The organism is Amycolatopsis sp. 505 (assembly GCF_031625235.1).
In the GTDB taxonomy this organism is placed as follows: Bacteria; Actinomycetota; Actinomycetes; order Mycobacteriales; family Pseudonocardiaceae; genus Amycolatopsis.
Genome location: NZ_JACKQP010000015.1, coordinates 1 through 191,793, shown reverse-complemented (window position 1 = coordinate 191,793; position 191,793 = coordinate 1). Strand labels below are relative to the sequence as shown.

General features: G+C 71.4%; 181 protein-coding genes, 2 tRNA genes, 1 rRNA gene and 1 pseudogene. 97 read left to right on the top strand and 88 right to left on the bottom strand.

Annotated elements, in window-relative coordinates:
• Positions 1–156 precede the first annotated feature (156 nt).
• The gene (locus tag H5965_RS42165; protein WP_310976828.1) at positions 157–654 is read right to left on the bottom strand and encodes a SigE family RNA polymerase sigma factor; all 498 of its coding nucleotides are present in this window, start codon (positions 652–654) and stop codon (positions 157–159) included.
• Positions 655–835: 181 nt separating this feature from the next.
• Between H5965_RS42165 and H5965_RS42160 the strand changes: the two genes are divergently transcribed.
• The 3 genes from H5965_RS42160 to H5965_RS42150 all read left to right on the top strand — a co-directional run bounded on the left by H5965_RS42160 (position 836) and on the right by H5965_RS42150 (position 5,829).
• On the top strand, positions 836–1,696 hold the full coding sequence (locus H5965_RS42160) for a hypothetical protein (protein WP_310976813.1): 861 nt from the start codon (positions 836–838) through the stop codon (positions 1,694–1,696).
• 381 nt (positions 1,697–2,077) lie between these two features.
• Complete coding sequence (locus H5965_RS42155) at positions 2,078–3,256, top strand: serine hydrolase domain-containing protein (RefSeq protein WP_310976812.1); 1,179 nt, start codon at positions 2,078–2,080, stop codon at positions 3,254–3,256.
• Positions 3,257–3,576: 320 nt separating this feature from the next.
• Complete coding sequence (locus H5965_RS42150; RefSeq protein WP_310976811.1) at positions 3,577–5,829, top strand: hypothetical protein; 2,253 nt, start codon at positions 3,577–3,579, stop codon at positions 5,827–5,829.
• A gap of 28 nt (positions 5,830–5,857) precedes the next feature.
• On the opposite strand, the gene H5965_RS42145 is transcribed toward H5965_RS42150, so the two are convergent.
• The 4 genes from H5965_RS42145 to H5965_RS42130 form a co-directional block, all read right to left on the bottom strand.
• On the bottom strand, positions 5,858–7,726 hold the full coding sequence (locus H5965_RS42145; RefSeq protein ID WP_310976810.1) for a caspase, EACC1-associated type: 1,869 nt from the start codon (positions 7,724–7,726) through the stop codon (positions 5,858–5,860).
• A gap of 8 nt (positions 7,727–7,734) precedes the next feature.
• The gene (locus H5965_RS42140; protein ID WP_310976808.1) at positions 7,735–8,133 is read right to left on the bottom strand and encodes an effector-associated constant component EACC1; all 399 of its coding nucleotides are present in this window, start codon (positions 8,131–8,133) and stop codon (positions 7,735–7,737) included.
• Positions 8,134–8,179: 46 nt separating this feature from the next.
• Entirely contained in the window at positions 8,180–10,108 is a 1,929-nt protein-coding gene (locus H5965_RS42135; protein ID WP_310976807.1) for a glycoside hydrolase family 44 protein, read from the bottom strand.
• 62 nt (positions 10,109–10,170) lie between these two features.
• Positions 10,171–10,890 carry a TetR/AcrR family transcriptional regulator gene (locus tag H5965_RS42130; protein WP_310976806.1) on the bottom strand — a complete coding sequence of 240 codons (720 nt, stop codon included), beginning with the start codon at positions 10,888–10,890 and terminating at the stop codon, positions 10,171–10,173.
• Positions 10,891–11,000: 110 nt separating this feature from the next.
• Here H5965_RS42130 and H5965_RS42125 point away from each other — a divergent pair, with 110 nt between their 5' ends.
• The 8 genes from H5965_RS42125 (at position 11,001) to H5965_RS42090 (ending at position 20,100) form a co-directional block, all read left to right on the top strand.
• A complete protein-coding gene (locus H5965_RS42125; protein ID WP_310976805.1) occupies positions 11,001–13,682 on the top strand; it encodes an MMPL family transporter in 2,682 nt (893 codons plus the stop codon).
• Positions 13,682–15,649, top strand: coding sequence for a YhgE/Pip family protein (locus H5965_RS42120; RefSeq protein WP_310976804.1), 1,968 nt, complete (start codon positions 13,682–13,684; stop codon positions 15,647–15,649). Before H5965_RS42125 ends, H5965_RS42120 begins: the two co-directional genes overlap by 1 nt.
• Positions 15,646–15,852, top strand: coding sequence for a hypothetical protein (locus H5965_RS42115; protein WP_310976803.1), 207 nt, complete (start codon positions 15,646–15,648; stop codon positions 15,850–15,852). Before H5965_RS42120 ends, H5965_RS42115 begins: the two co-directional genes overlap by 4 nt.
• A 157-nt stretch (positions 15,853–16,009) precedes the next feature.
• Positions 16,010–16,852 (top strand): hypothetical protein, encoded by an 843-nt coding sequence (locus H5965_RS42110; RefSeq protein ID WP_310976802.1) that lies wholly within the window; start codon positions 16,010–16,012, stop codon positions 16,850–16,852.
• Positions 16,853–16,878: 26 nt separating this feature from the next.
• Entirely contained in the window at positions 16,879–17,502 is a 624-nt protein-coding gene (locus tag H5965_RS42105; RefSeq protein ID WP_310976801.1) for a histone deacetylase, read from the top strand.
• 101 nt (positions 17,503–17,603) lie between these two features.
• On the top strand, positions 17,604–18,602 hold the full coding sequence (locus H5965_RS42100; protein ID WP_310976800.1) for an ABC transporter substrate-binding protein: 999 nt from the start codon (positions 17,604–17,606) through the stop codon (positions 18,600–18,602).
• Positions 18,599–19,357 carry an ABC transporter ATP-binding protein gene (locus H5965_RS42095; protein ID WP_310976798.1) on the top strand — a complete coding sequence of 253 codons (759 nt, stop codon included), beginning with the start codon at positions 18,599–18,601 and terminating at the stop codon, positions 19,355–19,357. Before H5965_RS42100 ends, H5965_RS42095 begins: the two co-directional genes overlap by 4 nt.
• Positions 19,354–20,100 carry an ABC transporter permease gene (locus H5965_RS42090; protein WP_310976796.1) on the top strand — a complete coding sequence of 249 codons (747 nt, stop codon included), beginning with the start codon at positions 19,354–19,356 and terminating at the stop codon, positions 20,098–20,100. The genes H5965_RS42095 and H5965_RS42090 overlap by 4 nt, the downstream gene beginning before the upstream one ends.
• Before the next feature lie 175 nt (positions 20,101–20,275).
• Here H5965_RS42090 and H5965_RS42085 read toward each other — a convergent pair whose 3' ends face one another.
• From H5965_RS42085 to H5965_RS42065, 5 genes are read right to left on the bottom strand one after another with little or no spacing between them, the layout of a single operon-like run.
• Positions 20,276–20,842, bottom strand: coding sequence for a TetR/AcrR family transcriptional regulator (locus H5965_RS42085; RefSeq protein ID WP_310976794.1), 567 nt, complete (start codon positions 20,840–20,842; stop codon positions 20,276–20,278).
• Positions 20,842–22,119, bottom strand: coding sequence for an amidohydrolase family protein (locus tag H5965_RS42080; protein ID WP_310976792.1), 1,278 nt, complete (start codon positions 22,117–22,119; stop codon positions 20,842–20,844). The genes H5965_RS42085 and H5965_RS42080 overlap by 1 nt, the downstream gene beginning before the upstream one ends.
• On the bottom strand, positions 22,116–23,600 hold the full coding sequence (locus H5965_RS42075; protein ID WP_310976790.1) for an FAD-dependent oxidoreductase: 1,485 nt from the start codon (positions 23,598–23,600) through the stop codon (positions 22,116–22,118). The genes H5965_RS42080 and H5965_RS42075 overlap by 4 nt, the downstream gene beginning before the upstream one ends.
• Positions 23,597–24,493: an alpha/beta fold hydrolase gene (locus tag H5965_RS42070; RefSeq protein ID WP_310976789.1), complete on the bottom strand. Its 897-nt coding sequence runs from the start codon at positions 24,491–24,493 to the stop codon at positions 23,597–23,599. Before H5965_RS42070 ends, H5965_RS42075 begins: the two co-directional genes overlap by 4 nt.
• Positions 24,490–25,278 (bottom strand): alpha/beta hydrolase, encoded by a 789-nt coding sequence (locus tag H5965_RS42065; protein ID WP_310976788.1) that lies wholly within the window; start codon positions 25,276–25,278, stop codon positions 24,490–24,492. Before H5965_RS42065 ends, H5965_RS42070 begins: the two co-directional genes overlap by 4 nt.
• A 59-nt stretch (positions 25,279–25,337) precedes the next feature.
• Between H5965_RS42065 and H5965_RS42060 the strand changes: the two genes are divergently transcribed.
• The 6 genes from H5965_RS42060 to H5965_RS42035 all read left to right on the top strand — a co-directional run bounded on the left by H5965_RS42060 (position 25,338) and on the right by H5965_RS42035 (position 32,063).
• The gene (locus tag H5965_RS42060) at positions 25,338–26,006 is read left to right on the top strand and encodes a TetR/AcrR family transcriptional regulator (protein WP_310976787.1); all 669 of its coding nucleotides are present in this window, start codon (positions 25,338–25,340) and stop codon (positions 26,004–26,006) included.
• A gap of 148 nt (positions 26,007–26,154) precedes the next feature.
• Positions 26,155–27,102 (top strand): chlorinating enzyme, encoded by a 948-nt coding sequence (locus H5965_RS42055; RefSeq protein ID WP_310976785.1) that lies wholly within the window; start codon positions 26,155–26,157, stop codon positions 27,100–27,102.
• The gene (locus tag H5965_RS42050) at positions 27,099–28,712 is read left to right on the top strand and encodes an amino acid adenylation domain-containing protein (RefSeq protein ID WP_310976783.1); all 1,614 of its coding nucleotides are present in this window, start codon (positions 27,099–27,101) and stop codon (positions 28,710–28,712) included. Before H5965_RS42055 ends, H5965_RS42050 begins: the two co-directional genes overlap by 4 nt.
• A complete protein-coding gene (locus H5965_RS42045; protein ID WP_310976782.1) occupies positions 28,709–28,957 on the top strand; it encodes a phosphopantetheine-binding protein in 249 nt (82 codons plus the stop codon). The genes H5965_RS42050 and H5965_RS42045 overlap by 4 nt, the downstream gene beginning before the upstream one ends.
• Before the next feature lie 17 nt (positions 28,958–28,974).
• Positions 28,975–31,296 (top strand): AMP-binding protein, encoded by a 2,322-nt coding sequence (locus tag H5965_RS42040; RefSeq protein WP_310976781.1) that lies wholly within the window; start codon positions 28,975–28,977, stop codon positions 31,294–31,296.
• 11 nt (positions 31,297–31,307) lie between these two features.
• Entirely contained in the window at positions 31,308–32,063 is a 756-nt protein-coding gene (locus H5965_RS42035) for an alpha/beta fold hydrolase (protein ID WP_310976780.1), read from the top strand.
• Here H5965_RS42035 and H5965_RS42030 read toward each other — a convergent pair.
• From H5965_RS42030 to H5965_RS42015, 4 genes are all read right to left on the bottom strand, one after another.
• Positions 32,053–32,322, bottom strand: a complete 270-nt coding sequence (locus H5965_RS42030; RefSeq protein WP_310976778.1) for a hypothetical protein — start codon at positions 32,320–32,322, stop codon at positions 32,053–32,055. The two genes, H5965_RS42035 and H5965_RS42030, sit on opposite strands and share 11 nt — an antisense overlap.
• Positions 32,319–34,115 (bottom strand): FAD-binding protein, encoded by a 1,797-nt coding sequence (locus H5965_RS42025; protein WP_310976776.1) that lies wholly within the window; start codon positions 34,113–34,115, stop codon positions 32,319–32,321. The genes H5965_RS42030 and H5965_RS42025 overlap by 4 nt, the downstream gene beginning before the upstream one ends.
• On the bottom strand, positions 34,112–35,797 hold the full coding sequence (gene leuA, locus H5965_RS42020) for a 2-isopropylmalate synthase (protein ID WP_310976774.1): 1,686 nt from the start codon (positions 35,795–35,797) through the stop codon (positions 34,112–34,114). Before leuA ends, H5965_RS42025 begins: the two co-directional genes overlap by 4 nt.
• 84 nt (positions 35,798–35,881) lie before the next feature.
• Entirely contained in the window at positions 35,882–36,694 is an 813-nt protein-coding gene (locus H5965_RS42015) for a hypothetical protein (RefSeq protein ID WP_310976773.1), read from the bottom strand.
• A gap of 183 nt (positions 36,695–36,877) precedes the next feature.
• On the opposite strand from H5965_RS42015, the gene H5965_RS42010 reads away from it, so the two are divergent.
• Positions 36,878–37,357 carry an Lrp/AsnC family transcriptional regulator gene (locus H5965_RS42010; protein ID WP_310976771.1) on the top strand — a complete coding sequence of 160 codons (480 nt, stop codon included), beginning with the start codon at positions 36,878–36,880 and terminating at the stop codon, positions 37,355–37,357.
• Here the strand turns inward: H5965_RS42010 and H5965_RS42005 are convergent.
• The 4 genes from H5965_RS42005 to H5965_RS41990 form a co-directional block, all read right to left on the bottom strand.
• Positions 37,280–38,143: a carbon-nitrogen hydrolase family protein gene (locus tag H5965_RS42005; RefSeq protein WP_310976769.1), complete on the bottom strand. Its 864-nt coding sequence runs from the start codon at positions 38,141–38,143 to the stop codon at positions 37,280–37,282. The genes H5965_RS42010 and H5965_RS42005 overlap by 78 nt on opposite strands.
• 2 nt (positions 38,144–38,145) lie before the next feature.
• On the bottom strand, positions 38,146–39,444 hold the full coding sequence (locus H5965_RS42000; protein ID WP_310976768.1) for a hypothetical protein: 1,299 nt from the start codon (positions 39,442–39,444) through the stop codon (positions 38,146–38,148).
• Positions 39,434–40,462 carry a ThiF family adenylyltransferase gene (locus H5965_RS41995; RefSeq protein ID WP_310976766.1) on the bottom strand — a complete coding sequence of 343 codons (1,029 nt, stop codon included), beginning with the start codon at positions 40,460–40,462 and terminating at the stop codon, positions 39,434–39,436. Before H5965_RS41995 ends, H5965_RS42000 begins: the two co-directional genes overlap by 11 nt.
• 97 nt (positions 40,463–40,559) lie before the next feature.
• On the bottom strand, positions 40,560–40,724 hold the full coding sequence (locus tag H5965_RS41990; protein WP_310976764.1) for a hypothetical protein: 165 nt from the start codon (positions 40,722–40,724) through the stop codon (positions 40,560–40,562).
• 237 nt (positions 40,725–40,961) lie between these two features.
• Here H5965_RS41990 and H5965_RS41985 point away from each other — a divergent pair, with 237 nt between their 5' ends.
• The 3 genes from H5965_RS41985 (at position 40,962) to H5965_RS41975 (ending at position 43,583) form a co-directional block, all read left to right on the top strand.
• Entirely contained in the window at positions 40,962–41,513 is a 552-nt protein-coding gene (locus H5965_RS41985) for an Lrp/AsnC family transcriptional regulator (RefSeq protein ID WP_310976762.1), read from the top strand.
• Positions 41,514–41,615: 102 nt separating this feature from the next.
• Positions 41,616–42,239, top strand: a complete 624-nt coding sequence (locus tag H5965_RS41980) for a LuxR C-terminal-related transcriptional regulator (RefSeq protein WP_310976761.1) — start codon at positions 41,616–41,618, stop codon at positions 42,237–42,239.
• A gap of 36 nt (positions 42,240–42,275) precedes the next feature.
• Positions 42,276–43,583 carry an APC family permease gene (locus H5965_RS41975; protein ID WP_310976759.1) on the top strand — a complete coding sequence of 436 codons (1,308 nt, stop codon included), beginning with the start codon at positions 42,276–42,278 and terminating at the stop codon, positions 43,581–43,583.
• A gap of 11 nt (positions 43,584–43,594) precedes the next feature.
• Here H5965_RS41975 and H5965_RS41970 read toward each other — a convergent pair whose 3' ends face one another.
• The 4 genes from H5965_RS41970 to H5965_RS41955 form a co-directional block, all read right to left on the bottom strand.
• The gene (locus tag H5965_RS41970) at positions 43,595–44,068 is read right to left on the bottom strand and encodes a YbaK/EbsC family protein (protein ID WP_310976757.1); all 474 of its coding nucleotides are present in this window, start codon (positions 44,066–44,068) and stop codon (positions 43,595–43,597) included.
• Positions 44,069–44,206: 138 nt separating this feature from the next.
• On the bottom strand, positions 44,207–45,463 hold the full coding sequence (locus H5965_RS41965; RefSeq protein ID WP_310976755.1) for a cation:proton antiporter: 1,257 nt from the start codon (positions 45,461–45,463) through the stop codon (positions 44,207–44,209).
• 223 nt (positions 45,464–45,686) lie between these two features.
• Positions 45,687–45,851: a hypothetical protein gene (locus tag H5965_RS41960; RefSeq protein WP_310976754.1), complete on the bottom strand. Its 165-nt coding sequence runs from the start codon at positions 45,849–45,851 to the stop codon at positions 45,687–45,689.
• Positions 45,852–46,046: 195 nt separating this feature from the next.
• The gene (locus tag H5965_RS41955) at positions 46,047–46,952 is read right to left on the bottom strand and encodes a LysR family transcriptional regulator (protein ID WP_310976753.1); all 906 of its coding nucleotides are present in this window, start codon (positions 46,950–46,952) and stop codon (positions 46,047–46,049) included.
• Between the two features lie 87 nt (positions 46,953–47,039).
• Here H5965_RS41955 and H5965_RS41950 point away from each other — a divergent pair, with 87 nt between their 5' ends.
• The 3 genes from H5965_RS41950 to H5965_RS41940 are packed head-to-tail and all read left to right on the top strand — an operon-like array spanning position 47,040 to position 51,714.
• Positions 47,040–48,128: a tartrate dehydrogenase gene (locus H5965_RS41950; protein WP_310976751.1), complete on the top strand. Its 1,089-nt coding sequence runs from the start codon at positions 47,040–47,042 to the stop codon at positions 48,126–48,128.
• Positions 48,125–49,687: a hydantoinase B/oxoprolinase family protein gene (locus H5965_RS41945; RefSeq protein WP_310976750.1), complete on the top strand. Its 1,563-nt coding sequence runs from the start codon at positions 48,125–48,127 to the stop codon at positions 49,685–49,687. Before H5965_RS41950 ends, H5965_RS41945 begins: the two co-directional genes overlap by 4 nt.
• Complete coding sequence (locus H5965_RS41940) at positions 49,684–51,714, top strand: hydantoinase/oxoprolinase family protein (RefSeq protein ID WP_310976749.1); 2,031 nt, start codon at positions 49,684–49,686, stop codon at positions 51,712–51,714. Before H5965_RS41945 ends, H5965_RS41940 begins: the two co-directional genes overlap by 4 nt.
• 4 nt (positions 51,715–51,718) lie before the next feature.
• On the opposite strand, the gene H5965_RS41935 is transcribed toward H5965_RS41940, so the two are convergent.
• The gene (locus tag H5965_RS41935; protein ID WP_310976747.1) at positions 51,719–52,420 is read right to left on the bottom strand and encodes a GntR family transcriptional regulator; all 702 of its coding nucleotides are present in this window, start codon (positions 52,418–52,420) and stop codon (positions 51,719–51,721) included.
• A 95-nt stretch (positions 52,421–52,515) separates the two neighbouring features.
• On the opposite strand from H5965_RS41935, the gene H5965_RS41930 reads away from it, so the two are divergent.
• The 5 genes from H5965_RS41930 to H5965_RS41910 are packed head-to-tail and all read left to right on the top strand — an operon-like array spanning position 52,516 to position 57,223.
• Positions 52,516–53,784 carry an MFS transporter gene (locus H5965_RS41930; RefSeq protein ID WP_310976745.1) on the top strand — a complete coding sequence of 423 codons (1,269 nt, stop codon included), beginning with the start codon at positions 52,516–52,518 and terminating at the stop codon, positions 53,782–53,784.
• The gene (locus H5965_RS41925) at positions 53,781–54,719 is read left to right on the top strand and encodes a phosphoglycerate dehydrogenase (protein WP_310976744.1); all 939 of its coding nucleotides are present in this window, start codon (positions 53,781–53,783) and stop codon (positions 54,717–54,719) included. The genes H5965_RS41930 and H5965_RS41925 overlap by 4 nt, the downstream gene beginning before the upstream one ends.
• A 5-nt stretch (positions 54,720–54,724) precedes the next feature.
• Positions 54,725–56,089 (top strand): acyclic terpene utilization AtuA family protein, encoded by a 1,365-nt coding sequence (locus H5965_RS41920; RefSeq protein ID WP_310976743.1) that lies wholly within the window; start codon positions 54,725–54,727, stop codon positions 56,087–56,089.
• A complete protein-coding gene (locus H5965_RS41915; protein WP_310976742.1) occupies positions 56,082–56,420 on the top strand; it encodes a DUF4387 domain-containing protein in 339 nt (112 codons plus the stop codon). The genes H5965_RS41920 and H5965_RS41915 overlap by 8 nt, the downstream gene beginning before the upstream one ends.
• Positions 56,417–57,223 (top strand): alpha/beta hydrolase, encoded by an 807-nt coding sequence (locus H5965_RS41910; protein ID WP_310976741.1) that lies wholly within the window; start codon positions 56,417–56,419, stop codon positions 57,221–57,223. The genes H5965_RS41915 and H5965_RS41910 overlap by 4 nt, the downstream gene beginning before the upstream one ends.
• Positions 57,224–57,359: 136 nt before the next feature.
• Here the strand turns inward: H5965_RS41910 and H5965_RS41905 are convergent.
• From H5965_RS41905 to H5965_RS41890, 5 genes are all read right to left on the bottom strand, one after another.
• Positions 57,360–57,472, bottom strand: a tRNA-OTHER gene (locus H5965_RS41905).
• Positions 57,473–57,643: 171 nt separating this feature from the next.
• Entirely contained in the window at positions 57,644–58,372 is a 729-nt protein-coding gene (locus H5965_RS46280; RefSeq protein WP_396136994.1) for a DUF6338 family protein, read from the bottom strand.
• Between the two features lie 3 nt (positions 58,373–58,375).
• Positions 58,376–59,305: a hypothetical protein gene (locus H5965_RS41900; RefSeq protein WP_310976739.1), complete on the bottom strand. Its 930-nt coding sequence runs from the start codon at positions 59,303–59,305 to the stop codon at positions 58,376–58,378.
• A 25-nt stretch (positions 59,306–59,330) separates the two neighbouring features.
• Positions 59,331–60,806 (bottom strand): helix-turn-helix transcriptional regulator, encoded by a 1,476-nt coding sequence (locus tag H5965_RS41895; protein ID WP_310976738.1) that lies wholly within the window; start codon positions 60,804–60,806, stop codon positions 59,331–59,333.
• A 186-nt stretch (positions 60,807–60,992) separates the two neighbouring features.
• A complete protein-coding gene (locus tag H5965_RS41890; RefSeq protein WP_310976736.1) occupies positions 60,993–61,319 on the bottom strand; it encodes a GntR family transcriptional regulator in 327 nt (108 codons plus the stop codon).
• Positions 61,320–61,438: 119 nt separating this feature from the next.
• Between H5965_RS41890 and H5965_RS41885 the strand changes: the two genes are divergently transcribed.
• The 10 genes from H5965_RS41885 to H5965_RS41840 all read left to right on the top strand — a co-directional run bounded on the left by H5965_RS41885 (position 61,439) and on the right by H5965_RS41840 (position 69,426).
• Positions 61,439–61,732, top strand: a complete 294-nt coding sequence (locus H5965_RS41885; RefSeq protein WP_310976735.1) for a hypothetical protein — start codon at positions 61,439–61,441, stop codon at positions 61,730–61,732.
• Positions 61,729–62,091 carry a hypothetical protein gene (locus tag H5965_RS41880; protein ID WP_310976734.1) on the top strand — a complete coding sequence of 121 codons (363 nt, stop codon included), beginning with the start codon at positions 61,729–61,731 and terminating at the stop codon, positions 62,089–62,091. Before H5965_RS41885 ends, H5965_RS41880 begins: the two co-directional genes overlap by 4 nt.
• 1 nt (position 62,092) lies before the next feature.
• Positions 62,093–62,410 carry a hypothetical protein gene (locus tag H5965_RS41875; RefSeq protein WP_310976733.1) on the top strand — a complete coding sequence of 106 codons (318 nt, stop codon included), beginning with the start codon at positions 62,093–62,095 and terminating at the stop codon, positions 62,408–62,410.
• Positions 62,410–62,613 carry a hypothetical protein gene (locus tag H5965_RS41870; protein WP_310976731.1) on the top strand — a complete coding sequence of 68 codons (204 nt, stop codon included), beginning with the start codon at positions 62,410–62,412 and terminating at the stop codon, positions 62,611–62,613. The genes H5965_RS41875 and H5965_RS41870 overlap by 1 nt, the downstream gene beginning before the upstream one ends.
• Positions 62,613–63,518 (top strand): hypothetical protein, encoded by a 906-nt coding sequence (locus tag H5965_RS41865; protein WP_310976729.1) that lies wholly within the window; start codon positions 62,613–62,615, stop codon positions 63,516–63,518. The genes H5965_RS41870 and H5965_RS41865 overlap by 1 nt, the downstream gene beginning before the upstream one ends.
• 65 nt (positions 63,519–63,583) lie before the next feature.
• Entirely contained in the window at positions 63,584–65,785 is a 2,202-nt protein-coding gene (locus tag H5965_RS41860; protein ID WP_310976727.1) for an FtsK/SpoIIIE domain-containing protein, read from the top strand.
• Between the two features lie 234 nt (positions 65,786–66,019).
• Positions 66,020–66,379 (top strand): hypothetical protein, encoded by a 360-nt coding sequence (locus H5965_RS41855; RefSeq protein ID WP_310976725.1) that lies wholly within the window; start codon positions 66,020–66,022, stop codon positions 66,377–66,379.
• 35 nt (positions 66,380–66,414) lie between these two features.
• Positions 66,415–67,563 carry a DUF3631 domain-containing protein gene (locus tag H5965_RS41850; RefSeq protein WP_310976723.1) on the top strand — a complete coding sequence of 383 codons (1,149 nt, stop codon included), beginning with the start codon at positions 66,415–66,417 and terminating at the stop codon, positions 67,561–67,563.
• A gap of 289 nt (positions 67,564–67,852) precedes the next feature.
• A complete protein-coding gene (locus tag H5965_RS41845) occupies positions 67,853–68,041 on the top strand; it encodes a helix-turn-helix domain-containing protein (protein ID WP_310976721.1) in 189 nt (62 codons plus the stop codon).
• Positions 68,041–69,426 carry an integrase gene (locus H5965_RS41840; RefSeq protein WP_310976719.1) on the top strand — a complete coding sequence of 462 codons (1,386 nt, stop codon included), beginning with the start codon at positions 68,041–68,043 and terminating at the stop codon, positions 69,424–69,426. The genes H5965_RS41845 and H5965_RS41840 overlap by 1 nt, the downstream gene beginning before the upstream one ends.
• Before the next feature lie 67 nt (positions 69,427–69,493).
• Here H5965_RS41840 and H5965_RS41835 read toward each other — a convergent pair whose 3' ends face one another.
• Together H5965_RS41835 and H5965_RS41830 are read right to left on the bottom strand one after the other, a co-directional pair.
• The gene (locus H5965_RS41835) at positions 69,494–71,065 is read right to left on the bottom strand and encodes an RNA-binding domain-containing protein (RefSeq protein ID WP_310976716.1); all 1,572 of its coding nucleotides are present in this window, start codon (positions 71,063–71,065) and stop codon (positions 69,494–69,496) included.
• Positions 71,066–71,399: 334 nt separating this feature from the next.
• Positions 71,400–71,473 (bottom strand) — tRNA-Leu (locus H5965_RS41830).
• 181 nt (positions 71,474–71,654) lie between these two features.
• On the opposite strand from H5965_RS41830, the gene H5965_RS41825 reads away from it, so the two are divergent.
• Together H5965_RS41825 and H5965_RS41820 are read left to right on the top strand one after the other, a co-directional pair.
• Positions 71,655–72,269: an ANTAR domain-containing response regulator gene (locus H5965_RS41825; protein WP_086851473.1), complete on the top strand. Its 615-nt coding sequence runs from the start codon at positions 71,655–71,657 to the stop codon at positions 72,267–72,269.
• 33 nt (positions 72,270–72,302) lie between these two features.
• The gene (locus tag H5965_RS41820; RefSeq protein WP_310976715.1) at positions 72,303–72,833 is read left to right on the top strand and encodes a DUF4352 domain-containing protein; all 531 of its coding nucleotides are present in this window, start codon (positions 72,303–72,305) and stop codon (positions 72,831–72,833) included.
• A gap of 46 nt (positions 72,834–72,879) precedes the next feature.
• Here the strand turns inward: H5965_RS41820 and H5965_RS41815 are convergent, their stop codons facing one another.
• The 5 genes from H5965_RS41815 to H5965_RS41795 form a co-directional block, all read right to left on the bottom strand.
• On the bottom strand, positions 72,880–73,593 hold the full coding sequence (locus H5965_RS41815; RefSeq protein WP_310976714.1) for an ABC transporter ATP-binding protein: 714 nt from the start codon (positions 73,591–73,593) through the stop codon (positions 72,880–72,882).
• On the bottom strand, positions 73,583–74,356 hold the full coding sequence (locus H5965_RS41810) for an ABC transporter ATP-binding protein (RefSeq protein ID WP_310976713.1): 774 nt from the start codon (positions 74,354–74,356) through the stop codon (positions 73,583–73,585). The genes H5965_RS41815 and H5965_RS41810 overlap by 11 nt, the downstream gene beginning before the upstream one ends.
• Positions 74,353–75,510 carry a branched-chain amino acid ABC transporter permease gene (locus H5965_RS41805; RefSeq protein WP_310976711.1) on the bottom strand — a complete coding sequence of 386 codons (1,158 nt, stop codon included), beginning with the start codon at positions 75,508–75,510 and terminating at the stop codon, positions 74,353–74,355. The genes H5965_RS41810 and H5965_RS41805 overlap by 4 nt, the downstream gene beginning before the upstream one ends.
• Complete coding sequence (locus tag H5965_RS41800) at positions 75,507–76,475, bottom strand: branched-chain amino acid ABC transporter permease (protein WP_310976709.1); 969 nt, start codon at positions 76,473–76,475, stop codon at positions 75,507–75,509. Before H5965_RS41800 ends, H5965_RS41805 begins: the two co-directional genes overlap by 4 nt.
• A 108-nt stretch (positions 76,476–76,583) precedes the next feature.
• Positions 76,584–77,735, bottom strand: coding sequence for a branched-chain amino acid ABC transporter substrate-binding protein (locus H5965_RS41795; RefSeq protein ID WP_310976708.1), 1,152 nt, complete (start codon positions 77,733–77,735; stop codon positions 76,584–76,586).
• Between the two features lie 531 nt (positions 77,736–78,266).
• Here H5965_RS41795 and H5965_RS41790 point away from each other — a divergent pair.
• Positions 78,267–79,037: a prolyl oligopeptidase family serine peptidase gene (locus tag H5965_RS41790; RefSeq protein WP_310976706.1), complete on the top strand. Its 771-nt coding sequence runs from the start codon at positions 78,267–78,269 to the stop codon at positions 79,035–79,037.
• Between the two features lie 63 nt (positions 79,038–79,100).
• Here the strand turns inward: H5965_RS41790 and H5965_RS41785 are convergent, their stop codons facing one another.
• Positions 79,101–80,069, bottom strand: coding sequence for a LysR family transcriptional regulator (locus tag H5965_RS41785; RefSeq protein WP_310976704.1), 969 nt, complete (start codon positions 80,067–80,069; stop codon positions 79,101–79,103).
• A 7-nt stretch (positions 80,070–80,076) separates the two neighbouring features.
• On the bottom strand, positions 80,077–80,517 hold the full coding sequence (locus H5965_RS41780; protein WP_310976703.1) for a hotdog fold thioesterase: 441 nt from the start codon (positions 80,515–80,517) through the stop codon (positions 80,077–80,079).
• 62 nt (positions 80,518–80,579) lie between these two features.
• On the opposite strand from H5965_RS41780, the gene polA reads away from it, so the two are divergent.
• From polA to H5965_RS41765, 3 genes are all read left to right on the top strand, one after another.
• A complete protein-coding gene (polA, locus tag H5965_RS41775; RefSeq protein ID WP_310976701.1) occupies positions 80,580–83,321 on the top strand; it encodes a DNA polymerase I in 2,742 nt (913 codons plus the stop codon).
• 90 nt (positions 83,322–83,411) lie between these two features.
• Complete coding sequence (locus H5965_RS41770; RefSeq protein ID WP_310976826.1) at positions 83,412–83,951, top strand: EF-hand domain-containing protein; 540 nt, start codon at positions 83,412–83,414, stop codon at positions 83,949–83,951.
• A gap of 102 nt (positions 83,952–84,053) precedes the next feature.
• Positions 84,054–85,655 (top strand): serine protease, encoded by a 1,602-nt coding sequence (locus tag H5965_RS41765; protein WP_310976699.1) that lies wholly within the window; start codon positions 84,054–84,056, stop codon positions 85,653–85,655.
• A gap of 72 nt (positions 85,656–85,727) precedes the next feature.
• Here the strand turns inward: H5965_RS41765 and H5965_RS41760 are convergent, their stop codons facing one another.
• From H5965_RS41760 to H5965_RS41735, 6 genes are all read right to left on the bottom strand, one after another.
• Positions 85,728–86,300, bottom strand: coding sequence for a TetR/AcrR family transcriptional regulator (locus H5965_RS41760; protein ID WP_310976697.1), 573 nt, complete (start codon positions 86,298–86,300; stop codon positions 85,728–85,730).
• A complete protein-coding gene (locus H5965_RS41755; protein WP_310976696.1) occupies positions 86,297–88,195 on the bottom strand; it encodes a YhgE/Pip domain-containing protein in 1,899 nt (632 codons plus the stop codon). Before H5965_RS41755 ends, H5965_RS41760 begins: the two co-directional genes overlap by 4 nt.
• A complete protein-coding gene (locus H5965_RS41750; protein ID WP_310976694.1) occupies positions 88,192–88,878 on the bottom strand; it encodes an ABC transporter ATP-binding protein in 687 nt (228 codons plus the stop codon). Before H5965_RS41750 ends, H5965_RS41755 begins: the two co-directional genes overlap by 4 nt.
• A gap of 308 nt (positions 88,879–89,186) precedes the next feature.
• A complete protein-coding gene (locus H5965_RS41745; RefSeq protein WP_310976825.1) occupies positions 89,187–90,107 on the bottom strand; it encodes a GNAT family N-acetyltransferase in 921 nt (306 codons plus the stop codon).
• A gap of 23 nt (positions 90,108–90,130) precedes the next feature.
• Complete coding sequence (locus tag H5965_RS41740) at positions 90,131–91,048, bottom strand: GNAT family N-acetyltransferase (protein WP_310976693.1); 918 nt, start codon at positions 91,046–91,048, stop codon at positions 90,131–90,133.
• Positions 91,045–91,896 (bottom strand): class I SAM-dependent methyltransferase, encoded by an 852-nt coding sequence (locus H5965_RS41735; protein ID WP_310976823.1) that lies wholly within the window; start codon positions 91,894–91,896, stop codon positions 91,045–91,047. Before H5965_RS41735 ends, H5965_RS41740 begins: the two co-directional genes overlap by 4 nt.
• A gap of 318 nt (positions 91,897–92,214) precedes the next feature.
• On the opposite strand from H5965_RS41735, the gene rpsA reads away from it, so the two are divergent.
• Entirely contained in the window at positions 92,215–93,714 is a 1,500-nt protein-coding gene (rpsA, locus tag H5965_RS41730) for a 30S ribosomal protein S1 (RefSeq protein ID WP_003098851.1), read from the top strand.
• 442 nt (positions 93,715–94,156) lie between these two features.
• On the opposite strand, the gene H5965_RS41725 is transcribed toward rpsA, so the two are convergent.
• Positions 94,157–94,768, bottom strand: coding sequence for a TetR/AcrR family transcriptional regulator (locus tag H5965_RS41725; protein ID WP_310976818.1), 612 nt, complete (start codon positions 94,766–94,768; stop codon positions 94,157–94,159).
• A 165-nt stretch (positions 94,769–94,933) separates the two neighbouring features.
• On the opposite strand from H5965_RS41725, the gene H5965_RS41720 reads away from it, so the two are divergent.
• Entirely contained in the window at positions 94,934–95,383 is a 450-nt protein-coding gene (locus H5965_RS41720) for an OsmC family protein (protein WP_310976692.1), read from the top strand.
• Positions 95,384–95,420: 37 nt separating this feature from the next.
• Here H5965_RS41720 and H5965_RS41715 read toward each other — a convergent pair whose 3' ends face one another.
• Positions 95,421–95,669, bottom strand: a complete 249-nt coding sequence (locus H5965_RS41715; RefSeq protein WP_310976691.1) for a hypothetical protein — start codon at positions 95,667–95,669, stop codon at positions 95,421–95,423.
• Positions 95,670–95,791: 122 nt separating this feature from the next.
• Between H5965_RS41715 and coaE the strand changes: the two genes are divergently transcribed.
• Entirely contained in the window at positions 95,792–96,976 is a 1,185-nt protein-coding gene (gene coaE / locus H5965_RS41710; RefSeq protein WP_310976689.1) for a dephospho-CoA kinase, read from the top strand.
• On the opposite strand, the gene H5965_RS41705 is transcribed toward coaE, so the two are convergent.
• Both H5965_RS41705 and H5965_RS41700 read right to left on the bottom strand, forming a co-directional pair.
• Positions 96,973–98,481, bottom strand: coding sequence for a glycosyltransferase family 39 protein (locus tag H5965_RS41705; protein WP_310976688.1), 1,509 nt, complete (start codon positions 98,479–98,481; stop codon positions 96,973–96,975). The two genes, coaE and H5965_RS41705, sit on opposite strands and share 4 nt — an antisense overlap.
• Before the next feature lie 66 nt (positions 98,482–98,547).
• On the bottom strand, positions 98,548–99,066 hold the full coding sequence (locus H5965_RS41700; RefSeq protein ID WP_310976686.1) for a DUF402 domain-containing protein: 519 nt from the start codon (positions 99,064–99,066) through the stop codon (positions 98,548–98,550).
• A 105-nt stretch (positions 99,067–99,171) separates the two neighbouring features.
• On the opposite strand from H5965_RS41700, the gene H5965_RS41695 reads away from it, so the two are divergent.
• From H5965_RS41695 to H5965_RS41675, 5 genes are read left to right on the top strand one after another with little or no spacing between them, the layout of a single operon-like run.
• Positions 99,172–100,719, top strand: coding sequence for a DUF5685 family protein (locus tag H5965_RS41695; RefSeq protein WP_310976684.1), 1,548 nt, complete (start codon positions 99,172–99,174; stop codon positions 100,717–100,719).
• Positions 100,720–100,729: 10 nt separating this feature from the next.
• Positions 100,730–101,341 carry a carboxymuconolactone decarboxylase family protein gene (locus H5965_RS41690; protein WP_310976682.1) on the top strand — a complete coding sequence of 204 codons (612 nt, stop codon included), beginning with the start codon at positions 100,730–100,732 and terminating at the stop codon, positions 101,339–101,341.
• 46 nt (positions 101,342–101,387) lie between these two features.
• Positions 101,388–103,544: an excinuclease ABC subunit UvrB gene (gene uvrB / locus H5965_RS41685; RefSeq protein WP_310976681.1), complete on the top strand. Its 2,157-nt coding sequence runs from the start codon at positions 101,388–101,390 to the stop codon at positions 103,542–103,544.
• 13 nt (positions 103,545–103,557) lie between these two features.
• Positions 103,558–103,755 (top strand): type II toxin-antitoxin system VapB family antitoxin, encoded by a 198-nt coding sequence (locus H5965_RS41680; protein WP_310976680.1) that lies wholly within the window; start codon positions 103,558–103,560, stop codon positions 103,753–103,755.
• Between the two features lie 4 nt (positions 103,756–103,759).
• The gene (locus H5965_RS41675) at positions 103,760–104,107 is read left to right on the top strand and encodes an MmcQ/YjbR family DNA-binding protein (RefSeq protein ID WP_310976679.1); all 348 of its coding nucleotides are present in this window, start codon (positions 103,760–103,762) and stop codon (positions 104,105–104,107) included.
• A gap of 1 nt (position 104,108) precedes the next feature.
• Here H5965_RS41675 and H5965_RS41670 read toward each other — a convergent pair whose 3' ends face one another.
• Together H5965_RS41670 and H5965_RS41665 are read right to left on the bottom strand one after the other, a co-directional pair.
• Positions 104,109–104,498 carry a VOC family protein gene (locus H5965_RS41670; RefSeq protein ID WP_310976678.1) on the bottom strand — a complete coding sequence of 130 codons (390 nt, stop codon included), beginning with the start codon at positions 104,496–104,498 and terminating at the stop codon, positions 104,109–104,111.
• A gap of 60 nt (positions 104,499–104,558) precedes the next feature.
• Positions 104,559–105,944 (bottom strand): S28 family serine protease, encoded by a 1,386-nt coding sequence (locus tag H5965_RS41665; RefSeq protein WP_310976677.1) that lies wholly within the window; start codon positions 105,942–105,944, stop codon positions 104,559–104,561.
• A 223-nt stretch (positions 105,945–106,167) separates the two neighbouring features.
• Here H5965_RS41665 and H5965_RS41660 point away from each other — a divergent pair, with 223 nt between their 5' ends.
• Positions 106,168–106,668 carry an SRPBCC family protein gene (locus tag H5965_RS41660; protein ID WP_310976676.1) on the top strand — a complete coding sequence of 167 codons (501 nt, stop codon included), beginning with the start codon at positions 106,168–106,170 and terminating at the stop codon, positions 106,666–106,668.
• Here H5965_RS41660 and H5965_RS41655 read toward each other — a convergent pair.
• The 4 genes from H5965_RS41655 to H5965_RS41640 are packed head-to-tail and all read right to left on the bottom strand — an operon-like array spanning position 106,665 to position 111,729.
• The gene (locus H5965_RS41655) at positions 106,665–107,405 is read right to left on the bottom strand and encodes an enoyl-CoA hydratase/isomerase family protein (protein ID WP_310976674.1); all 741 of its coding nucleotides are present in this window, start codon (positions 107,403–107,405) and stop codon (positions 106,665–106,667) included. The genes H5965_RS41660 and H5965_RS41655 overlap by 4 nt on opposite strands.
• A 32-nt stretch (positions 107,406–107,437) precedes the next feature.
• Positions 107,438–107,911 carry a hypothetical protein gene (locus H5965_RS41650; RefSeq protein ID WP_310976673.1) on the bottom strand — a complete coding sequence of 158 codons (474 nt, stop codon included), beginning with the start codon at positions 107,909–107,911 and terminating at the stop codon, positions 107,438–107,440.
• Between the two features lie 27 nt (positions 107,912–107,938).
• On the bottom strand, positions 107,939–108,862 hold the full coding sequence (locus tag H5965_RS41645; protein WP_310976671.1) for an ABC transporter permease: 924 nt from the start codon (positions 108,860–108,862) through the stop codon (positions 107,939–107,941).
• Positions 108,859–111,729 carry an alpha/beta fold hydrolase gene (locus H5965_RS41640; protein ID WP_310976669.1) on the bottom strand — a complete coding sequence of 957 codons (2,871 nt, stop codon included), beginning with the start codon at positions 111,727–111,729 and terminating at the stop codon, positions 108,859–108,861. The genes H5965_RS41645 and H5965_RS41640 overlap by 4 nt, the downstream gene beginning before the upstream one ends.
• A 303-nt stretch (positions 111,730–112,032) precedes the next feature.
• On the opposite strand from H5965_RS41640, the gene H5965_RS41635 reads away from it, so the two are divergent.
• Genes H5965_RS41635 through H5965_RS41625 form a run of 3 tightly spaced genes read left to right on the top strand, consistent with a single transcriptional unit; the run spans position 112,033 to position 115,625 of the window.
• The gene (locus H5965_RS41635) at positions 112,033–112,995 is read left to right on the top strand and encodes a TerC family protein (RefSeq protein ID WP_310976667.1); all 963 of its coding nucleotides are present in this window, start codon (positions 112,033–112,035) and stop codon (positions 112,993–112,995) included.
• A gap of 51 nt (positions 112,996–113,046) precedes the next feature.
• Positions 113,047–114,993 (top strand): S9 family peptidase, encoded by a 1,947-nt coding sequence (locus H5965_RS41630; RefSeq protein ID WP_310976666.1) that lies wholly within the window; start codon positions 113,047–113,049, stop codon positions 114,991–114,993.
• Positions 114,975–115,625, top strand: coding sequence for a haloacid dehalogenase-like hydrolase (locus H5965_RS41625; protein WP_310976664.1), 651 nt, complete (start codon positions 114,975–114,977; stop codon positions 115,623–115,625). The genes H5965_RS41630 and H5965_RS41625 overlap by 19 nt, the downstream gene beginning before the upstream one ends.
• On the opposite strand, the gene H5965_RS41620 is transcribed toward H5965_RS41625, so the two are convergent.
• The 4 genes from H5965_RS41620 to H5965_RS41605 all read right to left on the bottom strand — a co-directional run bounded on the left by H5965_RS41620 (position 115,607) and on the right by H5965_RS41605 (position 119,519).
• A complete protein-coding gene (locus tag H5965_RS41620) occupies positions 115,607–116,263 on the bottom strand; it encodes an RES family NAD+ phosphorylase (protein ID WP_310976663.1) in 657 nt (218 codons plus the stop codon). The genes H5965_RS41625 and H5965_RS41620 overlap by 19 nt on opposite strands.
• 51 nt (positions 116,264–116,314) lie before the next feature.
• Complete coding sequence (locus H5965_RS41615; RefSeq protein ID WP_310976662.1) at positions 116,315–116,896, bottom strand: DNA-binding protein; 582 nt, start codon at positions 116,894–116,896, stop codon at positions 116,315–116,317.
• Between the two features lie 783 nt (positions 116,897–117,679).
• The gene (locus H5965_RS41610; RefSeq protein WP_310976661.1) at positions 117,680–118,657 is read right to left on the bottom strand and encodes a LacI family DNA-binding transcriptional regulator; all 978 of its coding nucleotides are present in this window, start codon (positions 118,655–118,657) and stop codon (positions 117,680–117,682) included.
• 106 nt (positions 118,658–118,763) lie between these two features.
• The gene (locus tag H5965_RS41605) at positions 118,764–119,519 is read right to left on the bottom strand and encodes a helix-turn-helix domain-containing protein (protein ID WP_310976660.1); all 756 of its coding nucleotides are present in this window, start codon (positions 119,517–119,519) and stop codon (positions 118,764–118,766) included.
• Positions 119,520–119,685: 166 nt separating this feature from the next.
• Here H5965_RS41605 and H5965_RS41600 point away from each other — a divergent pair, with 166 nt between their 5' ends.
• Entirely contained in the window at positions 119,686–120,141 is a 456-nt protein-coding gene (locus tag H5965_RS41600; protein WP_310976658.1) for an MmpS family transport accessory protein, read from the top strand.
• Between the two features lie 17 nt (positions 120,142–120,158).
• Positions 120,159–120,902: an ABC transporter permease gene (locus H5965_RS41595; protein WP_310976657.1), complete on the top strand. Its 744-nt coding sequence runs from the start codon at positions 120,159–120,161 to the stop codon at positions 120,900–120,902.
• Here the strand turns inward: H5965_RS41595 and H5965_RS41590 are convergent.
• Genes H5965_RS41590 through H5965_RS41580 form a run of 3 tightly spaced genes read right to left on the bottom strand, consistent with a single transcriptional unit; the run spans position 120,886 to position 123,907 of the window.
• Complete coding sequence (locus H5965_RS41590) at positions 120,886–121,572, bottom strand: histidine phosphatase family protein (protein ID WP_310976656.1); 687 nt, start codon at positions 121,570–121,572, stop codon at positions 120,886–120,888. The two genes, H5965_RS41595 and H5965_RS41590, sit on opposite strands and share 17 nt — an antisense overlap.
• A 10-nt stretch (positions 121,573–121,582) precedes the next feature.
• Positions 121,583–123,466, bottom strand: coding sequence for a Na+/H+ antiporter (locus tag H5965_RS41585; RefSeq protein WP_310976655.1), 1,884 nt, complete (start codon positions 123,464–123,466; stop codon positions 121,583–121,585).
• A 33-nt stretch (positions 123,467–123,499) separates the two neighbouring features.
• Complete coding sequence (locus H5965_RS41580; protein ID WP_310976653.1) at positions 123,500–123,907, bottom strand: nuclear transport factor 2 family protein; 408 nt, start codon at positions 123,905–123,907, stop codon at positions 123,500–123,502.
• Positions 123,908–123,960: 53 nt separating this feature from the next.
• Here H5965_RS41580 and H5965_RS41575 point away from each other — a divergent pair, with 53 nt between their 5' ends.
• The gene (locus H5965_RS41575; RefSeq protein WP_310976652.1) at positions 123,961–125,346 is read left to right on the top strand and encodes a carboxylesterase family protein; all 1,386 of its coding nucleotides are present in this window, start codon (positions 123,961–123,963) and stop codon (positions 125,344–125,346) included.
• Between the two features lie 34 nt (positions 125,347–125,380).
• Here the strand turns inward: H5965_RS41575 and H5965_RS41570 are convergent, their stop codons facing one another.
• The 4 genes from H5965_RS41570 to rnhA all read right to left on the bottom strand — a co-directional run bounded on the left by H5965_RS41570 (position 125,381) and on the right by rnhA (position 130,716).
• Positions 125,381–128,458, bottom strand: coding sequence for a glycosyl hydrolase 2 galactose-binding domain-containing protein (locus tag H5965_RS41570; protein ID WP_310976651.1), 3,078 nt, complete (start codon positions 128,456–128,458; stop codon positions 125,381–125,383).
• A gap of 117 nt (positions 128,459–128,575) precedes the next feature.
• Positions 128,576–129,808, bottom strand: coding sequence for a hypothetical protein (locus H5965_RS41565; protein ID WP_310976650.1), 1,233 nt, complete (start codon positions 129,806–129,808; stop codon positions 128,576–128,578).
• Positions 129,809–129,840: 32 nt separating this feature from the next.
• Complete coding sequence (locus H5965_RS41560) at positions 129,841–130,221, bottom strand: YchJ family metal-binding protein (protein ID WP_310976648.1); 381 nt, start codon at positions 130,219–130,221, stop codon at positions 129,841–129,843.
• 33 nt (positions 130,222–130,254) lie between these two features.
• A complete protein-coding gene (rnhA, locus tag H5965_RS41555; protein ID WP_310976647.1) occupies positions 130,255–130,716 on the bottom strand; it encodes a ribonuclease HI in 462 nt (153 codons plus the stop codon).
• A gap of 74 nt (positions 130,717–130,790) precedes the next feature.
• Here rnhA and H5965_RS41550 point away from each other — a divergent pair, with 74 nt between their 5' ends.
• The 3 genes from H5965_RS41550 (at position 130,791) to H5965_RS41540 (ending at position 133,794) form a co-directional block, all read left to right on the top strand.
• Positions 130,791–131,495: a Crp/Fnr family transcriptional regulator gene (locus H5965_RS41550; RefSeq protein WP_310976645.1), complete on the top strand. Its 705-nt coding sequence runs from the start codon at positions 130,791–130,793 to the stop codon at positions 131,493–131,495.
• Between the two features lie 505 nt (positions 131,496–132,000).
• Positions 132,001–132,927, top strand: a complete 927-nt coding sequence (locus tag H5965_RS41545) for a hypothetical protein (RefSeq protein WP_310976643.1) — start codon at positions 132,001–132,003, stop codon at positions 132,925–132,927.
• A gap of 84 nt (positions 132,928–133,011) precedes the next feature.
• Positions 133,012–133,794, top strand: coding sequence for a DUF1684 domain-containing protein (locus H5965_RS41540; RefSeq protein WP_310976641.1), 783 nt, complete (start codon positions 133,012–133,014; stop codon positions 133,792–133,794).
• A 22-nt stretch (positions 133,795–133,816) separates the two neighbouring features.
• On the opposite strand, the gene H5965_RS41535 is transcribed toward H5965_RS41540, so the two are convergent.
• The 3 genes from H5965_RS41535 to H5965_RS41525 form a co-directional block, all read right to left on the bottom strand.
• Positions 133,817–134,308: a hypothetical protein gene (locus H5965_RS41535; protein WP_310976640.1), complete on the bottom strand. Its 492-nt coding sequence runs from the start codon at positions 134,306–134,308 to the stop codon at positions 133,817–133,819.
• A 98-nt stretch (positions 134,309–134,406) separates the two neighbouring features.
• Positions 134,407–135,600, bottom strand: a complete 1,194-nt coding sequence (locus H5965_RS41530; protein WP_310976639.1) for a UvrD-helicase domain-containing protein — start codon at positions 135,598–135,600, stop codon at positions 134,407–134,409.
• Positions 135,601–135,800: 200 nt separating this feature from the next.
• Positions 135,801–136,478 (bottom strand): MBL fold metallo-hydrolase, encoded by a 678-nt coding sequence (locus tag H5965_RS41525; RefSeq protein ID WP_310976637.1) that lies wholly within the window; start codon positions 136,476–136,478, stop codon positions 135,801–135,803.
• Between the two features lie 109 nt (positions 136,479–136,587).
• Here H5965_RS41525 and H5965_RS41520 point away from each other — a divergent pair, with 109 nt between their 5' ends.
• Both H5965_RS41520 and uvrA read left to right on the top strand, forming a co-directional pair.
• Positions 136,588–137,793 (top strand): acyltransferase, encoded by a 1,206-nt coding sequence (locus H5965_RS41520; RefSeq protein WP_310976636.1) that lies wholly within the window; start codon positions 136,588–136,590, stop codon positions 137,791–137,793.
• 76 nt (positions 137,794–137,869) lie between these two features.
• The gene (gene uvrA, locus H5965_RS41515; RefSeq protein ID WP_310976635.1) at positions 137,870–140,722 is read left to right on the top strand and encodes an excinuclease ABC subunit UvrA; all 2,853 of its coding nucleotides are present in this window, start codon (positions 137,870–137,872) and stop codon (positions 140,720–140,722) included.
• A 12-nt stretch (positions 140,723–140,734) separates the two neighbouring features.
• Here the strand turns inward: uvrA and H5965_RS41510 are convergent, their stop codons facing one another.
• Positions 140,735–141,271, bottom strand: a complete 537-nt coding sequence (locus H5965_RS41510; protein ID WP_310976633.1) for a fibronectin type III domain-containing protein — start codon at positions 141,269–141,271, stop codon at positions 140,735–140,737.
• 224 nt (positions 141,272–141,495) lie between these two features.
• Between H5965_RS41510 and H5965_RS41505 the strand changes: the two genes are divergently transcribed.
• The 4 genes from H5965_RS41505 (at position 141,496) to H5965_RS41490 (ending at position 143,849) form a co-directional block, all read left to right on the top strand.
• Complete coding sequence (locus tag H5965_RS41505) at positions 141,496–141,999, top strand: hypothetical protein (RefSeq protein ID WP_310976632.1); 504 nt, start codon at positions 141,496–141,498, stop codon at positions 141,997–141,999.
• Positions 142,000–142,145: 146 nt separating this feature from the next.
• A complete protein-coding gene (locus H5965_RS41500) occupies positions 142,146–142,697 on the top strand; it encodes a sigma-70 family RNA polymerase sigma factor (RefSeq protein ID WP_026469270.1) in 552 nt (183 codons plus the stop codon).
• The gene (locus tag H5965_RS41495; RefSeq protein ID WP_310976630.1) at positions 142,694–143,404 is read left to right on the top strand and encodes a zf-HC2 domain-containing protein; all 711 of its coding nucleotides are present in this window, start codon (positions 142,694–142,696) and stop codon (positions 143,402–143,404) included. The genes H5965_RS41500 and H5965_RS41495 overlap by 4 nt, the downstream gene beginning before the upstream one ends.
• Before the next feature lies 1 nt (position 143,405).
• Positions 143,406–143,849 (top strand): SRPBCC family protein, encoded by a 444-nt coding sequence (locus H5965_RS41490; protein ID WP_310976629.1) that lies wholly within the window; start codon positions 143,406–143,408, stop codon positions 143,847–143,849.
• Positions 143,850–143,975: 126 nt separating this feature from the next.
• Here H5965_RS41490 and H5965_RS41485 read toward each other — a convergent pair whose 3' ends face one another.
• On the bottom strand, positions 143,976–145,400 hold the full coding sequence (locus tag H5965_RS41485; RefSeq protein ID WP_310976627.1) for a DHA2 family efflux MFS transporter permease subunit: 1,425 nt from the start codon (positions 145,398–145,400) through the stop codon (positions 143,976–143,978).
• A 104-nt stretch (positions 145,401–145,504) separates the two neighbouring features.
• Here H5965_RS41485 and H5965_RS41480 point away from each other — a divergent pair, with 104 nt between their 5' ends.
• Positions 145,505–145,903, top strand: a complete 399-nt coding sequence (locus H5965_RS41480) for a helix-turn-helix domain-containing protein (RefSeq protein WP_310976626.1) — start codon at positions 145,505–145,507, stop codon at positions 145,901–145,903.
• A gap of 98 nt (positions 145,904–146,001) precedes the next feature.
• Here H5965_RS41480 and H5965_RS41475 read toward each other — a convergent pair whose 3' ends face one another.
• A complete protein-coding gene (locus H5965_RS41475) occupies positions 146,002–147,348 on the bottom strand; it encodes a cation:dicarboxylate symporter family transporter (protein WP_310976624.1) in 1,347 nt (448 codons plus the stop codon).
• A gap of 144 nt (positions 147,349–147,492) precedes the next feature.
• Here H5965_RS41475 and H5965_RS41470 point away from each other — a divergent pair, with 144 nt between their 5' ends.
• Both H5965_RS41470 and H5965_RS41465 read left to right on the top strand, forming a co-directional pair.
• The gene (locus H5965_RS41470) at positions 147,493–149,079 is read left to right on the top strand and encodes an ATP-binding protein (protein WP_396136993.1); all 1,587 of its coding nucleotides are present in this window, start codon (positions 147,493–147,495) and stop codon (positions 149,077–149,079) included.
• Positions 149,076–149,744: a response regulator gene (locus H5965_RS41465; RefSeq protein ID WP_310976622.1), complete on the top strand. Its 669-nt coding sequence runs from the start codon at positions 149,076–149,078 to the stop codon at positions 149,742–149,744. Before H5965_RS41470 ends, H5965_RS41465 begins: the two co-directional genes overlap by 4 nt.
• Position 149,745: 1 nt before the next feature.
• On the opposite strand, the gene H5965_RS41460 is transcribed toward H5965_RS41465, so the two are convergent.
• Entirely contained in the window at positions 149,746–150,387 is a 642-nt protein-coding gene (locus tag H5965_RS41460; RefSeq protein ID WP_310976620.1) for a hypothetical protein, read from the bottom strand.
• 63 nt (positions 150,388–150,450) lie between these two features.
• Here H5965_RS41460 and H5965_RS41455 point away from each other — a divergent pair, with 63 nt between their 5' ends.
• Positions 150,451–152,199 carry a M64 family metallopeptidase gene (locus H5965_RS41455; protein ID WP_310976619.1) on the top strand — a complete coding sequence of 583 codons (1,749 nt, stop codon included), beginning with the start codon at positions 150,451–150,453 and terminating at the stop codon, positions 152,197–152,199.
• Between the two features lie 673 nt (positions 152,200–152,872).
• Positions 152,873–153,614, top strand: a pseudogene (gene erm, locus H5965_RS46275) (23S ribosomal RNA methyltransferase Erm).
• Here erm and H5965_RS41440 read toward each other — a convergent pair.
• From H5965_RS41440 to H5965_RS41405, 8 genes are read right to left on the bottom strand one after another with little or no spacing between them, the layout of a single operon-like run.
• Positions 153,611–154,978, bottom strand: coding sequence for a beta-N-acetylhexosaminidase (locus H5965_RS41440; RefSeq protein ID WP_310976615.1), 1,368 nt, complete (start codon positions 154,976–154,978; stop codon positions 153,611–153,613). The pseudogene erm and the gene H5965_RS41440 overlap by 4 nt on opposite strands.
• A gap of 1 nt (position 154,979) precedes the next feature.
• Positions 154,980–155,828 carry a carbohydrate ABC transporter permease gene (locus tag H5965_RS41435; protein ID WP_310976613.1) on the bottom strand — a complete coding sequence of 283 codons (849 nt, stop codon included), beginning with the start codon at positions 155,826–155,828 and terminating at the stop codon, positions 154,980–154,982.
• Positions 155,819–156,766, bottom strand: coding sequence for a carbohydrate ABC transporter permease (locus H5965_RS41430; protein ID WP_396136992.1), 948 nt, complete (start codon positions 156,764–156,766; stop codon positions 155,819–155,821). The genes H5965_RS41435 and H5965_RS41430 overlap by 10 nt, the downstream gene beginning before the upstream one ends.
• Positions 156,766–158,049 (bottom strand): extracellular solute-binding protein, encoded by a 1,284-nt coding sequence (locus H5965_RS41425; RefSeq protein WP_310976610.1) that lies wholly within the window; start codon positions 158,047–158,049, stop codon positions 156,766–156,768. The genes H5965_RS41430 and H5965_RS41425 overlap by 1 nt, the downstream gene beginning before the upstream one ends.
• A gap of 8 nt (positions 158,050–158,057) precedes the next feature.
• A complete protein-coding gene (locus H5965_RS41420; RefSeq protein WP_310976608.1) occupies positions 158,058–159,182 on the bottom strand; it encodes a lactonase family protein in 1,125 nt (374 codons plus the stop codon).
• Between the two features lie 48 nt (positions 159,183–159,230).
• The gene (locus H5965_RS41415) at positions 159,231–160,619 is read right to left on the bottom strand and encodes a gluconate:H+ symporter (RefSeq protein WP_310976606.1); all 1,389 of its coding nucleotides are present in this window, start codon (positions 160,617–160,619) and stop codon (positions 159,231–159,233) included.
• Positions 160,616–162,211 (bottom strand): D-aminoacylase, encoded by a 1,596-nt coding sequence (locus H5965_RS41410; RefSeq protein WP_310976604.1) that lies wholly within the window; start codon positions 162,209–162,211, stop codon positions 160,616–160,618. Before H5965_RS41410 ends, H5965_RS41415 begins: the two co-directional genes overlap by 4 nt.
• Positions 162,211–163,518 (bottom strand): amino acid deaminase, encoded by a 1,308-nt coding sequence (locus H5965_RS41405; RefSeq protein WP_310976602.1) that lies wholly within the window; start codon positions 163,516–163,518, stop codon positions 162,211–162,213. The genes H5965_RS41410 and H5965_RS41405 overlap by 1 nt, the downstream gene beginning before the upstream one ends.
• A 151-nt stretch (positions 163,519–163,669) precedes the next feature.
• On the opposite strand from H5965_RS41405, the gene H5965_RS41400 reads away from it, so the two are divergent.
• The 3 genes from H5965_RS41400 to H5965_RS41390 are packed head-to-tail and all read left to right on the top strand — an operon-like array spanning position 163,670 to position 165,743.
• The gene (locus H5965_RS41400) at positions 163,670–164,605 is read left to right on the top strand and encodes a sugar kinase (protein WP_396136995.1); all 936 of its coding nucleotides are present in this window, start codon (positions 163,670–163,672) and stop codon (positions 164,603–164,605) included.
• Entirely contained in the window at positions 164,602–165,360 is a 759-nt protein-coding gene (locus H5965_RS41395; protein ID WP_310976598.1) for an IclR family transcriptional regulator, read from the top strand. Before H5965_RS41400 ends, H5965_RS41395 begins: the two co-directional genes overlap by 4 nt.
• Positions 165,360–165,743 carry a RidA family protein gene (locus H5965_RS41390; RefSeq protein WP_310976596.1) on the top strand — a complete coding sequence of 128 codons (384 nt, stop codon included), beginning with the start codon at positions 165,360–165,362 and terminating at the stop codon, positions 165,741–165,743. The genes H5965_RS41395 and H5965_RS41390 overlap by 1 nt, the downstream gene beginning before the upstream one ends.
• 15 nt (positions 165,744–165,758) lie before the next feature.
• On the opposite strand, the gene H5965_RS41385 is transcribed toward H5965_RS41390, so the two are convergent.
• From H5965_RS41385 to H5965_RS41370, 4 genes are all read right to left on the bottom strand, one after another.
• Entirely contained in the window at positions 165,759–166,754 is a 996-nt protein-coding gene (locus H5965_RS41385; protein ID WP_310976589.1) for a 1-aminocyclopropane-1-carboxylate deaminase, read from the bottom strand.
• Positions 166,751–167,395, bottom strand: a complete 645-nt coding sequence (locus tag H5965_RS41380; protein ID WP_310976582.1) for a GntR family transcriptional regulator — start codon at positions 167,393–167,395, stop codon at positions 166,751–166,753. The genes H5965_RS41385 and H5965_RS41380 overlap by 4 nt, the downstream gene beginning before the upstream one ends.
• Before the next feature lie 38 nt (positions 167,396–167,433).
• Entirely contained in the window at positions 167,434–167,928 is a 495-nt protein-coding gene (locus H5965_RS41375) for a hypothetical protein (RefSeq protein ID WP_310976580.1), read from the bottom strand.
• 87 nt (positions 167,929–168,015) lie between these two features.
• Positions 168,016–168,375 (bottom strand): DUF1844 domain-containing protein, encoded by a 360-nt coding sequence (locus tag H5965_RS41370; RefSeq protein WP_191313234.1) that lies wholly within the window; start codon positions 168,373–168,375, stop codon positions 168,016–168,018.
• A gap of 189 nt (positions 168,376–168,564) precedes the next feature.
• Here H5965_RS41370 and infC point away from each other — a divergent pair, with 189 nt between their 5' ends.
• The 7 genes from infC to pheT all read left to right on the top strand — a co-directional run bounded on the left by infC (position 168,565) and on the right by pheT (position 175,359).
• Complete coding sequence (gene infC / locus H5965_RS41365) at positions 168,565–169,185, top strand: translation initiation factor IF-3 (protein WP_086840451.1); 621 nt, start codon at positions 168,565–168,567, stop codon at positions 169,183–169,185.
• Between the two features lie 68 nt (positions 169,186–169,253).
• Positions 169,254–169,448 (top strand): 50S ribosomal protein L35, encoded by a 195-nt coding sequence (gene rpmI, locus H5965_RS41360; protein WP_043780277.1) that lies wholly within the window; start codon positions 169,254–169,256, stop codon positions 169,446–169,448.
• A gap of 68 nt (positions 169,449–169,516) precedes the next feature.
• On the top strand, positions 169,517–169,894 hold the full coding sequence (gene rplT, locus H5965_RS41355) for a 50S ribosomal protein L20 (protein ID WP_004559056.1): 378 nt from the start codon (positions 169,517–169,519) through the stop codon (positions 169,892–169,894).
• Positions 169,891–170,706 (top strand): RNA methyltransferase, encoded by an 816-nt coding sequence (locus tag H5965_RS41350; protein ID WP_310976815.1) that lies wholly within the window; start codon positions 169,891–169,893, stop codon positions 170,704–170,706. Before rplT ends, H5965_RS41350 begins: the two co-directional genes overlap by 4 nt.
• A 51-nt stretch (positions 170,707–170,757) precedes the next feature.
• Positions 170,758–171,591, top strand: a complete 834-nt coding sequence (locus H5965_RS41345; RefSeq protein WP_310976575.1) for a DUF6159 family protein — start codon at positions 170,758–170,760, stop codon at positions 171,589–171,591.
• A gap of 133 nt (positions 171,592–171,724) precedes the next feature.
• Positions 171,725–172,786, top strand: coding sequence for a phenylalanine--tRNA ligase subunit alpha (pheS, locus tag H5965_RS41340; RefSeq protein WP_310976573.1), 1,062 nt, complete (start codon positions 171,725–171,727; stop codon positions 172,784–172,786).
• A complete protein-coding gene (gene pheT / locus H5965_RS41335) occupies positions 172,786–175,359 on the top strand; it encodes a phenylalanine--tRNA ligase subunit beta (protein WP_310976571.1) in 2,574 nt (857 codons plus the stop codon). The genes pheS and pheT overlap by 1 nt, the downstream gene beginning before the upstream one ends.
• 347 nt (positions 175,360–175,706) lie before the next feature.
• Here the strand turns inward: pheT and H5965_RS41330 are convergent, their stop codons facing one another.
• Complete coding sequence (locus H5965_RS41330) at positions 175,707–176,396, bottom strand: DNA alkylation repair protein (RefSeq protein WP_310976570.1); 690 nt, start codon at positions 176,394–176,396, stop codon at positions 175,707–175,709.
• 193 nt (positions 176,397–176,589) lie between these two features.
• Between H5965_RS41330 and H5965_RS41325 the strand changes: the two genes are divergently transcribed.
• Together H5965_RS41325 and H5965_RS41320 are read left to right on the top strand one after the other, a co-directional pair.
• Complete coding sequence (locus tag H5965_RS41325) at positions 176,590–178,167, top strand: alpha/beta hydrolase (protein WP_310976568.1); 1,578 nt, start codon at positions 176,590–176,592, stop codon at positions 178,165–178,167.
• Between the two features lie 203 nt (positions 178,168–178,370).
• Positions 178,371–178,868, top strand: a complete 498-nt coding sequence (locus tag H5965_RS41320; RefSeq protein WP_310976566.1) for a helix-turn-helix domain containing protein — start codon at positions 178,371–178,373, stop codon at positions 178,866–178,868.
• A 174-nt stretch (positions 178,869–179,042) separates the two neighbouring features.
• On the opposite strand, the gene H5965_RS41315 is transcribed toward H5965_RS41320, so the two are convergent.
• Positions 179,043–179,999 (bottom strand): YafY family protein, encoded by a 957-nt coding sequence (locus H5965_RS41315; RefSeq protein ID WP_310976564.1) that lies wholly within the window; start codon positions 179,997–179,999, stop codon positions 179,043–179,045.
• A 74-nt stretch (positions 180,000–180,073) separates the two neighbouring features.
• Between H5965_RS41315 and argC the strand changes: the two genes are divergently transcribed.
• Genes argC through argH form a run of 8 tightly spaced genes read left to right on the top strand, consistent with a single transcriptional unit; the run spans position 180,074 to position 187,523 of the window.
• Entirely contained in the window at positions 180,074–181,102 is a 1,029-nt protein-coding gene (argC, locus tag H5965_RS41310; protein ID WP_310976562.1) for an N-acetyl-gamma-glutamyl-phosphate reductase, read from the top strand.
• Complete coding sequence (gene argJ / locus H5965_RS41305) at positions 181,099–182,259, top strand: bifunctional glutamate N-acetyltransferase/amino-acid acetyltransferase ArgJ (protein ID WP_310976561.1); 1,161 nt, start codon at positions 181,099–181,101, stop codon at positions 182,257–182,259. Before argC ends, argJ begins: the two co-directional genes overlap by 4 nt.
• Entirely contained in the window at positions 182,256–183,173 is a 918-nt protein-coding gene (gene argB / locus H5965_RS41300) for an acetylglutamate kinase (RefSeq protein WP_086852561.1), read from the top strand. The genes argJ and argB overlap by 4 nt, the downstream gene beginning before the upstream one ends.
• The gene (locus H5965_RS41295) at positions 183,170–184,372 is read left to right on the top strand and encodes an acetylornithine transaminase (RefSeq protein WP_310976560.1); all 1,203 of its coding nucleotides are present in this window, start codon (positions 183,170–183,172) and stop codon (positions 184,370–184,372) included. Before argB ends, H5965_RS41295 begins: the two co-directional genes overlap by 4 nt.
• Positions 184,372–185,298, top strand: coding sequence for an ornithine carbamoyltransferase (gene argF / locus H5965_RS41290; RefSeq protein ID WP_310976558.1), 927 nt, complete (start codon positions 184,372–184,374; stop codon positions 185,296–185,298). The genes H5965_RS41295 and argF overlap by 1 nt, the downstream gene beginning before the upstream one ends.
• Positions 185,295–185,795 carry an arginine repressor gene (locus H5965_RS41285; RefSeq protein WP_310976556.1) on the top strand — a complete coding sequence of 167 codons (501 nt, stop codon included), beginning with the start codon at positions 185,295–185,297 and terminating at the stop codon, positions 185,793–185,795. Before argF ends, H5965_RS41285 begins: the two co-directional genes overlap by 4 nt.
• Positions 185,792–186,073: an argininosuccinate synthase gene (locus tag H5965_RS41280; RefSeq protein ID WP_310976554.1), complete on the top strand. Its 282-nt coding sequence runs from the start codon at positions 185,792–185,794 to the stop codon at positions 186,071–186,073. The genes H5965_RS41285 and H5965_RS41280 overlap by 4 nt, the downstream gene beginning before the upstream one ends.
• Positions 186,074–186,107: 34 nt before the next feature.
• Positions 186,108–187,523: an argininosuccinate lyase gene (gene argH, locus H5965_RS41275; RefSeq protein ID WP_310976553.1), complete on the top strand. Its 1,416-nt coding sequence runs from the start codon at positions 186,108–186,110 to the stop codon at positions 187,521–187,523.
• On the opposite strand, the gene H5965_RS41270 is transcribed toward argH, so the two are convergent.
• Genes H5965_RS41270 through H5965_RS41260 form a run of 3 tightly spaced genes read right to left on the bottom strand, consistent with a single transcriptional unit; the run spans position 187,516 to position 189,280 of the window.
• A complete protein-coding gene (locus tag H5965_RS41270; protein ID WP_310976551.1) occupies positions 187,516–188,166 on the bottom strand; it encodes a TetR family transcriptional regulator in 651 nt (216 codons plus the stop codon). The two genes, argH and H5965_RS41270, sit on opposite strands and share 8 nt — an antisense overlap.
• Entirely contained in the window at positions 188,166–188,738 is a 573-nt protein-coding gene (locus H5965_RS41265; RefSeq protein ID WP_310976549.1) for a DUF4166 domain-containing protein, read from the bottom strand. Before H5965_RS41265 ends, H5965_RS41270 begins: the two co-directional genes overlap by 1 nt.
• Positions 188,735–189,280 carry a hypothetical protein gene (locus tag H5965_RS41260; RefSeq protein WP_310976548.1) on the bottom strand — a complete coding sequence of 182 codons (546 nt, stop codon included), beginning with the start codon at positions 189,278–189,280 and terminating at the stop codon, positions 188,735–188,737. The genes H5965_RS41265 and H5965_RS41260 overlap by 4 nt, the downstream gene beginning before the upstream one ends.
• 112 nt (positions 189,281–189,392) lie before the next feature.
• Here H5965_RS41260 and H5965_RS41255 point away from each other — a divergent pair, with 112 nt between their 5' ends.
• The 3 genes from H5965_RS41255 to H5965_RS41245 form a co-directional block, all read left to right on the top strand.
• Positions 189,393–190,031: a DNA-3-methyladenine glycosylase gene (locus H5965_RS41255; protein WP_310976546.1), complete on the top strand. Its 639-nt coding sequence runs from the start codon at positions 189,393–189,395 to the stop codon at positions 190,029–190,031.
• 32 nt (positions 190,032–190,063) lie between these two features.
• On the top strand, positions 190,064–191,338 hold the full coding sequence (gene tyrS, locus H5965_RS41250; protein ID WP_310976543.1) for a tyrosine--tRNA ligase: 1,275 nt from the start codon (positions 190,064–190,066) through the stop codon (positions 191,336–191,338).
• A 350-nt stretch (positions 191,339–191,688) separates the two neighbouring features.
• Positions 191,689–191,793: ribosomal RNA gene (locus H5965_RS41245) — 16S ribosomal RNA — on the top strand; the annotation flags it as partial.

The following is a 191,793-nucleotide window of genomic DNA, read 5'->3' as shown; positions in this document are numbered from 1 at the left end:
GTCCGCGTCGCCCAACGCCTCCTCGCGTTGACCGCCGCCATCTGGCACAACCGCACCACCAGCCAACCCATCACCCGATCCCTGACCGCCTACGACCACTAACCGAGTTACGCATCACTCGTCTAGGAGGTCGTCGGCTGTCCGTGCGCCAGGTGGTCAGCACGTGATCTGCTTGCAGTCCGCGATCTGGAGGCGGAGGGCGCCGAGGCCCCGGGAAATGTGGCTGCGGACGGTTCCGGTCGCGCACCGGAGCACCTCGGCGATCTCTTGGTCGTCGAGGTCTTCGTAGAAGCGCAGGACGATCGCGGCCCGCTGGGGCCGGGAGAGGGCGGCCAGCAGCCGGGCGAGCCGGTCGGCGTCGGCGATGCGGTCCGCGTGGTCGGGCGTGAAGGCGTCCTCGTACCAAGTGACGTCCGCGGTGGTCCGGACCGAGCGCTGGTACCAGCGGCGCCGCCACGAGAGGTAGCCGTTGACGACCATTTTCCGCAGGTACAGCTTCGGCCGGTCGGTCGCCGCCACCCGGCGCCACTGCTGGTGCGCGCGCACCAGCGCGTCCTGCACCACGTCCTGCGCCAGCTCGCGGTCGCCGGTCAGGACGGCCGCGAACCGCACCAGGTCGGGCAGCTCCTCGCGCGCGAACTCTTCGAAGTGCACACCCACTCAGACGCCGGGACCCCGGCGGGCTGTTGCGCCGCCGCGGGAAATTCCCGGCGACCGGGCGCCCGCCTCCGGGATCCGCGAGCCACCGCAACAGTTCGCCGGAGCAGCGGCGTCTTGAGGGTGTGCAGTTCGAAGGGTTTTCCCGTGGCGACGTCCCGGGGCAGAGGAGAGAGCGATGACCGACCTCGACGCGTTGCGCCGCACCTTGCGCGCACAGGAATCCCTGGCGCCCGATCCGGAGGCCGTCTTCGCGGGGGCCACCAGGCGGCTCCGGCGTCGCCGCATCGCCGGCGTCGCCGCGGTGACGCTCGCCGTGGCCGCGCTCGGCGTGGGCGCCGTCGCGGTGCTGGGCCAGGGGGCCACGACGGTACCGCCGGCCTCGCGCCTGAATGCCCCGCCCGCCGAACCGGTCCTGCCGACCGCGCCGGCCGTGAGCCTCGAGGACAGTTCCTGGGGCCTGTTGTTCTGGGCCATCCAGCCGCACTTCGGGACCGTGCACTACGGGCAGGCGCACCGGTACGCGTTCCAGATCGAGGTCCGCGACGGCACCGCGCCGAGCAGCGCGCTGAAGGCGAAACCGTCGGACGCCGGCCAGATTTCGCACCCGCAGGGCGTGATGTGGCAGGACGGACCCGGTCGCTGGATCCGGGTGACGACCACGAAGCCGGTGACGGCCGCGGACATGCTGGCCCTGCTGGGCAAGATCCGCACCACGCCGCCGGTGATCGACTCCCCGTTGAAGTCGCTGCAGATCCCCGCGGGGCAGAAGGTCGCGACGTTCACCAGCGAGGCCGAGACCAACACCCTGGTGCTCTGCCCCGACCTCGAAAAGAAGCTGGCCCCGCTCGACCCCGGCTGCTTCTCCCTGACCGTGTCGCTGACCAGCAGAGCCGCGCAAAGCCCGCCCTTCCCCGATGACCCGCTTCCGGAGCGGCAGTTCCGGGCGCTCGGGGCGTACACGATCGAAGTCGACAGTGCGCACGCCCAGAAGCAGGCCGCATCGGCCCTGGTGAACTCCGTGCTGCTCAAGCGGTAGCACGAGCGCGCCCGCCGGTCGGCTGGAGAGCACCGGCCGACCGGCGGGCAGTTCGGGCCGGGTCACCGGTGTCCGCGGGTGGGCTTCCTCGCCGAGCATGGCCGGCGAGGGAAGGAGTTCCGATGGACCACCAAGACCGCGAGCTGTTCCAGGGCCTGAACGACGCGTTCGGCGGCCACGAAGCCGCGGCGGGCGAGGGCCACCACGGCGGCGCGGAGGACGCCGGCGCCACCATCAAGGTCACCTTCGACCGCGCCGACCCGATGTACTGGACCGGCACGGTCCGACCCGGCGAACCCGGGTCCGGGCTGCGCCGTCCGGTCGGTGACCCGGCGGCCGGTCTGCGCTACCGTCGGGGGACCGCGGACACCGGGGGGAATCATGCGCCGATGGGTTGTTTCCGCCGCTTGCGCCGTGCTGCTGGTCGCCGGCACCGGTACCGCCGCCGCGGCGGCCGACCCGCGGCAGGCCGCGCTGGATGCGGCCGTGCGCGCCGGGAACGTGGGGATGATCGCGGTCGCCGCGGATCCGGCCGGGCGGTGGCGCGGGCGGGCCGGGGTCGCCGACGTCGTCACCGGCGCGAAGCCGGACACCGGCGGGCGGTTCCGCATCGGGAGCGTGTCCAAGACGTTCACGGCGACGCTCGTGCTGAAGCTCGCCGCGAAGGGCCGGCTGGGGCTGGACGAGCCGATCGGGAAGTACCTGCCCGGCCTGCTGCCCTACCCGGAGCCGATCACCGTGCGGCAGCTGCTGCAGCACACCGGTGGCGTGCCGCGGGACCTGGCGCCGCAGTACACCTGGACGACCCTCGAAGAGGTGGACACCGAACGGTTCGTGCACTTCGGCGAGGTCGAGGCGATCCACGACAGCACGGTGCAGCCGCTGGTGTTCCCGCCGGGCACCGGCTGGTCGTACTCGAACACCGGCTACAACGTGCTGGCCCTGCTGGTGGAGAAGCTCACCGGCCGCCGGTTCGAGCAGGTGCTCGCCGACTGGATCACCGGGCCGCTGCACCTCACGGACACGTTCCTGCCCCGGGACTTCCCGCTGGTGCCCCGCCCGGCGATCCGCGGCTACGAGCAGCTCTACCCGGCGCCGCGCGGGCTGACGGACGTCACGGTCTACAACCTCAGCCGCTACTTCGGGGCCGGCAACATCATTTCGAGCGCGGCGGACCTGAACCGCTTCTTCGACGCGTTGCTCGGCGGCTCGCTGCTGCCGGCCGAGCTGCTGGCGCAGATGAAGACCACGGTTCCCTGGCCGGGCGAAGGCGGCCTGGTCGACTACGGGCTCGGGCTGATGCGGATTTCGCTGGCCGCGATCTGCGGTCCCGGCGCACCCGCGGTGTGGGGCCACGGCGGCGACGTGCCCGGGTACAACACGTGGAGCATGAGCGACGAGGCGGGCACCCGGGGCATCACGGTGGCCTCCAGCCCGGACCTGACGGCTTCCCCCGACGCGGCGGCCGGCCGGATCCTGGCGATGGTGACGGAATTCTGCACGCCCGCCGGGTCCGACGCCCGGGCGCGCGCCGCTCGGCTCCAGGCCGCGATGCGCTGACGAGTCCGATCTCAAGCACGGTCTTCGTGCCGGTGACGGTCGGGGCGGTCAAAGATTCACCGTGACCGGGTGGTTTCCGGGATGATCTTCGCGCCAACTTGGGTCCTGCTCAAACCGGTGTCGTTGCGCACCCGACTGGACACACCCGATCCGCCGGCAACGGATCCGGAACGGACGGCGACCTCTTCCGGCCGCGACCGGCGTCCCTGCGCCATTCGGCTGAACATCGCGGGGTGCCGCTACCGAGTCGTGGGTCCAGGCGACATCCTCCGCGAGGACGCCCGGCGCGCGGGTGGACCCGACCGGCCCGGAGCGAGACGGTGGACCTTCCCGAACACGGCGAACCGGCGGACGCCGAACTGTTCCCGTTGGGTACCGGCCGGGACGCTCTCCGGGCGAAGCTGGTCGAGCGTCACCTGGAGCGGGTGGTCGACCGGGGGTTGGACCGCCCCGAGATCAGCGCGTCGATCCGGCGGGGCGGAATCGATCGCGCGGCGGTCCGGGAGAGGGTGCTGAAGAAGCCGGAGGAACTGCTCGGTCCGGCCGAGCCGGTGCTGGCCCGGCTGGTGGCGGCGCACTCCGGCGGGGCGGGTGAGCCGGGCATCGGACCGGCCGCCGAATCCGCCCGTGGACTCGTGGTGGCTCTTCTGCGGGAAGTGTCCCGGCATCCGGTGGCCGGTGCCGTCGCGGTTTTCGTGGTGCTCTCGGTGATCTGGGATCGGGTTTCGAAAACCTGGTCGGAAGACGGCAAAGGGGCGACCGCGACGCTCGCCATGGCGCTTTCGGTGGGCGTGTACTTCGGGGTGAAGGCGCTGGGGCAGGGGATCGAGGCCGCGGCGGACCGGAACCACCGGCTCGACACCGCGCGGCTGACGGCCGTGTGGGAGCAAGTGCTGCTCGACGACGGCGTCCTGCCTGTGGTGCGCGCACTGGTCAACGATCTGCTGCCGCCGCCGTTGCGCGTCGTGCTCGATGTCACCCATGCGCCGGACCTGGCCAGGCCCGCCGACGCGACGAAGACCGTGCCGACCAGCTCGGTCCGCCGGTTCCAGGCGGTGGCCCGGCGGATGAGCGGCGGCGCCATCGGGATCGCGGGGCCGCGAGGCGTCGGCAAGAGCACGTTGATCACGCACGAGGTGGCCAACGACCCGGCTCCGGTCAAACTCGTGGTCAGTGCGCCGGTGCAGTACCAGCCGCGGGATTTCGTCCTGCACCTGTACGCCGGCCTGTGCGGTGCCGTCATCGATCTGGTGCGTCCCGCGGCGACGGTGGCCGCGCTGCGGGCGGCGCGACGGCGGGTCGTCGTCTCGGCCGGCGTGCTCGCCGCGGTCGCGGTGGTGGGTGCCGGGCTCGCGTGGTGGGTACGGCCCGGCGCCGTCACGTCGCCGGGCACGCTGGTCGAGGCCTTCGGCACCGATCAGGTTTCGGTGATCGTCATGGCGTCCGCGGTGTTCATCGCGATCGCCGCGCTCGTCGTGATCGCCGTGCGCGTCGCGGCGCTGAGGTGGACGCGGAAACGACTGCTGGGCACCGTGAGCCACGCGCACCTGCTGACGGCGGTCGGGCTGCCCGCCCGAGAGCGCCTGGCCCGGATCCGGTTCCTCCAGACCACGACCACCGGGTGGTCCGGCAAGCTCTCGCTGCCGGCGAACGTGGAGGCGGGCTGGACGCGCACGGTCCAGTCGGCCGACCGCGCCCTGACCTACCCGGAGATCGTCGCCGAACTGCGGGAGTTCCTCGCGTCCGTGGTGTCGGCCTTTCGAGCGAGCGGAGCCGACGGGGCCGTCCTCATCGCGGTCGACGAACTCGACAAGATCGAGTCGGCGGAGCTGGCGCAGCAGTTCCTCAACGAGATCAAGGGCGTGTTCGGCGTCGACGGAACCCGTTTCCTCGTCTCGGTTTCCGATGACGCGCTGGCCGCCTACGAACGCCGGGGTACCGCCGTCCGCGACGCGTTCGACAGCGCCTTCGACGAAATCGTCCGCGTCGAGCACCTCAAGCTCGCCGACACCAAGGCGCTGCTGCGCAGCCGGGTGATCGGGGTGTCGGAACCCTTCCTGGGCCTGGTCCACTGCCTGTCCGGCGGCCTGGCCCGTGACGTCATCCGCGTCGCCCGCTCGATGATCGCCCTCGGCGACGAGAACGACCCGCCCGGTCTCGATGCGGTGTGCGCGGCCCTGGTCGCGGAAGACCTCCGCCGGATGACGCACGGGTTCCAGATCGCGGCCGGCCGGGTCCCCGACACCGCCGACACGACCCACTACCTGCGGGTGATCCGTTCGCTGAAGGTCGACCCGAGGGGACTGCTGCTGGCCGCCCGGGACCTCGAAGCCATCGCCGGCGGCACGACGAGCGCGGAGTTGTCCGCTCTCGCCAGGCAGAGCGCCGCCTTCGCCTACCACGACGCCACCCTGCTCGAACTGTCCATCGCCGACCTGGAGATCCCGGGGGAGCCCGAACGCCTGGAATTGCTGGCCGACGCCCGCCAGGCCCTGAGCGCACACCCGCAGCTCGCCATCGTCGTGATCGACGACTTCCGCACGGCACGGGGGCTTCCGCTGCTGGACGGATGAGTGCGGGCAGGGACAGCCGCGAGCCGGCCTACGGTTTCGCGCGGCCCTGCCGGACGTCGCGCTCGACGCTCACGGAGGAGGGGGCGAACCGCCGCGCGGCGGCGAGGACGTCCGACCACTGCCGGCACTGGCCGAGGCCGGTCAGCCCCTTCCGGGTGGGAGTCCCGGGCAGGACGACGTTCCCGCGGAGGCCGAGCACGACGGTCGGGGACCCGGGCGCCTGCCGGGCGAGCGTCACGCGTTCGATCTGCGGCCACGCCACCTCGTGCCGCTTGCCGTCGCCGGCCACGGCCAGTCCGGCCGGGCCGATTTCCAGCCGGGTCCACGGGGAGGCCGGGCGTCGCGCTCCGTCGTACAGGATCCGGAGCACTTGGAAGGCGGACGCGAGAGCGCCGATGGAGAGCGCGCCGCCGAAGAAGGTGGCGACCACGATCTCGAAGATCCCCGGGTCGCCGTTGCGGGAGGGATCGGTGAAGGCAATCCAGGCGAGAACGGCCGTGACGACGAAGGTGCCGCCGGGGACGAGCGCTTTGGGCCAGGCGGCCGGGCCGGGCGGATCGAAGGAGAAGGTCCGAAGGACCCCGCCGGGCGACGGCGGGATGGCCACGGGTCGCTGCTGACGCGGGGGAGCCGGGACCGGCTCGAGCCAAGGCGCGGCGGGCTCGGGTCGGTGGAACGTGGTTTCGGCCCCGGCCTGCGCGGCCGGCTCAGGCGCTGGCTGGCGAGGCGCGGGTTCAGCTTGGCGCGCGGGGCTTGCCGGCGCCACGGCCTCGGCTCGCACGGCCGGCTTGGGCTCGGGTTGGTGGGCGGTGGTTTCGGGCTTGGTTTGTGCGGCTGGTGTTGGTTCGGGTTGGCGGGTCGTGGTTTCGGGCTTGGTTTGTGCGGCTGGTGTTGGTTCGGGTCGGTGGGTCGTGGTTTCGGGCTTGGCTTGCGCGGCTGGTGTCGGCTCAGGTCGGCGGGCGGTGGTTTCGGGCTCGGTTTGCGCGGCCGGTGTCGGTTCCGGCTCGGGCGGGCGAGGTGCGGGTTCGGCTCGGCGCGCGGGGCTTGGCGGCGCCGCGGCCTTCACTCCCGCGGCCGGCTCCGGCCGGCCAGGCGCAGGCGCACCTCCGGGAGCCGGCGGTACCGCAGGCTCCACCCCAGGCCGTGAAGCCGGAACCGATCCACCCCGCCGCACGGGGCCACGGACCAAGGCGATGTCGGACGCGTAGTCGGTCACCCGGCGCCGGGGACGGGGCAGGCCGAGGCCGGCCAGCTCCTCGTCCGTGTGGCGGTAGATGCCGTCCATGGTCAGCGGCACCGGGGCGGCCAGCGCGTTCAGCAGCGCGCCGGTGAAGGCCGTGTACCTGGCTCCGCGAGGGGCGTGCGACGGTTGGTTCGACGCCGATGAGGCCAGGGTGTAGCCGCCGGTGATGGTGAGCTGGCCGGCCACCAGACCGCCCGGTGCGGCCATCGCCTCGGCCGCCTGACCGGAAAAACAGCAGTCCACCACCAGGATCCGGGCCTTGGCCCGCGACCGCCCGATTTCGCGCTGGAGCAGGGTGATCGGGATGGCCGTCCAGCCGGGCTGGTTCGCGTCGGTGCTGCGCAGCGCCAGGTGCAGCAGCCCGTCGTCGTCGAGCACGCCGTGGCCGGAGTAGTACACCAGCAGCAGGTCGGCCGCCTGCGTGTTGCCCTCGGTGAGGGCCGCTCCCACGGCGGCCTTGGTCGCGTCGTCCCCGAGCACGCGGCAGCCGCTCGCGGCCACCGAACCGAGCGCCGGGTCGGTGAGCGCCGCGCGCAGGCCGTCGAGGTTGGCGGGCACGGCGGGAATCGGCGGCAGCTCGGCCGACTCGTACCGGCTGACGCCGATCAGCACCGCCCGCGACGCGGCCGCGTCCGGGAACCAGGGCTCGTCCACGCCGTCCCTCAGCGAAGATCGGTCCGGTCCGCGGAGAAGGCTTCCTTGGCTTCGCGGATGACGGCCTCGGGGTCACGGGCCCGGCGGGCGTCCACCGTGATCTCCCGGGTCTCGGTGCCGGTGGTGGTGGTCATGGTGACCGTCACGTCGGAGCGCGACTGGGTCAGCCACGTGCTCACCGACCGGGAGATCGCGTGGACCAGCACCGCCGCGGCCCCGCCGGACCCCAGCGCCACGGTGAGCACGTCCGCCACCCCGCCCATCTCCCCGGGCGCGACCGGCCGGTTCCGCAGCGCCACCCGGCCGCGCAGGTCGTCCTCGCGGCCCAGCCAGCGGTGCAGGGCGCGCAGCCGCGTCTCGGAGTCCTCGCCGGTGATGCGCAACCTCAGTTCGGTGTCGTCGGGCATACCGGTAATCGTGCCAGGCCCGGCACCCGCGCGGGAGCGGTTTGCCTCAGGCCGGTGCGCAGGTCAACGCCGGCGGGGGTGCCGCACCGGTCGCCTGGAACCCGAAGGTGGTGCTGCCGCCCACCCCGATCCGGCCGTTCCAGCCCGCGTCGGCGGCGACCACCTTCGCGGCGGTCTGCCTCAGGGTGGTGTTCCACGAGTTGGTGACCTGCTGGTCGCCCGACCAGGTCCAGCCGACCCGCCAGCCGGTGATCGGCGTGCGGCGGTGGTTGGTGACCGTCACCGTCGCGACGTGTCCGGTGCTCCAGCCGCCGTTGACCTGCAGGCTCGCCGAGCACCCGGCCGCCGGCAGGACCAGCAGCGTGATGGAGTTCGCCGGGTAGGTCGCGTCGACGTGGCCGTCGCTCACCGGGAGGTCGCCGCCGCGCACTATGGCGTTGAGGTTCGCCGGGCTGTAGGTGAACCGTTGTGCCGCACCGGCGTTGTCGAATCCGGCCACCGACAGCGGCGAAGTCAGGTCGCCACCGGTCTTGTTGACGACCATGACGGTCAGCGCCTGGTCGGAGGACCGCTGTGCCGCGTACACCGCCAGCTGACCCTGATCGGCGGCGGTCGCCGAGACGCTGACGTCGCCGAACCGGCTGCCCGCGCCGTCGTAGTTGCGGTACATGCGGAACGCGTACGCGCCCGGGTCGGTCGGCTTGGGTTCGCCCCACATCGTGGCGAGGTCGAGGCCCTCCCGGCCGAAGACGCCGAGGATGTCGGCCTCGGCCAGGGCGCCGTTGATGTCGTCCAGCGCGCCCCAGTTGTACTCGGTGATGGCGGTCTTGGTGCCGGGGTTGTACTGCGCGATCCACTGTTTCATCGTGCGGATGAACTGCAGCGGGGGAGCGTTGACGCCGCTCGGGCCGATCCAGGACTCCTCGACGTAGGTCGGGTCCCACAGCGACCGGATGGACCGCAGCCGCAGCGCGTTGGCCTCGGGCGTCTTGTCGCCGCTGATCTGCGGGTAGAAGTGCTGGTCGAAGTAGTCGAGATAACGCTTGCCGCCGTGGGCGTCGCTGTAGTCCTTCATGTTCTTCAGGTACCACTGGGACAGGTTGAGCCCGCCGTGCGCGGCCGAATCGGCGCCCGGTCCGCAACCGTCCACTCCGGACGCGACCCATTCGCAGTAGCCCCAGCCGGACGGGCCGAGGACGGCCGCGCTCGGATCGGCGGCCTTGATCGCCGCGGCGGCCGCGGTGCCCTTGCCGCCGAGCTCGTCGTTCGACACCGGCTCGGGGTGCACGTCGCGGTGCGTGCTGGACCAGAGCACGGGTTCGTTGTCGAGTTCGTAGATCGGGACGCCACCCTGGGCCGCCGTGCCGAACTGCGACACCAGGTGCGACACCATTTCGCCGTCGAAGGCCGCGTCCACGGGGATCGAGGTGTCGGCAGGCACGCCGGTCAGGTTCTGCTGGTCGAGCTTTCCGTTGCCGCAGTTGGGGTCCCACTGGTCGAAGCTGTCCTGCTGCGGGAACCGGGTAGCCGGGAAACCGCAGGCGAACGGGTGGGCCGACGGCGAGTCCTTGGCCACCCAGCCGCTCAGGGGCACGGCGACGACCGGCTTGATGCCGCGGCCGAGATTGGCGCCGACCATGCCCTCGACGGAGTGCTCCTGGTCGGCGACGATGTTCTCGAAGTACCAGTCGCTGCCGGTGTTGTAGGTGCGGTTCTTGAAGTTGTAGCGGGTGGTGGCGTTGCCGCCCCAGCGCGCGACCGTCTGGCCGATCTCGGCGTTGAACGCCGGATCGCCGCCGTTGAGGCCGTAGATGTCGGGGCTGATCGGATGCCGGGCGGCGGACACGTCGACCGACAGGCCGGGCTCGGCGGCGGAGGCCGGTGGTGCGGCGATGGCCGGTACGGCCAGCAAAGCGGCCAGGACACCGCCGCTCGCCCTTCCGGGCCCGAGGTGACGTCGTCGTCGAACGCCCATGGGGAAACTCCTGCCGCCGGGTGTGGGAGCGCTCCCATACGGTACCGGCCGCGCCGCCGTCGTCAATGCGACGATCGGTGGTCATTCCCGTTGTCAGGACTCGAAAAGGTCGAATCGCCGGCCTGGGTGACCAACGCGGTCAGCAAGCGCGGCAGCACCTCGGTGAGGTACCGGTTGTCGGCCGTGCTCGGCAGCTCGTCGAGGATGGCCCGTTCGAGCATCGTCTCGTACAGCCGGACCATGGTGACGACGGCGTTGTGGGGCTCGACGGTCAGCCGCAGGCCCAGCCGGCCGAGCAGGTCGAGCAGGATCTCGGCGAGCGCGTCGTGGAACCGGCGCTCGGCGGCCGCGGTCGGAGCCCGCAGGTCGGGCCGGCGCAGGGCCTGGGCGCGGAATTCGACGTTGAGCAGGTACCACGTCTCGTCCGCGGTCAGCGACTCCGTGAACAGCACGCTCGCGTCCTGCAGCACGCGCGTGACCACGTCGGGCGCCGCCGGATCGGCGGTCGCGGCGGCCTCGGCGACCGCGGCGCGCAGCCGCTCGGTGCGCTCCTGCATCTGCACCTCGTAGACCGCCAGGAACAGCTCCTCCTTGCTGGCGAAGTTGGAGTAGAAGGCACCGCGGGTGAAGCCCGCGCGGTCGCAGATCAGCTCGACCGGAGCGTCCCGGATCCCCAGTTCGGTGAAGACGTCGTAGGCCGCCTCGATGACCCGCCGCCGGGTCTCCGCGCGCCGGCGCGTCATGCCCTTGGGGCTCCCGAGGCTCGTCCCGCTGGTCGTCATGCGGTCACCTTACTTTCCCCGGTGCACTCGGAGGAGTGACGCGATGCACTGCGCATCGGATACATCGTGCATTACGATACACGACGTATCCACCGTGGTCAGGAGTCCTCGTGTCGTCGTTCCTCTACCGGCTCGGCCGGGCCGCCGCCCGGGCGCGCGTGCTCGTCCTCGCGTTGTGGGTCGTGGTGCTGGCCGCGGCCGGCGGCGCCGCGCTGGCGTTCAACCACGGCACCGACGACACGTTCGCCATCCCCGGTTCGGAGTCGCAGGACGCGCTCGACCACCTCGGCCGGGTCTTCCCCGAGGTCAGCGGTACGTCCGCGCAGCTGGTGCTCGTCGCCGGGGACGGGGCGAAGGCCGACACCCCGCCGATCCGGGCCGCGGTGGCCGAAGCCGTCGCCCGGATCGGGAGGGTCGGCCAGGTCGCCACGGTCGTGAACCCGTTCGACGCGAGCGTGCACGGCGCGGTGTCGGGGGACGGCCGGGCCGCGCTCATCGCCGTGCCGCTGAAGGTGCAGCTCACCGCCGTCGAGCCGGCCACCCGGACACAGCTCGCCGCGATCGCCGCCGACCTCGCGAAGCAGACCGGCACGCAGGTGCACACCGGCGGTGACGCCTTCTCCGACCGGGTGCCGAAGCTCAGTCCCACCGAGGGCATCGGCCTGGTCATCGCGCTGCTCGTGCTGGTGCTGATGTTCCGGTCCCTGATCGCCGCGGTGATGCCGCTGGTGACCGCCGTCCTCGGGGTCGGCTTCGCCGCGGGGCTGATCTACCTGGCCACCCTGGTCACGCCGATCTCGTCGACCGCGCCGATGCTGGCGGTGATGATCGGCCTCGCGGTCGGCATCGACTACGCCCTGTTCCTGCTGTCCCGTCATCGCGACCAGCTCGGCGAAGGGCTCGACGTCGAGGAGTCGATCGCCCGCGCCACCGCCACCGCGGGCTCGGCGGTCATCTTCGCCGGCCTCACCGTCGTCATCGCCCTGCTCGGCCTGGCCGTGGCCGGGATCCCGTTCCTGACCACCATGGGCATCGCCGCCGCGGTCGCGGTCGCCCTCGCCGTCGGCATCGCCGTCACCCTGGTTCCCGCGCTGATGTCCTTCGCGGGCAAGCGGTTGCGGCCGCGCGTCCCGAAACCGAAGCGGCGCCGCCGGAAGCCGCAGGTCGCCCGCTGGTGGGTGCGCACCGCGACGAAGGCGCCCCTGGTCACCGTGCTGGTCGTCGTCGCCGGGCTGGCGATCTGCGCGCTCCCCGCGGCGTCGCTGCGGCTGGCGTTGCCGGACAACGGCACCGAAGAGCACGGCAGTCCCGCGCGTGACACCTACGAGGTCGTCAGCGAACACTTCGGCCCCGGTTACAACGGCCCGCTGATCGTCACCGCGGACATCATCACCAGCACCGACCCGGTCGGCCTGGTGAACCGGATCGCCGACGAGATCCGGCGGCTGCCCGGCGTGGCCTCGGTCCCGCTGGCCACCCCGAACCCCAAGGGCGACACCGGCATCATCCAGGTCGTCCCGGCGACCGCGCCGGACTCCGTGCAGACGGACGACCTGGTGTCCCGGCTGCGGGGGCAGGAGCAGCACTTCCGCGACGCCTACGGCACGCAGACCGCGGTCACCGGCATCACCGCGGTCGGCATCGACGTCTCCGCCCAGCTCGGCAGCGCCCTGGTGCCGTTCGGGATCCTGGTGGTCGGGCTCTCATTGATCCTGCTGGCCATGGTGTTCCGCTCGATCTGGGTGCCGATCAAGGCCACCGCCGGCTACCTGCTTTCGGTCGCCGCGGCCTTCGGGGCGACGTCGTTCGTCTTCGTGGAAGGCCACTTCGCGGACGCCCTCGGCGTGACCCACACCGGCAGCGTGATCAGCTTCCTGCCGATCATCCTGATGGGTGTCCTCTTCGGACTCGCGATGGACTACGAGGTGTTCCTCGTCTCGCGGATCCGCGAGGACTACGTCCACTCGGGCGACCCGCACCACGCGATCGAGTCCGGGTTCGTGTCCGCCTCGCGCGTGGTGGTCGCGGCGGCGGTGATCATGTTCGCGGTGTTCGCCGCGTTCGTGCCCGAAGGCAGCGCCACCATCAAACCCATCGCGTTCAGCCTCGCCGTCGGCGTCTTCGTCGACGCCTTCATCGTGCGGATGACGCTGGTGCCCGCGGTGCTGGCGCTGCTGGGCCGCCGCGCCTGGGGACTGCCGCCGAAGCTCGACCGCGTCCTGCCGGTCTTCGACGCCGAAGGGGACGCGCTGGTGCACGAACTGCGGCTCGCCGACTGGCCCGCTCCCGGCAGCACCGAGCCGATCAGCGCCCGCGCGTTGCGGCTGGAGGACGACCGCGGCCGTCCGGTCTACGACGGCGTCGACCTCCACTTGCGGCCCGGGGAACTCCTCGTGCTGCACGGCGCGGGCGCGTGCGGCAAGACCGCCTTGCTGTACACGCTCGCCGGGCGCGTCACGAAGTTCACCGGCGACCTCAAGGTGCTCGGCCGGGTGCTGCCCCAGCACACCCACGCCCTGCGCCGGGACGTCGCCGTCGTGTCCTGCCGCGACACCAAGGACCCGGCCCGGGAGATCGCCGCCGCCCGCGACGCCGGGCTCGTGGTCGTCGACGACGTCGACCTCGTGCTGCGCACCGACGTCCGCGACCGGGTCCGCGCCCTGCTCGCCCAGCCGGGGAGCACCACCTTCGTGCTGACCTGCCAGGACCCCGAGCGCATCCGGGACCTGCTGCCCTGGCGGCACACCCGGCTGCACGCCCTCACCGCCGCCCAGCCCGCCGAGGTCTCCTGATGCTCAAGCCGTTCGCCGATTCCGCCCGCGCCCTCGCCTCCGGACCGCTGACCTGGCGGACGTGGGCCGGCCTGATCGCCGTCCCGATCCTCGTCATGGGCCTGCTGACCTGGGCGTTCTGGACGCCCGGCACCAATCACGGCAGTGCGAAGGCCGCCGTGGTCAACAACGACGAGCCGGTGCAGGTCAACGGGCAGACCATCCCGCTCGGCCGCCAGCTCGCCGGCGACCTCACCCACAGCGGCGACTCGGCCTACACCTGGGTGCTCACCGACGCCGCCGACGCTGCCGACGGCCTGGCCGACGGCAGCTACGCCGCCACGGTGACCATCCCGCGGGACTTCTCCGCGCGCGCCACCTCGGCCGCCACCGGCAAACCCCTGGACGCCCGGCAGGCCCAGCTGCAGGTGCGGACGTCCGACGCCGCCGGCGTCACCGATCCCGGCCTGGCCGACCACATCGCCCAAGCCACGCAACGGACGTTGAACCAGCAGATCGTCCAGACCTATTTGGACAATGTCTACCTCGGCTTCACTACCCTCCACCAACAGGTCGGCAAGGCCGCGGACGGTGCGGGACAGCTCGCCGACGGGACCCGGCAGCTGTCCGATGCCGCGGCGCAGCTGGCCGCCGGCGCCGACCAGCTCGCGGACGGGACCGCGCAGCTCGCCACCGGCTCCGGAAAGCTGGCCTCCGGGCTCACCCAGGCCGAGCGGGACACCGGGCAGCTGCCCGCGCTGACCCGGCAGCTGGCCGACGGCGCCGACCAGGTCGCCGACGGCAACGAGCAGCTCGCCGGCGTCGTCGTGCCGCTGGCGAACCGGATCATCGCCGCGATCGATGCCGTCCCCTCGGCCGGCAGCGCCGCGCAGCAGTTCCGCCGGCTGGCCGGCGAGTGCACCGGCACCGCGGCCTTCTGCGGCGAGCTCCGGCAGGCCGCGGACCGGTTCACCACCGACGCCGGGAAGATCGACGGGGTCAAGGCCGCCATCCGCGCCAACGCTGTCAAGACGCGCGATTCCGTGCAGGCTCTCGCAACCGGCGCCCGCAAGGTCGCCGACGGCAACGCCCGGCTGGCCGGGAAGTCCCGGGAGCTGGCCGCCGGGATCGCGTCCGCCGCCGGTGGCGCGAGGCAGCTCGACAGCGGCGTCCGGCAAGCGAGCTCGGGTGCGCAGAAGCTCGCTTCGGGCGCCGGGCAGCTGAAGGACGGCGTCACCGAGGTCGACTCCGGCGCACACGAGCTCGCGGGTCAGCTCGACCAGGGCCGTGACCAGGTGCCGTCGTACACCGACGCCGAACGCGCGCACCTGAAGACCGTCGCCGCCGACCCGAGCACCGCGACGACCGACGGCACCCCGGTCGGCACCCTGGCGCTGACGTTGTTCGCGGCGCTGGCCCTATGGGCGCTGGCGCTGGCCACCTACCTCGTCACCCGGGCCGTGCCGGACGCCGTGCTCACCGCCCGGGAACCCACCTGGCGCATCATCCTGCGCGCCGCCCTTCCCGGGGCGACCGCGGCCGCGCTCGCGGCGGTCGCCATCACCGCCATCGCCGTCCCCGTGCTGAAGCTCGGGGTCGCGGGCAGCATCGGGTTCCTGCTGATCGCGCTGCTGGCCGCGTCGGCGTTCGTCGCCCTCAACCAGGCCGCCACGGCGATCTTCGGCCGGGCCGGACGGCTCGCGTCCCTGGCCGTCCTCGTCCTGGCCGGAGCGACCGGCATCGTCTCCACCCTGCCCGGGCCGCTCTACGCCATCGCCGGCTACCTGCCCACCCACGGCGCGGTGCTGGCGTTGCGCGCCACCGCCACCGACGGCACGGGCCTCACCACCGGCGTCGCCCAGCTCGGCGCCTGGCTCCTCGTCGGCACCCTCGTGTCCATCGTGGTCACCGACCGCCGCCGCTACCTGTCCGCCAGGAACGTCCGCCTCCCCCTGACCCCGTTCACCGGAAAGGAAGATTTCGCATGAGCCGCGCCCACCGCATCGACACCCCGCACGGCGATCAGCCTCACCGCATCCTGCTGACGATGCTGAACACCAAGAACAAGGCGCAGCGGGCGTGGGCGCTGCTCGACCAGCAGCACCAGGTGCCCAAGCAGCTGGCCGTGCTCCGCCAGTTCCAAATCGACCGCGGCAACGGCGAGAACCTGTTCCCCCGCCTCAAGGGCTGACCCCGGTCGAGGGCACGCTGCTCGCCGGGGTGCGCACCCGCCGCCCGTAAGACGACCGTCACCTTTGCCGCCCGTTCCGGACCCTATATTCGATCGGTGAGGCCGCTCACTCCCGACCACGATGGGCACGCCGATGAGCACACCTCGACCCTCCTCAATGGACGCCGCCGATGACCGCGTCCGGCCCGCGACCCGGGTGCTCGCTCTGGTGATCGTGCCGTTCCTGCTGGCGGCCTTCGTCATCTGCTACCTGATGCCGGCCCGGACGCTCGAACTGTTCGCCTGGGGGATCAAGCCGCCGCTCACGGCGATGGTGCTGGCCGCCGTCTACCTCGGAGGCGCGTTCTTCTTCGTGCGCGTGGCCGTGGCGAGGCGGTGGTCGGAGGTCGCGCTCGGGTTCCCGCCGGTGGCGCTGTTCGCGTCCCTGCTCGGCGTCACGACGGTGCTGCACTGGGACCGGTTCACCCACGGCCACGTCTCGTTCGCCGCCTGGGCCGCGCTGTACTTCGCTGCCCCCGTCTTCGTGGTCGCGGTCGCCGTGCGGAACTCGCGGGCCGCCCGGGGCGCGGTGCTCGGCCCGGGGCCCCGGCTGCCGGCGGCCGTCCGGATCGTGCTCGGCGGGACCGGCCTGGCCGAGCTGGTGGTGGCGGCCGGGCTGTTCGGGTCGCCGGGCCTGGTGGGCGGCCTGTGGCCGTGGGCGGTCACCCCGCTGACCGCGCGCACCCTGGCCGCCGTGTACGCCCTCGGCCTGGCCAACGTGCTCGTCGCGGCGGACGGCCGGGCGCCGCGGGTGCGTCTCCAGCTCGAGGTGCAGACGGTCATGCTCAGCCTGATCGCGATCGCGATCCTGGTCCGGCGCGGCGACTTCGCCGCGGGCCCGGCCGCGGCGTACCCCTTCGCGGCGGTCGTGCTGGCCGAGCTCGCGGTGGTCACCGGCGGGCTGATCAGCATCTCCCGGAGCAGGCCGGCCGCGGCCCGGCTGGGTCACTCCGGCGCGTAGCCGGGCCGGCCCGTTACCGTGGTGCCATGGGGTCACCGCCGCTCGTCTGGTACGCCAGCTACGGGTCGAACATGTACTCCGCGCGGTTGCGGTGCTACCTCGAGGGCGGGACGCCGCTGGGTGCCCAGCGGCACTACGCCGGGTGCCGCGACCGTGGTCCGGCGCGCCGGGTCGTGGCGAGCGAGTTCCCCGGCGGTGTCTACTTCGCCACCGAGTCGGCGGTCTGGCACGGCGGCCGGGCGTTCTTCGACCCGCAGCTGCCGGGCCGGGCGGCGATGCGGTCGTACCTGGTGACCGCCGGGCAGTTCTCCGACATCGCGGCGCAGGAGATGTACCGCGAGCCCGGCACCGACCTGGACCTGGCCACCGTGCTCGCCACCGGCCGCGACCAGCTCGGGCCGGGGCGCTACGAGACCCTGCTGCACCTCGGTGACCTCGACGGCTGTCCCGTCCTGACGTTCACGGCCCCCTGGTCGGCGGCGGAGATCGAGAAGAACCCGCCGTCGGCCGCCTACCTCGCCATGATCGTGGGCGGGCTGCGGGAAGCCCACGGCTGGTCCCTTCCGGAGGTCGCCGAGTACCTGGCCGGGCGGCCGGGGGTGGGCGAGCGCTGGTCCGCGCCGGAGATCGCCGAGCTGGCCCCGCGCTGAGCGGGGCCGCCGGCCTGTTCATGCGACCAGCGGTTGTCCGGCGTCGCCCGGAAGGTCGAAGCTACCGGGACGAGACCATCACCTTCGACGGGGAGGGCGTCATGAGGCCTGGTCCGGTGGTTCTGCTCGCGGTCGCGCTGATCGTCACGGCGTGCGGCGGGTCCGGCGACCCGCCCGCCGCCGGCCGGGAGAAAGTCGCCTATCTGACCTCGTTCGGCACCTTCGGCCGGGACGCCTACGCCTACGTGGCCCAGGAGAAGGGCTTCTTCGCCGAAGCCGGGCTCGACGTCACGATCACGCCGGGCAGCGGCACGGTGGACGTGCTCAAGCTGGTCGCCGGGGGCCGGGCCGACTTCGGGACGGCGGACTTCACCGCCACCGCGATCACCGTGGCGAAGGAGAAGCTGCCGGTGACCGCCGTCGCGGCGGTGCACCAGCGGTCCCTCGCCGCGATCATCTCCCTGGACTGCCGCGGCATCACCCGGCCGGCGGACCTGGCCGGGAAGAAAATCGCCGATCAAGCCGGCTCGACGAACCAGGTGATGTTTCCCGTCTACGCCAAGGCCGCCGGCCTCGACCCGGCCTCGGTGCGGTTCGTGCCGGCCGCTCCGCCCGCGCTGCCGCAGCTGCTGGCGTCCGGGCAGGTGGACGGGATCGGGCAGTTCGTCGTCGGCCGGCCGCTCATCGAAGCCGCGGCGCGCGGCAAGAAGGCGGTCGTCCTGCCCTACGGTGACCTGGTGCCCGACCTGTACGGCAACGTGGTCGTCACGTCGAAGCAGCTCGCCACCCGGAATCCCGCGCAGGTGCAGCGGTTCACCGCGGCGCTGCTCAAAGGGCTCGGCTACGCGATCGAGCACCCCGACGAGCTCGGCGCGATCCTCAGGAAGTACCAGCCGGCCCAGGACGCGGGCGTCGCGGGCGCCGAGATGAGGGCGATGGCGGCCTACGTCCGGCCGGCCGGGTTCACCGGCCCGCTCGGCCAGGTCGACGAACCGCGGGTGGGGAAGATCATCGGCACCCTCACCGACGCCGGTGCGGTCCCGGCCGGCGCGCTCGCCCCCGGCGACGTCGTCTCCTTCGGGCTGGTGCCCCGGCCGTGATCGTGCTGGACGGCGTGACGCAGGTCTTCGACGGCCGGGCCGGGCCCGTCCAGGCGCTCGCCGGCATCGACTTCGAGGTCGGCGAGAACGAGTTCGTCGCGGTCATCGGGCGGTCCGGCTGCGGCAAATCGACGTTGCTGCGGCTGATCGCCGGGCTGGTGCCCCCGACCCGGGGCCGGATCTCCGTCGGCGGCGAGCCGGTGACGGGGCCGCGTCGCGACGTCTCGGTCATGTTCCAGCGCCCGGCGCTGCTGCCGTGGCGGTCGGTGCTGTCGAACGTCATGCTGCCGATCGAGATCTTCGGCCTGGAGCGGAAGTCCTACCGCGACCGGGCGCACGAGCTGCTGGAGCTGGTCGGCCTGCACGGCTTCGAGAAGCGGCTGCCCCACGAGCTGTCCGGGGGGATGCAGCAACGGGTTTCGCTGTGCCGGTCGCTGATCCACGCGCCGGCGGTCATGCTCATGGACGAGCCGTTCTCCGCACTGGACGCCTTGACCCGGACCGAGCTTTCCGGGGAACTGCAACGCATCCAGCTGGAGCAACCGAGGACGGTCGTGTTCGTGACGCACTCCATCGAGGAGGCGGTCGTGCTCGCCGACCGGGTGACGGTGCTCACCCCGCGGCCCGGCCGGCTGCGCAAGCTCGTCGACCTCGCCGTCGACCGGCCGCGCGTGCCCGGGCGTCCTGACGTCGATCAGGCGGGCCGCGAGCTGCGCGACCTGCTCACCGCGCCGGTCGACGGGGGAGCGGCGTGAAGGGCCGCGTACTGCCCGTGGTGGGATTGCTGGTGCTCATCGGCCTCTGGTGGCTGGCCACGATCGTCTTCTCCATCGAGCGGTTCCTCGTCCCCAGCCCGGCCGACGTGGTCGCGTCGTTCCTCGAGCTGCCGGGTTACCTGCTCGGCCAGAGCCTGGTCACCCTGGCCGAGACCGTCGAGGGTTTCACACTGTCCATAGTGGTCGGTGTGCCGCTCGCGATGCTGATCGTCCGTTCGCCGTTCCTGGAACGGACCTTCTACCCGATCCTGCTCGCGCTGAACGCGGTGCCCAAGATCGCGATCGCGCCGATCCTGGTGGTGTGGTTCGGCTTCGGCCAGGGCCCGAAGGTCGTCCTGGTCGTGCTGGTGTGCGTGTTCCCGGTGGTCATCTCGACCGCGTCCGGGATGAAGTCCACACCGCACGAGCTCGTCGAGCTGCTGCGCTCGTGGGACGCCTCCCGGCGTCAGGAGTTCTTCAAGCTGCGGTTCCTCCACGCGCTGCCGCAGATCTTCGTCGGCCTCAAGGTGGCCATCTCCCTCGCGGTCATCGGCGCGGTGATCGCGGAGTTCGTCGGCGCCGACGCCGGCCTCGGGTTCGTCATCGTGCAGTCCGGCGCCAGTGCCGACACGTCGCTGGCCTTCGCCGCGATGACCCTGCTGGCGATCATGAGCATCGCGTTGTTCCACGGGCTGGCATTCCTCGAGCGGAAGCTGTTGCCGTGGGCCGAGGAGCACCGGTGAAACTTTCAGAAGTGCCGGATACGCCGTGAAAACAAGCCCGCTTTCTTGACGTTGTGCCGAGCCGGGTGCTGTCACTGCTTTCGCCCTCCCGTACGGCTGAGGTCGCCGGCACTCGCGAGCGCGGCCCACCGAGCTGTGGAAGCCGAGTGACGCCCGACGGTGAGGCCGGTCCTGCTCACGGCTCGGACGGCGCATCCCGCGGACCGGCCAATCCGTGCAGCACGAGATCCGAGACGACGTCGGCGACACCCTCCGGCTCCCCGCCCGCGGGCAGGGCGTGGTTGAGCCCGGCCAGCAACACACCCACCGCGGCCGCCAGGAGCTCGGGGTCGCCGGGTAAGTCACGTCGGGTCTCCAGGTGCCTTCGCAGCGGCGCCGTCCAGGTGGTCAGCTCCTCCCGGAAGCGCCCGGACGCCGGGGCCGCCGCGATCGCCGACTGCAGCAGGGCGATCGCCGTCGGGCGGTGGGTGCGCAGCGCTTTCCAGCAGGCCGCCACGTACTCGCGGAGCGGCTCGGTGCCGGCGGGGTCGCCGGCCGGCACCGAGCCGAGCTCGGCGCGCAGCGTCTCCAGGAGCTCTTCCTTGTCGCTGAAGTGCGTGTAGAACGACCCGGCCGCGCGCCCGGCCGCGGCGGCGATGTCGGTGACCCGCGTGTCGAGGTAGCCGCGTTCGGTGAACAGCCGCTTGGCCGCGGCCAGGAGGTCCGTCCGGGTCCGGGCGGCGAGGTCGGCTCGCGTGCCCATCAGCCGGCGAGGTGGGGGAGGAGGCGATCGGCCGACGCCCGCAGGCCGTCCCGGACCGTGCCGAGGTCCACGTCCAGCAGGGTGTGACCGCGTTTGCGCCAGCGTCCGGCGACCATGACCGCTTCGATGTCCGCGGCGGTCGCGTACAGCGCGGTCGCGATCGGGTTCGGGCCGGCACCGTCGAGGACGACGAGGTCGGCCTGCAGGCCCGCGTCGAGCCGGCCGACGCGGTCGGCGAGGCCGAGTGCGCGCGCCCCTTCGACCGTCGCCCAGGCCAGCGCCTGCTTGGCGGTGATCGTCGCGGTGAGGGCGAACGAGCCGGTGTCCTGCCGGTGCCGCTCGTGGTCGTGACCACGCTGGGCGGCCAGGGCGATCCGGGCGGCGGAGAGCACGTCGGTGGGCGTGACGGCGTCGGTGTCCGTGCCCAGCGACGGCGCGGCGCCCAGCCGGAGCAGGTGCCCCGTCACCGGGGAGCCGTGGCCCTGGCCGAGTTCGTTCTCGGGCGTGCAGGTGATGCTCGCGCCCGCGTCGACCAGGATTTCGAGCCACTCCTCGGTGAGCCCGGCGCCGTGCACGACGTTCGTCCTCGGGCCCAGCAGCCCGGCGGCCCGCACGGCCGCCCACGCCGGGCCGGGCGCTCCGCCGCTCTGGTGCATCGACACGACGAGCCCGCGTTCGGCGGCGGCGCGGAAGTCGGCGACCGCGGCGTCCGGAGTGGACAGTTGAGGGCCGCGGACGGCCATGCCGATGGTGAGCAGCGGTCCGCCGGTCAGCCGGTCGACCTCGGTGACCGGGTGGGGCGCATCGGCCGCGGAGTACGGGGTGCCGTGCAGGAACACCCCGCGGACGCCGGACGCCCGGAGCCCGTCGAGCGCGGCGTCGGTGTGGTCCGGCGTCGGCGTGTTGTGGCACCAGTCGCCCACGGTCGTGGTGCCGCGGTCCAGCTGGCCCAGCGCGCCGGCGAGGCTGCCGATCCGCAGGTCTTCGGGGCGGTAGTGGCGGGCCACGGCGCCGTGCAGGCGGCCGAGGTAGTCCGCCAGCGTCCAGTCGGCGCCGACACCGCGCAGCGCGGTCTGCCACGTGTGCAGGTGGGCGTTCACCAGGCCGGGCAGGATGATCCGGCCGGTGACGTCGACGACCTCCGCGCCGGCGGCGTCGAGGCCGCTGCCGACGGCGGCGATGGTGTCGTCTTCGATCAGGACGTCGGCGCGTTCGCTGTCCGGCCGGTTCGGGGCCATGGTGATGACCTGCGCACCGCGCAACAGGACGCGGTTCATCCGGCGACCTCCGGCGTCATGGTGCGCACCGCGGCGCGGGTCGAGGCGAGGAAGTCGCGGGTCGCGATGTGCCCGAGGTAGCCGTCGGGTCGCACGAGCAGCAGCGCGTCGCCCTCGATGCCGTGGCTGCGGCGGACGTCCGGCTCGTCGACGGTGATCCGCCGCACCGGGACGCCGGCGGCCGGCCAGCCGAGTTCGCCGCTCGCCGCGGCGGCCTCCGGGCCGAACGCGACGAGGGTGAAGTGCGGTCCCCGGTAGGTGTCGAACAGCCGCGCGCCGGGCAGGTCGGCGTCCGGCGCGCGGTCGCCCGCCTGCAACGTCCTGGTGCGGTCGCGGCCGGCCGGGGCGAGGGGGCCGCCGCGGTAGGTCAGCGACAGCTGCTGCTCGTCGTTGCCGCGGCGCAGGCTGGAGGGGTCGAGTTTGGCGAGGCCTTCGTACTTCTTCGTGGACAGGCCGAGCACGCCCGCGGCGATCGGCAGGCGCTCGGCTTCGTAGCTGTCCAGCAGTTCCGGGTCGGCTCCGGCGAGGACCTGGCCGAGTTTCCAGCCGAGGTTGTAGGCGTCCTGGATGCCGGTGTTGAGGCCCTGGGCGCCGGCCGGGGTGTGCACGTGCGCGGCGTCGCCGGCCAGAAAGACGCGCCCGCGGCGGTAGGCCTCGGCGAGGCGGATGTTCGGCCGGAAGACCGACCGCCACCGGATGTCGTGCACGGCGATGGCCCGGTTGCGGGTGTGGGCCCGGATCCGCCGGGTGATCGCGTCCTCGCCGTCGGGCGGTTCTTCGTCCGGGGCGAGGCGGATCATCCATTGGAACAGGTCGCTGTGCGGCAGCGGGCACGCGCCGGCGAACCGGCCCTTCACTCCCGGCCAGACGTGCCAGCGATCGCGGGACAGGCCGGTGGTGACGGCGTCGACGATCAGCATCCGATCTGCCTCGCGGGTCTCGCCCAGGAATCCCAGCCCGAGGTGCTTGCGGACGGCGCTCGATCCGCCGTCGGCGCCGACGAGGTAGCGGGCGGTGATCCGTTCGGAGCCGTCGTCGCCGAGCACGGTGGCGGTGACCGACGTGCCGTCCTGCTCGAACCCGGTGAGTTCGCGGCCGTACTCGACCTTGCCGCCCAGCTGCTCGAGTCGGTCGTGCAGCGCGGCGTCGGTGCGGTACTGGGGCATCAGCCGCGTGTTCGGGTAAGGGACGTCGGCGGTGCGCCCGCGGTTGCGGAACATCCGCCACGGGACGGTGACCGGGCCCAGGTGAAGGCCGAGGCGGGGGTAGTCGCTGCTGCCGGCGAGGACGTCGTCGAGCACGCCGAGGTCGTCGAAGACCTCGAGGGTGCGCGGCTGGAGGCCTTTGGCGCGGGAGCCGTCGAAGGAGTGCGGGGCCTTGTCGATGATCCGGACGCCGAGACCGCGGCGGGCCAGGTCGATGGCCAGCGTGGTGCCGGCCGGGCCGGCGCCGGCGATCAGGACGTCGAGGGGTTCGGTCATGGTTCGAGCCGATCGGGGTGGGGAACGGCGAACGACGCGAGCAGGTCGCCGACGTCGTCCGGCCGTTCGAAGGGGGCCATGTGACCGCATTCGGTGATCACGTGGGTGTGCCGCGGGCGCAGCAGGTCGTGCACGGTGCCGAGGTGGGTGATCGGGGTGACCTGGTCGTCGTCGCCCCACACCACCAGGACCGGGAGACCCAGGGCACCGGTCGACCGGAAGAGCTCCTGCCGCTCGTACAGCGGGAAGTCCTGCAGGGTCTGGAAGAACGCGTAGAGGGAACCTTCGTAGCGGTAGGCGTCCCGCACCATCGCGACCAGCTGGGCGGAGAGGGCGGGGTCGCGGACGTTGTGCCCGAGATGCTCTTCCAGGAGCTTGCGGCCGAAGCGCCGGGCGACGAATCCGGCGAGGAAATCGTTGCGCAGCAACCGCTGCGGCAGCGGCCGCGAACCCAGCCCGGCCGGGCCCACGATCGTGAGCGTGGCCACGGTCGCCGGGTCCCGGTTCGCGTAGGCCATCGCGACCAGGGCGCCCATCGACGTACCGACCACGTGGTGCGGTCCGGGGAGGCCCAGCGCGGCGGTGAGCTCGGCCAGCTGCCGGACGAACAACGCTTCGTCGTAGCGGCCCCGGACCCGGTCGGAATAGCCGCGGCCGTAGGCGCTACAGGCCAGGGTGCGCAGGCCGCGGGCGTGCAGCCGCGCGGCGAGTCCGTCCCAATAGGACAAGGGGATGGTGATCCCGCCGACCAGCACGGCGAGCTCCCCGCCCTCGGGGCCGGTCAGCTCGTAGTGGGTCACCCCGTCGGACAGGGTGACGAAGTCACCGCGCAGGGTCCGGCGCGTGGCCGCGTCGAGCCGGCGATCCTCCTCGGTGGCAACGAAGTACTTCATCGCAGGAACTCCCTGATCGCCGTGGCCACCCAGTCCGGGTCCTCTTCCGGCAGCAGGTGCCCGCCGTCGGCGTGCACACGCTCCAGAGCGCCGGGGATGTCGCGGGCGAAGTGCTGTCCGTCGACGCCGGCGCTGCGCAGGACCAGCGTCGGGACGGCGAGCTTCGGGAGTTCGCCGCTGCGGTCCGGTTGGTCGGTGTTGGCGAAGTCGACGAACGCCGACCGGTTCCCCGGACGGCTGGTCAGCGCGTGCACCCGGTCGACCAGGGCGGCATCGACGATCCCGGAGCGCGCGCCGACGGCTTCCCGCAGCCCGCGTTCGGTCGCGCCGCGCGGCAGCCACCGCCGCAGCAGCGGGCGCAGCAGGGGGTTGCGGGCCAGCCGCAGCCCGGCGGGCAGTGTCTTGCCCGGGTAGCCGGTGGCGTTGACCAGGACCAGCGCGTCCACCCGGTCCGGGGCGTCCAGGGCCAGGTTCCACGCGATGTTGCCGCCCAGCGAATTCCCGGCCAGCGCGAAGTGCGGCACCTGCAGCGCGGTCAGGAAGCGGGCGATCGTGCCCGCGTAGGTCCGGACGCGGTAGTCGCGGTCGGGCCGCGGGCCGGTCCGCCCGAAGCCCGGGAGGTCGGGGCGGATCACGTCGTAGGACGACGACAACAGCGCCGCCACCCGTCCGAAGCCCTCCAACGACGACCCGCTGCCGTGCAGCAGGACCACCGCAGGCCCGTCACCTGCGCGGACGTAGTGGATTCGCTGGCCGTTGACCTTCAGTGACTGGGTGCTCTCCATAATGGCAACAGTGTTGCCGTTATTGCGTGGGGTGTCAACCAGCGGTCATACTCACGGGTGTGATCAGTTCGTCCTCGCCGAGCACGTCCACCGGCCGGTCCCGCGGCCGTCCTGCCGTCCCGCTGGACCGCATCCTCGCCACGGCCCTGGAGCTGGTGGACGACGAAGGCGCCGAAGCGCTCTCGATGCGAAGCCTCGCGCAACGCCTCGAATCGGGAACGGCCACGCTGTACCGCCACTTCGGCAACCGGGCGACCTTGGTCACCGCCGTCGTCGACCGCGTGTTCGGCGAAGTCGAACTCGACCCCCGGGCACTGGCCCAGCTGAAGTGGGACGAGGCCTGCCGCACGGTCGCCCAGTCGATGTTCGACACACTGGGCCGCCACCGGAAGATCGCGCCCCTGCTGATGGAGCAGACGCCGACAGGGCCGAACGCCATGCTGCTGCGGGAGCGCTGCCTGGCAATCCTGCTGGAAGGCGGCTTTCCGCCGAGCTTGGCGGCGCGCGCCTACGCGACCCTCGCGCGCTACGTCCTCGGCTTCGCAATCCAGCTGGCCGGTTCCGGGGACGACGCCGAGCGCGCGTCGGCGCATTTCCACAACGTGTCGCCGGCGGACTTCCCGGCCACCCTCGCGGTCGCGGACTCGTTGCCGGTCCCCCTGGAGGACGAGTTCACCTTCGGCCTGAACCTGATCATCGACGGCCTGCGCGGCTTCGAGCGGAGGTAGCCGATCGGCTACCTCCGCCGCGCGCTCTTTCCAGCGTTCCGGCGACTCTTCCGGCGGCCTGCCGGCCGCTCCTAGGGTGACCCCGGAGCACCGCGGAATCGCTCAGCCCCCAGGTCGCCGATTCATTCGCAGGAAGGGTTCCGGGCACATGACGGAAAGCACCGTGGCCAGTTACGCCCTGACCGAGGCCGAACTCGAGCAATTCAATCGGGACGGTTACTACGGTCCGTTCGACGTGTACGCACCCGAGGAAATGGAATCGTCACTGCAGGCGATCCGGCCGAAGCTCGTCGATGCCCGGCAGGGGGTGTACCACCAGGGCGAGGCCCTGTCCGGCACCACCAACCTGGCCAGTTACGACCGGCACCTCGACGTGGACTTCCTCGCCCGGCACATCGTCCGCCCCCAGCTGGTCGACCGCGTGACCAGCGTGCTCGGCGAGAACGTCCTGTGCTGGCGCAGCGAGTTCTTCCCGAAGTACCCCGGGGACGAAGGCACCGACTGGCACCAGGCCGACAATTTCGCCAACGTCGGCAAGCACCCGCAGATCGTCTGGCCGGAGGACGCGGGTTTCGGGGGCGCGCTGACCGTGTGGACGGCCTTCACCGAGGCGACCGTCGAGAACGGCTGCCTGCAGATCATCCCGGGTTCGCACAAGACGATGAACTACGACGAGAACAAAATCATCGAATACGATTCGGAGATCATCAACAAGCAGGACAAGAACGGCGTCCGCCGCGGGTTCTACGGCTACGACTACAGCCAGCTCCAGAAGGACCCGAACTGGACGCCGGACGAGTCGAAGGCGAAGTCGCTGGTCATGCGGCAGGGCCAGGCCGTGATGTTCTGGTCCACCTTGATGCACGCGTCGCACCCGCACGAAGGCAAGACCGACAAGATGCGGCTGGGCTTCACCGCGCGCTACGTGCCCACGTCCGTGCGCGTGTACCCCTACCAGGACACGCTCGCCGAGTACGGCGTCGAGGTGAGCCTGGAGAAGTTCGGCTGCGTCCTGGTGTCGGGCCGGGACGAGTTCGGGCACAACCGGTTCGTCGACCGCACGGTCAACGGCGTGCCGTTCGCGCCGGTCCGATGAGCGTGCCGGACGCCGCTGCGCGGTCCGTGACCTGCTCCGCCGCGGCCCTGGCCGCGCACCGGCGGATCAACGACACCGCACGTCCGTACCCGCGCGACGCCAGCGTGCCCGAGCGGTTCGAATACTGGGCGCGCCGCCGGCCGGCCGCGCCGGCGATCGTCCAGGGCGACCGGGTGCTCGGCTATCGGGAACTCGACCGCCTCGCCAACGGCCTCGCGCACCGCCTGCGAGACGCCGGAGTCGGGGCGGGCACGACCGTGGCCGTTTGCGTCCCGCGCTCGCCGGAGCTGCTCGTCGCGTTGCTCGGAATCCTCAAGGCGGGGGGAACCTACGTCCCGCTGGACCCCGGCTGGCCGGACGAACGGCTCCGCACGGTCGTCGCCGACAGCGGGTGCCTGCTCGTGCTCGGAGCCGGTGACCCGGAGCCGGCGACCCGGTTCCCGGGCACCCGGGTGCTGCCCTTGGGACCGGACACCACGACCGGACACGACACCGGCCCGGGGTACGCGCTGGAGGCGGAGGACATCGCCTGCATCAACTTCACCTCCGGGTCCACCGGCCGCCCCAAGGGGGTGCCGATCCGCCACCGGGGCATCGTCCGGCTGGTGCACGCCGCCAGCTACGGCACGCTGGACGAGCGCAGCAGGGTACTGCAGGTGACGCCGGTGACGTTCGACATCGCCACCTGGGAGATCTGGGGTGCGCTGCTCAACGGCGGGACGTCGGTGCTCTACCCGGCCGAGTTCGTGCGGCTGTCGAAGGTCGGCGAAGTGATCAAGCGCGGCGGGGTGAACATCCTGCTTCTGACCACCGCGCTGTTCAACTCGATCGTCGACGAGGCACCGGAAGCGCTGGAGACGGTCGCCACGATCACCACCGGCGGCGAGGCGCACTCGCCCCGGCACATGGCCAAGGCCGTCCGCACCTACGGGCCCGGCCGGGTGGTCAACCTGTACGGCCCGACCGAATGCACCTGCATCGCCACGTCCTTCCCGGTGGACGAGCCACCGGCGGCCGACGTGCCGCTGCCGATCGGCAAGCCGATCCAGAACACCCGGGTCTACGTGCTGGCCGGCGACGCGGACCGGCTCTGCGCGCCCGGCGAGACCGGGGAACTGTGCCTGGCCGGCGACGGGCTCGCGGCCGGGTACCTCGGAATGCCGGAGCTGACCGCGAAGACGTTCGTGCACCGCGAGATCGACGGCGTGCCCGAACGGCTCTACCGGTCCGGTGACCGCGGCCGGCTCCGGCCCGACGGTGATCTCGTGTTCGAAGGCCGCTGGGACGACCAGGTCAAGGTGAACGGCTTCCGGATCGAACTCGGCGAGATCACCCACCACCTCAACACCCACCCGCAGGTCAAGCGCAGCTACGTGACCGTGCGGGACAACCGCGGGGACAAGGCCCTGGTGGCGTTCGTCGTGCCCGCGGCGCCCGGCGCCGGTTCCGAGCGGTTGCGGGAGCACCTGGCCGCGAAGCTGCCGCGCTACATGGTTCCGGCGCAGATCCACCTGTGCGACACGTTCCCCCTCACCCCGAACGGCAAGATCGACGGCCGCGCCCTGCTGGCCGCGTTCGCGCCGACGGCGACTTCAGGAGTGTTCTCATGACGGAAGCCAAGACCGGCACCGAAGCCGAACTCGCGGCGATGTGGCGGGACCTGCTCGGCGTGCCCGCCGTCGGCCCCGACGACGACTTCTTCGAGGCGGGCGGCACCTCGTTGACGGCGATCAAGCTGCTGCAGCGCGTGGAAAAGCGGTTCGGTCCGGAGGCGCTGGCGCCGGACACGCTCTACGACGACCCCCGCCTGGGCAGCGTCGCCGCGGCGATCGACGAATCGGCGCGGCACGGGTGACCTCGACGATCCGGCCCGTGCCCGTCTGCTGGGACCTGGCCGGTCGCCCCGAGGACGCGGTCGAAGCCGTCGTGCGGGCACTGGCCAGGGCCTGCCCGGCGGTACGGCACGAGCCGGTCCCGTGGCGGCGGACGCTCCTGCGCGGCACGCCGGCCGAGCGCGAGGCCGGGCTTGCCCGGCTGGCGTGGCGGCTGGCCCGCTCACCGCTCGACGCGCCGGTCCGGATCGTGCTGGCCGGGCCCGGCGACGGCCGGTGGACGCTGCTCGCCGCCGACCGCCCGGACGTGGCGGCGAGCGGCTGGGCCGAGCGGCTGCTCGGCCTGCCCCGGCGCCCGGCCGCGACCGCCACCGGCGCGGCGGGACCGCGGCCGGTGTGGCAGCGCGACCACCCGCTGCCGCCGTCGGGCCCGGCGGCACTAGCCGTCCCGGTCGAGCCGGAGCTGCTCGACCGGTTTCCCGGCAGCCGCGCGGAGACCCTCGCGGCACTGGCGGCGGCGCTGGTCGCCCGGCACGGGCGGCACCGCGACGTCGTCGTGGACGTCGCCCGCGGCGCCGGCTTCGGCGGGATCGCCGCCCGGCCGGTGCCGGCGGCGATCCGGCTCACCGTGGCGGCCAACCAGCCGGTCAGCGAGCTGCTGGCCCGCTTCGCCCACGCCCGGCCCGACTCCGGCGTGCCCACGCTCACCGTGGCCGTGCCGGAGCCGCGGCCCCGCGCGTTCGGGCCGTTCACCCCGCGGCCGGTGCCGCGGCTCGACGGGGGCTGCGGCTTGTGGCTGACCGTCACCGACCGCATCACCTGCTGGTTCGACCCCGGCCCGGCCGATCCCGAGCGGGTCGAGACGTTCGTCCGGCACCTGGCTTCGCTCGTCACGGACGCCGCGGAACGGCGACACCTGACGCCGGCCCGCCTGCGGGTGCTCGGCCGCGACGAACGCACCCGGCTGCTCCCGGGCGCCGTCTCGACCGCACCCGCCACGCCGCTCGCCGAGCGGGTGCAGCGGTGGGCGCGGACCACGCCGGACGCCGAGGCGGTGGTGTCGCACCGGGAAACCTTGTCCTACCGGGAGCTGGCCCGCCGGGCCGCCGCGCTGGCCACCCGGCTGCACACCGCCGGAGTCGGCCCGGACGTGCCGGTCGGGCTGTGGCTGCCGCGCTCGGCCGACCTCGCCGTCGCCGCCGTCGGGGTCCTGCTCGCCGGCGGCGCGCACGTGGCTCTGGACGCCGCCGAGCCGCCCGGCCGCGTCCGGGCGTTGCTCGCGCGCGCCGGCGCCGGCGTGATGATCACCCCGGGGCTGCGGGTCGAGGTGGTCGACCCCGAGGCCGTGCCCCGGCGGATCGTCCGCGGCGCACCCGGACTGTGCTGCATAGCGTCCTCCGCGAAGGCGGACGGGGTGCTCGTCCCGCACGAGGCGGTGGCCAACGTGGTCGGCTGGTGTGGAACGACACTCGGCTTCGGCCCCGGCGACCGGGTCGCGCAGCTGGCCCGGGCCGGCACCGGCGAGTGGGAACTGGAGACGTGGTCGGCGCTCGGCACCGGCGCGGCCCTCGTGATCGCTCCCGGCGGTGCCGACGCGGCGTGGCTGGCGCACAGCGGTGCCACCGTCGCCTTCACCCCGCCCGGGCTGGTGCCCGCGACCTGGCCCGCCGAGACCGCGATGCGCCTCGCCGTCGTCCACGGCCGGGCGGATTCCCCGGTTCCCCGCGGGCTTCCGTTCCGGGTCTGGCAAGGCTACGGCTCCCCCGAGACCGGGCTGCTGGCCACCTGCGGCGAGCTGCCACCGGGTGCGGCGGGCGTTCCGATCGGGGCGCCTCTGCCGAACGTCCGGGCCTACGTGCTCGACGAGGGTGGGGAACCGGTCCCGCCGGGCGCGGTCGGCGAGCTCCACGTGGGCGGTGCCGGCGCGGCTCGGGGCCACCTCGGGCGGGCGGAACGGCGGCGGTCGCCGTTCAGCGACGACCTCCTCGCGGGCGGCCGCCGGTACGCCACCGGCGATCTCGTCCGCCGCCTCGGCGACGGCACGCTGGAGCTGCTCGGCCACGCCGACGACCGGATCACCCTGCGCGGCTTCCGGATCGCGCCGGCCGAGGTCGAGGCGGCGCTGCGCCGCAACAGCGTGGTCGGCGACGCGGCGGTGGTGGTGACCCGCGGCGACCGGCTCGTCGCCTACGTCACCCCCTCCGACGCCGACCCCGAACAGCTGCGCCGCGACCTCGTCGGCGTCCTGCCCGCGTTCATGGTGCCCGACACCGTCGTCCCCCTCGCCACGTTGCCGCGCACCACGCACGGTCTGCTCGACCGCCGGGCGCTGGCCGTGGCCCCCGGACCACCGGCCCGCTGAGGGGAAAACCCGTGACTCCGCATCCCTGGTACGCGACCTTCGACCCCCGTCCGGACGCACCGGTGCGGCTGTACTGCCTGCCCTGTGCCGGCGGCTCCGCCGAGATGTTCCGCCCCTGGGCGGAATTCCTGCCGCCGGGGCTCGAGCTGCGGGCGATCCGGCTGCCCGGCCGCCACGCCCGGCACCCGCGGAACGCGTTCGCCGACTTCGACACCGCGGGCGACGAGCTCGCCGAAGCGCTGGCCGCCGAGCTCCGGCCGCCGTACGTCCTCTTCGGACACAGCATGGGCGGGTTGATCGCCTACCGGATGCTGCGCGCGGTCGAACGGCGCGGCCTGCCCCAACCGGCGCTGTTCGTGGTCGCGTCCTGCCTCGTCCAGGGCATCGCGGTGGACCGGCTGCCGGACCCGGCCGGCTCGGACGAGCGGTTCCTGGGCGTACTCCGCCGGTTCGGCGGGATGCCGCCGGAGGTGCTGGCGGACGAAGAGGTCCTCGCGTTCCAGCTTCCCGTGCTGCGCGCGGACTTCCGGCTCTGCCGCTCGTACGTCTACCGCGGCGGCGAACCGCCGCTGCGGGTGCCGCTGCGGGTCATGGGCGGCACGACCGACGTCATCACACCGCACCGGCACCTGGCCGCGTGGCGGCACCACACCCGGCGTTACCTCGGGCTGCGCACGTTCCCCGGCGGGCACTTCTTCCTCCGCGACCAGGTCCGCCCCGTCGTCGGCGCCCTGACCGACGACGTGGCGGACCTGGTCAGCGGATGATGTGGATGCCGATCCGGCACGGCACCGAGCGCGACTGCGCGCCGGGCAGGGCGGGGGCGGGCGGTGTGCCGTCGCCGAGCACCTCGCGGATCGCGGCGGCGTGCTCGGGGTTGAGCAGGAATTCGATCCGGGCCGGGTGCGGGCCCGGCCCGAGCACGATGTGGAACGAAACCTCCTGCCCGCTCCGCGGGCACACGGTCAGGAATCCGTCCACGACCCCGGGGATCGCGGCGGGGCGGACGTCGGGCAGCTCGGTCATCGGATCGGCTCCGGGACTGTCGAAGGGGTCAGTGCGGTGATGAGCAGGGGGACGACCTCGCGCCAGTCCCCGACGATCCCGACGTCCGCGGCGCCGAACAGCGGCGCGGCGGGGTCGGTGTTGACCCCGAGCACGAACCCCGCGCCCCGGGTGCCGCAGAGGTGGTTGAACTTGCCGCTGGTGCCGATGGCGACGTAGAGCCGCGGCGCCACGCTCCGGCCGGTCACCCCGACCTGCCGCGCACGGGGCAGCCAGCCGCGGTCGGTCACCTTGCGGGTCGCGGCCAGGTCCGCGCCCAGCACTTCCAGCAGCGGGGCGAGCAACGGGTAGTCCCCGGGCGGCACGCCGGCACCGACGCCGACCACGGCCGAGGCCACGGCCAGCACGTCGATGTCGTCGTCGCGCTCACGCGCCACCACCCGCACCCGGCTGCCGGGCGGCACGGGCAGGTGCGGCCCCTGGGCGGCAACGGCGACCCGCGGCGGTGGCAGCGGCAGCGCACCGCCACGCAACGTGACCACCCGGGTCGGCGGGGAGCACGTCACCGCGGCCAGCATGCTGCCGCTGAACGCCGGTTTCCAGCACACCAGGTCCCCGTCGGGACCGGCTTCGACGTCGACCGCGTCCCCGGCCAGCCCGAGCCCGAGCCGGGCCGCCGTCCGCGCGGCGACCTCGCGGCCCCACATCGTCGACGGGGCCAGCAACGCCCACGGCCGGTGCTCGGCGCACCAGGTCGCGAGACTGGCGGCGACGTCTTCCTCGACCGTCGAGCCGTTGACCGCGACCACGGTGTCCGCGCCCCACGACCCGGCGATCGCCGGGGACAGCGCGCCGGTGGCCAGTGCGGTCACCGGACGGCGGGTGACCGCGGCGATCCGGGCGGCTGCGCCGAGCATCGCGCGGGTGTGCCGGTGGCGGCCCGGCTCGGCGAGCACGGCGACGGCGCCGGTTCCGGTGAGGCCGGCGACGCGGTCGGGCACCGGGGGCGCGGAGGTCCCGGCCGCACGGTCGAACGCCCCCAGCTCGGTCAACGTCGCGACCGCCCGCTCGACCTGGGTGCCGAGGTCGCCCGGGAAGCGCAGCCGCATCCGGGTGCCCGCCATCGCGCGGGTCCGCCCGACGACGGTCCGGCTGCCGTCCTGGCCCCAGGGCCCCGGGCCGAGCGCGGCGGCCCCGACGCGGACGATCTGCTCCGCCGGGACAGCGGCACGGGCGTCAGGGCGTGCCTTGGCCGGTGTGATGAGCCGCTCGGCGCAGCTGATCAGCACGGGCAACGGCAGCTCGAGCTCGACGCACCCGTCCTCGTGCTCGCAGCGGGCGCGTACCCGGCCGTCCTCGACGGCGAGCCGCCGGACGCCCGCCGCCATCGGCAGCCCGAGCAGCTCCGCGACCTGCGCCGGCGTCTGCGCGGTCTCGGCGTCCACGGAGTTGCGCCCGCAGAGCACCAGGTCGACCGGGCCGAGCCGGCGCAGCGCGGCGGCCAGCGCGCGGGCGGTGGCCAGGGTGTCGCTGCCCGCGAACGCCGGATCGGTGACCAGCACGCCGCGACCGGCCCCGCAGGCGATGGCCTCCCGGAGGCAGTCTTCGGCCGCGGGCGGCCCGAGCGTGACGACCGTGCAGGTGCCGCCGGAGTCCCGGGCGAGCTGGACGGCCTTGGCGACCGCACGACGGCAATAGGGGTTGAGCTCCAGTTCGACGCCGGTGCGCGCGAGCCGCCCGTCCTCGCCGAGGACCAGCTCCTCGGCCCGGGGAACCTGTTTGACGAGCGCGACGGTGTGCAGGGGGCGGGTCATCCGGCTCCTCCGGCGAGGCGGTCCGCGCGGTTGACCGCGCTGGCGATGGCTTCCAGCGACGCGCTGAGCGTGTTGCCGTCGATCCCGGCGCCCCAGAGCGTGTGACCGCCGACGCGGCATTCGACGTAGGCGGCGGCTTCGGCGTCGCTGCCGGTCGCGATCGCGTGCTCGACGTAGCCCAGCACCTGGACCTCGATCCCGGCGACGCCGAGCGCGGCCGTGAACGCGGCGATCGGGCCGTTGCCGACACCGGTCAGGTCCCGGCGCTCGCCGTCGATGACGACCTCGGCGGTGATGACGCTCTTGCCCTCCTCGGTGGTCAGCGCGTGCCCGTGCAGCCGCAGCCGGGCGTCCGGCGCCGGGAGGTACTCGGCGGCGAAGATCTCCCACAGCCGCTTCGGCGGGATTTCCCCGCCCGCGTCGGTATGGCGCTGCACCACGCGGGAGAACTCGATCTGGAGCCGCCGCGGCAGGTCGAGCTGGTGCTCGGTCTTCATGACGAACGCGACACCGCCCTTGCCGGACTGGGAGTTCACCCGGACCACGGCCTCGTACGTGCGGCCGACGTCCTTGGGGTCGATCGGCAGGTAGGGCATCGTCCACGGCACGGGCCCGGCCGCCTCGGCCACCGCGTGCTCCAGGCGAGCGAACCCCTTCTTGATCGCGTCCTGGTGGGACCCGGAAAAGGAGGTGTAGACCAGATCGCCCGCGTACGGGTGGCGCTCCGGTACGTCGAGCCCGGTGCAGTGTTCGGCCACCCGGCGGACCGCGTCGATGTCGGAGAAATCGATCCCCGGGTCGATCCCCTGGCTGAAGAGGTTCAGCCCGAGCGTGACCAGGCAGACGTTGCCGGTGCGCTCGCCGTTGCCGAACAGGCAGCCCTCGACCCGGTCCGCGCCCGCCAGCAGCGCCAGCTCGGCGGCCGCGACGGCGGTGCCCCGGTCGTTGTGCGGGTGCACCGACAGGCACCGGTGCTCGCGGCGGCTGAGGTTCCGGCTCATCCACTCGATCTGGTCGGCGTAGACGTTCGGGGTGGCGCGTTCCACGGTGGCCGGCAGGTTCAGGATGATCTCGCGGCCGAGGCCCGGCTGCCAGACGTCCATCACGGCCTCGCACACCTGTGCCGCGAACTCCAGCTCGGTGTCGACGAAGATCTCCGGCGAGTACTCGTAGCCGACGTCGCAGCCGGGGAGAATCCGTTCGGCGCACCGGATCACGTGCTCGGTGCCGCGCGTGGCGAGCGCCTGGCAGCCGGCGCGGTCGAGGCCGAACACGACGTCCCGGAACAGCGGCGCGGTCGCGTTGTACAGGTGGACGGTGGCCGCCTGCGCGCCGCGCAGCGCCTGCACGGTGCGTTCGATGAGGTCCTCGCGCGCCTGGGTGAGCACGGAAATCCGGACGTCGCCGGGAATCCGGTCCGATTCGACCAGCGCGCGGACGAAGTCGAAATCGGCCTGGCTGGCCGCGGGGAACCCGACCTCGATCTCCCGGTAGCCCATGCGCACCAGCAGGTCGAACATGCGGAGCTTGCGGTCGGGACCCATCGGGTCGATCAAGGCCTGGTTGCCGTCGCGCAGATCGGTCGAGAGCCAGCGCGGTGCGCGGGTGAGCACCCGCCCCGGCCAGCTGCGGTCCGGCAGGGAAACCGGCGGGAACGGCGTGTAGCGCCGGAATTTTTCCATGGCGTCCTCCACTGCGGCCGGGACCCGGGCATCGTGTGCACCGGGTCCCGGCCGGCGAGCCCGGCTCCTCGTGGGGCCGGGCGGTCAGGCGGTGATGAGCTCCTCGGCCGGCCGGCCCGAGGCGAGCAGCGCGGCGTCGAGCACGTCCCACAGCGCGGCCAGCGAGTCGAGGAAGACGTCGACGCCTTCCACGATCAGCGCTTCCGTTTCGGCGTTGAGCACCGACCCGACGGCGGCGATCGCGTTCTTCTCGTGCTGTTGTTCGGCACCGATTTCGCCCCAGTGCTCGAGCAGGTAGTGCATCTCGGCGTCCGCCAGGTCGGCGCCGTAGGTGCCGGCGTCGACCAGCGCGACCTTCTCGCCCGGGATGAGCTGGCGGTTGGAGATCATCTCCAGGGCCAGCGCGGTGCCCAGGTTGCGGATCGTCGACTCGCGATCGACCTGCTGGCGGCCGTCGAACGCGGCTCGCGCGCGGCGGGTCTGCGCCAGCAACCCGGTCCGCGGGTCGTAACCCGGCAGGCCGGCCAGCAGTTCGTCGGAGAACGTCTTCAGCCCGGCCTCCACGCCCTCCTGGTCGTAGAGGTCTTCGAACACCTCGCGCCCCGCGGCGCGGTTGACGATGTAGCCGGCCATCGTGGCCAGCTCCGGCGCGTGGTTTTCTTCGCTTTCCACGATCTCCTGCAGCAACGCGCTTTCCGTGGACAATTTGTGCATCGCCAGTGCCTCCGGGAACTTTCCGCCGGGGCGGGTCGCGTCGCAGAAATTGCGAATCTGGTGGAACAGCGCGCCGACCGCCGCCGGCTTCGGCGGCTGCGCGGCCCAGTGGTCGAAGATCGGATGCCGGTAGCACCGGTGGGAGCGAATGCGGTTCACGAGGTCGTCAATGGCGATGGACATGGCTGTGCTGCACCTCCGTCGTGGAAAGGAGCGCCGAATGGGCCCAGCGCGGGAAATGTGCTGACGGGTCCCCCAGAGGTGATCCTCGAGTGTTCCCGGTGTTGTCGAGAATACCGGAGAACACCGGGCGGAGAACGCGACAGCCTTGCGACTTCCGCGCGGCACACGGCAGAATATTGCGTCATGGACCGGATCGATCTGGCGATCCTCGCCGAGTTGCAGGGCAATGCGCGTCTGTCCAATGCGGAGCTGGCCGAAAAGGTCGGGCTCACCCAGTCACCCTGCCTGCGGCGGGTGCGTCAGCTCGAACGCAACGGGACCATCCGCGGCTACCACGCCCGGCTGGACCACGACACCCTGGGGTGCGGTTTCGAGGTGTTCGTGGACGTGCTGATGCGCCGGCAGGACCACGCCACGATCGCGGACTTCGAGCGCGAGCTCACCGCACTGCCGGAAGTGCTGGAGGCGCACCGGCTCTTCGGCGAACCCGACTACCTGCTGCGGGTCGCGGTGGCCGATATCGCCGCGTACGAGAGGTTTTTCACCGATGTGCTCTCGGCGTTGCCGGGGATCGCGAACCTGACCTCACGCCTGACGATGAAGAAGGTGAAGGTCGACTCCGGGATTTCCCTGACCGGCCAGGTGAACCCGGACGTCCGGTGAGGACGGTGCGCCCCAGGGCTGGGCCGCGCGGTAGGCGCGCAGGGCGGCGAGCGGGATCTCCGCCACCGGTGTCCGCGGCGTCCCGTCCGCGAGCAGCACGGTGTGGTCGCGGGGTGCGCCGCTCTCGTCGAACGCGATGCCGTCGCAGACGATCGAGTGCCCGTGCCCCGGGTAGTTGGCCACGGCCACGGCGAGCTTGTTCTCGAACGCCCGGGTCCGCACCTGCCACAGCCGGTTTTCGCACAACGGCCCGGCATTGGGGATCAGGACCACCTCGGCACCGGCGGCCGCGAGCGATCCGGCCGCCTCGGGGAAGACGCGGTCGTAGCACAGCAGCAGCCCGATGCGGACGGTGCGCCCGCCGGGCAGCGCGAGGTCCGCGACCGGATACCCCTCTCCTGCCGAAAGAACCGATTCCCCCGCGAACGTGGCGAGGTGGACCTTCGCGTACCGCAGGACGACATCGCCCGAGGGACCGACGAGCGCGGCGGCGTTGCGCAGGCCGTCCGCGGTCACCTCCAGGTAGGTCGCCACGATCGCGACCCCCGTTTCCGCGGCCGTGCGCGCGGTGTCCGCCAGATACCGGTCCTGCGCCGCCGCGGCCCCGTCCCGGAACGCCGGGGAAGCGGCTTCCCCGGCGGCCGGGAGCCGATAACCGATGTTCCACATCTCCGGGAACACGACGACCTCGGCCCCGCGCCCGGCGGCCTCCCGGGTGTACCGCCGGGCCAGCTCGACGTTTTCCGCCACCCGCCGCCCGGACGAGTACCGCTGCACCACGGCCACCTTCACGAGGCTGCCCCCGCCATCCGCCGCGGGGCGGCGGCCCGGCGGACCACCACCGCGTTCGCGGCCGACTCCGCGAGCAGCCCGGCGGCCAGCGCGACACCGGCGTTGGCGACCCCCGGCAGGGGTCCCCCGGTCAGGGCCGCCGCCACGCCGGTGAGGGCCACGGCGTGCGCGGCGACGCCGGAGAGCAGCCCGGCCGCACGCCCCCGGGCGATGATGAACCCGCGCAATCCCGTCCGAAGCACCCACAACGCCGGGACCACGATCGCCAGCGGCGCCCACCGCAGGCCCAGCGCGGTCGCGTCCGGCGGGGTGCCGAGCAGGCCGCCGAGGTAGCCGCGGCCGAGCGGGCTGAGCACGACAACGGCGTACAGCGCCGCGAAACCGAGAGCCAGTCCCCAAGTCAGCCGGCGGGCGTCGCGCGGGTGCCCGCCGTGCCGGAGGTGGCCGGCCACGACCGACTCCAGGTCGCTGGTCGGCCCGGTGAACAGCGCGAGCAGACCGTAGAGGCCCGGCCAGACGATCAAGGACGGCTCGGCCAGTGCCGAGCGCGCCACGGCCATCGTCGTGATCAGCTGCGGTGCCATGTTCAGCGCGCGCGTGCTCGTCAGGGCCGCGTGCCGGCGCACCAGCGCGCCGAGGCCGGCACCCGGCGCGGTCACGGGTTGCCGCAGCCGGGCGACGGCGGCGCCGAGGATCGCCGCTTCAGTGGCGGCACCGGCGGTCAGGGCGATGCCGCCGACGGCCGCGCCGGCGTCCGGCAGCACCAGGACGAGCGCCCAGGCGGCGCAGGCGGACAACGCCAGCCGGCCCGCGGTGGCCACCGAGATGCCCGCCGTGCGCCGGGCCGCGATGAGCCGGCCGTGGAAGTACCGCCGCACGGCCACCGCGACCGACGCGGGGGCGAGCGCGAGCAGGCAGGTGCGGACCTGGGCGGCGATCCCGTCCGGCAGGTTCGTCGCCACCCGCACCAGCGTGAACAGAGCGGGAACGGTGACCAGCAACGCCAGGACCACCGCGGTGAGGACGCCGACACCGAGCGCGTAGCCGAAGGTGCGGCGGTTCGGCTGGTGGTCGGCGTCGCTCACGACCAGCGGCGTGATGGCCAGCGCGGGGGAGTTGGCCACGACCAGGACCGCCAGCGAGACGCCGAACGCGGCCAGCCCGGCCGCGCCGCCGGCCCCGCGGGCGACCGCGGCCGCGGCGACCGGGATCTCCAGGACGAGCATGGAGGACCCGAACGCCGTCGGCAGCCAGGTCCGGGCCGGCGCTCGCCAGCCGCCGTCCTCAGCGGCCATAGGTGGCGCACGCGCAACCGGGCCGGCTGGTGTAGTCGTCGAATGTGAACGTCAGCCGCCCGGTGTCGATGTAGAGGCTGCGCCCGGCCGTGGCGGCCTCCTTCGCGCCGGAGATCACGCCGATCACCTCGTTGACCGCGATGCCCGCCAGCATGGCCACGGTCGCTCCGGTCAGGCAGGCCGTCTCTTCGGGCCGCAGGATGTCCAGCCCGTGGATGCCGACGCAGCCCCAGCACGGGGTCCGGCCCGGGATCATCGTCGGCCCCACGCGAGCTCCGCGGTCGGTGGCACCGATCGAGGTCAGCGGAACACCGGTGGCCATGCTGGCGTCGCTGGACCACCGGGCGGCGTGCTCGCGCGGGCGGTCGAAGGCGTGGATGAAGAAGTCGGCTCCGTCGATCAGCTCCGCGAGGTCGTCGGCCGAGGCGACCGTGCGCTGGTGCGGGGTGAACTCGAGCCGGGAGTTCTGCCGCGCGAGCCGGCGCCGCAGCACCTCGACCTTGCGCACACCGACGTCCTCCTCGTCGAGCGTGGCGTGCGTCGGGAGGTTGTCCAGGGCGAAGGTGTCGAAGTCGACCGATTCGAGCCGGCCGATCCCGGCCGCGGCCAGCAGCCGCACCAGCGTCGTCCCGCCCGCTCCGGCGCCGACCACCACGACCCGGGCGTCGGCCAGCCGCTGCTGGCCGTCGAAGCCGGTCCAGTCTTCGCGGTCGAACAGCCGCAGGTAATTGATCTGCCTGCTCCACCGCTCGGCGAGCTCCGGGGCGAGGCCGGGGTCCGCCGCCGCGTCCTCGAGGGCACCCGCCGCCTCGAGCGCGGCCAGCCACTTGTCCGCATCGGGGTACCGGGTCGCCAGCTGCTCGCTGGTGGCACTGCCGTCGAGGCCCACCACGAATTCGACGATTTCGTCGGTGGGGTCGGTGACGCGGATCTTGCTCGGGCCGAGGCCGAGGAACAGGTGCGGTTCCCCCTCGCGGCGGTAGACCCGGAGGAAAGGTTTGACTCGGGGGTTTCGCACGCTGATTCCTTTCGAATGCCCCGTTCCCGGATGCGCTTTCCGGCCCTGCCGGACCGGTGCACGACGAGAACCGTGCACCGGTCCGGGTGTTTCCCGGTCAGATCTGGTTGGCGTGCCACTCCTTGACGAGGCCTTCTTCCTCGATGCGCTCGACGGTCATGTCGGTCCACCCCCTCTCCTGCCTGGTTTCCGTTCGCTGGAACGAAATCCGCCCCGACGCGTCCTGCGCGGAGCGGCCGAGGGCAGGCCGGTACCCGGCCACGGCCTGGCGAAGATCTTTGCCCCACAGCGGTTTTCCGGGCCGACAGCGCTCCCTGATCGGCCGCGAACTATGGTTTCATGGGACAGCAGGAGAGTCCACGCACACCGCCCAACTCACGTCATTCGTTCGGCGGGGGACCCACCGGTGAGCCGATCGCGAAACATTCGGTGTGCGTGGCCTTTGGGGACAGGGCAACGGGTGGTGCCGATGCCCGAGGCTGCACAGGGGGACCGGAAGGTGTACGACCAACTGGATCTCGCGTTGCTGCGAGAGCTACAGCGCAACGCCCGGCAGACCAATCGCGAGCTGGCGAAGGCGACGCACGTGGTGCCTTCGACGTCCCTGCAACGCGTGCGCGCGCTGCTCGACCGGGGCGTGGTCACCGGCTTCCACGCGGCGGTGGACCTGCGGACCATCGGCCGCGGGGTCCAGGCGCTCGTGTTCGTCAAGATCCGCCCGCCTTCGCGCCGCGTGATCGACCAGTTCCGGGTGTGGATCATGGAACTGCCCGAGGTGCTCGGGGTGTTCGTCACCTCCGGCGACCACGACTTCGTCATCCACATCGCGGTCGGCGACACCGGCGACCTCTACGGCTTCGTGCTCGACCGCCTGACCCAGCGACCGGAGATCGCCGACGTCTACACGAGCGTCGTCTTCGAGCACGCGCGGGCCACCGTGGTCCAGCCGGCGTCCGACCGCGGCCCGGGGAACGGGAAAGCACGACCGGCCTCGCCCGCCGGGAACGGGCACGCTCGCCCGGGCGAGCCGCGCTGGAGCAGCAGGCGCTGAACGCTCACCGGGGGGAACCGCAGACCGGAAGCGCGACCGGGAGGACACGTGGGGGTTGTCATGGACCGTGGGCCGGCGCCGCCGTTGCCCGCGGGAACCAGGGTGCTCATCGTCGAAGAACAGGAGGTGCTCCGCCGCGGGCTGCTCGCCATCACCGACGCGATCCCGGGCGTCCGCGCCTCGGCCGTCACCGAGATCGGCACGGGCGACGTCGATACCGACGTCACGTTGATCTCCACCACGACCCTGATGAACGCCGAACGGGCCGGGATTTCACTGGACCGGCTGCGGCCGGTGATCGTCATCGCGGCGGCCGCCCAGCCGGGCTCGCTCGACGTCGCCACCAGCAGGCGGGCCAACGGGTACCTGCTCCAGCGCGACCTCACGCCGGGGTCGTTGCGGGACGCGCTGACGCAGGTGCTGCACGGACGGCTGGTGATCCCCGAGCCGATCGCGGCGTACCTGCTCGACCGCGCGCGCAACCACAGCGTGGATCCGCCGCCGCGCCTGGAACACCTCAGTGCGCGTGAGACCGAAGTGCTCAACATGCTCGTGACGGGCGCCAGCAACAAGGAGATCGCCAACCGGCTCGGAATATCGATCCACGGCGTGAAGCGCCACGTTTCGACGCTGCTGAATCAGTTTCACTCGCCGAACCGGGTGCATCTGGTCTCGCATATCCTGCGATCCGGTGTGATATCTTCGCTTGACCCGGGGGCACGATGAGACTGGCTTCGTGAATTGTCAAGGGGGCTGGGGGAAATGGGTTCTGCCGTCGTCGAGCGGCGCAAGATCGGCCTGCGCGAGGCCACCGCGATCGGGGTCGGAGGCGTCGTCGGCGCCGGCATCTTCGTCCTGAGCGGCACCGCGAGCGCGCTGGCCGGTCCCGCCGTGATCGTGGCTTTCCTCCTGGCCTTTCTGTCTTCACTCAGCCTCGCGATGTGCTTCGCCGAGCTCAGTTCCCTGCACGGGGACTCCGGCGGGCAGTACGCCTACGCGAAGGCGCACCTGCCGGGCTGGGTGGCGACCGTGGTCGGCTGGGCGAACGTCGGCGCCTGGGCGTCCGGTGCCGCGTTCGTCGGCCGGGGCTTCGGCGAGCACCTGCACCTGCTCGTCCCGGCGATCCCGGCGACCTCGGGCGCCGTCGTGCTGACCGCCGTGATCGTCGTGGTGAACCTGTTCGGGCTGAAGGTGTCCGGCCGCCTGCAGTTCGTGATCATGCTCGTCGAAGTGCTCTTCCTCGGCGTGTTCATCGTCATCGGCGGCACCAACGTCGACGCGCGCCACTTCACGCCCTTCGTCACGCACGGCTGGTACGGGATCGTCGCCGCGGCCGTCGTCGGGTTCATCGCCCTGCTCGGCTGGGACGCGGTGGTTGTGGCCGCCGAGGAGATCGACCGGCCGCAGCGCACGATCCCGCGGGCCATCTTCGCCAGCCTGGCCATCGTTTTCGTGTTGTACATCGGCCTGCTGGTGGTGATCAACGGCGTCCTGCCCTCCGACCGGCTTCGCGGCACCGCGACGCCGGTGGCCGACGCCGCGGCGGTGCTGCTGGGGCCCGCCGGGATCACCGGGGTCAACGTCATCATCGTCGTGGCGCTGACGGCGACGGTGAACGCGTTCGTCATCGTGATTTCCCGGGCGGCGTTCGTCCTGGCGAGGGACGACCGGATGCCCCGGGTGGTGGCGCGGCGCAACGCGCGAGGGGTGCCCTGGGTGGCGATCCTGCTCGCCGGCGGCAGCCAGATCTGCCTGACCGTGTTCTCCGACCTGGAGTTCGCGGTGGCGGCGACCGGGTTCTTGTACATGATCACTTCGGTCGGCGCGGTGGTGGCGTTGTTCGCCGCCCGCCGCCGGGGCGCCGAAGCGGCGTTCCGCACCCCGCTCTACCCGTTGACCCCGGTGGTCGCGCTGGTGTTGTGCTCGCTGTTCGTCATCGGCACCGGGCCGACCGGCATCGTCGCCGGCACCGCGTGGCTGGTGGTGGGCTTGCTGGGCACGGCCCTGCTCCGGCGCCGGTACGGCCGGGCGGGCTCGCCGGCGGTTCCCGAGGCACCGCACCGGAACTGACCGGCCGCGGCTCACGCCCCGACGACGATCGGCGCCTCGATCCTGCTGACCTCGTTGAGGTTCACCACGACCGAACGGTCGAGGCGGCCGGCGTTGAAGAACACGCGGTCCTGCTCCAGCAACCGGGCGTCGACGCTCAGCGGCAGGTCGAAGATCGAGCCGATGGAGGGCAGCTCCCCGAAGTGGCACCCGGTCGCGGCCTCGAGCTCGGCGACGCTGGCCAGCCGGAGCCGCTTGGCCTGCAGGGGCCCGGCAAGCTCGCCGAGATCGCCCCGCGCATCACCCGGCAGCGCGTGGATGATCAGGTCCTTGCCGCCTTCGCGCTTGTACCGGCGAAGCAGGAGCGCCTTGGCCTGCTGGCTCAGTTGCGAGCCGACGACGCGGCTGTATTCCTCGGCCGAGGCGGCCGGTGGGTGCTCGATCACCTCGAACGGGATTCCGGCATCGGTCAGGTAGTCGATCACTCGCTCGTGCGGGGTGCTCATCGAAATTCCTTCGGAAACAGGGGCATCGGCCACCGGAAACCGTTCGATCAACCGACCGGAATCCTTTGAGCCGACCACTCGGAATTGACGGCAGCCACCTTATCGGCTCGCCCGCGACGGCGGGAACGACGCGCCGGATCACCCGGAACTACCGGCGAAATCGCGTTCTCGATCCCGCTCGGCGGGCGTGCTCGTGGTCCGGCGCATGGTCAACCGCAGGGTGGCCGGCGCCACCATGGACGTCACCACGGCCAGCAGGACGACGATGGTGTACGTCGCGTCGGTCAGCACGCCGAGCTGCAAACCGACGGTCGCGACCACGATCTCCACGACGCCGCGGGCGTTGAGTCCCGCTCCGATGGCCAGCGACTCGGTGCGATCGAAGCGGCACAGCCGGGCCCCCGCGTAGCCGCCGGCCAGCTTGGCGAGCGTCCCGGCCAGGATCGTCGTGACGGCGGCGATCAGCACCGGCGGGTGGCCCAGCGCCGCGAGGTCGACCCGCATCCCCGCCGTGACGAAGTACAACGGCGCGAGCACCGCGACGACGAACGGCCGCAACGAGTCCAGCACCCTGCGCGCGGCCGCCCCGGAGGAGCTGATGAGCAGTCCGCACAGGAACGCCCCGAGGATCGGCTCCATGCCCAGCGCGTGGGTGCCGGCCGCGGCCAGCGCGACCAGCACGACGATGACGGTGACGCCGATACCGCGCCGGGCCGCTTCCCCGGCCCGGGCCGCCCGCCGTCGGAGCAGGTGCATCGCCACCAGCGTCGCGGCGACGACGGCGAGCAGGACGCCGACGGACAGCGCCAGCGCCCCGGCGTCGAGGCTGCCCCGGACCACCGCCGCCGCCGACACCACCGACAGCAGGAGCCACCCGACCACGTCGCTGATCGCCGCGGCGCCGATGATCATCTGCCCGACGTCGCGGTGCAGCAAGCGCATGTCCAGCAGCGTCTTGGCGATCACCGGCAGGGCGCTGACGGCGATCGCGACCCCGACGAAGAGAGCGAACACGGGGCGTCCGACGCCCGGTGCCATCAGCGCGTCCGGCAGGAGGAAGCCCAGCGCCAGGCCGAGCGCCAGGGGCAGCGTGATGCTGCCGAGGCTCACCAGCCCGACGGCCCGGCGGCGGCGCAGGATGAGGTCGAAGTCGATGTGCGCGCCCGTGATCGCGACGAGCAGCAGTACTCCTACTTGCGCGACGGCGCCGGTGAGGTGCGCCTGCCCCGGATCGGTGGGCAGCAGCCAGGCCGAGACGCCGGGCAGCACGCTGCCGAACACCGACGGCCCCAGCAGAACCCCGGCGGCGAGCTCACCGACGAGGGCCGGCAGCCCCCATCGGCCGGCGATCCGGCCGAGCAGCACCGCGCAGCCGAGCAGAACACCGATTTGCAAGAGGAAGACGAGCAATTGGTGCGCATTGATCGGAGCAGCCGCCGCTGCCGCGGCAATGGACATGCGGAAACCCCCAGTCAGCCGGTGCCATCTCGACGGCAACGCTCAATATCACGGTGGCACGACGGCTCGACGAGCGTCAATTGACGCGCGCGCACGAGTACCTGAAATTGCCCGAGGGGCCGGTTCACGGATTCATTAAGAGAGGTGCCGGATCCGCCCGTCAGCCGTCATGCCCGGAAAAAGGGACAGCCGGCGAACCTCCGTCTTCGATGCAGAAGAACGTGGCTCCCACGATCGCCGCGCCGAGGCCGAGGACGTTGGTGAGCATCGGCAGCACGTAGGGCAGTGCGGACGGGCCGTCCAGCGTTCCGTGGACGGCCGGCATGACGGCCCGCGACCTGGCAGCGGCCGCCCACGGGATCGGCAGTCCCTCCACAGTGGACGGAATACGCGCGCTGGGCGTCACCGTGGACCAGGCCCTGTGGTCGGGCAACGCGCCCGGAACGCATGAAGCCCACCAGGCCTGGGCCGCGGTCGGCACGGTCCGCCGCGGTCTGGCCGGCCGCGGAGAGGCTGCCTTTCACGAGGCCGAAGCGATCCGCTCCGGCAACCGGGCCGCGAGGTGGGTGATCAGCTCGCTGGTCCGCCGCGGCACGTGGACGTCGTCGCCCAGGAGGGCGTAGATGTCGGCGGGCGGTGTCGGCACGCCAGGCAGCACTCGCACCAGCGCGCCGCTGTCCAGGTGCGCCCGGACCTGCCACTCGGAGCGCATCACGATCCCGCGGCCCCGCAGCGCCCAGTCGGTCACGATGTCGCCGTCGTTGCTCGACAGGCTGCCGTGCACCCGCACCTGACGCGGCTGTGCGGCCCCGCCGAACCGCCACACGGCGAAGTCGCCCTCGTTCTCCCGCAGCACGATGCAGTCGTGCCCGGCCAGGTCTTCGATCCGCTCGGGCGTCCCGCGACGGTCCAGGTAGGACGGTGCCGCGCACGGCACCCGGCGGTTGCGCGCCAGCCGGCGCATCCGCAGGGTGGAATCCGGTGGCGCGCCGACGTGCACGGCCAGGTCGAACTCGCGCCGGTGGGGCCGCAGCGGCAGCGCCGAGGTGTGCAGCTGGACGCGCAACCGCGGGTGCCGCGCGGTGAACTCGCCGACCAGCGGCGCGACGTGCGCCCGGCCGAGCCCGAGCGTCGCCTGGACCACGATCGAGCCCGTCAGGTCGCCGGAGCCGTGGCTGACCAGGTCGTCGAGCTCGCGCACCTGGTCCAGGATCGCCTCGACGCGCGAGGCGTAGAGCCGGCCTTCGGACGTCAGCGTCAGCCGCCGTGCGCCGCGGTGCACCAGCCGGACGTCGAGGCGCTGTTCGAGGGCTTTCAGGCGCTTGCTGACCACCGGCAGCGAGACGTCCAGCTCGCGCGCGGCGGCCGTGAGCGTCTCGCTGACGGCGACCACGTGGAAGAAGGCGAGGTCGTCCAGTCTTTCCATGGCAGAAAGGATAGGTTGCCGCCCGCGACCTTGCCGGGGCGCCCGGCCGCCGCCCACAGTGGAGGGACCCCGACGAAGGAGCGGCTCGTGACCCACCGCATCGCGGTCATCCCCGGCGACGGCATCGGGCGCGAGGTCGTCCCGGAAGGCCTGCGCTGCCTGCGCGCCGCCGCCGAAGTCCACGGCTTCGGTCTCGAGTTCACCGAGTTCGGCTTCGCTTCCGCCGCGTATTGGCTGGAGCACGGCGAGATGCTGCCACCGGACTGGCAGGACGTCCTCGCCGGCTTCGACGCGATCTTCTTCGGCGCGGTCGGGTGGCCGGACGTCGTGCCCGACCACGTGTCGCTGTGGGGCAGCCTGCTGAAGTTCCGCCGCGGCTTCGACCAGTACGTCAACCTGCGGCCGGTCCGGCTGCTGCGCGGCGTGCGCGCCCCGCTGCGCGGCCACGGGCCCGGCGACATCGACTTCCTCGTCGTCCGGGAGAACACCGAAGGCGAGTACTCCAGCATCGGCGGCCGCGTCTTCGAGGGCACCGACCGGGAGACCGTGCTGCAGGAGACGGTGATGACCCGCGTCGGCGTCGACCGCGTGCTGCGCTACGCCTTCGACCTCGCCGCCACCCGGCCGCGCCGGCACCTGACCTGGGCCACCAAGAGCAACGGCATCTCCATCTCGATGCCCTACTGGGACGAGCGCGCGGCCGCGATGGCCGCCCGCTACCCGGACGTCGCCGCGGACAAGGACCACATCGACATCCTCGCCGCCAAGTTCGTGCTCAGCCCGGAGAAGTACGACGTCGTCGTGGCCAGCAACCTCTTCGGCGACATCCTCTCCGACCTCGGGCCCGCGTGTACCGGCACGATCGGCATCGCCCCGAGCGCCAACATCAACCCCGAGCGCACCTGGCCGAGCCTGTTCGAGCCGGTCCACGGCTCGGCCCCCGACATCGCCGGGCGGGGGATCGCGAACCCCGTCGGGCAGATCTGGAGCGGCGCAATGATGCTCGACCACCTCGGCGAACCCGAAGCGGCCGCGCGGGTCGTCGCCGCGATCGAAAGCGTTCTCGACGAGCAGCCGGCCGTGCTCACCCCCGACCTCGGCGGCGCGGGGACGACCGAGGGGCTCGGCACGGCGATCGCCGAGCGGATCGCCGTCGGGGAGCGGGTGCCGGCGTGAGCGGCTTCGACCCGATCGGCCTGGAGGTCCGCTGGGACCGGCTCGCCGCCGCGACCGACGAGGCCGCGTCGACCATGCTGCGCACCGCGTTCTCGACGATCATCCGCGAGTCCAACGACTACACGGTCGTCCTGCTGGACCGCCGCGGCCGCACGATGGCCGAGTCGCGGGCCGGCATCCCCGGCTTCGCGGCCTTGATGAGCTCCCTGACTTCCCTGGTGCTGCACCGGTTCCCCGCCGAGGAGTGGCAGGACGGCGACGCCGTCATCACCAACGACCCGTGGATCGCGACCGGCCACCTGCCCGACATCGCCATGCTCGCACCGGTCTTCCACCGCGGCGAGCTCGTCGCCTTCACCGGCACCGCCGCGCACTCGCCCGACATCGGCGGCACGCCGTCGCTCGGCGCCACCGACCTGATGTCGGAGGGCCTGCTGATCCCCCCGCTGCGGCTGTTCCGCGCCGGGCGCGTCGAGCGGGGCGTCAAAGACCTGCTGCTGGCCAACGTCCGGCTCGCCGACGAGCTGTGGGGTGACCTCGAAGCGCAGGCCGCCGCGCACGCGGTCGGCCGCCGGCGCGCCCAGGAGTTCCTCGAGGACTTCGGCGAGGACGGCTTCGACGAGTTCGCGGACCAGGTGCACGCGATGACCGAGACCGCGATGCGCGCGGCGATCCGCGAGCTGCCCGACGGCGGCTACCGCGCCGGTGTCGACGCGGACGGCGTCGAGGGGCACCCGACGCACATCGAGTGCGCGGTCACGATCAGCGGCGACACCATCGGGATCGACTACACCGGCAGCTCCCCGCAGGTCCCGTTCCCGACGAACTCCACGCTCAACTACACCCGCGCGTATTCGGTGTACCCGCTGAAGATCCTGCTCGACCCGGCCACCCGCACCAACTGGGGCTCCTACCGGGCGATCACCGTGACCGCGCCCGAAGGCACGATCGTGAACCCGCGGTTCCCGGCGCCGGTCGTCGCGCGGCACCTCACCGGGCACCTGCTCTCCTGCGCCATCTACCGCGCGCTGGCGCCGGTGCTGCCCGGCCGCGTCATCGCCGACAGCGGGGGAGCGCCCGCGTTGCGCGTCCGGTTCGCCGGGGTCGACGACGCAAGCCGTCCCTTCGCGCAGATGCTGTTCGCCAACGCCGGCATGGGCGCGTCGCGGGACCAGGACGGCCTTTCGGCGACGGCGTTCCCGACCAACTCCGGCAGCGGCAGCGTCGAAGCGATGGAGGTCGCGTCCCCGCTGCGGTTCGTCCGCAAGGAGCTGCGGGAGGGATCCGGTGGCGAGGGGCGCCGGCGCGGCGGGCTCGGCCAGGACGTCGAAGTGCACAACCCGACCAGGCGTCCGGTGCAGCTCGTGCTGCTGGGTGACCGCGAACGGCACCCGGCGCTCGGCATCGACGGCGGTAGGCCCGGCGCCACGGCCCAGGTCGTGCTGGACACCGGCGAGCGCGTCCCGCTGAAGTCGATTTCGCAGCTGGCGCCGGGCGCTTCGGTCGTCATTTCGTTCCCCGGTGGCGGCGGCTACGGCACACCGGAGGCGAGCCGATGAGCCGCACCGCCCGGATCGGCGTGGACGTCGGTGGCACGTTCACCGACCTGCTGCTGCACGACCCCGCCCGCGGCCTGACGTGGCCCGGCAAGCTGCCCACCACCCCGCACGCGCCGCACGACGCGATCACCGCGGGCATCACCCGGCTGCTGGCCGAGACCGGGACGGACCCGGGCGACGTCGCCTGCGTCGTCCACGGCACGACGCTGGTGACGAACACGCTGCTCGAACGCACCGGCGCGGTCGTCGGCCTGCTCACCACCGAGGGCTTCACCGACACCCTGGAGATGGCTCGCGAGATCCGGTTCGACCCGACCGACCTGCACGCCCGCCCGGCGCCCCCGCTGGTTCCGCGCCACCTGTGCCGCGGCGTGCCGGGCCGCCTCGCCGCCGACGGCACCGAGGTGGCGCCCCTCGACGAAGGCGCCGTTTCGGCGCAGGTAGCGGACTTGCTGGCGCACGGCGTCGAGGCGGTGGCCGTCGCCTTGCTGCACTCGTACCGCGACGACCGGCACGAACGCCGGGTCCGCGAGCTGGTCGCCCGCGCCCACCCGGATCTGCCGGTCACGCTGTCCAGCGCCGTGACGCCGATGCTCGGGGAGTACGAGCGCGCGAGCACCGCGTGCCTCAACGCCTACGTCCAGCCGCTGGTGGCGCACTACCTCGACGCGCTGCGGGCCGACCTCACCGAGCTCGGCATCGACGCGCCGCTGCACGTCATGCTGTCCGGCGGCGGCGTCACGACCCTCGACGACGCCAAGGCGTTCCCGGTGCGGCTGCTCGAATCCGGCCCTGCGGCGGGAGCGATCGCCGCGGCCGCGGTGGCCCGCCGGGCCGGCGAGCCGGACGTCCTGTCGTTCGACATGGGTGGCACCACGGCGAAGATCGCGATCGTCAGCGGCGGCGCGCCGCGGCGCAAGCACGACTTCGAAGCCGGCCGCGTCGACAAGTTCAAGCCCGGCTCGGGCCTGCCGGTGAAGCTGACCGTCGTCGACCTGATCGAGATCGGCTCGGGCGGCGGGTCGATCGCCGCGCCGGACGCGCTGGGCCTGCTCAAGGTCGGTCCGCGCAGCGCCGGGTCCGTACCGGGGCCGGTCGCCTACGGCCGCGGCGGCGAGCAGCCGACCGTCACCGACGCCGACCTCGTGCTCGGCTACCTCGACCCGGACGCCTTCCTCGGCGGCGAGATGCGCCTGCGCACCGACGAGGTGCACAAGGCGGTGGCCCGGGACGTGGGTGACCCGCTGGACCTGGACGAGACCGGCGCGGCCGCCGGCATCATCGAGGTCGCCACCGCGAGCATGGCCGCCGCCGCGCGGACGCACCTGGCCGAGCACGGCCGCGACCCCGCCGGGTTCGCGCTGGTGGCGTTCGGCGGCGCGGGCCCCGTCCACGCCTACGGCCTGGCGAAGCAGCTGAAGATCGCGCGGGTGATCGTCCCGATGCGGGCCGGTGTGATGTCGGCGTACGGCTTCCTCGTCGCCGCGCCGACGGTCGACCTCGCGCGCAGCCTGCCCTCGCCGTTGTCCGAAGTGGACTGGAATCGCGTCGATGTCCTGTACGCCGAAATGGCCGGGCAGGCCACGGCAGTGCTCGGCCCCGGCGCGAGCCTGCGGCGCTCAGCCGACCTGCGCTACCTGGGACAAGGTTCGGAGATCGAGGTCGAGCTGCCCGAAGGGGACGGGCTCCGGGGCGCCTTCGAAGACACGTACCGCGCGGCGTTCGGGCGGACGCTGGACGGGCCCGTGGAGGTCGTCAACTGGCGGCTCACGGCCCGGCTGCCCGGGCCCGACGTCGAGCTGGGGTGCGAACCCGTCGACGGCGACCCGCGGCGGGGCGAGCGGGACGTGTACTTCCCCGGCCACGGCCGGCTGCACGCCGCGGTCTGGGACCGCTACCGGCTGCGGCCGGGCACCGAGCTCACCGGACCCGCCGTGTTCGAGGAACGGGAGTCGTCCTGCTCCTTCGGGCCGGGCTGCCGCATCCGCGTCGGCGACGACCTGACGCTCTTCGTGGACGTCGGATGAGGCCTCAGGATCCCGCGAGCAGGTCGGCGAGCCCGCCGCGGGCGTCTTCGAGCACGAGCGCCTCGGCCGCCGCCGAGTCGCCGGCGCGCAGGGCCCGCACGAGCTGGCGATGGGTGGCGTAGCGGTCCAGCCCGAACGTGTCGTCCGCGCTGACGCGTTCGAGCACCCGCGCGCGCCGCTCCGGGCGGGAGAACACCCGGGTCTGGTCGAGGAGGCGGACGAGCACCGGGTTGCCGGCGCACGCCTCGACGAGGGCGTTGAAGCGCTGCATGGCGTCGAAGAGCCGGCCGACGTGCTTCTCGACGTCTTGGCCGGACTCGTGGCGCTGCTTGACGAGGATGAGCAGGTCGTCGGCCTCGTCGAGGATCGCGTCGAGCCCGGCCAGCTGCTCGGGCGTCGCGTGCCGCGCGGCGAAGCGGGCCACCATGCCGCGCAGGCCGACCTCGACCTCGGCGAGGTCCTGGACGGCGACGCCGCCGAACATCGCCACCTTGACCGTCCGCGGGCCGGACCGTTCGAGGAGGCCGTCCTGTTCGAGCCGCCGGATGGCTTCGCGCACCGGCGTCGGGCTGACCGACAGCTGCTCGGCGAACCCGCGCTCGGTGACCTTCTGGCCGGGGCGCAGCTCGCCGGTGGTGATCGCGTCGCGGATCGCGCGGTACACGCGATCGGCCAGCGTGTCGGTGGTCAGTGCTTCACCCAGCATGGGTCCGAGTCTACGGCAAAACTAATTTGCAACTCTTGACCATCTTGCTATAGCAAAAGTACGGTGGCGGACATTGGTCGAGGAAGGGGCCGACGATGACGTTGACCACCCCGCGCGTCCGGACGGGACGCATCACGTTCTTCGTGGCTCTGGCGGTCTTCGCGCAGGAGTCGACGTGGAACCTCTACGACTCGCAGGTTCCACCGCTGCTGCGCGAGCACGTCGGCAGCGCCGCGCTCATCGGCGCGCTGATGGGCATGGACAACCTGCTCGGCATCTTCATCCAGCCGTGGATGGGCAACCGCTCCGACGGGACGCGGACCGCGTGGGGCCGGCGCATCCCGTACCTGGTCGTCGGCATGCCGGTGGCGGCCGTGCTGTTCGTGGCCATCCCGCACGCCGCGGTTTCGCTGCCGCTGCTGATCCTGGTCATGTTCGGCTACGCGCTCGTCGCGAATTCGTTCAAGCCGATCGCCGAATCCCTGCTCCCGGACTACATCGGGCCCGAGCGGCGCAGCCGGGCCAACGCCGCGGTGAAGATCGCCTCCAGCATCACGGTGATCGTCGCCGCGCTGATCAGCATCTTCCTCATCGACGACTTCCCGAAACTGTCCTTCGCGATCCCGGCCGTCCTGATGCTGGTGTCGGTGGGCGTGCTCGCCTGGCGGGTGCGCGACAGCAAGTCCCCGGCGTACCAGGCGGCACTCGAAGAGGACCGCGCCGGACACACCGAGAACACGCCCCGGGTGCGGATGCGGGACGTCCTGCTGGACATCGTGCGCGACACCGACCGCAGCCGGCTGCTGGTCATCGCGGCGGTGCTCGCGTTCGGCAGCGCGTGGTTCGCCTCGCGCTCCCTCATCACCAACTACGGCATGGAAGCGCTGGGCATGTCCCGCGGCGACGCCGGCGGCCTCACCCTCCCCAGCGGACTCGCGTTCATCGCGGCCGCCTACCCGGTCGCCCTGTTCGCCGAACGCTTCGGCCGCCTGCGGGTGATCCTGATCGGGATGGCCGTGTTCGCGGCGGCGATGGTGCTCGGCACCCTCGTCCGGACGCCGGCCGGCACGGTCGTCGCGATGTGCGTGGCGGCCGCGGGCGCGTCGGCGTTCATGGTGAACATGGCGGTGGTCCTCTGGAACCTGGCGCCGTCGGCCCGCGTGCTCGGGACCTACACCGGCCTGTACACCGTCGGCTGGGCCGGCGGCGGATTCCTCGGGCCGGCGCTGGTCGGCGGCATGGTCGACGTGACCGGGTGGCCCTTCTTGCTGCTGGACATCGCGGTCGTCACCGCGGTCGCGGTGCTCCTGGTGGCGCGCGTGGCCCAGCTGCAGCGCCGCCGGACCGACGGGCGGGTCCTGTGAAGCGGGTCCTGATCACCACCGACTACCTGCGCCCCGGCGACGACGTCGACGTGTACCTGCGCGAGGCCGGGCTGGACACCGTGCACCTGCCGATGACCGGCAAGCGCGATCCCGGACAGCTCGTGGCCGCGCTCGATCGGATCGACGCGGCGCTGGTGGCCAACGAGCCGCTGTCCGCCGATGTCCTGGCGCGGGCGCCGCGGCTGCGGGTCGTCGTCCGGACGGGCGTGGGGTACGACTCGATCGACGTCGAAGCCGCGGCCCGGCAGGGGATCAGCGTCAGCAACCTGCCCGGCGTCAACGCCAACGCCGTCGCCGAGTACACCCTCGGATTGCTGCTCGCCGCCGCACGGCGGCTCGTGCAGTCGGCTTCCGGCGTGGCGCGGGGGGAGTGGCCGCGCGAGGACGGGCGCGAGCTGCGCGGGTCGACGCTCGGGCTCATCGGGTACGGCGCCGCGGCGCGGGCGGTGGTGCCGCTGGCCCGCGCGTTCGGGATGACCGTCGTCTGCGCCACCGGGGTGCGGGACCCGGACGTCCGGGTCGTCGAGCTGGCCGAGCTGCTGTCCACTTCGGACTATGTATCGGTGCACACGGCGCTGACCGACCGGACCCGCGGACTGCTGGACGCCTTGGCGTTCAAGCGGATGAAGCCGACCGCGGTGCTGGTCAACACCGCGCGGGGAGCGATCGTCGACGAAGAGGCGCTCGTGGCGGCGGTGCGGTCCGGCGAGATCGCGGGCGCGGCGCTCGACGTCGTCGGCGAAGAGCCGTTGCCGGCGGACAGCCCGCTGCGAGGCGTGGACGGCATCGTCGTCTACTCGCACCTGGCCGGGCAGACCGCCGAAGCGCGCCGGGCCGCCGGCCTGCGCGGAGCCGAAGAGCTGGTCGCGGCCCTGGAAGGCCGGGCCCGGCACGTGGTGAACGGAGAGTTGTGAGGGACATGGAGAAAGTGCGTGTGCTGGCCCCGAGCGGCATGCTCGGGGCGGGCTGGGACCACGCGACGGTCGAGCGCGGCATCGCCCTGGGCGCCGACGTCATCAGCATCGACGGCGGGTCCACGGACTCGGGTCCGTACTACCTCGGTGCCGCGACGGCCAAGACGACCGCCAAGGCCGTGGCGCGCGACCTGCGCAGCCTGTTCACCGCCGCCGCGGGCGCCGGTATCCCGGTGATCGTCGGCTCGTGCGGGACGAGCGGGACCGACGCCGGCGTCGACTGGGTCGCCGGGATCGCCGCCGAAGTGCTCGCGGAGGAGGGCTTGGACCTCAAGGTCGCGAAGATCTACAGCGAACAGGACGCGGCCGCGCTGAAGGAACACCTCGACGCGGGTCGCGTGCACCCGTTGCCGCCCTTGGGAGAGCTCGACGCGGAAACCCTCGAAAGCTGCACGCACATCGTCGGCGCGATGGGGCACGAGCCGATCGTCGAGGCGCTGCGCGCGGGTGCCCAGGTCGTCCTCGCCGGTCGCGCGACCGACACGGCGGTCGCGGCGGCCTACCCGCTGATGATGGGCATGCCCGCCGGGCCGACGTGGCACGCGGCCAAGATCGTCGAGTGCGGCGGCCAGTGCACCGACAACCCCCGCGCGGGCGGCGTCCTGGCCACCATCGACGCGGACGGCTTCACCATCGAACCGCTCGACCCGGGCGCGGCCTGCACCCCGATCCTGGTGGCCGCGCACATGCTCTACGAGACGGCGGACCCGTTCGAGATGCGCGAACCCGACGGCACGCTCGACGTCCGCGACGCGGTGTACACGGCCGTCGACGACCGCACCGTCCGCGTCACCGGCTCCCGGTTCCACGTCGCCGACCAGTACACGATCAAGCTGGAGGGCGCCCGGATCAGCGGGTACGAGACGATGTCGTTCTCGGCGATCCGCGACCCCCTGGTCCTGGCCGGCATCGACGAGTGGGCGGCGCTGATGCGCACGCTGATCGCCCAGCGCGTGAGCGGGACACTGGGCCTGGCCGCCGACGAGTACGCGTTCGACCTCCGGCTGTACGGTCACAACGCGGTGCTGGGCGAGCTCGAACCCGAAACCGGGCCGCCGCGCGAGGTCGGCGTGATGCTGCTGGTCAACGCCCCCGACCAGCCGACGGCGACGGCGGTGGCCAAGATCGCCAACCCGCTGATGCTGCACCTGCCGACCCCGGCGATGGACTACCTGCCGAGTTTCGCGTTCCCGTCGTCCCCCGCCGAGGTCGAGCGCGGGGCGGCGTACGAGTTCGTGCTCAACCACGTGGTCGACTGCGTGCCGCTGGACCTGTTCCGGCTCGAGTTCGAGGAGGAAACCCGTGCCTGACACCACGTTGGCGGACCTGTCCCACGAAGTCCGGTCGAAGAACGCGGGCCCGTTCTGGGTGACGATGGAACTGTTCCTGCGCGACGCCGACGGCTACCGCGTCGCGGCGGACGAGACGTTCCTGAACGAGCGCGTGATCGCGGCGCTGTACCGGGTGGACGAGGGGGCGATCCGGATCTTCCGGATCCCGTCGCTGAACGTCGTGAAGATCTCGTTCCCGCGGCCGGTGGGCCAGGGTTCGGTGCGGGACCGCGACATGCACGCGGGCCAGCACCACGTACCCCTGGCGCGGCTGGTGGTGCCGGCCGGCCGGCGAAACCGCACGCCGTGATCCGCGTCGAAGACCTGCCGCCGGAGCACCCCGGCCGCCGGCTGCTCACCAAGCGCACCCCGTTCTTCGCAGCACCGAACGAGCCGAGGTGCAGTTACTGCGCCTACATCCCCACGAGCTGGACGCCGGAGGCGGAGCTGCCCGTCCTGGTGGCCGTGCACGGCACCGGCCGCAGCGTCGGCGAACTGCGTGAGGGGCTCATCCCCTTCGCCGAACAGCACCAGGTCATCGTCGTGATCCCGCTGTTCCCGGTCGGCATCGACGACCCCGACGGCGTGCACGACTACAAGGTCGTCGACGCCCACGGAATCCGGTTCGACGTGGTGCTGCTCGACATCCTGGAGCAGGTCCGGGTCCGGTGGAACGCGTGTGTCGGAAAAGTGTTGCTGTGCGGACATTCCGGTGGAGGCCAGTTCGCCCACCGCTTCCTGTACCTCCACCCGGACCGAGTGATCGCCGCCGCGATCGGCGCACCGGGCGGAGTGACCCTGCTCGACGACTCACTCGCTTGGCCGGAGGGCATCGCCGACACCCGGCAGCGGTTCGGAATCACGGTGGACCCGGCCGCGATCGCCCGGATCCCGGTCCTCCTGATCATCGGAGGCGACGACGACGGCCGAGCCGACTTGGCCGCCATGGGCGACCACGGCCACAGCCGCCCGGAGCAGCTCAACCGCCTGGCCGAAACCCTGGCCCGGCACGGCACGGCGGTCCAGAAGATCGTGGTCCCGGGAGTGGGCCACAGCGCAGCGGGAACACGACCACCGATCATCGAGTTCTTCACCGGCTTGCTGCCCGGATGAGCCAGTTCACTGATGAGAGGACTCTCGACTGGGCGGGCTGACGGCCGGGCAGCTCCGGACACCGCCGGACCGAACGAGATCAGCCCCTGACCGGATAACGCCTGGTCAGGGGCTGATTTCTGCTGGTGGGCCACTGTGCCCCCGGTGAGATTCGAACTCACACTGGACGGGTTTTGAACGGACCATGGAAGCTGGCACTGACCTGCGATGGCGGTGCGGACACGCGCTTCAAGGGGGCGGTACGGGGGCGCGCCTGTGGTGGCCGTGCTGGCGTGAGCGTGTGGCTGCACCGTCGTAACACGAAGCCGGGAGGGCGCGATCACTAGGGAGCGAACGACCCAGGGAGAGCCATGACCAAGAAGACCGGTGGACAGCGGCGAGTCCAGCAGACCGACGGAGCGCGCGGACAGAAGTCGGCTATCACGGTGAAGACTCCGACGACGCCGACGAAGACGGCTCCTGCCGAGATGCCGAAGCCTCCGAAGAAGTAGTACCCGTTAGAGCACGTTCTCGTGTTCCTAATGGTACGTATGTGGTAATGAGCGCGACAATCCTCGAAGCAGAGATGCAAGCTTCGTCTGCGCCATATGGGAGCATCTCTTGATGCTTCTCGTACGCATACCTGATTGGTTCGATTAGCACGAGATCGCGGTCCTTTATGTCATCCGCAATGGTGCTGAATGACTTGAGGTAGCCGTCGATTTTCGAGCCATCGTCGAGAATGCAGTTCACGTGGATTTCTGCCGTCTCGTTTCGATGACCCCACATGAACCACCATGACGACATTCCGGAGGGGTGGGGCACTCTTGCGCCAATTATGTGTCCGGCCAGAGCGGCAAGGCCGGTTGCGAAGATAAGTCCCCCGAGGGCCCACCATAACACTAAGGCGACATTGTTTCTAAAGTAGGACGTGCTGTCGACGACGAGTTGGCCCACATTTGGCGCGGCATCTGGGTGCAAAGTTGACACGCCAATTATGAGAAGCACTGCAAGTAGGTCGACTGCAACACTAACCGCCGCTACTGTGGCAGTCTCACGAAATATTGATGGCCGATGGTCGGGGAAATTCCGTTCGCGTACCGCGACGTACGCAATGCCAGGCAATAGTAAGACTACGAATAGAACCAGGCCGCCTAAGGTGGTGGGCACACCCTACTCCTCTTGTGTGAACTGTGTGTCAGATGATTGGTCGGACTGATTTTTAGTGTCGGACAAGAGTGCGGCGCGAACCTGCGGGATGTCCGGGATGGACATTCGCGCTGGATCGATGGTCAGGTAGTCGTCTGTTGGAGTGTCGCCGAGTCCGAAGGCGGTCATGTATAGGGAAACGCCGTAAGCTGTGGGACGTAGAATGCTGGCATCACTATCAATACCTTGATAATTTCGCCTGAGGTATTCAACTGTTCCCGAAATGACGGTTTCTACCAATTCGAGTCGGTGTAAAGTGTTGAGTGCCTCGTTGAAAATCTTGCTATATTCGACTTTCTCAAAGTCTTCGCCCACGACCTCGCGTATGGCGTCTTCGGCGTAGAGGACCAACCTGAGCTTTATGGCCTCATCGATATCAAAGAAATTGACCTTCTTTCTGGGGCCGACTCGAAGTAGCTCCCGATATATTAGGTAGTGCAACTTCAGGCTTGTGGATGACATTCGAGAGATGAGATCGATCTGTTCGATCGTCGAGTCATCGTTGCCCCCTAGGTGTCGCGCGGAGGCTAAAATTCCACCAATGTACTCCGTGAGGATGGGGGTCTCTGCAAACCGGGCCTCTTCGATGAGTTTCGTTGCCACGCGGGGTGGGATTTGATCTCGACGCATTGCGGATAGCGTTTTACGGTCGGCATTCAATCCGATCCGTTCCAGGTTTGCGATCTGTCGCTCTAGGGCCTTGCGTTCTCGCTGTCCCCTGATGCGCTCGGCAAGCGATATGCCGATCTCGTCGGCGGCGGGCCCAAATATTCGAGACAGCAGACTGGCGGTTTCCTCTGCTGCTTTTATTAGTGCTTTCGAGGTGACCGGATCCATTGTCTCGCTCTTCGAGGTTTCGCTGTTCTGGTCATCTATATCGGCGCTGTCGGACAATCAAGCCTCCGGGGTTGGTTCACTTTTAGCGGGGAAGGATTTTGTCTCGAAAACGCCAAGAGCGGTCAAGGATGCATGCTCCTGGCGATGCCATTGGTTCTGTTGTTAGCAATCTTGTGACGCTTTCCTCGGTGAATGGCACCCCTTCGGAAACTGAAGATGAGTCCGAGGCGGTGACTAGCACGCCCTCTGCGTTGACGTCGACTGCGTCGCCAAACAGCTCGTCAAACACGTCGTCGTCCATCACTACGACCGTCAGTACGGTGGCGGTAAGGGTCAAGGTGTCGAGTCCGATGCCGAGACAGTAAGCGGCAACGCGGTCTTTCTCGCGTGCGGTCTGAAGATCGCGGTACAGCGACCAGTTCTCATAGTCGAGCGGTTCACCCTGGCTGCCATCGCGCTCCGGCTCCCCGAGGATCTCCTCGGAGTACTCCCGGACCATGCTGCGCCACAGATCGAAGTCGTTCTCCTTGTCCCACGCCGCCACCGAAGACGGCTGGAACTCGCCGGCCGGGATGAGGCCGTAGATGCCGGCGGCCGTCGCGACCTTGGCCGGGTCGCGCCAGTGTAGGAGGAACGTCGCCTTGCCGGTGTCGCGCTGGCGGCGGAGCGTCAGCGTCTCGATCGCGGGCATGACCGGCCGCCGCTCCAGGTCGAACGGGTCGCCGATCAGGCCGCGCAGCGGGAGTTCGGCCCAGTCCGCGCGGGGGACCTTCCGATTCGGGAACTGCGCTACGGCCAGCTCGTGCGCGATGGCCTCGGACAAGTCGAGCTTGTCGAAATACGTCGCCAGGCCGAACGTCATCCGCTCGTTCGAGGGCGTTAGGTCGACGTCCAGTAACCGGTAGCTGGTGCGGTTCTCGAACAGCGACGGCGGGTCCAGATACTTGATCGCCGACGTGTACCGCTCGAAACGCCGGCCGGGCGCGCGGAGCGGCAACGCCTTGTCCGCCTCCGGTTCGGTACCGGTGACCGTGATCGGCACCCGGTGGTCCGACCACTCAAGCTTGATGTCCTCCAGGCGCACCGGCGCCGGCGGCATCCATTCGCGCCGGGCGATCAGCGGAGCCTTACCGATGCGCGCCTCAGGCCGGTAGAGCGTCGCGGCCGCCTCAGCGAGCTCGCGCCGGCGGCTGTTGAGCTCGCGCCGCATCCGGCGCCACTCCTCCTGGCTCACCGCGACCGGGTCGACCTCGTTCACCAGCGCCGACGTCGACGGGGGAGCGACGGGCTGAAGCAGCTCCTTGGACAGGCCGAGCCGCGAGGGCGAGATACCGAGCTGGTTGGCGACCCGCAGCAGTGTGTCCAGGTCCCGGACCTGCCGTTGACCGGTCTCGATCTTCGAGATGTACGACTGGTCCATGTTGAGGATCTGAGCCAAGTCGGCCTGGTTGAGCCCGTTCGTCTTCCGGTACTCCTTCAGGACCTCGGCAAGCAGCCCGGTGTTCAGTTCGAGCTCGGTTGTCGACCTCGGCGAGAGCCACGGCTGGTCTGCTTCCACTGGTGGCGAGTCCCTTCGTTTCGATCTTTTTCGGCTGCAGTCGGGCTGGGTGGATGGCGCTTGAACTGCGTTTATGCCTGGCTGTCATGCGGGAGCGCTGTTAGGACTGTCCGGCCTTGGACTGTGGTGGCGCTCACGGGCGAAGCTAATCCCATGATCACGAAACACGGGCCGAACGGCCGAACATCACGACCGCTTCTCAAGCTCCTCTACCCGGCGCCGGAGGTCGGCAACCTCGGCTCGGAGCGCGGCGACGTCGTCGGCGGGGGCACTCTCGTCCGGGAGGCTCCGGACGAACGTGCCTCGCCCGGCGGCGGACTCGAGCACGCCGGCGTGCTGCAGCTCCCGGATGGCGTTGTGGACCGTCAGTTCGGCGACGTTGTACGTCGCCGACAGCGCTTTGAGGGACGGGATCTTCTCCCCGAGCGCGAACTCGCCGGCCCGGATGCGTCGGACCAGGTCATCCCGGATCTGTGCGCCTAGCGGCTGCGCGCCCTGCTGATCGATAGGCATCTCGCCAGGGTACGCAGAAAACCAACATCACCCTAATGCGCCACACGTGCGAGCTTGACTTACCTAAGCGCTATAGGGTGCACTAAGGCGCAATAAGGTACTTGATCGAAAGGTTCCTCATGAAGTCCGCGAACATCACCAACTACGTCGTCCGGGCCGCCGCCGACAGTGTTTCCGCTGTTCAGGGGTACTGCCCGGATGGCCTGGACGAGTCCGCCATTGACGCGCTGATCGCCGAAGTCGACCAGGAGTTGACCGGCGCGACGGCCGTGGCGGAGACCCGCACCCGGCACGCGTTCACCGACGCGCAGCACGCCCACCGCACTCGTCGGCGCGTCAGCCGCGCGGCGCTGCGGGTGCTGCCGTTCCGGCTCGACACGGCCGCGTCGGCGGAGAGCGGGGAGGCCGCATGACGGTCCGGCTCGGTATCCCCGTCGCATTTGGTCCCGACACGGCGGCTCATCCCGCCAAGAACGTGCACGCCGCGTCGGGTCTCCCGATCAACCACCACGCAGGTAGCTACTCGGAGAGGTCTCTCATGGTAGGCACCCTCACTCCTCGCGCAATGGAGCGTTTGGCGATCCGCCGATACACCGACCAGACCGGCCAGTCCTGGGCCAAGGCCCCGGCCACCACGCGCCGCGCCTGGCTTGCGGACGTCGAGCCGGTCATCCGGGCCGAACACGGCATCGCGCTGGACGCGGTGTGGGACGGCGGGGACTGGCAGGCGCCCGGTCAGGTTGACCTGTTCGACGTGCCGGGGGTGGCCTGAGATGTCCGCGCAGGTGCTGATGGTCCTCGGCTCTCTCGCGCTGGTCGGCGTGTTCGCCGTATGGCGCTCCGGCCGCAAGTCCGCGATCCGGGCCCAGAGGGGCGTTCGCGAGATCACTCGGATGACCGGCAACACGATCCGGCTGGTCCTGGCCACGGCGATCATCACGTTCGTCCAGTGGCTGGTGATCGTGAAGATCCAGAACACCACCGCTACCTGGATCGCGCTCGTCGTCCCGGCGCTGCTTTCCGCCGCCACGATCGTGCGGCTGATGGCCATCACCGAAATCGTCCACACCACCCGTGGAGGTCGTCGCTGATGTTCGGCAAGAAGAAGTCCGACGAGGACGCCATCGACGCCGCCGTGGTCCACGTGCTGCTGTCCGGCATGAAGCCCGAGCACCGGCAGGGCGTTCTTTCGCAGCTCAACGACAACGAACGCCGCCAGGTCCTCAACGCGGAACTGGAAGGCCGCGCGGACCAGTGGGAGCGCAAGAACGGCACGGAATGGGGGCAGAGCTGATGAGCACGGAAACCCTGGCTCCGCAGGACGCGAAGCACCAGCCGCTCACGGAGGCGGACAAGCTCGCCCAGGACGCCGCCACCGCCGCGCAGGTCCGGCGCCTGGCCAACCACCCGGACGTGGTGGCGCTGCGGGTGGAGAAGGTCCGCACGCAGATCGACGCGGTGATCTGGCTCGGGATCTTCCTCGGCCTGGCGTTCACGATGGTCAACGTCCAGTCCTTCGCCGCCGCCGGGGCGGCCACCTGGTCCGCCGGGTGGCTGGCCGGATGGCTGCTGGACCCCATGGTGTCGCTCGTGCTCGTGGCGGTGCTGCGGGCGGAGCAGGTGACCGCCCGGTATCAGGTCGAGACCGGGGCGTGGGCGCACCGCACGAAGTGGTTCGCGTTCCTGGCCACCTACGTCATGAACACCTGGAAGTCCTGGACGCACCTGGACGTGGCCGGGGTGGTGCTGCACTCGGTGCCGCCGGTGCTGGTGTTCCTCGCGGCGGAGACCGCCCCGGTGCTGCGGGACAAGCTCACCGAAGCCGTCATGGCCGCCGCCGGCACCGCGTTCACGGGAGAGCAGCCCGTCGACGCTTCGGCCGCCGCGCCCGCTGCTCCACTGGAGGACGGCGCGGGGGAGACGCCCGCTCCGGTCGTCCGGCCGCGTCGCCGTCCGGCTCGCAAGCCGGCCGCGAAGCCGGCTCGGAAGCTGCGCGGGGACTACCTGGCCGACGCCCGCGCCGCGTGGACACCGGGCATCGAGATCACTCCGGCCTGGGTCCGGTCCGTGTGCCCGGAGATCTCGCGCGGCACCAGCAAGAACGTCGCTGACGACCTGATCGCCGAAACCGCCCGCCCGGCCGTCGCGCCGGTGCCGGCCGACCAGCCCGTGATCGTCGACCAGGAGGAGGCCGCCTGATGTCCACCACCGCCGACCACACGCCTGAGTCCGTGAACGGACCCGACCCCGAAGGGCCTCTTTCCGTGAACAGCACGCCTGACCCGTCCACGAACACCCCGGCCGACACGCCCGTGAACGGCCCCGTGAACACCGACCCGGCCGCCACCGACACCGCTACGACGCGGGCCGGGAATGTCGTCCCGATCCGCCCGGACACCGCCCGGACGCCGGAGGAGATCCCGGAGCAGGACCGGCCCGCCGCCGACGACACCGAGCCCGGCACGGTCGTCCGGCTGGTCGACCCGCCGGCGACCAAGGCGACGTGGTGGGAGACCGTCTCCGACGCCACCGCCCGCCCGCTGGTCGCCAAGTGGCTCACGTCGGCGGAGGAGTTCAAGGCGCGGGCGCGGTTCCTGGTCCGCTACGCCGCCCACACCTTCGCCTTCCACGCGCTGCGGGTGCCGGTGTACATCCCGGCCGCGCTGCTGCGCGCCCCGGGCGCGCTGTGCCGGCTGACCGCCCGGGTGGGGCGGTGGGTGTTCGACGCGGAGTCCAAGCCGGTGCGCATGAACGCCCGCGACCGCAACGACGCGGACGTGTACATGAAGCTGCGCGAGGCCCGCAACGAGACCGTGCGCCGCCGCTGCGCCCCGGTCATGGTCGCCGTCCTGGTGCTGCTGGCCACGGCGTACCTGTGCCTGACGTTCGTGCCGCCGGTGTGGAACTGGACGGCCCTGGCCGCGACCCTCACCGCCGTGGGCTGGTGGGGCGCACCGGCGGACAAGCCGGTCGCCGGCCGCGCCGTGGACTCGGTCAAGACGCCCAAGCTGACGTCGTCGATGATCGAGGACGCGCTCTGCTCGCTCGGTATCGGTGGCCTGAATCAGGCGTACGCCAAGGGTAAGCGGATCGAGTTCCCGAACCCGATCGCCCGCGACGGGGACGGCTGGCGCGCCGACGTCGACCTCCCGTTGGGCGTGACGGCCGGCGACATCATCGCCAAGCGCGACGAACTGTCCTCGGCGCTGCGTCGCCAGATCGGGTGTGTGTGGCCCGAGGGTGATGCGAAGGTCCACGAGGGACGGTTGGTGTTGTGGGTCGGGGACATCGACATGTCCAAGGCCAAGCAGAAGCCGTGGCCGCTGGCCAAGGCGGGCGCGACGGTCGACCTGTTCAAGGCTCAGCCGTTCGGCACCGACCAGCGCGGCCGCTGGGTGCCCATCACGCTGATGTTCGCCTCGATGGTGATCGGCGCGGTCCCGCGCATGGGCAAGACGGTCACGCTCCGGGAACTGCTGCTGATCGCCGCCCTGGACCCGCGTGCGGTGCTCTACGCCTACGACCTCAAAGGCACCGGTGACCTCTCCCCGCTGGGGCAGTGCGCGCACGGCTACGGCGTGGGCGATGACCCCGAGGACATTGAGCGCATGGTGGTGGAGATGCGGGAGCTGCGGGATGAGATGCGCCGCCGCACCAAGGTGATCCGCAACCTGCCGGAGTCGGTCTGCCCGGACAACAAGGTCACGCCGGAACTGGCCGCGCGTAAGGACTTGCGGCTCGCGCCGATCGTGGTCGGGGTGGACGAGTGCCAGGTGTGGTTCGAGCACCCCGAGCACGGCGAAGAGCTGGAGGAGATCTGCACCGACCTGGTCAAGCGCGGTCCCGCCTTGGGGATCACGCTGATCCTGGCCACGCAGCGCCCGGACGCGAAGTCGCTGCCCACGGGGATCTCCGCGAACGCCATCCTGCGGTTCTGTCTCAAGGTGATGGGGCAGCAGGCCAACGACATGGTTCTCGGCACCAGCCAGTACAAGTCCGGTGTCCGGGCCACGATGTTCGCCCGCTCCGACCGGGGCATCGGCTACCTCGCCGGTGAGGGTGACGACGCGCAGATCGTGCGCAGCGTCTACAAGGACGCCACCGACGCCAAGAAGATCGCCGCCGGCGCCCGGACGCGGCGGGAAGCGCTGGGCAACGTCACCGGCTACGCCGCCGGTGAAGCCGTGGACGTCGAGGCCGCGCGGCTGGACCCGCTGGCCGACACCATCGCGGCGTTCGCCCGGGGCGAGGACAAGCTCTGGTCCGACGCCATCGTGACCCGGCTCGCCGAGCTGCGGCCCGCGCAGTACCGGGGGTGGACGGCGCAGAACCTCGCCACCGCGCTCAAGCCCTACGGCGTCAAGCCCAAGCAGGTGTGGAGCACCGACCCCGACACCGGCAAGGGCGCCAACCGCAACGGCTACACCCGCGACGCCCTCACCGCCGCCAAGAACAACCGAGCGTAACCAGACGTGGAGGCTAGGGGCGGTGCGCGTCCTAGACCGGACCGCCCCTAGACCTAGACCCCTCCTCTAGATACCCGCAGCAGTCGTGACCAGCGCACTAGCACCCTAGACCCACCTCGCTCCGACCTGCGGAAACACCCCGAAAACCAGGCTAGTACCCCCGCCGCCCGGCCCTAGCTCTGGCCCAAAACGCCCACACACCGTCACTTTTTGTGACCGACGTGAGGACCCGCCTTGACCACGCACACCACCGCCGCCGGCCCGGCCACCCGGGTCACCATCCCCTTCACCGAGTACCGCGCGCTCACCCTCGACGCCGCCGCCTGGCGACTGCTGCTCACCAGCCCGCACGTCGCGGAACTGCTCGCCGAGTGGATCGAGTGGGATCGCCGCCGCACCGCCCGTGAGACCTCGGGCGCCGTGTCGGCCGCCGCCGACTGGCGCGCCCTCGCCGGCGCGCCTACCTACGCCGAACTCGAACGCCGCCGCGCCGTCGCCACCAGGCCCGCCCTGACGCCGCACCAGATTCGCGCACAGGCCGCCGCGTCCTGGGCCCGGGTCAACGCCTGGATCGCTACGCGAGAGGCCGCCTGATGACCGCCACGACACCGAACGGCAGGGGAGCACCGATGGGCACCTACGATCTCGAACCGTCCACCCTGAACGGGGCTGTCCTGCTGGACTCGCTGCGGGCCGCGCTCACCCGGTACGTGGCCTTGCCCAACCCGGAGACCGCCGACGCCATAGCCCTGTGGATCGCCGCAACTCATGCACAGCCGGCGTGGGCGCACGCGCCCCGGCTGGTGATCCGCGCGCCGGAGAAGCGCTGCGGGAAGTCCCGGCTGCTCGACATCGTCGAGGCCACCTGCCACAACCCGTTCATCACGGTCAACAGCAGCCCGGCCGCTGTCTACCGGTCGGTCTCCGAGGACCCGCCCACCCTGCTCGTGGACGAGGCGGACACCATCTTCGGCCCGAAGGCTGACGGGAACGAGGACCTGCGCGGGCTGCTCAACGCCGGCCACCAGCGCAACCGGCCGGCCAAGCGCTACGACGCCACCAACCAGCGCGTCGAGTCCATCCCCACCTTCGCCATGGCCGCCCTCGCCGGCATCGGGGCCATGCCCGACACCATCGAAGATCGCGCCGTCATCGCCCGGATGCGCCGCCGCGCCCCCGGCGAAACCGTCGCCCCCTACCGGCACCGCCGCGACCGGCCCGCCCTGCGTGCCCTCGCCGACAACCTGCACGCGTGGCTGCGTGCCGACCTGTCCACATTGGAGACCGCCGAACCGGAGATGCCCGTGGAAGACCGCGCCGCCGACACCTGGGAACCCCTGGTCGCCGTCGCCGACCACGCCGGAGGCACCTGGGGCGACCGCTCCCGCGCCGCCGTGCTCGCCCTCACCGCCACGGCCGATGAGGACAACGATGGCTCCGACCGGCAACGCCTGCTCACCGACTGCCGCACCGCGTTCGGCGACGAACTCGCTCTGCCGACCGCTGAACTGCTGCACCGCCTGCGTGCCTTGGAAGAGTCGCCGTGGCGCGAGTACGGCGCGACCGGGCTCACCGCCATGAAGCTCGGCAGTCTGCTCAAGGAGTACGGCATCCGGTCGGACACCATGCGGTTCCCCGGTGCCGGACAGGCCAAGGGCTACCGACGCGCCGACTTCGCCGACTCGTGGGCCCGCTACTGCGCCGATCCGCCGGCCAAGGGCGACGGCGAACCACCCGCCGAGGGCGCGATCCCGCTCCGCCGGGCACGGTCGGCCTGACACCCGCCGGGCGGGGGTAGCCGTACCAGCCGTACCAGCCTCATTTCCGCAGGTCAGCCCTGGTACGGCTTCCCCGCCTGGTACGGCTCAAGCCGTACCACCCTTCCCGCACTGGTACGGCTCAAGCCGTACCACGAAACCAAGCCGTACCGCACCTGACCAGGCAAAACGAGGCTGGTACGGCTGGTACGGCTTACCCCCTCAGCACCGACAACCGATCACCTTCGACCCGAGGAGAGCCCATGCGCATCACCGCCACCCGCACCGCGACCCGAAGGGCTCACCACCGATGGCCACGCCACGCCAGCACCTCACCATCGCTGAACTCTGCGCCGAACTCGCCGTAGCGCGCTCGACCTTCTACGAGTGGCGCGCCAAGAAGCGCGCGCCGCGCTGCATCAAGCTCCCGAACGGAGAGATCCGCATCCGCCGAATCGACCTCGAAACCTGGCTCGACAACTGTGAGGAGGCTGCCTGATGGACACGACCTATGACGTCAAGATCTGGAAGATCGAAACCCGCGTTTGGAAGTCGAAGACGAGCTATCGCGTCGTCTGGTTCGTCGCCGGCGTGCGCTTCGGGGAGACGTTTGAGACAAGTGCTCTGGCCGATAGCTTCCGCTCGGACCTGGTTGCCGCGTCACGGCGCGGCGAGGCTTTCGAGCGCACGCAAGGTCTCCCGGTCTCGAAGCTACGGGAGGAGAACGAAATGCCGTGGTTCGACTTCGCGTGCAAGTACGTCGACATGAAGTGGCCCCGGGCCGCCGGGAAGTCGAGGGCGGGGAACGCCGATGCGCTCGCCAGCGTGACGCCGGCGTTGCTCAAGACGACCCGGGGTGCGCCGGACAGCAGGACGCTTCGCCGGGCGCTCACCGGTTGGGCCTTCAACACCAAACGCCGCGACGAGCCGAAGCCGCGAGATGTGGAGCAGGCGTTGAAGTGGCTGAAGACGAATACCGTGCCGGTGTCGAGGCTCAACGACAAGGCGGTGCTTCGGGAAGTGCTGGAAGTGCTGTCGCTCAAGCTCGATGGAAGGCAGGCCGCCGCGAAGACCGTCAACCGGAAGCGCGCGGTTCTGTTCAACGCGCTGGAGTACGCGCACGAACTGAAGCTGTTGACCGCAAATCGACTTTCCGAGGTGAAGTGGACGGCTCCGAAGTCCGTGCGGGCGATCGATAAGCGCGTGGTCATCAACCCGAGGCAGGCGAAGAGTCTGCTGTCCGAAGTGGAGGCACAACGGATCGAGGGACAGCCGCGCCGGTCGTCCGGCCCGATGCTGGTTGCCTTCTTCGCCGTCATGTACTACGCAGCTCTCCGGCCGGAAGAGGCGGCCATGCTCCGCAAGTCGGACTTGCAACTCCCCGAGGAGGGGTGGGGCGAGCTGCTGTTGTCGGAAACCGCGCCGATCACCGGCGCGGCCTGGACGGACAGCGGCGAACGGCGCGACCGCCGGCAACTCAAGCAACGTGGAAGAGGAGAAGTCCGCGCGGTGCCCTCTCCGCCGCCGTTGACGGCGATCCTGCACATGCACCTGACCACGCTCGGCACGGCGGCCGACGGGCGGCTGTTCCGGAACCTGATCGGTGGAGACCTCGCCGAATCCACGATCGGCCGGGTCTGGGACAAGGCACGCAAGGCCGCGTTCTCAGAGGACGAGTACACGTCACCGCTGGCAAAGCGTCCGTACGACCTCCGCCACGCGTGCGTGTCAACCTGGCTGGCCGCTGGGGTGCCGTCCACGCAGTGTGCCGAGTGGGCCGGCCACTCGGTCGCTGTCCTGCACCAGATCTACGCCAAGGTCATCGCTGGCCTTGAGTCGGCGGCTCACGACCGCATCGAGAAGGCGCTTGACTGGCACGGTTAAGCCGTGGTGCATTAGGGACGAGAGCAGACAGAGAATTAGTATCTGGTCGACGTTCGGGCTCTTCCGTCTAGGAAGAGCCCGAACTTCCTTCTAGGAAACTGTCGAGCTGAGGCCAGTCCAGCTCCCAGTCCCCTCGATGTGATTGCCAACTTTCATTGTTGGCGTACTCAAAGACCCTTTTCATGGATGCGCGCAGGTCGTCTTCGCTGACATCGGGAAGTATTTCTTTGCGCGTGTCTTTCGACAATATCGCGTTCACGACTGGCGCTGCTCGATGTGCAAAGAATCCGCTGAAGCTTGGGTAGAAATCACTTGTTTTCTTGGTGTGGGCGTACGCAAAAATGCACCACGTTAAGTCGAACTGCACGATTGAATCCAAAAGCTCGTCGCGGGGCTGCGGTGCAACGCCTACCTCGAACTCGTTGATTGCCGAGTTGGGAATATCCGGATGGAGGGCCGGTACCTGTGCTGACACTTGGCGGGCGAAGCTGATAAAAGCACCAGGTATGAATCCGCCGCCACTTCCTTTCAGCAGGTTCGCGTTTGCGGCAGCTGTTAAGGAATGTCGAATCCAAGTGAAGTAGCCGCTGCGTCTGGTTGGGGTGGCAATCAGCTGGGGAATTGCCCACCAGGAGCGCATTCGTATTGCGAGAGCTCCCAATGCTTCTACTCGGATGCCGATTGAGAACCACAGCTTCGGTGCAATATTGGCAAGATCGCCAGCTGGATAGCCATACTCGTCGGCGACAGACCAGTATATCTTCTCTAGCGTCTCTTTGGATGAGGCAAATAGTGAGCGGTAGTCATACGTTATCGCCGCTGCGGTTACCGAGGTCAGCCGATCTAGGAGGACGTCCAATGTGTCGTAGTCCGGCTCGGTGGCGGAAAGCAGTGATCTGGCCTGTGAAGCGATGGAGATCAGAAGTGCTTTTAATGAGATCTGGTCGCTAGCGCGCATCGCAGCTATAATTGCTGAGTCGAAATCCTCGACGGATAGCTGCCAGCTCAATGCTCCAATGGGGCTGCTTTGGATCTCCGCCCCTCGTATTCCTTGCTCGAATGCTTGGAATGCATCGCCAAGCTGTTTGCGTTCTTCTTCGCGAATCCGAGACTGCAGCCTGCTGAATATACTGGGCAGGTCCGATTGTCGCCATCGCTCGCTGGATGTGCCGTGTCTGCAGTAGACGTCACCTGCGCGAAATGCGTGATCATTTTTGCCGGCTGAGTTTGTGAACTGGCCGTCCTTGGCGAAGATGGCAAACCCTTGTTCGTTTGGGCCAATGTAGATCACGGCTAAATTCTTGCCATCTATCTCGTGAACTGCACTGCGTACGGTAAATGGTTCGTCGAGAAACTTCTTGACTGCCGATCGAACCTTTTGTTCGTCGAAATCATCAACGGTGAACTCTGGGGAACCTTTCGCGGGGTTTCCTTGTCCGTCTGCGCCAATCACGATGTAGCCACCATCGGGAAGCGACTGCATCGCGCCAACGTCCTTTGCGAACTCGACGCGGTCCTTATTCTGGCTTAGGTCCAGGAATGTCTTGTAGTCCAGGGCGTCTGTCTCGGTCTGGACTGCCAGGAGCTCGGACAGCTTCTCTGCGTCAACGCGGCCATCGCAGGCAAAAGGTTGGTCCATCGCTGTCTCGCACCCCTAGCTTTGGTCGGGCTGTAAGAGGTAGTCGGCCGTGCGACTTACTTGGTTACATCGAGAAGCTTGCCTCATGCCTCTGTGTTATGCAGGCAAGTTCTCGGCGTGTCAGAAGGCTGCACGGCATCGATCGCACTCTCTGCAACTCTCCTGTCGCCCACGGTGATGCGTCTTGGCTGACCGCCGGCTTCGTTCTGCGGGGGCGCATAGGGGGTGGAGGGCCGTTGACGGCCGGACAGAGCCAGACACGACCGGACTCACGAGAACGGCCCCTGACCGGATAAGTCCTGGTCAGGGGCCGTTCTGTGCTGGTGGGCCACTGTGCCCCCGGTGAGATTCGAACTCACACTGGACGGGTTTTGAATCCGTTGCCTCTGCCAGTTGGGCTACGGGGGCGTGACGTGGTGACTCTACGGGATCACCGGACCCCGCCCGCCGCCGGGGGCGGGGTCCCGGAAAGCGGTCAGCGTCACTACGTGGTGAACGCCATCTCTTCTTCTGGATCGTTCCCGGTAGGCTTCAGGTTCGCGGAACGCCGCGAGATGTCAACACCCGCCGAGTCTTCAGGAGGACCCCGGTGACCGATCAGGCTACCGAGGCCAATGGTGCCGACACCGTGCCGCAGCGTCGGGTGCTCGTTGCGGAAGACGAGGCCCTGATCCGGCTCGACCTCGTCGAAATGCTGCGTGAAGAGGGCTACGAGGTCGTCGGCGAGGCCGGGGACGGCGAACAGGCCATCTCCCTCGCCACCGATCTGAAGCCCGATCTCGTGATCCTCGACGTCAAGATGCCCAAGCTCGACGGCATCGAGGCCGCCGCCAAGATCACCGGGGACCGGATCGCGCCCGTGGTCATCCTCACCGCCTTCAGCCAGCGGGATCTCGTCGAACGCGCGCGGGATGCCGGGACCATGGCCTACCTCGTCAAGCCCTTCGCCAAGCGGGACCTCGTGCCCGCCATCGAGCTCGCCGTCAGCCGGTTCTCCGAGCTGCAGGCCCTCGAGGCCGAGGTCGCCGGGCTCACCGACCGGCTCGAGACGCGGAAGGTCATCGACCGCGCCAAGGGCCTGCTCATGAGCCGCCAGGGGCTCACCGAGCCCGATGCCTTCCGGTGGATCCAGCGGACCGCCATGGACCGGCGGACCACCATGAAGGCCGTGGCCGAGGCCGTCGTCGAGAGCATCGGGAGCTAGCCGGACCGACGGCCGGCAGGCAGAATCACCCAGGTGAAACTCCGCCTGCTGGCCGTCGTCGTCCTCCTCCTGAGCGCCGCGGGCTGCCAGGCCGAACAGCCCAGCGCGCCCGCGCCGGCGACCTACGAGCTGCCGCCGCGGCAGGTGCGGCCGGACGAGACCGCCCTCAAGCTGCCGCCCGCCAAGAACGGTGACACCGAGTTCACCCTCCTCGGCCTCGCCGCCGGGCTGCCCAGCATCACCGGGAGCCACACCGAGTTCCCCGCGAAGGGCCAGTTCGTGCGGGTGCGGCTCGTCGTGACCAACACCGGCACCTCCAGCGTCCTGTTCGACACCGGGCGCCAGCTGCTCGTCGACGACCGGGGAACCGCCCACCCGCCGGAAGAGCAGGCCATGATCATCAAGCGCCAGCCGCGGCAGTTCGACCTCGGGCACGGCGTGCGCGTCGAGTTCGATCTCTACTGGGACATCCCCAAGGACCGGAAGCCCGCCGCGGTCAGGGCCTTCGGCGGCCCGAGCATCGCCGACATGAAGAACCTCACCGGCACCGACATCAAGCTGTGAAAAAAGGGGCCCGGCACCGAAAGTGCCGGGCCCCCGAAACGGACCATCAGACGCCGAGGTCGCCACCGAGGTAGGCGGCCCGGACCTGCGGGTCGTCCAGCAGGTCGGCCCCGCGGGCGCTCTTGACCACCTGACCGGTCTCGAGCACGTACGCCCGGTCGGACAGCTTCAGCGCCTGCTGGGCGTTCTGCTCGACCAGCAGCACCGTCGTGCCGCGCTTGTTGATCTCCCGGATGATGTCGAAGATCTGCGCGATCAGCATCGGCGCCAGGCCCATCGACGGCTCGTCGAGCAGCAGCACCTTCGGCTTCGTCATCAGCGCGCGGCCGATGGCGATCATCTGCTGCTCGCCGCCCGACATCGTGCCGCCGAACTGCGTCCGGCGCTCGTTCAGCCGGGGGAACAGCTCGTAGACCTCGTCGAGGTCGGCCTGGAGGTCGTCCTTGCGGGTGTAGGCACCCATCAGGAGGTTCTCCTGCACCGTCATGCCCGGGAACACGCCCCGGCCTTCCGGCGACTGGCCGATCCCGAGCAGCACGCGCTTGTGCCCCGGGGTCTTCGAGATGTCCTGGCCGTTGAACAGGATCCGCCCGCTGGTGAGCGGCCGCAGCCCGGAGATCGTCTTGAGCGTCGTGGTCTTGCCGGCGCCGTTGGCCCCGATCAGCGACACGATCTCGCCCTCGTCGACCTGGATGCTCATGCCCTTGAGGGCGGCGATCTTGCCGTAGTGGACGTTGATGTCCTGGACGTCAAGAAGCATCTTCGGCCACCCCCAGGTACGCCTCGATCACCTTCTGGTTGCTCTGCACCTCGTGCGGTAGCCCTTCTGCGATCTTCTGGCCGAAGTCGAGCACCGCCAGCCGGTCGCTGATGTGCATGACCAGGCCCATGTCGTGCTCGATGAGCAGCACGGTGCGGCCGTCGTCCCGGATCTTGCGGATCAGTTCCTGCAGAGCGTTCTTCTCCGCCGGGTTCATGCCCGCGGCCGGCTCGTCGAGCAGCAGCAGCTTCGGGTCGGTGGCCAGCGCCCGCGCGATCTCCAGCCGGCGTTGATCGCCGTAGGAGAGGTTCTTCGCGGTCTCGTGCTCCACCTTGCCGATGCCGACGAACTCGAGCAGCTCACGCGCCCGCTCGCGGCCGCGCTTCTCCTCCTTGCGGTGCCACGGCAGGCCGAGCACCGCGCCGATCGCGCCGGTCTTGTGGTGCGCGTCCGCGCCGACCATGACGTTCTCGATCGCCGACATGTTGTGGAACAGCCGGATGTTCTGGAACGTCCGGGCGATGCCGCGCTTGGTGACCTGGAAGCGCTTCATCCCGTCGATGCGGTCGCCGTCGAAGCGCACCTGACCCTCGGTCGGCTGGTAGACGCCGGTGACCACGTTGAACACCGTGGTCTTGCCCGCGCCGTTCGGGCCGATCAGGGCGAAGATCTCGCCTTCGTTGATGGAGACGTTTACCTCGCGCAGGGCGGTGACACCGCCGAAGCGCATGGTGATGTTGTCGAACTCGAGCAAGGGGGTCACTTGGCCACCTCCGCCTGGACCTCGGTGTCCGGACCCGCCACTTCGCCACCGAGCGAGCCCATGCCGCCGGTGCCTTCCCGTAGCTCGGCTTTTCGTTGTCGTGAGGGCAGGATGCCTTCGGGCCGCAGCGCCATCATCGCCACCAGGACCGCGCCGAACAGCAGGATCCGGAACTCCGCCGGGTCCTTGTCGCCGAGCAGGTGCTTCAGCCACTCGACGGACCGGAGGCGCTCGGGGATCCAGGCCACCAGGAAGGCACCGAGGATGACGCCCGGCAGGTTGCCCGCACCGCCCAGCACGACCGCGGCGAGGATCGTCGCGGACAGGATGAACGGGAAGTTGTCCGGGGCGATGAAGACGGCCTTGCTGGCGTAGATGCCGCCCGCGAAGCCACCGATCATCGCGCCGATCGCGAAGGCGAGCAGCTTGAACTTGAACGTCGGCACGCCCATCAGCTCGGCGGCGTCCTCGTCCTCGCGGATCGCGGCCCACGCGCGCCCGACGCGGCTCTTCTGCAGCCGCACCGAGAACACGATCACCAGCACGATCGCGACCAGGATCAGGTAGTAGTACGGCGCCGGGTCGAGCAGGAACTCCATGCCGAAGATCGGCGACGGGTGCGGGATGTTGGTGATCCCGCGGGCGCCGCCGATGCCGTCGGTGTTCTGCGCGGTGATCCGGACGATCTCCCCGAACCCGAGGGTGACGATGGCCAGGTAGTCACCGCGCAGCCGCAGGGTCGGAGCACCGAGGATGACACCCGACACCGCGGCGAGCACGATCCCGACCAGGATCGTCGGCCAGACGTTCCAGCCGAACTTCGTGCCGAAGATCGCCACCGTATAGGCGCCGATCGCGAAGAACGCCACGAACCCGAGGTCCAGCATGCCGGCCAGGCCGACCACGATGTTCAGGCCGATCGCCAGCAGGATGTAGGTCCCGATCGGGAAGATCAGGACGCTCGTCCAGTCCGAAGCCGGCGACATGAACGAGCCGATCCAGGGTGCCGGGAGGATCAGCGCGAACACGATCAGGGCGATGTAGACGAGGTACCGCTGCCAGATCGGAGCGTGCTGCCACCAGTCCCGCGCGCCGTTCACCGGCTGGAACGAGCGGCGAGTGTTTTCCTTGGTACTCACACCGTCGCCTTTCATGCGCGAGCTCGCTGGAGGGATTCACCGAGGATGCCGGTGGGGCGGAACATGAGCACGAGCACGAGGACCACGAACGCCGTGACGTCCTTCCACTCGGAACCGAGGAAGATCGCGCTCCAGTTCTCGACCAGGCCGAGCACGATGCCGCCGAGGAGCGCGCCGCGCAGGTTGCCGATCCCGCCGAGCACGGCCGCGGTGAACGCCTTGATCCCGAGCACGAAACCGACGCGGTAACCGGTGTTCTCGAGTTCCATCAGGTACAGCGCGGAGGCCACACCGGCCATCGCGCCACCGAGCAGGAAGGTGATCCGCACGATGCGGTCGATCGAGACGCCCATCAGCACGGCGGCCTCGGGGTCCTGGGCGGTCGCCCGGATGCCGCGGCCGATGCGGGTGCGGCGCACCAGCTGGTCCAGCACCACCATGACGATCACCGCGCCGATGATGACCAGGACCTGGTCGGTGCGGACGACGGCGTTGCCGACCGGGAACAGCGTGTCGCGGTCGACGAACCGGGGCGCGTTCTGCGGGACGCGGCCCGACTTTTCGAAGACGTTGGGGATGATCACCAGCGCGAAGAGCTCCTGCAGGAAGATCGACGCGCCGATCGCGGAGATCAGGGCCGCGAGCTTCGAGGAGCCGCGCTTGCGCAGCGGCCGGTAGGCGACCTGCTCCAGCACGACCGCGGAACCGCCGGACAGCACCGCGGAGGCGAGCATGAGCGCGAGCAGGAGCAGGATCATCGCGCCCAGGCCCAGCACGATGTTGCCGGAGGTGGCGATGCTGGCCAGGATGAACAGGGACGTCATCGTCCCGATCATGAAGATTTCGGAGTGGGCGAAGTTGATCAGCCGCAGGACGCCGTAGACCATTGTGTAGCCGAGGGCGACGAGGGCGTAGATGGAGCCGAGAACCAGTCCGCCGATGGTGCTGCCGAGGAACTGGTCTTGCAGGGTCTGCAACATGACGTGAGCGCCTTACGAGACAGGGCGAGGACAGGGATACGGGCCGGGAGCGGAGGTGCTGTGGTGACCACAGCGCCCCCGCTCCCGTCAGTCGCTATTCCTGTTGCGTCAGCCGGTGATCTTGGCTTCGGTCGACGCGCCGAGGTTCTTGATGACGCCGCCGACGACCTGGTACACGTTGATCGCGGCGGTCTCGGGCTCACCGTTCGCCTTGAACTTGATCTGCTTCGACGCGCCCTTGAAGTCTTCCGTCTTCAGGAACTCGTTGATCTTCTCGCCGGTGGTGTTGCCGGCCTTGACCGCGTTGATGAGGGCGGTCGCGGCGTCGTAGCCCTCGGTCGCGTAGATCGCCGGGGCGACGTTGAACTTCGCCTTGTACTTGGTGGCGAACTCGTCCGTGGTGCCCGCGTCCGGGATGTTGCACGGGCAGCCGATGACGGCGCCTTCGGCGGCCGCGGCACCCGCGCCCGAGACCAGCTGCGGGTCGAGCGAACCGTCACCGGTGGCGAAGATCGCCTTCACGCCGCCGTCACGCAGCTGCTTGAGCAGCGGGCCGCCCTGCGCGTAGTAGCCACCGAAGGTGATGATGTCCGGGTTGGCCGCCTTGACCTTCTGCACGGTCGAGGAGTAGTCCGGCGCGTCCTTCGGGAACTTGTCGCGCTCGACGGTGACGCCCTTCTCCTTGAAGGTCTTCTCGAACGCGTCCGCGAGGCCGACGCTGTACTCCTGGTCGTCCGAGATGACGAACGCCTTCTTCGGCGACTTCGCCGTGATCAGGAAGTTCGCGATGGCGGGGCCCTGGTCGTCGTCGTTCGCCACGACGCGGTGCCAGTACGACCAGTTGTTCTTCGCCAGGCCCGGGTTCGTCGCCGAGGGCGAGACGCTCGGGATCTTGTTCTGCTCGAGCTGGCCGCCGATGGCCTTCGACTCGCCGGAGAAGGCCGGGCCGATCAGCGCGGTGATCTTGTCCGAGCCGATCGCCGTGGTGATCAGCGAGGTCGCCTGGTCGGCCTTGCCCTGGCTGTCGTAGGTCTTCAGCTCGATCTTGGTCTTCGGATTCGTGGCGTTGTACTCGTCGATCGCGAGCTGGGCGCCGTTGCGGGGCGGGAGCACGATCCCGGAGTTCTCCCCGGTGAGGTCGCCCATGAACCCGATCTTCAGCGTGCTGCCGTCACCACTGCTCGACGAGCCGCCACCGGCGCAGCCCGCCAGCGCGAGCGACGTCGCCGCTGCGAGGGCGAGAACCCGTCCAAAACGCACTCCTGACACCGACTACCTCCCATGACCAACCAGCCGCCGGTAGGCGTTGCCCCCGACACAGGGGCTAGGTTAGGGCAGGAAGATATCCCTCTCGCCCGTCTTGTGCACAGGCGGCCTCACTACTCTGTGTCCACATCGTGACGATCGCAACCGACACGAATTGCACGAAAAGGCGAACAACGTTTCCCTGTGGCCCGCCGCTGGTCACGCAGCGATGCTAAGTATCCGGGCTCGTTCTGCGAATGGGTGACAGCGATGTTTCACCGGTATGTCATCGCCCATTTCGGCGGCCGGTGCGTGGCCGGTTTCCGGTGACTCCGCAGTTCACACTGGCGGGGTCCCGGTGGAGCGGGCACCGCCGTAGGGGTGCACCTTACGTCCGGTTCGGGCGCCCGGACGGACCACCCCCCCGGCCCGAAAGTCCCCTCCTTCGTCACAACCAACGGTTGTCGTGGCCGCCGGAACGGCTGTTGGACCCGCACCGCCCCCGGGCGGTTCGCTGGGAGCAGCCGGAAGACAGGGAGAGACACGATGAGCAAGACGATCGAGGGTGTGGCGGCGGGGGTGCCGTTCGTGGCGGTGCCGCCGGCGGACCCGGAGGCGCCGGCGGCCCTGGTGGCGGGCTGGCACCTGATGGACGAGCCGAACAGCGAACGCGCGATGGCGGACGCCGTCCCGATGGCGGGCTTGCCGGCCTGGCGCGTGTACTTCGGGCTGCCGCTCTCCGGGGCCCGGCTGCCCGAGGGCGGGCCGGAGGAGGTCTTCCGGCGCGCGAGCGAGGACGCCGTCCTCAACGTCTTCGAGCCGGTGACCGAGCAGGCCGCGGACGAGTTCCCGGCCGCGCTGGCCGAACTGCGCGACCGGCTGCCGGGCGCGACCGGACCGCTCGGCGTGTTCGGCGGGTCGGCCGGGGCGCTGGTGGCCCTGGAGGTGCTGGCCCGCGGCGACGCCGGGATCGCGGCCGCGGCGGTGGCCAGCCCGGTCGTCCAGCTCGCCCCGACGATCACCGCCAACGAGCGCCGCTTCGGGGTGACGTACGCGTGGACCGAGCGGTCCCGCGCGGTCGCGGCGCGCTACGACTACGTGGACCGGGCCGCCGAGCTCGCGGCGCCGCTGCTGCTGGTCGTCGGCGCGGACGACGACATCGCCGTGCGCGAGCCCGCGGAGGCGCTGCGCGAGAAGGTGGGGGCCGAGCTGGTGACGGTGGAGGGGATGGCGCACGAGTTCCCGCCGGGGACGCCGGCCGCGGCCCGTGTGGATGCCGCGTTCAGTGGGTGGTTCGCGCGGCGGTTGCGGGGCTGAGGTCGTTGGCTGGCAGCCACGCGTGTTCGGGGACGTCGGCCGCGGCCGGTGCCGACGCCGTGTTCAGCGGGCGGTTCGCGCGGTTGCCAGGCTGACGTCCTCGGCCGGCAGCCAGGCGTGCTCCGGGTCGTAGGCGCACCAGTCCTCGTCGCGGCTGGTGCGCCCCGCGGCGGCCAGCAGGCGCCGCAACGCCGGGTGGGCCTTGCCGCGCCGCCAGACCAGCGACCACGGGAACAGCGGGGACGGCTCGAACGGCAGCACCTTCAGGTTCAGGTCGGCCGCCAGCTCCATGTCGGCGCCGGCCAGGGTGACGCGCCGCTTGCCGTACCGCGTCTGCTCCAGGGTGTGGCGCAGGTCGTAGCTGACGCCGGAGTCGTCGATCGGCACCCCGAACTCCTCGCACAGCTCGTGCAGGTAGGACAGCCACTCCGCCGGCCCGCCGAGGCCGGGCAGCCAGATCCCGTCGGCGCGCAGCTCCTCCAGCCGCAGCACGTCCTGCACGGCCAGGGGGTGCTCCGGCGCGAGCAGCGCGACCAGCGGCTCGAACCGGACCGGCCGGTGCTCCAGCTCGTCCGGCAACGGCCGCCCGCAGCCGGACACCCGGCCGAAGGCGGCGTCGAGCTCGCCGGACAGCAGCGGGCCGATCGCGTTGGCGAACCCGCGGCCGGCGACCCGGTCGATGCGCAGCCCCGGCTCGTGCGCGGCCAGGCGGCGGAGCAGGAACATGGGGGAGAGCCGGTGGTCGACGAGGTCGAGGCGCAGCGGCCGGTCGTCGGCGCCCATCGCGGCGACCGCGGCGTCGGCCACCTTCACCAGCTCGCGCGCGTGCGGGAGGAACCGCTCGCCGTCGGCCGTCAGCTCGACCGAGCGGGGCGTGCGCAGGAACAGCGGCGTGGCGAGCGCGTCTTCGAGCTTCTTGATCCGCTTCGACAGCGCCTGCTGGGTGAGGAACAGCGCCTGGGCGGCCCGCCCGAAGTGCCGCTGCTCCGCGGTCACCACGAACGCCCGGACCTGGGCGACGTCGAGGTCCACGGGAGGCTCAGGCGCCCGGCGGCCGGTCCCGGACCACGCAGGTCAGCCGGGCGGTGCAGGTGCGGCGGCCCTCGTCGTCGGTCAGCACGATCTCCGCGGTGATCGTGCCGCGGCCGATGTGCAGCGGCGTCGCCACCCCGGTCACCTTGCCCGAGCGCACGGCCCGGTGGTGCGTGCAGGACAGCTCCAGCCCCATCGCCGCCCGGCCGGGGCCGGCGTTGAGCGCGGCGACCGTCGAGCCCAGCGCTTCGGCGAGCACGGCGTTCGCGCCGCCGTGCAGCAGCCCGTAAGGCTGCAGGTTGCCCTCGACCGGGATGGTGCCGATCACGCGTTCGGCGGTCGCTTCGATCAGCTGCATGCCGACCTTGTCGTTCAGCTGCTGGTCCGCGGCCGCCGGGTCGATGCCGGCCAACCGGTCCACGTCGATGGGGACGGCACCGTCGGTCACGCAAAGCTCCTCTTCCTATGCGACACGTAAGAGTGTCGGACCCTCAGCCTAGACTCGGCCTCGTGAGCCCGAGTGAGAAGACGACCGTTGCCAACGCCACAGGAACCACCGCCACCGCCGGGCGGCCGAAGCTGCTCCTGATCGACGGCCATTCCATGGCCTACCGCGCGTTCTTCGCCCTGCCCGCGGAGAACTTCAGGACGAAGACCGGCCAGGTCACGAACGCGGTCTTCGGCTTCACCTCGATGCTCATCAACCTCCTGCGCGACGAAGCGCCGACCCACCTGGCGGTGGCGTTCGACCTCTCGCGCAAGACGTTCCGCTCGGAGACGTACGCCGACTACAAGGCGAACCGCAGCACGACGCCGGACGAGTTCCGCGGCCAGGTGGACCTGGTCAAGGAGGTCCTCGACGTGCTCGGCATCCCTTCTTTGGTGAAGGAGAACTTCGAAGCCGACGACATCATCGCCACGCTCACCACGCAGGCGACGGCCGACGGCTTCGACGTCCTCATCTGTACGGGCGACCGGGACGCGCTGCAGCTGGTCACCGAGCAGGTCACCGTGCTGTACCCGAAGCGCGGGGTCTCGGAGATGACCCGGTTCACCCCGGACGCCGTCGAGGAGAAGTACGGGCTCACCCCGCGGCAGTACCCGGACTTCGCCGCGCTGCGCGGCGACCCGTCGGACAACCTGCCGAGCATCCCCGGCGTCGGCGAGAAGACCGCGGCCAAGTGGATCAAGCAGTTCGGCTCGCTCGGCGACCTGATCGACCGCGTGGACGAGGTCAAGGGCAAGGTCGGCGACGCGCTGCGGGCGCACCTGTCCTCGGTCCAGCTCAACCGGCAGCTCACCGAGCTGATCCGGGACGTCGAGCTGGAGGTCGAGCCGTCCGGGCTGGAGCTGCGCCCGTGGGATCGCGAAGCGGTGCACGCGCTGTTCGACGAGCTCGAGTTCCGCGTGCTGCGGGACAGGCTGTTCGCGACGCTGCAGAGCGCCGAGCCCGAGGCCGACGAAGGCTTCGAGGTCTCCGGAGCCGCGCTCGAGCCCGGTGCGCTGGGCGCGTGGCTCGCCGCGCACGCCGGCCCCGGCGAGCCGGTGGCCCTGTCCTTCCGCGCCGTGGGCACCTCGGTCCGGTCCGACCTGCGCGCGGTCGCCTTCGCGACGGTCGACGGCGAAGGCGCGTATGTCGACGTCACGGCGATGGACCAGGCCGACGACGCCGCGCTCGCCGCCTGGCTGGCCGACCCGAAGATCCGCAAGACCGGCCACGACCTCAAGGTGCCGCTGCACGCGATCCGCGCCCGCGGCTGGGCCCTCGCCGGGCTGGCCATGGACACCGCGCTGGCCGCCTACCTGGTGCGGCCCGGGCAGCGCACGTTCGAGCTGGACGACCTCGCGCTGCGCTACCTGCACCGCGAGCTGCGCTCGGAGACCGACGGCGGCGACGGCCAGCTGTCGCTGCTCGACGGCGGCGCGGAAGGCCTGGAGCAGAAGGAGATCCAGGACGAGCTGGTCAAGGCCCGCGCGATCTTCGAGCTGGCCGGGGCGCTCGAGAAGGAACTGGAGCAGATCGGCGGCGCGAAACTGCTCGCCGAGCTGGAGCTGCCGTTGCTGGAGGTCATCACCGAGGTGGAGATCGCCGGCGTCGCCGTCGACCTCGAGCAGCTGACTTCGCTGGAGGCCCACTACCTCTCGCGGGTCACGCAGGCCGCCGAAGAGGCGTACGCGGTGATCGGCAAGCAGATCAACCTCGGCTCGCCGAAGCAGCTGCAGGTCGTGCTGTTCGACGAGCTCGGCATGCCGAAGACCAAGCGCACCAAGACCGGCTACACGACCGACGCCGAGGCGCTGCAGGGCCTGTTCGAGAAGACCGAGCACCCCTTCCTGCAGCACATGCTGGAGCACCGGGACGCGACGAAGCTGCGCACCACGGTCGAGGGCCTGATCAAGTCCGTCGCCGACGACGGGCGGATCCACACCACGCTGCTGCAGACCATCGCGGCCACCGGGCGGCTGTCCTCGACCGAGCCGAACCTGCAGAACATCCCGGTCCGCACCGAAGAGGGCCGCCGCATCCGCGACGCCTTCGTCGTCGGCGAGGGCTACACCGAGCTGATGACCGCGGACTACAGCCAGATCGAAATGCGGATCATGGCGCACCTCTCGCAGGACGAGGGCCTCATCGAGGCGTTCAACTCCGGCGAGGACCTGCACACGTTCGTGGCGTCGCGGGCGTTCTCCCTGCCTCCGGAGGAGATCACGCCGGAGCTGCGCTACCGCGTCAAGGCGATGTCGTACGGCCTCGCGTACGGCCTGTCGGCGTACGGGCTTTCGCAGCAGCTGCGGATCTCCACCGAAGAGGCCAAGGAGCAGATGGAGGCGTACTTCGCCCGCTTCGGCGGCATCAGCGACTACCTCCACTCGGTCGTCGGCGTCGCGGCGAAGAACGGCTACACCGAAACGGTCTTCGGGCGCCGCCGCTACCTGCCGGACCTCAACAGCGACAACCGCCAGCGCCGCGAGATGGCCGAGCGGATGGCGCTCAACGCGCCGATCCAGGGCAGCGCGGCCGACATCATCAAGGTCGCGATGCTCAACGTCCACCGCGCGCTGGTCGAGGCGAAGCTGAAGAGCCGGATCCTGCTGCAGGTCCACGACGAACTCGTGCTCGAGGTCGCGGAGGGGGAGAAGGAGCAGTTGGAGAAGCTGGTGCGCGAGGGCATGGGCTCGGCGTACGCGCTGGCCGTGCCGCTCGAGGTCTCGGTCGGCTACGGCCGGTCGTGGAACGAAGCCGCGCACTGACCTCTGGTCACTCGGTGTCACGGCCCGGATCACCGGGTCGTGACGCGGATGTACTCGGGCGGACGTCGTCGCGTGTCCCGTGCCGCGACGATGCTGGGCGCCATGGCCAGTGACTTCCAACGGCGCAAGATCTCCGGCGTCTTCGGCGCCATGGACGCCGACGGCGACGGGTTCCTGACGGAGACCGACTTCCGGGCGCTCACCGCGCGGTGGCTCGACCTCCGCGGCACCGACGCGGGCACCCCGGACGGGCAGAAGCTCATCGCCGTGATGATGGGCTGGTGGAGCACCCTCGACGCGGCCGCGGGCGGTGGTGGCCAGGTCAGTCTCGACCAGGTGCTCCAGGTCGTCGACGCCTTGCCGACGATGCCGGGCGCGGTCACCGGCACGGCCGAGGCGATGTTCGAGGCCGTCGACGAAAACCGCGACGGCGTCATCTCCGCCGCCGAGTACGACCGCCTCATCGCGGCCTGGAACGGGGTCGGCACCCCGTCCGGAGACGTCTTCGCCCTCCTCGATTCCGACGGCGACGGCCGCCTGTCCCGCGAGGAGTTCTCCCGGCACTGGTTCGAGTTCTGGGCCGGCGACGACCCGGCCGCGCCCGGCAGCCGCGTGTTCGGCGCAGTGTGATCCCGCGATGTGCCGAACGGATGACTCCGTTCGGGTGAGCCATTACCGCTGGGTAGGGAGGTCGGCGGCGGCGCGCGGCGATCACGGCGTAGGGTCCGCCGAATGGGGTTCGAGCGTGAGCGACGACGCTGGCGGGTCCGGTTGCACGACGAACTCGGCCGGGTGTGCGGAGCGGGCACGGTACTGGACGAGTACCACGTGCTCACGAGCGCGCACGTCGTCGAGACCGCGGGTGGCCCGCGCGCCGCGCTGAGCGTCGACTTCGTCGGCCTGGCCGAAGCCATGCCCGGCGCCGCGACCGTCGTCGAAGGCTGCTGGGTGCCCTCCGACGGCGGCGGCCACGGCGATCTCGCCCTGCTGCGCCTGGAGCGTCCCGAATCCCGCGTGTTCCGCGCCCCGCTGCACCGCATGCCGCTCGGTGAGCACCAGCTCGTCCGCGCCTTCGGGTTCCCGCCGGGCTCGGTCGGCCGCTGGACGCACGCCCGGCTCGGCGGCCCCGAGCAGACCGGGGGCGAGTGGGTCCGCCTCTTCCGCACGGCCGAGGCCGAACCGCTCGGCCCCGGCTTCGGCGGCACGGCGGTGATCGACGAGGCGACCGGCCACGTCGTCGGCATGGTCGTCGGCAAGGACACCGGCACCTGGATGGTGCCGGTCGAGACCATGCTCGGGCACCTGCCCCAGCTGAGCATCTGGACGTCCGGCAGCCCGGCGGTCGACGCGAGCTTCTCGCGCCCCGTCGGCGAAGCGGTCGACGTCTCCTTCGTGCAGCGCGTCGCGGACTGGTTCGCCAACGCCGAGCCGGGAACGGTCTGGGTCGTCGACACCGGCGAGGCCGGGTCGCCCGTCGCGGCGGCGTTGCGGTTCGGGATCGTGCTCGCCGACCGGGAACGTTCCCTCGGTGTGCCCGGCCTGCCGCCGGCGTTCGGCCAGATGCCGCCCCCGGGCAGCGTGGACCTGGCGGTCGACGCGACCGGCCGCACCGCGGACGCGGTCCGCCACCGCATCGCCGACCGGCTCACCGGGGGTGTCGCGGGCCGCACGCTGGTCGTCGACGCGATCGACGACTCCGCGGAACCCGACCGGCTCGTCGGCGAGGTGCTGGCCCCGCTCGCCGGCCGCGCGGCCGAGCTGGGACTCCGCCTGCTGCTGGGCTTCCGCGAGGAGTCGTCGCCCGGGGTGACGGCGGTCCGGGCGAGCACCGGCCAGGCCCGCCCGGCCCCGGACGACCTCGCCGGCCGCCTGGAGGTCCTGACCCAGGCGGTGGCGGAGTTGGCGGAGATCGAGGCCTACCAGCTGCGCGTGGCGACGCGCTTCACGGGCGTCGCGATGCTGCCGGCCCGGGCGCAGAGGCTGAAGGGAGCGCTGAAGCAGCTCCGCTCGGCGGAGGTGGACGGCGACGCGGAGTGGGTCGAGCGCCACATCGACAGCCACGAGCACGCGGTGGCCCCGGCCGTCGAGGACGGCCGCAGGCAGCGAGCGGTCCTCGACGGCTTGGTGGCCCGCCGCGAGGAGCTGCGCGCCCGGCTGGCGGGCGACCTCGAACTGGCCCGAGAGCACGGGCTGGCGGGTGACCCGGAGATCGAGCAGGCGTACATCCCGGCGAAGAGGCTCCTGATCGACGGCCCGTGCGAGCTAACGGCGGCAGCCACGGCGGTCGACACCTACGCGGCGGCGGTCCGGGCGCGCATCGAGGACCGCGGCTGATCCGGTCGCCGGACGCCGGAATTGTCGGTGCCGTCGGGTAGCGTGGAAAACGGGGGGCGCCCCCGCGGCCGCTTAGCGCCGGCCCAAGCCGCGGATCAGCACCATCACCGCGTCCCGCACCTCCGCCCGCGTCCGCTGGGGTCCGAACACCTGCCAGTCCAGTGCCACCACCAGCATCGTCCCGAACAACCCCGCCGCCGCCGTCGGGATCTCGACGCCCTCCGGCAGCCGGCCCTCCGCATCCAGCCGTGACAACTGCTGCTTCACGATCGAGATGATCTCCTCGCGCAGCAGCGACAACGTCCCGTGCCACTGGCCCGGCGTGCGCCACAACTCACTCACCAGGATCTGCGAGAAGCCCGGGTACTGCGCGATGAACTCCAGCGTCGTGTCGACCTGGGCCTCGATCACGTCCAGCGGATCCTCCGGCGACACCGCGTCCCGCAGCCGGCCCGCCAGCATGTCCACCCCGTACCGCAGCAGGGCGTCGACCAGGCCGTCCTTCGAGCCGAAGTTGTAGTACACCGTGCCCTTCGCGACGCCCGCCGCCGCCGCGATGTCGTCGACCGTCAAGCCCACCAGGCCCCGGCTCTTCGAGAGCTCCAACGTGGCCTCGAAGAGCTTCTGCTTCGTCGCGCCGCTCACAGGCTCAGCTCGGGCTTGAGGGCCGACACCGTCCACACGCGACGCTTGCGGGCGGCCAATGTGGACACCAGTATCCCGCCGACCAGGTAGGCCACCAGCACGCCGATGTCCCCGAGCAACCGGCCCGTCGAGGCGCCGCTGTAGAACAGGTGGCGGAAGCCGTCGATCGCGTACCCCATCGGCAGCACCACGTGCAGCGGGTAGAGCGCGTCCGGGATCGTCTGCCACGGGAACGTGCCGCCCGCGCTCACCAGCTGCAGCACCAGCAGCACCAGGCCGAGGAACTTGCCGACCGCGCCGAAGAAGGCGTTGAGCGCGTGCACCACCGAAGTGAACGTCAGCGACACCAGCACGGCGAACCCGATCGCCTCCAGCGGGTGGGCGATGTGGATGCCGACCAGCCACGTCACCGCGCCGAACAGGACGACCACCTGCGCGATGCCCAGCAGTGCCGAGGACAGCCAGCCGCCGACGGCGACCCGGAACGGGGCCGCGCCCGCGGTCAGCGCGCGCGTCGAGAGCGGGCGCAGGATCAGGAACAGCACGAACGCGCCGATCCAGGTGGCCAGCGAGATGAAGAACGGCGCGAGGCCGGCGCCGTACGTCCCCGCCGACGCCTCGCCGTTGGCGTTCACCGCCACCGGGTCCGCGATCGTGTTGGCCGTCGCCGAGCGGGTCGGGTCGTCGGGGTTCGGGATCTGCTTGAGCCCGGCCGCGAGCCCGTCGCGCAGCTTCACCGCGCCGTCGGCGAGCTGGTTGGTCCCGTTGACGGCGGTCTTCTCGCCGTCGCTGAGCTGGGACGCGCCGTCACGCAGTTGGTTCGCGCCGTCCGACGCCTGCGCGATGCCGCTCGCCAGCTGCGGGGACGCCGCGGCGAGCTTGGCCGCGCCGTCGGACACCTGGCGGGCGCCGTCGGCCAGCTTCGCGAGGTCGCCGTTCGCCTGCTGGATCTTGCTGTTCGCCTGGTCGACGGGGGAGCGCAGCTGGTCGGCCTTGGCCACGATCGCCTGGACCTCGGTCTCCGGCACGCCGGCGCCGCGCAGGTCGGTCACGAGCTGGGTGCGGTAGCCGTCGAGCTTGCCCTGGATGTCGGACGACGCCGTCGCGGCGACCGAAGCGGCGTCGGCGACCTTCTGGTTCCCGGCGGCCACCTGCGAAGCGCCGTTGGCCAGCTGCTGCGTCTGGGAGGGGAGGGCCGCGGTGGCGCTCTTGAGCGTGCCGAGGCCGGTCGCCAGCGTCGACGAGCCGTCCGCGAGCTTCGCCGCGCCGTCGGCCAGCTGCTGCTGACCGGACTTCAGCTGCGTGGCGCCGTCGGCGAGCTGCGCCGCGCCGGTCGAAGCCTCCTGGATCTTGGCGTAGATCGTGGAGAAGCCGACCAGGAACCGGTCCGCGGCCTCGCTGCCGACCTTCTCCGCGATCGTCTTGCGCACCTGCTCGGCGACCTGCTTGGCGATGGTGCCGGACAGGTAGTTGTTGGCGTCGTTGGTGGTCAGCGTGATCGTCGCCTGCTGCGGCTGGAAGTTGCCGACCGACAGCAGCGCCGCGGAGAACCCGCTCGGGATGCCGATCGCGAACGAGTACTTGTCGTCGCGGACGCCGTCGCGGGCCTCCTGCTCGGACACCTCGTGCCACTGGAAGGTGCCGGACTTGACCAGCTCGTCGGTCACTTCACGGCCGACGTTGCGCTCCTGGCCGCTGGCGTCCTTCGCGCCGGTGTCGCTGGTGAAGACCGCGGCGGGCAGCTTGTCGAGCCGGCCGTAGGGGTCGTAGTTCGCGTAGAGGTAGAAGGACGCGTAGAGCAGCGGCACCAGCACGAGCGCGACCAGCGCGAGCTTCGGCAGGGTGCCGGTGGAGAGGCGGCGCAGCTCGTTGCGCGCGATCCGGAAGGCGTTCATTCGGGGACTCCGTCAGTGCTCTCGGTGAGCTCTTCGGTGGGTTCGGGGGGAGTGAAGTTCTGCGGCGCCGGCTGCTCGGCCGCGCCGACGAGCGCGGGGGTGAAGGGCAGCGCGGACAGCGGGGTGGTCGCGGCCAGGACGACGACGGCCAGGCCGCGTCCGGCCAGCTCGCGCGCCAGCCCGGCCCAGCCGTCGACGTCGCTGGTGTGCCGGTCGGGAGTGTCCAGCACGAGCACGCGCACGCCTGTGCGCTCGGCGGCGAGCTCGGTGAGCAGCCGCGTCCGCAGGGCGGGGGCGAGGTTCTCGAAGCGCGTGCCGGCGAACGGCGCGGCGTCGTGTTCGGCGAGCCAGCGGGCGACGTCCTCCTTGCCCGCCGGGCGGTGGGCCAGCGCCAGCTCCTCGCCGGCGACCACGCGCAGGGGCAGTGCGTCGTCCGGTTCGCTGACCCCCGGGGCGTCCACGACCGCGACGAGCTCGGTCAGCGGGGCGTCGACGCCCTCGGCGTGCACCGTGCCGGTGGTCGGCTTGAGCCGGCCCGCCAGCGCGAGGCCGAACGCCGTGACGCCGACGCCGGGTTCGCCGTGCGCGATCGCCAGGTCGCCCTCGCCGACGGTCAGTGAGGTGGGCGGCAACAAGGTGCCGTGGTGCCCTTCGAGGGACACCCGATCGGCTCGGACCTGCACGGTTTCTCCCGCTTCGCGAACTTTTGAACTGACCGGTCAGTTCAAAAACTAGTCCGGACGGGAGGTGGCGGCAAGATCACCGGACGCACGTCACACTTGTGGGTGGCTCACGGGGCAGGCCACGGCCGACTGTCGCATTTCACCGGCCGCGGCGCAGCCCGGGCGTGGGTGCCCACGGCTTCCCCGGGCCGGAGGGTGGGTTCCGGCAAGGTCACGACGGCACGTCCGACGGCGGCTCGGCTCGTGCCGCGAATGACTCATTCGGGGCGTGGGAGGTCCCGAATGAGTCATTCGCGACGCCGCCACCCTCACCGGAGCGCCGACGCCGGCCGCACCTCCCACGTCGTCCACAGTGGACGATAGCCCTGCCGGTGCCAGAACACCGAGGACAGCGGGTTCGTCGGGTTGTAGTAGAGGTACGTGCGGGTCGCGCCGCCCCGGTGCAGCTCCCGGTGCACGTGGGCCATCAGCGCCCGGCCGAAGCCGCCGCCGCGTTCGCCCGGCAGGGTGACGACGTTGTTCACGTACCCCCAGCGGCCGAGCGGGAGCAGCTCGGCCGCCTCGCTGCCCGGCGTGGCGTCCACCCACGCGCAGTGCGCGAGCGCGCGGGTTTCCCCGTCTTCTTCGGCCACCCAGACGAGCGGCTCGGCCTCGGCGAGGGCCTTCCGCAGGGAGGGGCCCAGCAGCGCGGCGGTGTTCGCCCGGCGCGGCGCGGCGACGAGCCCGGTGTAGTCGAACGTCGCCTCGGCCAGCTTCAGCGCGGTGTCGTAGTCGTCCGGTCCGGCTCGCCGGACCGCGATCTCCGGCCGGGCCTCCGGCGGGCGCGCGGTGCGCACGCCGACCGCGGAGAGCGGGACGAGGCCGTGGTCCAGGAACGCGCGGATCGCCTCGGCGTCCCGGCTGGGCCAGACGACCACGCACGCCGAGTCGTCGCCGATCTCCTCCGCCTCCAGGCGGCCTTTCAACGCGCGCAGCAGGACGTCGGCGCCTTCGGTGCCGGTGTCGCCGACGTACGGGAAGAGCTGCCAGGTGTCGGCGGCCGACCACAGCATCGGGACGTCGCCCGGCGCGAGCCGCAGGTGCTGGAGCACCCCGGTGACCTGCGTGCCGTCCGCGGTCGCCGCGTCCAGGCGCTCGCCGCGGGCCGGCGGCGCGGCGGGCGGCAGCAGGGCGTCGACGGCGGCGAAGCGCGCCCGGTGCGCCGCGAGCAGCGGCTCGGCGATGTCCATGGTTTCCCCCTCGGCGAGTGCGGTCAGGACCAGGCGGGACGCCGGAGCCACATGGTCCACAGAGGACGATAACCCTGCCGGTGCCAGAACACCGGCGAAAGCGGATTCGCCGGATGGTAGAACAGGAACGTCCCGCGCACGTCGTGTTCCAGCAACGCCCGGTGCGCCACCGCCATGAGCGCCCGGCCGACCCCGCCACCGCGCGCCGCGGGCGCGACCGACAGCGTGTCGACGTACCCCCAGCGGCCGGGGAGCAGCCGTCCGTGGACGGAGTTGCCCGGCGTGGCCGAGACCAGCGCGCAGGAGGCCAGGCCGGCCGGCACCCCGCCGTCCTCCTCGGCCAGCCAGACCAGTCCGCCGAACCGCAGCGAGCGGACGACTTCGGCGCGCAGCAGCGCCCGGGCCCCCGGCCGCGCCACCGCGGTGCCGACCAGCGAGGTGTAGCGCCACTCGGCGAGCCGCAGCTCGGTCAGCGCGTCGACGTCGCCTTCCCCGGCGCGGCGGACGCTCACCGGTGCCGCCCCGGGGCCGTCGGGCGGCTCGGCGGACCGCACGGCCAGGCACGTCATCGGCGCGAACCCGTGCGCCAGGAGCACCGCGGACGCTTCGGCGTCGCGGCTCGGCCAGGTGAGCGAGCAGGCCGAGTCCGGGCCGGCCGGCGTCCCGCGCAGCTTCTCCCGCCACGCGCCCAGCAGCGCGGCGAGCCCCGCGGCGCCGCTGTCGCCCGGCACCGCGGTCAGGTCGCGGATGTCCGACGGCCCCCACAGCGAGGGCCAGGACCCCGGCGCGTGCACGACCTGCGTCAGCAGGCCGCCCGCCTTGCGGCCGCCGACCGTCACGACGAGGGGCTCGTTCGACGGCGACGGCGGGGCCGCGATCGGCGGGAGCAGCGGGTCCAGCGCGGCGAACCGCGCGTTCTGCTGCTCCTCGAGGGTGGTCACGAGCGGTGCGTGCGGAAGATCGCCGTGCCGGGGAAGAGCTTGCCGCGCAGCGGGCTCCACTGGCCCCACACCCGCGTGTGCCCGGCCGGCCACTCGGGCTCGACCAGGTCGGTCAGCGTGAACCCGGCCCCGGCCAGCGCGCGCACGTAGTCGCCGAGCGTGTGGTGGTACTCGACGTAGGTGGCGGTGCCCTCGTCGTCGACCTCGACGTAGGGCGTGCGGTCGAAGTACGGCTGGGTGACGGTGAGCCCCTGCGGGCCCGGGTCGTCGGGGAAGATCCACCGCATCGGGTGGGTCACCGAGAACACCCACGGCGCGCCCGGCCGCAGCACCCGGTGGACTTCGGCGAAGACCGCGTCCACCGACGCGACGAAGGGGATCGCGCCGAAGGCCGAGCAGGCGGCGTCGAAGCTGCCCGAGGCCAGCGGCAGGTGTTCGGCGTTGGCCTGCACCAGGGGGACGGCCAGGCCGGTGCGCGCGTTGCCGTCGCGGGCGTGGCGCAGCATGCCGGCCGAGAGGTCGGTCGCCACGGCGTGCGCGCCCTCGGCGGCCAGCCAGCGCGCGCAGGCGGCCTGCCCGCAGCCGACCTCCAGCACGCGCTTGCCCCGGATGTCGCCGAGCAGCCGGGCCTCGGCCTCCCGGACGCCCTCCGGGCACCAGACGAAGTCGGCGTCGCCGAGGAAGCCGCCGTGCTCGGCCTGGTAGTCGTCGGCGTCGGCGTCCCACCAGGCGAGGTTGGCCGCGGCCGCTTCGGCGCCGCCGACCTCGCGGTAGGCGACCGCCGTGGTGCCCAGCCGGTGCTCGGCGGCGTCGTGGCGTCCCGGCGCGGGCGCCTGCTCCGGTGGCATGATGGTGTCTCCGGTCCCGGTGGCCGCGAGCGGCTCCACCTGCGTCCTCGTGCGTGCGGTTTGCTTCCGCGAGGACCTTAGCGAGCCAGGGGGACCCTGATTGTGCCGCCTAGCGGCTGCCGCGTAGGATAAGTGTTAGCGCAGTGGGTTCGCGCTGCCTTCCGCTCAGCTTCTGGTTGGGACTCGGGTCGCGCACCGTATGCGGGGTCATGCCGCGGTCGTTCACTGGTGGACGTTTGCTTGCAGGGTCGTCGTATGCCGCCCATCGCGCCGACAACTGCCAACCCTCGATTCCCATCCACCGGAGCAACCCGCCTAATGACCACCGACACCGCCACCGCCCCGACCGCCCCCACCGGGCCCCAGCAGGTCGCCATCAACGACATCGGGTCGGAGGAAGACTTCCTCGCGGCGATCGACAAGACGATCAAGTACTTCAACGATGGCGACATCGTCGAAGGCACGATCGTCAAGGTCGACCGCGACGAGGTCCTGCTCGACATCGGCTACAAGACCGAGGGTGTCATCCCCTCGCGTGAGCTCTCCATCAAGCACGATGTCGACCCGGCTGAGGTTGTCACCGTCGGCGATGAGGTCGAAGCCCTGGTTCTCCAGAAGGAGGACAAGGAAGGCCGTCTGATCCTGTCCAAGAAGCGCGCGCAGTACGAGCGCGCCTGGGGCACGATCGAGGAGCTCAAGGAGAAGGACGAGCCCGTCAAGGGCACCGTCATCGAGGTCGTCAAGGGCGGCCTCATCCTGGACATCGGCCTGCGCGGCTTCCTCCCCGCGTCGCTGGTCGAAATGCGCCGCGTGCGCGACCTGCAGCCGTACGTCGGCCGCGAGCTCGAGGCGAAGATCATCGAGCTGGACAAGAACCGCAACAACGTGGTCCTGTCCCGCCGCGCCTACCTGGAGCAGACCCAGTCCGAGGTGCGCAGCGAGTTCCTCAACGCGCTCGCCAAGGGCCAGGTCCGCAAGGGCGTCGTGTCGTCCATCGTCAACTTCGGTGCCTTCGTGGACCTGGGTGGCGTCGACGGCCTGGTGCACGTCTCCGAGCTGTCCTGGAAGCACATCGACCACCCGTCCGAGGTCGTCGAGGTCGGCCAGGAGGTCACGGTCGAGGTCCTGGACGTCGACATGGACCGCGAGCGCGTCTCGCTGTCGCTGAAGGCGACGCAGGAAGACCCGTGGCGCCAGTTCGCCCGCACCCACGCGATCGGCCAGATCGTGCCGGGCAAGGTCACCAAGCTGGTTCCGTTCGGTGCGTTCGTCCGCGTCGAAGAGGGCATCGAGGGCCTGGTCCACATCTCCGAGCTGGCCGAGCGCCACGTCGAGATCCCGGAGCAGGTCGTCCAGGTCAACGGCGACGTCATGGTCAAGGTCATCGACATCGACCTCGAGCGCCGTCGCATCTCGCTGTCGCTGAAGCAGGCGAACGAGGGTGTCACGCCGGACACCGAGTTCGACCCGACCCAGTACGGCATGGCCGCCGAGTACGACGCCGAGGGCAACTACATCTACCCCGAAGGCTTCGACCCGGACACCCAGGAGTGGCAGGAAGGCTTCGACAAGCAGCGTGAGGAGTGGGAGCGCCAGTACGCCGAGGCGCACACTCGTTACGAGGCCCACATGAAGCAGGTCCAGAAGGCCGTCGAGGCGGACGCCGAAGCGGCGGCCGACGCGGCGACCGGCATCGAGGGTGGCGCGGAAAGCTACACCTCGGGTTCGGCCCCGGCCGACTCGAAGAGCAGCGGCGGCACCCTGGCCTCCGACGAGCAGCTCGCGGCGCTCCGCGAGAAGCTCTCCGGCGGTGCGTGAGCACTAGCTCTCTGAGCTGAACGAGAGCCCCCGGTCCCACGTGGACCGGGGGCTCTTCGTCGTTCCGGGGCTCTGCGCCGGCCCCCCGGAGGTCGCGAATGACTCATTCGGGACGTCCCAGGCCGCGAATGAGTCATTCGCGACGCTGCTGCGGGGTCGGTTGCGCCGGCCTCGGCCGGTTCGGTGGTCGCGCGAGCCGGGCCCGCGGCGGTTTCGCGGCTACCTCGGTCTGGTCTCGGGGGCGCAGTGGCAGTCGCTTGCGCGGGTGGGGTCCGCGCCGACCAAGCCGGCCGTCCGCCGAGCAGCCGTACGCCGGCGGCGGTGGCGACGCCGGCCGGTGGTCGCGCGAGCCGGGCCCGCGGCGGTTTCCGCGACGACCTCGGTCCGGTCTCGTCGCCGCGGTGGCAGTCGCTTTCGCGGTGACCAAGCCCGCAGGCGCGGGTCAGTTGCGCAGACCGAGGCCGGTCATCATCGCCGTGACGCCGGCGCGGTACATCTCCTCGTGGGCCTCTTCGGTCGGCGGGATGAACCACTCCGGCAACGGCCGCCGCGAGGCCATCAGCAGTTCCGCTCCCACCAGGCCGTGGATCGCCGTCCACAGCCGATAGGCCGCCGAGCGGGCGTCCGCTCCCGGCGGGCAGACCCGCTGGACCCGGCCGATGAACAGGGTGAACGTCGTCCGCAGCACCGCCGACCGCAGGGCGGGGTCCGGGTCGAACCCCGGCACCGGGCGCTCGAACATCAGCGCGTAGCGCGTCGGGCTCTCGCGGGCGAAGCGCCGGTACTCCAGCGCGAGGTGCAGCAGGTCCGCGACACCGTCCTCACTCGACGGCGGCAGGCCCTCCAGCAGCTCCCGCAGCGAGTCGAAGGTGCGCTCGTACAGGGCGTCGAGCAGGCCCGCGCGGCCGCCGAACCGGGCGTAGACCGACAGCGTCGACGCGCCGGCCGCCTCCGCCACCCCGCGGACGGTCAGCCCGGGGACCCCGCGGTCCACGAGCACCGACAACGCCGCGTCGAGGTAGCGCTCGCGACCGCCCTGATCGGCCGGGCGCATCGGCAAGTGCCTGGTAGCCACGGCGCACCCCCTTTGCGGCAGCCGGGCGCAGGGCGGCGTCCGGGTGACCCACCCGCAGCAGAAGATACGATATCCGCCGCGTCTTGGGAATGCGCCGGATGTCCGGATCGGCCGCTCCCCGCGACCCGAGAGGATTTCACGCGGATGGACCACCCCGAGCCCGGCACGGTCGTCGTCACCGCGAGCGGCGACGGCACCTACACCCAGCAGGTCGTCACGGCGGGCCACACGCTGCTCGTCGACGAACCGGTCGCCGTGGGCGGCGCCGACGCCGGCCCGAACCCGTACGAGCTGCTGCTCGCGTCGCTGGGCTCGTGCACGGCGATCACGCTGCGGATGTACGCCGACCGCAAGGGCATCCCGCTGACCAGGGCGACCGTCCGGCTGCGGCACGACCGGATCCACGCCGAAGACTGCGCGCGCTGCGAAACCGAGCGCGGCCTGCTCAGCCGGATCAGCCGCGAGATCGAGCTCGAAGGCGACCTCGACGCCGAGCAGCGCGCCAAGCTCATGCTGATCGCCGACAAGTGCCCGGTGCACCGGACGCTGTCCTCGGAGATCGTGATCGAGACGCGGGAAGCCACCGGCTTTTAGGGGGTCCGGGTGGCGAAGCCTCGGTTGTCGCGACTCGTCAGGCGGCGCGCACGGTCACCGTGGCCGGCCGGGCCGGGCTGACCGACGGCACCCAGATCCGCTCGAGCGCCGCGGCGCGGGCCTTGCGGCGCAGGCCGGCGAAGCTGTGCTTGGCCGGCACCAGCAGCGTGCTCAGCCAGGTCCGCCGGTAGTCCGCCAGTGCCACGGCCACCGAGAGGTGGACGAGGCAGTGCACCAGCCCCGGCGTGCCGAGCCGGTGCTTCCCGACGTGCTTGCTGACCGCCATCGTTCCTCCGCGTGGGCGACGCTCTTGGCGCGCACCGTACGCACTGCGGCGCGGTGAGGTGGGTAAGCAACACGGCGTGTCCGGATATCGGTTGAGTCACGCGCCTGACTAGGGTGATCGGCATGTTGCGTGTGGGGTTGACGGGTGGGATCGGGGCCGGGAAGTCGACGGTGGCGAACAGGCTCGCCGAACACGGCGCGGTGCTGGTGGACTCCGACAAGATCGCCCGCGAGGTCGTCGAACCCGGCACCGAGGGGCTCGACCGGCTGGTCGCGGAGTTCGGGTCCGACATCCTGGCCGCGGACGGCTCGCTCGACCGGCCCGTGCTCGCCGCGAAGGCGTTCGCCGACGACGAGTCGCGGCACCGGCTGAACGCGATCGTGCACCCGCTGGTCGGCGCGCGCACCGGCGAGCTGATGGCGGCCGCGAAGCCGGACGCGATCATCGTCCACGACATCCCGCTGCTGGTCGAAAACGGCCTCGCGACCGCGTACCACCTGGTCGTGGTCGTCGACGCGCCGGTCGAGGTGCGGGTGCGGCGGCTGGTGTCGGCGCGCGGGATGGCCGAGGAGGACGCGCGGGCGCGGATCCGGGCGCAGGCGAGCACCGAGCAGCGCCGTGCCGTCGCGGACGTCTGGCTGGACAACGGCGGCGCCGAAGACACCGTGCTCGCCGAGGTGGACGCGCTGTGGGCGGATCGGCTGGTGCCCTTCGAGGCGAACCTCCGGCTGCGGCGGCCGCGGCCGCCGGCGTCACCGAAGATCGCCGAATACGACCTCACCTGGCCGGCGCAGGCCGAGAAGGTGCTGGCGCGGGTCCGCGCCGTGGCGGGGGAGCTGGCCCGCCGCGCCGACCACATCGGGTCGACGGCCGTGCCGGGCCTGCCCGCCAAGGACATCCTGGACCTGCAGCTCACGGTGTCCACTTTGGACGAGGCGGACACGCTGGGCGGCCTGCTGGCCGACGCCGGCTTCCCGCGCCTCGAAGGCGATTGGTACGACGACGCCGTGGACGGCGCCGGGACGTGGCCCAAGCGCCTGCACGTCGGCGCCGACCCGAAGCGGCCGGTGAACCTGCACGTCCGGTCGGTGGAGACGCCGGCGTGGCGGCTCGCCCTGCTCTTCCGCGACTTCCTGCGCGCGAACCCGGACGAGCGCGACGACTACCGCGACGTGAAGCTGCGGCTGGCCGAGGCGCACGCCGCCGACGGCAACGTCGCCGCCTACGCCGAGGAAAAGCAGGAGTGGGTCAACGGCGTGTTCGCCCGCGCCGAGAAGTGGGCCGCGGCCACCGGCTGGACGCTCTAAGCGCGCATGTCCTTGAGCTGCGGCCAGATTTCGGCCCAGCCCCCGCTCCGGCCGGTCAGCAGCCAGACGGGCATGTGCTCGCTGGCGTTGCGGACCCCGAGCCGGTTGCCGACCTGCCCGACGATCCGCGCGTCGCCGAAGTGCTTCGCGATCTTCGACGGGTCGTAACCGACGAAGAGCACGTTGCGGGTGTCGTCGGCGGGACGGCCGAAGTACCAGAAACCCCGGCTGGCGCTGGAAGCCTGGGGCAGGCCGCGCTCGGGCCCGTAGCGGTCGAGCGCGCCCGCCTGCCAGTACCCGCCGGTGACGATCGCCGTGTCCGGCGGCGCCGTCCGGTACAACGCGGCGACGTCGGCGGCGAGGTCCGGCCAGCCGATCTCTTCGGCCGCGTAGGCGGGCCGCGGCGCGCCCGGGTGCTCTACGAGCCAGTGCGCCGGCCAGACCGGGAGCGTGAACGGCAGGCTGAAGAGGGCGGACACGACGAAGACCGGCCAGGCCGGCACCCACCGCCACCACCGCGCCGGCTCCCGCGCTTCGAGGTGGACGGCGGCGGCCGCCCACAGCACGCCGAACATCCCGGCGGCGTAGTAGTACCGCCCGTTGGCGGCCAGGAAGACCGCGACGACCCCCAGCGCCGTCCAGCCGAGGAACCGGTAGGGCCGCAGCTGCTTGCTCGCCACCAGCACGACGACGCCGTAGAGGACGCCGAGCGCGCCGATCACCCAGCCGGCGCCGGCCAGCAGGTCCGGGACGAAGCTCGCACGGCCGCCCGCGGCGTCGACCTCGGCGCCGACGGCGTCGCCCATGCCGAGCTGCGGCCAGCCGTTCGCGCGCTGCCAGAGCAGCGTCGGCACCAGGGAGCCGGCGGCGATCAGCGCCCCGAGCCAGAGCTTCGGGCGGCGTAGCAGGTCACGCGGCCCGAACACGAGCACCGCGAGCCCGGCCACCACCCAGAACGCGGCGATGAGCAGCTTGCCGTTGAGCGCCACCGCCGTCACGACGCCGAGCCAGACCAGCAGGGTGTCGTGGCGGGTGCGGACCCAGCGGACCAGCAGCCACAGCACGAGCGTCCACAGCAGCGGATCGATCGTCGACGTCGCGAGGTAGTGGCCGCTGCCGACGAACTGCCCGCAGATCGCGTACGCGGCCGCGGCGCGGGCCTGGGCCTTGCGCTGCCCGCCGAGCTCCCGGGCGATCAGCGCGGTGACGACCACACCGGCCGCCGTCGCGGCGATCGCGGGCAGCCGGAAGACCACGAGCGAGCCGGGAGCGAGCGTGTCCATCGCCCGGGCGAGGGCGGGCACGAGCGGCGGCTGGTCGGCGTAACCCCAGGCCAGGTGCCGGCCGGCGGCCAGGAAGTACAGCTCGTCGCCGAAGTAGCCGTAGCGGCCGGCGGTGAGCAGCAGCGCGGTGGCCGTGCCCGCCGCGAGCAGCAGGACCGGGAGCCGGGCGAACGGGGCGAGCTCGGCTTCGGCCTGGTCGGGGGCCGTGGCCACGGCGTCCATCGTGCTCCTGTTCCTCGTCGGCGCCGGTCTTCCCGCACCCTACGTGCGGGTCCGGCGCCGCCGGGGTCAGGGGTGACGCCGCCAGGTCGGCGCGATGTCGAGGGTCGCCAGCCAGGCGGCGAGGTCGTAGCCGTGCGCGGCCAGCCCCTCGACGGCGGTGTAGGTGGTCTTCAGCGCGTACTCGGCCTCTTCGGCGGTGACCAGGCCGGCCTCGAGGGCCTCCAGGAGCTCGTCGGTGTCGATGACCCGCAGGGAGAGCTTGTCCTTGAGCACGATGTCGACGTAGAGGTCGGTGGCGACCCAGCGCGGGCCGTCGCGGTGGACGCGGACGACGTCGAGGTAGAAGTCCTGGTCGCGTTCATGGCCGGGGGAGAACCAGAAGTCCGTGAAGCGCAGGCCCAGCGTGGGCACCAGCCACGACTCGAGGTAGTGGAACTGGGCGCGGCCCGGCGTCGGGCGCGCGAGGTAGAGACCGAACGGCTCTTCGCGGAACTCCTCGACCTCCCGCCGGATGCCCTTCGGGTCGATGTTCGCGCGCGCGGCGGGGTCGAAGACCTCGACCTTCGGGGGGTGCAGTGCGGCCATGCGGGTCATCCTGCCGGGCCGGTCACGAAACGCGAACCCCCGCCCCGGGCGTCACGCATTCGGGCTAAGGTGCGCCGAGCTTCCGGGGAACGAGGGGGACTGGGGATGTTCGGGATCATCAGACCGTGCCGGCACCGGCTGGCCGAAGGCCTGCACGCGGACTGGATGGCGCACCTGTGCGGCCTGTGCCTCACGCTGCGCGACGAGCACGGCCAGTTCGCCCGGGTGGTCACCAACTACGACGGGTTGATCATCTCGGTGCTGGTCGAGGCCCAGACCCCGCGAGCGGACGGCCGCCGCGAGGCGGGCCCCTGCCCCCTGCGGGGGATGCGGACGGCCTCGGTGGCCCGCGGCGAGGGAGCCCAGCTGGCGGCGGCGGTGTCGCTGGTCCTGGCGGCGGCCAAGGTCGGCGACCACGTCGAGGACGGCGACGGCGCGTACGGAAGGCGCCCGGTCGCGGCGGCGGCCCGCCGGGTCGCGGCCCGCTGGACCGCACAGGGCCGTCGCACGGGCGGCCGGGTGGGGTTCGACACGACGGTGCTGACGGAGGCGGTCGAAGGACAGGGCTCGCTGGAGTCCTCGGTCCGGCTGGGTGACTCGCCGCTGCTGGCGACCGAACCGGCGGAGAGGGCCACGGCGGCGGCGTTCGCGCGCACGGCGGAGCTGGCGGGCAAGCCGGCGAACGTGGCATCGCTGGCCGAGGCGGGCCGGCTGTTCGGCCGGGTGGCGCACCTGCTGGACGCGGTCGAAGACTACGAATCGGACGCGGCGGCGGGGGTGTGGAACCCGTTGACGGTCACGGGGACGGGGCCGGAGGAAGCCCGTCGGCTGTGCGACGACGCGGTGCTGGGGGTGGAGCTGGCGTTGCGCGAGGTGGAGTTCGCGCAGCCGGCGCTGGTGCACGCGTTGCTGGTGCACGAGCTGAGGCAAGCGGTGCGAAGGACTTTCGGCCACGGCTCGTCCTTGCGGCATTCTCCATCGGCAGGCGAGTGCGCCACGCTGGAGCACGGCTCCGCGGCGGTCGGGCAGCAACCACCGCCCGGGTGGATCGGGCCCGGACCCACCCCGCAGCAGCACCCGCACCAGCAGCCGCCGGGCTGGATCGGGCCCGGGCCGACCCCGCAGCAGCACCCGCACCAGGTCCCGCCCGGCTGGGGCTCACCGCAGCCGCACGGATTTCCGCCGCCGGGCCCGGTCCCGCCGCCGGGCGCCCCCGGCGGACGCGGCCCAGGAGGCCCGAACGGCCCCGGCGGTCCGGGAGGCCGCGGCCCAGGTGGCCCAGGCGGCCCCGGCGGCCCCGGTGGCCCGGGTGGACCCGGTGGCCCAGGGGGACCCGGTGGCCCAGGGGGACCCGGTGGCCCGAACGATCCCGGCGGCCCGGGAGGCCCCAAGGACCCCGGCGGCCCCGGCAAGCGCGACAAACCCGAGTTCCACGACGGCAAGGGCGGCGGCCTCTGGTACCCGAAATTCGCCGTCCCGCCGAAGAAGCGCAACGCCTTCCTCGGCTGCGCCCTCATCCCCTACATGTGCTGCACCTGCCAATTCTGCTGCCGCGATCCCTATCCTGGCCCCTGGAGCGGCAAACCCGTCGACGCCTGGGGATGCGACTGCGACTGCTGCGACTGTTGTTCCTGCTGTGACTGCGGTTGCTGAAGGGGAGACCATGACCGACCCGATGGCCCAGCTCCACGACCAGGGCCGCGAGAACTTCGCCGGGCTCGTCGAAGGCGGGAAGGCCCGCCTCGACGCGCTCTTCGCGACCGTCCCGGCGCTGGGTGAACTGGCCGTCGGCACCGTCTACGGCCACCTGCACGAACGGCCCGCCCTCGACGCCCGCACCCGCGAGGCCGCCACGCTCGCCGCGATCGTCGCCGCCGGCATGGTCGGCCCGCCGCTGAGCGTGTACCTCCGCACCGGCCTCGCCTCTGGGCTGTCGCCGGCCGAGGTCTGCGAAGTCGTCGTCCAGACCGCCGCCTTCGCGGGCTTCCCCCGCGCCGTTTCCGCCGCCGACCAGCTGAACCGCCTCTTCGAAGGTCACGGCCTGCCGATCCCGCCCCCGCCGTCGCCACGGGAGGTCGTCCTCGCCCACCTCGAGACGCCCGAAGGCGAGGTGGCCGAGGTGCTGGCGGACTTCCCGCGCACCGAGGTCCAGGCGATCGGCCCCGACCGGGTGCTCGTCTCGTGCCACGGCGACGACCCCGTGCCCGGCGCCGTCCTGCACTGCGCCGTCGACGGCCCGGATGTCACGTCGATCACGGTGTTCCGGGCCCGCTGACCAGGCCCGACGGAAATTGTCGGTGGGTCGGCCTACTCTGGTCGACGTGGCTTTCGCAACCGAACACCCCGTCCTCGCCCAGTCCGACTTCCGGCCCGTCTCGGAGATCCCGCGGACCGGCGGCCGGTTCGAGGTGGTCAGTGACTACCAGCCCGCCGGTGACCAGCCGGCGGCCATCGACGAGCTCGAACGCCGGATCAAGGCGGGCGAGAAGGACGTCGTGCTGCTCGGTGCCACCGGCACCGGCAAGTCGGCGACGACGGCGTGGCTGATCGAGCGCGTCCAGCGGCCGACGCTGGTCATGGCGCCGAACAAGACCCTCGCCGCCCAGCTGGCGAACGAGCTGCGCGAACTCTTCCCGCACAACGCGGTCGAGTACTTCGTCAGCTACTACGACTACTACCAGCCCGAGGCGTACATCGCGCAGACGGACACCTACATCGAGAAGGACTCGTCGATCAACGACGACGTCGAGCGGCTGCGGCACTCGGCGACGATGAACCTGCTGTCCCGCCGGGACGTCATCGTGGTCGCCAGTGTCTCCTGCATCTACGGCCTCGGCACGCCGCAGTCGTACCTGGACCGGTCCTCGAAGCTCGCGGTCGGCATGCAGCTCGACCGGGACGTCTTCCTGCGGGCCCTGGTCGACGTCCAGTACACCCGCAACGACATCGCCTTCGCGCGCGGCACGTTCCGCGCGCGGGGTGACACGGTCGAGATCATCCCGGCGTACGAAGAGCTCGCGATCCGCGTCGAGTTCTTCGGCGACGAGGTCGAAAAGCTTTATTACCTGCACCCGCTGACCGGGGACATCGTCAAGGAGGTCGACGAGGTCCGGATCTTCCCGGCCACGCACTACGTCGCCGGCCCGGAGCGGATGGAAAAGGCGATCCAGGGCATCGAGAAGGAGCTCGAGGAGCGGCTCGCCGAGCTGGAGCGGCAGGGCAAGCTGCTGGAGGCCCAGCGGCTGCGGATGCGCACGGCCTACGACATCGAGATGATGCGCCAGGTCGGCTTCTGCTCCGGCATCGAGAACTACTCGCGCCACATCGACGGCCGCGGCCCGGGCTCGGCGCCGGCGACGCTGATCGACTACTTCCCGGACGACTTCCTGCTGGTGATCGACGAGTCGCACCAGACCGTCCCGCAGATCGGCGGCATGTACGAAGGCGACATGTCCCGGAAGCGGAACCTGGTCGAGTACGGCTTCCGGCTGCCGAGCGCGGTGGACAACCGGCCGCTGACCTGGGAGGAGTTCTCCGACCGGATCGGCCAGACGGTGTACCTGTCGGCGACACCGGGGCCGTACGAGATGGGCCAGGCGGGCGGCGAGTTCGTCGAGCAGGTCATCCGGCCGACCGGCCTGGTCGACCCGAAGGTGGTCGTCAAGCCGACCGAGGGCCAGATCGACGACCTGGTGCACGAAATCCGGGAGCGGGCGGACAAGGACGAGCGCGTCCTGGTCACGACGCTGACGAAGAAGATGGCCGAGGACCTCACCGACTACCTGCTGGAGCTGGGCATCCGGGTGCGCTACCTGCACTCGGAGGTCGACACGCTGCGCCGGGTCGAGCTGCTGCGGCAACTGCGGGCGGGCGACTTCGACGTGCTGGTCGGCATCAACCTGCTGCGCGAGGGCCTCGACCTGCCGGAGGTCTCGCTGGTGGCGATCCTCGACGCGGACAAGGAGGGCTTCCTCCGGAGCGGGACGTCGCTGATCCAGACGATCGGCCGCGCGGCGCGAAACGTCTCCGGCGAGGTCCATATGTACGCGGACAAGATCACCGACTCGATGCAGCACGCGATCGAGGAGACGGACCGCCGCCGCGAGAAGCAGGTGGCGTACAACAAGGAACGCGGCGTCGACCCGCAGCCGCTGCGCAAGAAGATCGCGGACATCCTCGACCGCGTGTACAGCGAAGCCGAGGACACCGAGCAGGTCTCGGTGGGCGGCTCGGGCCGCAACTCCTCCCGCGGCAAGAAGCCCGAACAGGGCGACCGGGTCCGCAGCTCGGGCATGCTGGTCGACAAGGACGTGTCGGCGATGCCGCGGGCCCAGCTGGCCGACCTGATCCAGCAGATGACCGACCAGATGATGCAGGCGGCCCGCGACCTCCAGTTCGAGCTGGCGGCCCGTCTGCGTGACGAGATCTCCGACCTGAAGAAGGAGCTGAGGGGCATGGACGCGGCCGGCATCAAATAGCGGGCCCGGGCGGATGAACATCAAGGACCCCGAAACGGAGCGGCTCGCGGCCGAGGTCGCCGAGCTGACCGGGGACACCAAGGCGGGTGCTCTGCGCGCCGCACTGCGCGAGCTGAAGGCGAGGCTGGCCGCCGACCGGGAGCCCGAGATCGGCGCGCCGACCAAGGCGGAGGCGGGGATCGTCCTGCCGATCTCGAGCTGGTCGAGCTGAAACCGTGAACCTCGAAGCCGTCGTCGCCTATTGCCTCGGTAAGCCCGGCGCCGAAGAGACCTACCCCTTCGGCGACCACGTCCTCGTCGCCAAGGTCGGTGGCAAGGGCTTCGCCTTCATCGGCCAGGACCAGCCCGGCAGCGTCGCCGTCAAATGCGGGGCCACCAAGGAAGAAGCCGCCGAGGTCCGCGCTCGCTATCCCGGTGCGGTCAGCGTCATGGACTATCTCGGCCGCTACGGCTGGAACCGCGTCGAGCTCGGCGCCGGAGTGCCCGGCGCCGAGCTCGAAGAGCTGATCGATGCTTCCTACGACGAGGTCGTCCGAAGGCTGCCCAAGGCCAAGCGGCCCTGACTCACTCCGGCGCAGGGGCGTTCTCGTCCGCCTGCAGCAACCCGAACACGTTCCCTTCGGTGTCCTTGCAATACGCCAGCCACCCCACCCCCGGAACCGGGTTCTTCGGCAGCGCCAGCGTCCCGCCGGCCCGGTTGACGTCACCCAGTGCCTCGTCCAGGTTCGCCACGTCGATCGTGTTGACGAAGCCGTGGATCGGGGCCGACGCCTCGGGCGCCGGGCCCTGGCGAGGCAGCAACCCGCCGTCGATCCCGCTGCCTTCGCCGGTGGTGATCACCCAGTAGGGCACCTCACCCCAGCGCTCGAACTTCCAGCCGAACACCGCCGTGTAGAACGCCGCCGCGCGTTCGGGGTCGCTCGCGTGGATCTCGAAGTGGACGGGACGAGGCATGCGCGCCTCCTCAGGCCGGGCCGTCAGGGTGTGGTGAGAGTACGCCCGGCCTGAGGAAAGTTACAGCCGCGTCCGTGGCGTCAGGTCCGCGTCGAAGTCGGGGAAGCCAGCCGGCGCCGAACGCAGCGCCGGCGAGGAAACCGGTGACAGGCCGGCCCAGCGCCGGATCGTCGCCGTTGCCGCCGCCGCCTCGGCCGGGGCCAGCTGGGCGATCTTCGAGCCGTGGTTGCCACCGTGGACGTAGTACCGGTACGAATCGCGGCTGCCGCGGCCCAGCTCGAACGGCTCCGCGCCCCACGGGTCGTTGGACCCGTACACGAACAGCAGACGGGTGCCGTGGGTCTTCACCCAGAAGTCGATGTCCGGCATCGCCGCGTAGTCGAAGCGCGGCAGGCGGATCGACGCCGGCACGAACGTCTTCGGCTGGTCGGCGCCGGGGTAGCGCAGCAGGTCGCGGAGGTAGCCGTCGTACGCCTCGGGCGAGCCCAGCTGCACCGCCGCCTGGTAGTAGTACGGGATGTACGGCGCCAGGTCCTGGTCGGAGTACGTGTTGAGGCTCTCCACCTTCTCGTACCAGGCGTAGACGTCGGCCGCGGGCGCGCCCGGCGGCGGCACCGTCGCGCAGTCCGCCTGCGTCTGGTACTGCCAGAACGCGAAGTACGAGTCGATCACCGAGATCTCGAGGGACTTGTCGGCCGAGCCCACGATCGAGAACGTCAGCCCGCGCTGGGCCGCGTCCGCCGCGGCGATCGCCCCCAGCTCGTCACGCCGCTTCAGCGCGTCGCGCTGGATCGCCTTCAGGGCGTCGCGGCACGCCGGGTCGTTGCCTACGCGGGAGAGGAACCGGTTGTAGACGTCGACCGGGTCGATGACGTCGTTGGGTGCGACGTACGGGATCGTCGCGTCGACGTCGTCGGGGAAGAAGCGGCGGAAGTACGTCGCGGTCATGCCGCCCTTGCTGCCGCCGGTGGCCAGCCACTTGCCCGGGTAGATCGCCTTGAACGCCTGCACCGCGCGGTGCTCGTCCGCCGCGGCCTGCCAGATCGTCAGTTGCTTCGCCCAGTTCTCCGGCTCCGGCCGCGACGGCGTGAAGTAGCGGTACTCCATCGACAGCTGATTGCCGTCGACGATCTGCGTCGGCTCCGAGCGGTTCGGCGACCCGCTGACGTTGTAGCCGCTCGTGAAGGCGACCGTCGGGGCGGCGAAGTCGCGGTGCAGCAACGTGAACCGCTGCTGGAACGTGCCCGCGCCGGGGTGCCGGTGGTCGGCGGGCTGGGTGTAGGTCAGCTTGAAGAACCGGAACCCGGCCGGGGCCGCGTCCTCGGACACGACCGTCAGCCCCGGGATCCGCTGCAGCTGCGCCTTGATGTCCGGCGCCGCCGTGGCCGCCGGCGCCAGGCCGGCCAGCGCCAGCAGGACCGCACCCGCGGTGAAAAGTCTGCGCATCGAGCACCACCCCGTCGTCGAAACCCTCGGTGGGACCCTCACAGAACCGGCGGTGGTCGGCAATCGGCTGTCCGGGCACAGAATCGGTGAGGATCCGACTTTCGGCGGGTGGCGCCGGGTCTTCCGGCGTGCCCGGCCGGGGGCATCGTGCGAGTTGTCCGCGTGTTCAGCGCCGCGTTACGGTCCGGATCCGTAGGCACCGTCATCGAGCGAGGGGTCCGCCATGAAGGTTTCCGACTGCCCGACGGCCGAGGTCGAGGTCCGCGTCGCCGCGCGGCCGGCCGAGATCTGGTCCTGGCTGCTGGACATCGACCTGCCGGCCCGGTTCTCCACCGAGTTCCAGGGTGGCGGCTGGGTCGACGACGCCGAGCCCGGCCTCGGCGCGCGGTTCCGCGGCCGCAACTCCCACCCGGTCGCCGGGGAGTGGGAGACGGTCTCGACCGTCACCGGCTACGAGCCCGGGCGGCTGTTCGCGTGGGCCGTGATGGACGTGGCGAACCCGGCCGCGTCGTGGAAGTTCGAGCTCGTCCCGGACGGCGACGGCACGATCCTGCGGCAGTGGGCCCGGATCGGCCCCGGCCCGTCCAACCTGACGAAGATCATCGGCTCGATGCCCGAGCACGAAGAGGAGATCGTCGCCATGCGGCTCGGCGAGCTGCAGGCCAACATGCAGAAGACCGTCGAGGGCATCAAGGCGCTCGCCGAAAGCGGCGTGCCGGCCTAACGGAGCACCCGGTCCACATAGGACTTCACGGCGGCCAGCGCCTCGGCCGACTGCCACAGCCGCTCCACCTGCGGGTCGTCCGAGTGGCGGTATTCGGCGATCCGCTCGTGGAAGGGCTGCCGGATCTGGGCCTTCGTGTGGGCGAACGGCTCGGCGGGCAGGTCGCCGAGCCGCGCCGCGACGGCGAGGGCCCGCTCGAGCACGTCGTCCGGTGGGGCCTGCTCGTCGGCCAGCCCGCGGGCCAAGGCCTCCTCGCCGCCCCAGGTTTCACCCGGGTAGGTGAGCAGCGGCAGCCGGGTGGTCCCGTAGCTGCAGCGCAGGATCTCCAGCGCGGCCAACGGGAACGGGAGCCCGACGAGCAGTTCGGTGACCCCGATCCGGCCGGCGCCCAGCACCCGGTGGTCGCAGGCCGCGGCGAGCACCGCCCCGCCGGCGATGGCGTGCCCGTTCAGCGCGGCGACCACCGGACGCGGGCAGCCGAACACGGCCAGCAGCGCGTCGGACAGCAGCGGCAGGAATTCCGCCACGTACGGCGCCCCGCCCTCGTCGAGCCGCTTGAGGTCGACGCCCGCGCAGAAGATCTGGCCGGTCCCGGTCAGCACGACGGCGCGGGCGTGCTCGGCCTCCTCGAGCTGCCGCACCAGCGCCCGGCAGGAGTCGGTGTCGAGCGTGTTGCCCCGGCCGTGCTCGATCCGAAGCACGGCGACGTCGCGGTGGCTCTCCAGGGTGATCGGCACGGCCCGACCGTACCGCGGAGTCGGTGGGCCGGTCAGGCCTTGACGCTCAACCGGACGACGCCGAAGTGCTCCGCCCGCACCAGTTCGACGACCTCGTCGAGGGTCGGCAGCCGGCCGAGCGGGAACTTCAGGCCGATCATCCGGGCGGCGCGACGCATGCCGAGCTCGGTCATCCGGTCCAGGTACGTCCGCGCGACCTCGGCTTCGTCCTCGACGAGCACCCCGCGCATCGGCGCCGTCCGGCCGGCGAACGTCACGTCGACGTCCACGCCGCCGCGGAAGTTGACCTTCCAGCGCGCGGGGGTCAGGGCGCACAGCCCCTCGGCATCGCGGTGGGCGGTGACCGGCACGCGGTAGCGCTGCCCGGTCCGCCGGCCGGCGAAGGCGAGCAACATGAACTCGCCGACGCCGCGGCCGAGCGGGCTGGGCAGCACCACGCGCAGCACCACGTTGAGCGTCTTCACCAGCGGCGCGGGCGGCTGGTGCCATTCCACCACGGCGGTCATCTCCGCAGCGTACGCCGCCCGTGGGCCTCAGCTGGTGATGTCCTTCCGAGCGAACCGCCGTCCCGCGTACAGGAAGAACACCGTTCCGTAGATCGCCGCCGAGAGCAGGCCGCTGGCCAGGTTGGTCCAGTCGACGTCGGTCGAGATCAGGTCCATCCAAGAGAACGCGTAGTGCGTCGGCAGGTAGTTCCGGAGCCCCTCCAGGGCGGTGATCTGGTCCAGGATCTGCGACAGGATCGCCACCAGCACCGCGCCGCCGACCGCGCCGAGCGGGGCGTCGGTCGACACGCTCAGCGCGAGCGCCAGCCCGGCCACCCAGGCCAGCTGCAGGATGATGTACACAGTGGACAGTGCGATGGCCAGCAGGCTGTCGCCGAAGGACACCGCGTCGCCGGTCGGGCTGATCGCGTCGCCCGCGCCGTACCAGAGCACCCCGACGCCGAGCGACACCAACGGCAGCAGCACCAGCGCGAACGCCGAGAGCAGGCCCGACACGATCGCCTTCTGCCGCAGCACCCGCTGCCGGGGCACCGGCATCGCCAGCAGGTACTTCAGGCTCGACCACGACGCTTCACTCGCGATCGTGTCGCCGAAGAACAGCGCGACGATCATCGGCAGAAGGAACGTCCCCGACACGAACAGCGCCAGCACGACGAAGTTCGGCGCGGACGCCGTGGCCAGGTCGACGAAGCCGCCGCTGCGCCGGTTCGGGTTCGACTGCCCGAGCTGGAACGCGATCACCAGGATGAACGGCAGCAGCGCGACGAACCCGAGCAGGAACTGCGTCCGCCGCCGCTTGAGCTGGCGCCGCAGCTCGACGCCGAGCCGTAGCGTCCGCCGCGCCGAGTAGCCCTCGACCGCGCCGTCCGGCCCGGCGCCCGCGTGCTCGGCCGACGCGAGGTCGCTCAGCTCGTCCAGCGCGTGCGGGTCGGTGTGCACACCCTCGCTCACGACTCTTCTCCCACCAGTTGCAGGAACGCGTCTTCCAGCCGGCGCCGAGGCCCGGCCTGCTCCACCGCGACCCCGGCGCGCACCAGCGCGGCCACGCCTTCGGCCCGCGGCAGCTCGCCGAGGTTCGCGTGCACGAGCTCGCCGTCGACGTCGACGTCTGTGACGCCGCTCAGCGCCTTGAGCGCCGCCGCGGCCGCCGCCGGGTCGTCGACCCGGAACGTCGCTTCGCCGCCGGCCGCGGCCAGCTCGCCGACCTCGCCCGAGGCGACCAGCGAGCCGCGGTGCATGACCACGACGTGCGTGCAGGTCTGCTCGACCTCGGCCAGCAGGTGGCTCGACACCACCACCGTGCGGCCGGTCGCGGCGTACCGCTTCAGCACCTCGCGCATCTGGTGGATCTGGGGCGGGTCGAGCCCGTTGGTCGGTTCGTCGAGCACCATGAGCTCCGGCAGGCCGAGCATCGCCTGCGCGATGGCCAGCCGCTGCCGCATGCCCTGGCTGTAGGTCCGCACCCGCCGTTCGACCGCGTTGCCGAGCCCGGCGATCTCCAGCGCCTCCGCGAAGTGCGCCTTCTCGGCCGGACGTCCGGTGGCGGCCCAGTACAGCTCGAGGTTCGCCCGGCCGGACAGGTGCGGCAGGAAGCCCGAGCCCTCGACGAACGAGCCGATGCGCGAGAGCACCGGCGCGCCCGGGGTGATCTTGTGCCCGAACACGCGGATGGTGCCCTCGGTCGGCGTGATCAAGCCCATCAACATCCGCAGGGTGGTCGTCTTGCCCGCGCCGTTCGGCCCCAGCAGGCCGAGCACCTGGCCCGGCTCGACGCGGAAGGACAGGTCCTTCACCGCCACGAACCCGCCCGCGTACTGCTTGCGCAGACCCTCGATGACCAGCGGAGTCGTGGCCAGCTCGGCGTCGACGTCGGTGGCCCGGCGCCGGCGCAGGGCCGCGAAGAGCACCGCGGCGAGGCCGATCGCCAGCGTCACCCCGATGCCGACCAGCTGCCCGACCGGTGCCGGGGACCCGACGGACTTGCCCGGCACGACCGGCACGGCCAACGCGGTGCCCGCGGCCAGCCCGATCCGGAACACCGCGGGTGCGGCCGGCGCGGCGTACCCCTGGTCGGTGGTGCCGACGACCAGCCGCAGCGAGTGGCCGCCCTCGATCGGCCGGACGATGCCGGGCAGCGTCACGGTCACGTCGACCGGGGTGCCGTCGGCGGGCAGCCCGCTCACCCGGAACGGCGCGATGGCGTTGGCCGGCAGTACGCGCGAGCCGTCCTGACCGACGTCGTAAAGCTTCGCGAACAGCACCGCGTCCGGCTGCGGGTGCGCCGGGTCCGCGGCGACCTGCAGCCGCACGGTGGACGAGCCGCTGATGACGACCTGGCCGTCGAACGGCGCGGTGGCGAACTGCGCGGCCTGGCCGGGCGGGTCGTTGCTGAACAACGCGCCGAGCCGCGACGAACTGCTCGCGACGCCGTTGAGGCCGGGGATCCCGCTGACCGCCGCCGGGTTCGCCCCGGCCGGGCGCACCACCGGCTGCGCGGGCCCGTTGAGCGCCACCAGCCGCCGTTCGGTGGCCGGGCCGGTCAGCCCGGGGTAGGCGGGCGCGTTGACCGTGCGGACCGACGGCGTCCCGTTGGCGCGCAGCGTGCCCTGGACGTCGTAGCTGAAGCCGGTGCCCGGGTCGCCGCCGTCCAGCGCCGTCTTCAGGAAGTCGGCGATCTTGGCGCGCAGCTGCGGGCCGGGCTTGCCGCCGTCGTGGCCGCCGGTGTACCAGATCGTCTTGACCTTGCCGCCCGCCGCGGTGATCTGCCGGGCGGTCGCGTCGGACTGGTCGAGGCCGAACAGCGTGTCGCTCTCGCCCTGCACCAGCAGCGTCGGCACGGTGATCTTGCCGGTGACGGACGCGGGGGAGACCCGGCGCAGCAGGTCGACGCTCGCCTGGCTCGCCTGCCCGGTGGTGCCGAGTTCGGTGTAGGCGCGGCAGACCGCGGCGGTGAACCGGCCACAGGGGTCGGCCGACGCGCTCCGCGGCCCGCCCGCACCCGGCGGCCCGGCGGGCAGCGCGGCCCCCGCGGCGGCCGCGGTCCCGGCGGCGCCGGTGGCCCCGGTGTCGGTCTCCTGCCCGGCTTCCGGTGCTTCGGCGGACGGCGAGCCGCTCGCCGCGGCACCCGAACCGGCCGAGAAGAAGATGCCGGCCCAGCTCTTCTTGAAGACGCCGTCGGTCGAGAAGGCACCGGCGGACGGGGTGCCCGGGGCCGTGGACGCGGGGGTCGCCGCGTTCGGGATCAGGCCCTGGGCCAGGTCGTTGTAGGTGATCACGGGCGCGATCGCGTCGACGCGCTTGTCCGTGCCGGCCAGCAGCAGCGACAACGCGCCGCCGTAGGAGGCGCCGGTGACGGCGACCTTCGGATCACCCTGGGCGTCGAGGGTCACCTGGTGCTGCGCGACGAGCCGGTCGATCAGGCGGCTCGCGTCGGCGACCTCGCCGTCCGGGTCGTTGAGCCCGATCTTGCCGGTGCTCTTGCCGAAGCCGCGCGCCGACCACGTCATCACGACGAAGCCCTTCCGCGCGAGCTCGCGGGCGTCGTCGGCGACGCTGTTCTTGTCCCCGCCGAAGCCGTGCGCGAGCAGCACGGCCGGTGCGGGCACGGTCGCCGGGAGGTAGGTGGTCGTGTCGATCTTGACCTGCTCGGCCGAGCCGGGCGCGGCGGGCAGGTCGAGCAGGGCGTCCTGGGTCGGCACGGCGGGCGGGGCCGTGTCGCGCGTCGCCCAGAGGACGGTCGCGGCGGCGAGCACCGCCACGACGGCGCCGAGCGCCGTGAGCCGGGCTCGGCGGGTGCGCGGGAGCGGGAGTCGGGGCACGACGTGACCGTAGGTGAAGTTTCCTGAGAGTGTCCTCCGCGGCTCACAGTGATCACACGCCCGGACCACCTGGTGGACCGAAGTGACCGGAATTACACGACCAACACGGTGACGTGCGCGATCCCGGCTGGCGCTCGGCCGGGGGGAACCGGCAAACTGGACGCGCTGTGAGGGGAGTATTCCTTCGCGGCGGTGTCGTCAGCACGGTGGCCCTGCGCCCCCGGCACCGTCGGCCGGTGTCTTCACCGGCGGGAGAGACCTCCGGTTAGTTGCTGCTGCGCGCTATCCGGAGGTTCGAGTTCCATGACTGTCCCCCTGTGGCTGTGGATCGCCACGATCGGTGGCCTGCTCGCGCTGATCGCGCTGGACCTGGTCATCGTCGATCGCAAGCCGCACGAAGTGACCACGGGGGAAGCGGCTCGCTGGGTCATCTTCTACGTCTCGTGCGCGATCGCCTTCGGCATCGGCGTGTGGATCTTCGCCGGGCACGACCCGGGCGTCGAGTTCTTCACCGGGTACATCACCGAGTACTCGCTGAGCGTCGACAACCTGTTCATCTTCATGATCATCATGAGCTCGTTCAAGGTGCCCGCCATCCACCAGCACCGCGTGCTGCTGGTCGGCATCCTGCTCGCGCTCGCCATGCGGAGCGTCTTCATCGCCATCGGTGCCGCGCTCATCGAGCAGTTCGTCTGGGTGTTCTTCCTGTTCGGCGCGGTGCTGATCTGGACGGCGATCAGCATGCTGCGCGGCAAGGGCGAGGAAGAGGAGTACCACGAGAACGCCGTCACCCGGCAGGTCCGCAAGATCGCCCCGGTGACCGATGACTATCACGGCCACCACTACACGGTGAAGATCAACGGCAAGCGGATGATCACCCCGATGCTGCTGGTGATCGTGGCCATCGGCTCGGCCGACCTGCTGTTCGCCGTCGACTCGATCCCGGCGATCTTCGGCATCACGCAGGAGGCGTTCCTGGTCTTCACCGCCAACGCGTTCGCGCTGATGGGCCTGCGTCAGCTGTACTTCCTGCTCGGCGGCCTGGTGACCAAGCTGGTCTACCTCAGCTACGGCCTCGCGGTGATCCTCGCCTTCATCGGCGCGAAGCTGTTCCTGCACGCGCTGCACGAGTACCACGTCGTCCCGGACTGGCTGGACATCAACAACTGGATCTCCCTCGGCGTGATCGTCGTCGTGCTCACCGTGACCACGGTGACGAGCCTGGCGAAGGCCCGGCGCGACGAGCGCAAGCAGGTCGTCGCATGAGACCTCGCGAAACTCGTTCGCCTCGCTAAGGATTTCCGGTACGGTCGGGACGTGCGTCCTGCCGACATCGAACACCTCGTCGTCCCCGGCCGTCCCGCGCTGCGCGGGAATCTGCTGCTCACGGCGCTGAAGAGACCGGATCTGAAGGCGAACGCCACGCACGGCGAGGTCCGGCGCGTGTCGCTCGACGGCGGTGAGTCCGCGTGGACCCACGGTCCGCGCGACTCGGCCCCGGCGATCTCGCCGGACGGTCGCTGGGTGGCCTTCCTGCGTGCCGGGGAGGGCCAGGGCGCGGACGGCAACCCGCAGCTGCACGTGATGCCGTCGGACGGCGGGGAGGCCCGCCGGCTGACCTCGCTGCCCCTCGGGGCCGGGGAACCGGTGTGGGCGCCGGATTCGCGGCGGATCGCGTTCACCGCGCGGGTGCCCGAGCCCGGCCGCTACGGCACGCCGGACGCCGACGGCGAGACGCCGGAGCCGGCCGCCGAGGCCCCGCGCCGGATCACGCGGATGGACTACCGGATCGACGACGTCGGGTTCCTGCGCGACCGCATGCAGCGGCTGTTCGTCCTCGACACCGCCGACGCCTCCGAGCCGGGGGAGCCCGAGCCGCTGACCGGCGACGGGTTCGACGCGGCCCACCCGGTCTGGACGCCGGACGGCACGCGCGTGGTCTTCACCGCCCCGCCGGACTGGGGTGCGGCCGAGAGCGACTTCCGCGACATCTGCGCGATCTCCGCCGAGGGCGGCGAGCCCGAGGTCGTCGTGCGCTGCGACGGGTATTCGGAGCGGCCGGCGTTCGGCCCCGACGGCACGTTGTTCTACTTGGGACAGTCTTTCGAGGAGCACCACGAGGCCGCGCCCACCGGGCTCTACGCGGCGACGCCCGAATTCGGCGCCGGCCCGGTGAAGGCCCGGCGGCTCACCGACGCCGAGACCGTGGACTGCGAGGGCGCGGCCGGCCCGCCGGCTCCGCGGGAGGACGACGTCGTCGTGGCCGTCCGCAACCGCGGCGCGGTGGAACTGCGCGCGGTCGCCGTCGACACCGTCGAGGCTCCGCTGGCCGACCTCGCGGTGGTCCACGCCGACCAGGCCGCCGTCCGGTCGTTCACGCTGGACGGCTCGGTCCTGGTGGCGGTGATCGCGACGCCGTCGACCGCGGGCGAGGTCGTGCTGCTCGGCGACGGCGGGCCCAAGGTGCTGACCGGCTACTCGAAGCCGTTGCGGGACAAGGGCATCCGGCCGATGATCGAGCTGGAGACGACGGCCCCGGACGGCTACCCGGTGCACGGCTGGCTGGTCCTGCCCGAGGGCGAGGGCCCGCACCCGGTGCTGCGCGTGGTGCACGGCGGGCCGTTCACCCAGCAGGAGTGGGCGGTGTTCGACGAAGCCCAGGTCTACGCGGCGGCGGGCTACGCGGTGGTGGTCGGCAACCCGCGCGGCTCGGCGGGCTACGGGCAGGCGCACGGCCACGCGATCACCCACGGCTTCGGCACGGTCGACGTCGACGACGTCCTGGCCCTGCTGGACAAGGCCTTGGAACGGCCGGACCTGGACGCCACCCGCGTCGGCATCATGGGCGGCTCGTACGGCGGCTTCATGACGAGCTGGCTGGCCGCCCACCACGGGGACCGGTTCAAGGCGGCGTGGAGCGAGCGCGCGGTCAACGCGTGGGACTCGATGGTCGGCAGTTCGGACATCGGCTACTTCTTCGTCGACGCCTACATCGGGTCTTCGCCGGAAGTGCAGCGCGACCGATCGCCGCTTTCGTACGCTTCGCAGATCCGCATGCCGTTCGCGGTCGTGCATTCGGAGCAGGACTGGCGCTGCCCGCTGGAGCAGGCGGAGCGGATGTTCGTGGCCCTGCGCCGGGCGGGCGCGCCGGCGGAGATGCTGCTCTTCCCGGGTGAGGGCCACGAGCTGAGCCGCTCGGGACGGCCGCGGCACCGGGTCCAGCGGTTCGAGGCGGTCCTGGAGTGGTGGTCGCGCCACCTGTGACGCGCGGCCTGGTCTGCTTCGACGTCGACGGCACCCTCGTGCCGGGCACCAGCTCGTGCGCGTGGGTGGCCGCGGCGCTGGGGCACGAGGCCGAGCTCGTCGCGGCCGAAGCGGCTTACGTCGCGGGTGAGCTGACCAACCAGGAGGCGTCGGTCATCGACGCGCGCGGCTGGGCGGGGCACACCGAGGCGGAGGTCCTGGCCCGGCTCGCGACGTTGCCGCTGGTCGACGGGATCGCCGAGACGGTGGCGTGGTGCCGTGACCACGACCTGCGGCCGATCCTGACCACGCTCGCGTGGACGCCGGTGGGCCGGCTGCTCGCCGGGCGGTTCGGGTTCGCCGCGTACTGCGGCCCGGTGCCGGAGGCCGAGAGCGGCCGCTACACCGGGAACGTCGCCGAGCACCTGGACGAGTTCGGCAAGCGCGACTTCGCGCTCGCCCAGGGCTTCGCGCCGGAAAGGTGTGCCGCGATCGGGGACAGCCGGTCGGATCTGCCGCTCTTCGCCGCCGTCGGGACGAGCATCGCCTTCAACGGGACCCCGGCCGCCCGGGCTGTCGCGACGCACGTCGTCGACGGGCCGGACCTGCGGGCGGTGATCCCGGTGCTGGCGGCTCAGTTCAGCAGCGTGTAATTGAGCTCTTCGCAGACCCGGCCCAGCGGGACGTCCAGCCCCGGGTGGTCCAGCGGCAGCAGCACGTCGGGCGCGATCGGGAGCGCGGCGCCCGCCGGCGGGTCCCACAGGCAGATCGCGGGGTCGCCTGAGTCCATCGACGAGCGGTACCAGAGGCCGTCGAGGTCGCTGAACGCGCCGCGGATCGCCCGGGCCCAGGCCTGGGTCAGCTTCTTCGGGCCGCTGGAGATCTCCTGGGAGGCGCCGACCCGCGTCGGCCAGAGGCCGGTCAGGTCGAGCAGGCGCAGGGTGCGCGTCGGGCGGACGACGACCAGCCGGGGACCGCGGGTGCGGCGGTCGACCGTCGAGCTGGTCTGGAAGACCTCGGCGACCGACGTCCGCACGGTGAGGCCGAAGTACAGGACGCCGTTGGCGGGATCGGTGACCGGCGCGCCGCCGCGGCCGGGCGACTGCTGGTCGAAGCGGCCGTGCGGGAGCGGGCCGGTGTAGCGGAACGAGTTCCACTGCTGGGGGTGTCTGCCGTGCGCGGTGAAGATCCGCACGAGCCTGGTCGCGGGCTGGACCGTCACCACGTCGTCGGCGCGGTTCAGCTGCCGGACCAGGACGGATCGGGCGGGCGGCAGCGGGAGCCGGGCCATGGGTCGGGGGTGGTCCGTCCTTGTCGGAGATCTTGCTCGGGAGGGTCCAGCCTAGAGCGGAGTGCCGAGCGTGGCGATGAGGCGGGCGACGTGGTCCGGATCACCACCGGAGAGGAGCCATTGGCGCGGGGTCGCGGGCTGGTCGTTGATGACGAGATCCGCTTGCGGAGTGCTCATGAAGGCCGCGACGACGAGGGCGGGCTGGTCTTCGGGCAGCGCCTTCAGCACGACTTCCAGGCCGGGCAGCACCCCGGAACCGGCGAACTGCCACGCGGGAAGCCGCCACCCGCCGTCCTTCCACCCGGTCAGCCGCCCTTCCTTGAGGCGATGCCGGATCCGGCTGTCGTCGACACCCAGGGCTTTGGCGGCTTCGTTGACGCTGAGGGCGCCTTCGGCGAGCACGGCGTGGGCGGCGACGGTGCGCGCCCGGAAGTCGGGTTCGTCCTCACGCCTCGGTGAGAGGTCGAGGCCGACATCGGCGAGCGCGGCGCGCTGGTCGGCCGAGAAGTAGTGCGAGGGATCCGGATTCGGTGGGGACAGTCTGCGCGCCGCGTCTTCGACGAGAGTGAGGAACTCATTCGCGTCGACCTTCAGGCCCGCCTTGGCGAGGATGTTCTCCAGCGCTACAGACATGTGGCTCAGGTTAACCCGAAACAGCGCGGATGTGCGGGTTCGTGCGCTTTCTTGCCCGGTCTGTGCGTGAATTCACCAGAGATCGACACTCACGGCACATCATCCAACACGTTGAGTAGGCAACTTCCGGTCAGTTTCCCTGGATCGGGCGCCGTTGTCCAGCCTCGGCCTGGCTTGACACTGCGCGGTCGGACACCTACGTTCCGGATGAGTAAACGATTTCCGCTCCGGTGCTCACAGGACCCGGCGCCCCGGCGCCGGTGATGGGGGACACAGGGGGTGGGGCGTGCCTGGGGGCCCGGCACGAGCCGGCCCCCGGGCACGTCGCTTCCGTTTGGTCCGACTCGGCGAGGGCGCCGGTTGGCCGGGTACGCAAGCCGCCCCTTCCATGCGTGAGCCGACGCTTTGGGTACGAGGGCCGACCCGCCGGTGCGCGGCCGACCTTCTGGGTGCGCGAGCCGACCCCTTGGGCACGCAAACCGGCCCTCCGGGTGCGCGCGAGCCGACGCTTTTGGTGCGTGGGCCGACTCGCCGGGTGCACGGGCCGACCCTCCTGGCCGCAGGTCGACTCGCCGGGTGCGTGAGCCGGCTCTTCTGGTGCGCGGCCGACCTTCTGGGTGCGCGGGCCGACCCTTCTGGCACGCACGCCGACCCTTCGGTTGCGCGCGAGCCGACGCCTTCGGTGCGCGGGCCGACTCTCGGGAGTACGCGAGCCGACCCCTCAAGTACGTGAGCCGACCCCTCGCGGACATGGACCGGGGCCGAGACCTCGCCTCCTCGATCTCAGCGGCGGGAGCTCTTCCGCACGATCAGGCGGGCTTCGAGCGTCGTCGTCGTGGTGTCGCGGCTGCTGTCCGTGATTCGGGCCAAGAGGAGCTGTGCCGCCACTCGGCCTACCTCGTACGCCGGCTGGGCGACCACCGTCAGGGGTGGGTCGATCAGCGTTGTCCATGGCGCGTCGTCGAACGAGACTATGCCCACGTCGCTGCCCGGGCGCAGGCCTCGGGCCGACAGGGCCTCCAGCACTCCGATCGCCATCGTGCTGTTCGCGACCAGGAGCGCGTCCGGCGGCGAGGGCTCGTCCAGCAGTTCCAGCGCCGCCAGGCGGGCGCCCTCGGCGCGGTACTCCGCCCGCCGGAACAGGACGTTCTCTTCGCCGACGACGTCGGCGTATCCCGCCAGTCGGTCTTCGGCCGTGCGGACGCCCGGCGGGCCGGTCAAGCAGCCGACGCGCCGGTAGCCGCCCGCGAGCAGGTGCCGGGTGGCTTCGGCCGCCGCGTGGCGGGTGTCGACCAGGACCTGGTCGCCCTCCGCCGCCTGCAACGGCCGGTCCACCGCCACCAGCGGGGTGCCCTGGCGGCGCAGGCCCTCGACGTTCGTCGACCGGCCGGTGGGCGACAGCACCACGCCGGCGACCCGCTCCTGCAGCGCGACCTCGATGTAGCGCCGCTCCTTGTCCTCGTTCTCGTCCGAGTTGCAGAGCACCACCGAGTACCCGGACCGCTGCGCGAGGTCCTCGACACCCCGGGCGATCGCCGTGAAGAACGGGTTCTCGACGTCGGAGATGATCAGCGCGAGCACCGCGGTCTCCTGACGGCGGAGGTTCCGGGCCAGCCCGTTCGGGTGGTACCCCAGCTCGGCGGCGGCCTCCTGGACCCGCGCGGCCAACGCGGGGTCCACAGTGGACTTCCCGTTGAGCGCGCGCGACACCGTCGCCGTGGAGACGCCGGCTCGTGCCGCGACGTCGCTGATGGTGGCCACGCGCCCTCCCTGATCACTCGTCGAGGGGGAGGATAGCGCTCTTGGTAGTCGTTTACCGTCCGCTTACCTTTTTGGGTGAACAGCCACTTCCGGTTGACCGCAGGGGTTACGCCGAACGGAGTCGATCACGCACGGCAACGTCCACAGTGGAGCGTCCGCCGAAGTAATCGCGTGGCGTGAGGCCGGTCAGCGCCCGGCAGTCCCGGCTGAGGTGCGCTTGATCGGCGTACCCCGCGGCGGCGGCCAGCGCGGCCAGCCCGGGGACACGCGGAGCCAGCGCGACGGCCCGCTGGAACCGGCTCACCCGGAGGTAGGTGGCCGGCCCGTACCCGACCGCTTGGACGAACCGCCGCCGCAGCCGCCGTTCGCTCACCCCGCCCGCTGCCGGTTGCCCCAAAGCGGCTGCACCGGAACGGCCGAGCAACGCCGCCGCGTCACCGACCCGGGCCACCCCGGCCTCCAGCCGCGCGATCAGCTCCGCCACCGCGAAATCCGGCGGCGGCACCCCCGTCACCCGCTCGGCCACCGCGGAAACCGGCGACACCACCCCCTCCACCAACCGTTCCGCCGACGACCGCCCCCACAACTCGGACACCGGCACCCGCCGATCCCGCAGCTCGTCCGCCGCCACGCCGAGCACCGCCGCCGCCCGGCCCGGCACCAACCGGACCCCGCTCACGACCCCCTCCGTCTCCGACCACCACGCCGCCGTGTCCGGCCCCGCCACGAACGCCGTTCCGCCGCCCACCACCAAGTCGACGCAGCCGTCCGGGACGATCCGCTTCGGGCCCTCCGAAGCCGATCGCCACACGCACCTGGCCACGCCCCGCAACACCGCCGGCGCCGCCCGTTCCTCGTACACACCCCGATCATGCCTCGGGGGTCCGACAGAACCGGCAAGAATCGGCGCCACCCGTCCGGGTGAACATCGAACTTTCCGCGAGGACCGGCTAACACCCCGTCAGGTCACGGCGAGATATAGGTCGACGCACTCGACGGAAGTGCGCGCGACGAGAGAAGACCTCTCCATGAGCGTTCCCACCGCGATGCGCGACTCCGCCGGGCGGGCTCGATCGGCCGGCAGCTTCGTCGTCGTCCTCGGTGTGCTCGTCGCGGCCTTCGCGGTGACCGCCCACGTCCTGCCGCGGTCCGCGCGCGAGCCCGCGGCCAAGGAAGCGCCCGTCGCCCCGGTCGCCGTGCGCACCGTCGATCACAGCGTCGTCTACGAACTGCTCGGCACGCACGGCGCCCGCAACGTCACCTACGCCGCCGCCGGCTCCGCCCTCACCCAGCAGGCCGCGGTCGCGACGCCGTGGTCCACCCGGTTCACCCGGGTCGGCCCGGCCGGCCGCACCGAGTTCTACAGCATCGCCGCCCGCAACCCCGGCCCCGGCGCGCTGCGGTGCCGGATCGTCGTCGACGGCGTCGTCGTCGCCGAGAAGACCGAGACCGAGCCGGGGCGCCTCTTCAGCTGCGCCGTCTGAGCGGCAGGATCGGCGGCGTGAACGCCGCGATCACCTTCGGGCCCGCCCTGGTGGCGGTTCTCGTCCTGCTCGCCGTCGCCGGCGCGGTCGTCGTCAGGGCCGGCGGGCTCGGCGAGGGACGCGCGGTGCTGATCGCCGCCGCCCGGGCGGTCGCGCAGCTCGCCGCCGTGTCGCTCGTGATCACCGCCGTCCTGCGCTCGGCGCCGCTCACCGGCCTGTTCGTGGTGCTGATGTTCGGGATCGCCGCGGTGACGTCGGCGCGCCGCGTCGGAACGAACAAGAACCTGCCGTGGACGGCGCTGGCCATCGCGGCCGGTGTCGCGCCCGTGCTCGCGCTGGTCCTCGGCGCCGGTGTCGTCCCGCTCCGGCCGATCGCCGTCGTGCCGATCGCCGGCATCGTCATCGGCGGCGCGATGACCGCGACCTCGCAGGCCGGCCGCCGGGCCCTCGACGAGCTCGAGTCCCGCCACGGCGAGTACGAAGCCGCGCTCGCCCTCGGCTTCCTCCCGCGCCCGGCCGCGCTCGAAATCTGCCGCCCGAGCGCCGGGCACGCCCTCATCCCGGCGCTCGACCAGACCCGCACGGTCGGCCTGGTGACGCTCCCGGGCGCGTACGTCGGCGTCCTGCTCGGCGGGGCGGGCCCGATCCAGGCCGGGCTGACGCAGGTGCTCGTGCTGATCGGGCTGCTGGCCGCGGAGGCCGTCTCGATCCTGGTGACCGTGCAGCTCGTCGCGGCCGGGAAGCTCAGCCGAGCGGCGTAGCCAGGTGGGCGGTGTCGTTGTAGCGCCGCACGATCCAGGTGTCGCCGTGGAGCACGAGGTGGGAGATCGACCCGTTGTCGGCGCCGAGGAACGCGAACCGCTCCACCGCGCGGCTGGCCTGCGCGAACAGCTCGCCGATCACACCGCCGTGGGTGAACACCGCGACGCGCTGGTCCGGGTGCGCGGCCGCGATGCGGGTCAGCGCGCCGCGCAACCGGGCGCCGAACCGCTCGTCGGACTCCGCGCCCGGGATCACGTCCCAGCGCTGCTCGGTCCACAGCCGCTCGACGATCGGGTGGCCTTCGGCCGTGTACTTCCGGAACAGGCCGTTTTCCCAGTCGCCGAGGTGGATCTCGCGCAGGTCCGGCTCGACGACCGGGGTCAGCCCCAGCTTCTCCGCCAGGGGAGCCGCCGTCAGCACCGTGCGGCGCAGCGTCGTCACGTAGATCGCGTCGATCCGTTCCCCGGCGAGCCGGACGCCGACGCGCTGGGCGTGATCACGGCCTTCCGGCGCGAGGTCCGGGTCCGCCTGGCCGTCGACCAGGTCGAACGGGGCGTCGCCGCGCGCCGGGGCGGACTCGCCGTGCCGGACCAGGAAGATCTCCGTCGAGCCCGGCGGCGGGCTGAAGCGGTGCTGGCGGTACTCGATCTCCTGCTCCGGCGTGCTCATGGCCTCGACCCTAGCCCAGCTGCTTGTCCACGAAACACCATCGCCAGGTCTCGCCCGGCTCGAAGCTGCGCATGACCGGGTGGCGGGATTCGTGGAAGTGCTGCGTCGCGTGGCGGCGCGGCGAGGAGTCGCAGCAGGCGACGTTGCCGCACTTCAGGCACATCCGCAGGTGCACCCACGTGGTGCCCTCGGCGACGCAGGCGGCGCAGCTGTCGGCCGAGCTGGGGTCCTTGTCGACCCACTCGTGGGCCAGGTGCTTGCACGACCCCGCCGTCGCGGCCGGGGTGCGCAGCTCGCGGCCCTCGACGTCGGGCTCCGCCTCGTCGCGGTCGAGCATGGACTCTTCGATGTCGAGCCGCTCCAGGACCTTGCGCAGGACGTCGTCGTCGGCGCTGCCGCTGTCGCGGGCCTTGAGGAACTGGTCGCGCTCGACCTCCAGGAGCTCCAGCCGCAGCCGCCGATAGGCGTCGCTCGGCGTCTCGGCCAGCGCGCTCTGCCGGCCGAGCTGCTCCCACGCCGAGTCGGCGCGGTGCTGCAGCCGGTCGCGCAGGCGCTGGATGATCTCCGGCGGGTCGTCGTCGGTCCGGATCTCCTCGAGCTTGGCCAGCGCCGCGCGGGTCATGTCGTGCAGGACGGCCGCCTCCTGCAGGGCGTCCTCGGCGGGGTCCGGCCGCGGCAGCCGCAGCCGCCGGATCAGCGGCGGCAGCGTCATGCCCTGCACGGCCAGCGTGCCGGCCACGACGACGAACGCCGCGAGCACCAGCACGGCCCGCTGCGGGGTGTCCGCGGGCAGCACGAACGCGGCCGCGAGGGTCACCACCCCGCGCATGCCGGCCCAGGCGATGACGGCGGAGTAGCGCCACGGCCAGATCTTCGCCCTGACCTTCCCCGGCAGCAGGCGCCGTTCGACGCGCTTCACCGTGCCGATCCCGGCCATCCACAGCACGCGGGTGAGGATGGTCGCGGCGAGCACGGCGACGCAGATCCAGGTCAGCGTCATCAGCGACAGCCCGCTCTCGCCGACCTCGGCGAGGATCCGCCGCAGCTGCAGGCCGATCAGCAGGAAGACCAGGTTCTCCAGCAGGAACTGGATGGTCTGCCAGTTCAGCCGGGACGCCAGCCGGGTGGAGCCGGACAGGATCTGCGGCGCCTTATGCCCGAGGATGAGCCCGGCGATGACGACGGCGAGCACGCCGGAGCCGTGGATCGCCTCGGCCGGGATGTAGGCGATGAAGGGGACGGCGAACGACAGCGCGGTGTCGAGCACCGGCTCGTTCAGCCGGGCCCGGATGAACGCGGCCGCGAACCCGACGACCAGCCCGACCACGGCCCCGCCGATGGCCGCGCGGAAGAAGTCGGCGCCGACCTGCCAGAGGCTGACCGAGCCGGCCAGCGCGGCGATGGCGGTGCGGAGGGCGACCAGCGCGGCGGCGTCGTTGAACAGGCTCTCGCCTTCGAGGAGCCGGATCAGCTTGCGGGGCATGCCGACCCGCCGGGCGACGACGCTGGCGGCGACCGCGTCCGGCGGTGCGACGACGGCGCCGAGCGCGATGCCGCCGGCCAGCGGGAGCCCGGGGATCACCGCCCAGGCGACCACGCCGACGCCGAGCGCGGTGAACACCACGAGCCCGACCGACATCAGCCCGATCGCCCCGCGGTTCTTCCGGAAGTCGACCAGCGACGTCTGGATGGCCGCCGAGTACAGCAGCGGGGGGAGCAGGCCGAGCAGGACGACCTCGGGGTCGAGGTGGACCTCGGGCACGCCGGGGACGTACGAGCCGGCGACGCCGACGACGATCAGGCACAGCGGGGCGGACCAGTCCAGCCGCCGCGCCACCGCGCTGACGACGAGGACGGTCACGACCAGCGCCACTATCTCTGCCGCTATGTGCACGGGGTAATCATTACCCGCCCGCCGCGGCGGGTGTCACCTGGCCAGCTCGGGAAGCACTTCGGCGACCAGCTGGGTGTCCATGTACTCGGTGATCTCGCGGATCCGGCCGTCCTCGACGCGGAAGACGAAGCAGTACTTGTTGTCGTAGCGCGCCCCGGCCTTCGTCGCGACGCTGCCCTGCGTTTCGACCACGACGACGTCGTCCTCGGCGACGAACCGGCTCGCGGTGCTGGTGTAGGTGCCCTCGAACTGCGCGCCGAGCGGGCCGAGCAGGTCGCGGCGGACCGAGTCCTTGCCGCGGAAGGTGCCGGACCAGCTGTTGTGCCCGCCGACCGTCCAGGTGACGTCGTCGGCCATCGCGGCGAGCAGCGGCCGGATGTCGCCGGTCGCCCAGGCGTCGAACGCCGTCTTCAGGAGCTGCTTGTTCTCGGACGCGGTCATGGGCTCAGTCAACACGCTGGAGCGCACTCCAGCGCAAGCTTTAGGCTGGGCCCGTGACGACAGCGGAGATCGCGGCCGGTGTCCTGCGCGGGTCCGAACGGGACGGCGTGCGGACGTTCCTCGGCGTCCCGTACGCCGAGCCGCCGGTGGGGGAGCTGCGGTTCCGGGCGCCCCGGCCGGTCCCGCATTGGGCCGGTGAACGCGACGCGACGAAGTGGGCACCCCGCGCGCCGCAGCCCGAACTGACCGGGCGCGGCTTCACCGGCGACGAGGACTGCCTCTACCTGAATGTTTACGCGCCCACGGCACCCGGCTCGTACCCGGTGCTCGTGTGGATCCACGGCGGCGGTGGCGTGCTGGGCGGGCCGCACCAGTTCGACGCCTCCGCGTACGCGCGCGCCGGCGTGGTGGTGGTGACCGTCGCCTACCGGCTCGGCGTGCTCGGGATGCTGCACCTGCCCGGCGTCGCCGACTCGAACCTGTCCCTGCGCGACCAGGTGGCGGCGCTCGAATGGGTGCGGGACGAGATCGGCGCGTTCGGCGGCGACCCGGGCCGGGTCACGCTGGCCGGGCAGTCCAACGGCGGCCGCACGGTCGGGACGCTGCTGGCCGTGCCCGCCACGCGCGGGCTCGTCCACCAGGCGATCGTGCAGAGCGGCACCGGCGTCGGCTCGGTCGTCCACACGCCGGACGAAGGCGCGGCGGTCGCTGCGGCGGTCCTGGCGGAGCTGAACGCGTCGCCGGATGACTTGGCGACGCTGCCGGTGACCCGGATCCTCGAGGCGCAGCAACGGGTTTCGGCGGCGTCGGGCACCAAGGTGACCTACCGCGTGGTGGTCGGCGACGAGCTGCTCCCGCACCGGCCGTCCGACGGCGCCCGTGAGGTCCCGCTGCTGATCGGGACGACGGCCGACGAGGAGGACCTGTTCAGCTGGCTGCAATCGGGCGGCGCGAAGCTGCTGGGCGTCGGCTCGACGATGCTGGACGCCCCCGCGGTCGAGAAAGCCGTCGCGGCGTATAACGCCCTATTCGACTGGCCCCCGGACCAGATCCGCAACCGCGCGCTGACGGCGGGGGACTGGTGGATCCCGGCGATCCGCTTCGCCGAGAAGCAGCCGGACGCCTGGATGTACCGGCTCGACTGGCGGATCGCCCCGCGCGGCCGCGGCCTGGGCGCGGCGCACGGGCTCGACCTGCCGCTGGTGTTCGACGACATCCGCAACCGCAACTGGCGGTTCCTCTTCGCCGGCCGGCCGTTCCCGGCGGAGCGGATGCAGGCGGTGGCGACGGAGATGTTCGGGGCCTGGGTCCGGTTCGTGAGCACCGGGGACCCGGGCTGGCCGCGGTACACGACGGCGGACCGCGTGACGCGGCTCTTCGACGACGTCTCGACGACGGTCAGCGACCCGGACCGGGAGCAGCGGTTGCTCTGGGACTGAGCCGGGGCGGCCCGAGACCGCCCCGGCTCGAGCGTCAGACGGTGATCTTGTCGACGTTCGGGCCGCCGTTGGCGGTCGTCGCGGTCGCCTTGATCTTGTTCGTCCCGGCCGTCAGGGTGACCGGGATCGAGACCGTCTGCCAGGTGTCCCAGTTGCCCGTTCCACCGAACGCCACGGCCGAGGCCACCTTCGTGCCGTTGACCGTGATGTCCATCGGGCGGTTCGCCGTGGTGCCGTTGGCGAAGCGCAGGACGACGTTCGCGCTGCCCGCCGCGGCCGCGGGCACGGTGAACTCCACCGCGCTGCCGACCGCGTTGTCGTAGTTGACGAACCCGGTGCCGGTGAAGCCCGCGTGGTTGGACTCCGCGACGCCGTTCGTGATCGTCGCGTCCTCGGCCTGGTAGTCCACCGGGTCACCGGGGCCGGGGCCGGTCGAGCCGTCCGCCGGGATCGTCTTCGTCCCGGTGTTCCAGCCCGCGACCCGCACCGACGGCGCCGCTCCGTGCAGGTCCGCGGTCCGGTACGTCGCCGTCAGCGTCGTCGACTCGCCCGGCCACAGGCTGACCTGGTTGTCGGTCCACCGGACCGGCAGCACCGGCGCGCCCGCCGTGCCGACCACGTGCGCGTCGACGAAGAACGCCGGCACCTTGCCTGTCGAGGGGTTCGAAAGCGTCACCTTCGTCGTCGTGGTGCCGTCGGCGTTCGCCGTCGAGGTCGCCGAAGACCCGAGCGTGACCGAACCCAGCGAGTTCAGCCCGGAGAGGTCCGCGTACGACGTCGTGGGCGTGTAGTACCAGTCGCTGTTGCCCCAATCCAAGGTGTCGGCCTTGGTGGACAGCCAGTACACGTTCCGGCTGACCTCCTTGCCCGAGGAATCCGTGAGCACCAGCTTCGCCAGGTACGTCGTCGACAGCCCGCTCACCGAACCGATGGTCAGCGCCGTCGTCTTCGCGCCGTCACCGCCCACCGAAACGCTCTTCGACTGGTCGAACTTCGACGTCCCGTCCAGGTTGAACAGCTGCACGCGGGCGGTCAGCCCCGACGCCGCGTCGTGGTTGTGGTTGACCACCACGACCGACTTCGTGTCGTACGAGTACTGGATGTGCAGCGGCTCGTTCGCCTTCTTGGCCCCGAAGTACGAGCCGTTCTGGTCGAGGTAGGCGTCGAACAGCTGCCAGTGCAGCGACGTCCAGCCGCTGTTGAGCATCCAGTAGATGATCCCGGTGGCCGGGTTCGAGCTGTCGCTGAAGTTCCGCGAGTGCGACTCGAACTCGGCGCGGACGTTCTCGTACTGCGCCAGCTGCGCCTTCCGGACGAAGTCGGCCAGGCTCGACGGCTTGCCGTAGCGGCCGGTCAGCGCGTCGCCGAAGAGCTTCAGGTTGGCGAACGTCGAAGACGACGACCGGTGGTACTGCGCGGTCGACGGGCTCTTCCACATCGTGTCGAGCTCGCTCGCCGACATCATCCGCTTGAGCGTGTCCATCGTCGGGATGTCCGGCCCGGCGCTGGTCTCGGAGTTGAAGCTCCACGCACCGCCGAGGTCGCTGTGCGCCTTGTCGTACCAGTAGTTCGGCGGGACGTAGTCGTACGGCCCGTTCATCTTCATCCCGGACGACCCCAGCTGCGGCGACGACTTCGCCGACGCGGCCGGGACCACCGGCGTCGCCCAGTCCGCGGCGGACAGCGCGTCGAGGTAGTTCTTCTCGATCGTCGCGTCGGGGGCGAAGTCACTGCCGATGAGGAAGGAGATGACGCTCGGGTGGTCGCGCAGCCGCTCGGCCTCCGCGGTCATCGACGCCTTCGCGATCGGGTAGTCCGCGGCGGTCCACGGGTCGCCCTTCTCGCTGCCGTTGACCTGGCCTTCCCACTTGTCGCAGCACTCCCAGCCGGGCAGCGTGAGCACGCCCATCCGGTCGGCGAGGTCGAAGAACTCGTCCGGCTCGATGTGGCCCTCCAGGCGCACGGTGTTGAGCCCGAGGTCCTTGACGTAGGCCAGCTTGTCGGCCGCGAACTGCTCGTTCCAGCGCAGGAACAGGTCCGGCGAGTAGCCGCCGCCCTTGATCAGCAGCGGGCGCCCGTTGATCGTGTAGGACCGGCCGCCGCTGGCGTTCTTGTTCGCCGTCACCGTGCGCACGCCGAAGCTCGAGTGCGAGGAGTCCGACGCCGTCCCGCCGACGCTCGCGGTCAGGTCGAGGTCGTAGAGCGGCTGCCCGCCCATCCCGGCCGGCCACCAGAGCTGCGGGTTGTCGATCCCGACCACGCCGAACGTGACGGTTTTCTTCTCCTTGGCCGCCAGCGAGACAGTCTGGCTGATCGCCCGCCCGGCGACCGTGCCGGACACCGTCGCCGAGACGGCGGCCGCGGAGTCGTTGCGGACGTCGGCCTTCACCGTCAGGTCGGCGTGGCTCGTCCCGGTCAGCTTCGTGACGACGTGGCCGCCGCGCAGCGCCACCGGGCCGCTGCGCCGGACCAGGACGTCCCGCACGATGCCCATGTTCTGGTCCGGCGGGGTCTGCGCCCAGTCGATCCAGCCCATCGACAGGTCCTTGTTCGGGTCGTTCGGGTAGACCTTGAACGCGACGCTGTTCGTGCCCGCCTTCACCAGCGCGGTGATGTCGAGGTCGTGGCGGGTGTAGGCGCCGTTGACCTGCGTCTTGTCGGCGACGCGCGTCCCGTTGACCCAGACGTCGGCCTTGGACAGCACGCCGCTGAAGTCGAGGTACGTGCGCTGGGTGGTGTCGGCGACCGTGAGGTCGGTGCGGTACCACCAGGGGACCTGGAAGTCCGCGGTCGGCACGTTCTTCATGTTCGTCGAGTAGAACGGGTCGGCGTACTTGCCGTTGGCCAGCAGGCCGGCGTAGACGGTCGAGCGCGGGCCGACCGGGTACCAGCCGGCGGTGTTGTAGCCGGGCTTGGAGACCGCGGCGTCGTCGCTGACCTGCGCGGACGTCTGGATCAGGAAGCCGGGGACCGCGGTCGCCGGGGCCGCGGCCGCGACCACCGCTCTGACCGGTTCCTGCCCGGTGGCCGGTGCGACACCGGTGCCGCTCGCCGCGACGGCCAGCACCGCCGCCGCGAGGAGAGTCCGGGTTCTTCTCTGCCGATAGCTCACTAGCGCGCCTCCTAGGCACCCACGGCGGCGGGGGACAGCGGACCATCGTTAGGGAACTTTCCTAACAATTGCGACGATCGTAGCGGCCCGCTCACGCCGGGAACAGAGGCCGTTTCGTCAGACCCGGGCCGCCTGCCACGCCGCGGCGGCCCGCAGGGCCAGCAGGAGCGGCAGGGAACCGTCTTCCCAGAGCCGTTGAGGAAGTGCCTCGCTGAGCGGGACACCGCCCGCCAGCGCGGCGCCGATCGCGGCGAGGTCGACGTCGAAGAGCGTCAGGCCGGCGCTGTAGAGCCGCTCGCCGCTGACCGGCCGGCGCCGGGCGACCTCGGCGCTGTCCACCGCCAGCTCGGTCCGTCCGAAGAACTCCGGCTTGGCGCCGCGTTCCATCCAGCGCGCGAAGCCGACCACCTTCGTCTCGCGGACGTCCTCGGGGGTCAGGCCGCTCTCCTCGCACAGCTCGCGTTCCATCCCGGCGCGGACCGCGGTGTGCAGGAACCGGCGCCGGCCGCCGTCGGGCGTGCGCAGGTCGCGCGGCTCGAGCGAACCGCTGCCGGAGGGGGCGAGCAGCAGCCCGCTGACGGAGTTGAGCGGCGACTGCCGGACGGTGACCAGCTTGCCGTCGGTGGTGAAGGCGACCGTCGAGACGCCGACGAGGTCGGCCAGCGCGCTGCCGCTCAGCTCGCGCAGCGCGCCGGCGCTGTCGGTGAGCTCGGCCTTGCGCAGGTCGTACTCCTCGCCGGTGCCGGTGCGGGTGATCCGGAGCGCGGCGAGCTCGTTCGAGCAGACGGCGTCGAAGAACCGCGCCCGGTGCAGCCGGATCGGCGCGGGCCGGGCCCCGGTGGCGGGCAGCGGCTCGCCGCGCATGCCGACGATCGGGCCGTTGAACAACAGGCGGCCGCGGGCCCGCAGCGGCAGCACGTGCGGCGCGGTGGCCTTGAGCGACGGCGGCAGCCGGTACGGCTCCTCGGCGACGTCGATGGTGTGCCGCTCTTCCCACAGGTCCCGGTCGATGGCCGCGCTGACCAGCGCGGTCCCGCGGGCGGGCACGGCGAGGTAGGCCGACTCCGGGTAGGCGGCGGGCGGCGGCAGTTCCGCGGTGGGGAAGGGAGCGGCGATGGTGGTGAACTCGAACCCGGCCCACCGCCGGCGCAGCAGCCGGACGTCCCGGGTGAAGGTCGCGACCCCGAGCGCGAGCGCGACGACCGAGAGCACGACGCCGACGGCGCTGGGCAGGATGGTGACGACGCCGAGCACGACTCCCAGCCCGGACGCGGCGAGCGGCCACTCCCGGGCGCCGAGGAAGCCGAGGTAGTCCGCTTTGGCCCGGGCGCGGCGCGTCAGTTTTCCCATCGCCGCACTGTTTAGCACGCCGGGCGCGGGCTTCAGGCCTCCGCGTCGAGATAGACCCAGTGGCCGTCCTCACGCCGGAAGCGGCTGTTCTCCTCCAGGAAGCCGTCCCGGCCCCGGTGGCGGTAGTGCGCCCGGAACTCGACGGTGCCCTCGGCGTGCAGCAGGCCGCCGCCGGTCCGGCCGAGGATCTCCAGCCGCGTCCACTCCTGCCCGGGATCGAGCGTGAGCTGCCGCGGCCGCGTGCCGGGGTCCCAGGTGCGCAGCAGGTAGCCGGTGTCACCGACGGCGAAGGCGCTGAACCGCGACCGCATCAGGAGCTCGGCGGTGGGAGCGGTGAGACTGCCGCTGTGGAACCGGCCGCAACAGGCGGCGTAGGACTCGGCGAGGCCGCACGGGCACGGAGCGGGAGGCATCGGCGAATTCTGCCACGACCGTCCACTCCGGACTCAACCGGCGTTGACCGGCTTCCCGCTCTCCCGCGCCTCCTGGGCACCCCGCACCGCGAGCCGGTCGGCGCGCTCGTTCTCCGGGTGTCCGGCGTGGCCCTTGACCCACAGCCATTCGACCGTGTGGCCGCCGATCGCCGCGTCCAGGCGTTGCCACAGGTCCGCGTTCTTCACCGGGGCGCGCGCCGCCGTCTGCCAGCCGTTGCTCTTCCAGCGGGGCAGCCACTGCGTGATGCCGTTGCGCACGTACGTGCTGTCCGTGTAGACGCGCACCTGCGACGGCCTCGTCAGGCTCTCCAGCGCGCGGATCGGCGCCGTCAGCTCCATGCGGTTGTTCGTCGTCGGGGTGGCTTCGCCGCCGTACAGCTCGCGCTCGTGCCGGCCGTAGCGCAGCACCGCGCCCCAGCCGCCCGGTCCGGGGTTCCCGCTGCACGCGCCGTCGGTGTAGATCTCCACGTCCACGCGGCGACCCTACCGGTCGCGCCCCTCGCCCCGGGCCGCCACGCCGGGTTACGGTGAACCTCCGGAGGGGAACCATGAGCGGGCACGACGACACGGCGGAGGGGGCACTCCTGGCCTACCTCGCCGACGCCGATCGCGAGTACCTGCTCGCCCGCGGCACCCGGCGCCGGTTCCGCGCCAACGCCCTCGTGCTCATGGAAGGCGACCCCTCCGACCACGTCCACGTGCTGGTCTCCGGCTGGGTGCGCGTCTCCACGATCGTCGAGGACGGCCGCGAGGTGCTCTTCGGCCTGCGCGGCCCCGGCGAGGTGCTCGGCGACCTCGCCGCGGTCACCGGGCGGCCGCGGTCGGCGTCGGTGCGCGCGATCGAACCCTGCACCGTCTTCCAGCTGACCGGCGCGGAGTTCGTCGACGTCCTGCACGCGCGGCCGGCGATCGCCATCGCGACGATCAAGACGGTCGCCGCACGCCTGCGCAACGCCGAGTCCGCCCGGATCGACGCGGCCGCCTTCGACGTCAGCCGCCGCGTCGCGGTCGTCCTGGTCCGGCTGGCCGAGGAGCGCGGCCGGACCGTGCCGGAGGGCGTGGTCGTCGACGCGCTGTCGCAGGAGGACATCGCCGCGCAGATCGGCGCCGCCCGGCGTACCGTCGCACGGGCGCTGCGGGTGCTGCGCGAGCGCGGGATCGTCGAGACCGGCCGGCGCCGCTTCCTCATCCGCGAGCTGCGCGTCCTGCGGGCCTTCGCCCACTCTGAGCCAAACGGCACACAAGACCGGTGACAGCAGGCCTCTGACCGGCGGCGCCGCCCGGCGATCCTGGACCCGGCCGGGAAAAGAATGCGATGCCACCCGGCCGGATTTCTGATCAGCGAGGTCGGGGAGCCCGTGCCGTGAACGCCCACTGCAAGATTCCGACCCCCGGTGAAATCGGTCTTCGCCGCGTTCGTGGCCGGCGCCCTCGCGGGTTTCGCGGTGGCCGCCGGAAGCGCGGCGGAACCGGCAGCTCCGGCGTTGCACGGCTCCGCACCGCTTTCCACCTCGGCCCGGGTACAGCGATGAGGAGGTGTGTCTGATGGAGAGCCACTCGATCTGGGCCCTGATCTTCGGGTGAACCGACCTGTGGTGAAACCGGCCGGCCGGCTCGTGGGGGGTCGGTCGGCCGGTATTCCCGAATGCCGGCGGTCGCGATTTGTGCTGCTTTCCGAGAACGGGAACTGGTAACGTGGGAAAGTCTGCCGCGGGGGGACGAGGGGGTGGGACGACGGACGAGCACACCTCCCCCTTCGTGCGCGAGCTGAACGAACTGCGCCGCGGCCGCGGTCTCGACGCCGCCGATCTGCACCAGCGGATCGGTCCCTGCCTGCGGGCGGCCTGCGCGATCACCGAAACCGACCAGCCCGCCGCCGCGCGCCAGAAGCTCGTGCTGCGGCTGACCGAACTCTGCGGACGGCTCCCGCCGGACCTGAAGCTGGCCGCGCTGGCGGCGCTGGGCCTGCACGAAGAGGCCGCGGGGGAGTTCCTCGACCGCCGGATCTCGTGGCTGGCCAGCGTCCTCGACCGCGACCCGCGCACCGCCCGCCGCCGCATCGACCTGGCCTTCCGCCGGATCGACGAGCTGCTCGGCGCGCCCGCGCCCCGCCGCGACCCGCACCCGCTGGCGGGCTGGTACGTCGAGTCGATGAAGGCGATGCTCCGGCTCGACCGCACCCCGGCGGAGCTGCAGGAGGAGCGCCGGATCGTCGCCGAGGTCGACGAACTGGACGAGCTGGTCCTGCCGTTCAGCGTGCCGGCCGAACCGGGCAGCGACCCGGTGCCGGACATCACCGCGGACGCGTTGTTCGGCGGCGAAATCGTCGAAGCGCGCCAGATGTCGGCCAGCCACGCGCAGTTCATCATGCGGTTGCCGAACCCGCTGCGGCTCGGCCAGCGCCACGAGTACGGCATCCGGTTCACGCCGCGGCGCACGGAACTGCGGCCGTACTACGCCATGACGCCGTTGCGCCGCTGCGAGGAGTTCACGGTGCGGGTCCGGTTCGACCGGGCGGCCCCGCCGTCGCGGGTGTGGCGCCTCAACGGCGTCCCGGGCCGGGTGGTCGACGACGGCATCGACTCGGGTGACGCGCTGACCGTCAACCGGGTCGGCGAGGTCGGCCTCGAGTTCCACGACCTGCACCAGGGCTTGAGCTACGGGCTGCAGTGGTCGTTCGACTGACACCGGAGTCCGGATACTGGGACGTGGAATAGCCGCGCCGGCCCCGGGTTGGCACAGTCGTAGCCGACGGAAAAGGGGCCCGCGATGAGCACGTTCACCCAGGAGTGGCAGGACTGGAAGGCCCGGCGCGAGACCGACCTGGCCGAGCCGCACGGCTGGCTGGCGCTGGTGTCGCTGGACTGGCTGACCGGCTCCCCGCGCGAGTACCCCGGCATCCCGGGCCGCTGGTGGCAGGACGCCGACGCGGCGTACGTCGACCCGGCCGGCGCCTCCCTCTCGCACGACGGCGAGCCGATCACCGACGTCCGGCGGTTCGAGCTGGTCAACAGCGGTGCGGGCACGCGCGTGCTGTCCGGTGACGTCGAGATCGAGGTGGCCCGCCGGTCCGGGTACCTGATCCGCGTCCACGACCCGAAGGCCGAGGTGCTGCGCGAGTTCCGCGGCGTCCCGGCGTACGAGCCGTCGCCGTCGTGGGTGCTGTCCGGGCGGTTCGAGCCGTTCGACGCGCCGCGGCCGACCACCGTGGGCGCGGTCGTGGAAGGCCTGAGCCACGTCTACACGGCGCCGGGTGTCGTCCGCTTCTCGCGCGACGGCGTCGAGCACACGCTGACGGCGTTCAACGGCAAGGACGGCGGCTTCAGCATCCTGTTCACCGACGGGACGAGCGGTGTGACGACGTACGCCGCCAACCGCTCGCTGCCGGTCGGGGCGCCGGGCGCGGACGGCACGGTGACGCTGGACTTCAACCGCGCGGTGAACCTGCCGTGCGCGTTCACGGACTTCGCGACGTGCCCGCTGCCGCCGGCGGGCAACCACCTGCCGTTCGCGGTCGAGGCGGGGGAGAAGATCCCGTACGAGCGCGGGTGACTCCCCCGCCGGCCTCACCCGGTCAGTGGGCCACGTCGATCACGACGCGGTTGGGCGCGGTGAGCGTGAAGACGTTCACCGCGGTCCGCGACCGCACGCCGAGCCCGATCGAAACCTGACCTTCGAAGTCCCCGGTGACGGCGACGGCCATGACGTTGCGCAGGTTCCGCGTCCGGAACTTCGTCGGCCCGGGGTAGGTCGGGTTCCCGTTTTCGTCGTGCGCGGCGGCCGGGTGGACGGCGACGTCGATGAAGAACTCCCCGGTGAGCCACACGATTTCCCCGCTGGCGTCAGCGGTCAGCTCGTCGACGAGCTGGTAGGAGACGGTCGGCGCCGGCCCGCTGGTGAGGTCGAGCACGACCCGGTCGAACCCGGTGTTGAGCCCGGTCCGGATGTTCGTCATGGTCGGGGTGACGGGAGCGGCCTGGGCGGGTCCCGCGGCGGCGGCGAGAATCCCGCCTCCGGCGATCAGCAGGGCGGCAGCGGCGAGCGCGCGCCACTTCGGTCTGGACATGGTGGGCCTCCTGGCGGAGAGAACCGATGGGTGTCCCAGCGCTGGGTGCGCTGGAGACGCCCGGTTCGTCCGCGAAGTTGCCCCGGTGTCCTCTATCGTTACCCGGCTGCTCCGTCCGGGTCCGCGACCTCGTCGACGACACCCCACCAGAGGAAGTCGCGAGCGCGCGTCGCCGCGACGAGGCGCTGCCGGTCGCGCAGCTCCGACGCCTCCTCCGCGGCGGCACCGCTTTCGCCCGCCCGGGCCGGGAACTCGACGACCAGCACGGCCTGGAAGTCGAGGCCTTTCGCGCGGTGCACGGTGCCGACCTTGAGGTGCTCGTCGGGAGCGCCGGAGTAGTCGTCGAGGGACAGGACGGGGATGCCGGCCTCGCGCAGGATCCGCCGGCACCGGACGAGGTCCTGGCGCTGGAAGACGATCAGCGCGGTCTGCCCGAGCGGGGCGTTCAGGCCGGCGATCCGCCGGGTCAGTTCGGCCGCGAGGTCCGCTTCGGTGCCGCGCCAGGACACCGCCGTCCCGCCGGTGTTGCCCGCTTCGGCGTTCTTCAAGGCGATCCCGGACGCGCCGTCGAGGTCGTCGACTTCGTTGCGTGCGTCGAACCGCTGGGCGAAGGCCAGGACTTCGGTGCGGTTGCGGTAGTTGACCCGCAGCACCTCGCCCCGGCCGAGGACCGGGATGCCGGCGTCGGAGAGCCGCCAGCCGCCCGGGTAGACCTGCTGCTGGCCGTCGCCGACGAGAAGGAGCTGGTTCGGGCCGGTGCCGGCCAGCTCCTTGATCAGCCGGAGCCCGTTCAGGGTGATGTCCTGCACCTCGTCGACGACCACCGCGGCGTACCGGGTTTCCAGCGGCTCCCGACGCAGCTCGGCGAGCGCGATGTCGATCACGTCGTTGTAGTCGTGCAACCCGCGCTCGGCGAGCATCTCCTGGTAGGTCTCGTAGAACTGCCACACCGCGGCCTTCTGCTCGCCGCCCAGCCGGACCTCGCGCCCGCGCCGGGTCGCCGGACGGCGGTACTCCTCGAGCGTGGTGAACCCGCGGCCCTTGATGACCCGGTCGAGCTCGGTCCGCCAGTACTCGTCGTGCCGCTCGATCGGCTCCAGCATGGCGCGGTGGCGCGACCAGGCCCGGCCGAACGCGGTCCGCACCCCGCGCGCGTCGACCTCGACCGGCCGTCCGCGTTCGGTCAGGAACCGGCGCACCCAGGCGTGGAGGTGCACGAACTCGGCGCGGCCGCCGAATTCCGGGGCCAGCCGGCGGAACGCGGCCTCGTGGACGGGCGGCAGGGTGCGCACGAAGGTGGTGAAGAGAACGGGCCCGGAGGTCCGCCGGGCGACGTGCCGGAGCCGGTCTCGACGAGCAGGGCGGTGAGAATCCGGCGGCGGTCGCCGTCGAGCTGCGGGATGTGCTCGGTGAGCAGGGCCGAAGCCTGCTGCTCGAGCACCCGCTTGGCGTGCCTGGTGAGACCCACCGGCCCTCCCCGTCCGTCGCGCGGTCACCAGCCGCGCTCGCGCCACTCCTTCAGCTTCGGCCGCTCCGCGCCCAGCGTCGAGTCGTCCCCGTGGCCCGGGTAGAACCACGTCTCGTCCGGCAGTTCCCCGAAGAGCCGCGTCTCGACGTCGTCCAGCAGCGACGTGAAGTTCTCGGGTGACGACGTCTTCCCGACCCCGCCCGGGAACAGCGAGTCCCCGGTGAACAGGTGCGGGTGCCCCGCCGGGTCGCGGTACAGCAGCGCGATCGAGCCCGGCGTGTGCCCGCGCAGGTGGATCACCGACAGCGTGACTTCGCCCACCGTCAGCGTGTCGCCGTGCTCGACCAGGAAGTCCGGCGGCACCGGCAGCGGTTCGGCGTCCAGCGGGTGGGCCGCCGTGTTCGCGCCGTTCGCTCCCGCCACCGCACCGAGGGCCTGCCAGTGGTCCTGGTGCTGGTGCGTCGTGACCACCGTCTTCAACGACGGCCGGTCCGGGCCGTGGCCGATCAGGTCGGAGATGCGGTCCGGGTCGTTCGCCGCGTCGATGAGCAACGCCTCGTTCGACGCCCGGCACACCAGGAGGTACGCGTTGTTGTCCATCGGGCCGACGGACAGCTTGGTGATGGTCAGCGCGTCGAGCGTGCGCCGGGTGGCGTCGCCGCCCGGGTCGACGTGCCCCGTGTAGGTGTCCACGATGTTCACCGTGCACACGGTAGTCGTTTCGCTCCAACCGGTTCCACCCGCACAAGCGGGCGCTCACCGCGCCACGTAGGCTCACGGCGACCCCAGCCCAGCCGACCTCAGGACGACCGTGCCCACCTCCCCGACGCCGCGCCGGATCAGCTGGGACCTCCTCCGGGTCGTCGCCGTGCTGGCCGTCGTGCTCGGGCACGTCACCCACCAGGGTGCCCTGCTGCACCCGGAACTCACGGGGTACCCCTTCCGGGTGACAGCGCAGTTCGGCGCCGCGATCCTGCTGGTGATCTCCGCCTTCTTCGTTTGCGCCAGCCTCCGCAAGGGCAACCCGCGCCGGTGGCTGTGGAACCGCGTCGCGCGCCTCGTGCCCGCCTACCTGGTCGCCGTCCTGCTGACCTACGTCGTGACGCGGTGGGCCGCCATCTCCTTCAGCGGCCTGCCCTACCCGCCCGGCGTCACCGGGTTCCTCTTCGGCGTCCCGCAGGGCCCGCCGACGGACCCCTCGCCGTGGTACATCCCGACCTGGCTGGACCTGCTCGCCAACCTCGGCATGGTGCAGGAGTGGGGCATCCGGTCGGAGACGTTCTACTACCTCGACGGCTCCTACTGGACGCTGCCGGTGCAGCTGCTCGCCTTCACCGGCGCCGCCCTGCTGTGGCCGCGGTCGTGGCGCACCCACCGGCTGACCGCCGCCCTGCTCTGGGCGCTGATCCTGGTCCCGCTCGCGCTGCGGTTCCTCGTCTTCGCGCCCGGGACGGCGAGCCCGGTCGTCGAGACGTTCTACTACGGCCTCGGCCTGCACCGGCTGCACGTCTTCGCCATCGGCGTGGCGATCTGGCTGTGGGCGCAGCGGCGGCTGAAGACGTGGCACATCGCACTCTTCGTGCTCGCCGCCGTGGCCGCGCAGGACCTGCAGGTCTTCCCGTTCCACGTCGCGCTGCCGCAGGACGCGCAGCGCTGGCCGTCCACGATCGGGTTCGCCGTGCTGCTCCTGCTGGTCTGCGTGGCCGCCCGCGGCCCGGACTGGCGGTTCCCCGGACTCGCGCGGATCGCCCCGGCCGTCACCTGGCTCGCGGGCATCTCGTATGGTCTTTATCTGGTGCACCAGGAACTGGGCTACATCCTGGCCCGCGCCCTGCTCGACCTCGGCCTCCCCGGCTGGCTGCGGCTCCCCGTCGTCGTCGGCGCCGCCGTGCTGGCCGGCTGGGCGGTCACCGCGGGGGTCGAACGCCCGGCCCACCGGTGGCTCACCAGACGTCGAAAGCCCGAAGAACCGCAGGTCAAGGACGCGGAACCCGTTTTTGTCGGTGGTGGCTCGTAGCATGGATCGCGGCCGCCCGTGCAGCTTGACACCGGGTCGGCGACCGCACTGAAGAAGACATTGAGAGGACCCTGGCGTGGCTGATCGCCTCGTTGTTCGCGGTGCCCGCGAGCACAACCTCCGCGGCGTGGATCTCGACCTGCCCCGCGACAGCCTGATCGTGTTCACCGGCCTGTCCGGGTCCGGGAAGTCGAGCCTCGCCTTCGACACCATCTTCGCCGAAGGGCAGCGCCGCTACGTCGAGTCGCTCTCGGCGTACGCCCGGCAGTTCCTGGGCCAGATGGACAAGCCGGACGTCGACTTCATCGAGGGCCTCTCGCCCGCGGTGTCGATCGACCAGAAGTCGACCTCGCGCAACCCGCGCTCCACCGTGGGCACGATCACCGAGGTCTACGACTACCTGCGCCTGCTCTACGCCCGCGCCGGCAAGGCGCACTGCCCGACCTGCGGCGAGGCGATCAGCAAGCAGACCCCGCAGCAGATCGTCGACCAGGTGCTCGCCATGGAGGAGGGCACCCGGTTCCAGGTGCTCGCCCCCGTCGTCCGCGGGCGCAAGGGCGAGTACGTCGACCTGTTCGAGAACCTGCAGCAGCAGGGCTACGCGCGCGTGGTCGTCGACGGCACGGTCCACGCGCTCACCGACCCGCCGAAGCTGAAGAAGCAGGAAAAGCACCAGATCGGCGTGGTCATCGACCGCCTGACCGTGAAGGCGGCCTCGCGGCAGCGGCTCACCGACTCGGTCGAGACGGCGCTGCGCCTGGCCGACGGGCTGATCGAGCTCGAGTTCGTCGACCTCCCGGAGAACGACCCGCACCGGATCCGCGGCTTCTCCGAGAACCTGGCCTGCCCGAACGGCCACCCGCTGGCCATCGAGGACCTCGAGCCCCGCTCGTTCTCCTTCAACTCGCCCTACGGCGCCTGCCCGGAGTGCACCGGCATCGGCATCCGCAAGGAGGTCGACCCGGAGCTGGTGGTCCCGGACGACGAGCTGTCGCTGGCCGAGGGCGCCATCGCGCCGTGGTCGGGCGGGCAGAGCGCGGACTACTTCATCCGCCTGCTGGAGTCGCTCTCGGAGACCATCGGCTTCCGGATGGACACGCCGTGGCGGCGGCTGCCCGCGCGCGCCCAGAAGGCGGTGCTGCACGGCGTCGACGAGCAGGTCCACGTCCGCTACAAGAACCGCTACGGCCGCCAGCGCTCGTACTACGCGAACTTCGAGGGTGTCATCCCGTTCCTCGAGCGGCGCCAGGAGCAGACCGAGTCCGAGTACATGCGCGAGCGGTACGAGGGCTACATGCGCGAGGTGCCGTGCCCGGCCTGCCAGGGCACCCGGCTCAAGCCGGAGATCCTCGCGGTGACGCTGCAGCACAAGACCCGCGGCGACATGTCCATCGCCGAGGTCTGCGCGCTGTCCATCGCGGAGGCGTCCCAGTTCCTCGACGAGCTGGAGCTGGGCCAGCGCGAGGCGATGATCGCCGGCGCGGTGCTCAAGGAGATCCAGGCCCGGCTGCGCTTCCTGCTGGACGTCGGCCTGACGTACCTCTCGCTCGACCGCGCGTCCGCCACACTTTCGGGTGGTGAAGCGCAGCGCATCCGGCTCGCGACGCAGATCGGCTCCGGCCTGGTCGGCGTGCTGTACGTGCTGGACGAGCCGTCGATCGGCCTGCACCAGCGCGACAACCACCGCCTGATCGAGACGCTGACCCGGCTGCGGAACCTGGGCAACACGCTGATCGTCGTCGAGCACGACGAGGACACCATCCGCTCCAGCGACTGGGTGGTCGACATCGGCCCGGGCGCCGGCGAGCACGGTGGCCACATCGTCCACAGCGGACCGTACAAGAAGCTGCTGAAGAGCAAGGAGTCGCTGACCGGGCAATACCTGTCCGGCCGGCGCCGGATCGAGGTGCCGGCCATCCGGCGGCCGATCGACAAGAAGCGGCAGCTGACCGTGGTGGGCGCGCGCGAGCACAACCTGCGCGGGCTGGACGTCTCGTTCCCGCTCGGCTGCCTGGTCTCGGTCACCGGCGTCTCCGGCTCGGGCAAGTCCACGCTGGTGAACGACATCCTCGCGACGGTACTGGCGAACAAGCTCAACGGCGCCCGCCAGGTGCCGGGCCGGCACACCCGGGTGAACGGCCTGGGCAACGTCGACAAGCTGGTGCGCGTCGACCAGTCGCCGATCGGGCGGACCCCGCGGTCCAACCCGGCCACCTACACGGGTGTCTGGGACCACGTCCGCAAGCTGTTCGCCGCGACCACCGAGGCGAAGGTGCGCGGCTACCAGCAGGGCCGGTTCTCGTTCAACGTCAAGGGCGGCCGCTGCGAGGCGTGCGCCGGCGACGGCACGATCAAGATCGAGATGAACTTCCTGCCGGACGTCTACGTCCCGTGCGAGGTCTGCAAGGGCGCCCGGTACAACCGGGAGACCCTCGAGGTGCACTACAAGGGCAAGACGGTCTCGGACGTGCTCGACATGCCCATCGAGGAGGCCGCGGAGTTCTTCGAGCCGATCAAGGCCATCCACCGCCACCTGCAGACGCTGGTGGACGTCGGCCTCGGCTACGTCCGGCTCGGCCAGCCCGCCCCGACGCTGTCCGGCGGTGAGGCGCAGCGCGTCAAGCTGGCCAGCGAGCTGCAGAAGCGCTCGACCGGCAAGACGGTGTACATCCTCGACGAGCCGACCACCGGCCTGCACTTCGAGGACATCAGCAAGCTGATCGGCGTGATCAACGGCCTGGTCGACAAGGGCAACACGGTGATCGTGATCGAGCACAACCTCGACGTGATCAAGACCTCCGACTGGATCATCGACATGGGCCCCGAGGGCGGCTCGGGCGGCGGCACGGTGGTCGCCGAGGGCACCCCGGAGCACGTGGCGGACATCGAGGACAGCTACACCGGCCAGTTCCTGAAGACGGTCCTCTAGGCCGGCCGGCGGCTACCGCTCCTTCCCCGTGGTCTGGTGGACCACGGGGGAGAGCGGGCCGTAGTGCAGCGTCCGGAGCCGGAAGGCCGACTGCTCCTCGCCCGGGAGCAGTGAGAGCGCGCAGGTCGTCACGTCCGGGTCGGTCACCTCGACCGGGTCGAAGTCCGGCGCGCCCGGACGCCGGATCTCCAGGAGGAACCCGGCCTCGTCGCTCGAGCGGTCGGCCCAGGTGAACGTCACCGTGTCACCCGAGGTGGTCGCGCGCAGTTCCGTCGACACCGGACCGGTGAACGGCTGTTCCCGGTAGTAGAACGGCGTCTCCGGGATCAGGTCCGGGTGGTGGTAGCTCGTCGTGTGGGCGGGCAGGAACCGCAGCGTCGTCCACGGGCCCGCCGGGTCGTTGGCGTAGTCGACGCGGTGCCCGGCGTCGTCGTCCGGCCAGCTCAGCGCGACGTCCGTGGGCGTGGTCAGGGTCGCCGTGAACGAGGGCGCCGGGGCGGAGCAGCCCACGGCCAGCAGCGCGACCACGGCGAGGGGTTTGACGGGCACGGCGGCCTCCCGGAACGGCGGGGGCGGCGGTGCGGACGTGACCGAGCTTAGGAAGCCGTCCGCACGGCGACAAGATCGTGCCGATCACCGGGACACACCAATCCGGCGGCGAACCGGCACCGAACGGCGCGAAAACCCGGCTGAACCGTTTCGCGCCCGCCGCCGTGTTCTGGGTGTCGAGGTCCGCCGGATGGCGGAGCCGCCCTCACCGAGGAGAGAACGTCATGAACCGTATCCGGCCGGTGGTCGTCAGCGCGGTGGCGCTGTTCGCCGTCGCCTCCCTGTCCGCCTGCGGTGACATGGCGGGCGGTGCCCAGGGGCCGCAACACGGGGAGCCGGGGCACAAGATGCTCCAGGTCGCCACGGTCGACGGGGTCGGCGCGGTGGTCACCGACGCCGACGGCAAGACGCTCTACCGGTTCGACAAGGACCTCTCCTCGCCGCCGACGTCCAACTGCGACGGTGATTGCACGAAGTCCTGGCTGCCGATGCTGGCCGGGGTCGCCACCCCGATGCTCAAGGGCATCCAGGACACCCAGGTGGGCACCGCGACCCGCAAGGACGGCAGCAAGCAGATCACGCTCAACGGCTTTCCGCTGTACGAGTACGCGGGCGACAAGGCCGCGGGCGACATGAACGGCCAAGGCGCCAACGGCACGTGGTTCGCCGTCGCGCCCGACGGCAGCAAGATCACCGCGAAGAGCAAGGCCGGCGGCGCCGGGTACTGACAGACGACGGGTTTCCGGGCAGAACGAGGAAGGACGGGCAGCCGATGAACACCATGGTCGCGCTGCGCTCGGCGCACGCACCGCCGGTGGAGCTGAGGGTTGCAGTACTGTCCTCGCCGACTCAGAACACCGTCGGGAGGACGAGGGTGGCCATAGGAGGCAGGCGGCCTAAGAAGGCCAAAGGCGAAGACCTGATTCGGCAGCTGTACGCCGAACACGGGCGAAGCCTGCTGGCCTACGCGACGAGGCTGACCGGGGATCGGGCGGCAGCCGAGGACGTGGTCCAGGAGACGCTCGTCCGTGCGTGGAAGCACGCGGACGACTTGCAGAACGACGGGAAAGGCTCGGTGCGCGGCTGGTTGCTGACCGTCGCGCGCAACCTGGTCACCGACCGGGCACGGGCCAGGGCGGCCCGGCCACAGGAAGTGGCCGAACCGGCCGAAGGGGTGCCGACCCCGGCCGTCGAGCGCGATCACGCCCAGGGCGTGGTCGACTCGATGACCGTGCTCGGCGCGATGGACGGGCTGTCCAACGAGCATCGAGAGGTCCTGGTGGAGATCTACTACCGGGGACGGACGGTGGCCGAAGCGGCGAGAACACTGGGCGTCGCACCGGGTACCGTGAAATCAAGGTCGTACTACGCACTACGAGCACTCAGAGCAGCGATGATTTCGAGCGGAACGGAGGTGGCGCGATGAACTCGGTGGACGAGAGTCACACGCAGCTCGGCGCGTACGCCCTCGGCGCGCTCGATCCCCACGAGGCGGCCGACTTCGAGCGGCGGCACCTGCAGACCTGTGCGCAGTGCCGGTTCGACCTGAACGAGCTCGTGGCCCTGCGCGACTCGCTCGACGAGGTACCGCCCGAGGCGTTCCTCGAAGGGCCGCCCGAAGGCGGGGACCTGCTGCTGCAGAAGACCCTGCGCCGGGTGCGCGACGAGGAAGAGCGCGTGGCGCCGCCCCGCTCGTCCCGCCGGGGCCTCGCCCTGGTCGCGGCGGCGGTGCTGGTGGTGGCCGCCCTCGGCGGCGGCGTGCTGGTGGGGCGGCAGACGGCCTCGGACGGCGGCGGGACCATCGCGGCACCGCAGTCGGACGTTCCCGGCACGAAGAACGTCGAAGGGCGGGATCCGACCACCGGTGTGCAGCTCGCCGCGGCGGTGGCCCCGTTCCAGGGCTGGGTCAAGGTGGACGTCAACGTCAAGGGCGTCAAGGCCGGCGAGAAGTGCCTGCTCCAGGTGGTCACCAAGGAAGGCCAAGCGGTGACCGCGGGCAGCTGGCAGGTCTCGGAGAAGTGGGAGAACCAGGGCTTCAACCTCGACGGGTCGGCGCTGGTCGCCCCCGACGACGTGAAGTCGGTCGACATCGTCACGGTGGACGGCCGGAAGCTGGTCTCGGCCCAGGTGTGACGTGACGGGCGCGCGCTACCGGTTCCGCAGCACGTGGCTGCTGCCGGGAACCGTGCCCGGGCGGGTGTTCGGCGTGGTCACCGACCTCGCCGGCTACCCGAGGTGGTGGTCGGACGTCCGCGCGGTGCGCCGCGTGGACGACGACACCGCCGAGCTGGTTTGCCGGTCCCGGCTGCCGTTCCGGATCGTCGTCCGGATGCACCGGGACCACCAGGACGAGCGCACGGGCCTGATGCGGGTCAGGCTCAGTGGCGACCTCGACGGGACCCTGACGGGAGCGGTCCGCGCGGCGGGCGCGGGCACGCTGCTGGAAATCACCCAGGACGTTCAGGCCCGGAAGGAGTTGCTGCGGCGCTTCGACACGGTGGCCCGGCCGCTCTTCCGCGCGAACCACGCGCTGATGATGCGGCGGGGCCACCGTGGGCTTTCGGCCTACCTCGCGTGATTTAAGGGTCGACTCACGTGATTGAGAGGTCGACACGCGTGATTGAAGGGTCGACACGGAGAGGAAGCCGTGTCGACCCTTCAATCACGGGTGCCGACCCTCTGATCACGCGTGTCGACCCTCGGATCACGCCTGACCGGCGACGCAGACCTCCGGCTCGGGGGCGACCGGAGCCGCGGCTCGCCGGGGGCGCCGGGCCAGGACCAGGCCGCCCAGCGCGACCGCCGCGATCAGGAAGCCCGCGCTGACCCCGTAGGCCAGCCGGAACCCGGCCGCCAGCGCCTCCCGGTGAGCCACTCCGCCCAGGCTCTGCGTGCGGGACGCGGCCACCGCCGCCAGCACCGCCGTGCCGACCGCCGCCCCCACCTGCTGGGTCGTGTTGATCAGCCCGGACGCCACGCCGGCGTCCTCCGCCGGGACGTCCGCCATCGCCAGGCCCATCAGCGCCGGGATGGCCGCGCCGGCGCCGAGGCCCATCAGCAGCAGCGGCGGCAGGACGTCGGCGAAGTAGGAGCCCGACACCCGGGTGAGCAGCAGCAGGCCGGCGATCACCAGGCCCAGCCCGGCGAGCAGCACCGCCCGCGGGCCGAACCGCGTGGCGAGCTTGTCCGCGAAGCCGAGCGACGCCACCGCGATCACCAGCGGCACCGGCAGGAACGCGACGCCGGTCCACAGCGCGTCGAGACCCAGCACCTGCTGCAGGTACAACGCCGTGACGAACTGGAAGCCGAGCATCCCGGCGACCATCAGCACCATCACCACGTTCGCGCCGGTGACCGCGCGGATCCGGAACAGCCGCAGCGGCAACAGCGGCGTCCGCGCCTTGGCCTGGCGCACCGCGAAGGCCGCGAGCAGCACGACGGCCGCGGTGACGGCACCCCAGGACGACGCCGAAATGCCGTATACGCCGAGCATCACCGCGGCGGTGACCAGGACGGCGCCGAGCACGTCCAGTCCGTTGCGCAGGCCGGTGCCACGGTCCGCCTCGACGACCCGGACGGCCAACAGCAGCGCGGCCACGCCGATCGGCAGGTTGACGTAGAACGTCCAGTGCCAGCTCAGCGCCTGCGTCAGGGCGCCACCCGCGATGAGCCCGATCGACGCGCCCGCCGCCTGCGTGAAGCTGTAGACGCCGATCGCCTTCGCCCGGGCGCGCGGCTCGGGGTACATCGTGACGATCATCCCGAGCACGACGGCCGACGCGAGCGCGCCGCCGACGCCCTGGGCGAACCGCGCCACGACCAGCACGCCCGCGTCGGTGGCGAGGCCGCCGGCCAGGGAGGCCAGCGTGAACAGGCTCAGCCCGCCGAGGAAGACGCGGCGGCGGCCGAGCAGGTCGCCGAGCCGTCCGGAGAGCAGGAGCAGGCCGCCGAAGGCGACCAGGTAGGCGGTGAAGACCCAGGACAGCCCGGCGGGCGTGAAGCCGAGGTCGGCCTGGATCGCCGGCAGCGCCACCGCGACGATGCTGCTGTCGAGCACGACCATCAGCGAGGCGGCGCAGAGCACCGCCAACGCGAGGCCGCGCGAGCGGGTGGGGTGGTTCTCGGCCATGTCAGGCCCCTCCAGTCGAGAGTTCCCCTGGTCGTCGCCAGGGCACTTCTTGTAACAGTGCCCATCATGTGTGACCATGGTCGTCCGCGTAAGGAGGCACTTCCATGTCCCAGGGGAACATCGGTGTACCCCTCCAGGTCACCGAGATCGACCCGGAGAAACTCGACGTCTGCACGGTGCTGGAGGTCATCAACCGGATCAGCGGCAAGTGGGCGATCGGGATCCTGCTGGAAGCGATCCGCGGCCCGGTGCGGTTCACCGAGCTGGAACGCGCGGTCGAAGGCATCAGCCGCCGAATGCTGACGCTGACCCTGCGCAACCTCGAGCGCGACGGCCTCCTGGAGCGCACGATCTACCCGACCGTCCCGCCGCGCGTGGAGTACGAAGCCACGGCGATGGCGAAGGAGCTGTACCAGTCGCTGAACGGCCTGCTCGGCTGGGCGGAGCAGCACCGCGACGACATCGCGGCCGCCCGCGTCGCCTACGACGCGGCCGCCGGCTGAAGACGTGGAACGGGCCGCGGTGCGAGGTCGGGGAGACTCGCACCGCGGCCCGCGGTGGCTCGTGCTCAGCGGGGGCGTGAGCACGAACGTTCAGGGGGTCAGGCTTTCGCCGCACCGCCTTCGTCGGGGCCCGACCGTTCCTCGTCGATCAACGTCGCTTCGTCGAACGGCGCTGTCCCGGCGAACACCCGTTCCGCCTGGTCGCGGTCGAACTCCCTCGTCCAGTTTCCGATGAGGACGGTCGCGACGGCGTTGCCCGCGAAGTTCGTCAGCGCGCGGGCCTCGGACATGAACCGGTCGATGCCGAGGATGAAGCCGACGCCGTTGACCAGTTCCGGCCGGTGCGACTGGAGGCCGCTGGCCAGGGTCGCGATGCCCGAACCGCTGACGCCGGCCGCGCCCTTCGACGCGATGATCATGAACACCAGCAGGCCGATCTGCGCGCCGATCGACAGCGGCTCGTCCTGGGCCGCGGCGATGAACAGTGTCGCCATGGTCAGGTAGATGGCCGTGCCGTCCAGGTTGAACGAGTAGCCGGTGGGCACGGTGATGCCGACGACCGACTTGCCGACCCCCAGGTGCTCCATCTTCGCGATCAGCCGCGGCAGCGCCGACTCCGACGACGACGTCGACAGGATCAGCAGGAACTCGCGGCCGAGGTAGCGCAGCAGGTGCCAGATGTTCACCCGGGCACCGATCCACAGCACCAGGCCGAGGATGACGAACACGAACACCAGGCAGGTCGCGTAGAAGCCGATCATGATCACGGCGAGGCTCTTCAGCGCGGCCCAGCCGGTCGCGCCGACCACCGCGGCGATCGCGCCGAACGCACCGATCGGGGCGGCCCACATGATCATCGCCAGGACCCGGAACACCAGGCGCTGGATGTGCTCGACGCCGCGCAGGATCGGCGCGCCCTTCGAGCCCAGCTTCTGCAGCGCGAAGCCGACGAGCAGCGCGACGAGCAGCGTCTGCAGGACCTGGCCTTCGGTGAACGCGGAGACGAACGTCTTCGGGATGATGTGGAGCAGGAAGTCGACCGGGCCTTCCGAGCCGGTGGCGGACTTCTGGACGCTCTTCACGTCGGCGGGGTTGAGGTGCAGGCCCTCGCCCGGGTGCAGCAGGTTGCCGACGACCAGGCCGATGGCGAGCGCGAAGGTCGACATCACGATGAAGTAGACCAGCGCCATGATGCCGACCTTGCCGACCTTCGCCGCCTTGGCGACCGAGCCGACACCGATCACGATGGTGCAGAAGATGATCGGCGAGATCATCATCTTGATCAGGTTGACGAACCCGTCGCCGAGGGGCTTGAGGCCCTTGGCGAAACCGGGGAAGAGAAAGCCCACCAGGATCCCGAGCAGGACCGCGACGATCACGGCCAGGTACAGGTAGTGGGTCTTGTCGCGGCGGCGGGGTGCCGCTTCGGGGGTCGGTGTCGGCACCGTTGCCTCCAGCTAGGGGTGTTCAGGTTGCGGCACACTGTAGGCCCAGTTCGGTGATCCGGCTCACTTGTGTTCATTGAGTTCGTGTGATGATCGCACCGTCCCGTTCGGACACCGGCGCGCGCGGTGTGCTGGTATGAGGAGGTGCCCTCGACGTTGCGGTCCCATTGGAGCCTGGCGCGCCAGCTGCTCGTGCTGCAGCTGGTGGTGCTCTGCGTGCTGGCCGGCGCCGGGATCACCTTCGCCTGGATCGACGCGCAGCGCGCGGTGAACGAGAACGCGCGCGACCAGGTCCGCGCGGTCGCCATGACGGTCGCCGACGCGCCGACTGTCGCCGCCGCGGTGACGACGCCGGACCCGAGCGCGACGCTGCAGCCGTTCGCGCTGCTCGTGCAAACCCACACCCAGGTCGACTTCATCACGATCATGAGCCCGGCCGGGATCCGCTACACACACCCGAACCCGGCCCTGATCGGGCAGCACTACATCGGGAACATCGGCAAGGCGCAGCGGGGCGAGGACCTCACCGAGACCTACACCGGCTCGCTCGGCCCGTCGGTGCGCACGGTCGTTCCGGTGTTCGGCGCCGGGCACCGGGTCGTCGCGCTGGTCGCGGTCGGGATCACCGTCGCGGCGATCTCGGCCGAGCTGCGCGAACGGCTCTGGCCGCTCTTCGGCGTGGCCGCCGCGGTGCTGGTGGTCGGCGCGCTCGGCGGCTGGCTGATCAGCGCCCGGCTGCGGCGCCAGACGCGGGGCGTCGCACCGGACGAGCTGAGCAACCTCTTCGAGTATCACGAAGCCGTCCTGCATTCCGTCCGCGAAGGCGTGCTGCTCGTCGGCCGCGACGGGCGGATCGGGCTCTGCAACGACGGCGCCCGCGCGCTCCTCGGCCTCGACACCGACCCGGTCGGCCGCGACCTGGCGACGCTGGGCCTACCCGACGGGCTGGCCGAGGCGTTCACGTCGGCGGAGAACCGGGCCGAGGAACTGCACCTGACGGACTCGCGCGTGCTGCTGGTCAGCACGACCGCCGTCCGCTCGGGCGGCCGCGCGCAGGGTACCGTCGTCGTCCTGCGCGACCACACCGAACTGCAGTCGCTGACCGGCGAGCTGACCACCGCGCGCGGCCTGGCCGAGGCGCTGCGGTCGCAGGCGCACGAGGCGGCGAACCGGTTGCACACGGTCGTTTCCCTGGTCGAGATCGGCAAACCCGAGCAGGCGGTCGAGTTCGCCACCGCCGAGCTCGCCTTCGCCCAGGAGCTGACCGACCGGGTCGTCGGTGCCGTCGCCGAGCCGGTGCTCGCCGCGCTGCTGCTGGGCAAGGCGGCCGAAGCGAGCGAACGCGGGGTGGAGCTGACGGTCACGCCGGACACCGTCATCGACGACGTCTCGCTCGGCGTCGAAGCCCGCGACCTCGTGACCATCCTCGGCAACCTGATCGACAACGGCCTCGACGCGGCCGTGCGCGGCACCGGGCACCCGAAGGTCGTCGTCACCGCCCGCACCGGCGAAGACGGGCTGCTCCTGCGTGTCGCCGACTCCGGGCCCGGTGTCCCCGAGGACGCCGACGTGTTCCGGCGCGGGTGGTCGACGAAGGCCGAGGACGGCCACGGGCTCGGCCTCGCGCTCGTCGGGCAGGCGGTGCGCCGCTACGGCGGCACGGTCGAGGTCGGGCGCGACGGTGGCGCGGTGTTCACCGTGCGGCTGCCGCGGCAGGAGGCGGGCCGGTGATCCGCGTGCTGGTGGTGGAGGACGAGCCGGTCGCCGCGGAGGCCCACCGGGTGTACGTCGAGCGGCTCCCGGGGTTCGTGGTGGCGGGTGTGGTGCACTCCGGCGGCGAGGCGCTGCGGTTCTGCGAACGCGAGCCGGTCGACCTGGTGCTGCTGGACTTCTACCTGCCGGACACGCACGGCCTGGCGGTCTGCCGGTCGCTGCGCGCGGCCGGCCTGCCGATCGACGTCATCGCCGTGACGTCGGCCCGCGACCTCGGCCTGGTCAAGGCGGCGGTTTCGGTCGGCGTGGTGCAGTACCTGCTCAAGCCGTTCACCTTCGCGACCTTGCGCGAAAAGCTGGAGCGCTACGCGGAATTCCGCGACGCCTCCGGCGAGGTCACCGGCCAGGCGGAGATCGACCGGGCGCTCGGCGCGCTGCGCACGACCGAGCAGCCCCCGCTGCCGAAGGGCATGAGCGGCCAGACCCTGGAGGCGATCACCGACGCGCTTTCCGGCGCGGCGGAAGGACTTTCGGCGGGCGCGGCGGCCGCGGCGATCGGTGCCTCCCGGGTGACGGCCCGCAGGTACCTGGAGTACCTGGCGGACAACGGCCTGGCCCACCGCGAGCCGCACTACGGCCAGGTCGGGCGGCCGGAGGTCTGGTACCGGCTGACGCGGGTGTGAGCTAGAGCCGCTCGAGCAGGAGCTGGGCGAGCTTCGCGTAGACGTCGGTCCGGGTGGGGGACAGGTCCAGTTCCGCCAGCCGGGTCTGGCCGTGGCCCGCTTTCGCCACGAGCACCATGACCTCGTGTTCGTCCGGCCCGGTCAGGGCGCAGGTGCGCGCCGTGCCGTCCACGCCGGCGATCGGGACGGCGGGCTGGGCGCAGTCCTTGGTCCACTCCCGGACCAGCGCGTCGAACCGGCTGGTGCCCGGGACGACGTTGACGTAGAGCTGGTCCGCCTGCCGGGGTCCGCCTTGGTTGGCGTAGTCGCAGCGGTAGGTGGAGACGCCGGGCCGCTTGTCCGGTGCCGCTTCGACGGCGTAGAGGAAGGAAGCGTCCCCCGCCGCGGTGCTGATGTCGGCCGCCCCGAGGAACGGGCACGCCGAGGTGACCACGCCCGGCGACCGCGGCGGAGGCGGCTGCGGTGTCGTCGGCGGCCGTGAGCCCGGGCCCGGGCCGAGCGCGGGCGCGCCGGACGTCGGAACGGGCGTGGTGGCCGACGGCACCGGCTGCGTGGCCGGGCTCGCGACCGGTGGCGTACTCGAGCACGCCGTCAGCAGTGCCAGCGCACCGGCCGCCACCAAAATTCCCCCTCGATTCCCCATGGCGGGAGGATAGCCCGACTTCCGGCGGTTCCGGTGCCGAATCCACTGCGGTAGACCGGGACCATGCGAAAGTGGACCGGGTTCGTCGCAGCGCTGGTTTTCACCGCCGGGATCGCCGCCCCCGCCCAGGCCGCCGAGCCGGCGGCCACCGTCACCGAGGTCCAGGCCACCGGGCCGGTCGCGCAGCGGTTCAACCTCGTCGTCCTCGGGGACGGCTACACCGCCGCCGAGCAGCCGAAGTTCTTCGCCGACGTCGAACGGCACGTCAGCACCCTGTGGTCGCTCGAGCCGTTCAAGTCCTACCGCAGCTACTTCAACGTCTACGCCGTGTCGATCGCCTCTCCGGAGTCCGGTGTGGACTGTGACCCCGGGCTCGACGCGCCCCGCCGGGACACCCCGCTGGACATGGGGTTCTGGGGCGGCTGCAACCCGCAGAGCGTGCAGCGGCTGCTGACCGTCGACGACGAGGCGGCCCAGCGGTACGCCGACCTCGTGCCGGGCACGACCCGCGCGAACCGCCAGATCCTCGCGCTGGGCAACAGCACCACGTACGGCGGCGCGGGCGGCATCTACGCGACGGCGTCCGGCGGCAACGCGCTGTCCGCGCTGATCTCGCCGCACGAACTCGGCCATTCGCTCGGCGGCCTCGACGACGAGTACGACTACTACGCGCGCAACGTCCCGGGCGGCGCGTACGAGGGCGGCGAGCCGGACTCGGTGCACCACACCCTGCTGACCGAGCCGCAGATGCGCGCCCAGCACGCGAAGTGGTGGCGCTGGCTCGGCGAACCGGGCGAATCCGGCGGCACGATCGGCCGCTTCGAGGGCGGGCTGTACACCCAGACCGGGGTGTGGCGGCCGAGCAGGCACTCGATGATGAAGACGCTCGGCTACGCGTTCGACCAGGTCGGCCGCGAGCGGATGACGCAGCGGATTTCGGCGAAGGTGCCGTTGCTGGCCGGCGGCACCCCGGCGGGCACGATCGGCGCCGACCGGGTGGTCTGGGTGCGGCCGATGCACCCGGTGAGCCACCGCCTCGACATCCGCTGGACCCTCGACGGCGTGGCGCTGCCGGGCCGGGACGCGGTCGACCTGCGCCGCGCGCACGTACGGCCCGGCCGCCACGTGCTGACGGCAACGGTGACCGACCCGACACCGTTCGTCCGCGACCCGGCGGTCCGCCCGTCCGCGACACGCACCTGGACGGTCGACACGTCGGTGGTCACGCCGCCGGCGAGCGGCCCGGCGGTGGTGGCCTCGACCCCCGTGACCCGGCCGGTCGGCGGCCACGACGTGGTGTACGTCGAAACCGGCGAGCCGACGGGCGCGATCCCCTCGGTGGCCTGGATGCTGGACGGCCGCTTCGCCGGCACCGGCCCCGACCACGCACTCGACCTTTCCCGCGGCACGCACACCCTCACCGCGACGACCGGCGGCACGACGCTGAGCTGGACGGTGGACGCGGCCGGGCCGGCCACCACAGCGGAGTTCCCGCCGGGAGCGGAGTACCACGGCTCGTTCACGATGCGGCTCGCCTCGCCGGACGGAATGCCGGAGTTCCGCGTGGACGGCGACGGCTGGCACAAGTACTACGGCTGGCCGACAGACCCGGCGGCACCGTACTCGTTCACGGCACGCGGCACGGAGATCGACGGCCTGGCGTACGGAAACCTGGGCGAGGGCGGGTTGACGGTGTCCCCGTTCGCGGACCGCAAGCCGGGCTACGGCAAGCACCGCATCGAGTACCGTTCCATCGACGCGGCGGGCAACGTGGGCCCGACGAAGTCGGTCACGGTGACGCTGTTGCCGTGAGTTGTCCACACTCACTGGTGGCTGTGGAGAACACCGCCCGCTGACCGGCGCCCGGCGGAATGTGTCGGTGACCGCCGATAGCCTGGACATGGGCACGCCCCCGGGGAGGGTGGGAGTTTCGGCGAAGTCGGTCGTTGCTGTGTGGTGGAAGCGGGTTTGCCGGTTGGTCTCTGCCCGGAGGTGCGGGTCGGTGCCCACCACCCCGAAGCCGCGATTGTCACTACGGCCGGTGGTGCCGGGTCAAGGCGGGAAAGCGTGCCTTGACCCGGCACCACCGGCCGTGTTTGGGCTTCGGATCGGGGTGGTGGGGCAGGCCTGGGCGGGGTGCCGGTTCGGGCGTCCGCGTGCCGTTCGGGCCGGCGAGGTATCCGAAGCGCGCTCCGATCTGCAGGTGGGCCGGAACCTGCCGCAGGAACACCGGCTCTGAGCCGGCCGGACCACCGTGACCCTGCCGCCGTAAATCGCTCGCCCGGCGGCGCCGGCGGCTTGTACTCTCCGCGGCCATGGGAACCTTGTGGATGCCCGCCTGCGGGCGTGAGGCTCAGCGGCCCGCCGCGCCTGACGGCGCGTCTCGCTGAAGATCCGATCGCGCCGTACTTCCGGATGCCCCGGCACCCGGAGGTGGTCGAGCGACCCCCCGGGTGCTCCATTCCGCAAGTCTGGAGTGCCTCCCCTGTCCCGCTCCGTCCACGGCGGCCGCCACGAACTCGGCCAGAACTTCCTGCACCACCTCCCGACCATCCACACGATCGTCCGGCTCGTCCGCGAAACCGAAGGCCCGATCCTCGAGATCGGCGCCGGCGACGGCGCGATCACCCGGCGGCTCGCGACGCTCGGGCGTGACGTCCGGGCCGTCGACCTCGACGAGCACCGCGTGCGCCGGCTCCGCCGACACCTTCCTTCGGTGTCCGTGGTCCACGGCGATGCCCTGCGGATCCCGCTGGACCGGCCGGTCGTCGTCGGCAACCTGCCGTTCCACCTCACCACGCCGATCCTGCGGCGCCTTCACCGCCGGTGACTGGGCCGAGGCCGTCCTCCTCACGCAGTGGGAGGTGGCGCGCAAACGCGCCGGCGTCGGCGGCCGGACCATGCTGACCGCCCAGGCCGCGCCCTGGTTCGGCTTCACCCTGCACGCACGCGTCCCGGCCGGCGGGTTCCGGCCGAAACCGAGCGTCGACGGCGGGCTCCTCACCGTTTCCCGGCGGCGTGCACCGCTCGTCGACCCGGCCGAACGGGCCGGCTACGAACACTTCGTGCGCAACGTCTTCACCGGCCGCGGCCGCGGGATCGAGCGCATCCTCGCGGACGTGGCCCCGGGACCGTGGCGCGCCATCCTGAAGGCCGCGGGCGTCCCGCCATCGGCCCTGCCGCGTGATCTCACCCCGGCGCAGTGGGCCGCGTTGTGGAACGGCTAGCGCGGCCGGCCCGGCACGCCCGGCCGCAGCTGCCACGGGTGCGGCCCGTCCAACGGCCGGTACTCCACACCGAGCGCGTCCAGCCGCGGCAGGTGGTGGTCCCGCAACCGCGGCAGGAACTCCGCGTAGTCCCGCGGCCCGGAACTCCAAGCCACCTCGGCAAACGCCGACAGCCGCGGAAAGGCCATGTAGTCCACCCGCCGCACGCTGTCCAGGTGCTCGCTCCACACCTGCGCCTGCACCCCGCGCAGCCGCGGGCCCTCCAACGCGGGCGAGTACCCGTACACGTCCTCCAGCGTGTGGACCCAGCCGACCGGGATCGGCTCGGAGGGGTCCGCCGACTGCCGGTGGTCCAGGTACACGTGCTGCTCCGGGCACATCACCACGTCGTGCCCGAGCGCGGCCGCGCGCCGGCCCGCTTCCTCGTTGCGCCACGAGCCGATCACCATCGGGGGGAGGCCGTCGATGTCGAGGACCTCGTCCCAGCCCATCGGTGTGCGGCCGCGGGACACCAGGTGCGCGGCCAGCTGCCGGACGAACGCGCGGTGCTCGTCGGTCGCTCCCGGCGTCTCGTCGCCGCCCAGGGCGATCACCGGGGACGGGAAGATGTCCAGCAGGTGGTCGAACACCTGCCGGAAGAAGTCCGAAGTGGACGGCGTCGGCGAAAGCAGCGAAGTGCTGATGCCCCAGGAATCCCAGACTTCGTAGGACGACGAAGTCCCCAGGGAAGGGTAAGCCGCCAGAGCCGCCCGAGCATGCCCGGGGATGTCGATCTCCGGGACCACCGTAATGGCCCGGGAAGCCGCGTAAGCCACGATTTCCCGCAGGTCGTCGCCCGTGTAGAACCCGCCGTGCGGGCGGCCGTCCTGCTCACCGCCGCTGCCCACCATCGACGACGGCCGCCAGCCGCCCACCGACGTCAGCCGGGGGAACGCCGGGACCTCGAAGCGCCAGCCCTGGTCGTCGGTGAGGTGCAGGTTCAGCACGTTCAGCTTGTGCGCGGCCAGCAGGTCGACGAACCGGAGTACCTCGGCCTTCGTCCGGAAGTGCCGGGCGACGTCGAGCAGGCACCCGCGCCACCCGAAGCGGGGATGGTCCTCCACGACCCCGCACGGCAACGACGAAGGCGCGAACCCGGCCACCCGGAACGCCGACGGCCCCGCCAGCTGCCGCAACGTCTCGCGCCCGTAGACCTCTCCGGCGGGATCAGCCACCTCGAGAACCACGCCGGAAGGGGAGAGGGAAAGCCGGTACCCCTCGGGCGGCAGGGAAGCGGATCGGACGTCCACAGTGGACGGCCACGGGCACGAGCCGGGCAGAGGTGTGACCGAGACCGGCCGGGGGAGCAGGGTGTCGAAAGCCATGTCAGCCCTTCACGGCGCCGGCCATGCCGGACACCAGCCGTCGTTGGACGAGGACGAAGAACACCAGCACCGGGATCGTCATCAGCGTCGAGGACGCCATCACCGCGCCCCAGTCCGTGTCCTCCGGCTTGAAGAACACGAGAATCGCCTGCGGCAGCGTCTGGTTCTCGGTCTTGGACACGATGAACGTCTTGGCGAACAGGAAGTCGTTCCACGCGTGGATGAACGCCAGCACGCTGACCGCGACCAGCCCGGGCGCCACCAGCGGGAACAGGATCTGCCAGGTGAACCGCATCCGCGACGCGCCGTCGAGCTTCGCGGCCTCTTCGAGCTCCACCGGCACCGCGGCGACGAACCCGCGCAGCATCCAGATCGCGAACGGCAGGCTGAACGCCAGGTGCACCAGCACCAGCGACCCCAGCTCGTTGAGACCCAGCGCCGGTACGGCCCCACCGAGGGACCGCATCAGGAAGAACAGCGGGATGGTCAGCGCCTCCACCGGCACCATCTGCGCGACCAGCGTCATCAACAGGAGCACGGTCCGCCCCTTGAAGGAAAACCGCGTCAGCGCCACGGCCGAGAGGAACGACAGCAGCAGCGACAGAACCACGACGACCAAGGCCACGAGCAGGCTGTTGACGAAGTACCGTCCGAACCCCGAAACGGTCAGCACGCGCGAGAAGCTGTCGAACGAGGGGCTGAACGTCCACGGCTTCGGTGACGCCGACTGGATTTCGCCTGCGGGCTTCAGGGCCGACAGCAGCATCCAGTACAGCGGGAACGCCACGATCCCGGCGATCACGACCGTGACGACTTCGGCGATCAGACGCCCGGGACGCTTCACAGCCATGCCGCGCTCCGGCGCTGCGACCGGACGTACAGCCCGGTCACCGACAGCAGCAACAGCGTCATCACGACTCCGATCGCCGAGCCGAGGCCGTACTCCTGCCCGGCGAAGGCCTGTTGGTAGGCATACACGTTGAGCACGAGGTTCCGCCCGGCCACGCCGCCACCGTTGGTCATCACGTAGATCTGGGTGAACACCTTGAAGTCCCAGATGATCGACTGGACGGTCGCGATCATCAGCAGCGGCCGCACCATCGGCAGCACGATCGTCCACGTCGTGCGCCAGGCCGACGCGCCGTCGAGCGACGCCGCTTCGAGCACCTCGTCCGGCACGCCCTTGATCCCGGCGTACATCGTGACCAGCACGAACGGGAACGAGCACCAGATCACCTCGGCCGCGACCAGCCCGAACGCGCCGAGCGTGCCGAACGTCCACGAGTGGTGCTCGAACGGCAGCCCCAAGCCGGACAGCACCTCGTTGACCAGCCCGAAGTCGGTGTCGAAGAGGAACAGCCAGACGTAGGAGCCCGCGATCGCCGGCGTCGACCACGCGCCCAGCGCGGCCAGGAACAGCAGCATCCGGGGCAGCGAACGCACCCGCGAGGCCAGCACCGCGAGCCCGGTGCCGACGACGAGCGAGCCGACGACGCAGGCCGCGGCGAACCCGACCGTCTTGCCGAGCACGGTCCAGAACTGCGCCTGGGACAGGAGGTCCGCGTAGTTCGCGAAGCCGAGGAACACCAGCGGCGCGTTGCCCGCGGCCTGCGGCTGGCCGTAGTCGTAGAACGAGATCAGGACCAGCTGGTAGATCGGGTAGGCCAGCAGCGCGGCGAGCAGGATGCCCGCCGGGGCGAGGTAGAGCGCGGCGGCCCGGCCGTCCCCCTTCCGCCGCGGCCGCCGCGCGGGGGCCGTGACGGAAGGGGCGTCCTGGAGCGTCACCACTAGCCGAAGGCCTTGTTCATCGCCGCGGCCGCGTCGGCCAGGGCCGCCGCCGGGTCCTTCCCGCCGGTGGCGATCTGCTGCACGGCCGTCGGCAGCACGTTCTGGCTGTCGATCTTCGACCACGCCGGCGTCGCCGGGACGAACTTCGTACCCGCCTTCAGCGTGTCGACGAACGGCTTGAGGAAGGGATCGTTCGCCGCGAGCTTCTGCTGCACGGTGCTCAGCGTCGGCAGGTTGCCCATCGCCGTGTACATCTTCTCCTGGTACTTCGCGCCGCCGAGCAGCTCGACGAACTCCAACGCCAGGCTGCGGTGCTTGCTCGCCTTGAACACGCCCAGCAGGTTGCCGCCGGCGAACGCGGGCGCGGTGCTGCCCGCGGTCGTGCCCGGGATCGGAACGACCGCGTACTTGCCCTTCACCGCGCCCTGCTCGACGGCCTTGCGGTTGAAGTCACCGCCGATCGTCATCCCGGCCTTGCCGCCGGCGAACGCCGTGACGCTCTGCGTGCCGGTCAGGTTCGCGCACTGCGCGGGCGGGCAGATGTCGTCCTTGAGCAGGCTCGCGTACTGCGTGACACCGGCCTTGGCCTGCTCACCGGTGACCGCCGAGGTCCACTTGCCGCCCTGTTCCTGCGCCAGTTCGCCGCCGTTGGCCCAGAGGAAGGGCAGCATCGCGTACGTGTACTTGCCGCCGACGGCGATGCCGTAGAGGTCCGGCTTGGCCGCGCGGATCCGGCGGGCGGTGTCGGTCAGCTCGGCCAGCGTGGCCGGCGGCTTCAGGCCCAGCTCGGTGAAGACGTCGGTGCGGTAGTAGAGCGCCCGGATCCCGGTGTACCAGGGCAGGCCGTAGGTCTGGCCGCCGGACTTGGCGGTGTCCAGCACGGTCGGGATGAGGTCCTTGGCCTCGGGCCACGCCGCGAGGTCGCCGGTCAGGTCCGCCAGCGCCCCGGTGGCGGCGTAGCTGGAGACGTCGGTGTTGCCGAACTCGGCGACGTCCGGGGCGTTGGCCGGGTCGTTGAAGGCGCCGGAGAACTTGTCGGCGCGGCCCTCGACCGGCACCCACTGGACGTCGACCTCGACGCCGGAGTGAGCGGCCTTGAACTCGGTGATGGCGTCCTTGACCGCGGCCTCCTTCGGCGCGCGGTTGGCCTCGTCGAACAGCCAGACGCGGACGGTGCCGGTCTTGTCGTCCCCGCCGCCGCCCGCGGGGGCGGACTGGGTGGGCGCACAGCCGGCCAGGAGGGCCAGCCCGGCGACGAGGGGCAGGGTGCGACGCAGTCTCATGGTGAACCTCACGAGGCGAAGTAGACGGAGTTGACGCTGCCGACGGCGAGCTGTCCGGCGACCGCGCCGGGCAGGCCGGTGGCCGGGTCGCGCGGCAGCCAGGTGACCGTGCCGGAGCGCTGGTTCGAGACGTAGAACCAGCTTTCGGACGGGTCGAGGGCCACGTGCCGCGGCCAGTTGCCGCCGGTGGGCACCGTGGACACCAGCTTCAGCGTGGCGCCGGAAACGGCGAAGGTGGCCAGCGTGTTGGGGCCGCGGACGGTGGCGTAGGCGAACTTCCCGTCCCGCGACAGGATGAGTTCGCCCGGGTACAGCTCGCCGGTGCTCCCGGCGGGTACGGCCGGGACCACCGAGAGCGCCTTCAGCGTGCCGGTGGCCGCGTCCCAGCTCGCCACCGTCACCTCCGCCCGCAGTTCCTGGAGGATGTAGGCGAACTTCCCGGTGTGGTCGAACGCGAGGTGCCGCGGCCCGGCGCCGGCGGGCAGCTTCAGCTGCTGGTGCAGCGAAAGCTTCCCGGCGGCGAAGCCGTAGACGTAGACCGAGTCGGCGCCGAGGTCCACGGAAAGCACCCAGCGCCCGGTCGGGTCGTTCACGACCTGGTGGGCGTGCGCCTGGCCGGCGTCGGCGTGGTGGGTCACCAGGTCGGTGGCCGCGCCGAGCTTGCCGCCGGCCAGGATCGGCAGCACGACCACGCTGCCGGAGCTGTAGTTCGCCGCCAGCACGTACTTCCCGCTCGAATGCACGCTCAGGTGCGTCGGCGCGCCGCCCTTCGACGAAACCTTGTTGAGCAGCCTCGGGTTCGCGGGGTCGGCGATGTTCAGCGCCGAGACGGACCCGTTCGGGTCACCTTCGTTGGTGACGTACAGCGTCTTGCCGTCGGCGCTGCGGTCGAACCAGGAGGCGTCGGTGATGCCGGGCACCGTGCGGACGGGGTTCAGCGTGGCGCCGGACCGGGTCGTGACGTCGAGCCCGTGCCCGTTCGCCCCGCTGGTGTAACTGCCGATGTACACGGTTCCTCCGGCGAAGCAGCCTTTCGACGTGGTGGCCGCCGAAGCGAGCTGGCTGCCCAGGACGGTGGCGGCCCCCGCGCCGGCCGCGGCGCCGAGGAACGTGCGGCGGGAAAGTCCGGTCATCGTCTTTGTCTCCCAACGGGTTTCGGCGGTGACGGGCTCCAGTATGGTCTAGACCACGGCCATGAGCAATGCCGAAACCCCGAAACCCGAAAGGGAAAGCACGGTCTCCAGCGCGGTCCAGGACTTGATCGTCTGCGGCACGGTCAGGTTGAAGTACCGCGAAACGATCCAGAAGCCGCCGTCGTTGACGTGCGAGGCGATGATCGAGCCGGCCGAAATCGCCATCACGAGCAGCGCCAGCTGGATCTGCGTGTAGCCGAGTTGGGCCACGGTCGGCGCGATGATCCCGCTCGTGGTCACGATGGCGACGGTCGCCGAACCCTGCGCGATCCGCATGCCGCAGCTGATCACGTACGCCGCGAGCAGCACCGGCAGGCCGGCGTCGTGCAGGGAGTCGGCCACGGCCTTGCCGATCCCGGTCGCCGAGAGCACCGCGCCGAAGAACGCGCCCGCGCCGACGACCAGCAGGATCATCGCCACCGGCCGCAGCGACTTCGCGGCCAGCTCGTTGAGGTCCTTGCCGGTGAACCCGCGCCGCAGGCCGAGCAGCCAGGACGCGAGCAGGACGGCGACGGTCAAGGCGACGGCCGGGGTGCCGATGAACGCGGCGACGCCGGCGAGCGCGGACCCCTTCGGCAGCCAGATGCTGCCGAACGTGCCGGCCAGGATCAGCACCAGCGGCACCGCGATGATGGCCGCGACCAGGCCCAGCGACGGCGGGTTCTCCTCGCGCTCGCCTTCCTCCTCGGCGAAGACCATGTCCTCGGGCACGTCGACGGTGATGCGCTTGCCGATCCACGTCGAGTACAGCACGCCGCCGATGAGGAACGCCGGGATCCCGCAGGCCAGGCCCATCAGGATGATCCAGCCGAGCTCGACGTGCAGCAGCCCGGCCGCGGCCACCGGGCCGGGGTGCGGCGGCAGGAAGGCGTGCGTGATCGACAGGCCGGCCAGCAGCGGCATCGCGTAGAGCACCAGCGACTTGCCGCCCTGCCGCGCGGCGACGTAGACCAGCGGGGCCAGCACGAAGATGCCGATGTCGAAGAACACCGGGATGCCGAAGACGAACCCGGCGACCCCCATGGCCAGCGGCGCCCGCTTCTCACCGAACGATCGCAGCAGCGCGCCGGTGAGCACCTTCGCGCCACCCGAGCGTTCCAGGATCGACCCGAGGATCGTGCCGAGACCGATGATCGCCGTGATGTGCCCGAGGATGCTGCCGAACCCCTTTTCCAGCAGCGAGTCCGACGCCTTCTGGGCCGAGCCGACGATCGTCCCGACCGGCAGGCCGGCGGCCAGCGCGGTCAGCAGGCCGACGACGATCAGCGCGATGAACGGTTCCAGCTTGAGCTTGATGATCAGCACCAGCAGGACGGCGATCGAGACGGCGGCGAGCGTCAGCAGCCCGCCCGTGGTGTGTTGCAGCCAGTGGATCATCGGGCTCTCCGGGGGTTGCGCAGGGAGTGGCCGGCGAGGGCGCCGGTGGGGGTTCCGTCGTCGAGGGCGGCGACGCCGTTGACGAAGACGTGGGTGAGGCCGGCGGCGGCTTGCCGCGGGTCCTCGAAGGTGGCGGTGTCGGCGATCGTTTCCGGGTCGAACAGCACCAGGTCGGCGGCGTACCCGGCGCGGACCAGCCCGCGGTCGGTCAGCCGCAGCCGCCGCGCGGCCCGCCCGGTCAGGTGGGCGACGCACTCGGCGAGGTCCAGCACGCCCAGCTCGCGGACGTACCGGGCCAGGTAGCGCGGGAACGTGCCCCACGCGCGCGGGTGCGGCCGGGCGCCGACGAGCAGCCCGTCGCTGCCGCCGGTGTGCGTGGAGTGCCGCATGATGGCCTGGACGTTCTCCTCGTGCCCGACGTGCATCAGGCACGACGTCCCGAGCCGTTCGTCGAGCAGCGTGTCGAAGTACAGCTTCGCCGGTTCCGTGCCTTGCGTGCGCGCCGACGCGGCGACGCTGTGCCCGACGAGGTGGGCGTTGTGCCCGTTGCGGACGCCGTTGATCTCGATGGCGTCCCAGTCGATCGGGACACCGTGCGCACCGTCCGAACCGGACTCTTCGATCTCGGCGCGGATCCGCTCGCGCTCGTCCACATCGGACAGCCGGGCGAGGGTGGCGTCGAGGCCGCCTTCGGTGGCCCAGCTCGGCAGCAGCGCCGAAAGGTAGGTCGCGCCCGGCAGGTAGGGATAGGTGTCGAGGGAGATGTCGCAGCCGTCGTCGAGAGCGTCGTCCAGCAGCTTCAGCAGGTCGGGCGCCTTGCCCTTGTTGACCGAGAAGTTCATCGTCGCGTGGGCCAGGTGCAGCGGACAGCCCGAGCGACGCGAGACGTCGATCATCTCGGCGAACGCCTCCAGCGCGCCCTTGCCGTAGCTGCGGTGGTGCGGGCTGTAGAACCCGCCCAGCTCACCGACCACCCGGCACAGCTCGACCAGCTCGCTCGTCTCCGCGTACATCCCCGGCGTGTAGGTGAGACCGGACGACATCCCCATCGCACCCTCGGCCAAGCCGGTCGCGACCAGGTCCTTCATCCGGTCCAGCTCGGCATCCGTGGCGGGCCGGTCGTCCCAGCCGACGGCGAGCATCCGGACCGTGCCCTGCGGCACCAGGTAGGCCGCGTTGACGGCGATGCCCCGGTCGAGGCGGTCGAGGTACTCGCCGACCGAGCGCCAGTTCCAGTCGAACCCCGCCGGGTCGTCGTTCCAGCCCGCGAGCTGCTGTCGCAGCGCTTCGAGCACGACGTCGTCGACCGGCGCGTACGACAGCCCGTCCTGGCCGAGTACCTCGGTCGTGACGCCCTGGGTGATCTTCGCCGGGTGCTCCGGGTTGGCCAGCAGCTGCAGGTCGGAGTGCGAATGCATGTCGATGAACCCGGGCGCCAGCACCAGGCCGTCGGCGTCGATGGTCCGGCCGCCGGTCAGCGCGCCCGGGTCGGCGACGTCCGCGATCTTCCCGCCGTCGATGCCGACGTCGTGGCGGGCGAGCGGCCCGCCGGTGCCGTCGGCGACCAGGGCGTTCCTGACGACGACGTCCATCAGAACCACGTCCGGACGTAGTCGACGACGGTCTCGCCGTCGGCCGCGGTCACCGGCAGCAGCGGCCACTTGTCGAACACCGTGCACGGGTGGGACAACCCGAGCCCGATCCAGTCACCGACCTCGACCGGCGACCCCGGCGGCAGCGCGAGGAAGGCGTGCTGGTCGTTCAGCTTCGTGACGACGTGGCCGTCGAGGGGCTCCGCGGGCCCGTCCGGGGTCCGGCGCAGCTGCGGCTCGGGCAGGCCTTCGTCGAAGGACGCGTCGCGTTTGCCGATGGTGAGCAGCGCGAGCTCGTCCGACGGCTTCGACGTCACCTGCGCCCACGCCCGCAGCGCCGGCCGGAACGAGTCGACGCCGTCGATGCGCGGGTGGTCGCCCAGCGGGGAGATTTCGCGGTAGAAGCCGTCGTCGTGGGTCAGATAGGCGCCGCTGCGCAGCACCGGCAGCACGTCGAGGCCGTCCGGCCACGGCTTCGTCAGCTCGTTCGCGACCTGGTCGAAGTAGGCGCTGCCGCCGGCGGTGACGATGATCTGCCCGTCGAGGAGTCCCTTGCCGGCGAACGAGATCGCCAGGTCGCGCAGACCATCCACATAGGAGCTGATCTTGGCCAGCGCGGCTTCGTCGGTGCCGTGCGACAGCGCGCCCTCGTAGCCACCGGTGCCGCGCAGCCGCAGCACCGGGCTCGCCTGGACGGCTTCGGCGACCGCCAGCGCGGTCGCGGTGTCGCGGACGCCGGTGCGGCCGCCGTCGGCGCCGAGTTCGACCAGCACGTCCACGGGGCGCTCGGCGCCTTCGAGGGCCGCGGTCATCAGCTCGACGCCGCGGACCGAGTCGACCCAGCAGAGGAATTCGAAGTCCGGGTCGGCCGCCAGTTCGGCGGCCAGCCAGCGCAGGCCGGCCCGGTCGAGGAGCTGGTTGGCCAGCAGGATCCGGGACACCCCGAAGGTGCGGTAGATCCGGAGGTGACCGGCGTTCGCGCAGGTCACGCCCCAGGCGCCGTGCTCCGCCTGGCGCGCGAAGAGCTGGGGTGCCATGGTCGTCTTGCCGTGTGGCGCGAGCACCACGCCCCGCGCGGCGCACCACGCGGCCATCGTCCGGAGGTTGTGTTCGAGTGCTTCGTCGTCGAGGACGACGAAGGGGGCGAAGAACCCGTCGGTAAACAGGTTCAGCCTGCGGTCCGCGGCTTCTTCCAAGGTGAGCCCGGTCAGGGCGGGGGCGGCCGAGCGGAAGCGCCAGTCGATCCGCTCCCGGCGGAGCGTGTCGAGCGCGGCGGCGTTCAGGGTGAGAGCGGCGGGTGCATTCATCGGCGGCGACCTCTGTTGCGTATGTTGCAACGACTGTTGCGCATTTTGAGTGCCCTAGGTGTAGCATCCGGGTCGCCACAGGTCAACGGGGTGAAGGGCAGGGAGACGGAAAGTGACGAGCGGGCCCGAGGTGTTGTGCGTGGGCGAGACGATGGCGCTGTTCGTGCCCGCCGAACCCGGCCCGCCGGACGAGGTGAAGCGCTGGGTGCGCACCATCGGCGGCGCCGAATCGAACGTGGCCTGCAACCTGCCGACGCTGGGGATCCGCAGCGGCTGGGTGAGCGCCGTCGGGGACGACCCGTTCGGCCGGGCGATGCTGCGCGAGGTCGCGTCCCACGGCGTCGACGTCAGCGCGTGCGTGGTCGACCCGGCCCGCCCGACCGGGCTCTACGTCAAGGAAAGCGGCGCCGGCGGCAGTCCGGTGCGCTACTACCGGGCGGGCTCGGCCGCGTCCGGGATGGGCCCGTCGCTACTGGACCGGCTCGATCTCGACGGCGTCCGCGTGCTGCACCTGTCGGGCATCACGCCGGCGCTGTCGGACAGCTGCCTGGCGCTGGTGCGCGCCCTGCTGGAGCTGCCCCGCGGCGACCGGCTGATCTCTTTCGACGTCAACCTGCGGCCGGCGCTCTGGACCGGCCGCGACCCCGGGCTGCTCGCCGAACTGGCCGCTCAGGCGGACATCGTCCTGACCGGCGACGACGAGGCCCAGCGGGTGTGGGGGACCGGCGACCCGGCCGAGCTGCGGGCCCTGCTGCCGCAGCCGCGCACGCTCGTCGTCAAGCACGGCGAACGCGGCGCGACGCTGGTCGAGGGGGAGCCCCTGTTCGCGCCCGCGCTGAAGGTCGACGTCGTCGAGCCGGTCGGTGCCGGCGACGCGTTCGCCGCCGGCTTCCTCGCCGCGACCCTGCGCGGCGCCACCCCGCTGGAGCGGCTGCGGCAGGGGCACCTGCAGGCCGCCGTCACCCTGCTCACCCACGACGACGTCGGCGTGCCGCTGCCGTCCGCGGTCGTGGATACCCTGCTGCACGCGGACCCGGACGAGTGGCGTTCGGCGCGGCTGACCGGAGAGGGCGTGGTGCGGACATGAGTCAGAGCTTGGACCGCGCGCTGACGTTGCTGACCTCGATCGCGCAGGACGCGCGGACCCTCGACGACCTCGCCGACGAGATCGGCGTGCACAAGTCGACGGTGCTGCGGCTGTTGCGCACCCTCGAACAGCACCACTTCGTCCGCCGCGAAGGCGCCCGCCACTACCGGCTGGGCAGTGCCATGTTCGACCTCGCCAACCAGGCCCTGGACTCCTTCGACGTCCGGCGCAGCGCCCACCCGGCGCTGGCGGCCCTCAACGCGCGCACCGGGCACACCGTGCACCTGGCCAGCTACGAGGACGGCGAAGTCGTCTACATCGACAAGTTCGAGGGACGGCACTCGGTGCGGATGTACTCGCGCATCGGCAAGCGCGCGCCGCTGCACTGCACGGCGGTGGGGAAGGTGCTGGTCGCGGCCATGCCGGTGGCCCGCCGCGAGGAGATCGCGCGGTCGATCGAGTACCCGGTGCGGACGCCGAACACGATCACCACGCCCGCGGAGTACCTGGCGGAGCTGGAGCGCGTGGCCGAGCGCGGGTACGCGGTCGACAACGCCGAACACGAGGACTTCATCCACTGCATCGCGGCGCCGGTCCGGGGGACCGGCGGCGAGGTGCTGGCCGCCGCGTCGATGTCGGTGCCGAAGGTGCTGCTCGACTACGAAGGCCTGCTGGCGCTGGTGCCCGAGCTGCGGGCCGCGACCAGGGAAGCTTCCGTCCACAGTGGATGGACGGAGAACGGAAAGGGGCACTGATGAGCAAGACGGCAGTTTCCACCGAGAACGCGCCGAAGCCGCCGGCGAAGTTCTCGCAGGCCGTCCGCAAGGGGAACCTGCTGCAGGTCGCCGGCCAGGTCGCGTTCGACCCGGCGACGAACGCGGTCGTCGGCGACGACGTCGCGGGCCAGACCCGGCAGACGTTCAAGAACATCGAGGCCGTGCTGGCGGAGGCGGGTTCGAGCCTCGCGGACGCGATCATGGTCCGGGTGTACCTGACCGACACCGCGCACTTCGCGCCGTTCAACGAGGTGTACGACGAGCTGATCGGCGACGCGCCGCAGCCCGCCCGCACGACGGTGTACGTCGGGCTCCCGGGCGAGCTGCTCGTCGAAATCGACGTGCTCTGCGTGCTGGACTGAGCCGCCGGCGGGCGGTCAGCCCAGGACGCTCGTGTAGCCGTTCAGGGCCGGCTGCCCGCCGAGGTGGGCGTAGAGGACGGTCGATTCGCGGGAGATCTCGCCGGTCCCGACGAGGTCGATCAGCCCGGCCATCGACTTGCCCTCGTAGACGGGGTCGGTGATCATGCCCTCCAGGCGGGCGCACGTTTCGATGGCGTCCACAGTGGATTTGTCGGGGATGCCGTAGATCCCGGCGTGGTAGCGGTCGTCGAGCTCGACGTCGGGGATCTCCCCGGAGCCGAGCAGCGCGGCGGTGTTGCGCGCGATGCGCGTGACCTGTTCGCGGGTCTCGTCCGGCTTGGCGGACGCGTCGATGCCGAGGATCCTGCGGTGTTTCCCGATGGTGGTCCCGGCGATCATCCCGCCCTGGGTGCTGCCGGTGACCGAGCAGACGATCACGGTGTCGAAGAAGACGCCCAGCTCTTCCTCCTGCTTTTCGAGCTCCACGATCCAGTTCGCGAAGCCGAGGCCGCCGAGCCGGTGGTCCGACGCGCCGGCCGGGATGGCGTACGGCTTCCCGCCGTTCGCTTCGATTTCGGCGACCGCGTCCTCCCACGCCTGCTTGAACCCGATGCCGAAGCCGGCCTGGACGAGCCGGACGTCCGCGCCGAGGATGCGCGAAAGCTGGATGTTGCCGACCTTGTCGTAGAGCGGGTCGTGCCAGTCGACCCAGCTTTCCTGGACGAGAACGGCCTTCAGCCCGGCCCGCGCCGCGGCGGCGGCGACCTGGCGGGTGTGGTTGGACTGGACGCCGCCGATGGAGACGAGCGTGTCGGCGCCCTGCTCCAGCGCGTCGGCGACGAGGTACTCGAGCTTGCGGGTCTTGTTCCCGCCGAACGCGAGGCCGGAGTTGACGTCTTCGCGCTTGGCCCAGACCCCGGCGCCGCCGAGGTGGGCGGTGAGGCGTTCGAGGGGGTGCACCGGCGAGGGGCCGAAGAGCAGGGGGTAGCGCGGGAAGTCGGCGAGGGTCATCGGTCCTCCAGCAGTTCGGTCCAGATGGTCGAGATCACCGCGACGGCGGTGGCGGTGTCGTGCTGCTCGAGCGCGTCGATGAGCTTCGTGTGGCGCTCGACGGAGTTCCAGGCGAGCGCGGAGCTGAACCGGGCGTGCTCGAGGCGGCGCAGCAGCGGGGTGTAGCGGTCGAGCGTCGCGGCGACGGCGGCGTTGCCGGCCAGCCGGACGGGGATGTCGTGCAGTTCGTCGTCGGCCTGGACGGCGGCTTTGACGTCCCCGGCTTCGATGGCCGCGGCGAACCGGTCGTTGGCGGCGCGCATGGCGGCGACGTCTTCCGGACGGCACCGCGGCGCGGCTTGCCTGACGGCGAACTCGTGTAGCAGCCGGACGATTTCGCGGGCGTCGAGGACGTCGGGGGACATCACTTCGGAGACCCGCGTGTAGGACTGCGGCTTCTGGTCGACCAGGCCGTCGTCGGTCAGCCGCCGCAGCGCCTCGCGCACGGGCGCCTTCGACAGCCCGAGCTGATCGGCGAGGTCGCCGTCGCGCAGCGGCGCACCGGGCGGCAGGGTGCCGTCGACGATCGCGCGGCGGATGCGGTCGTAGGCCTCGTCGCGGAGGAGTGGCCGGGTGACCTTCGAGAGACTCACATCTAACATGTTAGATGTCGGTGCCGGAGCCAGGCAAGGGTCGTCGCTCAGCGCGGTGTGGTGAGCCGGCGGGCGAGGTCGGTGAACTCGTCGAGGGCGAGCCGACCCCGCTCCAACGCGGCGAACATCTCGTTCGAATGCGACTGGCGGGCCGCCGGATCGCGGTCGAACCACAGCTTCCGCAGATCCCGGTCGGCCTCGGCGACCGCCACCGCGCCCGCGATGAGCTCGTCCGGCCCGACCAGGCGAAGGAGCAGCAAGGCCTTCTTGATGTCGCTCCGGGCGCTCCAATAGCGCTGTTCCGCTTCGGCGATCAGTTCGGCGTCCGCGGGTAGTGGTGGCGCCACCGTGCGTACGGTGCGGAAGAGCCACAGGACCGCGTCACGGGCAATGGTCGCGGCCTCGACGAGCTGGGCGGAGCGCAGTGCCCGTTCCTCCCGCAACCGGGTCCGGGCCGCGACACGAGCCTTGACCGGTTCGAGGAATGCTCCGAGGAGAACTCCGGCGAGCGCGAAGACGCCGGCGACGAGGGGAGTCAGCACGATGCGGGAGTCTGCCGCGGGCAGGCCGGGCGGTGGTGCCCGGCCTGCTCCTCCCGATGTTCGCCCCGGCCGATGAGAGCAGTCGAATCAGTAGACCGGGCCGGTGTACTTCTCCCCGGGTCCCTGCCCGGGCTCGTCCGGAACGGCCGAAGCCTCCCGGAACGCCTTCTGCAGCGACTGCAGCCCGTCCCGCAACGGCCCGGCGTGCAGGCCGAGGTACTCCGCCGAGGCGGTCACCAGCCCGGCGAGCGCGGTGATGAGCCGTCGCGCCTCGTCGAGGTCGCGGTGCGGGGAGGTCGCCGGGTCGGCGTCGGCGAGCCCGAGCCGCTCGGCGCCGGCCGACAGCAGCATCACCGCCGCGCGGCTGATCACCTCCACGCTGGGGATGTCCTCCAGGTGGCGGGCTTCGGGGGAATACGGGGGCTGTTCGGAGGGTTGTTCTGACACGTCTGGTACCCTTCCACGAGCGACCAGCCCCCGAGCGATCGGGGGCGGCAAGTGGAGCCCCGCTCCCACCCGCGTCACCGTACAGGTGGCCGGGTCCGGTCTCACCCCTCCGGGGTGAAGGAGTGTCCTCCGGGGCACGATCGGAAACAGAGTGGGCCCCGCGCACCGAACGGTGTCGGGGCCTTCGCTATGTGGGCACCAGGTCGAAACGAGAACCGGAAACATTCCTCGGACCAAGGAGGCCCCATCAGCTCCGAGACACGCATCAACGACCGAATCCGGGTGCCGGAGGTCCGTCTCGTCGGACCCGCCGGCGAACAGGTCGGCATCGTCCGGATCGAGGATGCGCTGCGCCTGGCGCAGGAGAACGACCTCGACCTCGTCGAGGTCGCGCCGCAGGCCCGCCCGCCGGTGTGCAAGCTCATGGACTTCGGCAAGTTCAAGTACGAGAGCGCGCAGAAGGCCCGCGAGTCGCGGCGCAACCAGCAGCTGACCGTCATCAAGGAACAGAAGCTGCGCCCCAAGATCGACCAGCACGACTACGAGACCAAGAAGGGTCACGTGTCGCGCTTCCTGGCGGCGGGCAACAAGGTCAAGGTCACGATCATGTTCCGCGGCCGCGAGCAGTCCCGGCCGGAGCTCGGCTACCGGCTGCTGCAGAAGCTCGCCGAAGACGTCACCGAACTGGGGTTCGTCGAGTCGTCGGCCAAGCAGGACGGCCGCAACATGATCATGGTGCTGGCCCCGCACAAGAACGTGAAGCCGAAGGCCAAGGCCGAGCCCGCCCCCGAGCAGGCCCCCGAGGCGTAGGCGCCGACCAGCACGAGTCAGCGGCTCACCGGTTCTCCGGTGAGCCGCCGCACGAAAGAGGACACCAAATGCCGAAGATGAAGACCCACAGCGGGACGTCCAAGCGCATCCGCAAGACGGGTACGGGCAAGCTGCGCCGCCAGATGACCGGCCGGCGCCACCGCATGGAGAAGAAGTCCAGCCGCGTGACCCGCCGTCTCGAGGGCACCACCGAGGTGTCGAAGACCGAGGTCGGCCGCGTCAAGCGCCTGCTCGGCATCTGATCCCGCAGAACTTGCTGTAACCCACCCGGGGCGTCCCCCTCGCCCCCCGATATCGACAGGATGGACCCGTGGCACGCGTCAAGCGGGCGGTCAACGCCCAGAAGAAGCGTCGCGCAACTCTCGAACTGGCCAGCGGCTACCGCGGCCAGCGTTCGCGGCTGTACCGCAAGGCCAAGGAGCAGACGCTTCACTCGCTGAATTACGCCTACCGGGACCGCCGTGCCCGCAAGGGTGACTTCCGCCAGCTGTGGATCACCCGCATCAACGCGGCCGCCCGCGCCAACGGCGTGACCTACAACCGGTTCATCCAGGGCATCAAGGCCGCGGGTGTCGAGGTCGACCGCAAGATCCTCGCGGACCTCGCCGTCAACGACGCCGCCGCTTTCACCGCGCTGGCCGAGCTCGCCAAGGCCAACGTCAACACCGGCGAAGCGAAGTCGGCCTGACCGGCAGCTTTCACCGACCCGGGGCGGAACCGTTCACCGAACGGACCCCCCGGGTCGTTGCTGCGCGCAAGCTGACGCGGCGCGCGGAACGCGACAAGACCGGCCGGTTCCTGGCCGAAGGCGCCAACGCGGTCGAGGCGGCGCTCGAGCACGGCACCGTGCACGAGCTGTTCGTCACCGCGCGCGCGGCGGAGCAGCACGCGGACCTCGTCGACGCCGCCCGCGCGGCCGGCGTCGGCGTCTCGCCGATCACCGACCGCGCCGCCGACGGGCTATCGGAAACCGTGACGCCGCAGGGCATCGTGGCCGTCTGCGCGCTGCTGGACCGGCCCCTCGGGGAAGCCGTGACGCCGGACGCGCGGCTCGTGGTCGTGCTCGTGGACGTCGCCGACCCCGGCAACGCGGGCACGGTCATCCGGGTCGCCGACGCGGCCGGCGCCGACGCGGTGGTCCTGGCGGGTGACACGGTCGACCCCCACAACGGCAAGTGCGTCCGCGCGGCCGCCGGCAGCCTCTTCCACCTGCCGATCGCGCGTGTCCGCGACATCGCGGGCGCGTTGACCGCCTGCTCGGCCGCGGGCCTGCGGACGTTCGCCGCCCACGGCTACGCCGACGCCGAACTCGATCGGGTGGACCTCGCGGCGCCGACGGCGTGGGTGTTCGGCAACGAGGCCCACGGCCTGCCCGCCGACGTCCTCGACCGGACCGACCTCGCCGTCCGGATCCCCCTGTACGGCCGCGCGGAGAGCCTCAACCTGGCCACCGCGGCGGCCGTCTGCGTCTACACGAGCGCGATGGCGGCCCGGCGCTGACCTGCGAGTAGGCTCCCGCAATATCCATTGTGGCCGATATTGGGGGGTTCCATGGGCAGGCTCGCCCGTTCGTTCGCGCTGTTTTCCGCTTCGTTCAAGGTGCTGCGCGCCCACAAGGGCCTGGCGTGGTTTCCGGTGCTCGCCGGGATCGCCGGGCTGCTGGTCGCCGCGGTGTTCCTGACACCCGCGTTCTTCACCGTCCACCTCGAGGCCGAAAACTTCCGGCCCACCGCCGGCACGTACGTGCTGCTCGCGGCCTTCTACCTCGTCTCGGCGTTCGTCACGATCTTCTTCAACGCCGCCCTGATCTCCCAGGCGGACGTCGCGCTGCGTGGTGACGGCGGCATGCCGGGGGTCGGCGCCGGCCTCGCCGCGGCCGGCCGTCGCTGGCCGGCGCTGCTCGGCTGGGCCGGCGTGACCGCGACGGTCAGCGTGGTGCTGCGGACGATCGAAGAGCGGCTCGGCTTCCTCGGCAGCATCATCAGCGGCCTGATCGGCATGGCCTGGCGGTTCACGACGTACCTCGTGCTGCCGGTCGTCGTGCTCGAGGGCACGGGGGTGAAGGCGAGCGTCAAGCGGTCGGTCGAGCTGTTCCGCCGCGCCTGGGGCGAGAACGTCGCCGGCACCGCCGGTCTCGGCCTGGTCGGTTTCCTCCTGACCTTCGCCGGTTACGTCGTGCTCCTCGGAGCCGGCTTCCTGCTCGGCGGCACGGCCACCGTGTTCGTCGCGGTCGGGCTGGCGATCGTCTGGACCCTGCTGGTGGCGGTCTTCGTCACCACGTTGTCCGGCATCTACCAGACCGCGCTGTACCGCTACGCCGCCGAGGGCGTGGTGCCCGGCGAGTTCGCGTCGGTCGACTTCTCCGAGGCGTTCCGCGAGCGCTGACCGCGCGTCCGCGCGCCTCCGGGGCGACCGGGGGCGCGCGGAGCCGATCCCATAGACTTTTCCCGCCTTTGACCTCTCGCGCGCCGTGTGCGGCGGCGCGTGAACGACCAGTCCCAGCGGACGCCGAGGAGTTATGTCCGGAGCCACGGAGAAGGAAGCACAGGGCGCGGTGCTCGCCCCCGAGACGCTGCAGGAGGCGGTCAAGGCCGCCGAAGCGGCGTTCGCCGCCGCGACCGGGCTCGAAGGGCTGGCCGAGGTCAAGCCGGCCCACCTCGGTGACCAGTCCCCGGTGGGCCTGGCCCGCCGCGGGATCGGCGCCCTGCCCAAGCAGGAGAAGGCCGAGGCGGGCAAGCGCGTCAACGAAGCGCGGCAGGCCGTCCAGGCGGCTTTCGACGCGCGCCGCGCCGAGCTCCAGGTGGAGCGGGACGAGCGCGTGCTGCGCGAAGAGGCCGTCGACGTCACCTTGCCGTGGGATCGCATCCCGCGCGGCGCCCGGCACCCGATCAGCACCATCTCCGAGCGCGTCGCCGACGCCTTCGTCGCGATGGGCTACGAAGTCGCCGAAGGTCCCGAGCTCGAAGCCGAGTGGTTCAACTTCGACGCGCTGAACTTCGGCAAGGACCACCCGGCCCGGCAGCTGCAGGACACGTTCTACGTCGGCGAAGAGGACTCGGGCCTGGTGCTGCGCACGCACACCTCGCCGGTCCAGGCGCGCACGCTGCTGCACCGCGACCTCCCGGTCTACGTCGTCTGCCCCGGCCGGACGTACCGCACCGACGAGCTCGACTCGACCCACACCCCGGTGTTCACCCAGGTCGAGGGCCTCGCGGTCGACAAGGGCATCACGATGGCCCACCTCAAGGGCACGCTGGACGCCTTCGCCCGCGCGATGTTCGGCGAGAGCTCGAAGACGCGGCTGCGCCCGCATTTCTTCCCCTTCACCGAGCCGTCCGCGGAGGTGGACGTGTGGTTCGAGGAGAAGAAGGGCGGCCCCGGGTGGGTCGAGTGGGGCGGCTGCGGCATGGTCAACCCGAACGTGCTGCGCGCCTGCGGCGTCGACCCCGAGGTGTACTCCGGGTTCGCCTTCGGCATGGGCATCGAGCGCACCCTGCAGTTCCGCAACGGGATCCCGGACATGCGCGACATGGTGGAGGGCGACGTCCGCTTCACCCTTCCCTTCGGAACGGAGGCGTAGTGCGAGTCCCAGTCAGCTGGCTGACCGAACACCTCGATCTCGCGGACGAGGTCACGCCGCAGGACCTGGCCGACGCGTTCGTCCGGATCGGCATCGAGGTCGACGACCTGCGCGAGCTCGGCCCCGTGACCGGCCCGCTGGTCGTCGGCCGGGTCGCCGAGATCGAGGAGCTCACCGAGTTCAAGAAGCCGGTGCGCTTCTGCCGCGTCGACGTCGGCGAGCCCGCCGACGAAGCCGAGGAGCTCGACGACGAAGACCTCGACGACGAGGACGAGGACGACGACGAAGCCGGCGAGCTCGACGAGGGCCCGCACGGCATCAAGACCCGCGGCATCATCTGCGGCGCGCGCAACTTCGCCGAGGGCGACCTGGTCGTCGTCGCGCTGCCCGGCGCCGTCCTGCCCGGCGACTTCGCCATCTCCGCGCGCAAGACCTACGGCCGGATCAGCGACGGCATGATCTGCTCGGCCCGCGAGCTCGGCCTCGGCGACGACCACACCGGCATCCTGGTGCTCCCGCCGGGCACCGCGAGCCCGGGCGACGACGCCCACGAACTGCTCGGCCTCAACGACTCGGTGATCGAGCTCGCCCCGACCCCGGACCGCGGCTACGCGCTGTCGATCCGCGGGCTCGCGCGCGAGCTGTCGAACGCCCTCGACGTGCCCTTCGGCGACCCGGCGCTGCTGGAGGTCCCGGCGGCCGAGGGTGACGCCTGGCCGGTGCACATCGAGGACCCGGAAGGCTGCCCGCGGTTCGTGCTGCGCCGGGTCACCGGCCTGGACGCGACCGCGCCGACGCCGTGGCGGATGCGCCGGCGGCTGATGCTGGCCGGCATCCGGTCGATTTCGCTGGCCGTCGACGTCACGAACTACGTGATGCTCGAGCTGGGGCACCCGCTGCACGCGTTCGCCACCAAGGCCATCCAGGGCGATCTGGTGGTGCGCCGGGCGAAGCCGGGCGAGAAACTGACCACTTTGGACGACGTCGAGCGCACGCTCGACCCGGACGACGTGGTCATCGCCGACGACAGCGGCGTCATCTCGCTCGCCGGCACGATGGGCGGCGCGAGCACCGAGATCACGCCGGAGAGCACCGACGTGCTGCTCGAGGCGGCCCACTGGAACCCGGCGGCGATCAGCCGCACCGCGCGGCGGCACAAGCTGTTCTCCGAGGCCGCCAAGCGCTTCGAGCGGTTCACTGACCCGCAGCTCTGCGCGGCGGCGGTCGAGCTGGCCGCCCGGCTGCTGCGCCAGTACGGCGACGCGGCCATCCAGCCCGGCCGCACCGACGAGGGCGGCGTCGAGCCGAACCCGGCGGTCGTCATGCCGATCAACCTGCCCGACAAGGTGGCGGGCGTGAGCTACCAGCGCGGTGTCACGGTCCGCCGGCTCACCCAGATCGGCTGCAAGGTCTCGGTCGGCACGGGCGACGACGGAACGGGCCTGGTCACGGCGATCCCCCCGAGCTGGCGCGGCGACCTGCGCCAGCCGGCCGACCTCGTCGAAGAGGTGCTGCGCCTGGAGGGTTACGACAGCATCCCGTCGGTCCTGCCGGCCGCTCCGGCCGGCCGCGGCCTGACCGACGGCCAGCGGCGAGTCCGGAGTGTCTCCCGGGCGCTCGCCGAGGCGGGGTACGTCGAGGTGCGCCCGTTCCCGTTCGTCAGCGACGCGGTGTGGGACGCGTTCGGCCTCCCGGCCGACGACGTCCGCCGCAACGCGGTGGTGGTCCGCAACCCCCTGGAAGCCGACCGCAACCGCTTGGCGACGACGTTGCTCCCGGGCTTGCTGGACACCCTGCAGCGCAACGTGTCCCGCGGCATGAAGGACGTCTCGCTGTACCACATCGGCCAGGTGGTCCTCCCGGCGCCGAACCCGCTGAAGGTCCCGGACCTCGGCGTCGACCACCGGCCGTCGGACGAGGAGCTGGCCCTGCTGGAGGCGGCGGTGCCGCAGCAGCCCCTGCACGTGGCGGTGGTCCTGGCGGGCAACCGGCACCGCGCGGGCTGGTGGGGCCCGGGCGAGCAGGCGAACTGGGCCGACGCGGTCCAGGCGGCCCGCACGATCGCCGAGGCGGCCGGCGTCGAGCTGACCGTCCAGGCGGCCGACCTCCCGCCGTGGCACCCGGGCCGCTGCGCCCAGCTCCGGGTCGGCGACTGGCCGGTCGGCCACGCGGGCGAGCTGCACCCGAAGGTGGTCGAGGCCCTCGGCCTGCCGCCGCGCACGGTGGCGATGGAGCTGGACCTGGACGCGATCCCGCTGCCGGACTCCCGCCCGGCACCGAGCGTCTCGGGCTACCCGCCGGTGCTCCTCGACGTCGCCCTGGTGGCGGCCGCCGAGGTCCCGTCGGCAGACCTCGCTTCGGTGTTGCGCGAGGGCGCGGGCGAGCTCCTCGAGGACATCACGCTGTTCGACGTGTACACGGGCGAGCAGGTCGGCGAGGGCAAGCGATCGCTGGCGTACAAGCTCCGCTTCCGCGCACCGGACCGCACCCTGACGGTCGACGAGGCCACCAAGGCCCGCGACGCGGCAGTGGCGGCGGCGGGCGAGCGCTACAACGCCACCCTCCGCGCCTGACGGTCACCCGGCCCCTCCCGCCCAGGCAGGAGGGGCCGGCCCGCCACCGCCACCCGTGTCGACCCCCCAATCACGCGTGTCGTCCCTCTAATCACGAGTGTCGTCCCTTCAATCACGCGAGTCGCGCCTTCAATCACGCGAGATGTCTCCCAATCACGCGAGATACCTTTTCGAGCACGCGAGTCGCCCCGCTGATCACGCGGATCGCCCCATCGGGCACGCGAGCCGACCGTCCCGGGTACGCAACCCGACCGTCCTGGCACGCGAGCCGACCCCGACACGCGCCCCACCGTACGGGTCCGCGGGTCGACCCTCCCGGTACGCCAGCCGCCCCCCGCGGCCGGATCTCAGCCGAGGTGCTTGAGCGCCTCCCGTCTCGACAGCCCGGACAACCCCGGGTGATCGTCCACAAAGCACCGCACCCAGTCCGGCGCCGTCTTCGCGTACTCCCGCAGCGCCCACCCGATCCCCTTCCGCAGGAAGAACTCCGGCTCGGCGATCGACGGCTCGATGGCGCGGGTCAACAGGTCCGTGTCGGTGTCCTCCTTGGCTCCCACCTGGCAGATGATCGCGGTCCGGCGGCGCCAGAGGTCGGCGTCGTGGGCCCAAGCCAGCATCGTCGGCGTCACGCGGCCGCGGTGCTCACGGAGGATCGGGCCGATCCGCCGGATCGCGACCTCGTCGACGTAGTCCCACCAGGCCCCGCCGACGATCATTTCCTCGTACACCGGCAGCAGGTCCGGGTCCTGCCACCGCCGGTAGGCCCGGTACCCGGAAAGATCGATGGCCGCGTAGCGCTCCTCGCGGAATTCCGCGGTTCGCCACAACCCCAGGACGGTCGCCGAAAATGTCACCCGATCGGTCAATGTGTGGTCGGCCAGGACGCGCTTGAGCAGCGTGCTGCGCTCGGGTTTCGGCACCCCGCGGAAGGGCATGGCCGATTTCATGTACGCCTGCATCGCCGGTGCTTTCGCCGGGTCGGCCAGCTCGGCCAGCCCGGCGCGGATCGCCTTGACCAGCCTTTCGTCCGCGCTCATCCGTCCTCCTGTCGGGCTCGGGCGCCCCGGAGCGTACTGCCGGCCACCGACAGTTCCGGCGCCCCGCGGAGCCCGCAGGTCCCGACGAAAGACGGATGGCGGAAGCCGCGTCGGTCGACGAGATTGTCCAGGGTTGCCGGTAGTTTCGTCGAAATCTGGCGAACGCCGTCGAAAGCGGATGAAAAGGACGACTGTGAAAAGAATCGTTGCCGCCGTCGCCGCCGCGGGGCTCGCGGCCGGGCTGATGGCCGCCGCGCCCGCCGCCTCGGCGGAACCCGGGGTGCAGTTCACCCCCGCGCCGATCGCCTGGGGGCCCTGCGCGTCCGGGAGCCTCAAGGAGAACGGCGCCGAGTGCGGCTTCCTCGAGGTGCCGATGGACTACGCGAAGCCGGGCGGGGCGAAGGTCTCCCTCGCGGTCTCGCGGATCAAGCACAAGACCGCGCAGTACCAGGGCGTCATGCTGGTGAACCCGGGCGGCCCGGGCGGTTCCGGCCTCGGCCTTTCGGTGCTCGGCCAGTACGTGCCGAACGGCGCCGGGAACAGCTACGACTGGATCGGCTTCGACCCGCGGGGCGTCGGTTCCAGCAAGCCCGCCATCAGCTGCGACGGGAACTACTTCGGCTACAACCGGCCGGCGTACGTGCCGGCCACCGTGCAGCTGGAGAAAGCCTGGCTCGCCCGCTCGAAGGGGTACGCCGACGCGTGCCGCAAGAACGGCGCGATCCTCGACCACCTCAAGACGACCGACGTCGCGCAGGACATGGACAGCCTGCGCAAGGCGCTCGGCGAGAAGCAGATCAACTACTACGGCTTCTCCTACGGCACCTACCTCGGCCAGGTGTACAGCACGCTGTACCCGAAGAACGTCCGCCGGATGGTGCTGGACGGCAACGTCGACCCGCGAAAGGTCTGGTACCAGGCCAACCTCGACCAGGACGTCGCGTTCGACAAGAACATCAAGATCTACTTCGACTGGCTCGCGAAGCACGACGACGTCTACCACCTGGGCAAGACCGGCGACGCGGTCGAGAAGCTGTGGTACGACACGCAGCGCAAGCTCGCCAAGGAGCCGGCAGGCGGGGTCATCGGCGGCGACGAGTGGACCGACGTCTTCCTGCAGGCCGGTTACTACGTCTTCGGCTGGGTCAAGATGGCCCAGGCCTTCGACGGCTACGTGCACAAGGGTGACTGGCAGACGCTCAAGACGCTCTACGACAACTCGAACCCGCCGGGCGACGACAACGGCTTCGCCGTGTACCTCGGCGTGCAGTGCACCGACGTCCAGTGGCCGACCGACTGGAACCGGTGGCGGGTCGACAACTGGCTCACCTACTTCAAGGCCCCGTTCGAGACCTGGGGCAACGCCTGGTTCAACGCGCCCTGCGCGTTCTGGCCGGCGAAGGCGGGCAAGCCGGTGAACATCGACGGCCGCAAGGTGGCCGGTGCCCTGCTCATCAGCGAAGAGCTCGACGCCGCCACGCCGTACACCGGCAGCCTCGAGGTGCGGAAGCTGTTCCCGAACTCGAGCCTGATCAGCGCGCCGGGCGGCACGACGCACGCCGGTTCGCTGTCTGGCGTGGCCTGTGTGGACGACAAGGTCGCCGACTACCTGGCCACCGGCGCCCTGCCGAAGCGCCGGCCCGGCAACCACTCGGACGTCCAGTGCGATCCGGTGCCGGTGCCCGGCGAGCCTTCGGCGCAGAAGTCGGACACCTCCGCAAAGGCCGCCCAGGAGAAGCAGAACGCGCTGGCCCAGCTGCTGCACTTCTGAGCGAACCCGTTCCATCCCGCTGCCCCGGTCCGGTGCTTCCGGACCGGGGCAGCGTCTTGTCCGCCGGTGCCCCATCGTCGCCTCCTCGTGACGGTTCGTGGTCGCCGGGGACGTTAGGGGAGGGGTCCGACAATTTCGGAGCGGAGTGGGCCGTGAGCAGCGCGTGGCCGAAAATTGTCGGGGGTGCGCGCTAGCTTCGTGGCATGTCGATCATCGAAGAGCGCCGGACCGAGGTCCGGGCAGCTGACAACACCTACCAGATCGTGGTCTCGACCAGGACGGACGTCGACCGCGCCGAACCCACGCCCCGGGTGATGATCACCCTGGAGGCGGCCGCTCCCGGCGGCGAACCGGTGGCCGAGGGCAGCCTCGACCTCGACGTCGCGGTGGCGGACACGGTGGCGGAGCTCGTCGCGGACGGATTGCTGTCCGCGACCGGCGAGCGCCGCGGGCCGCGGCGAAGATCCGCGGGCCGTCCTGCCCAGCAGGGCCGCCCGTGGAACGAGCAGATGGACGCGGAGCTGGAGAGCCGGTGGATCGCGGGGGAGAGCGTCGCGCAGATCGCGGCGTACTTCGAGCGCACCCCCGGCGGCATCCGCGCCCGCCTGCCTCGCGTGGGCTGCGATCCGGAGCACCCGGGCTGCTACCTCCCCGTGCCGCCGAGCAGGCGCACGGACCTGGACGGAGGTGAGCCTGCCTGACCGGCGGCGGTGGGCCGGTCCGCAGGGTGGACCGGCCCACCGGCCGTCGGTTCCGACTTCATCGAACGGAGGAATCCGATGAGCATCGACTTCGCTGTCCGGCCCGGGACACCGGCCGATCCGCGTGCCGTGGCGTCCCACCGCGTGCCGGCAGCGCGCTACCCGGCAACCCGATCAGTCCGGCACGGCCGCGGCCGCCCGGTCCGCGAGCACCTTCAAGTGCGCCACCAGTTCCGACGGTTCCTCGACCGTGAACCCGCACCCCAGCCCCAGCAGCCGGAACGCGAGCCAGTCCAACGTGTCCGAGTGGCTCCGCCACCGGCACCGGCCGTCGCCGAGATCGGTCAGCTCGCCCGCCGCCTGGCCGAGGCGGGGAGCGATCTGCGACGCCGGCTCCGCCAGCACAGCCACCGCCTGGTACGAGGGCGCCAGGTCGTAGAACCGCTCGAGCACGTACGCCGCCAAGTCCGTGGCGGGCGGCCGGCGCGGCACCACCCGGCCGCCGGTCGCCTGGGCGTCGCGGACGCGGTCGGCGCGGAACACGCGCCAGTCCGCCCGGTCGAGGTCGTACGCGACCAGGTACCAGCGGCGGCCCGCGGCCACCAGCCGGAGCGGCTCGGCCCGGCGGCGGGTCTCGGCGCCGTCGTGAGCGCGGTAGCGGAACCGGACCGTCTCGTGGTTGGTGATCGCGCCGGCGAACACGGTCAGCTGCGCCGGGTCGACCACCGGCCCGGTGGCGGGCACGGCGACCGTCGCCGTGCCGATCGTGCCCACCCGCCGGCGCAGCCGGGCCGGCAGGACCTGCTCCAGCTTGGCGAGCGCCCGCACGGACGCCTCCTCGATCCCGGAGACGGACTGTCCCGCGGCGGTCCGCAAGCCGACCGCGATCGCGACGGCTTCCTCGTCGTCCAGCACGAGCGGTGGCATCGCGGTGCCGGCGACCAGCCGGTACCCGCCCGCCACGCCTCGGCTGGCCTCGACCGGGTAACCCAGGTCGCGCAGCCGCTCGATGTCGCGGCGGATGGTGCGCGGGCTGACGCCCAACCGCTCGGCGAGTTCGCTGCCCGGCCACTCGCGAGGCGTCTGGAGCAGCGAAAGCAGGCCGAGCAACCGGGCCGGGGTGTCCGTCATGCGCCCAGCATCCCAAGGTGGCGGCCACCACTCCGGGTTTGTTTAGACTTGCAAGGGCGTGCATAATCATGCGTATGACGGTGAACATCGCGGTGGCCGGAGCCAGCGGGTACGCGGGTGGTGAGCTGCTGCGCCTGCTCCTGACCCATCCCGGGGTCGAGATCGGCGCGCTCACGGCCGCCAGCAGCGCGGGCACGAAGCTCGGCGTCCACCAGCCCCACCTCGTCCCCCTCGCCGACCGCGTCCTGGCCGAGACGACGCCGGAGACCCTCGCCGGCCACGACGTCGTCTTCCTCGCGCTGCCGCACGGGCACTCCGCGGCGATCGCGGCGCAGCTCGGCCCGGACGTCCTGGTCGTCGACCTCGGCGCCGACCACCGCCTGGCCGACGCCGGCGACTGGCAGCGCTGGTACGGCGGCGACCACGCCGGCCAGTGGCCGTACGGCCTGCCCGAGCTGCCCGGCGCCCGCGAAAAGCTCGCGGGCACCAAGCGCATCGCCGTGCCCGGCTGCTTCCCGACCGGCGGCTCGCTGGCCCTCGCGCCCGCGTTCGCCGCCGGGCTGATCGAGCCCGACGTCACGATCGTCGCGGTCACCGGGACCTCCGGCGCCGGCAAGAGCCTCAAGCCGAACCTGCTCGGCTCCGAGGTGATGGGCTCGGCGAGCGCGTACGGCGTCGGCGGCGCCCACCGCCACACCCCCGAGTTCGCCCAGAACCTCTCGGCCGTCGCGGGGGAGAAGGTCACCGTGTCCTTCACGCCGGTGCTCGCACCGATGCCCCGCGGCATCCTCACCACGGCCACCGCCCCGCTGAAGGACGGCGTCGACGAGGCCGCCGCGCGCGCCGCGTACGAAAAGGCCTACGACGCCGAGCCGTTCGTCCAGCTGCTGCCCGCCGGCGCCTGGCCGGCGACGGCCTCGACGCTCGGCTCGAACAACACCCAGTTGCAGGTCACGGTCGACGCCGACGCGAAGCGCCTGGTCGTCGTCGCCGCGATCGACAACCTCACCAAGGGCACCGCCGGCGGTGCCGTCCAATCGATGAACCTGGCCCTCGGCCTCCCGGAGACCACCGGGCTTCCCACCGTAGGAGTCGCACCGTGACCGTCACCGGCCCCCAGGGCTTCCGCGCCGCCGGCGTCGCCGCCGGGATCAAGGCCTCCGGCGCGCTGGACCTCACCCTGGTCGTCAACGACGGCCCGCTCGACGTCGCGGCCGGCGTCTTCACCCGCAACGTCATCAAGGCCGCGCCGGTGCTGTGGTCGCAGGAGGTGCTCAAGCAGCAGCGGCTCAAGGCCGTCGTCCTCAACTCGGGCGGCGCCAACGCGGCCACCGGGCCCGGCGGCTTCCAGGACACCCACGCCACGGCCGAGAAGGTCGCCGAAGTCCTGCAGGCGGGCGCGATCGAGGTCGCCGTCTGCTCCACCGGCCTGATCGGCGAGCGGCTCCCGATGGACGCCGTCCTGTCCGGAGTGGACACCGCCGTCAAGGCCCTCGACGCGAGCCCCGAAGCGAGCCTCAACGCCGCCACGGGCGTGATGACCACCGACACCAAGCCGAAGCAAGCGTTTGCGAAGCACGACACCGGCTGGAGCGTCGGCGGCTTCGCCAAGGGGGCGGGCATGCTCGCCCCGAACCTCGCCACCATGCTCTCGGTGCTGACCACCGACGCCGTGGTGGACAAGGAAACCCTCGACCGGGCCCTGCGCGCGGCGACCCACGTGACCTTCGACAGGCTGGACGTCGACGGCGGCACGTCCACCAACGACACGGTGCTGGTCCTGGCCTCCGGCGCGAGCGGCGTCGAGCCCACCGAAGCCGAGCTCACCGAGCTGCTCACCGCGGTCAGCCACGACCTCGTGCTCCAGCTGCGCGCGGACTCCGAGGGCGCGACCAAGGACGTCGACGTCACCGTGCGCGGTGCGGCCACCGAGGCCGACGCGATCGCCGTCGCCCGCACGATCGCCGAGGACAACCTGGTCAAGACGGCGTTGTTCGGCTCCGACCCGAACTGGGGCCGGATCGCCATGGCGCTCGGCCGGGTGCCGGCCCGCATCGACCCGGAGGCCGTGTCGATCGCGATCAACGGCGTCACCCTGTTCGCCCAGGGCGTCCCCGCCGCCGACCGGTCGGAGGCGGACCTCACCGGCCGGGCCATCGAAATCGTCGTCGACCTCGGCGTCGGCGCGAACACGGCGACCATCTACACCACGGATCTTTCGCACGGTTACGTCGAAGAGAACAGCGCGTACTCCTCATGAACCAGGAGGCTCTGATTTCCGCGGACGAACGACTCGCGACGGCGGCCGAAAAGGCCGGGGTGCTCATCGAAGCGCTGCCTTGGCTGCAGCGGTTCCACGGGGCCACCGTGGTGGTGAAGTACGGCGGCAACGCGATGATCGACGACCAGCTGAAGGCGGCCTTCGCCGAGGACATGGTGTTCCTCCGGCTGGCCGGCCTGCGCCCGGTCGTCGTGCACGGCGGCGGCCCGCAGATCACCGCGATGCTCAAGCGCCTCGGCGTCGAAGGCGAGTTCAAGGGCGGCCTGCGGGTCACCACGCCGGAGACGATGGACATCGTCCGGATGGTGCTCACCGGCCAGGTCAGCCGCGAGCTCGTCGGGCTGATCAACGCCCACGGGCCCTACGCGGTCGGCATCTCCGGCGAGGACGCGCGGCTGTTCACCGCCGAACGCAAACAGGCCACTGTGGACGGTGAGCAGGTCGACATCGGGCTGGTCGGCGAGGTCGCCGAGGTCAACCCGGACGCGGTGCTGGACATCGTCAACGCCGGGCGCATCCCGGTCGTCTCCACGGTCGCGCCGGACGTCGACGGCGTCGTGCACAACGTCAACGCCGACACGGCCGCCGGTGCATTGGCGGCCGCGCTGGGCGCCGAGAAGCTCGTGGTGCTCACCGATGTCGAAGGCCTGTACGCGAACTGGCCCGACCGATCGTCGCTGATCGACCGCATCCGCGTCGACCGCCTCGAGACCATGCTGCCCGGCCTGGCCAGCGGCATGATCCCGAAGATGGAGGCGTGCGTGCGCGCCATCCGCGGCGGCGTGCGCCGGGCGCACGTGATCGACGGCCGCCTCGCCCATTCGGTGCTGCTGGAGGTCTTCACCTCGCGCGGCATCGGCACCATGGTCTTCCCCGAAACGGAGCTCCCGTGACCGACCTCGAGTCCAATGTGGATGGCCAGGCGCACTGGCAGTCCGCCCTCATGGACAACTACGGCACACCCAAGCTGACGCTGGTGCGCGGCGAGGGCGCGAAGGTGTGGGACGCCGACGGCAAGGAGTACGTCGACCTGGTCGGCGGCATCGCCGTCAACGCGCTCGGCCACGCGCACCCGGCCGTCGTCGAAGCCGTCACCGAGCAGATCCAGCGGCTCGGCCACACGTCGAACCTCTACGTCAACCCGGTGGCCGTCGAGCTCGCCGAGGCGCTGCTCGACGTCGCCGGCCTCACCGGCCACGGCAAGGTGCTGTTCGTCAACTCCGGCGCCGAGGCCAACGAAGCCGCGCTGAAGATCAGCCGGCTGACCGGGCGCACCAAGGTGGTCGCCGCCGAAGGGGCGTTCCACGGCCGGACCATGGGTGCGCTGACGCTCACCGGTCAGCCCGCCAAGCGCGACGCTTTCAAGCCGCTGGTGCCCGGGGTCGAGCACGTGCCGTTCGGGGACGTCGAGGCGCTCAAGGCCGCCGTCGACACCGAAACCGCGGCCGTCTTCCTGGAGCCGGTGCTCGGCGAAGCGGGTGTCATCCCGGCGCCGGACGGCTACCTGCAGGCCGCCCGCGAAATCACCAAGGCCACCGGCACGCTGCTGGTGCTCGACGAGGTGCAGACCGGCCTCGGCCGGCTCGGCACCTGGTTCGGCTACCAGCAGGCCGGTATCGTGCCGGACGTCATCACCCTGGCCAAGGGCCTCGGCGGCGGGCTGCCGCTGGGCGCGGTGATCGGCGTCGGCGCGGCGGGCGACCTGCTCAAACCCGGCCAGCACGGCACCACCTTCGGCGGCAACCCGGTCTGCTGCGCGGCCGGCCTGGCCGTGCTGAAGACCATCGCCGCCGAGGGCCTCCTCGACCACGTCGCTTCGCTGGGCAAGGACATCGCGGCCGGTGTCGAGGCACTGGGACACCCGCTGGTCGCCGGGGTGCGCGGCGCCGGGCTGCTGCTCGGCATCGCCCTGAAGCAGCCCGTTTCGGCGGCGGTCGCCCAGGCCGCCCAGGACGCCGGCTACCTCGTCAACCCGGTCGCCCCGGACACCGTCCGGCTCGCGCCCCCGCTCGTCCTCGACGGCGACCAGGCCGAGGGTTTCCTCGCCGCACTCCCGAACGCGCTCGACTCCACCACGAAGGACTCCGACTGATGCTGCGCCACTTCCTCCGCGACGACGACGTCAGTCCGGCCGAGCAGAAGGCCATCCTCGACCTCGCCGACGCGCTCAAGGCCGACCCGCTCGGCAACAAGACCCTCGCCGGCAAGTCGATCACGGCGATCTTCGAGAAGAACTCGACGCGGACCCGGTTCTCGTTCGAGGTCGGCATCAGCCAGCTCGGCGGCCACCCGGTGATCGTCGACGGCCGTTCGATGCAGCTCGGCCGCGAAGAGACCATCGAGGACACCTCGCGAGTCCTCTCGCGGTACGTCGACGGCATCGTGTGGCGCACCTTCGCGCAGAAGCGCATCGAGGCGATGGCTTCGGCCGCGTCGATCCCGGTCGTCAACGCGCTCACCGACGAGTTCCACCCGTGCCAGGTGCTCACCGACCTCATGACGATCCGCGAGCGCAAGGGCAAGCTCGAGGGCCTCACCCTCGTCTACCTCGGCGACGGCGCCAACAACATGGCGCACTCGCTGCTGCTGGGCGGGGTCACCGCCGGGATGCACGTCCGGGTCGTCTCGCCGGTCGGCTTCCAGCCCGACCAGGGCGTGATGCTGGACGCGAAGAAGCGCGCGAGCGAGACCGGCGGCACCGCCACCGTCTTCACCGACCCGTACGCGGCGGTCGACGGCGCGGACGTGCTCGTCACCGACACGTGGACGTCGATGGGACAGGAGAACGACGGCCTCGACCGCGTGGGCCCGTTCCGCGCCCTGCAGGTCAATACCGAGCTGCTGAAGAAGGCCGCGGAAGACGCGATCGTGCTGCACTGCCTGCCGGCGCACCGCGGCTGGGAGATCACCGACGAGGTGATCGACGGCCCGGCCAGCGCGGTCTGGGACGAGGCCGAGAACCGCCTGCACGCCCAGAAGGCGCTGCTCGTCTGGCTCTTCGAAGAGAGCCGACGATGACCGGCAGCCGGGTGGGCCGGCAGGCGCGGATCACCGAGCTCGTGTCCACCATGACCATCCGCAGCCAGACCGAGCTGGCCAAACTATTGGCCGCCGAAGGCATCGAGGTCACCCAGGCGACGCTGTCGCGCGACCTCGACGAACTGGGCGCGGTCAAGCTGCGCGGGCCGGACTCGGGCGCGCCGGTCTACGTCATCCCCGAGGACGGCAGCCCGGTCCGCGGGGTGCAGGGCGGGACGTCCCGGCTCTCGCGGCTGCTCGCGGAACTGATGGTCTCGGCGGACTCGTCCGGCAACCTGACCGTGCTGCGGACGCCACCCGGCGCGGCCCAGTTCCTGGCCAGCGCGATCGACCGGGCGGCCCTGGAAGAGGTCGTCGGCTCGATCGCGGGCGACGACACGGTCGCCGTGATCGCGCGCGAGCCCCTGACGGGCAAGGACCTCGCCGACCGGTTCGCCGCCCTCGCCCAGCGATCGGCCGACGAAGGACCGCCGTGATCGCCGACATCTTCCCGGCCGAGGGGGAGTTCCTCGCGCCGGACGAGGTCGTCGTCACCTACGACGGCGGGGTGCCGGTGGCGATCGACGGCGAGACGGTCACCGTCGCCGAAGCGCGCCGGATGCTGAGTGCGCGCGGCGAGGCGCAGAGGATCGACCGGGGCGCCGCGTGCGCCGCGCTCGAACGGCGGGCCGGCCGCGGATGCGCCAGGCTGACCGGCACCGTTTCGGGCGAAGTCCGCCTGGTCCTGTACGACGGCCGGATCACCGTCGCCTGACATCGAACGACCACATCGAGGAGAAACGAGAACAGTGAGCGGGAACGAGCAGCCGGTGCAGCTGTGGGGCGGCCGGTTCGCCAGCGGTCCGGCGGAGGCCATGGCCGCGCTGAGCGCGTCGACGCACTTCGACTGGCGCCTGGCGCCCTACGACATCGCCGGGTCCCGCGCGCACGCTCGCGTGCTGCGCAAAGCGGGCCTGCTCACCGAAGACGAGCTGGCCGGGATGCTGGCCGCCCTGGACACGCTCGCCCAGGACGTCGCGTCGGGGGCGTTCACCCCGACGATCGCCGACGAGGACGTGCACACGGCCCTCGAACGCGGCCTGCTCGAGCGCGCGGGCACCGAGCTCGGCGGCAAGCTTCGCGCCGGCCGCTCGCGCAACGACCAGGTGGCCACGCTGTTCCGGATGTGGCTGCGCGACGCCGCGCGCCGGGTCGTCGCCGGCACCCTGGAGGTCATCGACGCGCTGGTGTCGCAGGCCAAGCGGCACCCGGACGCGATCCTCCCCGGCCGCACGCACCTGCAGCACGCCCAGCCGGTGCTGCTGGCCCACCACCTGATGGCCCACGGCCAGGCGCTGCTGCGCGACGTCTCGCGCCTGCAGGACTGGGACGCCCGCACGGCCGAGTCGCCCTACGGCTCGGGTGCGCTCGCCGGCTCGTCGCTGGGGCTCGACCCCGAGGCCGTCGCCGAGGAGCTCGGCTTCGCCACCAGCGTCGAGAACTCCATCGACGGCACCGCTTCGCGCGACTTCGTGGCCGAGTTCGCCTTCGCCGTCGCGATGCTCGCGGTGAACCTGTCGCGGATCGCCGAGGAGGTGATCATCTGGAACACCGCCGAGTTCGGCTACGTGACGCTCGACGACGCCTGGGCCACCGGCAGCTCGATCATGCCGCAGAAGAAGAACCCGGACGTCGCGGAGCTCACGCGCGGCAAGGCGGGCCGGCTGATCGGCAACCTCACCGGCCTGCTGGCCACCCTCAAGGCGCAGCCGCTGGCCTACAACCGCGATCTGCAGGAGGACAAGGAGCCGGTGTTCGACTCGGTCGAGCAGCTCGAGCTCCTGTTCCCGGCGATCGCCGGGATGCTCGAGACGCTCACCTTCCACACCGAGCGGCTCGCCGAGCTGGCCCCGGCCGGCTTCACCCTGGCCACGGACATCGCCGAGTGGCTGGTCCGTCAGGGCGTCCCGTTCCGCGTCGCGCACGAAGCGGCGGGCGAGAGCGTTCGCGTCGCCGAGGCCCGCGGCGTCGGCCTGGACGAGCTGACCGACGAGGAGTTCGAGAAGATCAACCCGGCGCTGACGCCGGCGGTGCGCGAAGTCCTCACCGTCGAAGGCTCGGTGAAGTCCCGCGACGCCCGGGGTGGCACGGCGCCGGTGCGCGTCGCCGAACAGCGCGCACGGTTGGAGGAGCGCGTCACCGCGGCGCGCCAGTGGCTCAGCTGAGGGTTTTGCGGAGCTTGGCCCGGACGGCCCGGGTGGCCACCGGGCCGAGCCCGTCCAGGACGTCGACGAGCACGGCCAGCCGCTCCAGCGCGGCGACGGCCTGCTCGGCGCCGTCGGGGTCGACCGTGTCGAACAGCGTCAGCCCGAGGAACCCGGTGGACACGGCGTGGGCCAGTCCGTCGGGGTCCGCGAGCTCGGCCAGCGGCGACCCGGCGAGCACGCGTTCGAGGGCCGACCGGACTTCGGTGATCCACTTGTCCAGGCCCTCGCGGGTCGCTTCGGCGAGCCGTTCGCTGCCCTGGGCCCCGGCCAGGGTCTGGGCCAGGAGGGCCAGGTTGCCTTCCGCGCGCTCCGCGGTCCGGATCTCGCGGCCGAGCGCCAGCAGCTCGCCGACCGTGGCCACGGCGGCGAACCGGTCCCGGTAGAGAGCGACGCGGGCCTCCGTCGCGGAAAGGCACGCCTGCGCGACGAGCTCCTCGACACTGCCGAAGTGGTAGAAGACCAGCGCCTGGTTCGCGCCCGCGGCACTGGCGACCGACCGGGCGGAGACGGCGGTGATGCCCTGCTGCCGGACGACTTCCAGCACGCCGTCCACGAGCCGCTGCTTCGTGTCCTGCGAACTGGAGTTCCGGCCGGTGCCCATCAGTCCATGACCTTCTCACGAAGCGGCTTCACCGCTCCGCTGACCCCGCCGCCGACGTCGACGTACCGCGCGCCGAAGCTGCCTTCGTAGCCGAACACCGGCCCGAAGCGGGGATGCACCACCGCCACTTCGATCCGGAACTGCCCGAGGGTGTCGTCGAACCACTCGTCGACCGTCGCGGTCCCGGTGAGCCCCCGCGGCAGACGTGTCCGGACCGGCCCTTCCCGGAACCGGAACTCGCCGGAGCGGATCCGAAACCCGCCGTCCGGCCGCCGGCGCCGCCCCGGGAACTCGAAGGTCCGCACGAAGGACACCGTCTCGCGGCCGTGCCCGTCGACGTACGGGTAGTTCTCGATGGTGAAGGGCACGTTCCGGCCGCGTTCGGGGAACAGGATGTGCCGCGCCGACCCGAGCCACAGGAACGGCAGGGTGAAGGCGGGGCCGCGCCGGATGCGGTCCATCACGCCGTGGCCGATCATCCCGCGCCCGTCGGAGAGGGCGAGCCGTTCCCGCATCCGGGGGTGCAGGTTCGCGAAATCCGCGCCGAGCGTGCGTTCGAAGACGCCGGTCACGACGACGCCCCGGCGGTCACCCGGTCGCGGGGCCGGGTCCGGCCGCAGCGGGCGGCCGAGGGCGCGGTCAGGGGCTGGTCCTCCGGGGCCACGCCGGTCTCCAGCCAGAGCCGCAGCCGGTCGAACGACCACGCCGTCATCCAGCCGAACACCGGCCGGAACACCCGGTCGGCCAGCTGCCCGGAGCGGCCCCAGCGGGTGCCGTAGTCGAAGCCGGTGACGAACCGGACGCCGCCGGGGACCGGCGTGTAGCGCCAGAACCCCGCACCCGCGCTGATCAGCGACAGCGGGTCGGCGGAGGCGAACCGCAGCACCGACGTGCGCGAGCCGTCCGGCCAGTCCCGCTTCGCCGCGCTCACCCCGATGCCGGTGACGGTGACGCCCAGGAAGCGCGAGGTGTAGCGGAATTGGCCGTCGATCGGGGTGATGTCGCTGAAACGCAGGTCCCAGCGGCGGTGCAGGACCGGGTCCTGGGTGTGCTGCCACAGCGTGTCGAGATCCGTGCGGATCACGGTCTCGACGTAGAGCGCCTTCGGTCGCATCTCCGGCTCCCCTCCGAGTTTGAGCGACTGCTCAAACCGACTGTAGAGAAGTTTGAGCGATCGCTCAAGGGTTAAGGTGGGCGCGCCAGGCAGCCGAGGAGAGGACCCCCGTTTGAGCGGCGACGCAGGCCGGTTGTTCACCCGTGACGAGCTCGCGCTGGACCCGGTCGACCTGGCCCACCTGCTGCTCGGCTCGGTCCTGGAGGCCGATGGCCCCGACGGCACCGTCGGCGTCCGGCTGGTCGAGGTCGAGGCCTACCGCGGCGAAGACGATCCGGCGTCCCACTGCTACCGCGGGCAGACCCCGCGCAACGCCGTCATGTGGGGCCCGGCGGGGCACCTGTACGTCTACTTCGTCTACGGGATGCACTTCTGCGCGAACATCGTCGGCTCGACCGACGGCGTGGCCGGCGCGGTGCTGCTGCGCGCGGGCGAGGTCATCACCGGCCTCGACGTCGTCCGCAAGCGGCGGCCGAACGCGCGGGGGACCGGCGAGCTCGCCAAAGGCCCGGCGATCCTGACGTCGGTGCTGCGCATCGACCGCGGCGAAAACGGCGTGGACCTGACCGATCCCGCGTCGCCGGTCCGGCTGTACGTGGGCGAGCGGGTGCCGGCCGAGCGGATCCGCAGCGGCCCGCGCGTCGGCGTCGCGATGGCGATGGACACGCCGTGGCGGTTCTGGGACGGCGCGTCGCCGGCCGTGTCCACCTACCGCCGCGGCGGGAAGCGCCGGGTCCGACCCGCCAGTTAGTCGGTTGACCTGGTGCGGGAGGATCTACAGGCGTGAGCGAACACATCCTCGACGAGCTGTCCTGGCGCGGCCTGATCGCGCAGTCCACCGACATCGACGCCCTCCGGCGCGAGCTCGACCAGGGTCCCGTGACGCTCTATTGCGGCTTCGACCCGACCGCACCCAGCCTGCACGCCGGCAACCTCGTCCCGCTGCTCATGCTCAAGCGCTTCCAGCGCGCGGGACACCGGCCGATCGTGCTGGCCGGCGGCGCGACCGGGATGATCGGCGACCCGCGCGACACCGGTGAGCGCACGCTGAACACCCTCGACGTCGTCGCCGAGTGGGCCGGGCGCATCCGCGGCCAGCTCGAGCGGTTCGTCGACTTCGACGACTCGCCGACCGGCGCGATCGTCGAGAACAACCTGAACTGGACCGGGCCGCAGACCGCCCTGGAGTTCCTGCGTGACGTCGGGAAGCACTTCTCGATCAACGTCATGCTCAACCGCGAGACGGTGAAGCGCCGGCTCGAGGGTGACGGCATGTCCTACACCGAGTTCAGCTACCTGCTCCTGCAGTCGCAGGACTACCAGCAGCTCTACCGGCAGTACGGCTGCAAGCTGCAGGTCGGCGGGTCGGACCAGTGGGGCAACCTCCTCGGCGGGGTCGATCTGATCCGCCGGACGGAGGGCGCGAGCGTGCACGCGCTGACCGCGCCGCTGGTCACCGACGCCGAGGGCCGCAAGTTCGGCAAGTCGACGGGTGGCGGGAACCTCTGGCTCGACCCGGAGATGACCTCGCCCTACGCCTGGTACCAGTACTTCGTCAATGTGGGTGACGCCGACGTCATCCGCTACCTGCGGATGTTCACCTTCCTCGGCCAGGAGGAGATCGCCGCGCTGGCGGAGGACACCGAACAGCGGCCCCACCTGCGGGCCGCGCAGAAGCGGCTGGCGGAGGAGTTCACCACGCTGGTCCACGGCGAAGAGCAGACCCGGCAGGTGATCAACGCCAGCCAGGCACTGTTCGGCCGCGGCGAGCTCGGCGACCTGGACGAACGCACCCTCGACGCCGCGATGGCCGAGGTGCCGAACGGGAAGGTCGACCCGTCCGGGGACGCGACGATCGTCGACCTGCTGCTCGCCTCGGGCCTGGTCGACAGCAAGGGTGCCGCGCGCCGCACCCTCAAGGAGGGCGGCGCGTACGTGAACAACGTGAAGATCGCGGACGAGGAGTGGAAGCCGTCGCGCGAGGACGCCCTCCACGGCAAGTGGCTCGTGGTCCGCAAGGGCAAGCGGAACGTCGCCGGCGTCGCGCTCGGCGGCTGACCGACCTCCGGTGGCCCGAAACAGGCCTCTGACCTGCGGGAACGTGGTTAAGGGACCCCCCTGTTTCGGGCCCTCGGAGGGGGTGTAAAGTTCTCCAAGTCGCCAGGGAAACCGGGTGGCCACCGGGACACGAACCAAGCTCTCGCGGATCGCGATTGAGTGGGTGTCCCACCAAAAACTGCTAGGAATGACTCGCTTCGAGCGAGCCGCTTGATCGCGGCGGATTCGGGGTGTGTTGCTTGAGAACTCAACAGTGTGCTAGTGAACTAAGCCAGTAGAGCTTATATTTGAAACCCCCTCGTCGGGGTTTCCTTTGAGAGCATTACATGCCTCGATTGAATTCGAAGACATTGTTGGAGAGTTTGATCCTGGCTCAGGACGAACGCTGGCGGCGTGCTTAACACATGCAAGTCGAACGCTGAAGCACCTTCGGGTGTGGATGAGTGGCGAACGGG

Excerpts from the sequence above, each read along its gene's own strand:
- H5965_RS42160 (WP_310976813.1), top strand. The coding sequence starts at position 836 with ATGACCGACCTCGACGCGTTGCGCCGCACCTTGCGCGCACAGGAATCC.
- H5965_RS42155 (WP_310976812.1), top strand. The coding sequence starts at position 2,078 with ATGCGCCGATGGGTTGTTTCCGCCGCTTGCGCCGTGCTGCTGGTCGCC.
- H5965_RS42140 (WP_310976808.1), bottom strand. The coding sequence starts at position 8,133 with ATGCCCGACGACACCGAACTGAGGTTGCGCATCACCGGCGAGGACTCC.
- H5965_RS42135 (WP_310976807.1), bottom strand. The coding sequence starts at position 10,108 with ATGGGCGTTCGACGACGACGTCACCTCGGGCCCGGAAGGGCGAGCGGC.
- H5965_RS42130 (WP_310976806.1), bottom strand. The coding sequence starts at position 10,890 with ATGACGACCAGCGGGACGAGCCTCGGGAGCCCCAAGGGCATGACGCGC.
- H5965_RS42120 (WP_310976804.1), top strand. The coding sequence starts at position 13,682 with ATGCTCAAGCCGTTCGCCGATTCCGCCCGCGCCCTCGCCTCCGGACCG.
- H5965_RS42115 (WP_310976803.1), top strand. The coding sequence starts at position 15,646 with ATGAGCCGCGCCCACCGCATCGACACCCCGCACGGCGATCAGCCTCAC.
- H5965_RS42110 (WP_310976802.1), top strand. The coding sequence starts at position 16,010 with ATGGACGCCGCCGATGACCGCGTCCGGCCCGCGACCCGGGTGCTCGCT.
- H5965_RS42105 (WP_310976801.1), top strand. The coding sequence starts at position 16,879 with ATGGGGTCACCGCCGCTCGTCTGGTACGCCAGCTACGGGTCGAACATG.
- H5965_RS42100 (WP_310976800.1), top strand. The coding sequence starts at position 17,604 with ATGAGGCCTGGTCCGGTGGTTCTGCTCGCGGTCGCGCTGATCGTCACG.
- H5965_RS42085 (WP_310976794.1), bottom strand. The coding sequence starts at position 20,842 with ATGGGCACGCGAGCCGACCTCGCCGCCCGGACCCGGACGGACCTCCTG.
- H5965_RS42080 (WP_310976792.1), bottom strand. The coding sequence starts at position 22,119 with ATGAACCGCGTCCTGTTGCGCGGTGCGCAGGTCATCACCATGGCCCCG.
- H5965_RS42075 (WP_310976790.1), bottom strand. The coding sequence starts at position 23,600 with ATGACCGAACCCCTCGACGTCCTGATCGCCGGCGCCGGCCCGGCCGGC.
- H5965_RS42070 (WP_310976789.1), bottom strand. The coding sequence starts at position 24,493 with ATGAAGTACTTCGTTGCCACCGAGGAGGATCGCCGGCTCGACGCGGCC.
- H5965_RS42065 (WP_310976788.1), bottom strand. The coding sequence starts at position 25,278 with ATGGAGAGCACCCAGTCACTGAAGGTCAACGGCCAGCGAATCCACTAC.
- H5965_RS42055 (WP_310976785.1), top strand. The coding sequence starts at position 26,155 with ATGACGGAAAGCACCGTGGCCAGTTACGCCCTGACCGAGGCCGAACTC.
- H5965_RS42050 (WP_310976783.1), top strand. The coding sequence starts at position 27,099 with ATGAGCGTGCCGGACGCCGCTGCGCGGTCCGTGACCTGCTCCGCCGCG.
- H5965_RS42045 (WP_310976782.1), top strand. The coding sequence starts at position 28,709 with ATGACGGAAGCCAAGACCGGCACCGAAGCCGAACTCGCGGCGATGTGG.
- H5965_RS42030 (WP_310976778.1), bottom strand. The coding sequence starts at position 32,322 with ATGACCGAGCTGCCCGACGTCCGCCCCGCCGCGATCCCCGGGGTCGTG.
- H5965_RS42025 (WP_310976776.1), bottom strand. The coding sequence starts at position 34,115 with ATGACCCGCCCCCTGCACACCGTCGCGCTCGTCAAACAGGTTCCCCGG.
- leuA (WP_310976774.1), bottom strand. The coding sequence starts at position 35,797 with ATGGAAAAATTCCGGCGCTACACGCCGTTCCCGCCGGTTTCCCTGCCG.
- H5965_RS42015 (WP_310976773.1), bottom strand. The coding sequence starts at position 36,694 with ATGTCCATCGCCATTGACGACCTCGTGAACCGCATTCGCTCCCACCGG.
- H5965_RS42010 (WP_310976771.1), top strand. The coding sequence starts at position 36,878 with ATGGACCGGATCGATCTGGCGATCCTCGCCGAGTTGCAGGGCAATGCG.
- H5965_RS42000 (WP_310976768.1), bottom strand. The coding sequence starts at position 39,444 with ATGGCCGCTGAGGACGGCGGCTGGCGAGCGCCGGCCCGGACCTGGCTG.
- H5965_RS41975 (WP_310976759.1), top strand. The coding sequence starts at position 42,276 with ATGGGTTCTGCCGTCGTCGAGCGGCGCAAGATCGGCCTGCGCGAGGCC.
- H5965_RS41970 (WP_310976757.1), bottom strand. The coding sequence starts at position 44,068 with ATGAGCACCCCGCACGAGCGAGTGATCGACTACCTGACCGATGCCGGA.
- H5965_RS41960 (WP_310976754.1), bottom strand. The coding sequence starts at position 45,851 with ATGCCGGCCGTCCACGGAACGCTGGACGGCCCGTCCGCACTGCCCTAC.
- H5965_RS41955 (WP_310976753.1), bottom strand. The coding sequence starts at position 46,952 with ATGGAAAGACTGGACGACCTCGCCTTCTTCCACGTGGTCGCCGTCAGC.
- H5965_RS41940 (WP_310976749.1), top strand. The coding sequence starts at position 49,684 with ATGAGCCGCACCGCCCGGATCGGCGTGGACGTCGGTGGCACGTTCACC.
- H5965_RS41935 (WP_310976747.1), bottom strand. The coding sequence starts at position 52,420 with ATGCTGGGTGAAGCACTGACCACCGACACGCTGGCCGATCGCGTGTAC.
- H5965_RS41930 (WP_310976745.1), top strand. The coding sequence starts at position 52,516 with ATGACGTTGACCACCCCGCGCGTCCGGACGGGACGCATCACGTTCTTC.
- H5965_RS41920 (WP_310976743.1), top strand. The coding sequence starts at position 54,725 with ATGGAGAAAGTGCGTGTGCTGGCCCCGAGCGGCATGCTCGGGGCGGGC.
- H5965_RS41890 (WP_310976736.1), bottom strand. The coding sequence starts at position 61,319 with ATGCCTATCGATCAGCAGGGCGCGCAGCCGCTAGGCGCACAGATCCGG.
- H5965_RS41885 (WP_310976735.1), top strand. The coding sequence starts at position 61,439 with ATGAAGTCCGCGAACATCACCAACTACGTCGTCCGGGCCGCCGCCGAC.
- H5965_RS41880 (WP_310976734.1), top strand. The coding sequence starts at position 61,729 with ATGACGGTCCGGCTCGGTATCCCCGTCGCATTTGGTCCCGACACGGCG.
- H5965_RS41875 (WP_310976733.1), top strand. The coding sequence starts at position 62,093 with ATGTCCGCGCAGGTGCTGATGGTCCTCGGCTCTCTCGCGCTGGTCGGC.
- H5965_RS41870 (WP_310976731.1), top strand. The coding sequence starts at position 62,410 with ATGTTCGGCAAGAAGAAGTCCGACGAGGACGCCATCGACGCCGCCGTG.
- H5965_RS41865 (WP_310976729.1), top strand. The coding sequence starts at position 62,613 with ATGAGCACGGAAACCCTGGCTCCGCAGGACGCGAAGCACCAGCCGCTC.
- H5965_RS41850 (WP_310976723.1), top strand. The coding sequence starts at position 66,415 with ATGGGCACCTACGATCTCGAACCGTCCACCCTGAACGGGGCTGTCCTG.
- H5965_RS41845 (WP_310976721.1), top strand. The coding sequence starts at position 67,853 with ATGGCCACGCCACGCCAGCACCTCACCATCGCTGAACTCTGCGCCGAA.
- H5965_RS41840 (WP_310976719.1), top strand. The coding sequence starts at position 68,041 with ATGGACACGACCTATGACGTCAAGATCTGGAAGATCGAAACCCGCGTT.
- H5965_RS41835 (WP_310976716.1), bottom strand. The coding sequence starts at position 71,065 with ATGGACCAACCTTTTGCCTGCGATGGCCGCGTTGACGCAGAGAAGCTG.
- H5965_RS41815 (WP_310976714.1), bottom strand. The coding sequence starts at position 73,593 with ATGCTTCTTGACGTCCAGGACATCAACGTCCACTACGGCAAGATCGCC.
- H5965_RS41805 (WP_310976711.1), bottom strand. The coding sequence starts at position 75,510 with ATGAAAGGCGACGGTGTGAGTACCAAGGAAAACACTCGCCGCTCGTTC.
- H5965_RS41800 (WP_310976709.1), bottom strand. The coding sequence starts at position 76,475 with ATGTTGCAGACCCTGCAAGACCAGTTCCTCGGCAGCACCATCGGCGGA.
- H5965_RS41790 (WP_310976706.1), top strand. The coding sequence starts at position 78,267 with ATGAGCAAGACGATCGAGGGTGTGGCGGCGGGGGTGCCGTTCGTGGCG.
- H5965_RS41770 (WP_310976826.1), top strand. The coding sequence starts at position 83,412 with ATGCTGGGCGCCATGGCCAGTGACTTCCAACGGCGCAAGATCTCCGGC.
- H5965_RS41765 (WP_310976699.1), top strand. The coding sequence starts at position 84,054 with ATGGGGTTCGAGCGTGAGCGACGACGCTGGCGGGTCCGGTTGCACGAC.
- H5965_RS41755 (WP_310976696.1), bottom strand. The coding sequence starts at position 88,195 with ATGAACGCCTTCCGGATCGCGCGCAACGAGCTGCGCCGCCTCTCCACC.
- H5965_RS41745 (WP_310976825.1), bottom strand. The coding sequence starts at position 90,107 with ATGGACATCGCCGAGCCGCTGCTCGCGGCGCACCGGGCGCGCTTCGCC.
- H5965_RS41735 (WP_310976823.1), bottom strand. The coding sequence starts at position 91,896 with ATGCCACCGGAGCAGGCGCCCGCGCCGGGACGCCACGACGCCGCCGAG.
- rpsA (WP_003098851.1), top strand. The coding sequence starts at position 92,215 with ATGACCACCGACACCGCCACCGCCCCGACCGCCCCCACCGGGCCCCAG.
- H5965_RS41725 (WP_310976818.1), bottom strand. The coding sequence starts at position 94,768 with ATGCGCCCGGCCGATCAGGGCGGTCGCGAGCGCTACCTCGACGCGGCG.
- H5965_RS41720 (WP_310976692.1), top strand. The coding sequence starts at position 94,934 with ATGGACCACCCCGAGCCCGGCACGGTCGTCGTCACCGCGAGCGGCGAC.
- H5965_RS41715 (WP_310976691.1), bottom strand. The coding sequence starts at position 95,669 with ATGGCGGTCAGCAAGCACGTCGGGAAGCACCGGCTCGGCACGCCGGGG.
- coaE (WP_310976689.1), top strand. The coding sequence starts at position 95,792 with ATGTTGCGTGTGGGGTTGACGGGTGGGATCGGGGCCGGGAAGTCGACG.
- H5965_RS41705 (WP_310976688.1), bottom strand. The coding sequence starts at position 98,481 with ATGGACGCCGTGGCCACGGCCCCCGACCAGGCCGAAGCCGAGCTCGCC.
- H5965_RS41700 (WP_310976686.1), bottom strand. The coding sequence starts at position 99,066 with ATGGCCGCACTGCACCCCCCGAAGGTCGAGGTCTTCGACCCCGCCGCG.
- H5965_RS41695 (WP_310976684.1), top strand. The coding sequence starts at position 99,172 with ATGTTCGGGATCATCAGACCGTGCCGGCACCGGCTGGCCGAAGGCCTG.
- H5965_RS41690 (WP_310976682.1), top strand. The coding sequence starts at position 100,730 with ATGACCGACCCGATGGCCCAGCTCCACGACCAGGGCCGCGAGAACTTC.
- H5965_RS41680 (WP_310976680.1), top strand. The coding sequence starts at position 103,558 with ATGAACATCAAGGACCCCGAAACGGAGCGGCTCGCGGCCGAGGTCGCC.
- H5965_RS41670 (WP_310976678.1), bottom strand. The coding sequence starts at position 104,498 with ATGCCTCGTCCCGTCCACTTCGAGATCCACGCGAGCGACCCCGAACGC.
- H5965_RS41665 (WP_310976677.1), bottom strand. The coding sequence starts at position 105,944 with ATGCGCAGACTTTTCACCGCGGGTGCGGTCCTGCTGGCGCTGGCCGGC.
- H5965_RS41660 (WP_310976676.1), top strand. The coding sequence starts at position 106,168 with ATGAAGGTTTCCGACTGCCCGACGGCCGAGGTCGAGGTCCGCGTCGCC.
- H5965_RS41650 (WP_310976673.1), bottom strand. The coding sequence starts at position 107,911 with ATGACCGCCGTGGTGGAATGGCACCAGCCGCCCGCGCCGCTGGTGAAG.
- H5965_RS41635 (WP_310976667.1), top strand. The coding sequence starts at position 112,033 with ATGACTGTCCCCCTGTGGCTGTGGATCGCCACGATCGGTGGCCTGCTC.
- H5965_RS41620 (WP_310976663.1), bottom strand. The coding sequence starts at position 116,263 with ATGGCCCGGCTCCCGCTGCCGCCCGCCCGATCCGTCCTGGTCCGGCAG.
- H5965_RS41615 (WP_310976662.1), bottom strand. The coding sequence starts at position 116,896 with ATGTCTGTAGCGCTGGAGAACATCCTCGCCAAGGCGGGCCTGAAGGTC.
- H5965_RS41600 (WP_310976658.1), top strand. The coding sequence starts at position 119,686 with ATGAGCGTTCCCACCGCGATGCGCGACTCCGCCGGGCGGGCTCGATCG.
- H5965_RS41590 (WP_310976656.1), bottom strand. The coding sequence starts at position 121,572 with ATGAGCACGCCGGAGCAGGAGATCGAGTACCGCCAGCACCGCTTCAGC.
- H5965_RS41580 (WP_310976653.1), bottom strand. The coding sequence starts at position 123,907 with ATGACCGCGTCCGAGAACAAGCAGCTCCTGAAGACGGCGTTCGACGCC.
- H5965_RS41565 (WP_310976650.1), bottom strand. The coding sequence starts at position 129,808 with ATGGGAAAACTGACGCGCCGCGCCCGGGCCAAAGCGGACTACCTCGGC.
- H5965_RS41560 (WP_310976648.1), bottom strand. The coding sequence starts at position 130,221 with ATGCCTCCCGCTCCGTGCCCGTGCGGCCTCGCCGAGTCCTACGCCGCC.
- H5965_RS41550 (WP_310976645.1), top strand. The coding sequence starts at position 130,791 with ATGAGCGGGCACGACGACACGGCGGAGGGGGCACTCCTGGCCTACCTC.
- H5965_RS41540 (WP_310976641.1), top strand. The coding sequence starts at position 133,012 with ATGAGCACGTTCACCCAGGAGTGGCAGGACTGGAAGGCCCGGCGCGAG.
- H5965_RS41535 (WP_310976640.1), bottom strand. The coding sequence starts at position 134,308 with ATGTCCAGACCGAAGTGGCGCGCGCTCGCCGCTGCCGCCCTGCTGATC.
- H5965_RS41505 (WP_310976632.1), top strand. The coding sequence starts at position 141,496 with ATGAACCGTATCCGGCCGGTGGTCGTCAGCGCGGTGGCGCTGTTCGCC.
- H5965_RS41495 (WP_310976630.1), top strand. The coding sequence starts at position 142,694 with ATGAACTCGGTGGACGAGAGTCACACGCAGCTCGGCGCGTACGCCCTC.
- H5965_RS41485 (WP_310976627.1), bottom strand. The coding sequence starts at position 145,400 with ATGGCCGAGAACCACCCCACCCGCTCGCGCGGCCTCGCGTTGGCGGTG.
- H5965_RS41480 (WP_310976626.1), top strand. The coding sequence starts at position 145,505 with ATGTCCCAGGGGAACATCGGTGTACCCCTCCAGGTCACCGAGATCGAC.
- H5965_RS41460 (WP_310976620.1), bottom strand. The coding sequence starts at position 150,387 with ATGGGGAATCGAGGGGGAATTTTGGTGGCGGCCGGTGCGCTGGCACTG.
- H5965_RS41455 (WP_310976619.1), top strand. The coding sequence starts at position 150,451 with ATGCGAAAGTGGACCGGGTTCGTCGCAGCGCTGGTTTTCACCGCCGGG.
- H5965_RS41440 (WP_310976615.1), bottom strand. The coding sequence starts at position 154,978 with ATGGCTTTCGACACCCTGCTCCCCCGGCCGGTCTCGGTCACACCTCTG.
- H5965_RS41435 (WP_310976613.1), bottom strand. The coding sequence starts at position 155,828 with ATGGCTGTGAAGCGTCCCGGGCGTCTGATCGCCGAAGTCGTCACGGTC.
- H5965_RS41425 (WP_310976610.1), bottom strand. The coding sequence starts at position 158,049 with ATGAGACTGCGTCGCACCCTGCCCCTCGTCGCCGGGCTGGCCCTCCTG.
- H5965_RS41420 (WP_310976608.1), bottom strand. The coding sequence starts at position 159,182 with ATGACCGGACTTTCCCGCCGCACGTTCCTCGGCGCCGCGGCCGGCGCG.
- H5965_RS41415 (WP_310976606.1), bottom strand. The coding sequence starts at position 160,619 with ATGATCCACTGGCTGCAACACACCACGGGCGGGCTGCTGACGCTCGCC.
- H5965_RS41410 (WP_310976604.1), bottom strand. The coding sequence starts at position 162,211 with ATGGACGTCGTCGTCAGGAACGCCCTGGTCGCCGACGGCACCGGCGGG.
- H5965_RS41405 (WP_310976602.1), bottom strand. The coding sequence starts at position 163,518 with ATGAATGCACCCGCCGCTCTCACCCTGAACGCCGCCGCGCTCGACACG.
- H5965_RS41400 (WP_396136995.1), top strand. The coding sequence starts at position 163,670 with ATGGCGCTGTTCGTGCCCGCCGAACCCGGCCCGCCGGACGAGGTGAAG.
- H5965_RS41395 (WP_310976598.1), top strand. The coding sequence starts at position 164,602 with ATGAGTCAGAGCTTGGACCGCGCGCTGACGTTGCTGACCTCGATCGCG.
- H5965_RS41390 (WP_310976596.1), top strand. The coding sequence starts at position 165,360 with ATGAGCAAGACGGCAGTTTCCACCGAGAACGCGCCGAAGCCGCCGGCG.
- H5965_RS41385 (WP_310976589.1), bottom strand. The coding sequence starts at position 166,754 with ATGACCCTCGCCGACTTCCCGCGCTACCCCCTGCTCTTCGGCCCCTCG.
- H5965_RS41380 (WP_310976582.1), bottom strand. The coding sequence starts at position 167,395 with ATGTTAGATGTGAGTCTCTCGAAGGTCACCCGGCCACTCCTCCGCGAC.
- infC (WP_086840451.1), top strand. The coding sequence starts at position 168,565 with ATGTGGGCACCAGGTCGAAACGAGAACCGGAAACATTCCTCGGACCAA.
- rpmI (WP_043780277.1), top strand. The coding sequence starts at position 169,254 with ATGCCGAAGATGAAGACCCACAGCGGGACGTCCAAGCGCATCCGCAAG.
- H5965_RS41345 (WP_310976575.1), top strand. The coding sequence starts at position 170,758 with ATGGGCAGGCTCGCCCGTTCGTTCGCGCTGTTTTCCGCTTCGTTCAAG.
- pheS (WP_310976573.1), top strand. The coding sequence starts at position 171,725 with ATGTCCGGAGCCACGGAGAAGGAAGCACAGGGCGCGGTGCTCGCCCCC.
- H5965_RS41330 (WP_310976570.1), bottom strand. The coding sequence starts at position 176,396 with ATGAGCGCGGACGAAAGGCTGGTCAAGGCGATCCGCGCCGGGCTGGCC.
- H5965_RS41320 (WP_310976566.1), top strand. The coding sequence starts at position 178,371 with ATGTCGATCATCGAAGAGCGCCGGACCGAGGTCCGGGCAGCTGACAAC.
- H5965_RS41315 (WP_310976564.1), bottom strand. The coding sequence starts at position 179,999 with ATGACGGACACCCCGGCCCGGTTGCTCGGCCTGCTTTCGCTGCTCCAG.
- argC (WP_310976562.1), top strand. The coding sequence starts at position 180,074 with ATGACGGTGAACATCGCGGTGGCCGGAGCCAGCGGGTACGCGGGTGGT.
- argB (WP_086852561.1), top strand. The coding sequence starts at position 182,256 with ATGAACCAGGAGGCTCTGATTTCCGCGGACGAACGACTCGCGACGGCG.
- argF (WP_310976558.1), top strand. The coding sequence starts at position 184,372 with ATGCTGCGCCACTTCCTCCGCGACGACGACGTCAGTCCGGCCGAGCAG.
- H5965_RS41285 (WP_310976556.1), top strand. The coding sequence starts at position 185,295 with ATGACCGGCAGCCGGGTGGGCCGGCAGGCGCGGATCACCGAGCTCGTG.
- H5965_RS41270 (WP_310976551.1), bottom strand. The coding sequence starts at position 188,166 with ATGGGCACCGGCCGGAACTCCAGTTCGCAGGACACGAAGCAGCGGCTC.
- H5965_RS41260 (WP_310976548.1), bottom strand. The coding sequence starts at position 189,280 with ATGCGACCGAAGGCGCTCTACGTCGAGACCGTGATCCGCACGGATCTC.